This window comes from Klebsiella sp. M041, from assembly GCF_059759695.1.
Map to the genome: position 1 here is coordinate 57,337 of NZ_JCAXWU010000004.1, position 230,686 is coordinate 288,022.

201 protein-coding genes, 3 tRNA genes, 2 other RNA genes and 7 pseudogenes (2 of these 213 running past the window's edge) are annotated in these 230,686 nt (G+C 54.9%); 93 read left to right on the plus strand and 120 right to left on the minus strand.

Annotation, left to right across the window (positions count from 1 at the left end):
• Together rne and AC6CWS_RS05870 are read left to right on the plus strand one after the other, a co-directional pair.
• Nucleotides 1–129, plus strand: a pseudogene (gene rne, locus AC6CWS_RS05865) (ribonuclease E) (it extends 2,920 nt beyond the left edge of the window).
• Nucleotides 130–173: 44 nt separating this feature from the next.
• Nucleotides 174–332, plus strand: coding sequence for a hypothetical protein (locus tag AC6CWS_RS05870; RefSeq protein ID WP_223822590.1), 159 nt, complete (start codon nt 174–176; stop codon nt 330–332).
• Between the two features lie 40 nt (nt 333–372).
• Here the strand turns inward: AC6CWS_RS05870 and AC6CWS_RS05875 are convergent, their stop codons facing one another.
• Entirely contained in the window at nt 373–1,401 is a 1,029-nt protein-coding gene (locus AC6CWS_RS05875; protein WP_072096710.1) for a LysR family transcriptional regulator, read from the minus strand.
• A gap of 16 nt (nt 1,402–1,417) precedes the next feature.
• On the opposite strand from AC6CWS_RS05875, the gene AC6CWS_RS05880 reads away from it, so the two are divergent.
• The gene (locus AC6CWS_RS05880) at nt 1,418–2,632 is read left to right on the plus strand and encodes an MFS transporter (protein ID WP_023289132.1); all 1,215 of its coding nucleotides are present in this window, start codon (nt 1,418–1,420) and stop codon (nt 2,630–2,632) included.
• A gap of 54 nt (nt 2,633–2,686) precedes the next feature.
• On the opposite strand, the gene murJ is transcribed toward AC6CWS_RS05880, so the two are convergent.
• The 4 genes from murJ to rimJ form a co-directional block, all read right to left on the minus strand.
• Nucleotides 2,687–4,222, minus strand: coding sequence for a murein biosynthesis integral membrane protein MurJ (murJ, locus tag AC6CWS_RS05885; RefSeq protein WP_065881747.1), 1,536 nt, complete (start codon nt 4,220–4,222; stop codon nt 2,687–2,689).
• A 111-nt stretch (nt 4,223–4,333) separates the two neighbouring features.
• Nucleotides 4,334–5,245 carry a Gfo/Idh/MocA family protein gene (locus AC6CWS_RS05890; RefSeq protein WP_072096704.1) on the minus strand — a complete coding sequence of 304 codons (912 nt, stop codon included), beginning with the start codon at nt 5,243–5,245 and terminating at the stop codon, nt 4,334–4,336.
• A gap of 15 nt (nt 5,246–5,260) precedes the next feature.
• Nucleotides 5,261–5,914, minus strand: a complete 654-nt coding sequence (locus AC6CWS_RS05895) for a YceH family protein (RefSeq protein WP_023289129.1) — start codon at nt 5,912–5,914, stop codon at nt 5,261–5,263.
• A gap of 9 nt (nt 5,915–5,923) precedes the next feature.
• Complete coding sequence (gene rimJ, locus AC6CWS_RS05900) at nt 5,924–6,508, minus strand: ribosomal protein S5-alanine N-acetyltransferase (RefSeq protein ID WP_065881749.1); 585 nt, start codon at nt 6,506–6,508, stop codon at nt 5,924–5,926.
• Between the two features lie 228 nt (nt 6,509–6,736).
• On the opposite strand from rimJ, the gene mdtH reads away from it, so the two are divergent.
• The 7 genes from mdtH to AC6CWS_RS05935 all read left to right on the plus strand — a co-directional run bounded on the left by mdtH (nt 6,737) and on the right by AC6CWS_RS05935 (nt 12,105).
• On the plus strand, nt 6,737–7,945 hold the full coding sequence (gene mdtH / locus AC6CWS_RS05905) for a multidrug efflux MFS transporter MdtH (protein ID WP_065881751.1): 1,209 nt from the start codon (nt 6,737–6,739) through the stop codon (nt 7,943–7,945).
• A gap of 113 nt (nt 7,946–8,058) precedes the next feature.
• On the plus strand, nt 8,059–8,619 hold the full coding sequence (locus AC6CWS_RS05910) for a lipoprotein (protein WP_004204546.1): 561 nt from the start codon (nt 8,059–8,061) through the stop codon (nt 8,617–8,619).
• Nucleotides 8,620–8,744: 125 nt separating this feature from the next.
• A complete protein-coding gene (pyrC, locus tag AC6CWS_RS05915) occupies nt 8,745–9,791 on the plus strand; it encodes a dihydroorotase (protein ID WP_065881753.1) in 1,047 nt (348 codons plus the stop codon).
• 73 nt (nt 9,792–9,864) lie between these two features.
• Nucleotides 9,865–10,116 carry a DNA damage-inducible protein I gene (gene dinI / locus AC6CWS_RS05920; RefSeq protein WP_023289125.1) on the plus strand — a complete coding sequence of 84 codons (252 nt, stop codon included), beginning with the start codon at nt 9,865–9,867 and terminating at the stop codon, nt 10,114–10,116.
• Nucleotides 10,117–10,419: 303 nt separating this feature from the next.
• The gene (gene bssS / locus AC6CWS_RS05925) at nt 10,420–10,674 is read left to right on the plus strand and encodes a biofilm formation regulator BssS (RefSeq protein WP_023289124.1); all 255 of its coding nucleotides are present in this window, start codon (nt 10,420–10,422) and stop codon (nt 10,672–10,674) included.
• A 126-nt stretch (nt 10,675–10,800) separates the two neighbouring features.
• Nucleotides 10,801–11,919, plus strand: coding sequence for an N-methyl-L-tryptophan oxidase (gene solA, locus AC6CWS_RS05930; protein ID WP_065881755.1), 1,119 nt, complete (start codon nt 10,801–10,803; stop codon nt 11,917–11,919).
• Nucleotides 11,920–11,991: 72 nt separating this feature from the next.
• Entirely contained in the window at nt 11,992–12,105 is a 114-nt protein-coding gene (locus tag AC6CWS_RS05935) for a DUF2770 family protein (RefSeq protein WP_004204539.1), read from the plus strand.
• Here AC6CWS_RS05935 and trhO read toward each other — a convergent pair.
• Nucleotides 12,091–13,155 carry an oxygen-dependent tRNA uridine(34) hydroxylase TrhO gene (gene trhO, locus AC6CWS_RS05940; protein WP_023289122.1) on the minus strand — a complete coding sequence of 355 codons (1,065 nt, stop codon included), beginning with the start codon at nt 13,153–13,155 and terminating at the stop codon, nt 12,091–12,093. The genes AC6CWS_RS05935 and trhO overlap by 15 nt on opposite strands.
• A 204-nt stretch (nt 13,156–13,359) precedes the next feature.
• On the opposite strand from trhO, the gene AC6CWS_RS05945 reads away from it, so the two are divergent.
• From AC6CWS_RS05945 to AC6CWS_RS05955, 3 genes are all read left to right on the plus strand, one after another.
• Nucleotides 13,360–14,229, plus strand: a complete 870-nt coding sequence (locus tag AC6CWS_RS05945; RefSeq protein WP_498256390.1) for a Kdo(2)-lipid IV(A) acyltransferase — start codon at nt 13,360–13,362, stop codon at nt 14,227–14,229.
• A gap of 222 nt (nt 14,230–14,451) precedes the next feature.
• Nucleotides 14,452–15,690 carry a multidrug efflux MFS transporter MdtG gene (mdtG, locus tag AC6CWS_RS05950; protein WP_049014597.1) on the plus strand — a complete coding sequence of 413 codons (1,239 nt, stop codon included), beginning with the start codon at nt 14,452–14,454 and terminating at the stop codon, nt 15,688–15,690.
• 91 nt (nt 15,691–15,781) lie between these two features.
• The gene (locus AC6CWS_RS05955; protein ID WP_002898981.1) at nt 15,782–16,168 is read left to right on the plus strand and encodes a MysB family protein; all 387 of its coding nucleotides are present in this window, start codon (nt 15,782–15,784) and stop codon (nt 16,166–16,168) included.
• On the opposite strand, the gene AC6CWS_RS05960 is transcribed toward AC6CWS_RS05955, so the two are convergent.
• The 3 genes from AC6CWS_RS05960 to mdoG all read right to left on the minus strand — a co-directional run bounded on the left by AC6CWS_RS05960 (nt 16,169) and on the right by mdoG (nt 20,537).
• Nucleotides 16,169–16,396, minus strand: coding sequence for a YceK/YidQ family lipoprotein (locus AC6CWS_RS05960; protein ID WP_004204534.1), 228 nt, complete (start codon nt 16,394–16,396; stop codon nt 16,169–16,171).
• Nucleotides 16,397–16,462: 66 nt separating this feature from the next.
• The gene (gene mdoH, locus AC6CWS_RS05965) at nt 16,463–18,991 is read right to left on the minus strand and encodes a glucans biosynthesis glucosyltransferase MdoH (protein WP_065881761.1); all 2,529 of its coding nucleotides are present in this window, start codon (nt 18,989–18,991) and stop codon (nt 16,463–16,465) included.
• A complete protein-coding gene (mdoG, locus tag AC6CWS_RS05970; protein ID WP_004140751.1) occupies nt 18,984–20,537 on the minus strand; it encodes a glucans biosynthesis protein MdoG in 1,554 nt (517 codons plus the stop codon). Before mdoG ends, mdoH begins: the two co-directional genes overlap by 8 nt.
• A 251-nt stretch (nt 20,538–20,788) precedes the next feature.
• Between mdoG and mdoC the strand changes: the two genes are divergently transcribed.
• Nucleotides 20,789–21,949, plus strand: coding sequence for a glucans biosynthesis protein MdoC (gene mdoC / locus AC6CWS_RS05975; RefSeq protein ID WP_065812117.1), 1,161 nt, complete (start codon nt 20,789–20,791; stop codon nt 21,947–21,949).
• Between the two features lie 34 nt (nt 21,950–21,983).
• On the opposite strand, the gene AC6CWS_RS05980 is transcribed toward mdoC, so the two are convergent.
• From AC6CWS_RS05980 to ghrA, 6 genes are all read right to left on the minus strand, one after another.
• Complete coding sequence (locus tag AC6CWS_RS05980) at nt 21,984–22,577, minus strand: TetR/AcrR family transcriptional regulator (protein ID WP_060592419.1); 594 nt, start codon at nt 22,575–22,577, stop codon at nt 21,984–21,986.
• Between the two features lie 65 nt (nt 22,578–22,642).
• The gene (gene ymdB / locus AC6CWS_RS05985; protein ID WP_023289115.1) at nt 22,643–23,170 is read right to left on the minus strand and encodes an O-acetyl-ADP-ribose deacetylase; all 528 of its coding nucleotides are present in this window, start codon (nt 23,168–23,170) and stop codon (nt 22,643–22,645) included.
• A 152-nt stretch (nt 23,171–23,322) separates the two neighbouring features.
• Nucleotides 23,323–23,805, minus strand: coding sequence for a DUF1097 domain-containing protein (locus tag AC6CWS_RS05990; RefSeq protein ID WP_044522057.1), 483 nt, complete (start codon nt 23,803–23,805; stop codon nt 23,323–23,325).
• Between the two features lie 103 nt (nt 23,806–23,908).
• Nucleotides 23,909–24,463, minus strand: coding sequence for a TorD/DmsD family molecular chaperone (locus AC6CWS_RS05995; RefSeq protein ID WP_023289113.1), 555 nt, complete (start codon nt 24,461–24,463; stop codon nt 23,909–23,911).
• A gap of 22 nt (nt 24,464–24,485) precedes the next feature.
• Nucleotides 24,486–25,223, minus strand: coding sequence for a phosphatase (locus AC6CWS_RS06000; RefSeq protein ID WP_004204525.1), 738 nt, complete (start codon nt 25,221–25,223; stop codon nt 24,486–24,488).
• A gap of 88 nt (nt 25,224–25,311) precedes the next feature.
• Entirely contained in the window at nt 25,312–26,250 is a 939-nt protein-coding gene (gene ghrA, locus AC6CWS_RS06005; RefSeq protein WP_032452421.1) for a glyoxylate/hydroxypyruvate reductase GhrA, read from the minus strand.
• Nucleotides 26,251–26,518: 268 nt separating this feature from the next.
• Between ghrA and AC6CWS_RS06010 the strand changes: the two genes are divergently transcribed.
• A tRNA-Ser gene (locus AC6CWS_RS06010) sits at nt 26,519–26,606 on the plus strand.
• Between the two features lie 458 nt (nt 26,607–27,064).
• Here AC6CWS_RS06010 and AC6CWS_RS06015 read toward each other — a convergent pair.
• Entirely contained in the window at nt 27,065–27,970 is a 906-nt protein-coding gene (locus AC6CWS_RS06015; protein WP_023289111.1) for a LysR family transcriptional regulator, read from the minus strand.
• A gap of 178 nt (nt 27,971–28,148) precedes the next feature.
• On the opposite strand from AC6CWS_RS06015, the gene AC6CWS_RS06020 reads away from it, so the two are divergent.
• The 5 genes from AC6CWS_RS06020 (at nt 28,149) to AC6CWS_RS06040 (ending at nt 30,300) form a co-directional block, all read left to right on the plus strand.
• Complete coding sequence (locus AC6CWS_RS06020) at nt 28,149–29,009, plus strand: pirin family protein (RefSeq protein ID WP_065881762.1); 861 nt, start codon at nt 28,149–28,151, stop codon at nt 29,007–29,009.
• Between the two features lie 18 nt (nt 29,010–29,027).
• The gene (locus tag AC6CWS_RS06025; RefSeq protein WP_002898927.1) at nt 29,028–29,705 is read left to right on the plus strand and encodes an isochorismatase family protein; all 678 of its coding nucleotides are present in this window, start codon (nt 29,028–29,030) and stop codon (nt 29,703–29,705) included.
• A gap of 145 nt (nt 29,706–29,850) precedes the next feature.
• Nucleotides 29,851–29,938, plus strand: a tRNA-Ser gene (locus tag AC6CWS_RS06030).
• A 43-nt stretch (nt 29,939–29,981) separates the two neighbouring features.
• A non-coding RNA gene (locus tag AC6CWS_RS06035) (RtT sRNA) lies at nt 29,982–30,119 on the plus strand.
• Between the two features lie 43 nt (nt 30,120–30,162).
• Nucleotides 30,163–30,300: non-coding RNA, RtT sRNA (locus AC6CWS_RS06040), on the plus strand.
• 153 nt (nt 30,301–30,453) lie between these two features.
• On the opposite strand, the gene AC6CWS_RS06045 is transcribed toward AC6CWS_RS06040, so the two are convergent.
• The 5 genes from AC6CWS_RS06045 to efeU all read right to left on the minus strand — a co-directional run bounded on the left by AC6CWS_RS06045 (nt 30,454) and on the right by efeU (nt 35,926).
• Nucleotides 30,454–31,098: a DsbA family protein gene (locus AC6CWS_RS06045; RefSeq protein WP_065881764.1), complete on the minus strand. Its 645-nt coding sequence runs from the start codon at nt 31,096–31,098 to the stop codon at nt 30,454–30,456.
• Nucleotides 31,099–31,335: 237 nt separating this feature from the next.
• Nucleotides 31,336–32,124, minus strand: a complete 789-nt coding sequence (gene phoH, locus AC6CWS_RS06050; protein ID WP_002898923.1) for a phosphate starvation-inducible protein PhoH — start codon at nt 32,122–32,124, stop codon at nt 31,336–31,338.
• Nucleotides 32,125–32,628: 504 nt separating this feature from the next.
• Nucleotides 32,629–33,912 (minus strand): iron uptake transporter deferrochelatase/peroxidase subunit, encoded by a 1,284-nt coding sequence (gene efeB, locus AC6CWS_RS06055; protein WP_023289108.1) that lies wholly within the window; start codon nt 33,910–33,912, stop codon nt 32,629–32,631.
• A gap of 4 nt (nt 33,913–33,916) precedes the next feature.
• Nucleotides 33,917–35,044: an iron uptake system protein EfeO gene (efeO, locus tag AC6CWS_RS06060; protein WP_023289107.1), complete on the minus strand. Its 1,128-nt coding sequence runs from the start codon at nt 35,042–35,044 to the stop codon at nt 33,917–33,919.
• A gap of 51 nt (nt 35,045–35,095) precedes the next feature.
• Nucleotides 35,096–35,926, minus strand: a complete 831-nt coding sequence (gene efeU / locus AC6CWS_RS06065) for an iron uptake transporter permease EfeU (protein ID WP_032452417.1) — start codon at nt 35,924–35,926, stop codon at nt 35,096–35,098.
• A gap of 270 nt (nt 35,927–36,196) precedes the next feature.
• On the opposite strand from efeU, the gene AC6CWS_RS06070 reads away from it, so the two are divergent.
• On the plus strand, nt 36,197–37,381 hold the full coding sequence (locus AC6CWS_RS06070; protein WP_102004238.1) for a NupC/NupG family nucleoside CNT transporter: 1,185 nt from the start codon (nt 36,197–36,199) through the stop codon (nt 37,379–37,381).
• A gap of 31 nt (nt 37,382–37,412) precedes the next feature.
• Here the strand turns inward: AC6CWS_RS06070 and AC6CWS_RS06075 are convergent, their stop codons facing one another.
• Together AC6CWS_RS06075 and putP are read right to left on the minus strand one after the other, a co-directional pair.
• The gene (locus tag AC6CWS_RS06075; RefSeq protein WP_032452416.1) at nt 37,413–37,847 is read right to left on the minus strand and encodes a DUF3574 domain-containing protein; all 435 of its coding nucleotides are present in this window, start codon (nt 37,845–37,847) and stop codon (nt 37,413–37,415) included.
• Between the two features lie 134 nt (nt 37,848–37,981).
• Nucleotides 37,982–39,490 carry a sodium/proline symporter PutP gene (putP, locus tag AC6CWS_RS06080; protein WP_023289103.1) on the minus strand — a complete coding sequence of 503 codons (1,509 nt, stop codon included), beginning with the start codon at nt 39,488–39,490 and terminating at the stop codon, nt 37,982–37,984.
• A gap of 421 nt (nt 39,491–39,911) precedes the next feature.
• Here putP and putA point away from each other — a divergent pair, with 421 nt between their 5' ends.
• Complete coding sequence (gene putA, locus AC6CWS_RS06085; RefSeq protein WP_023289102.1) at nt 39,912–43,874, plus strand: trifunctional transcriptional regulator/proline dehydrogenase/L-glutamate gamma-semialdehyde dehydrogenase; 3,963 nt, start codon at nt 39,912–39,914, stop codon at nt 43,872–43,874.
• Nucleotides 43,875–44,003: 129 nt separating this feature from the next.
• Nucleotides 44,004–44,399, plus strand: coding sequence for a lysozyme inhibitor LprI family protein (locus AC6CWS_RS06090; RefSeq protein ID WP_023289101.1), 396 nt, complete (start codon nt 44,004–44,006; stop codon nt 44,397–44,399).
• On the opposite strand, the gene rutR is transcribed toward AC6CWS_RS06090, so the two are convergent.
• Nucleotides 44,396–45,034 carry an HTH-type transcriptional regulator RutR gene (rutR, locus tag AC6CWS_RS06095; RefSeq protein ID WP_065881766.1) on the minus strand — a complete coding sequence of 213 codons (639 nt, stop codon included), beginning with the start codon at nt 45,032–45,034 and terminating at the stop codon, nt 44,396–44,398. The two genes, AC6CWS_RS06090 and rutR, sit on opposite strands and share 4 nt — an antisense overlap.
• A 284-nt stretch (nt 45,035–45,318) precedes the next feature.
• Here rutR and rutA point away from each other — a divergent pair, with 284 nt between their 5' ends.
• The 7 genes from rutA to rutG are packed head-to-tail and all read left to right on the plus strand — an operon-like array spanning nt 45,319 to nt 50,741.
• Entirely contained in the window at nt 45,319–46,410 is a 1,092-nt protein-coding gene (gene rutA / locus AC6CWS_RS06100; RefSeq protein WP_004204507.1) for a pyrimidine utilization protein A, read from the plus strand.
• On the plus strand, nt 46,410–47,120 hold the full coding sequence (rutB, locus tag AC6CWS_RS06105; protein ID WP_023289100.1) for a pyrimidine utilization protein B: 711 nt from the start codon (nt 46,410–46,412) through the stop codon (nt 47,118–47,120). Before rutA ends, rutB begins: the two co-directional genes overlap by 1 nt.
• Nucleotides 47,113–47,505 (plus strand): pyrimidine utilization protein C, encoded by a 393-nt coding sequence (gene rutC, locus AC6CWS_RS06110; RefSeq protein ID WP_023289099.1) that lies wholly within the window; start codon nt 47,113–47,115, stop codon nt 47,503–47,505. The genes rutB and rutC overlap by 8 nt, the downstream gene beginning before the upstream one ends.
• Nucleotides 47,502–48,305, plus strand: a complete 804-nt coding sequence (gene rutD, locus AC6CWS_RS06115) for a pyrimidine utilization protein D (protein ID WP_044522016.1) — start codon at nt 47,502–47,504, stop codon at nt 48,303–48,305. The genes rutC and rutD overlap by 4 nt, the downstream gene beginning before the upstream one ends.
• A complete protein-coding gene (locus tag AC6CWS_RS06120) occupies nt 48,302–48,892 on the plus strand; it encodes a malonic semialdehyde reductase (protein WP_017901103.1) in 591 nt (196 codons plus the stop codon). Before rutD ends, AC6CWS_RS06120 begins: the two co-directional genes overlap by 4 nt.
• Nucleotides 48,893–48,902: 10 nt before the next feature.
• Entirely contained in the window at nt 48,903–49,397 is a 495-nt protein-coding gene (gene rutF / locus AC6CWS_RS06125; RefSeq protein WP_080901298.1) for an NADH-dependent FMN reductase RutF, read from the plus strand.
• A gap of 21 nt (nt 49,398–49,418) precedes the next feature.
• On the plus strand, nt 49,419–50,741 hold the full coding sequence (gene rutG, locus AC6CWS_RS06130) for a pyrimidine utilization transport protein G (protein WP_008805937.1): 1,323 nt from the start codon (nt 49,419–49,421) through the stop codon (nt 50,739–50,741).
• 579 nt (nt 50,742–51,320) lie between these two features.
• Here rutG and AC6CWS_RS06135 read toward each other — a convergent pair.
• Both AC6CWS_RS06135 and AC6CWS_RS06140 read right to left on the minus strand, forming a co-directional pair.
• Nucleotides 51,321–52,259, minus strand: a complete 939-nt coding sequence (locus AC6CWS_RS06135) for a DMT family transporter (protein WP_065881771.1) — start codon at nt 52,257–52,259, stop codon at nt 51,321–51,323.
• 164 nt (nt 52,260–52,423) lie between these two features.
• Nucleotides 52,424–52,597, minus strand: coding sequence for a con-10 family general stress protein (locus AC6CWS_RS06140; RefSeq protein ID WP_002898708.1), 174 nt, complete (start codon nt 52,595–52,597; stop codon nt 52,424–52,426).
• A 435-nt stretch (nt 52,598–53,032) separates the two neighbouring features.
• On the opposite strand from AC6CWS_RS06140, the gene wrbA reads away from it, so the two are divergent.
• Both wrbA and AC6CWS_RS06150 read left to right on the plus strand, forming a co-directional pair.
• The gene (gene wrbA / locus AC6CWS_RS06145; protein WP_102004244.1) at nt 53,033–53,629 is read left to right on the plus strand and encodes an NAD(P)H:quinone oxidoreductase; all 597 of its coding nucleotides are present in this window, start codon (nt 53,033–53,035) and stop codon (nt 53,627–53,629) included.
• A gap of 20 nt (nt 53,630–53,649) precedes the next feature.
• A complete protein-coding gene (locus AC6CWS_RS06150) occupies nt 53,650–53,877 on the plus strand; it encodes a YccJ family protein (RefSeq protein ID WP_008805934.1) in 228 nt (75 codons plus the stop codon).
• A 66-nt stretch (nt 53,878–53,943) separates the two neighbouring features.
• On the opposite strand, the gene agp is transcribed toward AC6CWS_RS06150, so the two are convergent.
• Nucleotides 53,944–55,191 carry a bifunctional glucose-1-phosphatase/inositol phosphatase gene (gene agp, locus AC6CWS_RS06155; protein ID WP_065881777.1) on the minus strand — a complete coding sequence of 416 codons (1,248 nt, stop codon included), beginning with the start codon at nt 55,189–55,191 and terminating at the stop codon, nt 53,944–53,946.
• Nucleotides 55,192–55,343: 152 nt separating this feature from the next.
• Between agp and AC6CWS_RS06160 the strand changes: the two genes are divergently transcribed.
• Both AC6CWS_RS06160 and AC6CWS_RS06165 read left to right on the plus strand, forming a co-directional pair.
• Nucleotides 55,344–55,793, plus strand: coding sequence for a winged helix-turn-helix transcriptional regulator (locus tag AC6CWS_RS06160; RefSeq protein WP_023289093.1), 450 nt, complete (start codon nt 55,344–55,346; stop codon nt 55,791–55,793).
• 115 nt (nt 55,794–55,908) lie between these two features.
• Nucleotides 55,909–56,697 (plus strand): SDR family NAD(P)-dependent oxidoreductase, encoded by a 789-nt coding sequence (locus tag AC6CWS_RS06165; RefSeq protein ID WP_044522002.1) that lies wholly within the window; start codon nt 55,909–55,911, stop codon nt 56,695–56,697.
• A gap of 1 nt (nt 56,698) precedes the next feature.
• Here AC6CWS_RS06165 and AC6CWS_RS06170 read toward each other — a convergent pair whose 3' ends face one another.
• Nucleotides 56,699–56,920: a hypothetical protein gene (locus tag AC6CWS_RS06170; protein WP_023289090.1), complete on the minus strand. Its 222-nt coding sequence runs from the start codon at nt 56,918–56,920 to the stop codon at nt 56,699–56,701.
• Between the two features lie 255 nt (nt 56,921–57,175).
• Between AC6CWS_RS06170 and AC6CWS_RS06175 the strand changes: the two genes are divergently transcribed.
• Entirely contained in the window at nt 57,176–57,298 is a 123-nt protein-coding gene (locus AC6CWS_RS06175) for a small membrane protein (protein WP_002898600.1), read from the plus strand.
• Nucleotides 57,299–57,416: 118 nt separating this feature from the next.
• On the opposite strand, the gene AC6CWS_RS06180 is transcribed toward AC6CWS_RS06175, so the two are convergent.
• From AC6CWS_RS06180 to AC6CWS_RS06190, 3 genes are all read right to left on the minus strand, one after another.
• On the minus strand, nt 57,417–58,808 hold the full coding sequence (locus AC6CWS_RS06180; RefSeq protein ID WP_023289089.1) for an APC family permease: 1,392 nt from the start codon (nt 58,806–58,808) through the stop codon (nt 57,417–57,419).
• Complete coding sequence (locus AC6CWS_RS06185; protein WP_074442579.1) at nt 58,798–58,989, minus strand: YmjE family protein; 192 nt, start codon at nt 58,987–58,989, stop codon at nt 58,798–58,800. The genes AC6CWS_RS06180 and AC6CWS_RS06185 overlap by 11 nt, the downstream gene beginning before the upstream one ends.
• A gap of 172 nt (nt 58,990–59,161) precedes the next feature.
• Nucleotides 59,162–60,583, minus strand: a complete 1,422-nt coding sequence (locus AC6CWS_RS06190) for a glutamine synthetase family protein (protein ID WP_002898595.1) — start codon at nt 60,581–60,583, stop codon at nt 59,162–59,164.
• Nucleotides 60,584–60,808: 225 nt separating this feature from the next.
• On the opposite strand from AC6CWS_RS06190, the gene puuD reads away from it, so the two are divergent.
• The 4 genes from puuD to AC6CWS_RS06210 all read left to right on the plus strand — a co-directional run bounded on the left by puuD (nt 60,809) and on the right by AC6CWS_RS06210 (nt 65,235).
• On the plus strand, nt 60,809–61,561 hold the full coding sequence (puuD, locus tag AC6CWS_RS06195; RefSeq protein ID WP_072199196.1) for a gamma-glutamyl-gamma-aminobutyrate hydrolase: 753 nt from the start codon (nt 60,809–60,811) through the stop codon (nt 61,559–61,561).
• Between the two features lie 25 nt (nt 61,562–61,586).
• The gene (gene puuR / locus AC6CWS_RS06200) at nt 61,587–62,144 is read left to right on the plus strand and encodes an HTH-type transcriptional regulator PuuR (RefSeq protein WP_002898590.1); all 558 of its coding nucleotides are present in this window, start codon (nt 61,587–61,589) and stop codon (nt 62,142–62,144) included.
• Nucleotides 62,145–62,464: 320 nt separating this feature from the next.
• Nucleotides 62,465–63,952: an aldehyde dehydrogenase PuuC gene (gene puuC / locus AC6CWS_RS06205; RefSeq protein ID WP_498256391.1), complete on the plus strand. Its 1,488-nt coding sequence runs from the start codon at nt 62,465–62,467 to the stop codon at nt 63,950–63,952.
• Nucleotides 63,953–63,954: 2 nt separating this feature from the next.
• On the plus strand, nt 63,955–65,235 hold the full coding sequence (locus AC6CWS_RS06210; RefSeq protein ID WP_065881781.1) for an NAD(P)/FAD-dependent oxidoreductase: 1,281 nt from the start codon (nt 63,955–63,957) through the stop codon (nt 65,233–65,235).
• On the opposite strand, the gene AC6CWS_RS06215 is transcribed toward AC6CWS_RS06210, so the two are convergent.
• Nucleotides 65,232–66,194 (minus strand): LysR family transcriptional regulator, encoded by a 963-nt coding sequence (locus AC6CWS_RS06215; protein WP_074442580.1) that lies wholly within the window; start codon nt 66,192–66,194, stop codon nt 65,232–65,234. The genes AC6CWS_RS06210 and AC6CWS_RS06215 overlap by 4 nt on opposite strands.
• Nucleotides 66,195–66,276: 82 nt before the next feature.
• On the opposite strand from AC6CWS_RS06215, the gene AC6CWS_RS06220 reads away from it, so the two are divergent.
• Nucleotides 66,277–67,362 (plus strand): tartrate dehydrogenase, encoded by a 1,086-nt coding sequence (locus AC6CWS_RS06220; protein ID WP_048334639.1) that lies wholly within the window; start codon nt 66,277–66,279, stop codon nt 67,360–67,362.
• A gap of 374 nt (nt 67,363–67,736) precedes the next feature.
• Here AC6CWS_RS06220 and ptsP read toward each other — a convergent pair whose 3' ends face one another.
• Nucleotides 67,737–70,238, minus strand: coding sequence for a phosphoenolpyruvate--protein phosphotransferase (gene ptsP, locus AC6CWS_RS06225; protein WP_065881785.1), 2,502 nt, complete (start codon nt 70,236–70,238; stop codon nt 67,737–67,739).
• A gap of 309 nt (nt 70,239–70,547) precedes the next feature.
• Here ptsP and AC6CWS_RS06230 point away from each other — a divergent pair, with 309 nt between their 5' ends.
• The 5 genes from AC6CWS_RS06230 to AC6CWS_RS06250 are packed head-to-tail and all read left to right on the plus strand — an operon-like array spanning nt 70,548 to nt 75,511.
• On the plus strand, nt 70,548–71,624 hold the full coding sequence (locus AC6CWS_RS06230; protein WP_065881788.1) for a PTS fructose transporter subunit EIIC: 1,077 nt from the start codon (nt 70,548–70,550) through the stop codon (nt 71,622–71,624).
• A gap of 20 nt (nt 71,625–71,644) precedes the next feature.
• On the plus strand, nt 71,645–71,965 hold the full coding sequence (locus AC6CWS_RS06235; RefSeq protein ID WP_023289076.1) for a PTS fructose-like transporter subunit IIB: 321 nt from the start codon (nt 71,645–71,647) through the stop codon (nt 71,963–71,965).
• Nucleotides 71,966–72,015: 50 nt separating this feature from the next.
• Nucleotides 72,016–74,313: a formate C-acetyltransferase gene (locus AC6CWS_RS06240; RefSeq protein ID WP_065881791.1), complete on the plus strand. Its 2,298-nt coding sequence runs from the start codon at nt 72,016–72,018 to the stop codon at nt 74,311–74,313.
• A complete protein-coding gene (locus AC6CWS_RS06245) occupies nt 74,279–75,154 on the plus strand; it encodes a [formate-C-acetyltransferase]-activating enzyme (RefSeq protein ID WP_064158250.1) in 876 nt (291 codons plus the stop codon). Before AC6CWS_RS06240 ends, AC6CWS_RS06245 begins: the two co-directional genes overlap by 35 nt.
• A 15-nt stretch (nt 75,155–75,169) precedes the next feature.
• A complete protein-coding gene (locus tag AC6CWS_RS06250) occupies nt 75,170–75,511 on the plus strand; it encodes a PTS fructose-like transporter subunit IIB (RefSeq protein ID WP_023289073.1) in 342 nt (113 codons plus the stop codon).
• Nucleotides 75,512–75,524: 13 nt separating this feature from the next.
• On the opposite strand, the gene AC6CWS_RS06255 is transcribed toward AC6CWS_RS06250, so the two are convergent.
• Nucleotides 75,525–76,292, minus strand: coding sequence for a phytanoyl-CoA dioxygenase family protein (locus AC6CWS_RS06255; RefSeq protein WP_102004239.1), 768 nt, complete (start codon nt 76,290–76,292; stop codon nt 75,525–75,527).
• Nucleotides 76,293–76,407: 115 nt separating this feature from the next.
• On the opposite strand from AC6CWS_RS06255, the gene AC6CWS_RS06260 reads away from it, so the two are divergent.
• Nucleotides 76,408–76,557, plus strand: a complete 150-nt coding sequence (locus tag AC6CWS_RS06260; RefSeq protein WP_158238152.1) for a hypothetical protein — start codon at nt 76,408–76,410, stop codon at nt 76,555–76,557.
• Nucleotides 76,554–77,387 carry a helix-turn-helix transcriptional regulator gene (locus AC6CWS_RS06265; protein ID WP_023289071.1) on the plus strand — a complete coding sequence of 278 codons (834 nt, stop codon included), beginning with the start codon at nt 76,554–76,556 and terminating at the stop codon, nt 77,385–77,387. Before AC6CWS_RS06260 ends, AC6CWS_RS06265 begins: the two co-directional genes overlap by 4 nt.
• A gap of 17 nt (nt 77,388–77,404) precedes the next feature.
• Here the strand turns inward: AC6CWS_RS06265 and AC6CWS_RS06270 are convergent, their stop codons facing one another.
• The 4 genes from AC6CWS_RS06270 to AC6CWS_RS06285 form a co-directional block, all read right to left on the minus strand.
• Complete coding sequence (locus AC6CWS_RS06270; protein ID WP_065881792.1) at nt 77,405–78,304, minus strand: GGDEF domain-containing protein; 900 nt, start codon at nt 78,302–78,304, stop codon at nt 77,405–77,407.
• 244 nt (nt 78,305–78,548) lie between these two features.
• The gene (locus AC6CWS_RS06275) at nt 78,549–79,577 is read right to left on the minus strand and encodes an ABC transporter ATP-binding protein (RefSeq protein WP_023289069.1); all 1,029 of its coding nucleotides are present in this window, start codon (nt 79,575–79,577) and stop codon (nt 78,549–78,551) included.
• A gap of 1 nt (nt 79,578) precedes the next feature.
• On the minus strand, nt 79,579–81,153 hold the full coding sequence (locus AC6CWS_RS06280) for an ABC transporter permease (RefSeq protein WP_065881794.1): 1,575 nt from the start codon (nt 81,151–81,153) through the stop codon (nt 79,579–79,581).
• A 21-nt stretch (nt 81,154–81,174) separates the two neighbouring features.
• Entirely contained in the window at nt 81,175–82,191 is a 1,017-nt protein-coding gene (locus tag AC6CWS_RS06285; RefSeq protein ID WP_065881796.1) for an iron ABC transporter substrate-binding protein, read from the minus strand.
• A 402-nt stretch (nt 82,192–82,593) separates the two neighbouring features.
• On the opposite strand from AC6CWS_RS06285, the gene pdeG reads away from it, so the two are divergent.
• A complete protein-coding gene (pdeG, locus tag AC6CWS_RS06290) occupies nt 82,594–84,129 on the plus strand; it encodes a cyclic di-3',5'-guanosine monophosphate phosphodiesterase PdeG (protein ID WP_065881797.1) in 1,536 nt (511 codons plus the stop codon).
• A 44-nt stretch (nt 84,130–84,173) separates the two neighbouring features.
• On the opposite strand, the gene AC6CWS_RS06295 is transcribed toward pdeG, so the two are convergent.
• A complete protein-coding gene (locus AC6CWS_RS06295; protein WP_065881799.1) occupies nt 84,174–84,515 on the minus strand; it encodes an STAS domain-containing protein in 342 nt (113 codons plus the stop codon).
• 63 nt (nt 84,516–84,578) lie between these two features.
• Complete coding sequence (locus AC6CWS_RS06300; RefSeq protein ID WP_065881801.1) at nt 84,579–87,005, minus strand: glycogen/starch/alpha-glucan phosphorylase; 2,427 nt, start codon at nt 87,003–87,005, stop codon at nt 84,579–84,581.
• 502 nt (nt 87,006–87,507) lie between these two features.
• Between AC6CWS_RS06300 and AC6CWS_RS06305 the strand changes: the two genes are divergently transcribed.
• A complete protein-coding gene (locus tag AC6CWS_RS06305) occupies nt 87,508–88,731 on the plus strand; it encodes a tyrosine-type recombinase/integrase (RefSeq protein ID WP_149362448.1) in 1,224 nt (407 codons plus the stop codon).
• 11 nt (nt 88,732–88,742) lie between these two features.
• Nucleotides 88,743–89,037 (plus strand): annotated as a pseudogene (locus AC6CWS_RS06310) (tyrosine-type recombinase/integrase); the annotation flags it as partial.
• Nucleotides 89,038–89,083: 46 nt separating this feature from the next.
• Here AC6CWS_RS06310 and AC6CWS_RS06315 read toward each other — a convergent pair.
• Nucleotides 89,084–90,472, minus strand: coding sequence for a SpnT protein (locus tag AC6CWS_RS06315; protein WP_149362449.1), 1,389 nt, complete (start codon nt 90,470–90,472; stop codon nt 89,084–89,086).
• Nucleotides 90,473–90,666: 194 nt separating this feature from the next.
• On the opposite strand from AC6CWS_RS06315, the gene AC6CWS_RS06320 reads away from it, so the two are divergent.
• A complete protein-coding gene (locus AC6CWS_RS06320) occupies nt 90,667–92,670 on the plus strand; it encodes a site-specific DNA-methyltransferase (RefSeq protein ID WP_248200350.1) in 2,004 nt (667 codons plus the stop codon).
• Between the two features lie 9 nt (nt 92,671–92,679).
• Nucleotides 92,680–95,640, plus strand: a complete 2,961-nt coding sequence (locus AC6CWS_RS06325; RefSeq protein ID WP_149362450.1) for a type III restriction-modification system endonuclease — start codon at nt 92,680–92,682, stop codon at nt 95,638–95,640.
• Between the two features lie 91 nt (nt 95,641–95,731).
• Here the strand turns inward: AC6CWS_RS06325 and AC6CWS_RS06330 are convergent, their stop codons facing one another.
• Nucleotides 95,732–96,301 carry a type 4 pilus major pilin gene (locus tag AC6CWS_RS06330; RefSeq protein WP_071605188.1) on the minus strand — a complete coding sequence of 190 codons (570 nt, stop codon included), beginning with the start codon at nt 96,299–96,301 and terminating at the stop codon, nt 95,732–95,734.
• Nucleotides 96,302–96,674: 373 nt separating this feature from the next.
• Entirely contained in the window at nt 96,675–98,147 is a 1,473-nt protein-coding gene (gene pilV / locus AC6CWS_RS06335; RefSeq protein ID WP_248200351.1) for a shufflon system plasmid conjugative transfer pilus tip adhesin PilV, read from the minus strand.
• A gap of 182 nt (nt 98,148–98,329) precedes the next feature.
• Between pilV and AC6CWS_RS06340 the strand changes: the two genes are divergently transcribed.
• Complete coding sequence (locus AC6CWS_RS06340) at nt 98,330–98,728, plus strand: H-NS family histone-like protein (protein ID WP_149362452.1); 399 nt, start codon at nt 98,330–98,332, stop codon at nt 98,726–98,728.
• Nucleotides 98,729–98,856: 128 nt separating this feature from the next.
• Here the strand turns inward: AC6CWS_RS06340 and AC6CWS_RS06345 are convergent, their stop codons facing one another.
• The 3 genes from AC6CWS_RS06345 to AC6CWS_RS06355 all read right to left on the minus strand — a co-directional run bounded on the left by AC6CWS_RS06345 (nt 98,857) and on the right by AC6CWS_RS06355 (nt 99,998).
• Nucleotides 98,857–99,210 (minus strand): conjugal transfer protein TraD, encoded by a 354-nt coding sequence (locus AC6CWS_RS06345; RefSeq protein ID WP_085831759.1) that lies wholly within the window; start codon nt 99,208–99,210, stop codon nt 98,857–98,859.
• Nucleotides 99,207–99,458 carry a hypothetical protein gene (locus tag AC6CWS_RS06350; protein ID WP_498256392.1) on the minus strand — a complete coding sequence of 84 codons (252 nt, stop codon included), beginning with the start codon at nt 99,456–99,458 and terminating at the stop codon, nt 99,207–99,209. The genes AC6CWS_RS06345 and AC6CWS_RS06350 overlap by 4 nt, the downstream gene beginning before the upstream one ends.
• A 201-nt stretch (nt 99,459–99,659) precedes the next feature.
• Entirely contained in the window at nt 99,660–99,998 is a 339-nt protein-coding gene (locus tag AC6CWS_RS06355; protein WP_225087654.1) for a DUF3892 domain-containing protein, read from the minus strand.
• A 675-nt stretch (nt 99,999–100,673) separates the two neighbouring features.
• On the opposite strand from AC6CWS_RS06355, the gene mobQ reads away from it, so the two are divergent.
• Nucleotides 100,674–102,089: a MobQ family relaxase gene (gene mobQ / locus AC6CWS_RS06360; RefSeq protein ID WP_149362454.1), complete on the plus strand. Its 1,416-nt coding sequence runs from the start codon at nt 100,674–100,676 to the stop codon at nt 102,087–102,089.
• Between the two features lie 125 nt (nt 102,090–102,214).
• Here the strand turns inward: mobQ and AC6CWS_RS06365 are convergent, their stop codons facing one another.
• Complete coding sequence (locus AC6CWS_RS06365; RefSeq protein ID WP_498256393.1) at nt 102,215–103,825, minus strand: SEN1985 family protein; 1,611 nt, start codon at nt 103,823–103,825, stop codon at nt 102,215–102,217.
• Nucleotides 103,826–104,341: 516 nt separating this feature from the next.
• Between AC6CWS_RS06365 and AC6CWS_RS06370 the strand changes: the two genes are divergently transcribed.
• Nucleotides 104,342–105,403: a hypothetical protein gene (locus tag AC6CWS_RS06370; protein WP_375023956.1), complete on the plus strand. Its 1,062-nt coding sequence runs from the start codon at nt 104,342–104,344 to the stop codon at nt 105,401–105,403.
• A gap of 112 nt (nt 105,404–105,515) precedes the next feature.
• Here AC6CWS_RS06370 and AC6CWS_RS06375 read toward each other — a convergent pair whose 3' ends face one another.
• Both AC6CWS_RS06375 and AC6CWS_RS06380 read right to left on the minus strand, forming a co-directional pair.
• Complete coding sequence (locus AC6CWS_RS06375; protein WP_149362457.1) at nt 105,516–105,791, minus strand: hypothetical protein; 276 nt, start codon at nt 105,789–105,791, stop codon at nt 105,516–105,518.
• A 10-nt stretch (nt 105,792–105,801) separates the two neighbouring features.
• Entirely contained in the window at nt 105,802–106,353 is a 552-nt protein-coding gene (locus tag AC6CWS_RS06380; protein ID WP_149362458.1) for a membrane lipoprotein lipid attachment site-containing protein, read from the minus strand.
• A 631-nt stretch (nt 106,354–106,984) separates the two neighbouring features.
• Here AC6CWS_RS06380 and AC6CWS_RS06385 point away from each other — a divergent pair.
• Nucleotides 106,985–107,361, plus strand: a pseudogene (locus tag AC6CWS_RS06385) (SEN1984 family lipoprotein).
• A 100-nt stretch (nt 107,362–107,461) separates the two neighbouring features.
• Here AC6CWS_RS06385 and AC6CWS_RS06390 read toward each other — a convergent pair.
• Nucleotides 107,462–109,027, minus strand: coding sequence for an SIR2 family protein (locus tag AC6CWS_RS06390; protein ID WP_498256394.1), 1,566 nt, complete (start codon nt 109,025–109,027; stop codon nt 107,462–107,464).
• Nucleotides 109,028–109,330: 303 nt separating this feature from the next.
• A complete protein-coding gene (locus AC6CWS_RS06395; RefSeq protein ID WP_498256395.1) occupies nt 109,331–110,143 on the minus strand; it encodes a hypothetical protein in 813 nt (270 codons plus the stop codon).
• 1,169 nt (nt 110,144–111,312) lie between these two features.
• Between AC6CWS_RS06395 and AC6CWS_RS06400 the strand changes: the two are divergent.
• Nucleotides 111,313–111,940 (plus strand): annotated as a pseudogene (locus tag AC6CWS_RS06400) (hypothetical protein); the annotation flags it as partial.
• Nucleotides 111,941–111,970: 30 nt separating this feature from the next.
• Nucleotides 111,971–112,735, plus strand: a complete 765-nt coding sequence (locus tag AC6CWS_RS06405) for a hypothetical protein (RefSeq protein WP_498256396.1) — start codon at nt 111,971–111,973, stop codon at nt 112,733–112,735.
• Between the two features lie 114 nt (nt 112,736–112,849).
• Here the strand turns inward: AC6CWS_RS06405 and AC6CWS_RS06410 are convergent, their stop codons facing one another.
• Nucleotides 112,850–114,118: a hypothetical protein gene (locus AC6CWS_RS06410; RefSeq protein WP_023302102.1), complete on the minus strand. Its 1,269-nt coding sequence runs from the start codon at nt 114,116–114,118 to the stop codon at nt 112,850–112,852.
• A gap of 189 nt (nt 114,119–114,307) precedes the next feature.
• Here AC6CWS_RS06410 and AC6CWS_RS06415 point away from each other — a divergent pair, with 189 nt between their 5' ends.
• Together AC6CWS_RS06415 and AC6CWS_RS06420 are read left to right on the plus strand one after the other, a co-directional pair.
• A complete protein-coding gene (locus AC6CWS_RS06415; protein WP_055316576.1) occupies nt 114,308–114,787 on the plus strand; it encodes a DUF4756 family protein in 480 nt (159 codons plus the stop codon).
• A gap of 99 nt (nt 114,788–114,886) precedes the next feature.
• Nucleotides 114,887–115,551, plus strand: a pseudogene (locus AC6CWS_RS06420) (transposase); the annotation flags it as partial.
• Here AC6CWS_RS06420 and AC6CWS_RS06425 read toward each other — a convergent pair.
• From AC6CWS_RS06425 to AC6CWS_RS06490, 14 genes and pseudogenes are all read right to left on the minus strand, one after another.
• Nucleotides 115,535–115,714 (minus strand): annotated as a pseudogene (locus AC6CWS_RS06425) (IS630 family transposase); the annotation flags it as partial. The pseudogenes AC6CWS_RS06420 and AC6CWS_RS06425 sit on opposite strands and share 17 nt — an antisense overlap.
• A 146-nt stretch (nt 115,715–115,860) precedes the next feature.
• Nucleotides 115,861–116,970 (minus strand): SAVED domain-containing protein, encoded by a 1,110-nt coding sequence (locus tag AC6CWS_RS06430; RefSeq protein WP_023302103.1) that lies wholly within the window; start codon nt 116,968–116,970, stop codon nt 115,861–115,863.
• A 13-nt stretch (nt 116,971–116,983) separates the two neighbouring features.
• Nucleotides 116,984–117,487: a Mov34/MPN/PAD-1 family protein gene (locus AC6CWS_RS06435; protein ID WP_023302104.1), complete on the minus strand. Its 504-nt coding sequence runs from the start codon at nt 117,485–117,487 to the stop codon at nt 116,984–116,986.
• Entirely contained in the window at nt 117,475–119,109 is a 1,635-nt protein-coding gene (locus AC6CWS_RS06440) for a ThiF family adenylyltransferase (protein ID WP_023302105.1), read from the minus strand. Before AC6CWS_RS06440 ends, AC6CWS_RS06435 begins: the two co-directional genes overlap by 13 nt.
• Nucleotides 119,109–120,212, minus strand: coding sequence for a nucleotidyltransferase domain-containing protein (locus AC6CWS_RS06445; protein ID WP_197718008.1), 1,104 nt, complete (start codon nt 120,210–120,212; stop codon nt 119,109–119,111). The genes AC6CWS_RS06440 and AC6CWS_RS06445 overlap by 1 nt, the downstream gene beginning before the upstream one ends.
• Nucleotides 120,213–120,416: 204 nt before the next feature.
• Nucleotides 120,417–120,677 carry an H-NS family histone-like protein gene (locus AC6CWS_RS06450; protein WP_023302107.1) on the minus strand — a complete coding sequence of 87 codons (261 nt, stop codon included), beginning with the start codon at nt 120,675–120,677 and terminating at the stop codon, nt 120,417–120,419.
• A gap of 62 nt (nt 120,678–120,739) precedes the next feature.
• Nucleotides 120,740–121,105, minus strand: coding sequence for a hypothetical protein (locus AC6CWS_RS06455; RefSeq protein ID WP_023302108.1), 366 nt, complete (start codon nt 121,103–121,105; stop codon nt 120,740–120,742).
• A 55-nt stretch (nt 121,106–121,160) separates the two neighbouring features.
• Nucleotides 121,161–121,397, minus strand: coding sequence for a hypothetical protein (locus AC6CWS_RS06460; RefSeq protein WP_023302109.1), 237 nt, complete (start codon nt 121,395–121,397; stop codon nt 121,161–121,163).
• A 52-nt stretch (nt 121,398–121,449) separates the two neighbouring features.
• A complete protein-coding gene (locus AC6CWS_RS06465; RefSeq protein ID WP_023302110.1) occupies nt 121,450–121,746 on the minus strand; it encodes a hypothetical protein in 297 nt (98 codons plus the stop codon).
• An 85-nt stretch (nt 121,747–121,831) separates the two neighbouring features.
• Nucleotides 121,832–122,149: a hypothetical protein gene (locus AC6CWS_RS06470; RefSeq protein WP_023302111.1), complete on the minus strand. Its 318-nt coding sequence runs from the start codon at nt 122,147–122,149 to the stop codon at nt 121,832–121,834.
• 19 nt (nt 122,150–122,168) lie between these two features.
• Nucleotides 122,169–122,381, minus strand: coding sequence for a helix-turn-helix transcriptional regulator (locus AC6CWS_RS06475; RefSeq protein ID WP_023302112.1), 213 nt, complete (start codon nt 122,379–122,381; stop codon nt 122,169–122,171).
• Nucleotides 122,382–122,550: 169 nt separating this feature from the next.
• A complete protein-coding gene (locus tag AC6CWS_RS06480; protein ID WP_023302113.1) occupies nt 122,551–123,396 on the minus strand; it encodes a DUF6387 family protein in 846 nt (281 codons plus the stop codon).
• Nucleotides 123,397–123,736: 340 nt separating this feature from the next.
• Nucleotides 123,737–123,824, minus strand: a tRNA-Ser gene (locus AC6CWS_RS06485).
• Between the two features lie 119 nt (nt 123,825–123,943).
• Nucleotides 123,944–125,596, minus strand: a complete 1,653-nt coding sequence (locus AC6CWS_RS06490; protein WP_065881803.1) for an ABC transporter substrate-binding protein — start codon at nt 125,594–125,596, stop codon at nt 123,944–123,946.
• 268 nt (nt 125,597–125,864) lie between these two features.
• Between AC6CWS_RS06490 and yccA the strand changes: the two genes are divergently transcribed.
• Nucleotides 125,865–126,524 (plus strand): FtsH protease modulator YccA, encoded by a 660-nt coding sequence (gene yccA, locus AC6CWS_RS06495; protein WP_002898458.1) that lies wholly within the window; start codon nt 125,865–125,867, stop codon nt 126,522–126,524.
• 87 nt (nt 126,525–126,611) lie between these two features.
• The gene (gene tusE / locus AC6CWS_RS06500) at nt 126,612–126,941 is read left to right on the plus strand and encodes a sulfurtransferase TusE (protein WP_004201447.1); all 330 of its coding nucleotides are present in this window, start codon (nt 126,612–126,614) and stop codon (nt 126,939–126,941) included.
• Here the strand turns inward: tusE and yccX are convergent.
• The 3 genes from yccX to AC6CWS_RS06515 are packed head-to-tail and all read right to left on the minus strand — an operon-like array spanning nt 126,938 to nt 128,628.
• Nucleotides 126,938–127,219, minus strand: a complete 282-nt coding sequence (yccX, locus tag AC6CWS_RS06505) for an acylphosphatase (protein WP_004201446.1) — start codon at nt 127,217–127,219, stop codon at nt 126,938–126,940. The genes tusE and yccX overlap by 4 nt on opposite strands.
• A 48-nt stretch (nt 127,220–127,267) precedes the next feature.
• Nucleotides 127,268–128,056, minus strand: coding sequence for a helix-turn-helix transcriptional regulator (locus AC6CWS_RS06510; protein ID WP_065881808.1), 789 nt, complete (start codon nt 128,054–128,056; stop codon nt 127,268–127,270).
• Nucleotides 128,057–128,073: 17 nt separating this feature from the next.
• Nucleotides 128,074–128,628, minus strand: coding sequence for a YbhB/YbcL family Raf kinase inhibitor-like protein (locus AC6CWS_RS06515; RefSeq protein ID WP_065881810.1), 555 nt, complete (start codon nt 128,626–128,628; stop codon nt 128,074–128,076).
• Nucleotides 128,629–128,818: 190 nt separating this feature from the next.
• Here AC6CWS_RS06515 and rlmI point away from each other — a divergent pair, with 190 nt between their 5' ends.
• Together rlmI and hspQ are read left to right on the plus strand one after the other, a co-directional pair.
• Nucleotides 128,819–130,021 (plus strand): 23S rRNA (cytosine(1962)-C(5))-methyltransferase RlmI, encoded by a 1,203-nt coding sequence (gene rlmI, locus AC6CWS_RS06520; protein ID WP_065881812.1) that lies wholly within the window; start codon nt 128,819–128,821, stop codon nt 130,019–130,021.
• 59 nt (nt 130,022–130,080) lie between these two features.
• Nucleotides 130,081–130,398, plus strand: coding sequence for a heat shock protein HspQ (gene hspQ / locus AC6CWS_RS06525; RefSeq protein WP_023289058.1), 318 nt, complete (start codon nt 130,081–130,083; stop codon nt 130,396–130,398).
• Between the two features lie 28 nt (nt 130,399–130,426).
• Here the strand turns inward: hspQ and AC6CWS_RS06530 are convergent, their stop codons facing one another.
• The gene (locus AC6CWS_RS06530; RefSeq protein ID WP_004201441.1) at nt 130,427–130,840 is read right to left on the minus strand and encodes a CoA-binding protein; all 414 of its coding nucleotides are present in this window, start codon (nt 130,838–130,840) and stop codon (nt 130,427–130,429) included.
• A 154-nt stretch (nt 130,841–130,994) separates the two neighbouring features.
• On the opposite strand from AC6CWS_RS06530, the gene mgsA reads away from it, so the two are divergent.
• Nucleotides 130,995–131,453 (plus strand): methylglyoxal synthase, encoded by a 459-nt coding sequence (gene mgsA / locus AC6CWS_RS06535; protein ID WP_004201439.1) that lies wholly within the window; start codon nt 130,995–130,997, stop codon nt 131,451–131,453.
• 11 nt (nt 131,454–131,464) lie between these two features.
• On the opposite strand, the gene helD is transcribed toward mgsA, so the two are convergent.
• Nucleotides 131,465–133,519: a DNA helicase IV gene (gene helD / locus AC6CWS_RS06540; RefSeq protein WP_065881814.1), complete on the minus strand. Its 2,055-nt coding sequence runs from the start codon at nt 133,517–133,519 to the stop codon at nt 131,465–131,467.
• Between the two features lie 124 nt (nt 133,520–133,643).
• On the opposite strand from helD, the gene AC6CWS_RS06545 reads away from it, so the two are divergent.
• Together AC6CWS_RS06545 and yccS are read left to right on the plus strand one after the other, a co-directional pair.
• Nucleotides 133,644–134,090, plus strand: a complete 447-nt coding sequence (locus AC6CWS_RS06545) for a YccF domain-containing protein (RefSeq protein WP_004201437.1) — start codon at nt 133,644–133,646, stop codon at nt 134,088–134,090.
• A 17-nt stretch (nt 134,091–134,107) separates the two neighbouring features.
• Nucleotides 134,108–136,243, plus strand: coding sequence for a YccS family putative transporter (gene yccS / locus AC6CWS_RS06550; protein ID WP_023289054.1), 2,136 nt, complete (start codon nt 134,108–134,110; stop codon nt 136,241–136,243).
• Between the two features lie 10 nt (nt 136,244–136,253).
• Here yccS and AC6CWS_RS06555 read toward each other — a convergent pair whose 3' ends face one another.
• The gene (locus tag AC6CWS_RS06555; RefSeq protein ID WP_023289053.1) at nt 136,254–136,850 is read right to left on the minus strand and encodes a TfoX/Sxy family DNA transformation protein; all 597 of its coding nucleotides are present in this window, start codon (nt 136,848–136,850) and stop codon (nt 136,254–136,256) included.
• Nucleotides 136,851–136,867: 17 nt separating this feature from the next.
• A complete protein-coding gene (locus tag AC6CWS_RS06560; protein WP_156835198.1) occupies nt 136,868–137,173 on the minus strand; it encodes a hypothetical protein in 306 nt (101 codons plus the stop codon).
• 25 nt (nt 137,174–137,198) lie between these two features.
• Here AC6CWS_RS06560 and sulA point away from each other — a divergent pair, with 25 nt between their 5' ends.
• Together sulA and ompA are read left to right on the plus strand one after the other, a co-directional pair.
• Complete coding sequence (gene sulA / locus AC6CWS_RS06565) at nt 137,199–137,708, plus strand: SOS-induced cell division inhibitor SulA (RefSeq protein ID WP_065881816.1); 510 nt, start codon at nt 137,199–137,201, stop codon at nt 137,706–137,708.
• Between the two features lie 352 nt (nt 137,709–138,060).
• Complete coding sequence (ompA, locus tag AC6CWS_RS06570; RefSeq protein ID WP_044521956.1) at nt 138,061–139,131, plus strand: porin OmpA; 1,071 nt, start codon at nt 138,061–138,063, stop codon at nt 139,129–139,131.
• 146 nt (nt 139,132–139,277) lie between these two features.
• On the opposite strand, the gene matP is transcribed toward ompA, so the two are convergent.
• Complete coding sequence (gene matP / locus AC6CWS_RS06575) at nt 139,278–139,730, minus strand: macrodomain Ter protein MatP (RefSeq protein WP_002898404.1); 453 nt, start codon at nt 139,728–139,730, stop codon at nt 139,278–139,280.
• A gap of 185 nt (nt 139,731–139,915) precedes the next feature.
• On the opposite strand from matP, the gene AC6CWS_RS06580 reads away from it, so the two are divergent.
• Nucleotides 139,916–141,673, plus strand: coding sequence for an AAA family ATPase (locus AC6CWS_RS06580; protein WP_065881818.1), 1,758 nt, complete (start codon nt 139,916–139,918; stop codon nt 141,671–141,673).
• A gap of 69 nt (nt 141,674–141,742) precedes the next feature.
• Nucleotides 141,743–142,261 (plus strand): bifunctional 3-hydroxydecanoyl-ACP dehydratase/trans-2-decenoyl-ACP isomerase, encoded by a 519-nt coding sequence (gene fabA / locus AC6CWS_RS06585; RefSeq protein ID WP_004201428.1) that lies wholly within the window; start codon nt 141,743–141,745, stop codon nt 142,259–142,261.
• Between the two features lie 68 nt (nt 142,262–142,329).
• On the opposite strand, the gene rmf is transcribed toward fabA, so the two are convergent.
• From rmf to rlmKL, 6 genes are all read right to left on the minus strand, one after another.
• Nucleotides 142,330–142,497, minus strand: a complete 168-nt coding sequence (rmf, locus tag AC6CWS_RS06590) for a ribosome modulation factor (RefSeq protein ID WP_002898396.1) — start codon at nt 142,495–142,497, stop codon at nt 142,330–142,332.
• Nucleotides 142,498–142,749: 252 nt separating this feature from the next.
• Nucleotides 142,750–143,313, minus strand: coding sequence for a membrane integrity-associated transporter subunit PqiC (gene pqiC, locus AC6CWS_RS06595; protein WP_032455285.1), 564 nt, complete (start codon nt 143,311–143,313; stop codon nt 142,750–142,752).
• Nucleotides 143,313–144,950, minus strand: a complete 1,638-nt coding sequence (pqiB, locus tag AC6CWS_RS06600) for an intermembrane transport protein PqiB (protein WP_023289048.1) — start codon at nt 144,948–144,950, stop codon at nt 143,313–143,315. The genes pqiC and pqiB overlap by 1 nt, the downstream gene beginning before the upstream one ends.
• Nucleotides 144,940–146,208: a membrane integrity-associated transporter subunit PqiA gene (gene pqiA, locus AC6CWS_RS06605; RefSeq protein WP_023289047.1), complete on the minus strand. Its 1,269-nt coding sequence runs from the start codon at nt 146,206–146,208 to the stop codon at nt 144,940–144,942. The genes pqiB and pqiA overlap by 11 nt, the downstream gene beginning before the upstream one ends.
• Nucleotides 146,209–146,222: 14 nt before the next feature.
• Nucleotides 146,223–148,130: an ABC transporter ATP-binding protein gene (locus AC6CWS_RS06610; RefSeq protein WP_023289046.1), complete on the minus strand. Its 1,908-nt coding sequence runs from the start codon at nt 148,128–148,130 to the stop codon at nt 146,223–146,225.
• Nucleotides 148,131–148,142: 12 nt separating this feature from the next.
• Entirely contained in the window at nt 148,143–150,248 is a 2,106-nt protein-coding gene (rlmKL, locus tag AC6CWS_RS06615; protein WP_102004240.1) for a bifunctional 23S rRNA (guanine(2069)-N(7))-methyltransferase RlmK/23S rRNA (guanine(2445)-N(2))-methyltransferase RlmL, read from the minus strand.
• A gap of 99 nt (nt 150,249–150,347) precedes the next feature.
• Between rlmKL and AC6CWS_RS06620 the strand changes: the two genes are divergently transcribed.
• Nucleotides 150,348–151,457, plus strand: a complete 1,110-nt coding sequence (locus tag AC6CWS_RS06620) for a YcbX family protein (RefSeq protein WP_102004241.1) — start codon at nt 150,348–150,350, stop codon at nt 151,455–151,457.
• Here AC6CWS_RS06620 and zapC read toward each other — a convergent pair.
• Both zapC and pyrD read right to left on the minus strand, forming a co-directional pair.
• On the minus strand, nt 151,454–151,996 hold the full coding sequence (zapC, locus tag AC6CWS_RS06625) for a cell division protein ZapC (RefSeq protein WP_023289043.1): 543 nt from the start codon (nt 151,994–151,996) through the stop codon (nt 151,454–151,456). The two genes, AC6CWS_RS06620 and zapC, sit on opposite strands and share 4 nt — an antisense overlap.
• A 169-nt stretch (nt 151,997–152,165) precedes the next feature.
• Nucleotides 152,166–153,176: a quinone-dependent dihydroorotate dehydrogenase gene (pyrD, locus tag AC6CWS_RS06630; RefSeq protein WP_004201417.1), complete on the minus strand. Its 1,011-nt coding sequence runs from the start codon at nt 153,174–153,176 to the stop codon at nt 152,166–152,168.
• A 248-nt stretch (nt 153,177–153,424) separates the two neighbouring features.
• Between pyrD and ssuE the strand changes: the two genes are divergently transcribed.
• The 5 genes from ssuE to ssuB are packed head-to-tail and all read left to right on the plus strand — an operon-like array spanning nt 153,425 to nt 157,669.
• A complete protein-coding gene (ssuE, locus tag AC6CWS_RS06635) occupies nt 153,425–154,000 on the plus strand; it encodes an NADPH-dependent FMN reductase (RefSeq protein ID WP_004201416.1) in 576 nt (191 codons plus the stop codon).
• The gene (locus AC6CWS_RS06640; RefSeq protein WP_023289042.1) at nt 153,993–154,955 is read left to right on the plus strand and encodes a sulfonate ABC transporter substrate-binding protein; all 963 of its coding nucleotides are present in this window, start codon (nt 153,993–153,995) and stop codon (nt 154,953–154,955) included. The genes ssuE and AC6CWS_RS06640 overlap by 8 nt, the downstream gene beginning before the upstream one ends.
• On the plus strand, nt 154,952–156,097 hold the full coding sequence (ssuD, locus tag AC6CWS_RS06645) for an FMNH2-dependent alkanesulfonate monooxygenase (protein WP_065881822.1): 1,146 nt from the start codon (nt 154,952–154,954) through the stop codon (nt 156,095–156,097). Before AC6CWS_RS06640 ends, ssuD begins: the two co-directional genes overlap by 4 nt.
• Nucleotides 156,098–156,107: 10 nt before the next feature.
• A complete protein-coding gene (ssuC, locus tag AC6CWS_RS06650; protein ID WP_004201413.1) occupies nt 156,108–156,899 on the plus strand; it encodes an aliphatic sulfonate ABC transporter permease SsuC in 792 nt (263 codons plus the stop codon).
• A complete protein-coding gene (ssuB, locus tag AC6CWS_RS06655; RefSeq protein ID WP_065881824.1) occupies nt 156,896–157,669 on the plus strand; it encodes an aliphatic sulfonates ABC transporter ATP-binding protein in 774 nt (257 codons plus the stop codon). The genes ssuC and ssuB overlap by 4 nt, the downstream gene beginning before the upstream one ends.
• 97 nt (nt 157,670–157,766) lie before the next feature.
• On the opposite strand, the gene pepN is transcribed toward ssuB, so the two are convergent.
• Entirely contained in the window at nt 157,767–160,382 is a 2,616-nt protein-coding gene (pepN, locus tag AC6CWS_RS06660) for an aminopeptidase N (RefSeq protein WP_080901300.1), read from the minus strand.
• Nucleotides 160,383–160,708: 326 nt separating this feature from the next.
• On the opposite strand from pepN, the gene pncB reads away from it, so the two are divergent.
• Nucleotides 160,709–161,911, plus strand: coding sequence for a nicotinate phosphoribosyltransferase (pncB, locus tag AC6CWS_RS06665; protein WP_032428717.1), 1,203 nt, complete (start codon nt 160,709–160,711; stop codon nt 161,909–161,911).
• A gap of 42 nt (nt 161,912–161,953) precedes the next feature.
• Here the strand turns inward: pncB and AC6CWS_RS06670 are convergent, their stop codons facing one another.
• The 4 genes from AC6CWS_RS06670 to dpaL all read right to left on the minus strand — a co-directional run bounded on the left by AC6CWS_RS06670 (nt 161,954) and on the right by dpaL (nt 167,025).
• Nucleotides 161,954–163,120, minus strand: a complete 1,167-nt coding sequence (locus tag AC6CWS_RS06670; protein WP_065881828.1) for a M20 aminoacylase family protein — start codon at nt 163,118–163,120, stop codon at nt 161,954–161,956.
• Between the two features lie 18 nt (nt 163,121–163,138).
• Nucleotides 163,139–164,377, minus strand: coding sequence for a Zn-dependent hydrolase (locus AC6CWS_RS06675; protein WP_080901301.1), 1,239 nt, complete (start codon nt 164,375–164,377; stop codon nt 163,139–163,141).
• A gap of 24 nt (nt 164,378–164,401) precedes the next feature.
• Nucleotides 164,402–165,691 carry an aromatic amino acid transport family protein gene (locus AC6CWS_RS06680; RefSeq protein WP_065881832.1) on the minus strand — a complete coding sequence of 430 codons (1,290 nt, stop codon included), beginning with the start codon at nt 165,689–165,691 and terminating at the stop codon, nt 164,402–164,404.
• A gap of 122 nt (nt 165,692–165,813) precedes the next feature.
• A complete protein-coding gene (gene dpaL, locus AC6CWS_RS06685) occupies nt 165,814–167,025 on the minus strand; it encodes a diaminopropionate ammonia-lyase (RefSeq protein ID WP_074442582.1) in 1,212 nt (403 codons plus the stop codon).
• A gap of 311 nt (nt 167,026–167,336) precedes the next feature.
• Here dpaL and AC6CWS_RS06690 point away from each other — a divergent pair, with 311 nt between their 5' ends.
• From AC6CWS_RS06690 to AC6CWS_RS06705, 4 genes are all read left to right on the plus strand, one after another.
• A complete protein-coding gene (locus tag AC6CWS_RS06690; RefSeq protein WP_002898209.1) occupies nt 167,337–167,798 on the plus strand; it encodes an Lrp/AsnC family transcriptional regulator in 462 nt (153 codons plus the stop codon).
• A gap of 175 nt (nt 167,799–167,973) precedes the next feature.
• On the plus strand, nt 167,974–169,374 hold the full coding sequence (gene asnS / locus AC6CWS_RS06695) for an asparagine--tRNA ligase (protein WP_017899452.1): 1,401 nt from the start codon (nt 167,974–167,976) through the stop codon (nt 169,372–169,374).
• 591 nt (nt 169,375–169,965) lie between these two features.
• Nucleotides 169,966–171,078: a porin gene (locus AC6CWS_RS06700; RefSeq protein ID WP_065881837.1), complete on the plus strand. Its 1,113-nt coding sequence runs from the start codon at nt 169,966–169,968 to the stop codon at nt 171,076–171,078.
• A gap of 187 nt (nt 171,079–171,265) precedes the next feature.
• Nucleotides 171,266–172,456 (plus strand): amino acid aminotransferase, encoded by a 1,191-nt coding sequence (locus AC6CWS_RS06705; protein WP_017899450.1) that lies wholly within the window; start codon nt 171,266–171,268, stop codon nt 172,454–172,456.
• Nucleotides 172,457–172,519: 63 nt separating this feature from the next.
• On the opposite strand, the gene AC6CWS_RS06710 is transcribed toward AC6CWS_RS06705, so the two are convergent.
• From AC6CWS_RS06710 to cmoM, 7 genes are all read right to left on the minus strand, one after another.
• Nucleotides 172,520–173,167, minus strand: coding sequence for an MBL fold metallo-hydrolase (locus AC6CWS_RS06710; RefSeq protein ID WP_023289031.1), 648 nt, complete (start codon nt 173,165–173,167; stop codon nt 172,520–172,522).
• Between the two features lie 13 nt (nt 173,168–173,180).
• Nucleotides 173,181–173,732 carry a peptidoglycan L,D-endopeptidase MepK gene (gene mepK / locus AC6CWS_RS06715; RefSeq protein WP_004201403.1) on the minus strand — a complete coding sequence of 184 codons (552 nt, stop codon included), beginning with the start codon at nt 173,730–173,732 and terminating at the stop codon, nt 173,181–173,183.
• A gap of 303 nt (nt 173,733–174,035) precedes the next feature.
• Nucleotides 174,036–175,826, minus strand: a complete 1,791-nt coding sequence (ldtD, locus tag AC6CWS_RS06720) for a L,D-transpeptidase (protein WP_065881839.1) — start codon at nt 175,824–175,826, stop codon at nt 174,036–174,038.
• Between the two features lie 201 nt (nt 175,827–176,027).
• A complete protein-coding gene (gene mukB, locus AC6CWS_RS06725) occupies nt 176,028–180,476 on the minus strand; it encodes a chromosome partition protein MukB (RefSeq protein ID WP_102004242.1) in 4,449 nt (1,482 codons plus the stop codon).
• Nucleotides 180,476–181,180 (minus strand): chromosome partition protein MukE, encoded by a 705-nt coding sequence (gene mukE / locus AC6CWS_RS06730; RefSeq protein ID WP_004150840.1) that lies wholly within the window; start codon nt 181,178–181,180, stop codon nt 180,476–180,478. The genes mukB and mukE overlap by 1 nt, the downstream gene beginning before the upstream one ends.
• Nucleotides 181,161–182,483: a chromosome partition protein MukF gene (gene mukF, locus AC6CWS_RS06735; RefSeq protein ID WP_002898189.1), complete on the minus strand. Its 1,323-nt coding sequence runs from the start codon at nt 182,481–182,483 to the stop codon at nt 181,161–181,163. The genes mukE and mukF overlap by 20 nt, the downstream gene beginning before the upstream one ends.
• Nucleotides 182,480–183,280, minus strand: a complete 801-nt coding sequence (cmoM, locus tag AC6CWS_RS06740) for a tRNA uridine 5-oxyacetic acid(34) methyltransferase CmoM (RefSeq protein ID WP_065881841.1) — start codon at nt 183,278–183,280, stop codon at nt 182,480–182,482. Before cmoM ends, mukF begins: the two co-directional genes overlap by 4 nt.
• Nucleotides 183,281–183,401: 121 nt before the next feature.
• Here cmoM and elyC point away from each other — a divergent pair, with 121 nt between their 5' ends.
• Complete coding sequence (gene elyC / locus AC6CWS_RS06745) at nt 183,402–184,181, plus strand: envelope biogenesis factor ElyC (protein ID WP_032455272.1); 780 nt, start codon at nt 183,402–183,404, stop codon at nt 184,179–184,181.
• On the opposite strand, the gene AC6CWS_RS06750 is transcribed toward elyC, so the two are convergent.
• From AC6CWS_RS06750 to AC6CWS_RS06815, 14 genes are all read right to left on the minus strand, one after another.
• Nucleotides 184,158–185,051, minus strand: a complete 894-nt coding sequence (locus AC6CWS_RS06750) for a YcbJ family phosphotransferase (RefSeq protein ID WP_004201393.1) — start codon at nt 185,049–185,051, stop codon at nt 184,158–184,160. The two genes, elyC and AC6CWS_RS06750, sit on opposite strands and share 24 nt — an antisense overlap.
• 160 nt (nt 185,052–185,211) lie before the next feature.
• The gene (gene kdsB, locus AC6CWS_RS06755; RefSeq protein WP_023289025.1) at nt 185,212–185,958 is read right to left on the minus strand and encodes a 3-deoxy-manno-octulosonate cytidylyltransferase; all 747 of its coding nucleotides are present in this window, start codon (nt 185,956–185,958) and stop codon (nt 185,212–185,214) included.
• Nucleotides 185,955–186,137 (minus strand): protein YcaR, encoded by a 183-nt coding sequence (gene ycaR, locus AC6CWS_RS06760; protein WP_004201390.1) that lies wholly within the window; start codon nt 186,135–186,137, stop codon nt 185,955–185,957. Before ycaR ends, kdsB begins: the two co-directional genes overlap by 4 nt.
• A 63-nt stretch (nt 186,138–186,200) precedes the next feature.
• Entirely contained in the window at nt 186,201–187,430 is a 1,230-nt protein-coding gene (locus AC6CWS_RS06765; RefSeq protein WP_065881844.1) for a winged helix-turn-helix domain-containing protein, read from the minus strand.
• 54 nt (nt 187,431–187,484) lie between these two features.
• Complete coding sequence (gene lpxK / locus AC6CWS_RS06770) at nt 187,485–188,465, minus strand: tetraacyldisaccharide 4'-kinase (protein WP_048297160.1); 981 nt, start codon at nt 188,463–188,465, stop codon at nt 187,485–187,487.
• A complete protein-coding gene (msbA, locus tag AC6CWS_RS06775) occupies nt 188,462–190,210 on the minus strand; it encodes a lipid A ABC transporter ATP-binding protein/permease MsbA (protein WP_004201387.1) in 1,749 nt (582 codons plus the stop codon). Before msbA ends, lpxK begins: the two co-directional genes overlap by 4 nt.
• A gap of 36 nt (nt 190,211–190,246) precedes the next feature.
• Nucleotides 190,247–192,511, minus strand: coding sequence for a ComEC family protein (locus tag AC6CWS_RS06780; RefSeq protein WP_065881846.1), 2,265 nt, complete (start codon nt 192,509–192,511; stop codon nt 190,247–190,249).
• 202 nt (nt 192,512–192,713) lie between these two features.
• On the minus strand, nt 192,714–193,001 hold the full coding sequence (ihfB, locus tag AC6CWS_RS06785; RefSeq protein ID WP_002898165.1) for an integration host factor subunit beta: 288 nt from the start codon (nt 192,999–193,001) through the stop codon (nt 192,714–192,716).
• Between the two features lie 151 nt (nt 193,002–193,152).
• Nucleotides 193,153–194,826: a 30S ribosomal protein S1 gene (gene rpsA / locus AC6CWS_RS06790; RefSeq protein WP_002898162.1), complete on the minus strand. Its 1,674-nt coding sequence runs from the start codon at nt 194,824–194,826 to the stop codon at nt 193,153–193,155.
• Nucleotides 194,827–194,959: 133 nt separating this feature from the next.
• A complete protein-coding gene (gene cmk / locus AC6CWS_RS06795) occupies nt 194,960–195,643 on the minus strand; it encodes a (d)CMP kinase (RefSeq protein ID WP_023289021.1) in 684 nt (227 codons plus the stop codon).
• A 171-nt stretch (nt 195,644–195,814) separates the two neighbouring features.
• Nucleotides 195,815–196,582: a metalloprotease LoiP gene (loiP, locus tag AC6CWS_RS06800; protein ID WP_023289020.1), complete on the minus strand. Its 768-nt coding sequence runs from the start codon at nt 196,580–196,582 to the stop codon at nt 195,815–195,817.
• Nucleotides 196,583–196,730: 148 nt separating this feature from the next.
• Complete coding sequence (gene aroA / locus AC6CWS_RS06805; protein ID WP_044521915.1) at nt 196,731–198,014, minus strand: 3-phosphoshikimate 1-carboxyvinyltransferase; 1,284 nt, start codon at nt 198,012–198,014, stop codon at nt 196,731–196,733.
• 73 nt (nt 198,015–198,087) lie between these two features.
• Nucleotides 198,088–199,176, minus strand: coding sequence for a 3-phosphoserine/phosphohydroxythreonine transaminase (serC, locus tag AC6CWS_RS06810; protein ID WP_023289018.1), 1,089 nt, complete (start codon nt 199,174–199,176; stop codon nt 198,088–198,090).
• A gap of 188 nt (nt 199,177–199,364) precedes the next feature.
• A complete protein-coding gene (locus AC6CWS_RS06815; RefSeq protein ID WP_023289017.1) occupies nt 199,365–200,057 on the minus strand; it encodes a DUF421 domain-containing protein in 693 nt (230 codons plus the stop codon).
• 115 nt (nt 200,058–200,172) lie between these two features.
• Here AC6CWS_RS06815 and ycaO point away from each other — a divergent pair, with 115 nt between their 5' ends.
• The 4 genes from ycaO to pflA all read left to right on the plus strand — a co-directional run bounded on the left by ycaO (nt 200,173) and on the right by pflA (nt 206,442).
• The gene (gene ycaO / locus AC6CWS_RS06820; protein WP_065882131.1) at nt 200,173–201,933 is read left to right on the plus strand and encodes a 30S ribosomal protein S12 methylthiotransferase accessory factor YcaO; all 1,761 of its coding nucleotides are present in this window, start codon (nt 200,173–200,175) and stop codon (nt 201,931–201,933) included.
• A gap of 385 nt (nt 201,934–202,318) precedes the next feature.
• Nucleotides 202,319–203,176 (plus strand): formate transporter FocA, encoded by an 858-nt coding sequence (focA, locus tag AC6CWS_RS06825; RefSeq protein ID WP_023289015.1) that lies wholly within the window; start codon nt 202,319–202,321, stop codon nt 203,174–203,176.
• A 51-nt stretch (nt 203,177–203,227) separates the two neighbouring features.
• Nucleotides 203,228–205,510: a formate C-acetyltransferase gene (pflB, locus tag AC6CWS_RS06830; protein WP_065881848.1), complete on the plus strand. Its 2,283-nt coding sequence runs from the start codon at nt 203,228–203,230 to the stop codon at nt 205,508–205,510.
• A gap of 191 nt (nt 205,511–205,701) precedes the next feature.
• Nucleotides 205,702–206,442: a pyruvate formate lyase 1-activating protein gene (gene pflA / locus AC6CWS_RS06835; RefSeq protein WP_002898145.1), complete on the plus strand. Its 741-nt coding sequence runs from the start codon at nt 205,702–205,704 to the stop codon at nt 206,440–206,442.
• A 153-nt stretch (nt 206,443–206,595) separates the two neighbouring features.
• Here the strand turns inward: pflA and AC6CWS_RS06840 are convergent, their stop codons facing one another.
• The 9 genes and pseudogenes from AC6CWS_RS06840 to lrp form a co-directional block, all read right to left on the minus strand.
• Nucleotides 206,596–207,744 carry an MFS transporter gene (locus tag AC6CWS_RS06840; protein WP_008805851.1) on the minus strand — a complete coding sequence of 383 codons (1,149 nt, stop codon included), beginning with the start codon at nt 207,742–207,744 and terminating at the stop codon, nt 206,596–206,598.
• Between the two features lie 274 nt (nt 207,745–208,018).
• Nucleotides 208,019–208,882: a dimethyl sulfoxide reductase anchor subunit family protein gene (locus tag AC6CWS_RS06845; RefSeq protein ID WP_065881852.1), complete on the minus strand. Its 864-nt coding sequence runs from the start codon at nt 208,880–208,882 to the stop codon at nt 208,019–208,021.
• A gap of 1 nt (nt 208,883) precedes the next feature.
• Entirely contained in the window at nt 208,884–209,501 is a 618-nt protein-coding gene (locus AC6CWS_RS06850) for a DMSO/selenate family reductase complex B subunit (RefSeq protein ID WP_048334592.1), read from the minus strand.
• 10 nt (nt 209,502–209,511) lie between these two features.
• A pseudogene (dmsA, locus tag AC6CWS_RS06855) lies at nt 209,512–211,937 on the minus strand (dimethylsulfoxide reductase subunit A).
• Nucleotides 211,938–212,135: 198 nt separating this feature from the next.
• A complete protein-coding gene (gene serS, locus AC6CWS_RS06860) occupies nt 212,136–213,428 on the minus strand; it encodes a serine--tRNA ligase (RefSeq protein WP_065881854.1) in 1,293 nt (430 codons plus the stop codon).
• A 91-nt stretch (nt 213,429–213,519) separates the two neighbouring features.
• Nucleotides 213,520–214,863 (minus strand): replication-associated recombination protein RarA, encoded by a 1,344-nt coding sequence (gene rarA, locus AC6CWS_RS06865; protein WP_065881856.1) that lies wholly within the window; start codon nt 214,861–214,863, stop codon nt 213,520–213,522.
• Nucleotides 214,864–214,871: 8 nt separating this feature from the next.
• Nucleotides 214,872–215,483: an outer membrane lipoprotein periplasmic chaperone LolA gene (lolA, locus tag AC6CWS_RS06870; RefSeq protein WP_004201368.1), complete on the minus strand. Its 612-nt coding sequence runs from the start codon at nt 215,481–215,483 to the stop codon at nt 214,872–214,874.
• Nucleotides 215,484–215,605: 122 nt separating this feature from the next.
• Nucleotides 215,606–219,886 carry a DNA translocase FtsK gene (gene ftsK / locus AC6CWS_RS06875; RefSeq protein ID WP_065881858.1) on the minus strand — a complete coding sequence of 1,427 codons (4,281 nt, stop codon included), beginning with the start codon at nt 219,884–219,886 and terminating at the stop codon, nt 215,606–215,608.
• Between the two features lie 135 nt (nt 219,887–220,021).
• On the minus strand, nt 220,022–220,516 hold the full coding sequence (lrp, locus tag AC6CWS_RS06880) for a leucine-responsive transcriptional regulator Lrp (protein WP_000228469.1): 495 nt from the start codon (nt 220,514–220,516) through the stop codon (nt 220,022–220,024).
• A 532-nt stretch (nt 220,517–221,048) separates the two neighbouring features.
• On the opposite strand from lrp, the gene trxB reads away from it, so the two are divergent.
• The 5 genes from trxB to infA all read left to right on the plus strand — a co-directional run bounded on the left by trxB (nt 221,049) and on the right by infA (nt 226,933).
• Nucleotides 221,049–222,017, plus strand: coding sequence for a thioredoxin-disulfide reductase (gene trxB, locus AC6CWS_RS06885; RefSeq protein WP_002898019.1), 969 nt, complete (start codon nt 221,049–221,051; stop codon nt 222,015–222,017).
• Between the two features lie 114 nt (nt 222,018–222,131).
• Nucleotides 222,132–223,898: a heme ABC transporter permease/ATP-binding protein CydD gene (gene cydD, locus AC6CWS_RS06890; RefSeq protein WP_023289008.1), complete on the plus strand. Its 1,767-nt coding sequence runs from the start codon at nt 222,132–222,134 to the stop codon at nt 223,896–223,898.
• Nucleotides 223,899–225,620 carry a heme ABC transporter ATP-binding protein/permease CydC gene (gene cydC, locus AC6CWS_RS06895; protein ID WP_023289007.1) on the plus strand — a complete coding sequence of 574 codons (1,722 nt, stop codon included), beginning with the start codon at nt 223,899–223,901 and terminating at the stop codon, nt 225,618–225,620. It begins immediately after the preceding gene.
• 39 nt (nt 225,621–225,659) lie between these two features.
• A complete protein-coding gene (gene aat / locus AC6CWS_RS06900; RefSeq protein WP_023289006.1) occupies nt 225,660–226,361 on the plus strand; it encodes a leucyl/phenylalanyl-tRNA--protein transferase in 702 nt (233 codons plus the stop codon).
• Between the two features lie 353 nt (nt 226,362–226,714).
• Nucleotides 226,715–226,933, plus strand: a complete 219-nt coding sequence (gene infA, locus AC6CWS_RS06905; RefSeq protein WP_001040187.1) for a translation initiation factor IF-1 — start codon at nt 226,715–226,717, stop codon at nt 226,931–226,933.
• Between the two features lie 122 nt (nt 226,934–227,055).
• On the opposite strand, the gene clpA is transcribed toward infA, so the two are convergent.
• A complete protein-coding gene (gene clpA / locus AC6CWS_RS06910) occupies nt 227,056–229,335 on the minus strand; it encodes an ATP-dependent Clp protease ATP-binding subunit ClpA (protein ID WP_032455257.1) in 2,280 nt (759 codons plus the stop codon).
• 30 nt (nt 229,336–229,365) lie between these two features.
• A complete protein-coding gene (clpS, locus tag AC6CWS_RS06915; RefSeq protein WP_002896520.1) occupies nt 229,366–229,683 on the minus strand; it encodes an ATP-dependent Clp protease adapter ClpS in 318 nt (105 codons plus the stop codon).
• 325 nt (nt 229,684–230,008) lie between these two features.
• Here clpS and cspD point away from each other — a divergent pair, with 325 nt between their 5' ends.
• Nucleotides 230,009–230,230 carry a cold shock-like protein CspD gene (gene cspD, locus AC6CWS_RS06920; protein ID WP_002896516.1) on the plus strand — a complete coding sequence of 74 codons (222 nt, stop codon included), beginning with the start codon at nt 230,009–230,011 and terminating at the stop codon, nt 230,228–230,230.
• A 76-nt stretch (nt 230,231–230,306) separates the two neighbouring features.
• On the opposite strand, the gene macB is transcribed toward cspD, so the two are convergent.
• A protein-coding gene (gene macB / locus AC6CWS_RS06925) for a macrolide ABC transporter ATP-binding protein/permease MacB (RefSeq protein ID WP_044521907.1) crosses the window boundary here: on the minus strand, nt 230,307–230,686 show its 3' portion. Its footprint extends 1,561 nt past the window's final position; the window shows 380 of its 1,941 coding nt (coding positions 1,562–1,941); its start codon lies beyond the right edge, outside the window; it ends in the stop codon at nt 230,307–230,309.

Here is a 230,686-nt window from a genome sequence, read left to right on the forward strand (position 1 = left end):
AAGTGGTGGAAACGGCGCCTGTCGTTGAAGCGCCAGTGGAAACCATCGCCCCGGCGCCGGAAACTGTGGTTGAAGCACCGGTTGTCGAAGCAGCGCCTGTCGAGCCGGTCAAAGCCGAGCCCCCGGTGAGCAAGCCGGTAGTGGTGGCGAGTCATCGCCATGCCACCGCGCCAATGACCCGTGCGCCAGCGCCGGACTATGTCCCGGAAACACCGCGCCACAGCACCTGGGTGCGGCCGCCATTCGCCTTTGAAGGTAAAGGCGCCGCCGGCGGTCATAGCGCGACTCATAAAGCCACCGCTGAACCGACCCGCCCACAGCCCGTCGAGTAAGCGTGCTAAATAAAAAAACCGGCCTCCTGGCCGGTTTTTTTTATGCGCTTTGCGGAGGCTGCATGCCGGCGAGGTCCGGCATGATCTCCCGCATCAGGTCAAGGAACTTACGCAGCCGCGTCGGATAATAGCGCGCCCAGGGATAGACCAGATGGACCGGCAGCGAGGCGGGACGCCACTGCGGGAACAGCTCTGTCAACCTTCCGGCGGCAAGATCCTCCGCCACCGTCCAGCTGGACACCATCGCCACCCCCAGACCCGCCAGCGCGGTATTGCGCGCGACGTACAGGCTGTCGGTGCTCAGACAGGGGGTAATCGCCGTGGAGACGATCTGCCCGCTTACCTGATGTCGGAGCCGTACCTCATGCTGATAAAAGGTGTTAATGGCGATCCACGGCAGGCCGGATAATGCCTCCAGCGAGGTTAACGGCGGGTACTTCGCCAGCAGTTCAGGAGAGGCCACCACGCAGCGCGGCACTTCCGCCAGCAGCACGGAGACCGTGGCCGGATCCACCTCCGCCCCCACGCGGATGGCACAGTCGATATTATCGCTGAGAAAGTCGACAGTATTATCATTCAGCATCCACTCCACCGACAGCTGCGGATGACGCTGGAGAAAGGCGACCAGCGGCCCCAGCAGCTGCTGCTGGCCAAAAGCGTGCGGTGCCCTCACCCGCAGCACCCCTACCGGCCGATCGTCGGCAATACGCAGGTCATCTTCCAGCGCCAGCCAGGCATCCACCAGTTGGCGAGCGTGACGGTAGCAGCGTTCGCCATCGTCAGTGAGCTTCATCGCATGGGTGGTACGCAGGATCAGCTTGACCCCCAGCAGCCCTTCAAGGGACTGCAGGCGGCGGCTGACGGTCGCCTGAGTGGTATCCATCTGTCCCGCCGCGGCGGAGAGCGACCCGGTCTCCACAATGCGGATATAAGTGCGCATCAGCTCAATGCGGTCTATACGCTCCTGTCTTTTCATTCTTCTTTTGCCTATACGTGCTACGTATAACCGTTTTACCACCAGCCCGGCTACCGCGCCAGCCGCGTTCAGGGAAAAATAGCCCCATCGCATACACGAGGCACTGATCATGACACCGACTTCTCTTTCCGCCCGCGACGCAGGCTGGATTATCTTCATTCTCGCGCTCGGCGCTGGCTTTAGCGTCGCCTCTATCTACTACGCGCAGCCGCTGCTGCCGTTGATGGGCGCCAATCTCCACCTGACGGTAGAAGGTATGGGTCTGGTCCCTACGCTGACGCAGGCGGGTTATGCGCTCGGCATTCTGTTCCTGCTTCCGCTCGGCGACCGCCACGATCGCCGCCGGCTGATCCTGGTGAAAAGCGCGCTGCTGGCGCTCCTGCTGCTGCTGTGCAGCCTCACCGGCCAGCTCAGCTCACTGCTGGTGGTTAGTCTGCTGATCGGTATGGCGGCGACCATGGCGCAGGATATCGTCCCGGCGGCGGCGATCCTCGCCCCGGCGGGCAAGCAGGGAAAAATGGTGGGCACGGTGATGACCGGGCTGCTGCTGGGGATCCTGCTTTCCCGGACGGTCAGCGGCGTGGTGGGCGCAGTGTTCGGCTGGCGGGTGATGTATCAGGCGGCGGCGGTCAGCGTGGCGCTGATTGGCCTGGTGATGTGGCGGGTGCTGCCGCGCTTCGCCATTCACTCGACGCTGAGCTATCCGCAGCTGATGGCCTCGATGGCGCATCTGTGGCAGCGTTACCCGGCGCTACGCCGCGCTGCGCTGGCTCAGGGGGCGCTCTCTGTCGCCTTCAGCGCCTTCTGGTCGACGCTGGCGGTGATGCTCTCCGAACATTATCACATGGGCAGCGCGGTAGCGGGCGGCTTTGGTATCGCCGGGGCCGCCGGGGCGCTGGCTGCGCCGCTGGCCGGCGGACTGGCCGATAAATTTGGCGCCGGTAAAGTGACGCAAATGGGGGCGGCGCTGGTCACCGTCTCCTTCGCCCTGATGTTTATACTGCCGCTGCTGCCACTGCACGGCCAGCTGGCGCTGATTGCCCTGTCGGCGATTGGCTTCGACCTTGGCCTGCAGTCAAGCCTGGTGGCGCATCAGAACCTGGTGTATGGCCTCGAGCCACAGGCCCGCGGCCGCCTGAACGCTCTGCTGTTTACCGTGGTCTTCATTGGGATGTCGCTGGGGTCGGTGCTGGGCAGCAAGCTTTACGTACTGGCCGGCTGGAACGGGGTGGTTACCCTGGCGGTGGTCAGCGGGGCGATCGCCCTGGCGATCCGCTTGCTGGAGAATGCCCGTATCGTTGCAGCCGAACGCCGCGCATCATAAAAAAAACCCGCTTCGCCTGGGGCGAAGCGGGTTCATCAATTCCCATTCAAGCGATTACGCTGTACGACGGGCAAACTCTTTCACGCGGAAGCCCAGCAGCAGCAGTGTGGCGAAATAGGCCACCACTCCGGCGCTCACCACCACCAGCAGACGCATCAGACGGAACGGCATCGTCCCCAGCGACCACTCCGGCATGAGATGCATGACGCCCAGCAGCGCCGCGGCCATGACCAGCACCGCAGCAATCAGACGCAGCAGGAACGCCAGCCAGCCCGGTTGGGGGGTGAAAATTTTCTGTTTACGCAACTGCCAGTAAAGCAGCGCAGCGTTCAGGCAGGCCGCCAGGCCGATGGACAGCGACAGACCCGCATGCTTCAGCGGGCCGATAAACGCCAGGTTCATCACCTGGGTCATAATCAGGGTGACAATGGCAATCTTGACCGGGGTCTTGATGTCCTGACGGGAATAGAAACCCGGCGCCAGCACCTTCACCACGATAAGCCCCATGAGCCCCACGGAATAAGCCACCAGCGCGCGCTGGGTCATCGCCGCATCAAAGGCGCTAAATTTGCCGTACTGGAACAGGGCCACGGTCAGCGGTTTAGCGAGGATCCCCAGCGCCACCGCGCTCGGCAGCGCCAGCAGGAAGCAGAGACGCAGCCCCCAGTCCATCAGCCGGCAATACTCGTCATGATTACCGCTGGCGAAGCTTTTTGACAGCGAGGGCAGCAGGATAGTGCCGAGCGCCACCCCCAGAACACCGGACGGAAACTCCATCAGGCGGTCAGCATAGTACATCCACGACACCGATCCCGACACGAGAAACGAAGCGAAGATGGTATTGATGATAAGGGAGATCTGGCTTACCGACACGCCGAGGATCGCCGGGCCCATCTGCTTCACCACCCGCATCGCGCCGGCATCTTTCAGATTGATGCGCGGCAGGACCAGCATGCCAATCTTCTTCAGGTGCGGCAGCTGGTAGGCCAGCTGCAGCACGCCGCCGACCGTGACAGCCCAGGCCAGGGCCAGCACCGGCGGATGGAAGTACGGCGCGGCAAACAGCGCAAAGCCAATCATGCTGACGTTAAGGAACGTCGGCGCAAAGGCCGGCACCGAGAAGCGGTTCCAGGTATTGAGGATCGCCCCCACCAGCGAGGCCAGGGAGATCAGCAAAATATAGGGGAAGGTAATGCGCAGCAATTGGGTGGTCAGCGCAAATTTATCGGCGGTATCAGCAAACCCGGGGGCGGTGATGGTGATCACCCACGGCGCCGCCAGCATCCCGATAACGGTGACGATCGCCAGGGCCAGGGTCAGCAATCCGGAGACATACGAGACAAACACCCGGGTGGCATCTTCGCCCTGTTTGCTTTTATATTCGGCAAGGATCGGCACAAACGCCTGCGAGAAGGCGCCTTCGGCAAAAATACGCCGCAGCAGATTAGGCAGTTTGAAGGCGACGAAAAAGGCGTCGGTCGCCATCCCGGCGCCAAAAATGCGCGCCACAATCGCATCGCGGGCAAAGCCCAGCACGCGCGAAAACATGGTCATCGAACTGACGGCCGCCAGTGATTTTAAAAGGTTCATTACGCTGTTATTCCAAACCCTGGAGTAAAACGCCCGCAAATGCGGGCGCTGGAAAGTGGCGATAGTCTACCGGGTTCAACATGAATTACTACTGTCAGTTGTTACAACGGATTATTCGCTAATGGCGTCGCGCCAGAGTTTGTCGACCACCCGCTGAGCCAGCAGCGCCTGTTCGCCTGCAGTTTCAGGAACGGTCTGATTTTGCACGCATTCGATAAAATGGCGCGCGCAGCCGACAAAGCCGCGCTGCTCCAGGGTGGTTTGCCAGCCGGCGACCGGGCGCTGGACCACGCCGTGACCGCACTCTTCCTGCCATTCGCGCATCTCGCTGACGGCATATAGCCCGCCATCCGTCACCGCCTGCACCCACTCGCGCTGGCTGCCTGCGCGGCGGTGCATGCTGGTGGTAACCTGCAGCCGGGGCGAACTGAACTGGTGTTCGGCATAGAGCATCTCGCCCTGCGGAGTGATCTGTAGCGCGCCACCGCGCAGACGCGCCTGACCGTCGGCCAGCCATAGCGCGGTATCCACCACGTGCAGATAGTCATCAAGCAGGGTAAAGCGCAGATCGTTGCCCACGCTATCGCTGCGGTGTTTATCCATCCGCAGCGAGGCCGCCTCGCCCAGCCGTCCCTTCAGCTCCCGATAGAGCGGTGCGAAGCGGCGATTGAAACCGACCATCAGCGTCAGACGCCGCCGCGCCGCCAGCTCGACCAGCATCTCCGCCTCACTCAGCTTGTCCGCCAGCGGTTTGTCCACGCAAACATGAACCCCGGCATTCAGCAAATGATTCACCACTTCATAATGTGAAGCCGTCGACGTATGGACAAAAACCGCATCGCACTGCGCCGCCAGAGCGTCCAGTGATTCAGCGTAGGGGATCCGCCAGGTTTCGCAGACCCGCAGCGCCTTCTCTTTCCCCGGCGACCAGGCCGCCTGCAGCGTCCAGCTTTCCGCCGCCCCCAGCACCGGCAGCCACGCTTTCTGCGCAATGCCGCCTAAGCCAACCACTCCGATGCGCAATCTTGTCCCCACGTATTAGTCCCCCAGATGGTGTAACAGCGAATCGAGGCGCGCTTTCAGCTCCGCCACCTCGCCTTCCAGCGCTTCAACCCTGGCTCGCAGATCGTCATCCTCTTCCAGCGGCGCGAGTGCTTCCACCGTCGTGATCAGCGTGTCCATCTCGTCGCAAAACAGATGCATATAGCGGCTTTCCCGTTTTCCCGGCTCCCGGGGCAGACGGGCGACGAAGGGACCATCTTCGCGGGTCGCCAGCCCTTCCAGCACGCTTTCCACTTCCGCCATATCGCTGAACTCATGCATCCGCTGCGCCCGACTGCGTAATTCACCCGGCGTCTGGGCGCCGCGCAGCAGCAGCGTCGTCACCACCGCCACCTCGCCGGCGCTGAGCTTCAGATCGCCAAATTCGGAGTTGCAAAAGCGCTGCTCATACTTGGTTACCCGATTGCCGAATCCGCTGACCGTGCGCAGATAGTGGCGTTTCACCAGGGTATCCAGCAGCGTCTGGACCTCGCCTTCGCTCAGCGACATCACCGGCTCGCGGTTGGTTTTCTGATTGCAGGCGGTCACGACGGCGTTCACCGACAGCGGATACTGCTCGGGCGTGGTGACCTGCTTTTCCAGCAGACAGCCAATGACGCGCGCTTCATGCGCGGTTAACTGATATTTCATCCTCTCTCCTTAACGTCCCGCTGACCAGTCCGGCGTCGTTAGCGCCGTCAATACATGGTCACGCCACTGCCCGTCGATCAGCAGGTAATCTTTGGCGTAACCCTCTTTTTCAAACCCCAGCCGCGCCAGCAGCGCGCCGCTGCGCTGATTATGCGGCATATAGTTGGCCATAATGCGATGAATATGCTGCGTACGCTGCATATAGCGAATCGCCGACGTCAGCGCTTCAAACATCAGCCCCTGCCCCTGCCACTTCTCGCCAATAGAGTAGCCGAGATAGCAGGCATGGAATGATCCACGCACCACGTTGGAAAAGTTCGCCACGCCGACGATCTCCTTTTCCTCCGGATCGAGCAGCGCGAAATAAAAAGCAGACCCCTGTTTATGAAACTCGGAGATCATCGACAGACGCGCCTGCCATCCGGAAGGATAGCAGTGGCTGTCGTCACGAACCGGCTCCCAGGGTTTTAAGAACGCCTTATTCTCGGCGTAATAATCGGCCAGACGCCAGGCGTCACGATCGTGAACCAGGCGCACCACCAGCCGGTCCGTCGTCAAACGCACCTTCGGCACGTTACTGCGATAGCCAAACATTTCCTTTTCAGTCCCCCTGACTTCATTCTTGCTGCCTTCACTATACCTGTCCTGCGCGACGGTGTGAAAACAGCAACATACCATTTTCTGCGCCATCTCCTCTTTTCGATGAATAGCCTCAATCGAACTTGCATTTTGATAAAAAAATATTGTCGCAAGGGCGCTGGGAAAAGCAGCAGATTGCCCGCAGAATATCCACGCTTATCTCTATTTTTCCCTGGAGGGGAAATGTCCCGCGTCTCGCAGGCAAGGAGCCTGGGTAAATATTTCCTGTTAGTCGATAACATGCTGGTCGTGTTGGGCTTTTTTGTCGTCTTCCCGCTGATTTCCATCCGCTTTGTCGATCAGATGGGCTGGGCGGCGCTGATGGTCGGCATCGCGCTCGGCCTGCGCCAGTTGGTGCAGCAGGGATTAGGTATCTTTGGCGGCGCTATCGCCGACCGCTTCGGCGCCAAACCGATGATCGTCACCGGTATGCTGATGCGCGCCGGCGGCTTCGCGGCGATGGCCGTCGCCCATGAGCCGTGGGTGCTGTGGTTCTCGTGCATACTTTCCGGGCTCGGCGGCACGCTGTTCGATCCGCCGCGGGCGGCGCTGGTGGTTAAGCTGGTGCGCCCGCATCAGCGCGGCCGCTTTTTCTCCATCCTGATGATGCAGGATAGCGCCGGCGCGGTGATTGGCGCGCTGCTGGGCAGCTGGCTGCTGCAGTATGATTTCCGCCTGGTGTGCAGCGCCGGCGCCGCGCTGTTTATCGCCTGCGCGGCATTTAACGCCTGGTATCTGCCGGCATGGAAGCTCTCGACGGTGAAAACGCCGATCCGCGAGGGGCTGGGCCGGGTGCTGCGGGACAAGCGCTTCGTCACCTATGTCCTGACGCTGACGGGCTATTACATGCTGGCGGTGCAGGTGATGCTGATGCTGCCGATCATGGTGAATGACATCGCCGGCTCGCCGGCCGCCGTGAAGTGGATGTACGCCATCGAAGCCACCATTTCGCTGACCCTGCTCTATCCCATTGCCCGCTGGAGCGAAAAACGTTTTCGCCTTGAGCACCGGCTGATGGCCGGTCTGCTGGTGATGACTCTGGCCATGCTCCCCATCGGCATGACCAGCAGTTTGCAACAGCTGTTTACCCTGATCTGCCTGTTTTACATCGGCTCCATCATTGCCGAACCCGCCCGGGAGACGCTGGGCGCCTCGCTGGCGGACGCCCGGGCGCGCGGCAGCTATATGGGCTTCAGCCGCCTGGGGCTCGCCTTTGGCGGCGCGCTGGGATATGCGGGCGGCGGCTGGCTGTTTGATGCCGGTAAGGCCGCGGGTCAGCCCGAGCTGCCGTGGCTGATGCTCGGGGCCATCGGGGTTATCACCTTCCTGGCGCTGTGGTGGCAGTTTAGTCCGAAACGCTCTACCTCCGGCATGCTGGAGCCGCGGACCTGATGCGCGCGGCGGCGGTTTCTCCCGCTTTCAGCCTATTCTGCTGGTATCGAGGGTGCTGACAGGTCATGATGCTTTGTGTCAGGATGAATGAAGATATGAGCCAGAGGACCCCCATGAAAAAGATTTTGATCGCCGCCGCGCTGATTGTCAGCGGCCTGCTGAGCGGCTGTAATCAGCTGACCCAATACACGGTAAGCGAGCAGGAGATTAACCAGGCCCTGCAGAAGCGAAACCATTTTGCCAAAGATATTGGTCTGAAAGGCGTTGCCGACGCCCATATCGAACTGCAGAACCTCACCAGCGCCATCGGGCGCGAGGAGCCGGGCAAAGTCACGCTGACCGGGATCGCTAACGTCGACCTGAACTCCCTGTTCGGCACGCAGAAAGCGACGATCGATCTGAAGCTCAAAGCGCTGCCAACTTTTGACAGAGAGAAAGGCGCCATCTTCCTGCAGGAAATGGAGGTGGTCGATGCCAAAGTGGCGCCCGAGAAACTGCAGTCGGTCATTCAGGCCCTGCTCCCCTATCTGAATCAGTCGCTGCGCAGTTACTTCAGCCAGCAGCCTGCCTATGTCCTGCGTGAGGACGCCAGCACCGGTGAAGCGCTGGCGAAGAAATACGCCAAAGGCATAGAGGTGAAGCCGGGCGAGATTGTCATCCCCTTTACCAATTAATCTCCAGGGCGCCGCGGCGCCCTCAATTTTTTACGGAAATGAGTGCAAAGGAAAACGTTTACGCTTATCCTTAGTGCCCGGCAAAAAACAGCCCTGATGACTGAACCTATTAGCCGGAGCCTTCCATGACAGCACAATCCCAGGTATTGAAAATCCGCCGCCCAGACGACTGGCATATCCATCTGCGTGATGACGATATGCTGAAAACCGTCGTGCCTTATACCAGTGAGTTTTATGGCCGGGCGATCGTGATGCCGAATCTGGTGCCGCCTGTCACCACCGTCGCGGCGGCTATCGCCTATCGCCAGCGCATTATGGACGCCGTCCCGGCCGGGCACGATTTTACCCCGCTGATGACCTGCTATCTGACAGACTCCCTCGACCCGGCTGAGCTGGAGCGCGGCTTTAACGAAGGCGTGTTCACCGCCGCCAAGCTTTACCCGGCCAATGCCACCACCAACTCCAGCCACGGCGTCACCAGCACCGACGCTATTATGCCGGTGCTGGAGCGGATGGAAAAACTGGGGATGCCGCTGCTGGTACATGGCGAAGTCACCCATGCCGAGATTGATATTTTCGACCGCGAAGCGCGCTTTATTGAAACCGTGATGGAGCCGCTGCGCCAGCGCCTGCCCGGCCTGAAGGTTGTCTTTGAGCATATCACCACCAAAGATGCCGCCGAGTATGTGCGTGACGGCAATGAACTGCTGGCGGCCACTATCACCCCGCAGCATCTGATGTTCAACCGTAACCATATGCTGGTCGGCGGTATTCGTCCTCACTTGTACTGCCTGCCGGTACTCAAACGCAATATTCATCAGCAGGCACTGCGCGAACTGGTCGCCAGCGGCTTTAGCCGCGTCTTCCTTGGCACCGATTCCGCGCCGCATGCCCGCCATCGTAAGGAAGCCAGCTGCGGCTGCGCCGGCTGCTTCAACGCCCCGACCGCCCTCGGCAGCTACGCCACCGTGTTTGAAGAAATGAACGCTCTGCAGCACTTTGAGGCCTTCTGCTCGCTGAACGGCCCGCGCTTTTACGGTCTGCCGGTCAATGAAGGCTATGTTGAACTGGTGCGTGAAGAGACGACCGTCGTCGACAGTATTGCGTTGCCCAATGACACCCTGGTGCCGTTCCTGGCAGGTGAAACCGTCCGCTGGACCATGAAGCGATAAAAAACGCGGCCCCCTGTTGTCAATGCTCATCAGATACTGTATAAATAACCAGTATCAAACACAGGGGGCAATTATGCGCATTGAAGTCTCTATCGCCAAAACGACCGCCTTACCCAACGGCGCGCTGGAAGCGCTGAATAACGAACTCTCTCGCCGTATCGCCGAACAGTTCCCGGCCATCGACAGCCAGGTGAGCGTCCGCTACGCCACGGGCAATCAGCTCTCGGTGTTCGGCGGCCTGAAAGAAGACAAAGACCGGATAAGCGAAATCCTGCAAGAAACCTGGGAAAGCGCGGACGACTGGTTTGTCCACGATCTCTCCTGAAGCATGGCGGGATCCAGTTACTCTGGTTTGCTCCCTCATTGTGCTTTTCTTTGCCGGGTCGCCCCGGCTTTTTTATCCTCTTCTCATGTTCAGAATATTCCTGATTATTCTGCTTAATATCGACTAAAATGGCCGTTTTGCACGCTTATCTTGAGTAAAAAAGCGGCAAAACAAGAAAATCATGCTGCCTTTCATTTAATTTCTCGAGTTTATTCTTGATCCCTGATATAATTAACTTGCTTCAAAAAACATGCATTAAACCTCGAGAATTGTTGTCTTTTAACATATGAATAAGGGGTTATGATGGAAAAAAATAATGAAGTCATTCAGACCCATCCCCTCGTTGGATGGGACATCAGCACCGTTGATAGCTACGATGCACTGATGTTGCGCCTGCACTACCAGAACCCCGCTCAAGAAAACAGTCATGATGCTGAGATAGGCCAGACGCTATGGCTAACGACGGACGTCGCACGTCAGTTTATTTCAATCCTGGAAGCAGGCATTGCAAAAATTGAATCTGGCGAATACCAGGAAAACGAGTACCGCAGACATTAACGCGGCCCTCGGAATGACTTAACAATAAGCTTAACAGGCACCTGCGGGTGCCTGAATTATTTTCGGGCTTGTATAAGCACAGGGAGTTAATTACCCTGCTAACAAGGCAATTACCCGGAACTCACCATGCAATACGATCTTATCATTATCGGCAGCGGCTCCGTCGGCGCCGCCGCTGGCTATTATGCGCGTCGTGCCGGACTCAATGTTCTGATGACCGATGCCCATCAGCCTCCTCACCAGGAAGGCAGCCATCACGGCAGCAGCCGTCTTATCCGTCACGCCTATGGCGAAGGTGAAAAATATGTTCCGCTGGTGCTGCGCGCCCAGCAGCTGTGGGATGAACTGGCCGAGATCAGTGGCGAAGCCGTGTTTGAACGCACCGGCGTCATAAACCTCGGCCCCGCCAGCTCCCCTTTCCTCGCCAACGTTGCCGCCAGCGCCCGTGCGTTCCAGCTTGAGGTGGAAGAGCTGGATGCCCAGGCCGTGATGCAGCGCTGGCCGGAGATACGCCTCCCCGATGACTATCGGGCGATTTTTGAACCCGCTTCCGGCGTACTGCGCAGCGAACTGGCCGTGGAAACCTGGATCCGTCTGGCGCGGGAAGCGGGCTGCGCGCAGCTATTCAACTGCCCGGTCTCGGCTATTCATCACCATGCAGATGGGGTCACCATCGATACCCTCGACGGTGAATATCATGGTAAAAAGCTGCTGGTCAGCGCCGGGACCTGGGTCACCCGCCTGCTTCCGGACCTCCCCATCCAGCCGGTACGCAAGGTGTTCGCCTGGTACCAGGCCGATGGCCGTTACAGCAGCAAGAATCACTTCCCGGCCTTCACCGGCGAGTTGCCCAACGGCGATCAATACTACGGTTTCCCGGCGGAAGATAACGAGCTGAAGATTGGCAAGCATAACGGCGGTCAGCCGATCTCCATGCCGCAGCAGCGAGTGGCGTTTGGCGCTGTCGCCAGCGATGGCTCCGAATCGTTTCCGTTTTTGCGTAACGTCCTGCCCGGGATCGGCGGCTGCCTGCACGGCGCCTCCTGTACCTACGATAATACCGTTGATGAAGACTTTATTATCGATACGTTACCCGGCAGACCAGACACGCTGCTCATCACCGGTCTGAGCGGGCACGGCTTTAAGTTTGCCCCGGTGCTGGGGGAAATTGCCAGTCAGTTTGCTCAGGGCGAAGCTTCGAGCTTCAACCTGGCGCCCTTCTCGCTGGCGCGCTTTAACGCGTAATGGAATGCGGCACTTTTGCCGTCGGGCAAAAAAAACGGCCTCTGTCGAGGCCGTTAGTGATTGAGAGCGGTTATGCGTCGCCTGTTTAATTTGCTGGTCAATAACGTCCGCGAGCACTTTATGATCTACCTTGCGCTCTGGCTGCTGCTGGCGATCATCGATCTTGTCTGGTTATGGTTTTTCTGACGGCTCAGGATCGAGGATCCCGAGTTTGGTGTTCAGCCGGCCACGGGATTTATTAAAGATTTTATTGCCGTTTTCACGCCCGGCGCGCAGCTGACGCTGCTCCTCTTCCGGCAGCTTATGCTCTTCCATGCAGGCTTCGCTACAGCAGCCGGCAAACTTCTCGGCACAGCTCGGGCACTGGATAAACAACAGATGGCAGCCATCATTCAGGCAGTTGGTATGGGTGTCGCACGGCGCGCCGCACTGATGACAGTGCGCGATAACGTCATTGGAGATCCGCTCGCCCATCCGTTCATCAAAGACAAAATTTTTGCCAATGAAACGCACCGGCAGCCCCTGCTCACGGGCGCGGCGGGCGTACTCAATGATGCCACCCTCGATGTGCCAGACCTTATTGAAGCCGTTATGCTTCATCCAGGCGCTGGCTTTTTCACAGCGAATACCACCGGTGCAATACATGACAATTTTCTTGTCTTTATGGTCCTGCATCATTTCAACGGCTTTCGGCAACTGGTCGCGGAAGGTATCTGCTGGGATCTCCAGCGCGTTTTCGAAATGGCCCACCTCATATTCATAGTGGTTGCGCATATCGATAAACACGGCATCCGGATCGTCAAGCATCGCGTTGACCTCCGCCGCCTTGAGATAGTCTCCGACGTTGGAGGCGTCGAAAGAGGGATCGTCGATGCCGTCGGCAACGATGCGGTCGCGCACTTTCAGACGTAGCACCCAGAACGATTTACCGTCGTCCTCGAGAGCGATATTGAAACGCAGCCCCGCCAGCGCCGGATCGAAGCCATTGAGAAACTCACGCAGAGCTTCAACGTTGCTTTCCGGCACGCTGATTTGCGCGTTGATCCCTTCCCGGGCCAGATAGATGCGGCCAAAGACTTTCAACTGGGTTAAGGCAACCCACAGCGCATCGCGGGTCGCTTGCGGATCGACAATGGTGAAATATTTATAGAATGAGATCGTCGTGCGCGGCTCGGTTTCAGCCAGCATTTGCGCCTTTAACGTCTCATTTGAAATGCGGTTGTGTAACACTGGCATGGTGTACCTGCTCGACATAGAAATGAGGAAATAAACGGCGGGCATGATATAGCAAAGCTTACTAATTTACATCCCTACATTTTACGCTACATTTTTCTCACCGGTCGCCCCCCACTTAACAAAACGATGTGGCTGTTGCCGCCTTTGGCTGGCCGGTAAAAAAATGCGATAATATAAGATGTTGCTCACTGATACGGGTATGAAATGACTCATTTGCCTAAATTTTCTCCGGCGCTGCTGCATCCGCGCTATTGGCTGCTGTGGCTGGGTATCGGCCTGCTGTGGCTGGTTGTCCAACTGCCCTACCCGCTGATCTACCGCCTCGGGAATGCCATCGGCCGGCTGGCCATGCGATTTATGAAGCGCCGGGCGAAGATCGCCTATCGCAACCTTGAGCTCTGCTTCCCCGAGAAAAGCGAGCAGGAACGTCACCGGATGGTGGTGATGAACTTTGAATCGGTGGGTATGGGGCTGATGGAGACCGGGATGGCCTGGTTCTGGCCGGTTCGCCGTATCGCCCGCTGGACCGACACCATCGGCTTTGAGCATATTCGCGATGTGCAGGCGCAGCAGCGCGGCATTCTGCTGATCGGCATTCATTTCCTGACACTGGAAATGGGCGCGCGGATGTTCGGTATGAACGAGCCGGGGATTGGCGTCTATCGTCCCAACGATAACCCGGTCATCGACTGGCTGCAGACCTGGGGCCGACTGCGCTCCAACAAGGACATGATCGACCGCAAGGATCTGAAAGGTATGATCCGCGCGCTGAAAAAAGGCGACGTGGTGTGGTACGCGCCAGATCATGATTACGGCCCGACCGCCAGCGTCTTCGCCCCACTGTTTGCCGTAGACCAGGCGGCGACCACCTCCGGCACCTGGATGCTGGCGAAAATGTCCAAAGCCTGCATCGTGCCCTTTGTTCCACGCCGTAAACCGGACGGTAAAGGTTATGAACTGATTATCCTGCCGCCAGAGTGCTCCCCGCCGCTGGACGACGCGGAAACCACCGCTGCGTGGATGAATAAGATCGTAGAGCAGTGCATTATGATGGCCCCGGAACAATATATGTAGCTCCATCGCCGCTTTAAAACCCGCCCCGAGGGGATGCCCTCCCGCTACTGAACCTCTTTCCCGGCCGCGCGCCTCCCGGCCGGGAATCCCCAGCGCTCAGGCTTTACGCTCTGCTTTAGCTTTAAAAGCTCTCCTCCATTGCGGCATTTATTTCCCAGGCGCATAATTAGCAGGCTCATATTTTCTCTTAATTTGACCTGCCGCGCAGGCCAGTGGAACCCTATGTCGTCTGCTGATACCCCCATTAACTGGAAACGAAACCTGACCGTCACCTGGCTTGGCTGCTTTTTAACCGGCGCCGCCTTCAGCCTGGTCATGCCTTTTCTGCCGCTCTACGTCGAACAACTCGGCGTCACCGGGCATAGCGCCCTCAACATGTGGTCCGGGCTGGTCTTTAGCATCACTTTTCTCTTCTCCGCCATCGCCTCGCCGTTCTGGGGCGGACTTGCTGACCGCAAGGGACGTAAAATCATGCTGCTGCGTTCAGCCCTCGGGATGGCCATCGTCATGATGTTGATGGGGCTGGCGCAGAATATCTGGCAGTTTCTGCTACTGCGCGCGCTGCTCGGCCTGCTGGGCGGCTTTATTCCCAATGCCAACGCCCTGATTGCCACCCAGATCCCGCGCCATAAAAGCGGCTGGGCGCTGGGCACGCTGTCAACCGGCGCGGTAAGCGGCGCCCTGCTCGGCCCGCTGGCGGGTGGCTTCCTGGCCGACCACTGGGGCCTGCGTACTGTCTTCTTTATGACCGCGGCGGTGCTGTTTATCTGCTTCCTGTTTACCCTGTTTTTAATCCGTGAAAATTTTGTCCCGATCGCCAAAAAAGAGATGCTCAGCGCGAAGGCGGTGTTCTCCTCGCTGCAGAATCCGAAACTGGTGCTCAGCCTGTTTGTCACCTCGCTGATCATCCAGGTCGCCACCGGCTCCATTGCGCCGATCCTGACGCTTTACGTGCGCGATCTGGCGGGTAACGTCAGCAATATCGCCTTTATCAGCGGGATGATCGCCTCGGTGCCGGGCATTGCCGCCCTGATGAGCGCCCCTCGTCTGGGCAAACTGGGGGATCGTATCGGACCGGAAAAAATCCTCATCGTGGCGCTGATTATCTCGGTGCTGTTGCTGATCCCGATGTCGTTCGTCCAGACCCCGCTGCAGTTAGGTATCCTGCGATTCCTGCTCGGCGCCGCGGACGGCGCGCTGCTGCCGGCGGTGCAAACCCTGCTGGTGTATAACTCCACCAGCCAGATCTCCGGGCGGATCTTCAGCTATAACCAGTCATTTCGTGATATTGGCAACGTCACCGGCCCCCTGATCGGCGCCTCGGTTTCCGCCAACTACGGCTTTCGCGCCGTCTTCCTTGTTACCGCAGGAGTGGTGTTGTTTAACGCGATCTATTCGACCCTCAGCCTGCGCCGGCCAGCCGCGGACGCCTCGCAGCACGACCGCCATTCACTAAATTAACGTCCAGAGGGGCTCAGCCCCTTGACGCCTTGCCTGGCGCCTTCTATAGATTGAATCGTGTTCAATTCATATTCTTCTCAGGAGATTCGCTATGCCAAAGGATTCGATGTTCTATGCTACGCTCGAAGAAGCTATTGATGCAGCACGTGAAGAATTTCTCGCCAACAACCCTGACAGCGATGAAGAGAGCGCTAACGTTGAGCAGCTGAATATTCAAAAGTATGTGCTGCAGGATGGCGATATCGCCTGGCAGGCCGAATTTTTTGCTGACGAAGAGGAACAAGGCGAATGCTTACCGATGCTCAGCGGCGAAGCCGCGCAGAGCGTCTTTGATGGGGATTATGATGAGATAGAGCTGCGTCAGGAGTGGCTGGAGGAAAATACGCTCCATGAGTGGGATGAAGGTGAATTCCAGCTCGAGCCCTCGCTGGATACCGAAGAGGGACAGACGGCGGCCGACGAGTGGGACGAGCGTTAATCAGTTATAGGGCCCGTGGCTGGCGTCCAGCGGCAGCAGCAGCGTATCGAAAACCAGCGAGAACGGCAGGTCCAGAATGGTGAGATAGCGCCATCCTGAATCGCGAACGTCCCACTGCACGCCCGGGTAATATTGATTGCCATGCCCCTGCCCGGGCACCGTCCGGCTAATAATGCTGCCGCAGCCGCTAAGCAGCAGCGCCATAGCAATGATAGGTAGTATTCGCATCCACAACCTCGTGTTTCAGATAAAAAAATACCGGCATCGCTGCCGGTATTTTCCTTAACGTACGGCTTATTTCGTTTTCAGCGCCAGCGGGTTAAGCGCCAGCTGCTGATAGGCGTTCACCCACGAGGAGTATTTCTCCGGCGCGGCCCATACGCGATAGTGCAGACGCGACATGGTTACCGGGTCGCTCAACAGCACCAGTCGACGATCGCGGTTCAGCTTATCCGGCGTTTCATTCAGCGCCTGCTCGACATGGCGCTCGCGGGCGATCTCCAGGATATGACCCTGACGGTGGCGCGCGGTGGCCATCGCGGTCGCGAGGGCGTTAAACGACGGGTTAAACACCGCGTGCATAAAGCCATCGTCCAGCGAACGCTGACGGTTCAGCGTCAGGTACGCATCGGTATCCTTGAGCACCTGCGGCGGCGAATACTCTTCCGGGATCAGGAACAGCTTCCAGCGCTTGGTGCGCAGGCCCACGGTCGCCCGGCTGGAGATCGCCGACACGAACGGCGACAGGATCAGCGATACGACAATCGGCGCCAGCCAGAACAAGAAGCGCAGATCCAGCCATGCCATTCCGACCGCCCATACCAGCCCCAGCAGCAGCTGCGAGCCGTGACGCATAAAGGCTTCTCCCCACGGCGTGGAGTCATCATCACGCTGCGGCGAATTCCACACCACTTCCCAGCCGAGGAAAGCGCTGACCACGAAGACGGTGTGGAACAGCATGCGCACCGGCGCCAGCAGGACCGAGAACAGGACCTCCAGCAGCAGGGAAAGCGTCACGCGGATAAATCCACCGTACTCTTTCGGCCCCTTACACCACACCAGGATGATACTCAGCAGCTTCGGCAGGAACAGCAGCACCATGGTCGAGGCGAACAGCGCAATAGCCAGCTCCGGACGCCACTGCGGCCACACCGGGAACAGCTGACGCGGCTGCAGGAAGTACTGCGGCTCGGTCAGGGCATGCACCACCTGCAGCGCTGTCGACAGGGCAAGGAACATAAACCACAGCGGCGCCGACAGGTAGGACATCACGCCGGTAAGGAACACCGCCCGGTGCACCGGGTGCATCCCTCTCACGAGGAACAGGCGGAAGTTCATCAGGTTGCCCTGGCACCAGCGGCGGTCGCGTTTCAGCTCGTCCAGCAGGTTCGGCGGCAGCTCTTCATAGGAGCCCGGCAAATCGTAGGCAATCCACACGCCCCAGCCGGCGCGGCGCATCAGCGCGGCTTCAACGAAGTCGTGCGACAGAATCGACCCGGCAAAGTTGCCCTCGCCCGGCAGCGGCGCCAGCGCGCAGTGCTCAATGAACGGCTTCACGCGGATGATGGCGTTGTGTCCCCAGTAGTGGGACTCCCCCAGCTGCCAGAAGTGCAGACCCGCCGTAAACAACGGACCATACACCCGGGTGGCAAACTGCTGGCAACGCGCATACAGCGTGTCCATGCCCGAGGCGCGCGGGGATGACTGGATGATCCCGGCGTTCGGGTTCGCTTCCATCAGGCGCACCAGGCTGCTCAGACACTCTCCGGTCATCACCGAGTCAGCATCCAGCACCACCATGTAGCTATACTGGCTGCCCCAGCGGCGGCAGAAATCATCGATGTTGCCGCTCTTACGCTTCACGCGACGACGACGACGACGGTAGAAGATCTGCCCTTCGCCCTGTACTTCGGCAATCAGCTCCATCCACGCCTTTTGCTCAGCGACACAGATATCGGGGTTATAGCTGTCGCTGAGGATATAGACGTCGAAATGAGCGGCGTTGCCGGTGGCTTTCACCGACTCCCAGGTCGCTCGCAGCCCGGCGAACACGCGGTCAACGTCTTCGTTACAGATCGGCATAATAAGCGCCGTACGGTGCGCCGGGTTCAACGGTTCGTCACCGACCGTCGAGGCGGAAATACTGTACTTATCGCGACCGATCAACAGCTGCAGGAAGCCCATTAACGCGGTCCAGAAGCCGGCGGAAACCCAGCAGAACAGCACCGCGAAGAGGATCAGAATGCCGCTCTGCAAAACGTACGGCAGCAGCTGCATGAACGAAACCCACAGGTTCTGCCCCACCATATCGGCCGGGTTGATCAGCGCCCAGCCCTGATAAGGCAGAATGGTTTTCATGTACCAGGTCGCCACCACGGTCTGCGACAGCGTCAGCAGCAGCAGGATGTAGCGACGAATGGTACCGACGGTACGCCATTTTTGCTCGCTCTCGCGCTCTTCTTGCGTCAGGCGGGAGAGATAGCGCGGCGTGACATCGCGTCCGCGCAGACGGTCCCAGAAGCGGCCAACCGGGTTGGTACGCCACGGGTCAGGGATCATCGAGGAGCGCTTGGCTTTCGGCATCGCATGCAGCTGGGTGCGGCCTTCATCATCCTTCACCAGCTGATCGCCAGACAGCGAATCCGGCCAGCTGTGCGCCAGCCGCGCCTTGACCGACCCCAGCGGGGAGTCGTCTTCGCGGGCGAAGGTCTGATGTTCGTCATCCAGGACCTGATGAACGGCCTGCAGGCTGGTGTCCGGCAGCGCCGATTTCTCGGCGTCCGACAGCGGCAATGCGTCAATGTACTTCGTTATCTTATTCATTGGCAGGCAGCTGATAGCTCCAGGTTTCGCTCAACGTGTCATCGCCGTTAACCAGTGCGGCGCGCATTTCCGTCGTTTTCTTCGGATCTTTCACCTTCAAACGCAGGATCATTCGCCAGCCTTTGGTCACCGGATTGTAACGCACGGTATTTTCAACGATTTCAGCGTTGTCGCCGGTGCTCGCCTGGGCGGCGACCGGGGTATCCGCCGGCAGTTTTTTCATATCGGCGCCGGTGAAGTCGACAATGAAAGCAATGGTACCGTCCGGCTGGCGGATCAGGTTCGACTGCTTAACATCGCCGGTAGAGCGGCGGGTCTGCATAACGTACGCGTTATCCGGCGCATGCAGCTTGTCTTCATCGCGGCTGAAGGTGATGGTGTACTTGAAGTTCATCTCCTTGCCCGGCTCCGGCAGCTGATCCGGCGTCCAGTAAGTCACGATGTTATCGTTGGTTTCATCGTTGGTCGGGATTTCGACCAGTTCGATTTTCCCTTTGCCCCACTCCCCTTTCGGGGTGATCCAGGCGCTCGGGCGCAGGTCATAACGATCGTCAAGGTCCTCGAAGCGGGAGAACTGACGGCCGCGCTGCAGCAGGCCGAACCCTTGCGGGTTTTCCATCGCATAGCTGCTAACGGCCAGGTGTTTCGGGTTGTTCAGCGGACGCCAGATCCACTCGCCGTTGCCCGCCAGGATCGACAGACCATTGGAGTCGTGCAGCGCCGGACGATAGTTCAGCGCCGGAGAAGGCTGGTTGGAACCAAACAGGAACATACTGGTGAGCGGCGCCACGCCCAGTTTGCCCACTTTGTCACGCAGGTAAACTTTGGACTGGACATCCACCACGGTATCGCGTCCCGGCATGATCACAAAGCGATAAGCGCCGGTTGCCCGCGGCGAATCCAGCAGCGCATAGATAGTCAGACGCTTGTCGGTAGCTTTTGGACGCTCGATCCAGAACTCACGAAAACGCGGGAACTCTTCGCCGGAAGGCAGCGCGGTATCGATAGCCAGACCGCGCGCGGACAGACCGTATACCTGACCCTGACCCAGCACGCGGAAGTAGCTGGCACCGAGCATGCTGACGATTTCATCGTTCTTATCTTTGCTGTTGATCGGATACAGTACTTTGAAGCCGGCGAAACCAAGGTCTTTCACCGTGTCTTTATCGTGCTGAACGTTACCAAAGTTAAAATAGTCCGGGCTATATTTAATTTTGCGCACGCTGGTGGCCGTCACTTCATTGATGGTGACCGGCGTGTCGAAGTACATACCCTGATGGTAAAATTCAAGCTTGAATGGGGTTTTCTGGTTATTCCAGTAAGCTTTATCGTGATTAAACTGAATTTGCTGGTAGTCCGCGTATTTCATGTCGCGGAAAGCGGAGGGCAGGTTACTCTTTGGCGCTTCATAGCCTTTCCCGGCTAACGTTTTGGCCTCTTTTGCAACGTCATCAATGCTAAATGCCCATGCAGATGAAGTACACAGGGACAACATTACGGCTGCGCTTAACCAACGCATTTTCATCATCTGTGGTTTATGTTTCATATAAGTAAGCACTTCCCCCTTTGTGTGCTTAAATCGATCCGATCTATTTTAATGGAAACTCAGGCAATCCGACAACATAATCCCTGCTTTGTTCAGCGTAGCGGCGCAGGGAATAAACAGTTCGCAGTCCCGTTTGCACTTTGCGTGCTTATCCTGGAGACAGGTACCCCGAGTTCATGTAGGGTTGCTGATAATGTAAGCGTTATCATCTTGAGTGATAAGACGAATTATCTGAGATTGTCGTGAATCGTATGAATAATACTCCGGTACAGCGTGAATATTTTTTCGACAGCATCCGCGCCTGGCTGATGCTGCTGGGGATCCCTTTTCACATTTCGCTGATTTATTCCAGCCATAGCTGGCATGTCAACAGCGCAGAGCCCTCGTGGTGGCTGACGCTGTTTAATGATTTCATTCATGCCTTCCGCATGCAGGTCTTCTTCGTGATCTCCGGCTATTTCTCCTACATGCTGTTCCTGCGCTACCCGCTGAAAAAGTGGTGGAAAGTGCGCGTCGAACGGGTCGGTATTCCGATGCTCACCGCCATCCCGCTGCTGACGCTGCCGCAGTTTATTATGCTGCAGTACGTCAACGGCAAGGCGGAAAACTGGCACACCCTTTCGGGGTACGACAAATTCAACACCCTGGCGTGGGAGCTCATTTCCCACCTCTGGTTTTTGCTGGTCCTGGTGGTGCTGACCTCGCTGGGGGTGGTGCTGTTTAAATGGCTGACGCGCCGCCCGACTCCGGGCGCTCACGCATTCGGTGACACTGTCACCATGGGCCAGCTGACGATGATTTTCCTCGCGCTGGGGGTGCTTTACGCGCTGATCCGTCGGTCATTATTCGTGATCTACCCGCCCCTGCTGAGCAATGGTCTGTTTAACTTTGTGGTCATGCAGACGCTGTTCTATCTGCCCTTCTTTGTGCTGGGGGCCCAGACCTTTATTAACCCGCGCTTAAAGGCGATGTTCACCACCCCGTCGCCATGGTGTTGCGTGGCGTCACTGCTGGGATTCATCGCTTACCGCCTGAACCAGCAGTATGGATCTGGCGACGGTTGGATGTATGAAACGGAATCGGTGATCACCATGGTGCTGGGGCTGTGGATGGTGAATGTGATCTTCTCGCTCGGCCATCGCCTGCTGAATTTCCAGTCGGCGCGGGTGACCTACTTCGTCAATGCTTCGCTGTTTATTTACCTGGTGCACCATCCGCTGACGCTGCTGTACGGGGCGTGGATCACCCCGGCCATTAAGTCGAATACCTTAGGCTTTATTGGCGGGTTGGTTTTTGTAGTGGGGATTGCCCTGATCCTGTATGAAATTCATCTGCGTATTCCGCTGCTGCGTTTCCTGTTCTCCGGTAAACCCATGAGCAAACCGGCAAAAACCCCGGCCTCGGCCAGCTAACCTTTAGCCTTTGCGGCACGCCAGGCGTGCCGCGCTACGCTTGCTCATCAAACAGCCGGTCGAAGATCATATTATACAGGGCTTCTAAATCCGCTTTATCGACCGGAGTGGAGGCGCTCAGCTCACAACGGTAGGCTGCCCCCTCCGTCAGAACGGCGATGAGCTCTGAAGCAGCATTGCGTCGCGCATCGCCGAGACCGGGATGATAGCGCTGCGACAAACGGCCGCCCTCCTCTTTCAACCTCCGATCGGCCTGCACCAGGATCTCGCGCAAGCGTGGGTTACGCGAGGCTTCGGCGTTAATTTCCATCAACAGATAATTGTCGCTTTTGGTGGCTGCCGAAGTCGGGATCCTGCCGGCCAGCACCGCCGCTTTGCGCGCCAGATTGTGGTTCTCATCGATCATCTCCCCGACCCTGGCGTTGACGATTTCGCTGACAATCGCTTCGATGATCGCTTCCTTGCTGGCAAAAATGCGATACAGCTGACCGACGCTCAGGCCCGCCTCGCGGGCGATATCAGCGACAGAGGCGCCATGCAATCCCTTTGCCGCAAAACATCTTTGCGCAGCGGCAACGATCTCCGCGCGGCGCGCCTGCTGCTTCTGCTGTACTTTTCCTTCCGACACCTGCTCCCTCCTGCAATCCATCATTCCTGTCAATACCGGCGGTTATCATAGCCTATTCTGCGGAATCAGGGGTATGCCGCCAGCAGGCGACGATAGATAGCCGCCGTTTCCTCGTCGAAACAGACGAACAGGACCCGTTCAAGCGGGTTATAGCGGGTGAGAAACGCGGTCACGGTGCGCACGGCGATCGCCGCCGCTTCCTCTTTCGGATAGCCATACACGCCGGTGCTGATCGCCGGAAACGCAATGGAGCGGTAGTTGTTTGCCGCCGCCAGCTGCAGGCTGTTTTTGTAGGCATCGGCCAGGGTTTGCGCCTCCATGCGGTCGCCGCCGTGCCAGACCGGGCCCACGGTGTGGATCACCGCGCTGGCGGGAAGATCGCCCGCCATCGTGATCACCGCATGACCAGGGGGACATTCGCCCTGCTGCTGCAACACCTGCTTGCAGGCCGCCAGCAGCGCGGGACCGGCCGCCCGGTGGATCGCGCCATCCACCCCGCCGCCGCCCAGCAGCGAGGGGTTTGCCGCATTCACAATCACATCGACATCAAGCGTCGTAATATCGCCGAGAATTACTTCAGGTTGAACAGCCATTTCTCCTCCTGTCGGCATAGCGCGTAGATACGGCTTTCTGCCGATACTAGGGCATACCCGCCCCCGGGAGCAAGATTATCCCGCCGCGCCGGCGACAAGAAGGTAAAAAAAACAGGACCCTGAGGGTCCTGTTGCTATTATCGTCCCGCCGCTCAGGCGTTGTCATTGGCGAACGATTTATGCTTATCCGCACGGGCCGCCAGCCACAGGCCACTATTTTTCATGGCATAGCCAAAGACCAGGCCCAGCGCCAGAGAAGGGATAACCAGACGCCAGTCGCCGTCTGCCGCGAAGGTCGCGCAGGCGCCGATAAAGGTGCCGGGGACAAACGACAGCAGCGTCTGTCGCGCCTGGATGCACATCAGAAAGGCCACGACGCCGGTCATCATATAGCTGAGGATCTGCAGCTGCGGGGCCAGCGCGCTACCGTGGATAATCACCAACGCCCAGACCACGCCGCTCATTACCGTACAGGAGGAGATGGCCAGACCTTTCAGACCGCCCTGCGGGCAGGCGAAATAGGCGGTACAGCCGAGAAAACCGGCCCAGCTCAGCAGGCCGAGGGCGACCGCCACCCATCCCCAAATCCCGGAGAGAATGCCCGTCGTTAATGCGATTGCGAAGAGTATGTTCATGGCGCGTATCCTAGCAGATACGCGCCGGAAGAATGCGATCTAAAACACACTATATGAATGAAGCTAATTTCAGTTACATTAAAATAGTGACTTAAATCACATTTTATTGCTCATCTTCTTCCTGAAGCTCGTCCCACATCGCGGCGATGGCGTCGCGGGTCAACGGCGCCATCGTGCGCCAGAACGCTGTGTGCGCATGCGCTTCGACTTTCCCCAGCATTGTCCCGCACCACGGCAGGATATAGTCGGCAAACAGGCGCTCCAGCGTCTCGCTCTGCTCTTCTGTGGCATGATCCTCCAGCCAGGAGGCGGCCAGCAGCAGTGATCCGAGATGATCCGCCGGACCTTCTCCCGTCGGGATGCCATGCTCGCTCAGAAAAGCCCGGACCTCCGCTTCCGAGGAACCCTCCACCCACGCGCTACGGTACGGCGGGACGCTGCAGGCTTCACCGACGAACAGCGCATTATAGTCCGTCGCCAGGGACTGCATTTCACAGCTTTTCTGCAGACGCGCCAGCAGCTCGTCCTGTTCCAGCGGCCAGCTGGCGGCCAGTTTGCCCTCGCGGATCAGGGTAAACAGCGGCACCAGCAGCGGGTCCTGCGGTTGACGGTAATACAGCGAACCCAGCACGCGGCAGAGGATTGAAAACTCGTTCATTCAGTTATTCCAGTTATACAAATTAAAGGTCAGCAAATTCCGGGATCGCCGGCATACCACGCGACTCGAGGAAGTCGAGCAGGCGACGCGGAGAAACGTTGAGGATCCTCTCCTCCGGAAAATCGACAGCATCGAGGATCTTGCGGCATTCGGTAAACTCTCCGAGGGTAAACGCAGTGTGAGAGTCCGAGCCCAGCGCCACCCACCCTCCGGCGTCGCGCACCGCGGCGGCGATGGCCCGGCAGTTATCTTCACTGCCCACGCGCGATGAAACGAAAGAGGAGTTATTGATCTCCAGCGCCACCTGGTAACGGGCCGCCGCTTCGGCAATGGCCGGGATATCCACCGGGAATTTCGGATTACCCGGATGGCTAATCATATGCACTTTACCGCTGGCCATCGCGGCAATCATCGCCTGCGTATGGGTGGCGCTATCCTGCGGCGGAAACACCGGCTCGTGGAATCCGGCGATGATCAGATCGAGCGACGTCAACATCGGCCCGGAACAGTCGATCTCGCCTTCGATATTTTTAATATTCGATTCAATACCGCGCAGGATCCCCACACCGTCCACCAGACGGGGCCAGATGCGCATATTAACGAAATGCCAGTAGTGCGGAGCATCCGCCATGTCCGGGCCGTGATCGGTAATGGCGAAGAGTTTGATCCCTTTACGCTTTGCTTCCGCAATATAATCGTGCAGGGTGCTGTAGGCGTGGGTGCTGGCGACGGTATGCATGTGCAGGTCAACGGGATACATCACATTCTCCTCTTCTGTTTGCCGCAAGAATAGCAGGAATCCGGGCGCTTGATTAGCAAAAACCCCGCCGTGGCGGGGTTTGCTTACCTTAATAACCGCGCTGACGATCGACCTGACCGCTAACCGGTTCCCCTCGCTCCAGGCGGCTAATGGTCCCGGCGATGTAGGCAATGGCCTCCATCGGGCGGGTGACTGCCGCCACGTGGGGAGTCATGGCCACCCGCGGGTGCGCCCAAAGCGGGCTCTCCTGGGGCAACGGTTCGCGACTGAAGACATCGAGCATTGCCCCTTTGAGCTTACCGCTGTTCAGCGCCGCCAGCAGATCTTCTTCAACGACATGCACGCCGCGGGCAAGGTTTAGGACATAGCTCTCATCCGGCAGCTGCGCCAGCAGCGTCTGGTTAATAATGCCGACGGTTTCAGCGGTGTTCGGCAGCAGGTTGATCAGCACGCGGGTCCCCTGCAGGAATGTGCCCAGCTCGGCCTGGCCGGCAAAGCTCTGCACCTGCGGCCAGGCTTTGCGGCTACGGCTCCAGACGCGAAGCGGGAATCCCCAGGGTTGCAGGCTTTCCGCCACCTTCGCCCCCAGCACGCCGGCGCCCATAATCCCGACGGTGAAATCGTCGGCAAGATACTCAGGCAACGGCTGCCAGCGGGACGCCAGCTTCTGCGCCTGATAGTCATCGAACCGGCGGAACCAGTGCAGAACCTGGCTCACCGCATACTCCTGCATCTGTCGTCCCATGCCCGTATCTTCGAGGCGAAACAGCGGGATCGACAGGGGCAACATATCCGGATGATCGCGCAGCTTACTGAGGATCGAATCCACCCCCGCCCCAAGGGCGAACACGGCCTTCAGCGCCCTGCCCTGCAGCATCTCTACCGGTGGATGCCAGACCAGGGCATAGTCCGCCGGCTGGTTATCGCCCGCTTTCCATTCGCGCACTCTCGCGCCGGGTAACTGCTTTTCCAGCTCTCGGATCCAGTATTGGGTATCAAAGGTCGGATGGTAAAAAATAATCTCCATAGGGGCTCCTGATAGCAAACGCCCGGGGCAGGTTAATGCTGGCGTCTTATTTTACTCATTGTTTTCTATTGGTTTGCCAGCATAGCAAATTTCCCCTTGTCGCAAAGTGAAAAGGGAGTGGCGACAAAAAAAACGGATTTCGCACGTTTAAGGAGCAAGTTGTTCGAAGTTTGTCTAAACGCGCTGATTTTGCAAAAAGTTGATTGACGGGCGATACGTATTTCCCTACATTAGCGCCCGTTCCCGACAACAACGGGAAAGACAATATGGTGAGGTGTCCGAGTGGCTGAAGGAGCACGCCTGGAAAGTGTGTATACGGCAACGTATCGGGGGTTCGAATCCCCCCCTCACCGCCATATTTTAAGAAGAGCTCGTACGCAAGTACGGGCTTTTTTTTCGCATGTGCCACCAGCCGGGGGGGATGAGAACCCCCGACTGGGGTTCGACAACTGGCGCAGCCAGTTGGACAGACCGCGAGCCCGCGAGCGGGCTGCCCCGCAGGGGCGAGCGAAGCGAGTCAATCCCCCCCTCACCGCCATATTTTAAGAAGAGCTCGTACGCAAGTACGGGCTTTTTTTTTCGCATGTGCCACCCGCCGGGGGGGGATGAGAATCCCCGACCGGGGTTCGACAACTGGCGCAGCCAGTTGGACAGACCGCGAGCCCGCGAGCGGGCTGCCCCGCAGGGGCGAGCGAAGCGAGTCAATCCCCCCCTCACCGCCATATTCGAGATGAGAGCCTGTACGCAAGTACGGGCTCTTTTCTTTTATATTCTCCGCTGGGGGGACGCCCCCCGGGAAAAGCGAATCCCGAAGCTAATCCTCCTCCATTCGCTGATACTCTTCGCTGAGGTAATCCACCAGCGCTCTAACGGAGGGCAGCAGCCCGCGCCGGGAGGCAAATACCGCATGGATCACTTCCCGCCGCGGCTGCCACTCATCCAGTACCACCTCTAACTCCCCTGACGCCAGCTGATCGCGCACCATCAATAAAGGAAGCTGCACCACCCCCACGCCGGCTATCGCCGCCTCGCGCAGCGCCAGCATATCGGTGGTCACCATTCGCGGCGTGAAATACACCTCCGCCCTTGCCCCTTCAGGCCCGGTAAGCTGCCATTTATGCTGATGCTTGTTCGCCCCCAGGCTGAGCCCCGGCCAGTCGCTCAGCTCAGACGGCGCCTGCGGGCGTCCGAGCCGGGAAATCAGCTGCGAACTGGCCACCAGCCGGTGCCCGCGGTCCGCCAGCACGCGCATCACCAGGTCGCTGTCCTCGATTGGCCGGGGACGGACGCGGATCGCCACATCAATGCCCTCACCGACCACATCCACCCGGCGGTTGGTCGCCTCAAGATGCAATGTTACCCCGGGATAGCGCGCCATAAATCGCGCCAGCATCGGTCCGATATGGACATGCAGCAAGGTGACCGGACAGGTGATCCTGACGCTGCCGCGCGGCTCGGCGCGCAGCGTGTCGACCGCCTGCTGCGCCGCCTCGGCCTCAATCAGCATCGCTTTGCAATGCTGGTAAAAGGTCTGCCCGACCTCGGTGACCGCGAACTGGCGAGTGGTTCGCTGAATCAAACGCACGCCCAACCGCTCCTCGAGTTGCGCAATACGGCGGCTGAGCTTGGATTTCGGCTGGTCAAGCGCTCGCCCCGCCGCGGCGAAACCGCCATGATCCACGACCTGGACAAACCAGGCGAAGTCATTGAGATCCTGCATCCTTCCTCCATTGTTCCATTGTTCCATTGTTCCATTGTTCCATTGTTCCATTGTTCCATTGTTCCATTGTTCCATTGTTCCATTTTTGGAACAGTATAGGTCATTTTTGCTCACTACCGCATACGTCGTCCCGGATATAAGCTTATTTACATCAGATACCGATACACAGGAGAAAGCCATGAAACAGATTACAGGAGTCTACACCGCGCCTGCGCAGCATTGGGTAGGCGACGGCTTCCCGGTTCGTTCGATGTTTTCCTATCAGACGCACGGCCAGCAGTTGAGCCCCTTCTTACTGCTCGACTATGCCGGGCCGTACACCTTCCCGGCAGGCAGCGATAAACGCGGCGTCGGTGAGCATCCGCATCGCGGATTCGAAACCGTCACTATCGTCTACGCCGGTGAAGTAGAGCATCGTGACTCCACCGGACGCGGCGGGGTGATCGGCCCAGGCGACGTGCAATGGATGACGGCCGGCGCCGGGATCCTGCACGAAGAGTTCCACTCGGAGGCCTTCACCCGCAGCGGCGGCGAGCTGAAGATGATCCAGCTGTGGGTCAACCTGCCCGCCAAAGACAAAATGACGGCCCCCGGCTACCAGAGCATTACCGCCGGGACAATCCCCACCGCCGCGCTGGCGAATGGCGCCGGACAGGTTCGGGTTATTGCCGGCCAGTATGACGACGTCAGCGGCCCGGCCCATACCTTCTCACCGCTTAACGTGTGGGATCTGCAGCTGAATCAGGGGCACGACCTCACGCTGCGCCAGCCGGAAGGCTGGAGTACTGCGCTGGTGGTACTGGAAGGGGAAGTGATCATCAACGGTTTCGAACCCGCCCGCGAAGGCCAGCTCGCCGTCCTGAGCCAGGCAGGAGACGCACTGCACCTGGAGGCGACAACCCAGGCAAAAGTTCTGCTGATGGCCGGCGAACCGCTGCAGGAGCCGATTGTGGGCTATGGCCCCTTTGTCATGAATAACAAAACACAGATCGCAGAAGCCGTTCGCGATTTTAACAGCGGCCGCTTTGGCCAAATCTAACTCATTGAGGTGAATACTATGTCTACTCCCGCTAACTTTAACGGTGCTCGTCCGGTGATTGATGTCAACGATACCGCCATGCTGTTGATTGACCACCAGAGCGGCCTGTTCCAGACCGTCGGCGATATGCCGATGCCAGAGCTGCGCGCTCGCGCCGCCGCGCTGGCGAAGATGGCCTCGCTTGCCGGGATCCCGGTGATCACCACCGCTTCCGTGCCGCAGGGGCCGAACGGTCCGCTGATCCCGGAGATTCATGAGAACGCGCCGCATGCGAAATACATCGCCCGTAAAGGCGAGATCAACGCCTGGGATAACCCGGAATTCGTCGCCGCGGTGAAAGCGACCGGTCGCAAAACGCTGATTATCGCCGGGACCATCACCAGCGTCTGCATGGCCTTCCCGGCGATTGCCGCCGTCGCCGACGGTTATAAAGTGTTCGCCGTGATTGACGCTTCCGGCACCTACAGCAAAATGGCGCAGGAGATCACCCTGGCTCGCGTGGTACAGGCCGGCGTAGTGCCGATGGATACCGCCGCCGTCGCCTCTGAGCTGCAGCGTACCTGGAATCGCCCGGACGCCGCAGAATGGGCGGAGGTGTACACCAAAGTCTTCCCGGCCTACCAGCTGCTGATCGAAAGCTATAGCAAAGCGCAGGACGTCGTGAAGAATAACGAACAGCTTGATTCCCAGCGCTAAAACGCCTGCCCCGCTACGTCGCAGCGGGGCGTTGTTCATTGCGTGAGCGGTCGGTAAAGAAAGAAGAAATTATGCTTGACCGTTTAAACGCAACTCCCTATAGTAGCGCCCCGTTGCCCACCCAAGGTGAGCAGCAAGACAATATGGTGAGGTGTCCGAGTGGCTGAAGGAGCACGCCTGGAAAGTGTGTATACGGCAACGTATCGGGGGTTCGAATCCCCCCCTCACCGCCATATTCGAGATGAGAGCCTGTACGTAAGTACGGGCTCTTTTCTTTTATATTCTCCGCTGGGGGGGATGAGAACCCCCGACCGGGGTTCGACAACTGGCAACGCCAGTTGGACAGACCGCGAGCCTGCGAGCGGGCTGCCCCGCAGGGGCGAGCGAAGCGAGTCAATCCCCCCCTCACCGCCATATTCGAGATGAGAGCCTGTACGCAAGTACAGGCTCTTTTCTTTTATATTCTCCGCTGGGGGGGATGAGAACCCCCGACCGGGGTTCGACAACTGGCGCAGCCAGTTGGACAGACCGCGAGCCCGCGAGCGGGCTGCCCCGCAGGGGCGAGCGAAGCGAGTCAATCCCCCCCTCACCGCCATATTTTAAGAAGAGCTCGTACGCAAGTACGGGCTTTTTTTTCGCATGTGGCACCCGCCGGGGGGATGAGAACCCCCGACCGGGGTTCGACAACTGGCGCAACCACCTGGACAGAACGAAAAAGACAATCCGAATGAAACTATCTCACTTCACGTCACTGGGATTTGTTAAGCAAAAATAAAACCAGATTCGCCATATCCTCTGCATAGGTATCATAGTCATCTTGCGCGAGTGATGCATTGTTAATATGATATTTCCCTGAAACATAAAAAGAAGGCGTACCACTTACTTTCATTTTTTCGACCAGATTGTCCTGTCTGGCAATTAAAGTTTTTACCATAAAATTACTTTGCATTTCGGCATATTTCTCGGACGTAATGCCAAGTTGATTAAATACCTTAATAATATCAGCTGTCGTTTTAATATCACGCTTAACCTGTAAGCCTTCAAACAATAACTTTTCCACCTTGCCATCTACCCCAGCATATTGTGCTACGGCCCATGCTTCTGTTAATGCTGGTCCTAAAGGTCCCATCTGGCTGACATGGTATTTTTCCAGTTTCATATCGGCGGGCAGGCGCTTTCTGATAGCTGTATCAACATTGATGCGCTCTGCAAACGCATAACAAGGTCCGCAGTAGAAGGAAAAAAACTCAACCAGTTGCGGCGGTTGCTTAACAGTAGAATTAATGACAGTGAAGTTTTTCCCTGCCTGATAATCTTTACTATAAGCAGCAGATGACAACCCCACCATCAAAATAGTAATTAATAACTTGATAACTTTCCCATGTACGACCATAGAGCTTCCCTTACAAGTATCCATACAATTAAATGAGTAAAACGGCGTAAGACGAAAGAAATTATTAGAAAGGCGCTTATGTATAGCAAAGCAGATATTCTTGTATTACAGAGAAGAAATTCTATCACCTACAGCGATGGATCCCTCAAAACAGAAAGTTTATCCGCACTTCAGACTGTCGCAAAGATCAAAACAACAAAGCCCGGGCTAGCCCGGGCCTTGCTCACAGTATGACGATCAATAATAGGCTTTCAGCGTCCGCTGACAGAGGGCCGAGCGCACGCAGTCATCGGTGGTGAAACGCACGATGCCGATCATCTCGTCTTCCTCAAAACGCGCCAGCGCATCACTTAGGCCAGATCTCACACCAGAGGGCAAGTCGCACTGGGTGATATCGCCATTGACGATGACCGTCACGTTCTCCCCGAGGCGGGTTAAAAACATCTTCATTTGCGCTGCGGTCACGTTCTGGGCCTCGTCCAGAATCACCACCGCATTTTCAAAGGTACGTCCGCGCATATAGGCGAACGGCGCGATTTCCACCTTGCCGATTTCCGGACGCAGGCAGTACTGCATAAAGGAAGCCCCCAACCTTTTCACCAGCACGTCATAAACCGGTCGGAAATAGGGCGCGAACTTCTCGGCGATATCTCCCGGTAAGAAGCCGAGATCTTCGTCGGCCTGCAGAACGGGACGGGTAACAATAATTCTGTCCACATCCTTATGGATCAGCGCTTCCGCTGCCTTCGCCGCACTAATCCAGGTCTTGCCGCATCCGGCTTCGCCGGTGGCGAAAATCAGCTGTTTATTGTCGATGGCATTCAGATAATGCGCCTGAGCCTCATTGCGCGCCTCAATTGGGGAAGTATCACGGCTGTCCCGCGCCATGCCAATTGCTTCTACGCCACTCATTTGCACAAGCGATGTGACCGATTCTTCTTCACGCTGCTTATGACTGCGTGAATCCCGTCTCAGCACACGTTTTGCTTCACGACGAGCTTTGATCACTGCTTTTTGTCTTCCCATGGATAGCACCTTGCGTTGTAGGTTTACATCACACGCGTCAACATCGACGCGACTATGCGCACGAACGATTGAGGTTTGGCTTCCTTGTAAGCCATTGCTTGCCGGTAGAACTGACAACGAGTCGCGGCTACGCGCACCGCGTACCCTGCCAAGGTGATAATAATTCGAAGCGGAGGGAGAAAGAGTGAGAAAATCGCTGCCGGAAGCGGGGCTTCCGTGCTGAAGAGTACGGTCTGTGGTTTTACGTTGTCCGGTACGGGACCTTACCATTCGCGATCTCCATAGTGAAACGTCACACTGCCGGGAACTACCGCGTATGTAATAAGTACATCAAAAAAGATTCTTAATGCAACTTATTTTTCACAATGACGCAACAAATAGTTCTTAAGCAAGTGTAGGAGACTATCGGTCATTTGTATTACAGAAATATAACACATGGCAGGAAATATAAGAAAAATGAGAAAAACAGCAGAAAACGCCCTGCCCTTGCGGACAGGGTCGGTATCAGGCCTGCAGCAGCGTCTGTCCCAGGTAGTGCTTGTCATCCACTACGCCGGGTAAAACAAAGAAGTAGCCCCCGCCAATGGGTTTGACGTACTCCTCCAGCGCCTCGCCGTTAAGCCGTTTCTGCACCGTCAGAAAACCCTTTTCCAGATCGTGCTGATAGCAAACGAACAACAGCCCCATATCCAGTTGCCCGGCGTTAGTGACGCCCAGCGAATAGCTGTAGCCGCGGCGCATCATCAGGCTGGACTGGGTTTCCGGCGTGCGAGGATTGGCCAGACGAATATGGCTATCCAGCGCGATCGTCTCGCCGCCAGGATCGTTGCTGTAATCCGGGGTATCGTGCTCGTTTTTCATCCCCAGCGGCGCTCCGGTGTGTTTGTCGCGGCCAAAGATCGTCTGCTGCTCTTTCAGCGGCGTCCGGTCCCAGAACTCGACGTGAAACTGGATGATGCGCGCCGCCTGATAGCTGCCGCCCACGGCCCAGGCCGGCTCGTCCTGATCCGCCGTTACCCACACGACCTGATCCATCAGCGCGCTGTCATGGCTCGCCGGATTAGCGGTGCCGTCTTTAAAACCCAGCAGGTTGATGGGGGTCTCTTTGCCTTTGCTGCGCGCCGCGCTATCGGAGATAAACCCTTCCCGCTTCCAGCGCACGCTGAGCAAATCCGGCGTATGTTTGATGACATCGCGCAGGGCGTGGATCACCGTATCCTGAGTATTGGCGCAGATCTGCAGCAGCAGGTCGCCATGGCACAGGGCGGCATCCAGCGAATCATTGGGGAAGCGAGTCATCGGCTGCAGTTTTCTCGGCACTTTATCCGCGAGGCCAAAGCGCTCATCAAACAGCGAATGGCCGACCGAGACGGTGATGGTCAGGTTATCCGGGGCAATCCACGGCCCTAAGATGCCGGAATCCATCGGCGGCAGCCGGGGATTAGGCGTATCCGGCGCCGGGCCGCCGTGGGTTAAAAAGGCGATACGCTGGGTCAGCAGCCGGAACAGACGCTCGAGGTCGGCTTTATCTGACGCCAGCACGTCGAACGCCACCAGCATCATCGAGGCCTGCTGTGGCGTCAGAATGCCCGCCTGATGCCGGCCGTAGAATGGCTGTTTTTCCTGACGCGCGTCGGGTGCGAGCGTCCCGGGGGAGCTTTCCGCTTTTGCCGCATGCGCCACCGGGCAGCCGCCGGTGATGGCCAGCGCGCCGCCAAGCGCGCCGATCCCTTTCAATAAGCGGCGACGTGACGGCTCGTTCACGTCGTGTGGTTTCTGTTGTGCCATCGACTTAGTCCAGACCCAGGATCCCGCGCAGCTGAGCCAGATCTTCCGCCAGGGTGGTGATCGGCCCTTTCAGCGCATTACGGTCAGCGGTGGTCAGCTTATCGTAAGTTTCGAAACCGTCTTTGGTGCGGTATTTGCTGAGGATACTGTCCACTTTCTTAAAGTTGGCGTCCACTTTCGCCAGCAGCGCGCTGTTCTCTTTTTGCAGCTGCGGGCGCAGCAGGTCGACAATTTTCTGCGCGCCGTCAATATTGGCCTGGAAGTCCCACAGGTCGGTATGGCTGTAGCGATCTTCTTCACCGCTGATCTTGCTGGCCGCGACTTCTTCAATTAATCCTGCCGCACCGCCCACGACTTTTGACGGCGGGAACGCCAGCTCGCTGATGCGTTTTTGCAGCTCCAGCACATCGCTGTTCAGCTGATCGGCGTATTTTTCCATGCCCTTGACACTGTTATCGCCAAACAGCGCCTTTTCCAGACGGTGGAAACCGGTGAATTTCGGATCTTCCGCTTTTTTCTCGAAGTCGTCTTCGCGGGCGTCGATGCTGCCGTCAAGGTCAGAGAACAGCTCGGCGATCGGCTCGATGCGCTCGTAATGCTGGCGCGTCGGGGCGTACAGCGCTTTCGCTTTCTCGATATCGCCCGCTTTCACCGCGTCGGTAAAGGCTTTGGTGCCGCTGACCAGCTGCGCGGTTTCCGCCGTCACATAGGCTTTGTAAGCGGTGATCGCTTCGCCGAGGCTCAGCACCGCATCGGCTTTCGCCGCGTCTTTGGTGGCGGCGCCGGTGACGATCAGTTTGCCTTTCGGGTTGGTGAGCAGGCCGCAGGTCATGTCATATTCGCCCGGCTGCAGGTTCGCGGTGAGCTTCTGGGTAAAGCCCGGCGCGATGTTCTCACGCTCTTCCACCACCATGACCCCTTTCAGAATCTCCCACTCCAGCGCTTTCTGGCTGTGGTTCTGAATAATAAACTGGGTTTTACCCGCGTTAACGGTCACCTGCATCGGCTCGCACTGTTTATCGTTGACGGTGACTTTGACCTGCGGGATATCCGCAGCCTGAGCACCGAATGCAGAGCAGAGCAGCGCGGCCACGGTCACCCGCAGCGCATTACGGCGAAAATGAATCATCATGATCATCCCTTTCGGTAAGTAGAGTGTCGCTTATAAGCTCGCAGCGCCCGGTCAGGCAGCCCGCGAGGCAGTCGTATTATTTCGCGGCGGCAGCGCAAACAGCACCAGCGCCGGGATCAGATAAAGCAGATAAACAGCCACTTCGCTGACGCTTGGCGTCTCCTGGTAGCCGAAGATCCCTTCCAGCAGCGTGCCGAACAGCGTATGCGTCGACAGCACAGCGCTCAGATCGAAGGCGGTCTCCTGGAACAGGTTCCACAGGCCCGCCTCGTGGAAGGCGCGGATCGCCCCCGCGGCCAGGCCAGCGGCCACCAGCAGGATAAACAGGCTGGTCCATTTGAAGAACACGCCGAGGTTGAGACGGATACCGCCCCAGTAGAGCAGGAAGCCCAGCACGATAGCCGTGGCCAGCCCCAGCAGCGCCCCCAGCGGCGGCCAGATGCCGACATCCTGCTGGAATGCCGCCAGCAGAAAGAAGACCGACTCCAGCCCCTCACGGGCGACCGCGAAAAAGACCATCATCACCAGCGCCCAGCCATGGTGATTTCCGCGCTGTAGCGCCTTGTCCACGGCCTGTTCCAGCTGCTGCTTGACGTTGCGTGAGACATTGCGCATCCAGAAGACCATCCACGTCAGGATCACCACCGCGATGACCGCGACGATCCCTTCGAACAGCTCCTGTTCACGCTGAGGAAATTCACCAGTGGTTTCGTTGATAAAAATGCCTAAGCCAAGACACAGCGCCGCCGCGAGGATCACGCCAATCCACATCACGCCAATCCAGTTGCCGCGCTGGGTGCGTTTCAGATAGCTGGCGATCAGGCTGACAATCAGCGCCGCCTCCAGGCCTTCGCGTAACATAATGAGAAATGGGACAAACATGCCAATACCCTTAAATGTAAAGCACCGTCAACGAATGCAAAAACAGGTAATATTTATGATAGTGATTATCATTACAATACTCAGAAACACAAGCAAAATGTGCAGAGAATGATGATCAGTTGTAAATAAATCGCTGGCAAATAATGACTTATGAAAATATTCGCCTGTTATGAGGGAAAAGAATAAGCAAAGGATTTTTTACGTCAGATATTTACCCGTCGCAGCGGCTATGGCTAAATGGCGGCCTTATTGACCTGCGAAAAGTACAACATGACTGCATTTTTTCATTTCCTGCTGGCGCTGGCGGTGATCCTCGCCCTGGCCTGGCTTGTCAGCTATGACAGACAAAAAATTCGTATTCGTTATATTCTCCAGTTGATTATTATCGAAATAGCGCTCGCTTTCTTTTTCCTGCACGCCGAAAGCGGCCTGTGGCTGGTGAAAAATATCTCCGGCTTTTTTGCTTCGCTATTAGGCTTTGCCGCCGAAGGGACCAATTTCGTCTTTGGCGGCATGAGCGAAAAAGGCTTAGCCTTTATTTTCCTTGGCGTCCTGTGTCCGATTGTGTTTATTTCCGCGCTGATTGGTATTCTCCAGCACTGGCGGATCCTGCCGATTTTTATTCGCGTCATTGGCACCCTGCTGTCGAAGGTCAACGGCATGGGTAAGCTGGAATCTTTTAACGCCGTCAGCTCACTGATCCTCGGCCAGTCAGAAAACTTCATCGCCTACAAAGGCGTGCTGGGCGACCTCTCCTCGCGGGGTCTGTTCACCATGGCGGCGACGGCCATGTCGACCGTATCGCTGTCGATCGTCGGCGCCTATATGACCATGCAGGACGCCAAATACGTCGTCGCGGCGCTGATCCTGAATATGTTCAGCACCTTTATCGTGCTGTCGGTGATTAACCCGACGCGGCCGGGCAGCGAGCAGGAAATAAAGCTGGAGAAGCTGCATGAATCGCAGAGTTTCTTTGAAATGCTCGGGGAATATATTTTGGCCGGCTTTAAGGTGGCGATGATTATTCTGGCGATGCTGATCGGCTTTATCGCGCTGATCAGCGCCATTAACGCGCTGTTCGCTACCCTGTTTGGCCTCAGCTTCCAGCAGATCCTCGGCTACGTCTTCTATCCGCTGGCCTGGCTTATCGGCATTCCGCTGAGCGATGCGCTGAACGCCGGCAGCATCATGGCCACCAAGCTGGTCGCGAACGAATTTGTGGCGATGATTGAGCTGCAAAAGATTGCCGCCAGCATGACGCCGCGCGGGCTTGGCATTCTCTCGGTCTTTCTGGTGTCGTTTGCCAACTTTGCCTCGATCGGCATTATCGCCGGGGCGATCAAAGGCCTGAATGAACCGCAGGGCAATATCGTCTCCCGCTTCGGCCTGCGGCTGGTGTATAGCGCCACGCTGGTGAGCCTGCTTTCGGCCAGCTTCGCCGGGCTGGTGCTGTAAGACAAACGGCGGGGCTACCCCCGCCGTTAACTCAGAACTGTACGCAGACCGGCTGGTCGACACGCATCACCGACTCCTGCGCGAACCGTAATTTATAGCCCTGGCGCAGCGCCTCAATACCGGCCTCGCTCTGCGCGTCGTTGCCATGGATCACCATCAGCGCCTTACTCTGCTCCCGCACCACCTGTCCATTCTGACCCAGCCACTGGCCGCGAGCGTCAAACACCGTCAGCCCGTCGCGAAAACGCGGCGTGACGTCGCGGTCGACAAACTGTTGCCACTCATCAGGGGTGATGTCTTTCCCCGCCGGGCGGCTCAGGCCGAAGTAAAGCGTGGTTTGCACCATGGACTGATCCGCCGGGCAGGCGCCGGGCTTCGGCGCGCTGGTCGACGAACTTCCACCCGCCGCGCAGCCGCTGAGTAACCCTGCCAGCACCAGCGCCATTGCACCCTGTCTGAACGTCATCTTTGCTATCCTCATTGTTATTAGTCAGGAAATATCAGCGGATTTTCAAATAATTAGCAAGGGTTATAATATTCCAGCCCGGCAACAGGCAAAAAAAAGCCCGCCAGCGGCGGGCTCGTGAACATCAGTTGATCTTACTCAGCCGTGGCGCGTACCGGCGGCGGCGTATGGTAGTGGGCATCCGCTTCGGCGAAGCGCTGCTGCATGCTGGCCGACGGCGCTTTATCCAGCAGGCTAAAGACCACGATCCCGATGCTGCCGAAGACAAAGCCCGGAATAATTTCATACAGGCCCAGCCAGCCAAACTGCTTCCAGACGATCACGGTCAGGGCGCCAATCACCATCCCGGCCAGCGCGCCGTTACGGGTCATGCGCGACCACATCACCGAGAACAGCACCACCGGACCAAAGGCGGCGCCGAAGCCGGCCCAGGCATAGCTCACCAGACCCAGCACGCGGTTTTCCGGATTGGCCGCCAGGGCAATCGCCACCAGGGCAACCACCAGCACCATCATCCGGCCCACCCACACCAGCTCTTTCTGACCGGCGTTTTTACGCAGGAAGGCTTTATACAGGTCTTCGGTAATCGCGCTGGAGCAGACCAGCAGCTGACAGCTCAGGGTGGACATCACCGCCGCCAGAATCGCCGACAGCAGGATCCCGGCAATCCATGGGTTAAACAGGATTTGCGCCAGTTCGATAAACACGCGCTCGGCATTCTGGTTAACCGCGCCCGCCAGGCTCGGGTTGCTATTGAAGTAGGCGATACCAAAGAAGCCGACGGCCACTGCCCCGGCGAGGCAGAGGATCATCCAGGTCATACTAATGCGACGCGCGTGGACGATGCTGTGGTGCGAATCCGCCGCCATAAAGCGCGCCAGAATATGCGGCTGACCGAAATAACCCAGTCCCCAGCCCATCAGCGAAATAATCGCCACGAAATTCAGCCCTTTCAGCATGTCGATATTTTCGATGCTCTTTTGCTTAATGACTTCCAGCGAATCGCCAAAGCCGCCGACGGAAATAATCACGATCACCGGGGTGAGGATCAGCGCGAAAATCATCAGGCTGGCCTGCACGGTATCCGTCCAGCTGACGGCGAGGAAGCCGCCGACAAAGGTATAGATAATCGTTGCCGCCGCGCCGGCCCACAGCGCGGTTTCATAACTCATGCCGAAGGTGCTTTCAAACAGACGCGCCCCCGCCACAATTCCCGAGGCGCAATAGATGGTAAAGAACAGCAGAATAACCAGCGCTGAAATAATTCTCAGCACCCGGCTTTTATCTTCAAAACGGCCGGTAAAATAATCGGGCAGCGTCAGGGCGTTATTATTCACCTCGGTATGCACGCGCAGGCGCCCGGCTACCAGCTTCCAGTTAACCCACGCCCCCAGCGTTAAGCCGATGGCGATCCAGCTTTCGGAAATCCCGGAGAGGAAAATGGCGCCCGGCAGGCCCATCAGCAGCCAGCCGCTCATGTCCGAGGCGCCGGCGGAAAGCGCGGTCACAAATGGCCCCAGACTGCGTCCCCCGAGAATATAATCATCAAAGTTTTTGGTCGAACGCCAGGCAATAAACCCTATCAATACCATACCAAGAATATAAATAATAAATGTCACCAGCATCGGTGTGCTAATAGCCATGCAAAGTCTCCAGAATTTTTATCGACAGCGTCCAACTTCGTCGTTTTTTTCCACTACCGGAACGGGGTAATGGCGCATTGTTTAATTGGGCGACCGTATCCTGACGGAAGCTTCGGTTTTTCACAAACGATTTAACACAGCATTTACACGAAAAACCGACGGCGCAAAACGTCAATTTGCGAGAGGTTGCACTCTCTCACGTTTTTAAAGGTTGCACCAAACAAAAGTGTTAACTCACGCATACAAATACCCTATGAGCCCGGGGTTAAAATTCTGCTATTTTAGGCACTATTTTTAACAAATCCGCCATTTCACGGCTTTCGTCACACGCCTCAATTAACAAGGTTGCACAAAGTTGCAACATAGTGGATATTTCCAGGCAACCGCATAAGCCTAACGATAAATGACAGGAGTTTTGAGCATGGGCACCACCACCATGGGTGTTAAGCTTGACGACGCAACCCGCGAGCGCATTAAGTCCGCTGCGAGCCGCATTGACCGCACGCCGCACTGGCTGATTAAGCAGGCCATCTTCAACTATCTGGAAAAGCTGGAGAACGACGAAACGCTGCCCGAACTGCCGGCGCTGCTCTCCGGGGCCGCCAATGAAAGCGATGAAGCGGGTTCCCCGGCGGAAGAGCCGTATCAGCCGTTCCTCGAATTCGCCGAGCAGATCCTGCCGCAGTCGGTAAGCCGCGCGGCGATCACCGCCGCCTGGCGTCGCCCGGAAACCGACGCGGTGCCGATGCTGCTGGAGCAGGCCCGACTGCCGCAGCCGCTGGGCGAGCAGGCGCATAAGCTGGCGTATCAGCTGGCGGAAAAACTGCGCAACCAGAAGACCGCCAGCGGCCGCGCCGGCATGGTGCAGAGTCTGCTGCAGGAGTTCTCCCTCTCCTCACAGGAAGGGGTGGCGCTGATGTGCCTGGCGGAAGCCCTGCTGCGTATTCCGGATAAAGCCACCCGCGATGCGCTGATCCGCGACAAAATCAGCAACGGCAACTGGCAGTCGCATATCGGCCGCAGCCCGTCGCTGTTCGTCAATGCCGCCACCTGGGGGCTGCTGTTCACCGGCAAACTGGTCTCCACCCACAACGAAACCAGCCTCTCACGCTCGCTGAACCGCATCATCGGCAAGAGCGGCGAACCGCTGATCCGCAAGGGCGTGGATATGGCGATGCGCCTGATGGGCGAGCAGTTCGTCACCGGGGAAACCATCGCCGAAGCGCTGGCTAACGCCCGCAAGCTGGAAGATAAAGGTTTCCGCTACTCCTACGATATGCTCGGCGAAGCGGCCCTGACCGCCGCCGACGCCCAGGCCTATATGGTCTCTTATCAGCAGGCGATCCATGCCATCGGCAAAGCTTCCAACGGCCGCGGCATTTATGAAGGCCCGGGCATCTCCATTAAGCTCTCGGCTCTGCACCCGCGCTACAGCCGCGCCCAGTATGACCGGGTGATGGAAGAGCTCTATCCGCGTCTGAAATCGCTGACCCTGCTGGCGCGCCAGTATGACATCGGCATTAACATCGATGCTGAAGAGGCCGACCGTCTCGAGATCTCCCTCGACCTGCTGGAAAAACTGTGCTTCGAGCCGGAGCTGGCGGGCTGGAACGGCATCGGTTTTGTTATTCAGGCCTACCAGAAGCGCTGCCCGTTCGTCATCGACGCGCTGATCGATCTCGCCACCCGCAGCCGTCGTCGCCTGATGATCCGTCTGGTGAAAGGCGCTTACTGGGACAGCGAAATCAAACGCGCGCAGATGGAAGGTCTCGAAGGCTATCCGGTCTACACCCGCAAGGTTTACACCGACGTCTCCTATCTCGCCTGCGCGAAAAAGCTGCTGGCGGTGCCGAACCTGATTTATCCGCAGTTCGCCACTCACAACGCCCATACTCTGGCGGCTATCTACCAGCTGGCGGGCCAGAACTACTACCCTGGCCAGTATGAGTTCCAGTGCCTGCACGGCATGGGCGAACCGCTGTACGAGCAGGTGGTGGGCAAAGTCGCCGACGGCAAACTGAACCGGCCGTGCCGGATCTACGCCCCGGTGGGCACCCACGAGACGCTGCTGGCGTATCTGGTGCGTCGTCTGCTGGAGAATGGCGCCAATACCTCCTTCGTCAACCGTATCGCGGACAATACCCTGCCGCTGGACGAGCTGGTGGCCGACCCGGTCAGCGCGGTGGAAAAACTGGCGCAGCAGGAAGGCCAGGCCGGTCTGCCGCACCCGAAAATTCCGCTGCCGCGCGATCTCTACGGCAGCGGCCGGAGCAACTCCGCCGGTCTGGATCTGGCTAACGAGCATCGTCTGGCCTCCCTCTCCTCTTCCCTGCTCAACAGCGCCCTGCATAAATGGCAGGCATTGCCGATGCTGGAGCAGCCGGTGGCCGAAGGCGAGATGCAGCCGGTGGTCAACCCGGCGGAGCCGAAGGATATCGTCGGTTACGTCCGCGAAGCCAGCGATGACGAAGTGCAGCAGGCGCTGACCAGCGCTATCAACAACGCGCCCATCTGGTTCGCCACCCCGCCGCAGGAGCGCGCCGCCATTCTTGAGCGCGCCGCGGTGCTGATGGAAAGCCAGATGCCGACCCTGATGGGGATCCTGGTGCGCGAAGCGGGTAAAACCTTCAGCAACGCCATCGCCGAAGTGCGCGAAGCCGTTGACTTCCTCCACTACTACGCCGGTCAGGTGCGCGACGATTTCGATAATGAAACCCACCGTCCGCTGGGTCCGGTGGTCTGTATCAGCCCGTGGAACTTCCCGCTGGCGATCTTCACCGGGCAGATTGCCGCCGCGCTGGCGGCCGGCAACAGCGTGCTGGCGAAACCGGCCGAGCAGACGCCGCTTATCGCCGCTCAGGGCGTGGCGATCCTGCTGGAAGCCGGCGTGCCGCCAGGGGTGATCCAGCTGCTGCCGGGCCGCGGGGAAACCGTCGGCGCCGCGCTGACATCCGATGAGCGCGTGCGCGGCGTGATGTTCACCGGCTCCACCGAAGTGGCCACCCTGCTGCAACGCAATATCGCCAGCCGCCTCGACGCTCAGGGACGCCCAACGCCGCTGATCGCCGAAACCGGCGGGATGAACGCGATGATCGTCGACTCGTCGGCGCTTACCGAGCAGGTGGTGATCGACGTCCTGGCTTCCGCGTTCGACAGCGCCGGTCAGCGCTGCTCCGCCCTGCGCGTCCTCTGCCTGCAGGAAGAGGTAGCCGACCACACCTTAACCATGCTGCGCGGCGCGATGAGCGAGTGCCGGATGGGCAATCCCGGCCGCCTGACCACCGATATCGGCCCGGTTATCGATGCGGAAGCGAAAGAGAATATCGAACGCCATATTCAGACGATGCGCGCCAAAGGCCGCACCGTCTATCAGGCGGTGCGCGAGAATAGCGAAGACGCCCGCGAATGGAACCACGGGACCTTTGTGCCGCCGACGCTTATCGAACTCGACAGCTTCGACGAGCTGAAAAAAGAGGTCTTCGGCCCGGTGCTGCACGTGGTGCGCTATAACCGTAACGAGCTAGACAAACTGGTGGAGCAGATTAACGCTTCCGGCTACGGCCTGACCCTCGGCGTACATACCCGTATCGACGAGACCATCGCCCAGGTCACCGGCAGCGCGAAGGTGGGCAACCTGTACGTCAACCGCAATATGGTTGGCGCGGTGGTCGGCGTGCAGCCGTTCGGCGGCGAAGGGTTGTCCGGTACCGGTCCAAAAGCCGGCGGTCCGCTGTACCTTTACCGCCTGCTCTCCAGCCGTCCGCAGGGCGCGGTTGGCGTGACCTTCGCCCGCCAGGATGCAGAGCGTCCACTGGACGCCCAGCTGAAAACGCTGCTGGAAAAACCGCTGCAGGCGCTGCAGCAGTGGGCGGCGGGCCGTCCTGAGCTGCAGGCGCTGTGCCAGCAGTACAGCGAGCAGGCGCAAAGCGGCACCCAACGCCTGCTTCCGGGACCCACCGGCGAGCGCAACACCCTGACGCTGATGCCTCGCGAGCGCGTGCTGTGCGTGGCGGATAATGAGCAGGATGCGCTGATCCAGCTGGCGGCCGTGCTGGCGGTCGGTTGTGAAGTGCTGTGGCCGGACAGCGCCCTGCAGCGCGATCTGGCGAAGAAACTCCCGCGGGACGTCAGCGAGCGGATCCGTTTCGCCAAAGCGGATCAGTTGCCTGGCCAAGCCTTCGACGCGGTTATCTATCACGGCGACTCCGACCAGCTACGCGAGCTGTGCGAGCAGGTGGCGGCGCGCGACGGGGCGATTGTCTCCGTGCAGGGCTTCGCCCGCGGCGAAACCAATCTGCTGCTGGAGCGGTTGTACATCGAGCGTTCGCTGAGCGTCAACACCGCGGCGGCAGGCGGTAACGCCAGCCTGATGACCATCGGCTAAGACGGGCTCCCCGGTGGCGCTGTGCGCCGCCATCCGGGAAATCGGCGATGCGATCAGCTAATGACAGCCGACGTCAGCTGTGCTTAATTAAGGCTCCCGGACGGGAGCCTTTTTTATGGGAGCAGAACAATGAAACGCATGTTATTTGCCGCGGCGGTCTTGCTGGCCAGCGGCGCGGCGCTGGCGGACGAGTGCAGCAACGCCAACACCCAGACCGAAATGAATCAGTGCGCGGCCGCGCAGTATCAGGCAGCCGACAAAAAACTGAACGACACCTGGCAGCAGGCTCTGCAGCGTGCGGTGGGTAAACAGCAGACATTACTGAAGCAGGCCCAGCAGGCATGGATCGCCCTGCGCGACGCCGACTGCGCTTTCCTCGCGTCCGGAGCCGAAGGCGGCAGCATGCAGCCGATGCTGGTGAGCCAGTGCATGACCGATAAGAGCGTGGAGCGGGAATCTTTCCTCGCCTCGCTGCTGCAGTGCGAGGACGGCGATCAAAGCTGCCCGCTGCCGCCGGCCAATTAACGGACGCGAATGCCTTCGATAATCATCCGCTGGACATTATCGACCGTTTGCTCAAAAAAGGCCGCGTCCTGCAGCGTGGCGCCGGTGACCGCCTCCACCTGGGTGGCGAAGTCGGCGTAATGCTGGGTAGTGGCCCAGATCATAAAGATTAAATGCTGCGGATCGACCGGCGCCAGCTTGCCGCGGTCGATCCAGCCGGAAACAATCGCCGATTTCTCATCGACCAGCGCTTTCAGATCCCCGGTCAGTTCGCCCATCAGCAGCGGCGCGCCCTGCAACATCTCAAGGCAGAAGAGCTTCGAGGCCTGGGGGTGATCGCGGGACACCTCCAGCTTCAGGCGAATATACTCGCGGATCGCCACCAGCGGGCTGATATCCTCGCGAAAGGCCTTCAGCGGCGCCAGCCAGATGGCGAGGATCTGCTGCAGAACGGCCACGTACAGCGCCTCTTTCGAAGGGTAGTAATAGAGCAGATTGGTTTTCGACACCCCGGCGCGCTCAGCCACCTGGTCCAGCCGCGTACCGTGAATACCAAATTGCGAAAATGCCTCCAGCGCGGCGGCCAGAATGGCCTCCTTTTTGGCGCTGACCGCTTGTGAACGTTTGCCGTTTTTCTTCACCGCGCCCTGTGCCATACATCCTCTCCTTCAGTTGACGCCACCAGCATAGCAAAAGCCCTTCGCCGACACGACCCCATGCACCCTGATTGCGCATGACTGCCGTTTTTTCGTGCACTGATTTTGACCATCCAGTCCACTTTTTTATCGTCCTTTTTAGCAACCCAATAGCAACACATTAATAACATTAGCATTTATAAAACTGGCATTGCGTTTGCTTTACCTCTTCTGCGAGGTGGTCCAGGGAGAGGCAGGATGCCGCGCCACCGCAACCCATCTTCCATGACTGTAGAGAGGTAGGTATGAAAATTGGTGTTTTCGTTCCCATTGGCAACAACGGCTGGCTGATCTCCACCCATGCCCCGCAGTATATGCCGACCTTCGAACTGAATAAGGCTATCGTACAGAAAGCCGAGCACTACCATTTCGACTTCGCGCTCTCCATGATCAAGCTGCGCGGCTTCGGCGGGAAAACCGAATTCTGGGATCACAACCTGGAGTCCTTCACCCTGATGGCCGGCCTGGCCGCGGTGACCTCGAAGATCCAGATCTACGCCACCGCCGCCACCCTCACGCTGCCGCCGGCGATCGTCGCCCGGATGGCCTCCACCATCGACTCCATCTCCGGCGGCCGGTTTGGCGTCAATCTGGTGACCGGCTGGCAAAAACCGGAATATGACCAGATGGGCATGTGGCCGGGGGATGACTATTTCGCCAGCCGCTATGACTATCTCACCGAATACGTTCAGGTGCTCCGCGACCTGTGGGGCACCGGGCGCAGCGATTTCAAAGGCGACTACTTCACCATGAACGACTGCCGGGTCAGCCCGCGCCCTTCGCAGCCGATGAAGGTGATCTGCGCCGGGCAGAGTGACGCCGGCATGGCCTTCTCCGCCCAGCACGCCGACTATAACTTCTGCTTTGGCAAAGGGGTCAACACGCCAACGGCCTTCGCGCCGACCGCGGCGCGTATGATGCAGGCGGCGGAAAAAACCGGCCGTGACGTAGGCTCCTATGTGCTGTTCATGGTGATCGCTGACGAAACCGACGAAGCGGCGCGCGCCAAATGGGAGCACTACAAAGCGGGCGCCGATGAAGAAGCGCTGGCGTGGCTCACCGAGCAGAGTCAGAAAGACACCCGCTCCGGCAGCGATACCAACGTGCGCCAGATGGCCGACCCCACCTCGGCGGTCAATATCAACATGGGCACCCTTGTCGGATCCTATGCCAGCGTCGCCCGTATGCTTGATGAAGTCGCGAGCGTGCCCGGCACCGACGGTGTGCTGCTGACCTTTGATGATTTTCTTGCCGGCATCGACGCCTTTGGCGAACGCATTCAGCCGCTGATGCGCTGCCGGGACCATATTGCTCCTGTTACCCGTGAGGTGGCCTGATGATTACCCTTCCCGCTCGCCCGGAATCCCTGACCTTCGCGCCGCAGCAGAGCGCGCTGATTGTTGTCGATATGCAGAACGCCTACGCCAGCCTCGGCGGTTATCTGGATCTCGCCGGATTTGACGTCTCCGCCACCCGGCCGGTTATCGACAATATAAATACCGCCGTCGCCGCCGCCCGCGCCGCGGGCATGCTGATTATCTGGTTCCAGAACGGCTGGGATGACCAGTATGTTGAAGCCGGCGGCCCGGGCTCGCCGAACTACCATAAGTCCAACGCGCTGAAAACGATGCGTCAGCGCCCGGAACTGCAGGGCAAGCTGCTGGCGAAAGGCGGCTGGGATTATCAGCTGGTGGACGAGCTGACGCCGCAGGAAGGCGACATCGTGTTGCCGAAACCGCGCTACAGCGGCTTCTTTAACACTCCGCTCGACAGCATTTTGCGCAGCCGCGGCATCCGTCATCTGGTGTTCACCGGGATCGCCACCAACGTCTGCGTCGAATCGACGCTGCGCGATGGTTTCTTCCTCGAATACTTCGGCGTGGTGCTGGAGGATGCTACCCATCAGGCCGGACCGGCCTTCGCCCAGCAGGCGGCGCTGTTCAATATAGAAACCTTTTTCGGCTGGGTCAGCGATGTCGAGAGCTTCTGCCGCGCGCTGTCCCCTGCCACCCCGCTGTCTTTAGCCAAGGAGAAACGTTATGCCTAAACAGGTGATTATTCCGCCAGGCACCACCACGCCGATTGCCCCCTTTGTTCCGGGGACGCTCGCCGATGGCGTGATCTACGTCTCCGGCACTCTGCCGTTTGATAAGCAAAACAATGTGGTGCACATCGGCGACCCAAAGGCGCAAACCCGCCACGTGCTGGAGACCATCAAGAGCGTTATCGAAACGGCGGGCGGGAGTATGGCGGATGTGACTTTCAACAGCATCTTTATCACCGACTGGACAAATTACGCCGCGATTAACGAGGTTTACGCCGAGTTCTTCCCCGGCGATAAACCCGCGCGCTTCTGCATTCAGTGCGGGCTGGTGAAGCCCGATGCGCTGGTGGAAATCGCCAGCGTCGCCCATATCGGCACCCCGACATGATGAGGCTCAATATTGCTCCGGCCCCATGGCCCGGCGCGCCGGTGGTGGTCCTCAGCGCAGGTCTGGGCGGCGGCGGCGGCTACTGGCTGGCGCAGCGCGCGGCGCTGGAGGAACAGTATCAGCTGGTAAGTTATGACCATAACGGGACCGGGGAGAACGCCGGTCCGCTGCCCGCCGACTACAGCATGGCGACGATGGCCGGGGAGCTGTTCAGCGCTCTGCAGGCGGCGGGGATCGCCCGCTTCGCGCTGGTGGGCCACGCGCTGGGAGCGCTGATTGGCCTGCAGCTGGCGCTCGATCGCCCCGAGGCGGTGAGCGCCCTGGTGCTGGTCAACGGCTGGCTGTCGCTGTCGCCGCACACCCGCCGCTGCTTCCTGGTGCGCGAGCGTCTGCTGCATGCCGGCGGCGCGCAGGCGTGGGTCGAAGCGCAGCCGCTGTTTCTCTACCCGGCGGAATGGATGGCCGCGCGCCTGCCGCGCCTCGAAGCCGAAGATGCGCTTGCCATCAGCCATTTTCAGGGCAAGGAGAACCTGCTGAAGCGGCTGCAGGCCCTGAAGCAGGCTGATTTTTCCCGTCGCGCGGCGGCCATCGCCTGCCCGACGCTGATGGTTAGCGCCGCTGACGACCTGCTGGTCCCGGCCTCCTGCTCCCGCGTGCTGCAGACGGCGATCCCCGGCAGCCAGCGCGTGGAAATGCCGTGGGGCGGGCATGCCTGCAACGTCACCGACGCCGATACCTTTAATACCATTTTACGCGACGGGCTGGCCGCTATGCTGCCGGTCGCCAGGGAGACCCGATGAACGACGCGATAAACCAGACGGCCTGCGAGACGCTGTTTACCCAGGCCCGGACCCACAACGGCTGGCTGGATAAGCCAGTGAGCGATGCGCAGCTGCAGGCAGTCTGGGACCTGATGAAAATGGGGCCGACTTCCGCCAACTGTTCGCCGGCGCGCATCGTGTTCGTGCGCAGCGCGGAAGGCAAAGAGAAGCTCCGCCCGACGCTCTCCAGCGGCAATCTGCAGAAAACCATGCAGGCGCCGGTGACCGCCATCGTGGCGTGGGACAGCGCCTTTTACGACCGGCTACCGACCCTGTTTCCCCACGGCGATGCCCGCAGCTGGTTCACCTCCAGCCCGCAGCTGGCGGAAGAGACGGCGTTTCGCAATAGCTCCCTGCAGGCGGCGTATCTGATTTTCGCCTGCCGGGCGCTGGGACTCGACACCGGGCCGATGTCCGGTTTCGATCGGGAAAAAGTCGATGCAGCGTTTTTCGCCGACAACGGCTGGAAAAGCAACCTGCTGGTGAACATCGGCTATGGCGACCCCGGCAAACTGTATGGCCGCCTGCCGCGTCTGTCCTTTGATGAAGCCTGCCTGCTGGCATAAGGAGTTGGCGATGAAGTTAGCGGACAAAGCGAGTTTTCGTGACGCCATGGCCCGCGTCGGCGCCGCGGTTAACATTATTACCACCGATGGCCCGGCGGGCCGGGCGGGCTTTACCGCCAGCGCGGTCTGCAGCGTGACCGACACCCCGCCGACCCTGTTGGTCTGTCTGAACCGCTCAGCCTCCGTGTGGCCGGTGTTCAGCGAACACCACACGCTGTGCGTCAATACCCTGGCGGCGGGACAGGAGGCGCTGTCAACGCTGTTTGGCGGTAAAACGGCGATGGACGAGCGCTTTGCCGCCGCCGACTGGCAGACCGGCGCCACCGGCTGCCCGCGGCTGGAGGCGGCGCTGGTCAGCTTTGACTGCCGCATCGACCAGCGCGTCAGCGTCGGCACGCACGACATTCTGTTTTGTCACGTCGTAGCCATTACCCGTCACCCGGAACCCCGGGGTCTGATGTGGTTTGACCGCGGCTATCACACGCTTATGCGACCCGCTTGTTAACCTTTAACCCGGGATATCATCATGGCACTCTTCGATTTTCCTCGCTGGAAGCTGACCTCCCCCGCCGCCGAATCCGGCGTTGTCGCGCCCGATGAACGCTTATCGGCCGGGCAAACGCTGGTGATGGGCGTGCAGCACGCCGTTGCGATGTTCGGCGCGACGGTGCTGATGCCGTTGTTAATGGGGCTCGACCCGAACCTGTCCATACTGATGTCGGGGGTCGGCACCCTGCTGTTCTTTGTCGTCACCGGCGGACGGGTGCCGAGCTATCTCGGCTCCAGCGCCGCCTTTGTCGGGGTGGTGATCGCCATTACCGGCTTTAACGGCCAGGGACTCAACCCTCACCTCAGCGTCGCCCTTGGCGGGATCATCGCCTGCGGGCTGGTCTATACCCTGATCGGTCTGGTGGTGATGAAGATCGGCACCCGCTGGATCGAGCGCCTGATGCCGCCGGTGGTGACCGGGGCGGTGGTGATGGCTATCGGCCTGAACCTGGCGCCGATTGCTGTGCGCAGCGTCTCCGCCAGCGCCTTCGACAGCTGGATGGCGGTGTTAACCGTGCTCTGTATCGGCATAGTCGCGGTATTTACCCGCGGAATGCTGCAGCGTCTGCTGATCCTGGTCGGCCTGATCGTCGCCTGCGCGCTGTACGCCCTGCTGGCTAACGGCTTTGGCCTCGGCAAACCGCTGGACTTCTCTCCCCTCGCCCAGGCGGCGTGGTTCGGGCTGCCACACTTTACCACCCCATCCTTTAACGGCCAGGCGATGATGTTGATTGCCCCGGTCGCGGTGATCCTGGTGGCCGAGAACCTCGGCCACCTGAAGGCCGTCGCCGGGATGACCGGGCGCAATATGGATCCGTACATGGGGCGCGCCTTCGTCGGCGATGGTCTGGCGACCATGCTCTCCGGCTCGGTCGGCGGCAGCGGGGTCACGACCTATGCGGAGAACATCGGCGTCATGGCGGTGACCAAGGTCTACTCGACGCTGGTGTTTGTCGCCGCGGCGCTGATTGCCATGCTGCTGGGCTTCTCGCCGAAATTCGGCGCATTAATCCACACCATTCCCGGGCCGGTGATCGGCGGCGCCTCGATCGTGGTCTTTGGCCTGATCGCCGTCGCCGGGGCGCGGATCTGGGTGCAAAACCGCGTCGACCTCAGCCAGAACAGCAATCTGATCATGGTGTCTGTGACCCTGGTGCTGGGCGCCGGCGATTTCGCGCTGTCGCTGGGCGGCTTTACGCTGGGCGGGATTGGTACCGCCACCTTCGGGGCGATCCTGCTGCACGCGCTGCTTCATCGCGGGACGCGTGAGGCGAAGGAGGCCAGGGTAACGCCGGTTTAAGCCACATTAGCGCAGCGTTGGCGCAGGGAGCGGTGGGGGCCGGATAAGTCGATACAGTTATCGGTTTGCAACGGTTTCGCCCCGGAAAAACGGCTGTTCTGGGTTATATCCAGGCAGATGGCGCTCCCGATATGTCTTCTGCGTTATGTCTCTCATGGCGCCGGGAGCGCACAGGGGGCGGCCAGTCGCCGCCGCCCCCTGTACCCCCGGGCTCCGGCCAGCAAAATCGCCACTGCGTGGTACCTTCGACTTATCCCTGCAGGCTTCGGGTCGGGCCGAGGCAGCGTCCCTGCAAAACACGGCCCTCAGCCCGCATCCATGCGGGCTGCCCCGGCCTTCCGGGAACGTCTCAGCGATTTTGAGGCCGCCAGCACCGGCAGTTTCAGTCGCGCAAGTGGTTAAATTAATAACAGGTCGTACGGACGTAGGCCGGGTAAGGCGCAGCCGCCACCCGGCAGAAAAGCGACGCCGTGCCTGATGCTATCGCCCGGCGGCGCTGCGCTTGCGCGGGCCTGGAGACAATCAGAGCCGGACGAGTACCAGCCAGAATAAGCGCCGCTGCCGGGACAGAAGGAAAGATTACGGCTCGCGACGATCGGCCAGGTCCGGGAGCGGTTGCGCATCGTTATTCGTTGACATCTGCAGCGGCGGTTTGCGCTTCCACTTCAGCTCGCTCACCAGCACTCCCGCGAGGATAAAGACGCAGCCGAGGAGGGCCAGCAGCGGCAGACGCTCACCTGCCAACCGGCCAAAGATACCGGCCCACACCGGTTCGCCGGTATAGATCAGCGTGGCCCGCGTCGGCGAGACGCTGCGCTGCGCCCAGTTCATGGTCACCTGAATGATCGCGCTGAAAATGCCCAGCCCCAGCGCCACGCCGAGCAGCGCCGGCGTCAACGGCGGCACTGACTCACCGGCCGGCTTCATGGCGGCGAAAGCCACCAGCGACGCGGTCGCCAGCTGCACCACCGTCACCCGCCGAACATCCACTTTCCCGGCCCAGGCGCTGATAAGGATAATCTCCGCGGCAATCGCCAGCGCGCTCGCCAGCGTGATCATCTCCCCCACGCCAAGCGCCAGCAGATTGTTTTCCGGCCCGGCCAGCAGGATCAAACCGATAAAGGCCAGCACAATCCCCACGCAGGACATCACCCCCGGCATACGACCCAGGCACAGCCACTGCAGTAGCGGCACCAGCGGCACATACATCGCCGTGATAAAGGCAGACTTACTGCTGGAGATCGACTGCAGTCCCCAGGTCTGCAGCCCATACCCCAGCGCAATCGCCACGCCAATCGCCACCCCCGCCTTCACCTCCAGCCATGTCAGACCGCGGAGGGTGCGCAGCGAGAGCAGACCCACCGCCAGCGCGGCGGTCGCGAAACGCAGGCCGACAAAAAACAGCGGCCCGCTGAGGCTGACCGCATACTGCACGGCAAGGAAGGTCCCTCCCCAGAACATGGTGATCATGATAAGGAGCGCTTCCTGGCGGCTAACGGAGAATTTTAACGAAGACATAAAACAGCCATGACGATTAACGGGCGACCAGTGTGCAATCGGCCCGGCGGGAGCGCAACCTCTGGCAGCTAAAAAAAAACCGCCGGCTGATGCCGGCGGCGAGGGCGATGCGGTTGGGTCGGGGAGATTAACACCGCATCAAAGAGAACAGTGCGAGTCGCGCGTTAACTCTCACGACTACCGTGACTGTTTTTACCCCCTTTTTTACCAGCCTCTGAGGCGCGCTGAGGGTCATTTTTAAAATTCCCCCCGCTATGCTGGCCACCTTTACGTCCTGCTTCTGATGCTCTTTCACGGTCTTCAGCAAAGTTGCCAGAACCGCCACGATGGTTTGCCATTACTGACCTCCATTAGGTTAGACATCATAGTGCATTACGCGGGAGCGGCGACGCCGCTGTCCTGCCGCGTATCTATAAGGTTAGTGAATGACTGCCGCTGACGATGGCAAATGTCACATTCAGAAACAAAGCCTGGCGAAAAAAACCCCCTCGCGGCGCGTGATGGCGCTAACGTCCTCTGCTGACGAAGAAAAAATAGTTAGCGAAAATGTATCCTGATGCTACATCCTCGCCGCACCGACCAGAACGGCGGAGGCATCGCTTCCCGCTTCTCCGCCGCTCAGGCCGCGCTGCGCAAGGAAAAGTAAATAATGCTTTGTCATTTTGTTATAAATCAAATAAATGCCCGTTGGATTTGCACTCTTCGGCAGAGGCTTTATCTTTAAAGGTACCAGCTATTTGGCTGGCTTATAATGCAACCGAGGAGTGATGGAAATGGCTAAAATTCTGGTGCTTTATTATTCCATGTATGGACACATTGAAACCATGGCTCACACCGTCGCCGATGGGGCGAACCGGGTGGACGGCGTTGAGGTGGTTGTGAAGCGCGTGCCGGAAACCATGCAGGCAGAAGCGTTTGCCAAAGCAGGCGGTAAAACGCAAAACGCGCCTGTCGCTACGCCGCAGGAACTGGCTGAGTATGACGCCATCATCTTTGGTACCCCGACTCGTTTCGGCAATATGTCCGGACAAATGCGCACCTTCCTCGATCAGACCGGCAGCCTGTGGGCATCCGGCGCGCTGTATGGCAAGATCGCCAGCGTATTCAGTTCAACCGGCACCGGCGGCGGCCAGGAACAAACCATTACCTCCACCTGGACGACGCTGGCCCACCACGGCATGATCATCGTGCCGATCGGCTACGGCGCCCAGGAGCTGTTCGATATCTCCCAGGTCCGCGGCGGGACGCCTTATGGCGCAACCACTATTGCCGGCGGCGACGGCTCGCGTCAGCCAAGCGAGGAAGAGTTAGCCATCGCCCGCTATCAGGGTGAACATGTCGCCAAACTGGCCGTTAAACTGCACGGCTAATCTTCCGCAGGAGGAGCACTATGCCAACTCAAGAAGCAAAAGCACATCGCGTCGGCGAATGGGCAAGTTTACGTAACACCTCGCCGGAGATCGCCGAGGCGATTTTCGAAGTCGCCCACTATGATGAAAAACTGGCGGAGCAAATCTGGGAGGAAGGCAGCGACGAAGTGCTGGCGCTGGCCTTTGCCAAAACCGATAAAGATGCGCTGTTCTGGGGTGAACAGACGATTGAGCGTAAAAACGTCTAGGACGTTTATCCCTGCCGTGTCTCACCCTAACCTGCTAAAAAACCCGGATTGCTCCGGGTTTTTTCGTTATTTCGCCGCCTCGTTGATCATCTTTTTAAAGGTCTCCAGCGGACAGAAACCCTGGTCATCGACCGGGCAGCCGTTAAGCGCCAGCGTGACCCGCTGCGGCGGGGTCTGCAACGTCAATGGGTCGGCGTTACGCAGCTGCTCGGTGCTCTGGTAGACATACTCAATCTTCATCAGATCGCGGTTGCTGCCGCTGTCGTGCCAGCGTTGAAACAGCAGTTTGCCGCCGATAGGCGTGCGCTCATACTGGCCGGGCAGTTGATAGGGCTTAAAGTCCAGCGCCGTCAGCAGCGAGGCAATATTCGAGTCGTGTCCCACCAGCAGCGTGACTTTCGCCTTGCTGGCCCCCTCGCCCACCAGCGCGTTATCGATATAGTTGACCAGCGGCTTGGCCACGTTTTGCGCCACCGCCACCGAAGTAAACAGACTATCCTGATAGCCGTTTTTCAGCTTCGACAGCACCTGCCACTGCTTATCGCTGGTGATTTCCCCCCACGCCACCTGGTCTTTGGGGAAGCCTTCATAATATTGCAGGGTGAAGGCGTCCACCAGCGAGTTGCCCACCTTCAGCGGCCCGGACACCCCCGGCTCCTGCTGATAACCGGCGCTAAAGGTATCTTTACCCTCGCTCAGGGAACAGACCTGCTTCTCTTTGCAGGAGGGCGAGTTGCGGTAATCGATCATCGTCTCCAGCAGCTTGTAACTCTCGGTCAACTGCAACCCCTGGCGCTCTTTTTCCATCGCCTGCAGCGCTTTCTCACGAAACGCCGGGGAGTCGTCGGTGATAACCGGGTTGAAGGTCGGGTCCATGGTGCCCATCTGCGGCTGATGATGCACCGCAATGCCGCAGCCCGGGAACGCGCCGGTGATAAAGAACTGCGCGGTGGCGACGGTGCGCTGCAGGCTGTTAGCGTAGGCGTAAACAGCGTTTTCCGGCGGGCACTCGCCGCTGGTCACCAGCTTCTGCTGCGCCAGCCATTCGCGCATATAGTGGCCCATATACACCTCCAGCACGCCACCCTTGGTGGTCAGCTGGCCGCCCGGCACATCCCATTGCGGCCAGGCTTTGGCGGTGGACTGCTCCAGCACGCTACCGTTATTGGCCAGCGGCGCGCGCAGGTTGTGACGACTCATGATCAGCACCTGCTGCAGCTGATACCCCTCCGGGGCGGCCGTGTCCTGCGCCAGAGCGCCGGCGGATAACATGACCGCGCCGGCTACGGTGGCGGCGAGTAGACGTTTTTTCATCCCTTCATCCTTAGTCATTTATTATCATCGGGTTAATTGTGACGGATTTATGCCATTTTTCCTGGCATTCGCTCGCAAACTTAGACCACCGCCGAAAATTTCCTCTGCCGACCAAATAGTTTTATAATGAAACAACTAACCCGGAGGCTTTCGTGAAACGTACCCGTCTTGAAAACAGCTGCTGTCCTGTCGCCCGCTCCCTCGACGTTATCGGTGACTGGTGGTCGCTGCTTATCGTCCGCGATGCCCTGCGCGGGGCGTGCCGTTTTAGTGAATTCCAGAAAAACCTCGGCATTGCCAAAAATATGCTCGCCGGACGCCTGAAAATGCTGGTGGATGAAGGCATCCTGCGTCTGCAGCCGGCCTCCGACGGCAGCGCCTGGCAGGAGTACGTCCTGACGGATAAGGGCCGCGCCCTGCAGACCGTGCTGGTCGCCCTTTCCCAGTGGGCGGATGACTATCTGTTCGATCCTGACGAACCGGCAACCCGGCTTATTGACCGCCAGCAGCGCCAGCCCCTGCGTAAACTGGTCCTGCAGGCGGCGGATGGCCGTGAGCTGGCCCCGGCGGATATCACCATCGCCGTTCCGCTGAACGACTAATCGCTGCCCGCGGCAGGCAAAAATAAAAAAAGCCCGGCAAAATGGTTGCATTATTAAACCAAGTATCTCATGCTGAATTTGGTTTAATAATGCAACCTTTTAAGAGGCAATACTCATGTCCCAGTCATCGCACACTGCTTTTATCACCGGCGCTTCCTCAGGTATCGGCGCGATCTATGCCGAACGACTCGCCGCTCGCGGCTACGATCTGATCCTCGCCGCCCGCCGTGAAGATCGGCTGCAGGCGCTCGCCGGGCAGCTGCAGGCGCGCTACGCCATCCGGGCCAGCATCGTCAAGGCCGACCTGAGCGAGGAGCAAGGCATTGAAGCCGTGGAGCAGCGTCTGCAGCACGATCCCGCCATTGACCTGTTCATCAACAACGCCGGCACGGCAAAAATGGCGGGCTTTCTCGCCAGTACGCCGCGCGAGCACCAGGCGATTCATACGCTCAACACCACCGCGCTCCTGCGCCTGAGCTATGCCGCGCTGGCCGCTTTCGCTCCCCGGGGCCGCGGAACGCTGATCAATATTGCCTCTATTCTCGCGCTGCATACGCTGCCGGGCAGCGCGGTCTACAGTGCCAGCAAAGCGTGGGTGTTGAGCTTTACCCGTGGCCTGCAGGATGAGTTTGCCGACAGCGGCGTGCGTATTCAGGCGGTATTGCCGGCGGCGACCGCCACCGATCTGTGGCCGACCTCCGGCGTGGCGCTGGACGCCCTGCCCACCGGTACGGTCATGACCACCGAGGATCTGGTTGACGCCGCCCTCAGAGGACTGGAGATGGGGGAAAAGGTCACCTTACCGCCCGTGCATGACCTGGGATTGTGGGAGGCTTTCGAGCAGACGCGACTGGCGCTGTTTACCAGCGCGCGAACCGGGCAACCGGCGCCGCGATATCGCTAACTCACTCCGGCAGTGGAACCGCCGCCAGGGTACAGATCGCCTCGTGCTCGCCGCCGCGGCGATCGGTGATCACCACCTTATCGCCCGCTTTTTTACCTTCACACGGTTTCAGGACCTGCTCCACGATCCGCTCGCGGATCGCCTGACGTTCATTTTCAGCCTGACTGGCGAAGGCCGTCAGCGCCAGCGCCACACCCAGCAGGCTGAGGGTTTTCTTATACATGTCTTGCTCTCAGATCATTCTAATTCGCGTTCAGCGTAACCCGCTGCTGGCCGCACTTCTGTAAAATCACTTAACGGAGTGTTACGCCCTTTCAGCTGAAACCCAGGCTGTCACATTCCTGCGGGAAATATTTTATCACAACCCCTGCGGCGGATATTCCCGCGATGAGGCGTCATCTTTCAGACATATCCCGATGTTATCTTCAACTGAGCCCTGTATCTTTTTCCCTTTCTAAACAGAATTTTAGGTTGGTCTATGTCGGGTCTTATTCTCTTTATCGTCGCGGTGGCGCTGCTGGGCGTCGCCATCTACAGTCTGGTGTCGTACCTCAAAGAGCGGCGCGCCAGTCAGTTACCTGTCCATAAAAAGAAGAAATAATACCTTCCGTTCTCCGCCGTTTTCTGCTGATTTCTTTACCATCCTGTACTGTCCCTTACCGATGCCATAACAAAGGCAGGCCAGCGGGCCTGCCTTTGTTCGGTTTCTGCGTCAGGCTCTAGGACTCCCAGGCCTGCTCCGCCTTGGCGGCATCGAACTGCGGCGGCGGTTTACGGAAGCGTCGGGTCAGATAAGCCAGATACAGCAGACCAAGCGCCGCCCACACCAGACCGAGCGTCAGGGAAGTGGCCTCGAGGTTGATCCACAGCACTCCTACCGTTAACGCCCCGACCATCGGCAGCAGCAGATAGTGCAGTCGATCCTTCCAGGTTTTGTTGTACCCTTTGCGCCGCCAGAAGTGGTTGAACACCGACAGGTTAACGAAGGTGAAGGCCACCAGCGCGCCGAAGTTAATCAACGCGGTGGCGGTCACCAGGTCGAAGAACAGCGCCGACAGCGCGACAATACCCACCATAATCACGTTCAACGCCGGGGTGCGCCATTTCGGATGCACATAGCCGAAAATGCGCTCCGGGAAGACGTTATCGCGGCCCATCACGTACAGCAGACGGGAGACGCTAGCATGGGACGCCAGGCCGGACGCCAGGGTGTTAACAAAGGTGGTGCAGAGGAAAATTGACTGGAACAGCTTGCCACCCACGTACAGCGCAATCTCCGGCAGCGCGGCGTCCGGGTCTTTAAAGCGATGAATATCCGGGAAAAACAGCTGCATAAAGAACGACGCGACGATGAAAATAATGCCGCCGTACATCGCGGTGAGAAAAATCGCCTTCGGGATCACCCGCGCGGCGTCAGGCGTCTCCTCCGACAGCGTGGTCACCGCGTCGAAGCCGAGAAACGAAAAGCAGACGATGGTCGCCCCGGTAATAATCGGGATCAGATGCGCATTCTGGCTGATAAACGGCTGCAGCGACCAGACGGTCCCTACCCCCTCGCCTTTGTGCAGCCCCTGGACCACCAGAATGACAAACACCACCATAATCGAGATCTGCACCAGCACGAACAGGGTGTTGAAGTTGGCCACCAGGTTAACGCTTTTCAGGTTCGCGGCGGTCAGAATGGCGACAAAGGTCACCACCCACACCCATGGCGGCACTTCCGGGAACAGCGCCGAGAGATAGATCTTCGCCAGCAGGACGTTGATCATCGGCAGGAACAGATAATCCAGCAGCGACGACCAGCCGACCATAAAGCCGACGTGCGGACTGATGGATTTTTGCGCGTAGGTGTAGGCGGAGCCGGCTTCCGGGAACTGGCGCACCAGTTTGCCGTAGCTGATGGCGGTGAACAGCACGCCAGCCAGCGCCAGCAAATACGACGCCGGGACGTGGCCGTTACTGATGCCGGAGACAATGCCGAAGGTATCAAACACCGTCATCGGCGTCAGATAGGCGAGCCCCATCATCACCACTTGCCAGAGTTTGAGGGATTTACGCAGACGCGGTCTGCCCGCCTGAGCGGCGTTATGCGCAGGGAGATTAATTGCCATCGACCATTCCCCCCTTGCGGATAACAGATTGCGGGCACAACGTTCGCGTGACAAACCTGCTTAGCAAGGGGGTAAGGCATAAATAAAAGGGTAAGACGGACCGGTGAGCGGTTGCTGGCTGGCATCCAATGCGGCCTGAGCGGCCTCCCTCTCCCTGCGGATATTTGAACATCTGCATCATCTCATTTCCTCGTCACACACTGTGTCGTTAACTGAAGCCCCGTTGCCGCCTGCGCTCCTTAACGCGACATCCGGGAAATGGCTGGGCTCCCAGCAAAAAGGACGACCAGGCTCCGCTCAGGCCGTATGATGCTACTCATGACTCAACTCATGCGCCCCTCGCGGGGCGACCATCAGGCGTTTTTCAACATCCACTCAATTTCAGTTTCTGTGATAAGACGCTCAAACTGCAATAATTCATCATGCTTGCAGGCATGGAAAACGTGGCAGAAACGCTCGCCGAGACGCTCACGCAGGTGATCGTTCTGCATAAACTCCCACAGCGCGTCGCTCTGACGGATCGGGAACGGCAGCCCTTCTTGTTCCAGGCCGTTACCTTCCACTTCTTCCTGCAAAGGCAGCTGAGGGTTATCCAGCCCGTGAAGGATACCGGCGAAAATCGCCGCCATCACCAGATACGGGTTGGCGTCCGCTCCCGCCACGCGATACTCCACGCGGTGGTTCTGCCGCTCGCCGCACGGGATCCGCAGCGCCACGGTACGGTTGTTATGGCCCCAGGAAGCCTGCGTCGGGACATACATCCCCGGCTGGAAGCGGCGATACGAGTTCACGTTCGGCGCCAGCAGCGCCATCGAGGCCGGCATCAGATCGATCATCCCGGCCAGCGCGCGTTTGAGCAGCGCGGAGTCTTCCCCGTCGCCGTCCACCAGCACGTTTTCCCCTTTATTGTTCAGCATGCTGATGTGGATATGCATCCCGCTGCCCGCATGCTCTTCATAAGGCTTGGCCATAAAAGTGGCGTGCATCTTATGCTTCTCCGCCATTAAACGCACGAGACGTTTTAACGCCAGCGCATCATCGCAGGCGTCCAGCACGTTATCGGTATGGTGGAGATTGATTTCAAACTGGCCCGGCGAGGCTTCGGCCACCGCGCCGTCGGCGGGGATCAGCTGCAGTTTCGCCAGCTCGTCGATGTCGTTGAGCACGTCGGCAAAGTGGTTCAGGTTATCGACCGAGTAGACCTGGCTTTGGGTGTTGCGATCGTCGGTGCCCGGCGCGCACGGCGGCTGCAGGTAGCCTTCGGCATCGCGTTTGCGGTCCAGTAAATAGAACTCCAGCTCTACCGCTACCACGGGGAACAGCCCGCGCTGGCGCAGCTGCTGCCAGAGGCGGTTGAGTACGTTCCGCGGCTCAACGTCAAAGGGAGCGCCATCTTCATCAACCATGGTCAGCTGTACCTGGGCTATCGACTGCGGATCGGCCGCTGAAGGCGTTAAGGTGCCGGGCACCGGGATGCAGCTGCGATCCGGCTCGCCCATCTCCTGGCCCAGACCGGCCTCTTCCACGACGTTGCCGAGAATATCCATCGCAAACACCGAGGCCGGAAAATAACAGCCTTTCTCCAGCTTGCTCAGGCCGGCAACGGGGATGCGCTTGCCGCGGAAGCAGCCGTTCAGATCAGTGAGGAGGACATCGACATATTGGGTATCAGGGTAGGTTTCGAGGTAGCGCTTCACTTCTTTCGCGAACGCGCTGACCCGTCTCTCTTCCGTTTGCTGAACAAAATTCTCAACTTCTACGATATTGGTTTCCATGATTCACCGCCGTTGGTTTGGTTTCGGTCCTGCACTCAGACCGTTAAATATAATGTCCACCCCATCGACTGTGTATGCAAATAAATTGTTTGTCAAATGTTAAATTAAGTTTGCAAAGGGCTATTTCCACTGCTAGATTGAGAAAATATTGAACGATATGGCCGTTAAACCCGCTATAGCGGTCATAATTTAGTCCACTTTGTGAGGGCGATCATGGAAAATATAATGTACAAGCCAGTTATTGGCGTCGTGATGTGTAGAAACAGGCTTAAGGGTCACCAGACCCAGACCTTGCAAGAAAAGTACCTGAATGCAATTGTTAACGCCGGCGGACTGCCGATCGCCCTGCCACATGCGCTGGCGGAGCCGGAGCTGCTGAACGCGTTAGTCGATAAACTGGACGGGATATACCTGCCAGGCAGCCCCAGTAACGTGCAGCCGCACCTTTATGGTGAAAACGGCGATGAGCCTGACGCCGACCCCGGGCGTGATCTTCTGAGCATGGCGCTGATTAACGCCGCACTCGAAAGGCGCATCCCCATTTTCGCCATCTGTCGTGGACTGCAGGAACTGGTTGTCGCCACCGGTGGGACTCTGTATCGTCGTCTGTTCGAGCAGCCTGAGCTGCTGGAGCATCGCGAAGATCCTGAACTGCCCGTCGAGCAGCAGTATGCCCCGTCCCATCAGGTTGAGGTTCAGGAAGGAGGATTGCTGTCGCAATTGATACCGGGCTGCAACACGTTTTGGGTAAACTCGCTACACGGACAAGGGGCAAAAACCCTGAGTCCGCAGCTGCGCGTGGAGGCGCGAGCGCCGGATGGACTGGTGGAAGCGGTCAGCGTGAACGATCACCCTTTCGCGCTGGGCGTACAGTGGCATCCTGAATGGAACAGTAGCGAATACGCCCTGTCGCGTATGTTGTTTGATGGTTTTATCACCGCCTGTCAGGGCCATCATGCTGAAAAGCGGCGGCGCTGACCACTACCGTTAAGGAAATGCAAATATGAGCGATGACGGACTGGCGCCAGGGAAACGTCTGTCAGAGATCCGCCAACAGCTGGGTCTCTCGCAGCGTCGTGCCGCCGAACTGTCTGGGTTAACACATAGTGCCATCAGCACCATAGAGCAGGACAAAGTCAGTCCCGCCATCAGTACGCTGCAAAAGCTGCTGAAAGTCTATGGGCTGTCGCTCTCGGAATTCTTTTCTGAACCCGAAAAGCCGGACGAACCCCAGGTGGTCATTAATCAGGATGACCTTATCGAAATGGGCAGTCAGGGCGTTTCCATGAAGCTGGTTCATAACGGAAATCCGAACCGTACGCTGGCGATGATTTTTGAAACTTACCAGCCTGGAACCACGACCGGGGAGAGGATTAAGCATCAGGGTGAGGAGATAGGCACCATACTGGAGGGGGAGATCGTGCTGACCATTAACGGTCAGTCGTACCACCTGGTGGCTGGACAGAGCTATGCCATTAACACCGGCATCCCGCACAGCTTCAGCAACACCTCGGCAGGCATCTGCCGCATCATCAGTGCCCACACCCCCACCACATTCTGAATAGTTAGCCTGAACGAGGTTCAGGCTTTCTTCAGACCTGCGACGGCGGAAATTTTATTTTCGTCGCCGCGAAAAACTCGCCGTCATAACGTTTGTGCCGGAAGGGAATCCTATTTCCTGCTGGCCCTGAAATAATTAACGCCGTGAATGGCGACTCGTCCCTGAATTATTCGGCATGCAGACAGCCTGCCGAAATTTAGGGCAATAAAACGGTATTCAACTCTGGGGATTCACGATGCCCTGCGCCTGGCGCAGCGCCCCCGTGCAGCCTGAAAACGCCGAAATGATTAATTTGCCGATAATGTTTTTAAGGAGTCATGATGAATTTTCAGCACCTGGCTTACTGGCAGGAAAAAGCGAAAAGCCTGGCCATTGAAACGCGATTATTTATTAACGGCGAATATTGCGCCGCGGTCGATAATACCACCTTTGAAACCATTGACCCTGCCGCGCAGCAAACGTTAGCCCATGTCGCCCGCGGCAAAAAAGCCGACGTCGAGCTGGCGGTGAAGGCCGCGCGCCGGGTCTTTGATAACGGCGACTGGTCACAGGCCGCCCCCGCGCAGCGTAAAGCGGTTCTCACACGCTTCGCCGACCTGATGGAGACCCACCGCGAAGAGCTGGCGCTGCTGGAAACGCTGGATACCGGCAAACCGATTCGCCACAGCCTGCGCGACGATATTCCCGGCGCCGCCCGCGCCATCCGCTGGTATGCCGAAGCGCTGGATAAAGTCTATGGCGAAGTGGCCCCCACCGGCAGCAACGAGCTGGCGATGATCGTCCGCGAACCGATTGGCGTCATCGCCGCGGTGGTGCCATGGAACTTCCCGCTGCTGCTGGCCTGCTGGAAGCTCGGTCCGGCGCTGGCGGCAGGCAACAGCGTGATCCTTAAGCCGTCGGAAAAATCGCCGCTCACCGCCCTGCGCCTCGCCGGGCTGGCGAAAGAGGCTGGCCTGCCGGACGGCGTGCTGAACGTGGTCAGCGGCTTTGGTCACGAGGCCGGACAGGCGCTGGCCCTGCATCCTGACGTGGAGGTCATTACTTTTACCGGCTCCACCCGCACCGGCAAGCAGCTGCTGAAAGACGCTGGCGACAGCAATATGAAGCGCGTGTGGCTGGAAGCGGGCGGCAAGAGCGCCAACATCGTCTTCGCCGACTGCCCGGATCTGCAAAAAGCGGTCAGCGCCACCGCCGGCGGCATCTTCTACAACCAGGGCCAGGTGTGCATCGCCGGCACCCGCCTGCTGCTGGAGGAGAGCATCGCCGACGAGTTCCTGGCGCGACTGAAAACCGAAGCGCAACACTGGCAGCCGGGCAACCCGCTCGACCCAAACACCACCATGGGCATGCTGATTGACAACACCCATGCCGACAGCGTGCACAGTTTTATTCGCGGCGGCGAAAGTAAAAGCACGCTGTTCCTCGACGGGCGGAAAAATCCATGGCCTGCCGCCGTCGGCCCGACCATTTTCATTGACGTCGACCCGGCTTCCACCCTCAGCCGGGAAGAGATCTTCGGCCCGGTGCTGGTGGTGACGCGATTCAAAAGCGAAGACGAGGCGCTGCGGCTTGCCAACGACAGCGACTACGGCCTCGGCGCCGCGGTATGGACTCGCGATCTCTCACGCGCCCACCGCATGAGCCGCAGCCTGAAGGCCGGTTCGGTCTTCGTCAACAACTATAACGATGGTGATATGACCGTCCCCTTCGGCGGTTACAAACAGAGCGGCAACGGGCGCGATAAGTCGCTGCACGCTCTGGAAAAATTCACCGAACTGAAAACCATCTGGATTGCCCTGGAGTCTTAATCATGACCGAACATACCACCAGCTATTACGCCGCCAGCGCCAACAAATATGAACCCTTTCCGACGCTGGACGAATCGATAAGCTGCGACGTCTGCGTCGTCGGCGGCGGCTACACCGGCCTCTCATCTGCCCTGCATCTTGCCGAAATGGGCTACGACGTGGTGGTGCTTGAAGGGGCGCGCATCGGCTTCGGCGCCAGCGGCCGCAACGGCGGTCAGTTGGTTAACTCCTACAGCCGCGATATCGACGTGATTGAAAAAAACTACGGCCCGGATGCAGCGAAAATGCTCGGCAGCATGATGTTCGAAGGCGGCGATATTATCCGCGAACGCATCCAGCGCTATCAGATCCAGTGCGATTACCGACCGGGCGGCCTGTTCGTGGCGATGAACCATAAACAGCTGGAGACGCTGGAAGAACAGAAAGCCAACTGGGAGCGCTACGGCAACACGCAGCTGGAGCTGCTGGACAGAGAGGCGATTCGTCGCGAAGTGGACAGCGACCGCTACGTCGGCGCCCTGCTCGACCACAGCGGCGGCCATATTCACCCGCTCAACCTCGCCATCGGCGAAGCGGACGCTATTCGCCTGAACGGCGGCCGGGTGTATGAGCAGTCGCCGGTCACCCGCATTCAGCACACCAGCCCGGCAGTGGTCAGCACCGCCCGCGGCCAGGTCACTGCCCGCTATGTGATTGTCGCCGGCAACGCCTATCTCGGTGACAAACTGGAGCCGGAGCTGGCGAAGCGCAGCATGCCGTGCGGCACCCAGGTGGTCACCACCGCGCCGCTGTCGGAGGAGGTCGTCCGCTCGCTGATCCCGAAAAACTACTGTGTGGAAGACTGTAACTACCTGCTGGACTACTACCGTCTGACCGGCGATAACCGCCTGCTGTACGGCGGCGGCGTGGTCTACGGCGCCCGCGACCCGGACGATGTGGAGCGGCTGATTATGCCAAAGCTGTTGAAAACCTTCCCACAGCTGCAGGGGGTGAAGATTGACTACCGCTGGACGGGCAACTTCCTGCTGACCTTGTCGCGGATGCCGCAGTTTGGTCGCCTGGATAGCAACATCTACTACATGCAGGGCTACAGCGGGCATGGGGTCACCTGTACCCACCTCGCCGGACGATTGATTTCGGAACTGCTGCGCGGCGACGCCGAGCGTTTCGACGCCTTTGCCAAACTGCCGCACTACCCGTTCCCGGGCGGCCGCAGCCTGCGTATCCCCTTTACCGCGATGGGCGCCGCCTACTACAGCCTGCGCGACCGCCTTGGGGTTTAATCGCCTTTGCCGACGGCCCTGGCCGTCGGCTCATGCTGCGGATAGTGTTGCTGGAAGTAGTGGCGCAGAAACTCCACGGTGGTGCGAATTTTAGCCGACGTCGCCAGGCGGGAGACGTAAACCGCCCAGACGTTGGCCGGTTGCCAGTAGTCCGGCAGCACCTGCACCAGATGTCCGCTGGCGATATTCTCCCTGACGTCCCACCACGAACGGAGCGCAATCCCCTGCCCATCCAGACACCACTGATGAACAATTTCGCCATGGTTGGACGACAGCGGCCCGGTCACTTTGATGGCGTGCTGGCCCTCTTTGCTATGCAGCTGCCAGACGCCGAACGGATGATCCCGCTCTTTAATCACCAGGCACGGCAGAGCCGCCAGATCGCTCAGCTGTTTCGGCGGCGCATGGCGGGCGAGGAACTGCGGCGACGCGCAGAGCACGCGGTGATTGCGCGCCAGCTGGCGGGCAATCAGATTCGGCGCGATATCGTCGCCGAGGCGAATATCGAGATCCACCCCTTCATTGACTAAATCCACCAGCCGGTCCTGAACATCAAAACGCAGCTCCAGCTGCGGGTACTGAAGCGCCAGCGCCGACAGCGCGGGGGCCACCACCCGGCGGCCAAAGCCGAAGCTGCTGATAATCCGCAGCGTTCCCTGCGGCACCTGACGCACATCGGAGAGCTCGTCCATCATCTCATCGACATCCTGCAGAATGCGCTGCGCCCACTCGTAGATCCGCTCTCCCTCTTCGGTAATGGTGACCCGGCGGGTGGTCCGGTGCAGCAACAGCACATTCAGGGTTTGCTCCAGCAGCGAAACCCGCTTGCTGACGAAAGCCGGTGATACGCCCAGCTCCTCAGCGGCGGCGGCAAACCCGGCCCGGCGGGCGACCAGCATAAAGACGCGTAAATCATGCAGCAGCGGCAGATTATTCATGATCTGTGTTTTATGTTTCACCAGTTAGCGTGATTAATTATGAATCAGTCAATTATAGGATAAGCAGGTGGTCAAACATCATCGCTAAAAAGTGAGAACCGGAATGAAAAAAACCTGTCGTATTGCCGCCATCCCGGGTGACGGAATTGGCAAAGAAGTTCTGCCTGAAGGGATCCGCGTACTGAAAGCCGCCGCGCAGCGGTGGGATCTGGCGCTGAGCTTCGAGCAGATGGAGTGGGCAAGCTGCGAATATTATGCTCATCACGGTAAGATGATGCCGGACGACTGGCGCGAGCAGTTACAGGGGTTCGACGCCATCTACTTTGGCGCCGTCGGCTGGCCGGATACCGTCCCGGATCATATCTCGCTGTGGGGGTCGCTGCTGAAGTTCCGCCGCGAGTTCGATCAGTACGTCAACCTGCGCCCGGTGCGCCTGTTCCCCGGCGTCCCCTGCCCGCTGGCGGGGAAAAAGGCTGGCGATATCGATTTCTACGTGGTGCGCGAGAACACCGAAGGCGAATATTCCGCTCTGGGCGGGCGCGCCAATGAAGGCACCGAGCATGAAGTGGTGATTCAGGAGTCGATCTTTACCCGCCGGGGCGTTGACCGTATCCTGCGCTACGCCTTCGAGCTGGCGCAAAGCCGCCCGCGCAAAACGCTGACCTCGGCGACAAAATCCAACGGGCTGGCCATCAGCATGCCCTACTGGGATGAGCGGGTGGAGGAGATGGCCAAAAACTATCCCGAGATCCGCTGGGACAAGCAGCATATCGATATTCTCTGCGCCCGCTTCGTGCTGCAGCCGGAGCGGTTTGACGTGGTCGTCGGCTCCAATCTGTTCGGTGATATTCTCTCCGATCTTGGCCCGGCCTGCACCGGTACCATTGGTATTGCGCCATCGGCCAATCTCAACCCGGAGCGCACCTTCCCGTCGCTGTTCGAGCCGGTCCACGGTTCAGCGCCGGATATCTACGGTAAAAATATCGCCAATCCGATCGCCACCATATGGGCCGGGGCGATGATGCTTGATTTTCTCGGGAACGGCGATGCGCGCTATCACGCCGCGCACAACGGCATCCTGGCGGCAATTGAGCAGACGATCGCCAGCGGGCCGAAGACGCCGGATATGCAGGGCAGCGCGTCAACGCAGCAGGTCAGCGACGCCGTCTGCAAAGCTATTTTGGCATAATTATCCCGGCCGCTCCCAGGTCGCGCTACGGCTGACCTGGGCTACAAAAGGCACGATAATGGAGTGAGTTGGCCGGGTTAGGCGCAGCCGCCACCCGGCACAAAATCGTCTCCGCGCCTGATGCCATCGCCCGGCGGTGCGGCGCTTGCGCGGGCCGACTGACGGTCAGAGCCGGAATAATCGATATAGTTATCAGTTTGCAACGGTTTCGCCCCGGAAAAACGGTTGTTCTGTGTTATGTCCGGGCAGATGGCGCTCCCGATATGTCTTCTGCGTTAAGTCTCTCCTGGCACCGGGAGCACATAGGGAGAGGCCCGTCGCCACCTCCACCAGCATCCACGGGCTCCGGCCAGCGGCGCGGGCCGGATAACCGATCACAACTCCAGCTCGCGGCGCAGCAGTTGCGCGATAGCCTCGCTGCTCTCTGCGGATACCAGCGCCTGGCGGAACTCGGCGTGCATAATGCGCCGCGCCAGACGCGAGAAGATGCGCATATGCTGGTCGCCCGCCGAATGCTTGTTTAGCGTCAGCATAATCACAAACTGCGCTTCTTCATCACCCCACTTCACCGGCTGCTCCAGGCGGGCGACGCTAATGGTCGACTGCTCAATATGCTCGGATTTACTGTGCGGAATGGCAAAACTGAAGCCCAGCCCGGTGGAGAACACCGCCTCGCGGGCCCAGAGATCGGCCTCCAGCTTGCGTGGATAGCGGCAGCGCCCGGCCAGCAGCAGGTTATCCGTCATCCCCTTCAGCACCTCCTCCTTGCTGCGCCAGTCACTGTTGAGGGTGATGCACTGGCGGCTAATCAACGGCACATCCTGCTGGCGCATGCGGAACTGGGCCAACAGATGCTCCACTTCCAGCGAGGTACGGCACTGCATCGCCTGATTCAGCAGCTGACGGCAGGCGCGGCTGTCCAGCTGCGCCAGACGCGCTTTGGTCGCCGGGATCGTCGGCGCGCTCATGCTCAGTTCATCCAGGCCGAGGCCGACCAGCAGCGGCAGCACCGAACCTTTGGCCCCCAGCTCGCCGCACAGGCCGATCCATTTCCCCTGCCGGTGCGCCGCCTGCACGGCATAGTCCAGCGCACGCAGGAAGGCCGGGTTGAGACTGTTGTAATGGCGCGTCACTTTCGCGTTATCCCGGTCGACCGCCAGCAAATACTGCGTTAAGTCATTGCTGCCGATGCTAAAGAAGTCCACCTCTTCGCAGCACTGATCGATGATGAACATCACCGACGGCACCTCCAGCATGATGCCCAGCGGGATTTTTTCATCAAACGGGATCTGTTCGACGCGCAGCGACTGTTTGGCCTCCGCCAACCGCTCTTTCACCCACAGGATCTCTTCCATTGAGGAAATCATCGGGATCATGATCTTCAGCGAGCCGTGCGCCGAAGCGCGTAGAATCGCCCGCAGCTGAGTATGAAACAGCGCCTGGTACTCTTCATAGATGCGCACCGCGCGGTAGCCGAGGAAGGGGTTATTTTCCGCCGGAATGTTGAGGTAGGCCACCGGCTTATCACCGCCGATATCCATAGTCCGCACGATAATGCTGCGCCCGGCGGCAGGCTCCAGCGCCTGGCAGAAAATGTTGTAGAGTTCGTCTTCCGATGGCGCGCCGGGCCGGTCCATATAGAGCATCTCCGTGCGAAACAGGCCAACCGACTGCGCGCCGTTGTTGAAGGCCGCCACCGCCTCTACCGAATGGGCGATGTTCGCCGCGATCTCGACGCGAATACCGTCTTCCGTCTGCCCCGCCTTATCCAGCCATACCTGCTGCTGTTGCTGGATCTGCGCCTGAACCCACGACTCCTGCTGATAGTAGCGCGCCACCGCCGGACTCAGGTCGACCACCAGTAGCCCCGCGTTGCCGTCGATCTGCACCTGGGTATCCTCCCACGGCAACAGTGCGTCGAGGTCAACCCCCACCAGGGTCGGGATATTGAATGAGCGGGCGAGGATCACGGTGTGCGACGTAGTGCCGCCGCTGCGCAGCAGCAGCCCTTTGAGATGCGTTTTATCCAGTTCGAGGAACTGGCTGGGGGTGAGTTCGTCGGCAAGGCAAATGGCGGCTTCCCGCAGTTGACCCGGCGCCGGGAAACGGGCTTCGCCGTAGATATGCTGCAACAGCTGGAAGCAGACATCGCGCACATCCAGCACTCGCTCCTGCAGATAGCTGCTGCCGGAATCGCGGAACTGGGCGCAGAAGTGGTCGCTGGAGGCGACGATCGCCTGGGCGCAGCTGAGACCGGTGAGGATCCCGCCAAGCAGATGCTGGCGCAGCGAGGCATCCGTCGCCAGCGAACGGTGAGCTTCCAGTATCGCGCTGGCGGTACCGTCATTGTCCAGCAGCCGCAGTTCGATATCTTTCACCAGCAGGCGCAGGCCGTTATCCAGTGCCGCCTGCTCCTGTTCAGGAGTGCTGGCGACGGGCAGTGCGCCAAGCTCGTGCAAATCGCGGGATTTTAGATGGATGAGCCTGCCCCCCGCGCTGCCGGCGCAGACCGGACTGGCATGGAACAGCGTCGGGTTCAGGCGTGAGAGTGACTCCGGCACCGGCTGGACGTCCAGCGCTTGTGCCGTAGGCAGCGGCGTGTCGCAGTGAGGAAATTCATCACGCAGAAAGGCCGTTAACGCGGCGTAAGCCTCGGCTTCATCTTCGCCGCTGATAAGCAGCTGGCAGGTGTCGCCCTTCAGGGTGTTCGTGCCGATGACCGCCAACGCGCTTTTGGCATTGCCACCGGTATCGCAGCGCAGGTTCCGCCACTCAATTGCCGATGAAAAACGGTTACACAGCGTTTCGACCAGACTGGCCGGACGCGCATGCACGCCGTTGGGCAAATCACATGTAAATTCAATGACCAGAGCCATCGCCTTCCTCCTGAGTAATCCATTAATTCCCCAAAAGGTAATGAAAGATGGTCAAGTGGACTAGGTGACAAAACTGGCAATTACTGGACTATTGTACACACGATACTTTTTTATGCCCGCCATCACAATTCCACCATTTTAGCGCTCAATCCTCCTGTCATCACTAAGATTTGAGGTGGATCGCAATTCTTTTCTAACCTTACAAATATCCAGTAAATGCACTTTTTCTCTACTGTTTTATGCGGCGCCCTTTTTCTAATGTTGAGCCATCAATACTGTCACGGGCCCTACAGCGCTCAGGAGCAAGCAATGAACGAACTGGTGCAAATACTAAAAAATACTCGCCAGCATCTGATGACCGGCGTGTCACATATGATCCCCTTCGTGGTCTCCGGCGGGATCCTGCTGGCGGTGTCCGTCATGTTGTATGGCAAAGGTGCGGTTCCGGATGCCGCCACCGATCCCAACCTGAAGAAACTGTTTGATATTGGCGTCGCCGGCCTGACGCTGATAGTCCCTTTTCTCGCCGCCTACATTGGCTACTCCATCGCCGACCGCGCCGCGCTGGCCCCCTGCGCCATCGGCGCCTGGGTAGGTAACAGCTTCGGCGCCGGCTTCTTTGGCGCGCTGATCGCTGGGATGATCGGCGGTCTGGTGGTCTATTACCTGAAAAAAATACCGGTCCACAAGGTGCTGCGATCGGTGATGCCGATATTCATTATTCCCATCATCGGCACCTTTATTACTGCCGGGATCATGATGTGGGGGCTCGGCGAACCGGTAGGCGCGCTCACGGCAAACCTGACCAACTGGCTGCAGGGCATGCGCGAAGGCAGCATCGTGGTGCTGGCCATCATTATGGGCCTGATGCTGGCGTTTGATATGGGCGGCCCGGTGAACAAAGTGGCCTACGCCTTCATGCTGATCTGCGTTTCACAGGGGGTCTACAGCGTAGTGGCTATCGCCGCCGTCGGCATCGCCGTACCGCCGCTGGGGATGGGGCTGGCGACGCTGATCGGCCGCAAATATTTCACCGCCGAAGAGAGGGAAACCGGCAAAGCGGCGCTGGTGATGGGCTGCGTCGGGGTCACCGAAGGGGCGATTCCCTTTGCCGCTGCCGACCCGCTGCGCGTTATTCCGGCCAATATGATTGGCGCGGCCAGCGGCTGCGTCACCGCGGCGCTGTTGGGCGCCCAGTGTTACGCCGGCTGGGGTGGGCTCATCGTGCTGCCGGTGGTCCAGGGCAAACTCGGCTTTATCGCCGCGCTGCTGGTCGGCGCCTGCGTCAGCGCCGCCTGCGTCATTGTGCTGAAAGCGCTGGCTAAAAAGAAATCGTCTGACGCCAAAGCCGACGACGAATTAGACCTTGATTTTGAAATTAACTAACAGACTGGAAGGAACAGATTATGACCCACATTATCGCTGTCACCGCCTGCCCGTCGGGTGTGGCTCACACCTATATGGCCGCCGAATCGTTAGAAAGCGCCGCTAAGGCCAAAGGCTGGCAGGTCAAAGTTGAAACCCAGGGCTCTATCGGCATTGAAAACGAGCTGACCGCGGAAGAGATCGCCGCCGCCGATATGGTCATTCTGACCAAAGATATCGGTATCAAATTCGAAGAGCGTTTTGCCGGGAAAACTATCGTACGCGTCAATATCAGCGATGCGGTCAAACGCGCCGACGCCATCATGAACAAGATAGACAGCCACCTTTCCCAACGAGCCTGAAGCCTTAAAAGGGGCGCCCGCGCGCCCTTCGCCACAACATGGAGTTTGTCATGACGAATCGTACTCAACGCCTGAAAGCCAGCCTGTTCGCCCAACCGCGCGAAATATCACTTGAACGCGCCCTGCTGTATACCGCCAGCCATCGGCAAACGGAGGGCGAGCCGGTGATTATTCGCCGGGCGAAGGCCACCGCCTGGATCCTCGATAAGGTAGACATTTCGATTCGTGATGATGAACTGATTGCCGGCAACCGTACCATCAAACCGCGGGCCGGCATTATGTCGCCGGAGATGGATCCCTACTGGCTGCTTAACGAGCTCGACACCTTCCCGACCCGACCGCAGGACCGCTTCGCGATAAGCGAAGAAGATAAGCGCGTCTATCGGGAAACGCTGTTCCCCTACTGGGAAAAGCGCTCAATGAAAGATTTCATCAACGGCCAGATGACCGACGAGGTCAAAGCCGCCGTCAACACCCAAATATTCAGCGTGAACCAGACCGATAAAGGCCAGGGCCATATCATTATCGACTATCCGCACCTGTTGAATAATGGCCTGGACGCGCTGGTTGCGGAGATGCAATCACACTGCGCCCGGCAGCCTGATAACCCTTTTTATCAGGCGGTATTGATCCTGCTGGAGGCCTCTCAGCGCCATATTCTGCGCTACGCCGCGCTGGCCGAGGAGATGGCTGGACACTGTCAGGATCCGCAGCGTCAGCGGGAGCTGTTAACCATCGCCGCGATTTCGCGCCACAATGCGCAGCACCGGCCAACGGACTTCCCCCAGGCCTGCCAGCTGTTCTGGTATATGAACATCATTCTGCAGTACGAATCCAATGCCAGCTCCATTTCGCTCGGCCGTTTTGACCAGTACATGCTGCCGTTTTATCAGGCATCGCTGAATCAAGGACAGGATCCGGCGTCGCTCAAGGAGCTGCTGGAGTCGCTTTGGGTAAAATGCAACGACATCGTCCTGCTGCGCTCCTCCAGTAGCGCACGCTATTTCGCCGGTTTTCCCACCGGGTATACCGCCCTGCTCGGTGGGCTAACGGAAACCGGGCGCAGCGCGGTCAACGTGCTGTCATTTTTATGCCTCGATGCCTATCAAAACGTGCAATTGCCGCAGCCGAATCTTGGCGTGCGGGTGAACGAGCTGATTGACCGCCCGTTCCTGCGTAAAACCGCCGAAACCATCCGCCTGGGCACCGGCATTCCACAGATTTTCAACGACGAGGTGGTGGTTCCCGCCTTCCTCAATCGCGGCGTGTCGCTGGAAGACGCCCGCGACTACGCGGTGGTCGGCTGCGTCGAGTTGTCGATCCCCGGCCGCACCTACGGCCTGCATGATATCGCCATGTTCAACCTGCTGAAGGTCATGGAACTTGTCCTGCAGGAAAATGAAGCGCAACCGGAGGTCAGCTGGGAAGGGCTTATCCGCCAGATGCGCGACAAAATTCGCTATTACATCAAGCTGATGGTCGAGGGCAGCAATATCTGCGATATCGGCCATCGCGACTGGGCGCCGGTGCCTCTCCTCTCCTCGTTCATTAAAGATTGCGTGCAGCACGGTAAAGACATCACCGCCGGCGGAGCGCGCTATAACTTCTCCGGCGTCCAGGGCATCGGGATCGCCAACCTGAGCGATTCGCTTTATGCCCTGAAGGGGATGGTCTTTGACCAGCAGCGCCTTAGCTTTGACCAACTGATGGCGGTACTGAAAGCCAACTTCCAGACGCCAGAGGGAGAGAAAATCCGCGCCCGGTTGATCAACCGTTTTGAAAAATACGGCAACGATATCGACGACGTCGATAATATCAGCGCCGATCTGCTGCGCTTTTACTGCAAAGAGGTGGAACAATATCTGAATCCGCGCGGCGGGCGTTTTACGCCCGGCTCCTATACCGTCTCGGCGCACGTGCCGCTGGGCTCGGTGGTGGGGGCTACCCCGGACGGGCGGCTGGCTGGCGAACAGTTAGCGGACGGCGGCCTGTCGCCAATGGTCGGCCAGGATGCTCAGGGGCCGACGGCGGTGCTGAAATCAGTCAGCAAGCTGGATAACTATCTGCTGTCGAACGGTACGCTGCTCAACGTTAAATTTACCCCGGCGACGCTGGCCGGCGACGGCGGGCTGAACAAGCTGGCAGACTTTTTACAGGCTTTCTGCAAGCTCAAGCTGCAGCATATTCAGTTTAACGTGGTCAATGCCGACACCCTGCGTGAAGCGCAGCAACGGCCGCAGGACTTTGCCGGCCTGGTGGTGCGCGTCGCGGGCTACAGCGCCTTCTTTGTTGAGCTGTCGAAGGAGATTCAGGATGACATTATCCGCCGCACCGCGCATCAGCTGTGAGGTGATGGAGACGCGCGCCGACCGGGCGCGCATTTTTAATCTGCAGCGCTACTCGCTCAATGATGGCCAGGGGATCCGCACGGTGGTCTTTTTCAAAGGCTGCCCCCACACCTGCCCGTGGTGCGCCAACCCGGAGTCAATGTCACCCAGGATCCAGACCCTGCGCCGACAGAGTAAATGCCTGGGTTGCGCCCGCTGCCAGCAGGATGTCGCCGAGTGTCCCTCCGGGGCATGGGAGCAGATCGGTCGCGACATGACGCTGGATAACCTCCTTCAGGAGGTGCTGAAGGATGAAGTCTTCTTCCGCGCCTCCGGCGGCGGTGTCACCCTCTCCGGCGGTGAAGTGCTCATGCAGGCCGAATTTGCCGCCCGCTTTCTCCAGCGCCTGCGCCAGTGGGGGATCCGCACCGCCATCGAAACCGCTGGCGACGGGCCCTTCAACCGTTTTTTACCGGTGGCTGAAGCCTGCGACGAGGTGTTATTTGATTTTAAAATCATGGAACCTGAGCGGGCACTGTCGCTACTGCGAATCAATCAGCCGCGGGTACTGGATAATTTTCGCCAGCTGGCGGCTAGAGAGATCAACCTCATCCCACGCGTGCCGCTGATCCCGGGCTATACCATGAGCGTCGATAATTTTCGCCAGATTCTGAACTTTCTCGCACCTTTTAATCTTACAGAATTGCACCTGCTGCCATTTCATCAATACGGCGAGCCCAAATACCGTCTGCTGGGCAAACCCTGGGCGCTGGCCAGGGTGAAAGCGCCTGACGAAGCGGACATTCAACCTTATCGGGTAATGGCCGAAGCGGCCGGATTCCACGTCACTATCGGCGGTTAACGCCAGGAGGATGTTATGGACTTCAATATTATCGCCGTCACCGCCTGCGTCAGCGGAGTGGCGCACACCTATATGGCTGCCGAACGGCTGGAAAAGGTCGGTCATCATGAAAAATGGCATCTTAAGGTGGAAACTCAGGGCGCGCTCGGTGTTGAAAATCGCATTACCGCAGAAGATATCGCCCGCGCCGAAGTGGTGCTGCTGGTGACGGATATCGAAATTGACGACGCCCAGCGCTTTCGCGGCCTGCGGACGATTAAAACCAGCATCAAGAGCTTCCTGCTGCAGCCGCAGCAGATCGTTGAGGCCGTGAAAAGCATCATGAAAAAGCCGGTCGTCTATGTTGAACTTCCCTGACCGGCGACGGGCCTTACTCTACATCCAGCAACCACTTTTGCGCTGGCGTCAGGCGGCTGGCCGTCTCGGGCGTCAGCCAGCGCCGCTGGTCCTGCTGCGGCGTATCCGCGCGATCGATGTATAACCCATGCAGCACCCGTCGTCTGCTGCCCTCACGATTACGCGTGCCGCCGTGCCAGGCGTGAGCGTTGTAAATCATCACGCTCCCGGCCGGCGCAGCAAACACGATTTCATCAGGGTGGGCCTGCTCCGGGTCGGCCAGTACCTCTTCCGGGAGCTCAGGACGCAGGTGGGTACCGGGGATAATCCGCGGCGCGCCGTTGGCGGCGCTCAAATCGTCTATCGCCCAGATGGTATTCACCAGGTGGACTTTGGGAAAATCCGGGCGCGGCTTTTTCCAGTCGGCGTGCAGCGGCTGGTGGCCGCCGTTATATAACGCCTCGCGCGCGTTCAGGCTGGAGACTTTAAAATCGCCGTTGAAGATATAGCGGCAGGCGGAGAGGATCAGCGGATGGGCCCAGACTTTCTCCCAGATAACCCCCTTATTCACCAGGTTGGCGATCCGCGTCGCGGTCGCTTCCTGATGATGTTCCATCGCCAGACTGTCGCCTTCGCGCTCAACCAGGGTATCAATTAGCCGTCGCATTTCGCTCAGCCACTGAGCGTCAACGACGTTATGCACAACGGTGTAGCCGAGGGTGTCGAGCTCGTGTTTCATTTGCGCGCTGAGCGCCAGGCTGGCGCCTAACGCATCGAGAAAGCTAGCTGATGATGAGTTCATGTTGCGTTCCTTTTTAACGTTCCGATAACACAAACAAACTCTACTGGTCCATCCGCGGCATGACAGGAGGCGAGCGCTACGAAAAACTGGACATACGTACGCGAGCCAACAAAGTGTGATGGGCGTCAACAATCACGTTTTCGGCGATGCCGGTGCTGTAGCTGACCGGGAATCCACCGCGCAAAATGGCTTAACAAACGCTGCCGGGGAGGAAAAAATAGATTATCATCAACAGGATAATGCGCATGCTGAGGGCAAAGAATGATTGAAGATCTGCCGGATATACTGCATCGGTTAATCGGTCAAAAAGATCGCTTACAGGTGAGATTTCCTGAGCCGGATATCTCCGTGCCTGCCCTTGCCTTCAACGTACCGTTTCCACGTCTGGAAATTGTGCTGGAGGGTCAGCTTAATGAACAGGGGCTGCCGCTAGCCGCTTCGACGTTAACCGCGTTGCAGGTACTCTACGTGCAGGCGGGAAAGTGGACGCTGCCGCAGTGGACCGGCCCGGCCACTACCTTGAGTATCCTGTTTGGCAGGCAGAAACTGGGATTCAGTATTCAACGCTGGGATGGGAAAAGCCTGCACACGGAGAAGCAAAGCGTTGCCCGCCTCGGGCCGCGCGTGGGCTCTTACCTGCTGCTGAGCCTGAATGAAGTCAGCCTGCAACCCGATCCGCTGACCGCGCGGCTGGTGGTTGCCGCGCTACTGAGCCACTGTCGCGAACAGCTGGTTGGGCTGGAAATGCGCGTCAGTCGCAGCCGGGATCTGTTTCTTGCCGTTCAGGACTATCTCGAGGAAAATCTGAGCCTGCCGCTGACGCGGGAATCAGTGGCCAGACGTTTTCACATCACGCCCAACTATCTTTCGCATATTTTTCAGAAATCAGGCTCGGTGGGATTTAACGAATATCTGACCCGGGTGCGTCTTGAAAAGGCAAAACAGCTGCTGCGCGGCTATGACCTGAAGGTGAAAGAGATCGCCCATAACTGCGGCTTTGTCGACAGCAACTATTTTTGCCGGGTCTTCAAACGCTACACCGAGCGTTCGCCGTCAGAGTATCGGCGACACTGCCGCAGCGCGCAGCAGGCCTAACCTGCCGTGTCGGAATACTACGCCCTCTCCACGCGCCCGCGCCCGTTGTGCTTGGCCTTGTACAACGCCTCGTCGACTTTGCGGATAAACGTCTCCTGCGCTTCGCCCGGCCGCCAGGTTCCGACGCCAATGCTGATCGACAGCGGTGTTTGATGATTGATCAGGATGGTGCGGGCATTGTCGAGGATCGCCTGCGCCAGATCGTGCAGCTCAGGCTCCGACAGGCCATCGACGATAATGGCAAACTCTTCCCCACCGATACGCGCCGGCAGGACCTGCTCGCTGGTCAGTTTCGCCAGCTGTTTCCCCAGGGAAAATAACACTTCATCCCCCACCAGGTGGCCCCAGGTATCGTTGATTTTCTTAAAAAAATCGATATCCAGGATCATGAGCCCCAACGCATGTCCGGACTTTTCGCGAATGGTATCGATAAAAAAGCGGCGGTTGGGCAACTGAGTGAGCTCATCTTTTAGGGATTGCGAGCGCGCGTCAACGTACAGCAGGTTGATGCGCTCAATAATTTTGTAGACGCCCACCACGGTCAGCAGCATCCCGGAGAGGCGCAGCAGATCTTCGCAGTAATAGCCCATCCAGCGCGGCTGAACCACCATCTCATCCATCACATCAAACGTGCCGCCGGCAATCCACAGCAGCAGCCCATAGCGCACCCAGTTGACGGCAATATGGCTCATCCGCACCTTCGCTGAGCTCCACAGCATAAACACCAGAAACAGCAGCGCCAGCATATCGATATAGAGCCCGGGGTTGGCCAGGATTTCTCGCCACGTGCCGATGGGCGGCGACACCAGCGCGCAGCCGACAGCGACGGCGACGATAACCAGCAGCGCAGGCAGTAGCGTACCCCGCGCCAAAGCGGACGGAATGGGGCGTTTCGCAGGAATAAGGCATTCAGGCATAGCGATGTCTCATGGTAACCACAGGGCCGATCGCGGGACAGGATAGCAGTTAAGCGCAGCGGGACGAATGAAAAAGCGACGCGCCGACAAAACGGCGGTGAGGTAGACTGACCCCGCGGAATTGTTCCAACGTACTACCACTCCATGGCGACGAGGTCAGTGGCGCGGATACTATCGGCTAAATCCATCAGCTGATTAGCTTTCCGTGCGGCGCCACCGATAACCGGCGGCGCCTGCTCAGAGATTAGCCGCTGAACACTCGCGCCTTGCCGCTGACCGTCAGTCGCACCGTCGCGCCGGGCTGCCACGCCGGCTGGCTTACGGTTCGCAGGACAATCGGCCGATCGTGCCCGGACATCGACAGCGTCAGCGTGGAGAGCTGGCCGGAGAAATCAACATCGCGGATGGTGGCGGTACTTTCCTGCGGCCCGCTCACGCTGACGCTCAGCTGTTCCGGACGCAACATCACCTTACCTTCACCAGCAGGATGCCCTGCGTCTGTCGCCAGGTCGCCCAGCGCGCAGCTGGCCCGCCCGGGGCTCAGCCGTGCGGGGAGGATCAGGGCATCGCCGAGAAACAGCGCCGTCTCTTCATCCACCGGCTGCGCGTAAACCGCCAGCGGGGTCCCCACCTGGGCGAAACGCCCCTGGCGCATCACCGCCACCTGTGTGGCGAACGACAGCGCTTCGGTCTGGTCATGGGTCACCAGAATCGAGGCGATACCGGTCTCCGCCAGCAGATCGGCGGTCGCTTTGCGCGTACTGGCGCGCAGTCCGGTGTCCAGGGCAGAAAAGGGTTCATCGAGCAGCATCAGCGCCGGCTGCTGGGCCAGGGCGCGAGCCAGAGCCACACGCTGCTGCTGGCCCCCGGAGATCTCATGCGGCCAGTGGCGCGCCAGGCTGTGGTCGAGGGCGACCATCTCCATCAGCGCGCCCACCCGGCGACGTTTTTCCTCGCGGCTGGCGTCCAGTCCCCAGGCGATATTGTCCGCCACATTGAGGTGAGGAAACAGCGCCCCCTCCTGCGGAACGTAGCCGATCCGACGCTGGTGGGCAGGAACAAACACGCCCTCGGCAAACAGCGGCGCGCCGTGCATCACGATCCGCCCGCTGTCGGGCGTTTCGAAACCGGCGAGAATGCGCAGCAGCGTGGTTTTTCCCGAACCCGACGGACCCACTATAGCCGTCCGGCTACCCGGCGCCACCTGAAGATGAATATTATCGAGGACCTGCGCGTCGGCGAAGGATTTCGAAACAGAAGACAATTCCAGCATGTTACAACCCTGCCATTTTTTTCGACTGCATATAGAGAACCGCCGTCAGCGGCAGCGAAATGACGATCATCAACAGCGCGTAGGGCGCCGCCGCCACGTAGTCGATCTCGCTGGTTAACGCCCAGAATCCGGTCGACAACGTGCGGGTGCCTAACGGCGAGAGCAGCAGCGTGGCGGTCAGCTCATTGCTGACGCCGAGGAACACCAGCGCGGCGCCGGCGGCCGCCCCCGGGGCGGCAAGCCGCATGGTGATACTCCACAGGGCGCGGGCCGGGCTGCGTCCGAGACTGCGGGCGACGTTTTCCAGCTCCACCGGCGCCTGGGCGATACCGGCGCGCAGGTTAATCAGCGCCCGCGGCATAAACATCAGCAAATAGGCCAGAAACAGCGTCACTTCGGTCTGGTACACCGGACGGGCATAGTGGATGGTGACGGTGACCAGCGCCAGCGCGGTCACGATGCCGGGCAGCGAGCTGGTGATGTAATTACACCCCTCAAGCAGGCGGAACAGCGGACGCGGATAGCGCACGCCGAGCCAGGCGATGGGGATCGCGCAGACCGTCGTCAGCAGCGCCCCGCCCGCCCCCAGCAGCAGCGTTTGACGCAGGGAATGCCACAGATCGGCATGCAGCCAGTTGTCGATACCGCCCAGCCACAGCCAGCGTCCCAGGACCAGCAACGGCACCCCCATCGCCAGCAACACCAGCAACAGAAGCAGCAGCTGCGCGCCGAAAGCGGCCCCTTTACCCAGCACCAGGCGCTTCTGCTCGCGCGCCGCCCCGGCGCCGATACGCGCATAGCGCGCTTTACCGCGCGAAGCGCTCTCCAGCAGCAGGATCGCCAGACAGCACAGAGCCAGCACGCCCGCCAGCATATTGGCGGCCGGACCGCTGAAGATCGACTGGAACTGATCGTAAATGGCGGTAGTGAAAGTATCGAAGCGGATCATCACATACAGACCATATTCCGCCAGCAGATGCAGGGCCACCAGCAGCGCACCGCCGCAGATAGCCAGCCGCAGCTGCGGGAGCACCACCCGAAAGAACACTTTCCACGGCGGAGTGCCCAGCGATGCGGCGACATCTTCAAGCGTGGGATCGAGTCGGCGCAGCACGGCCGCTACCGGCATATAGATAAACGGATAGTAGGCCAGCACGGAAAGAAACACCCCGGCGCCCAGGCCATGCAGCGATGGCGCAGCGCTGACCCACGCGTAGCTCTGAACAAAGGCTGGAATGGCCAGCGGGGCCACCGCCAGCGCCGACCACAACTGCCGCCCGGCCAGCACGGTACGTTCCGTCAGCCAGGCCAGCGTCACGCCAAGCACAATGCTGATGGGGACCGCCAGCACCGTCAGCCACAGGGTATTGCTGAGCAGCTCGCCTACCCGTGGGCGAAAGACCAGCGCTTTGATTGTCGGCCAGCCGGTATCGAATCCGACCGCCACCACAAACCCTAACGGCAACAGCGCCAGCAATGAAAACAGGAGCGCTAAGGCAACCATCGGAAATGCAGGACGCCTGCGCTCGGGCAGGCGTCCTGTTTTCTTTCCGAGCGACAGACTCAGAACAGACATAGCAACATCACTTCCTCAGGATCAGAGCAGGCCAGCCTGCGTCATCAGTTCAATGACCTTTTTACTGTTCAGCGAGGAAGGTTCCACCTTCGGGGCATCCAGATCTTTCAGCGGGGTCAGTTTCGGGTTAGAGGCCGCGTCTACCCCCACCGCATATTCGAAGGCATTATTGGTGCGCAGCGCATCCTGTCCCTGCTTACCGGTGATCCATTTAATAAAGGCCTGCGCCTGCGCTTTATGTTTGCTGGAGGCCAGCACGCCGCCGCCGGAAATGCTGACGAAGGCCCCTGGATCCTGGTGTTTGAAGTAATACAGTTGGGTGTTTTTGCTGTTCTCGCCGGTTTTTGACTGGTCAACGAAGCGATAGTAATGGTAGATCACCCCGCCGTCGATCTGCCCGGCGTTGACCGCTTTCATCACCGTGCTGTTGCCTTTATAGGCGACAAAGTTGGTTTTCATCGCCTTCAGCCAGTCGAGGGTCGCCTGCTCACCCTTCAGCGCCAGCATCGCGCTGACGATAGCCTGGAAATCCGCCCCCGATGGCGAAGCCGCCCAGCGGCCCTTCCACTCCGGTTTTGCCAGATCCATCAGCGACTGCGGCAGCTGCGCCTCGCTGATTTTCGCCGGGTTATAGACGAAGACGGTGCTGCGCGCGGCGATGCCGATCCAGCGACCGTGCTGAGGGCGGTACTGCGCCGGAACCTGCTGCAGGGTAGCCGCATCCAGCGGGGCGAAAAGTTTGGCATTATCAACCAGCACCATCGACGGCGAGTTCTCGGTCAGAAACACATCGGCTGGCGACGCGGCGCCTTCCTGAACCAGCTGATTACCCAGCTCGCTGTCATCACCATTGCGCAGCGTGACTTTAATACCGGTCTCTTTCGTAAATCCATCCACCCACGACTTCACCAGATTTTCGTGTTGGGCGTTGTAGACCACAATCCCGTCCTGACCGTCAGCCGCCATCCCTTGCGGCGCCAGAAACAGAGAAGCGGCAACCAGCGCTGCCGTGCGGAGGGGCGATAAGCGAGATTTCATGAACGCATCCTTAATGAAATAGGGCAATTAATGGTAAATAGCCTAAGCGGAGAGGATTAAATCACAGCAAAAAAAGAATGATAATGAAAACAATTATCATAAACTTAAAAAAGCAAAAAATAGCGCCAGTCTGTTATTAGGGATTAGAAAATGCTTAAAACCATCCGTTCCCGAAATTTAGATTAAGAAAACATTAAGCTGCGATTTTTTTATTGCCTTCGTGACAGAACAGCAGCCTCTGCACGTTATCTTCGGTCTTTGCCGGCGGGTATTGTGATACTGATCATGTTTTTAATATGCGCCGTCATCACGAAAGATATCCTCCTTCTACGATCATTAAAAAGCCTTTACCGTCAGAGGGATGGTTAACTTTATGCACACTCACCCTGGCACGCACGATAAATGAAAGAGATAAAGCGGCGAAACGCATGGATTGCCTTTTCCCTCGCGCTGGTGGTGTTTCTGGCTGGCGTGTTCGTCATTAACTGGCAACTGTGGCATTCCGACCAGGCTGCCCATGTCGCCGCCGCCCGCCAGGCGGCGACGAAAATCGCCGTTATTCTGGATGAGGCCCGCACCGCAACGGTGACGGCGATGAACGTTAGCCGCAGTGGGTGCTCGGAGCAGGGTCAGTTTCAGCTTGGAACGGAGGCCGCCCTGCAGCCGCATCTGCGCACCATTATGCTGATAAAAGAGGGCAAGGTGTGGTGCTCGTCCCTGCCCGGCAACCGGGTCCTGACGCTCAGCCCTGTGTCATTATCTGACGAACCTCTGATGCTGCTCCCGGCCAGAATGATGGTCAATAAGCGTCCGGTGCTGATCTATCAGACGCACTCAGCGCAGATCCGGGTGATTGTCACTATCAGCGACGTCCATCTGCGCGATGCGCTATATAGCGATTCGGATAGCAACGGGCTGGCCCTATGGGTTCAGGATCAAATGATTGCCAGGCATGGCGATGTCCAGCCACAGGCTGCTGATCCAAGCCGGAGCGTTTTTACCTCGCCGGCCTATCCGTTTCGCATTGCCTATCCCGAGTCATCTTTTTTAAGCCCCGGACGCCTGGTGAATAATGGCGCCGGTTTGCTGATTTTTATTTTCTCTGTTTCGCTGCTGTTTTATTTTCTGATGCGTAAATTTCTCAATGTTTACACCTCTGAAGAGGAAAAGTTGCGCTACGCCATCACCCAGGGCTATATCATTCCCTACTACCAGCCTTTGGTGAACGGGAAAACCGGTGAGATATACGGTGTGGAAATACTGGCACGCTGGCAAAACACCACCACGCCCTCGCGTTCACCTGCTGAATTTATACCGCTGGCCGAGCGTACCGGCTTAATTATTCCGCTGACCCGCAGCCTGATGGCGCAGGTAACCGCCCAGATGAGACCGCTCTTTAATAAACTACCGGATGGGTTTCATATCGGCCTCAACATCAGCGCGTCGCATATTAACTCCCCGACGTTTATCGATGATTGTCTGCACTTTCAGCGCGGCTTTGAGGGTAAAGCGGTAAAGCTGATGCTGGAGATCACCGAGCAGGAACCGCTGTTACTCAATGGGGCGGTGGTCGACAAGCTCAACAGGTTACACAACTGCGGGTTTTCCATCGCGCTGGACGACTTTGGTACCGGCTATTCCGGGCTTTCCTATCTGCACGAACTGGTGTTTGATTACATTAAAATCGATCAGAGCTTTGTCGGTCGCGTGACCGGAGAGACGCCGTCAAGCAAGCTGCTGGACTGCGTGATAGAGATGGCCCGAACGCTTTCACTGCGCATCATTGCCGAGGGCGTTGAAACCCAGGCCCAGCTGGATTACCTCAATCGCCAGAATATTCCTCTGCTGCAGGGCTACTTCTTCTGGAAGCCGATGCCCTACGTCGCGCTGGTGATGCTCCTGCTGAGTAAACCGAAGGCACGGATTATCGAAGAATAAGCGGGCGGTCAGTAACCCGGCGGCAATCCTGCCCTGCACACACCTTATCCCTGAGCAAACAGGTTCAGCGCCTCCTGACGGTTCTCTTTAATAGAAAAGATACGATCCATACGGGTAAGCTTGAACAGGTCCTGGATCGTCCCGTTGAGCGAACACAGCACCAGCTCTCCCTGCCCACTGACGCTCTTGAGTATGGATACCAGGGCGCCCAGGCAACTGCTGTCGATAAACTCGACATGGCTCAGATCCAGCAGTACGTTTTTCGTCTCCCCGTCGATGGCCTCGAGGACCTGCTGCTTAAACGCCGAGACAACGGAAGCATCCAGTCGACGCACCAGGGGCACGATAATTTTGACACCCTGCTCAGTATGTAATTCAACGTTCATCTTTATCCTCAATGTTGGCTGACACCTGTCAACGCGACTCAGTTCTGTTCGGCGTGTGCTTTTTTAGCGGGTAATGCCCCAGATATCCCTGGCGTAGCCGCGGATGGTTCTGTCGCTGGAAAACTCCCCCATCCGGCAAATGTTGAGCAAGGCCCGGCGGTGCCAGCGATCCGGTTGTTCAAAATCAGCCATCGCCTGCTGTTGCACCTGACAATAACTGTCGAAATCCAGCAGATGGCAGTAATGATCGGCCCCCGTCAGCATCTGATGCAGCGGCGCAAACCGTTCGCGATCGGCGGTAAACTGCCCGGACACCAGGCTATCGACCACTCGCGCGATAGCCGGATTCTGATGATAGAACGCATGGTGACGCCCGAGGCGTCGGCTCTCTTCAATCTCTTCCGCCACCGCGCCAAACAGATAAAAATTATCGATCCCCACTGCCTCGCGGATTTCGATATTCGCCCCATCATAGGTGCCGATAGTTAACGCGCCGTTCATGGCAAACTTCATATTGCTGGTGCCGGACGCCTCGGTCCCGGCGGTGGAAATTTGCTCAGAGAGATCCGTGGCGGGAATAATTTTTTCCGCCAGCGAGACTTTATAATCTTCGAGGAAAACCACTTTAAGCTGCCCGGCGACCTGCGGGTCACTGTTAATTTTTCGGGCAACCGTATTAATCAACTGAATAATCAGCTTCGCCATCCGGTAGCCCGGCGCCGCTTTACCCGCAAACAAATGGACCTTAGGCGCAATCGTTCTCCCTGCCTCTTTGATCTCCAGGTACAGCGCGATCACGTGAAGAATATTGAGTAACTGTCGTTTGTATTCGTGAATACGTTTGACCTGACAGTCAAACATGGCCAGCGGATCCAGCGGGATGCCGTAGCGTTGCGCCACCAGCTGGCTGAGCGCGGTTTTGTTGGCAAATTTTATGGCCCGGATATTGTCAATAACGGCCGGATCGTCGACCAGGTTTTCCAGACGGGAGAGCTGGGGTAAATCGGTTGGCCACCCCTCCCCCAATTGTTGGTGCAAAAATTCTGCCAGCCCAGGGTTAGCCTGCTGCACCCAACGACGCGGTGTGACGCCGTTGGTCTGATTAATGAATTTCTCCGGGGTGATAAAATAGAAATCAGGCACCAGCTGTTTTTTGACCAATTCTGAGTGCAGCCACGCCACCCCATTCACGCGATGGCTACCGACAATGGCCAGATTAGCCATGCGGATTTGCTTATCATGATGTTCGTCAATTAAAGACAGCGAAGATAACAGATGATTTTTATCCGGCCAGCGCCGGGCCACCGCTTCGAGAAAACGGTGGTTAATCTCAAATATAATCTGCAAATGACGCGGCAGAAGTTTCTCAAACAACGACACCGGCCAGGTCTCCAGCGCTTCCGGCATCAGCGTATGATTGGTGTAGGCGCAGGTATTTTGCGTTATCTCCCACGCCTGCTCCCAGGGCAGTCGGTATTCGTCCACGAGGATCCGCATCAGCTCCACCACCGCCAATGCCGGATGGGTGTCATTAAGCTGAATAGCCACATGCTGCGCCAGCAAAGTAATGTCGTCATTAACCTCAGCGTAGTCACGAAATATATCCCGCAGCGTACAGGCCACCAGAAAATATTCTTGGGTCAGCCGCAGCTCTTTTCCGGTCAGCACCTCATCGGAAGGATAGAGTATTTTTGAAATATTCTCCGAGGCGATTTTTTCACTCACCGCCTTGATATAATCGCCGCGATTAAAAATATGGATATTAAAGGAGTCAGAGGCTACCGCGCTGTAGAGACGCAGCTTGTTGGTGGTCGTATCCCGGTAGCCGGAAACAAAATAGTCATGGGGAATACCAACGATAGTTTTCCAGCCGAGCCACATCGGGTTGTAATTACCATCAATATCTTCGCTGTGCTCGATATACCCCCCCAGCGGGATTAGAATATGCTGGGCGTGATGCTCCACCAGCCATGGGGAATGCATGGAGTGCCAGTCATCAGGATGTTCGATCTGCTGATCGTTTTGAAAGGACTGGCGAAAAAGGCCATATTCGTATTTGATGCCATGCCCGGACGCTGCAATGTCAAGGGTGGCCATCGAGTCGATAAAGCAAGCGGCTAAGCGCCCTAACCCGCCGTTACCCAGCGCGGCGTCAGGCTCCTCGTCAAGGAGGCGTTCAAGATCAAACCCCAGGTCATTGACCACCTGGCGCATCTCCGACAGTAAATTCATATTCACCAGGTTATTACGCAGCGACTGGCCGAGTAAAAACTCCATCGACAGGTAGTAAACTCGCTTTTTTCGCGCTCCGCGCTGCCGCGCCTGGCTCGACAGAAAATGGTCCTGCTGAAAATGACGAATGGCCAGCGCCACCGCGTTAAAAATATCGCCTTGCGTGGCTTTATTTAAGCTGACACACAGCGTGTATTTTAATTGCTCTTCAACCAACGCCCGTAATTCTTTGATATCTTGCGGATTAATGACAGGCATGCTGACCTCACTGGTCTCTTTTCTGCGTAAAACCGTGGCAGGTAAATCATCATTTTTCCAAGTATAGACGAAGTTTTTTTGCGGAAAGTTTTTTATTCCTGAGCATCAATTCGCTTATATCGTGCTTCGGAACAATTAACATTCCTCCTTTTAAACGGATTGGTGGTTTTATTTTCGCCAGCTGATTACGCTGCGGCGCTGACAGAGTCAACGAGATTTCGCATGGCGGGCTTGCGAGGTCGGGAGGTCAGGATGAAGCGCGGATGGGATGGTCAAAGGGAAAAGCAAAAAGGGGTTACCTTTCGGTAACCCCTTCTTTTATATGGCGGAAGCGCAGTCCGCCAAATTAACGTCCGAGAACGCCAGAAATAGTTCATTTTTACCATTAATAAACAATATGTTGTCAAAAACAGATGTCCGAAGACGTCTTGCGACATCCGAGAAAATCTGACATTTTATGCAGTACCTTATGCATGGCGGGTTGTATGACAGGATTTAACATATGCCAAAGAAAGCCAAAGAACTCACCGGACTGGCCGTTTCCAAGCTAAAAACTGAAGGCTCTTTTGCAGTTGGTGGGGTTGATGGTTTGTATCTCCGGGTTCGGGGTCAGTCCCGTTCATGGATACTCTGTATCGCTATGGGAGTCAGAGTAAACAGATTGGGAAGGACAGTCCCCAGACGTTTGAATATGGGACTTGGTGCCTACCCTGAAGTCTCCTTAGCTGATGCCCGTGATAAGGCCCGTGAGCTGCGTAAGCAAGTCCGTAATGGTGTTAATCCACTTGTAGAAAAACACGCCGCCAGAACACAGCAAGAAAAGCTGGCCCATAAGAACAGGACGTTTGCCGAGTGCGCTGAAGACGTTATCGACATTAAGGCCAAGGAACTCAAGAACCAGAAACATATCGCGCAGTGGCGTTCAACGCTTGAAGCGTATGCTTACCCGGTCGTAGGTGAAAAGCCCATCAGTGCAATCACGAAAGCTGACGTACTGGCAATACTTGAGCCTATCTGGCTAACGAAAAATGAGACCGCCAGTCGTCTCCGTGGTCGTATTGAAGCCATTATTGATTACGCCAAGGCGAAAGAATACTTTGAGGGCGATAACCCTGCCTCGTGGAAAGGTATGCTTAAGCCTCTTCTGCCAATGCCCAGTAAAGTTCAGAAGCAAAAGCACCATGCCGCCCTCCCCTATCTTGAGATTCAGGCCTTTATATCCGATCTGCAAAAACGAGCTGGCATTTCAGCACGAGCACTGGAGTTTTCAATCCTAACCGTTGCCCGTTCTGGTGAAGTCCGTGGTGCTGAATGGTCAGAGATCGATTTGAAAGGGAAAACTTGGACCATTCCCGGCAACAGGATGAAAGCCGGGAAAGAACATCGTGTACCGCTGTCTGACGCTGCAGTAGCCCTGTTAAAGGCTTTACCACGTTTCAAGGACAATAATCTTGTATTCCCTGCCCCTCGTGGTGGACAGCTATCTGATATGTCTTTGCTGGCAGTACTGAAACGAATGGGCCATAGTGGTTTAACACAGCACGGTTTCCGATCAACATTTCGTGACTGGGCTGGTGAAACTACAGATCATCAACGTGAAGTTATTGAACACGCACTGGCCCATCAACTAGCTGATAAAGCAGAGGCCGCTTATCAGCGCGGAACGTTATGGCCTAAGCGTGTGGCGTTGATGGATGATTGGACGCGATATTGTTTTGCCGTTTAACTGCTCTGTTTGAAAACACCATCAATAAAGCGCTGCGTAAGATGGGCTATGACACTACACAGGACATCTGCGCTCATGGTTTCCGCACACTAGCCTGTAGTGCCTTAATTGAGTCAGGTTTGTGGTCAGAAGACGCTGTAGAGCTTCAAGATGAGCCATAAGGAAAGCAACAGCATCCGTGCTGCTTATACCCACACAGCCCAGCATCTTGAGCAGCGCCGCCTGATGCTCCAGTGGTGGGCTGATTTCCTTGATGCTAACAGCAACGATATGGTCAGGCCGTTTGAGTTTGCTACAAATAAATAAAGGGAAAGGCCGTTCGCGGCCTTTCAACTTCATGCTTAATTACAGTCTATGCTGAATATGATACTGAATCTTTCTCTATCGCTAAACCAGCGATTTTTTCCAGCATTATTTCCCAGAGTGCGTATTTTCTTTTGTGCTCAATAAACAGAGATTTTAAATACTCTTCTGTTGAAGGGATTTTTTCAGTCCATGCAATATCTTTACTGTAATCAATGCTTTTTTTCATATCAGATGCCGCATAGGTGTAGTATTTACTCTGAGAACGACTGATACTGTCCTCTGCCAGCACTCTACGGAGCAGAGTTGCAGAACATGCATAACCATGCCTGTAAAGCTCACTCGATAAGGTACGAACAAAAGAACCGCGTAATAAAGACATCATCTCTGCGATTTCATTTTCACTCGCATTCATGACTTCAGAATCAAGTTTTCCATAACTATCTGTCCCGGACAAGAAAAGAATAACAAACGGAAAGCCTTTTTTCTTTGCTATGCCAGAGAACAAATCCAGTGAGTCATTATTTTTCTCCACCCGATTATAGATATTATAAAAAATAACATCACACCTGTTCTTAAATCCGTCTATACAAATTGTTTTTGCCTGCTGAATCTCGCCTTCTTCAATCAACGCCAGAGCCAACACCTCAGTCCATTTATCACGAAGCCCTGCCTGATCAACTGATTTATCTTCTTTGATTTTATTGAGAACCTGAATGGCTTCCTCAGTACACAGTTCATCAACCAGCAACTCAGCAAACTTAATGATGTATTCTGGCTGGTTCAGTTTTCTTTTCTCAAAGCATTGCCTGATGAAATCAACATCCCTGATATACAGACTTAACTCAACAGCATCATTAACATCACCTGTCTTAAGAAGACTTTCCCTTAAAGCACGAATAACATTGTATCCCAGATCTTTTTTATACTTATCAAAAATATCAAAGTTAAAATATACATCACCTTTAAGTACGGAAAGTATTTTATCCGCTATAACATCAATGCTTTTGTCTTTTTGTAGGGACAGGGATTTTAACCATATTTCGACAGCACCATTATAATAGTCCATCCATGATCCATCTGATGTATCAGCAATTTCGCTGACTTTATCAAATGAGAGCAGTAAATCATGGCAAAACGCCTCGGTTTTTTCAGGCAGCGTTGATACCGTCTTTTCAAGTGGAAATATGACATTCCTGTATAGCACCTCAAAAAAAACCGCTGCTTCATAATAATCATAAAAGCGTTTTGTTTTAATTGCCCTTTTGTATTCAGCCTCAGCTTTTTTCAGTGATTCTTCTGGAGTTAACAGATATTCATTAATAAGAAAGGATTTTGCCTGACCATTATCCTCTGCAATATCACAAATTATTTGCATGAGTTGTTCTGCAGGCATTTCCTTGAGTAAAGAAAGTTGTTTCTTGTTCAGTTTAGCCATCATCACATCCTGATAATGTTTGGTAGACGCAGAAAAGCTAATTGTACTAATACAAGGACAGGACATTCAATAAATGCATTAACATAATGATTTAAAAAGAAATCTATAGCACACTGTTCATTGATGAAATGCACTATTTACCGTAAAATATCCCCCATCACACAGTAACCTGATACAGATACGTGGAATGGTCAATGAACAAACTTTCGCCTGAAATGCCCGAACTGCAATCAATGAATATCACTGCCGATAACATCACCAAGCTTAAATCATTGTTTCCTGAAGCTTTTAATGAAGACAGTATTGATTTTGAGGTTTTAAAGCAGCTTTTGGGTGAAAATGTAGACGACAAAGAAGAACGCTATGGCCTGAACTGGCATGGTAAGCGTCAGGCTCGTCAGCTTGCTCTTACCCCTTCCCGTGGCACCTTACGCCCATGTAAAGATGAAAGCGTTGATTGGGATAACACCAAGAACCTCATGATCGAGGGTGATAACCTTGAAGTGTTAAAGCTTCTTCAAAAAAGCTACACTGGAAAAGTTAAGCTTATATATATTGATCCTCCTTACAACACCGGGAAAGATTTTGTTTATCCTGATAACTTCCAAGATAATATGAAAAATTATCTTGAAATCACAGGGCAAACAGAAGAAGGTGTCCGGGTAAGTACAAATGCAGAAACCAGCGGTCGTTATCACACTGACTGGTTAAATATGATTTACCCTCGAATTAAACTTGCTAAAAATTTATTAAAAAAAGATGGTATATTTATTGCCAGTATCGATGATGCGGAACTGAGCAATTTTAAAATCGTGCTAAATGAAATTTTCGGAGAAGAAAACCACCTCGGCACTCTGGTTTGGGATAGAAATAGAAAAAATGATGCCAAGTTTATTTCTGTAGGCCATGAGTATATGTTGGTTTACGCTAAAGATATTCAGTCATTAATAAATAACAACATAGTCTTAAGAGAAGAGAGAGAAGGATTAGAAGAAGCCAAGGTAATATATAAAAGATTAGTTAAGGAATATGGCGACGATTGGGATAAAATAAAATCCGGATGGATTAAATGGTTTGATAACATTCCATTATCAGATCCCAAGAGACGCATGATGCGTTTTGTAAAAGTTGGTTCTCGGGGACCATATCGAGACGATGGAAATATAAGCTGGCCCGGCGGAAATGGACCAAGATACGAAGTTTTGCATCCTATAACAAAAAAACCAGTTCCAGTTCCTTCAAGAGGATGGGTTTATCCAAATGAATTGAGATTCTGGGAGGAGTACAATAAAGGGAAAGTCGTATTTGGGCCTGATCATACAACATCAGCTAGAATTGCATCATATCTTTTTGAGAGTGAAGGACAAGTTTTACCTAGTGTTTTTTATAGTTATGCACAAACTTCTACTCAGGATTTTTTATCATTAATGGGTGAGAAAGTTTTCGATAACCCCAAAAGCAGAAAAGATATAGCACGCTTGATTAATTACTTTACAAAAGAAGACGATCTTATCTTGGACTTTTTTGCTGGTTCTGGAACCACGGGACATTCTGTTTATGACATTAATGCGCAAAAGAGTGCCAACAGACGCTTTATCCTTGTTCAGTTGCCAGAGCGTTTACATACAAGTGTGAAAGAACAAAAAATCGCTTACGAATTCTGTAATAAAAATGGAAAAAAAGCAAATATCACTGAAATAACTAAAGAACGTTTGCGCCGAGCAGGTAAAAAGGTTCGTGAAGATAATCCAGACTGGAATGGTGATATTGGTTTTCGTGTATTTAAACTTGATACATCCAATATTCGCCCGTGGGAAGCAACAGCGGAAAGTCTTTCACAACAACTTGATGCCTATATAAGCCCAATTGTTGAAGGACGTAGTGAAGAAGACCTACTTGCTGAATTAATGCTTAAACGTGGTATCGACCTGAGTGTTAACGTTGAAAACCAGCAGTTTGATGGATTAACTGTTTCTTGTGTTGACGGTGGCAAATTGTTTACCTGCTTTGCTAAACAAATCCCTGCAGCTTCAGTAGAAGAACTGACCAAGGGGATCATCGACTGGCATAAGAGTTTGAAGGCTGGCAAAGATACTGTCTGCTATATCCTTGATGACGCATTTGAAAATAACGTTGCTAAAACAAATCTTTGCGCCATTCTGGAACAACATGGCCTGACTAACCTGCACAGCCTGTAAGGGAATGAGATGAAACTACATTTTGAATCTGACCTTACCTATCAGCAAAACGCCATAACTTCGGTCTGTGATTTGTTTGAAGGGCAAGAGAAATGGGAAAGCGAAATGACTGTTCTGGCCCCAGCTCAGGGTGCACTCTCATTTGAAGGCGCAACAGGTTCAATGCCTGTTAACCCACAAATACCCGAAGATGATGTTCTCCTGAAAAACCTAAACAATGTTCAGTTGAAAAATCAGCTTCCTCCCTCGCCCATTCTCGATAGCCATGATTTTACTGTCGAGATGGAAACAGGGACTGGTAAGACGTATGTTTATCTTCGCACCATGCTTGAGTTGAATAAACGTTATGGCATGAGCAAATTTATCATCGTAGTTCCTTCCGTTGCCATCAAGGAAGGCGTTTATAAAACACTACAGATCACGGAAGAGCATTTCAAAAGCCTGTATGCGGGTATTCCATACGAATACTACCTATATGATTCTGCAAAACCTGCTGATGTGCGAAATTTTGCGACCAGTTCTGTTATGCAGATAATGGTAATGACGGTGGGTGCGATCAACAAAAAAGACGTTAACAAGCTATATCAGTCCAGTGAAAAAACAACTGTGGACGATCTGGATAAGCCCATTGATTTAATCCGTGCTACACGTCCAATTGTTATTGTCGATGAACCACAAAGTGTTGATGGTGGCTTAAACGGTGCGGGTAAAACCGCACTTGATGCTATGCACCCCATGTTTACCTTACGCTATTCAGCAACACATGTTCATAAACATCATATGGTGTACCGCCTTGATGCCATTGATGCTTACAACCAAAAACTGGTCAAACAGATCGAGGTTGCCGGGCTTGAAGTCCAGAATGCAAGCAACAGCCCTTATGTGAAACTGGTCAGTATTAATAGTAAGAAAAATGTTATCAGCGGTACCATTCTTGTTGATATAGCCGATAAAAAAGGGAACGTAAATCGTTCAGAGATTACCGTATATGACGGTATGACACTTGATGACGAAACAGGACGTGATATTTATCAGGGATACCGGGTAAGCGAGATCCGAACTGGCAAAGAGGGTTATCTTACACTGGAAACACCTTCTGATACCTACTATATGAAAGTCGGTGATGTCGTGGGCGATATTGACCCTATGCTTATCCAGCGTCATATGATTAGACGTACAATCCGTGAACATCTGGATAAAGAACTTCGCCTGAATACTCAGCAAATCAAGGTTCTTACTCTGTTTTTCATCGATAAGGTTGATTTCTACCGTCAGTTAACTGAAGAAGGACAACGTGAGCCGGGTGAATATGCCCGTATCTTTGAGGAAGAATACCTTAAAGCCATCAAAAGTCCTGCCTATAAAGATTTACTTCCTTCTCATCCAGAACATGCCAAAGATGTTCATGATGGTTATTTCTCCATCGATAAAAAAGGTGCATGGGCTGAAACAAGCGAAAGCAATAATACAGGCCGTGAAAATGCTGAACGTGGTTATAACCTCATCATGAAAAATAAAGAGAAACTCCTGAGTTTCTCTAATCCTGTCAGGTTTATCTTTTCACATTCAGCATTAAAAGAAGGTTGGGATAATCCCAATGTGTTCCAAATATGCAGCCTCCGTGAGATGGGGAGTGAACGCGAACGCCGTCAAACATTAGGCCGTGGCCTTCGCCTGTGCGTTAACCAAGAGGGTGAACGAGTTCGTGATGACAGCATTAACATTCTGACAGTCGTTGCCAGTGAAAATTATGAAGCCTACGCTGAACGATTACAGTCTGAAATTGAGAGCGAAACAGGCATACGTTTTGGTGTGATTGAAAAAGATGCGTTCGCCCATCTTATCTTCGCTGATTCCTCACAAGGTTTAGGTATTTCCGGTTCACATGATATCTGGTCTGAACTTCAGACTGAAGGTTATCTTGAAAAATCGGGAAAAATAACCAAAGCCCTGAAAGAAGTATTATTCGAAAACACTTTTGTTGTTAGTGAGAAGTATGCCTCACTACAGGAACAAATTGAAACTATCCTGCGTAAATCAGCAGGGCGAATCAATATAAACAATGCTGATGAACGTAAAACAATCAAATACCGGAAAGAAGTCTTAAACAGCCCGGAATTCGAAGCGTTATGGCAGCGCATTTGTCAAAAAACGCTGTATCGGCTAGCATTTGATGAAGAAGAATTGATCAAATCCTGTACGAAATCACTTTCTGAAATGCAGCCTGTAGCAAAAGCAATGGTCAGTTTCAGCAAAGCAACAATCAAACAAAGTCAATCTGGCCTTGATGTTAAAGCTCTGTCTAATGGAACAACAAGCTCTGTAGTTGATGTTGCAGAGCAGCCATTGCCAGATATTCTTGGTGTTCTACAGGAAAAAACCGGACTGACAAGACGCAGTTTAAGCACCATCCTGAAAGAGAGTGGAAGACTCGCTGATTTTGCTAAAAATCCACAGCAGTTTATCAGTGAAGCTATAGGCCGAATCAACTACTGCAAACGCCTGTCAATTGTTGATGGTATTAAATATTATCCACTAAAAGGAGAGGTGTATGCGCAAAGTCTCTTTATGGATAAAGAGCTAACAGGATATGCCCGTAATCTTTTTGAAACCTCGTCTAAGTCAGTTTACGAATACGTTCCTAAAGATTCTGAAGTCGAAAGCCGTTTCGCTCAGGAACTCGAAGAACAGGATGAAGTTAAGCTTTATGTTAAGCTCCCCGGTTGGTTTAAAATCCCGACGCCACTGGGAACCTACAATCCTGACTGGGCGTTAGTTATTGAAGACAATGGTGAAGAACATATTTACTTTGTTGTAGAGACAAAAAGTAAACACATTGGTCTTGGTAATGAAGAAGATGCAAAAATTACTTGTGGCAATGCTCATTTTAGCTCACTCATGGAACAGTTGCTTAATCCTGCAAGATATATGAGATCTACTAATATAAATGAAGTTTTAAGCAGCATATAAATTGAAAAAGGGCCAAAAGGCCCTTTTTACTCCGTAAAAAAAATCAAGAATGACGCAGACTCATATTATAATCAAAGGATATCGTTTTTTCTCAAATAGCTGTGAATATAAGAGTATTACTATTACCACCGGCTGAACACTGCGTAGCAGTTTTAGCCACATCCAGTACATCACCTGCTGCTTTCACATTCGCCGCGACTCCTACGCCGACCTCATAGAAATTTCCTGCTGCTGCAGTTACTATTTTGGTACATTCCGCCGCAGGAACATTAGAATAAGTAATATTAAAAGAAGAACCGGGTGCTTTTGATGGACCAGTTGCTGCAGCTCCCAATATAACATCACCTTTAAATGCATTAATTGGCTTCACTGCTGACTCAGAGCCACTCAACATATTATCAGGGAAAATCTTAGCCTGAACTGCCACAGTGTTTGAAAGACCAGTAAAACTTGATGCTGAAGTATATAACGATTTAACACCAGCCTGAATAGTGGCTATATTATTACTTTCTGCCTGCGCACGCTGTGAAGCCTGTACTTTAGGGTAAACAATAAATGCTGCAACCACTAATGCAGATATAATCCCAAGAACCAACAGAAGTTCTAAGAGCGAGAATCCTTTCTTGCTTTTTTTGTATTTAATTAATACTGCTTTTTTCATTTCCTTTATATCTCCTTAGTTATTTGGATAGATATAAAAGAGATAAACCAGATAAAATATTAAACAAGACTTTTATATTCTTTATATACTCTTATCCGATAAGCGGACTACCTGATAAAAACAAAAAAAGACCAGATCATTCTGGTCTTTTTTTGGAAGCGAGCTTCGTTGACTTTATTAAAAACCATCAAAGATTTACAAGATTGAATATGGAGTTATTCTTCTTTGATAGTAATTAAACGTTACAATTTACTTTCAAACATGTCAAATTTAATTGTTTGATTATGCCATTATTTTTTAATCCTTTTATAAACTCCGTTTCCTTGTGAAATATCGAGTTGAATATTAATACCACTACCCATAAACTTATATATTACCATGATAAAGTGAACTCTCGTTCAACGAATGCCTGATTTACCGACATCTGGATCACTCCATTTGAATATGTGAAACTTCCGGGGTAGCAGCTCCCACATCCATCTCCCCACCAACGGGTTATCCTTTCGCTAACTAATTTTATTTCAGAGCGTGTAATACCATCTCGCCAGAAAGTCAAATCAGTATAAACGTCTTTCCTACAACTATTGCTGGAGTTGTTTCCTGCATGACAAGATAAAATTATTTTTAGCGGTTTTGGAGCATCTGCTGCATAATTTATTCTTCGCCAAATCCCATCCTGACAGGAAATAATAGCCCCTGTGGATTCCTTACTGATTAATCCTTGGGTAGGACAGGCTGTTCCTACAACCTCAGTCGAGTTAGGTAAAAAATAGTTTGCGTCGATAGTTTTATCTGAATGAATATTTCCGGTAGCCTCTATATTTCCACTTACCTTCACATATCCACTAAGTACCCCTCCGGTGGTTTTAACATTTTTACCATTATATGCGGTAATAGTATTTGCATCAGTCATATTCCAACCACCACCCCATTTCTGAAAGTATATACCTCCATCACCTAATGTTCTGAACCAGTTCTGCGTGTATGTCTCGCCTCTAGATTGGATATTTTCGGCTGAAACAGTGTTATTAGCATTTATTGAACCATTGACCTGAGCACTACCGCCAACACGGATATGTGCACCGACAACTGTATCTCCTGTGGAATTCAGAACATTAGCAGTCGCAGTTCCTGCAGCAGTTATATCTTGGACATTCTTGATGCTTTTACCTCCCATATTAAGATCCCCCGTCATCGGCAATGTGCCATCACGACGAAGATAAACAGAATACATGGTGGAATCATATCCTACGCGATAGGCCATCAATCCAGCACTTGTGATATTACTGTAATCTGTAGATGCCTCTTTCCATGCACCCTGTAAACCTGATGCTAACGTTGCTGATTGCGTCATACCACTATCAATACCTGCCGCTTGCATCGCTCGACCCAATAAATCGTAACGATACTTATCCCCTTCCATCCAAGGCAAAGTCGTTGTAATAAGACCATTAACTACATAGTTAGGTGATATTCCTGAACGTTTTAATATAATTTTATATGAAGATTTTTGCGCATTAATACCGGTGTATGACGCAGGTAATAACCCTTCATTAACCAGTGTCTGGTATGTAATTTCGCAGCCTGAAGCATTACAGACACGGGGACCCGGATCGCTTGACTGACTGCTGCTTGAAGTCAGAGTGGAAAGTTTATCATATCGGATATTAATATAACCATTAACCGCCTCCCCGACCTGTTTAATTTGCTGACCAACAGCATTAGCTATAATCGTTTCCTGTTCATTTTTCATATCCTGAAAACGCATAAATGCAATCATGCTACCCACACCCAGCACCAATACGAGTTCTAACAGGGAGAACCCTTTCTTATTTTGTTTTTTCATTTTCATCGTCCTTTTTTATTTCACGTATTAATTAATTATCAAAAATAAACAGGAGGTCAAGACCGATGAATACATAATCAATGCAAAGATTAATAATAAAAATTCAAATGATCCGATTTTATCTCTCACTATCCGGTTTGTGGTATCATTACAATGATTTTATACATTCAGGATAAAAGACAATGACAGACGCTATTAAAACACTTAATAACATCCGTACCCTCCGTGCTCAGGCACGAGAAACAGAGCTGGCTACACTTGAAGAGATGCTGGAGAAATTAACTTCTATTGTCGAAGACAGACGCCAAGAGGAAACAATCGCAAAGCAACAAAATGCTGAACGTCAGGGCAAAATCGAAGCCCTGCGTGCACAACTGCTTGAAGATGGCATTGACCCGTCTGAGCTGCTGGGTAATGTTAAATCATCACGTCCTGCTGCTTTACGCGCTCCTCGTCCTGCAAAGTACAAATACATCGACGAAAACGGCGATGTGAAAACGTGGACAGGTCAGGGTCGAACACCAAAAGTGATTGCAGCTGCACTGGAAAGCGGTAAGGTTCTGGAAGATTTTGCCATTTGATTAAGAGTTTTAATTTGCTGCCAAGGATGGTGGTAAAAATTGGCTACCGCGCCCTCTGGGGCTTGCTCAACAGCTCCCCAGCCTAAAACAAGTTTTAAGCCGAAGAGCTGTTCGGACGTGAAATGATTTTATGGTCTGAATTTCTTGAGAACTCTTTCAATGTAGATTTGTCCATTAACTTTATACCGTTCGATATCGTGTGTATGTAACGATGGAACTTCTAACAACAAACCAAAGAGTAATTGCTTATCTACCTCACTTATATCACAGTTTAAAACCTTGGCAACCTCTGCACCAAGAATTATTTTTTGTCGTGTGTTTTCTTTTTTGCTGTCTCTTTTTTCTTTTGCCTTAAGGTAATTTAATTTGTTTTGTGCTCCAGCAATTTTTTGCTCAAGTGTTTTCTTAATTTCCGGCCTGTTTCTATCACTCTGAAAAACATTGCCAGTTAGATAGGTATTTTTTATTTCATCATCACTCATTCTTTTCTCCACTGATGCCTATGATTATAAGGAATATTACTTCTGAACTCATCATCTGAAAGTGATCGTTTGATTGATTTAATCCGGGAACGGAACTGTTTCTTCTCCTGTTTCTTTTTAAACTCAACTCTTATTTCTGTGATTATCTTTTCTGCTTCACTATACGCTTTTTTCAGATCGGTATAGATTCCATTATCAAGTAATCGTTTTGCTTCAAGATCGATGGCTTCATCGTTATTTTTATACATAAAACCTCCTTGTCTTTATTTCCTTAACACCAATTAGCATAATTAATAAATTAATCAATAGTATACAAAAATTATTTTATTATATATCTTCAAGTCTTTTAATGGATTTTAAAATTATCTCTATAACTAACTACATTCAGAAGTAATCATGGTAAGCGCAGTAAATAGTAAGAAAGGGCCAATAGGCCCTTTCTTTAACACTTATGCGCATTCAGGAAGACTCAAAAGGTTATTAGGCTGTTCGCCATCATTTTGTGTTTTTAAGTATTTGTTACCAGAAGCGCTAACAGCAACAATCACCCACACTGAATGTCCTCCTGCATTAACATAAAATCTCCATTTCCCAGATTCTATTCCGCTTATAGCCTCTTGCTGTGTGAGCTTCCATCTGGTGCCATCAGCATTCTTACCGCCAATATGAGTTATCCTTTCATGAGCACTCTGGCGATTGCTTTTATTGATACATAATACTTGATGTTCGGACATTTTAGCCTCATTATAATTGCTGTATGTAATTAATAAACTGATCATCATTTTCATTGCATTAAATTGCTTTAATAAATGATGCACACTGAGTTTAGGTCATATCCTCACGATTTCCAGTCAACAAGAACCTAAATCGCGCGCTTTGTAATTTGTGCAACACAAGTGATAGCAACTACTAACTTAAAATATCTGATACTCTCCGCGTTACTTATTTTTGTTTATATGTGATTTTCATTTCACCTTTCGGTTTTCCACTCTAGCTTTTAAACCTCACCTGTTAATTATATAACGGAGAAGTCATCTCTAAATTTAACTGTTTTATTTATGTTTTAGTTTTTCCCGCCTTACGGCGGGATAAATTAACACTCTTTTTGTCCTTCGGACGCTATCAAAACCCCATTTATGTAATATCGTGGAATACTTCGCCCTTTCATCCAGATTGCGCCGCTTAATTCGGCGATTTGTTTTACAGCCACTCATATATTTAGTATTAATTAATAAAGGCAAGCCTTATACATTGCCGTTATTTTTGAGCCATTTATGGCGATAAAAAATAAAGCAATGCCCACTTACGCATTATCGCTTCGCTCTAATGCCGTGGGGTCTACCGACGGTTGCCTGCCGCAGGCTAAAACCGTTTCCTTCGGAAACAAAATCAAGGTCAACGTCAACCCCGGCGTTTTCCTTACGTAAAACGAAAAGCAGCATTTGGCATTGAGGAATACTTGGATGGCGATATACAGTTTTAAAATGGAGAACATCAGCAGAGGCGAAGGTCAGTCTTCGGTTAACTCTGCTGCATATCGTCACCGTAAAGTTTTCTTCGATAACAGAACGGGTGAAGTTTGTGGTCGCAAAACAGCACATAAAAAGGACCTTGCCTTTGCGCAGATTTTTGCACCTGAACATACCCCTCCTGCCCTGATTGTTGACAGTGAAACACTCTGGAATGCTGTTGAAGCCTCAGAGAAGAGAAAAGATGCCCGCCTTGCCAAAGAGTTTAAGATTGCCCTCCCCGCTGAGCTAACACCAGAGCAGAACATTGAACTCACTGCAGCTTTTGTTCTTGAGCACTTTACCAAGCAAGGCATCATTGCCGATGTTGTTATTCACGATATTAATGGTCATAACCCACATATCCATATAATGGGAACCACCCGTGAGGTTCTTTCTACCGGCTTTGGTAAAAAGGTCCGTGAGTGGGACAAGCCTGAAACCCTTGATAGCTGGCGTAAAGGCTGGCAGGACATCTGTAATGGGTTCCTTGACCTGTATGGTCATGATGAACGCATCGATCACCGTTCTATCAGGGTTCAGTATGAGGAAGCCCTAGAACAGGCTATCGCTGCCGCTACCAATGAAGAGAAAGCAATCTGGCTGGCTAAAGCTATTGAAACGAACCGTGATCCAATACTTCATATTCCTCGTGACCGTTGGGGAACTGTTGCAGCTCAGGAACAACGTGCTGCAGAGCAAGCCATACGTGATAAGCTGAAAAAAGAAGCAGGCGAAGCCTACTTTACCTTTAAAGATCTTCCATTGGACATCGTTGTTGATGTTGCCAGCTTTAGGGTTCATGCACTGGCTGAACCGGAAGAAATTGTTATCCCGGATAACACAGGCAGAGCTTCATCTACAGGCTCGCAGAAACCTGTTCTGGTTGCTCCTGCGCCTCATACACGCACTACACTGAAAACCCCATCCTCTTCAACAGCAAGAGCACTTAAACGCGCTCCTGTTAAAGTTAAGAGGAAGAAAGTTGAACCTCGTCAGAGCGGTGTGTTTAAGCGTTTCACGCTGTTGGTAGTAGATTATATAAGAGAGAAATTCGTCTGGGCCAAGAAGAAGCCAGCCCCTGTTTCAGTCGATGCTGAACATGATAAGCGTATAGCTGAAAACTATGTCTTTGATGAGGTTCAGGGCATCTATGTGACTCGCGCTGAACATGAAAGACGTGCCAGATTTAACAGTGACACTTATAGTCCAACCAAAGAGGAGGTCAGACGCTTTCCAAGCCGCCCTAAAGAAGAACAGCACAAAGCAGATATCGATCTGGACTATACCCCTGCTCCTCCGCCAGTATCAGGAAGAAGCAGGAATCATCCATCGTTAAAGCCGCCGTTGCTTAATAAAAATAGATTGTGAGGTCACAGGTTAAGAAGTGAAAATAGAAAAAAATCGATTCACACCTCAAGCTAAATTATTGGGGCTTGCATAACACCCTGTATAATAAAGCCCCTACAAGCGACAACTTAAATCATTCAATCTAACTAGAGAATTTCATCTCTAACTTTTAAAATTTTTTCTAGGAACCCGTCCTCCATTCGACTAACGGATGCTGTTCCGAAAAAGAATTCATTATTATAAATCATTCTATGTTTCGCAACGGCATCCAATATAAATCTAAAACTATACTGTCTTTCGACATCTTGCATTCCTGAATAAAACATATCAAATGAAGGCATCCAATCATATAAATAACGACACTCATCCAAAACAAACAAATCCATATACATTTGAGTATCTTTGGCTTTATAAGTCCATCGTTGAGTTTTTTCTATATTGACATGATAAGGCACTGATAACTGTCTGAATAAAACCTCTTTAACTTGATGGAATAAAAACTGATCACAAAATGGATATATTGACTGATGCCAACTAAATTTTGACAATTCGGTCAGAGATTCATTATAATATTTTTTCTCACCCCAACCTTCTCCCATAAGGAAATGCATTGTGGATATATTTCTTATTATTGAACTAGCATCATTGTCTATACTTAACTGAGATAGAAATGATAAACAAAATTTATTATATGATGAGTCAGTGTAAATGTGCTGTGGGTAATTTTTATCAGCTTTATTAAGGGTTCCGTTTATAGCCGCAAACGTCCACATTATTGGATAATGTGAACTATCTGTAATTACATCCCCTCCATTATAATCGCAATCAAAATGATATAATGAGTCTAATTTATTCTGCATGTCTTTTTTATCCCCCAATTTAAACATATATTTGAAGAGTGAGTGAGATGATAAAAAGTTTTCATAAGGAGATATAACAGAGATCGTATCGATTAGTAGCCTCGTAATATACTGCCCATAATAATTTTCTATATCATCTGCCACTTTGCTCCGCCATTTGTCTGGGTCGAAGCCATGAGACATGGCCCCATCCATACAATTCCATTTCGAATCATTTGTTTCTAAAAATGACTTAGGATATAAATAATCAGCAGTTAATTTCGCCAGATTAATGTGGTCTTCTTCATTTTGTTTTTTAGATGGAAGACTAACATTCGTAATCAGTACTCCTAGTGGAGTGAGAGCATGATGTTTTAATATGGCAGTAATTGTTTTTAAAGTTTTTTGCCCATCTTTTTTACTCGGTAAAGGGCCGCAAAAGTCAAGGTAAATAATATCGAATTTTTGTGGGGAAATTTCAAAAAAATCACCAATATTTGATTTAATCAACTTTATAAAGGGGAATTTTGAGGATAAGGCGGAAATAACAGCTTCATTATATGTTTTAGAATCACTTTCAAAAGCCCAAATATTTTCAGGCAGTATTCCTAGATTGGTCATCTCCTTAATATCATTCTCAGGGTTTGGACCCGACAAATAAGCAACCTTCAATCCGGACGCAGTCTTCTCATGATTTATTGAGTCATAAAAATCCTCCCATCTTTTAATTGTTACATCAGATAACTTATCTACAAGTAACGTTCTCGCATCATTGATTTTATTTTTATAAAAAGATTTAACTCGTCTTATATAATCTTTAGGGCATAAGGTTGAATCAGATCTTTTAACTGTTAACCTTTCAATTGCTGAGTGAATAACTTCTTTCCTAGCTATTTCTTTTTGTGCTTCATTGTACATTTAGACCTCCAACATTTAGATTTCACTATCATATTAAATTAAATAATTAGATTCAACTAAATAGCAGCTCGGAATAGTATGTTAACTTTAGGAAACTCAGCCCGGATTATACGCTCTGAACAATCGCCAAATCAAAAAATCTCCAACCAAACTGAGGGATGACGCTCATAACACTAAATTGTCTCGCCTAATACCGCTACACTTTAACCAGCTCATGTTTGCTGCCGGGAAGGAGCTTGCGGCCTCCATAAAGTGATGATAAATACTTAGTAACTGCCACATTCAATGACACTGATGACTTAGCGTTATCATACTAAGAAGCGCCTACCATAATCACACAACGTGGTTCCCCTATAGCGAGTAAACACTCAACCAGAGAACAAAACTAGCAGCATCCAAAACCCGTAAACAAACCCAGCCAGACACAGAAGGATGCCTATATTTAAGATTATCAGCTAGTATATCCTGATGAATGGTGGTAGATTTTATATTATTTTTAAAGGAAGTTAATTTGCAATGCAAAATGACATCGATAATATATTCAGAAAAATATACCGCACTTTTAAAAGAAGGAATAAAAAGTGTGATAATATCGAAATTCTGAACTCCATACTGAATGAACAATTAGGTTGTGGTGAGTTTTCTGTTCAGCCAGCCACTATTACAAACTGTATGACTATCCTTCATGGCTTTTGTGTTTACTATAAAGAATACAAGGCGTTTATCCCACAACTTGAAGTATATAGATCAAAGAATACACTTATAAAAGCTATGGGTGAAACATTAAATAAAGCTGAGATAATCCTTCCCAATTATGTATCACTCGGTATTATTTCACACCACTGTGGTCAAATAAATAAAGCGCCAAGTCGAGATATGAAAATACTGGCAGGTGAACGTTCTCTCACATCAATGTTCCCTCCTGAAGTGCTTTCCCTTTTAGTTATAGAACACTACACAAAATTTCCCGTTCTCGAAAAGTGTTTAGTACAGATAAGAGAAACAACAGAGACATATTGTCTCGGATTATACCGTTCAGCAATAACCACTCTCCTGCCTTGTATTGAAAACATTATTCGATCGTTAGGCATTAGGCTTGGACTAGATGAACCTGAAAATGTGGGAACTAAATTTTTACTTAGTATTTATGATGCATGGCTAAAGTTCTACATTAATGACTATGTCTACCGTGATTATGACTGGAAACCTATTTGCATTAGCTCCAAAGAATTCTTCTCCGAATTTGAAGAAAGATACCAGATTGCATTAAATGGTAGAAATTTTATAGAAAAACATCTTTATCAAAATACACAGAATGATACAGGGATAAGTAATTTAAATCGACACAGTATACTTCATGGCTTCATGACGGAATACTATACAAAAGGAAACTACCTTAGATTGATAAATCTCCTTAATAATCTTTGTTTTATGTTAACGATTTCAGGGGATCCTGTTTCATTGTTTCTTCCTTGCGATACTGTTCGGTCTGAAGCGTTTTTACTTAACCTTGCAATCTTTGAACGCGCAGGTATGAATCGTGCTATTTTTCTTGATAAGCAAAATATTGCACGTTGATAAATACAACTATCATTATGAATGCTAGAATTATAATAATTAGCTCTGCAAGATAGCATATTTTAAACCACATCATTGTGAAAGATGTGGTTTAAATAATTATGATTTAATATTACATTCTTCGCCTGAAAACAACATTATCAGAAAAAATAGCTTTACCAACTACAAACCCAACGACCGCAATTATTGGTAGGCTGATGGTAGCACCCGCGATGCCTGTAGACATTCCGATAAGAATAGACAGGCCAAAGGTAAGCAATATAACCACGAAAGCATACCACTGCGGATAAGCCCCATATAAAACTGTCGCCATGCAGCCGGTGCAGACATGCACACCACACAGGCTCTCTTTCAGGCAAAACGGACACTGGATTGTATTGTTTTCCATGATAGACACCTTAGAGCGCTTTCCAGCCATAGCTGGTTTTAACAATGTTAATCATGCCTTCTTCAGGTTCATCCATACCCTTGACGCTGGAGAACACTTTTTTGTCCACCCATGAAGGAACATCCGCCAACTTCCATGTATATGACACGCGGACAACTTTCTGATTACCGTTTCCCGGTTCGGTCCATTCCTTTACCTTAGTAACTTCCCGATGACCAACACAGGCACCTTTCTCACGGTCCCAAAACTCAACCTCTTGGCCCTTGTCCGTGACTTCCAGAACATCAACACTGCTAAAGCCATTTGCCTGTTGTGAAACAGTGAGCAGCCCTTGTTCAACAAGTCCTCTAAGGATTTCATCACTGGCACTGTATCCAGCAGAACGGTAGCCACGGTTAACCTTAATCGGAAAACCTTTGTTGAATACAATGTCGTTGTCCTGCAGGGAGTAGCACAGCTTCGATTGTGATATTTTCGCGTTGATCGCTTTCTCAAAATCGCCTTTTTCACCGCATCCCGTCAAAGCAAGAGCTGTGCAAGTAACGAGTAAAATCTTCTTCATCTTCCTATCCATCCTGATAATCAAAAATGCTGTTATGTAGAGGTAGTCTGCAGCGCATCTGTAGTCGTTAAGGCTTGTTCTTACTGGCATAACGCAACAAAACCACCTGATTAACCAATTGATAGGATTCAATTATTTTTGTGGGCCGTCATATCGTTTGTAACGATCAAAATAAAACTAACGATAGATGCAGGCTATCATATTTTTATATTCGATCGGATATACCAATTAAAACACCGATCGATAAATCATCTTCAATCGTTATTATCTATCAATAACTTATTATCGATCTGTAATATTGATCATTTTCTTACTAGAGGAATCGTTAATGAGTAGAGTAAACCAGAGGAGCACCAGACAGTTTACGAGCTGATTCAAGTGGATAGAGCGTTGGACCATGAGGTAAGCGGTTAATGTCGATTTATGGCCTTTAAATAGCTTTGATTAATGCAACATCAGGGAAAACAACCATGAAGGATGCCGTTATCTGATTAGATAAAAACTCACAGGCTTTTGATAAGCGGCTTTCTTCTTCAGCCATTAACACAAATTTAAGTAGCCAGAGGTATCTCACATCTGGTCCCGGCGTCTTTACGCCTATTTTTTCGTTTACTGTTTATATGGAGTTAACATGAAAAAACTGTTTATCGCTGCTCTAGTGAGCCTGCCTCTTACCGCTTGCACAACCTACGGCAACAAATCTCTGAAAGACGAATCCCAACAAACCGTAAAAGCCAAAATCGTTAAAGGGAAAACTACTCAGCAAGATGTTATTAATGCATTCGGGGAACCGCAGACACGAGCTACTAATGATGGTCAGGAAATGTGGTCCTACTCCAGCATGTCAGGCGAGAGTCAGATCTCGAACTACATCCCCGGTCTGGCCCTGCTTAAAAACAGCAACACGGCTCACATGAACTCCCTTGAGATCTGGTTCAGGGGAATGTTGTTGAGCGATATAATTTCAGTCAGACAGCGAGTAAGGTCTCGCGTGGGTTGCTGGATTGATTAATTTACATAGTAGAAAGCATCTTATAAATTAACAAATAAAAATAACATACCAAAGGAAGTCGAACAAACATGACTTCCTTCGGTATTTTTATAGAAATTACCAACCATGTAATAGCTTATCATATAAGCAAGCTAACTTTTTAAAATAACTAGCATAAGTTGATTTATCAGGATTCAGTTTCTCTTCATTATTAATTAAAAACTCTTTAACTAATTTCAGATCTAACTTATTCATCAGAAAAGGCAGATGGATTGCTGCTACTTCTGGTGTGGTATGCTCGATAATATATCTAGTATCTTTATCCTTAAATTTTCTTACAAACGTCCTAAAATATCCTTTACATTGATAACTTGTATCATTTCTTAAAACCCATTTATCCAAATTATATTTAGATGCTCTATATTGTGCTTCATCAACAATGCCTATTTCTTTTAGGTATTTAAAAACGATTATATTCGGAGAGAATCGACCCGCATTAGGAATAACATTCTGTAAAATGCTATTTGCATCATATGAATTATCCTCATGTAAAAGGTCGTGAAAAAGATTTATATTGTTTATTTGTGTATAACCTAGCTTGCCAATCTCTTCTTCTTTTTTTCGAGCCTCAGCAACACCAACGCCGACAACAAACTCTACATCATCATGTTTTTCAACCTCATCGATGTCAACTACATAAATTTTTGATTCTGTTGAGTTCGACTTAACTACCTCATATAACTGCTCTTTGCAATATCGAAGAATACGGGCTGGGATTTTTCTTTTATTTGTCTCAATAGCTTCATAAACAGGATTTAAATCATCAGTTCTAACTAATGTTATTGGTATCTGTGTTCTTTCGATCGTTGTAAAAGTTTCAGATATTGAATAGTCGGTGAGTCCTTCCTCTCTATCAATGAATATTAAGTTATTGCGTAACTGTGAAATATTATCCTTTCCAATACATATTGAAATCGCACCAAGTAAATCAGTAATGTTTTTATCAGAAAGTGAATAGCCTATAAAAACAACAGGGTGCTCCACAAATATCGTTATCAGCTTTGCTGCTAGGTAAGGATTTTTGTTATTAAATTCATTGTAGTCATGATCAGTTAAGATAAGACTTTTAGGCTTATGTGCACTACCGTGTATTTTATATATTTCTGCTATTGATTGCGGATTGGAAAACAATAACTCATTCTGACCAGTATAAACTTTATAGTCTGGGAAAAGCTGCTCAAGAAAACAGTCCCAGTTGGTTGTTATTATTCCATCAACATTGAGCCTTGAAAGTATTTCAATTTCGTCCTGATGCTCGCTATCCTTGATCGGGACTTCTAATGAAGAAGCGAGATAATCACAGATTTCAAAACGTAACGCGGATGTATTATCGGTAACCTTCTTACTATATCTTTCACGACTCCCAGCATATTTTGCGTCACTCCACCATGTAGTATTAAAGTCTTCAGCAATGAGTCTAGCTGCTGTAGGATAAGTAGAATCCCCTGCTGCGAGATAATACTCAAATGGTTTTCCTGAAACACAATAATTATCCAACAGCCCTTTCCAATCTTTGATTCCTAAATACCGCCGAGAGAAACCAGAACCAACAAATAGGAATGGGCCAGAATTTCTTGTTTTGAAGATTCTGATTAAAGCTTTTTTTAAATCATTTGCGTCCATATCTGCACCTTAAGAAGATGAAAACTTTTAACCAACCATAACCACTTGATATAAAATAATTTTCTGAAAATTACTGCTAGACGTAGTCTCTGCCGAACTTTGATACGAGGATGTTAAGCCTAATAGGCTGATTTACATATATAATCATATAACTCTGCACATCACAACAGAGATCTTAAGTCTATCATTGGCCTGAGCTAATATCTCATAGAGATCGCCCTTCAGCTCATGTTCGGACTCACCGTTACCAAGCATTGCCACATAGACATTGTTCAGATTCCGCATGTGCGCAAGGTTTATAGGTTAACGAACTCGGTCACTGAACGTCATTTTTGTTAAAAAGTCCTCTCCATGAATATTGTCCCACTCTAACGTTTCTTCTGGATATAGAAGCATTTCTCCCTTGGTAGCAATAGCTCCATCCGCACTTACATCCATCATTTTCGCTTGGGATCTTTTAGCCTGTAATCTTGCGATTAACAGATCAATATCCTCTTGGTCATTAACATCTTCTATCACTGACGCAATTGACCTGCTTTTTACTTCAGCATTGTTATCCATATCGCGAGTACTAACAGTATTTTCTGTTTGCCCCACCATTACTTCTTTCTTTTTTATAATCTCTGAAACAAATCGAGCACGATCACCATTGAACACAATAGCAGGATTTATAAAATACCAGTTTTTTTCATTCGTTTTAGCAATAATACGTTTCTCAATAAGTTCTTTTATACCTCTGTAAAAGATAGATTCAGACAAGACGAAGTGATCTATCTTTTCTGCAAGCGACATCGCTTTTTTACAACTCAGGTAAAAGTGATCTTTTCCTATAGCATCCTGATAGATACGGAGAAATATGAAAAACACCTTGTACGCTGTTTTCGTTAAATCAAAATATGCTTTTATCTGGGAAGTGTAGAGCTTAATGAACTCTTCTTTATCGACTTCTTGTGTATGTACTATATTAGCAAAATAAGATTTGCTGGTATCCTTCCTTTCAATAAGTTCTGTTCCTCTTGAAACAGTCAGGTTTTTCTTTCTTGTTTCAATCTTTATCTCTGTCCCAAAGCAAAAAGGATTTAAGCCTAAATCTAAATCAACTTCTATTTCATTCATCACGACATTACCTCTTATTGTTTTATTTATAATTAAATACCATGCACAAAATAGATATCAAGTTTTTTGCATATTTTTTTGCGGAAATATTTTAGAAATCGCAAGTATTCCAGTGACAATAATTTAAAGCACTGTCATTTTTAGTCTATAAAATGACATAGAAACTGACTACAGAGTCAGGAAAGCTCACTGTACAGTCAGGAATACTGACCACAGAGTCAGGAACACTGACCGTACAGTCAGTCCCGTTTTTTTGTTCAATCCCTTATTCAGCAAGGGCTACAAGCCGATTTTGTCTTAATTTAATTTTGCAAGAAGTAAGAGATAAGACTTAAGAGGATAAACAGAAACCGGGCGATTTTTATGATCGCCACATGGGGTTTCAACCTTAAAATGGTTAACCATTTTCGGGTTGCATTTTTTATTGCAAAGCTTTCCTTTTTATTCCATTAAAATCCTTTTTTTGAAAATCACCACCATCTATGAGCTGACGCTCATGTGCTAAAGCACGGCTACGCCCTGACGCTGACATTAATATATTTTTACTTTCATTAGGTAGTTTCCATACTGGCTAGGAAAGTAAAAAAGGATCGTATTTAGATCGTTTCCTCATCCTGCTTTAAAAAAAGATCCCATAACCGTGTAAAGTGTTAACTCTGTAAAACGGGCTATTTACTCTTCACTGAATGGAAAATATGCACATAAGCAGCACTTCGTGATTGTTCAAGACAATCACATTGCTGGAACAGGGTTCATCCCTGTTAATGATGGATTTATCCATAAATAATTGCGGCGATAGCCGCTATGTAGTAAAAGAAAACAATAACATATCCCTAAAAACCAGCAGCGCTTAGTGATTGTCTTATACAATCACTTGCTGTCTATCATTAAAAGTAAAGATATGACAGATGATAAAACGGAACCATTTGACTGGCACACTCCAAGCTTAAGCCATTAAAATCATTATATTATAATATTTTTACAGTGAAATTTTTCTGTACTGAAACCAAACATCTTTCTTTTAAAACTCTGTTATATTTAAAAACCACCGGAATCAGTGAACGTAATTTCGCAAAAGTGTATTTTATTTCATTTTTTCACATTTATTTTTGACAATGACTTGTTCTGCATTATATAAATATAAACAATAATAACAAAAGGAAAGACACATGAGCATTGATTACAATAAAATAATGGCATTAAGCAGTGAAGGAGTGGAAGATTACATATACAGAAATAATTTTACTGATAAGCAAAAGCTAGAGATATACGGATTCCACAATAGAAACCGAAAAGATAAAGCAACAGCAAATGTAAACAAAGAACATAGCTCTGATATACAACAGAGAATAGTCTATGTTCACGCTTTTTTAGATAATCTGGAAACGCTCGGGAAGAACATGTCGGGTGCAGAATATACAATAATGATCCGTTTATGTAAGCTCATGCAGAATGGAAATCTGATCGCCAGTGTCTCACAATCTGCTCTTGCAGAAGAGCTTGCCATGAGTAAATCTAACGTAAGTAAATGCTGGCAGAAACTTATTAATAAAAATATTCTGGTGCAAGAAGGAAAACATACAATGATAAATGCGAATCTCTTTCTATAGGGCCAGTACAGAACATTAAATCCTATAAAGAGCCGGGACTATAAATAATCATTGAGAAGAGCCAGTAGAGGCATAGAGAACGTTTTTTCCACAGTTTACGCCTAATGTCGATATTGACTTAAACTCAGTATCAGAAAACAACATTATCGATGATTATACTGAGGAAATTGATAATAAAGAAAATATACAACAGTCATTAACATTAAATGAGGTTTTTATGAAAAAAAGCAAAATAATAGTACGTGGGAATAGTTATTGTGATGGTATCATAATTTTATTCCAAATGGATGGAGAGAAATATTATTATGAACCTATCTCTTCATATTATGCAAAAAACTCTATTTACAAGGTTTCATGCTCAGATATTGAAGATGAGTATAAACCCTATTTAGATAAACTAAATAGCGATATAAATCTAGAAAGAAATGGTGGCAGCATTCTACATGCAGCTAATGTTTTAGAATTCAAAAATGAACCATCATACTCTCTGTGTAAAAAAATATTAAAAAAATCAGGGGCAAATATACAGTATTTAAAAAACCCTACACAGGAGTTGTGTAAAATAGCGATTCAACATGATGGTTACAACCTTAAATATGTCATCCCATTTATTAAGCAAGAAAGTTTAAATGATTTTTATAAAATCGCTGTGAATAGCAATGGAATGGCTCTTGGTCAGATACCTAACCCATCGTATGAATTACAGTTAATGGCTGTAAAGAACTGTGGCGGTGCCTTAAAATACATCACCAAACCCACAAGGGAGATAGCTTTAGAGGCAGCGAGAAATTACGCCGATATTTTTTCATTCGAAAACAGAAAGAAACTTAAAAAATATTTAGATGATGATTTTATACGTGAAGCTGAAGATATTGAACTTGTTCCACTTATGATGTTTAGACAATCCATCCAATTCTTAAGAGAGTTAAAGATTCACATGGTGATATTCATGGAATATTTTAAAGCTAAACTATTATCATAAAAGGCTCGTCATGAGCCTTTTTAAGCTCTCGTAAACAACCATGTTAGAGGTAAACTCTGAGGCGAACAATGAAAATTATACACAGTCTAGGTGATTTGTTTTTTATCATTATTGTTAATTAAACTTTATTCTATTTTTACTTCTCACATCCTGAGAAACAGGTTCAGATAAAGACTGTTTTACATTTTTTAATTTGTCTTTAAAGCTTATAACCTTTTCATGCGTCTGAGTATAAAGTTTATTAAACACTTCAACACCCAAAAACTCTCTAGCTGCATCTAATGTCCTCCTCATATGATTTTCTCTTTTAACAGCAAAATCAACTTGAGAAGCCATCTCTTTAGTTAGCGTCTGAACTCTATTTATATAAGTATCTTTTGCTACTGGATCATTTATATCAGCAGGAAGCATTCCAACAGAAAAATGAGGTGCATCTTTAAATGCTTCAGATCTGGAAACGACTACATCCCTTTCTTTAACATCACCTTCATTTTTTATTTTTTCATTAAAGCCTTCTTTGTTAAACCATACACCTAAAGAACTAGATACTCTCTCAGCATGTTTAACTCTCATTACAGCCCTATTATCAAACATAGCTGTATGAACTTCTTCTGAAAGATTTCTATTGCCTTGCCTGAGTATTTCATCCTGAACTCTTTTCAATGCAGCATTATCAATGCCAGTATCAATATTGAATATTTTTTCATCAGCTTGTCTTTTAACTTGGTAAAATTGTTCGTTAACACTTATTATATCATCTAGGTTATCGACTTCTGCCTGTTCTTTCACTATCGCTACAGGTTCTGGTGTTGGTGCTATGTCTAAAGACTCCCCAGCATATAGCTTATTGAAAACTTCAACACCTAAAAGCTGTTTAGCGGCCTCAATGGTATTGCTCATATGGCTTTCTCTACTAACCGCAAAACTAACCTGATATTCCATATCTTTGGTTAATTGTTCTACCCTTTTTATATAAGCATCCTTTACATCTGGCTGATCTATATTATGTTGATACATACCAACAGAAAAGTAAGGTGCGTCTTTGAATGCTTCGGATTTAGAGGCCACTACATCTCTTTCTTTAACACTCCCTTCTGCTGCTATTTTTTCATTAAAAGCATCCTTATTAAACCACTCTCCTAAAGAACTTGAAACTCGCTCTGCATGTTTTACTCTCATTACAGCTCTATTCTCAAACATAGCTGTATGCAGCTCTTCCGCAAGTTCTCTATTTCCCTGTTTTAAAATTTCTTGTTGAATCCTTCTTAATGACTCATTATCTATTCCGGTATCTGCATTAAATATTTTGTTGCTCGCTTCTGCTTTAGCCTTATAGAATCTTTCATTTACTTTTGATATCTCTTCCCAAGTACTCTCTTTCATATTATCACCTATATATTTTGTTAATATATTTATTATATTTTATATTAACAACTAGTAAATATATGGCATTGATATATTTCATTATTTGATAAAAAACTTACGACTTATCAAGAAATAAACCCACTAATTTGACACTTGCTCTATATTTAATAAAATATATTTATTAATATTATTATAACGAGGCAGTATATGAGAAAAGTACAATTAGACAATAGCGATTTGTTGGCATATTTTAATACAATCGAAGAACTCAAAAATCATCCATCAATGGATGAATATAGAACAGGATACCGTAAGCTACGTGATGACAATGCATTTGCATATGAAATAAAAAAATATAGGTCTGCACATGCCACACTGCGCAGACTGGATAAGAAAAGACAATCTCTTTTGGATAGCTTTATTGGTGAGCTTAATCCTATAAGTTACTCAGCAGCTAACACCGCTGCTAAATCATCAGGAAATTTTGATTTAATTAATGAACGAATACTTTATAGAAAAGCCATTGAAGAAAAAAGTGATGCCGAAATCATTGCTCTGGTGATAAAACAACGCACAGAGGCCGCACTTGCGTTCCAGCGCTCTGTTGAGATGAGTCTTGAACAACTTTCTTCTATCGCATCAGATTTTGAGTCCTCAAATAAAAGTAGAAGAAAAATGTCTTTTTAAATGCATCATTTCAGGATTAATCTGGCATTGACCTGCTCCCCGTTGATTAATACACCGCGATGTTAGTAATGTCTTCATAAGCCACATGAGGACATCCCCATGAAGAAGCGTTTTTCCGACGAACAGATCATCAGTATCCTCCGTGAGGCTGAAGCCGGGGTTTCTGCCCGTGAGCTCTGCCGCAAGCACGCCATTTCCGACGCCACCTTTTACACGTGGCGCAAGAAGTATGGCGGTATGGAAGTGCCCGAGGTTAAGCGCCTGAAGTTGCTTGAAGAAGAGAATGCCAGACTCAAGAAACTGCTTGCCGAAGCCATGCTTGATAAGGAGGCACTTCAGGTGGCTCTGGGGCGAAAGTACTGACGACAGACCAGAAGCGGGAAGCCGTTGAGTTTATGTGTAATGCGACCGGTCTGTCGCAACGTCGTGCCTGCAGGCTTACAGGTTTGTCCCTGTCGACCTGCCGCTACGAGGCTCAGCGTCCGGCGGCTGATGTGCATTTATCAGGGCGTATCACAGAACTGGCACTCGAACGAAGGCGTTTTGGTTACCGGCGCATCTGGCAGTTATTACGTCGGGAGGGCCTTCACGTCAACCACAAGCGGGTATACCGCATTTACCACCTTAACGGCCTGAGTGTAAAGCGCAGACGACGTCGTAAAGGTCTGGCGACTGAGCGGCTTCCGCTTCTTCGCCCGGATGCGCCGAACCTGACATGGTCGATGGATTTTGTCATGGATGCACTTGCCAGCGGCCATCGGATGAACGGGCACAGCAGAGCGTTCTGGCGACATTGCTGACCCGCTCACCCCGATGAAGCATCAGCATAGCGGTGAGCCTGCGGGCATGATTTTTATCACGCGTTTTATGGATAGCTTTCTGCATCAGGCGTCTTTCGCCACGGGGAATAGGTGCTATGATCGGCATCGCTCAGTCCGGTTGGTGATTTGGGATAGTCAGCGATTGATCAGATCGCACAATCCGGGCTGAGTTCCCTTTAAGTGATCTACTATTCCGCGCAGCTATTTAGCACTTAAACGAAGTTAACTAGCCATAATAATTTCATATAAATTCTAAATGTCTCTTTTACAATGAATCACCTCAGGAACTTGGATTCCTGCCACAGGCATTAAAATTCCCCATGGATAGGTTACATCACTATTTCTTTCATATTGATAGACAACCAATTCCGGGAGATTTCTCTTATCATAAAGCCGTCCGAATCTAAAGCATAGACTATTAGGTGCAGCCAAAAAAAGGTGAATTCTTTTAACACCCAACCCCGACAGGTCAGCAACGGCATGCAAGAATTGCTTACCTAACTCGACCTGCTTAATCTCCGACCATAAATTATCAGTATTTATTGCAGGTAAAAACATAGTTACTAACTTCATAGATGGGAATTGTTTTTGTATTAGTGAAGAATTAATTAAATATGAACTAGAAATAACCAAAAGCACTTCATTATCGGTTGCCTGCACATCTTTGACACCTTGAATGGTATATCTTTCTTCATCATCTTCTTTATCAAGAGTTTTCCACTCACTAGAATGCCTATCCCAGTCCATAATAGTAATTTTGCACTCATCATCTAAGATGATACCATTTAATACATTCAAAGGTACAGGGGTTAAACCTCCAAAATAAACCTCAATATATTCCCTTGAATACTGTGACGTGTGGCTTTCCAGTTGTTCTTGAAGAGTCAATATCTTACGTATAGCCACATCAGGTTTTACAATGAATCCGTCTTCAACCTTTTGCCTTAAATCTAAAATGATTTCTATCGGACGAACCTTGTTTTTTTGGGGAATATATTTTGATAATGGCTCACCAGCACCATCTCGCAACCCTCTTGATTCTATACTAATGAGTTTTTTCTTATCAGCAAGTCTATTTTCACGAAAATAAACATTAATATATATCAAAGCGCTTGTTAAAATCAAGCCAATCGCGACTACGAATGTAATATAGGTAATCAAGGCGGGAGTAAATCCTGATGAATCATAATCAAAGATAAAATCTCCATCTTCTAATGGAACTTTAACTTTTAAAGCCCACCCACCAATCAGAGAAAAAGAAAGGCAAAGTAATCCAGCCTTAAGAAGGATAGCAGGAACAGTTTTGACTCTGAAAAACCAGTCAATTAAAGAGGTGATAAAATGATTTATATGTTTATTCATTGCCATTCCAAAATTATAGTTTATCCAATGAAATTGTCCCTACAGGGATTAATTGACAGGGTTTAATCCCATACCATATTTTTAATTCTTGAGTGCCGATAATTATATAAATCAAACCAGAATTTAAAGTTGCATTTTTAATTACATTATTATAATCAGCCATATCAATGTCTGACGGAGTTGGCGTAAGTTCAGGATGAGTATGCCATAATCCCAAATGTGTCCCTTTTCCATTAGTTAAACTTATCCAGCTTTCAGCATCTTCTTGATGTCGAGAACTTCTATAAAAGCTAGTCCGCGAAGAACAATCTCCTGAACCCGGAAATGTTGCATTTTCAACAAGTAATCCATTTGTATCTGAATCAATATATCCTAACAAAACTCCGCCGGATTCATGTGCGTATCTACCTTTTTGGACAAAATTCAACAAATGCGTGATAACCTTTTTTGATAAACATCCTGTGGCAATACCTTCAATATTCCAAATTAGCTGTCCACTTTCAATTATCCGCAACATGGGCACCCTTTCTTAGCTATTTGTTCAGAATGGAGAAAAGAGGGAGTGTTTTCATTAAAGATATTAAAATATGCAGGGGTAAGAATTATTCCTTCACTCATAGCAATATCATTATTGCCCGCCCAACGTAAATAACCATATTTTTTGGAAACAGCATACTCATATGCTAGCATTGCAGTTTTACTTGCATTGAGCGCAGAAAAAGGCGTAAATGCTCCACAACCAGTAAGTTGCTTGCTTATTTTTTGTCCCGGCTCAATGAATCCTCCCTGTAGGTTAGGCATAAGAGTATTAGTTTCATTATCGATGTAAAGACAATATAAGCACCCTTTTATATTAGTGTGCATTATTATAATTTGCCCACCAACTCCATATGCTTCAACACTAACTGAAACTAATACTGAATTCCATTTTTCTTTGAAAGCACGAAGTATAATCCCCTTCTCTAAACTTGAATTTCCAGTCGCTAAAAAAATAATGTCATAGTCATTATTGTCTTGAGAAAAATACTTCTGAGCACGAACTCTGAAAGGATGTATGTTTACACCCGGAATTCGACTCTTGAAATGGATACTTAGTTCGTCAACTTTATATTTACCAACGGAATTCAATCCAAGTAAATGTCGCCCCATATTATCCGCAGAAAACTTGTCATCATCAACAAGATATATATCACTAGCACCAGAAAGCAATGCCATTTCTGCAATTCTTGAACCAACAGCTCCAACACCGACAACCGCAATACGCTGTCGACTAGCGGGTATTCCTGTCCTTTGGGTTACATATTCCCAACTTGCAAATTGAATTCGATACAATCTACCCAACCACCGTTTATTATTATATTTACCCTGCCCCCAATGAATTAAAAATTCGCAATACCCGTAACTATTTTTAACCCGAAAAATTATACCTCTGCAACGTTTCCCCTCAAGTAAAAAGAGTTGTTCTTGTGATAATTGGTCATAAATTTTCTTCCACCACGATTCATTAACCTGACCAGTAATTGGTGGTATTTTCTTATAACTTATTGTCATAACCACCAATTTCTCACAGGAATTCCGAGAAGGAACGTAACTCAGCGACGACCTAAAAACTCTTCTTACGACCCCTCTTTCCTTTCCTATTTTAGGATATTCAACTTCAGCATACGCTATATCTACATCCTTATTTCCATAGCTATCAATCTGTAATACCTCTGGAACCCCCATGCTTTTTAAATAACCATCTAATTCATCAAAGAACTCTCTCTTCCTTTTTGCTTTACCCATATTCCAATATTTTTTAAGTAGATTTGTCCCCTCGTCTAAGACCCATGTTATAACTCCAGCTATATCTTTTGGCTCGAATTCAATACCTTGTCCATCCTCAAAACATATGATTCCAGCAGAATTAATATGAGGCCATCCCCATACCTTATGAGGCCTGATCCATCTCAAAGATGGAAGTGTAGAAAGATCATTCGTAGTTGAAATAAGCTCAAAATCCCATAAATAGTTTTTAAAATCTAAAGAAAAAAACCATGATGTTACAAAGCCACTTTGTTTTGCAACCTTAATATGTTTACAACCATAGGATTCGAGGCTGAATGATACAGCCTCTTCAAAAGAACATTTACATACCATTAAGCTGAACGCCCTGCTGGAACAACACTGGATGAAGATGACTTCGTAGTTTCACTTTTATCCGGCACAGGAAAATCGTCACCAAATTGTGCTTTTAGCAATTTACATGCTTCATGAGTATCAGGTTGATCTCGAGCTTCAATCAATACAGCAGACAATTTCTCAAGTTTTGTCTTGAGATCCTTCATTTGATTATCGGACATACGTTCAAAAAGGTCTGTAGAAGGTTCTACTGGTAAATATATATGTAGACGATCATCTCCTCCCCAATTATTTAGCATAGAATTAACTAATGATAGAAGAGCCAGTAAATCTTGAGCTTTGCCACTCACAAAGTCAAAATTTGCAGAAAAAAACTCATAAGCTGCTACGGTCAATCCTATACTTGGTGTATTCTTGTGTCCTAACTTTTCATCTTTCCAACGCTTTAAATAACGTACTATCCTCCTGAACTGTTTTTTATGGGAGGAATCTGTATATTTATTTAAAATAACATCCGTCAACTCACGAGCAGAAGATATTTGCCATTCAATTTCTTCTGCAGATGATGTTTCTTTTCCTCTTGCAAGGAAGGTTTGCCCATCACTATCCCCATACTCGCAACTATATAATGCTAAATCAATATGATAAATCGGCTCACCATCTCGAAGATATTCAACGGTTACACAGGGTCTTTTGATTTTCACCGTTCTATTTTTGGTATTCAGGGCATCTCGCACAATTTTTTTTAATTTTAATGGATCTTGATAATCTTCATCATTAGGATCGCATTCAAAAATAATACCAATATCAATATCTGGATTACCATTTAGAGGGTTAATCCCTGTATGTAGCGCATAACTGCCTTGATGAAAGAACTTCATATTAGGGACATCTGAAGATAATTTATCTTTTAATTCCTGAATTAAAGTATCCCGACGGTCACGTAGTGGCTCATTATCATCGTATCCCATGAGTATTTTTGAATGAAAATTTTCAAATTGTGTTTGTGCCGTAGCCATAATTAAAATGTCCTTTTTTGTAAGTAAGTATAAATAATATATTGCTTGATAATTTTTCACCACAAAATAAAAGCCATAACATTCAATCACTTGGCTAAACATGCTTCTTTTTCATGGTAGAGAACTTAACGTTCAAAAAATAATTTCACAATGTAACTATTTACTTGCTATTGCAATTAGCCTCCTAAAGTGGAAAAGGAGGGAGATCCCCTCAGTGTCAGGATAGCCGTCACCCCTTCCGAAAATGAAACCAGAGGGCGGCGGAGTGACAAATGAAACGTAATAGCGACTATATTCTTGAAGTCCCTAATATGGTTCACTTTTTTTTAAACTGAGGTCTTCTGGGTAAATATGATTATTCTCCATTTTTTCAAGCAACATTTGCAATCTTTTCATCTTGAGTTTATGCGCCTTCTTCTCACCCATCTCCCGATAGTATTCTTCCCGGCGCTCAGCAACAACCTTACGGAACTTCTTCAAAAGTTGTTCCAGTGTTTTAATGTCGGTAGTAGCCGCTTCAGCTTGGATTTTTTTATACATATACATAATATGGAATTCATCAATCATATTGGTTATCTCCATTTCATTATAGGATTATTTCCCTCTGTACGAGGGAATATTGCCATGTTTCAATACTGATTCACAGTCATTTTTAACTTCCAGAAAATACGTTCATCCACATCATCCGGTTTGATGTTTTTCAGTACAAGCTCAATGATATGCTCTTTATGCCAGTATAAAATCGTTTCCTTTAACTCATCCATATTGATATCAGATACATCTTTACCTCTTCCACTTTTAACATAGTCTTCAACTTCACAGGCAATCAAAACATCATAAAGTATCTCTGATAACATTTCCCCTGTTAAAATATTCATGGCTGTTTCAGGCTGTTTTTCAGAGATACTATAGATCGTTTCGCAATATCCCTGTAATACATTTGTGATAATATTTATTTTCATTTTATTACTTTCATTTAAAATAATCTCTTTCATACTTGATTCCTTTTATTAAGTTAAATATTAGATACATATCGAGTAGGTATTAATACTATTTATTAGATACTATCTTGATGATTACCGAACCATATTCCAGATCCATCTCATCATACAGTGTCTCATTTACATAACGATTTAAATCATCTAACAAGGTCTTATCATTCATTATTTCTTCGACTGAACTACCTCTTAATGCGATAAATATATCCAAGCTCTCTTGGATAAGGTTCATCACTTTAGGTGTTTTTTCACATAACATACTTACGATTACTGACATATCATTCTTCATCTTTTTTTCCTTATTTTTTTATAGTTAGCCCCTTGCGGGGCAAGATTAGTTCTTACTTTCTAAAGTTTTCTGAATACCCTACCAGCAGCGCTGTTACTTGTTCAAAGTTGACCTGATTAATATCACCGCTGTTTCCTTCTTGCGTGGTAAATCTCTCAAAGTTATTCTGAATATGGTCAATCACATAAATAATAAATGGACTCATAAAATCCGGATCATCCAGATAGTCATTGGCATCTCCATCGCCATTGACTTCCATAAACATATTCCAGCTTGCGGAAAACGATCTACAAGCAAGATCATAAAAAAGTTCGGTTGATCTATTTTCAATAGTATTTTCTTTAGTCATGTTTATATCCTCATAATTAAATGCTTATTTTATTCATTTCGTTTGGTATTAGCCCCTTGCGGGGCCGAATAGATGACGCCAGCGATTATGTATGTAAAATATAGTGACTCATCATATGATGTATCTGCCTCAGGTTGACAAGCACTTCATCAAAATATACGTTTTTAAGCGATGCTTTATATTTATGTTTTTTCAAGAACTCATTAAAATCTTTCTTACCATTCTCTATTATTGATTTTAAAACACCTTCCATATAACTATCGTCTTCAAGGTTATGATAGAACCTTTCCCCCATATACTCATACATACATCGCAAATAGTAGTCATAGTCTTCGCCACTTTTCAGAACAAAGTATTTTGTATCATCATTACTAACATTTATTTCTATTCTTTTCACTTTCATTTTCACTTCCTCTTTTATGTTATTTATTATTTCTGCGTGAATCGGAAATGGTATTTTCAATCCATGCATCAATCTCACTTTCCACAAAGGCTACAGATCTTGCCCCTATGATTACCTTATCCGGGAATCGTCCTTCCTTGATAAGCTCATACATTGTGGTTCGACTAAATCCGACTCTTCTCAGAACTTCTGGAACACGGATTAATCTTTTACCTGCGATTTCATTTCTCATTTGTTTTTTCCTCTGTTGTTTCAACGAGGACAATAATAGCGAATTCGCTTATGGCGTTTTAGGGATGTTGGCAGAAGAGTTTTTCGAAAAAACTGGGGAAATGTGAACAGAAAAAAAATGGTTGAGGATGGATGTGATCACGTTCGCTCAGGGCGAACGTAACCCTTTTTTACTTGTCTTCTTTCGTCTTCTTCTCGTCTTTGACGTGATCTACAATCTTTGTGTCCTTTAAGACATTGTTTTCCATCATGTAATCTTCAAACGATTTCAGATAGTTCTCGTCTGTCAGCAACGCCATAGCCAGCGGATAGTCAGTCACCTTAAGCATTCCCTCATCCCTATCCTTCTCGCTGTTCTCATGCAGCAGCGATGACATCAGTGAAAGTGAGATTTTGGTATCATTATTATCTGCTCCCCAAAAAATGAGATCCATCATCGGGATGAGTCGATAATCAATGATTTTTCTCAGCGTGCTTTTGCCAAAACGATACTCGCGAACAGCCGGATCGTTCATTTTTAGCTGTTTCTTCCATTGGGGAATGAGCACCTTCAGGTGTTCGATGATGTCTTCGGTTGAAGCTTCTTGCAGGAAGATATCGACGGTAATTGAGGACAGACTTTTGATACCGGATTCCTTCAGATACTCCGACATGTATTCAGACTGACTTATCTGGGATGTCTCAGGATGGGTTCCAATCAGTGTCAAACTTTTCGCATATAATTGTGCGTTGCTCCGGGTTACGGGGACCACTGCATAGGTTCTGGCAAGCCCATCTCCCTGCGTGGATGTGTCGCCGCTAAACAAAATTTCGCCTCGGAGGATCTTATAGCGGTAATCATCCAATAAGGCTCTGCTCAGAGGCGGTAACGTATCCCGTTTCAGCAACATCTTGTAGGCCAATATACGCCGCTCAACCTCAACATAGAATTGCTGTAGGGTGAGTTCCTTTATCGCTTCATACCGTTCAACATCAAACCATTCTTCCAGTACTTTCCTGAGTTCGCTTCGTTTCATAACTCTGCTATCCGTTTTACCATTTTTAGTTGTTTTAACTGACAGAACAATAGGTTGTCCAGTATTCGCGTAGTGCAGTTGAGTAGGTCATGCAGGTAGCCGTCCAGATTGGTGATAAATCATCCAATGATTAAAAAAATGGATCGCAGGCTTCCTGCTATCGGATTACTGTTTTTAAGGGATTTTGTTGGGCTGGAAGGGCTTAAGACTGGATTAATTTTTGATGAAAAACACGGATTTTAGATACAAAAAAAGCCCGTTTTACACGGGCTTCTAATGCATTACTTTATGCATGACAGAATCAAAAAAAATCTGTAAGTTATTGATTTTGCCATAAAAATGGCGGAAGCGCAGAGATTCGAACTCTGGAACCCTTTCGGGTCGCCGGTTTTCAAGACCGGTGCCTTCAACCGCTCGGCCACACTTCCGGTGTGAGGCGCACTATAAACACCTCGGCGGATGCTGTAAAGCACCATTTTGTTCAACTGCCTTAAAAACAAACAAATCTGTGTTATTCGTCTGAATTTCAGGCAGTTCGCACAGAAAATCAGCGCCCATCGCCGCTCGTGGACGGCAGTTTCTTTATGTACATATCTTTGGTGTAGTAGTACCCCAGCTTGTCCGGCGTGAAGCCGCCCACCCAGGGCTTCACTAAATGGGTACGCACATAGTGATAGACCGGAATGGCGGGAACATCCTGCGCCAGCAGATCTTCCGCCTGCTGATAGTATTTGCCGCGGGTCGCCACGTTGGTGGCTTTCGCCGCGTTGTGCAGCGCCTCATCGTAAGCCGGGTTGCTGTACTGACTGGTGTTCTCGCTATCCCCGGTGCGGAAGGTATTGAGGAAGGAGGCAGCATCGTCGTAGTCGGCAATCCACGCGTAGCGGACGGCGTCAAAATTATGCGTATGCATCGTATCCAGCATCGTCTTCCACTCCTGGTTCTGCAGCTTCACCTCGACGCCGAGGTTTTTCTTCCACATAGAGCTGGCGGCGATGGCGATGCGCTGATGTGACTCGTAGGTGTTATATAGCAGGGTAAAGACCAAGGGGTGCCGCTCATCGTACCCCGCCTGCGCCAGCAGTTTTTTCGCCTCGGCAATCCGCTTCTCGCGCGGCCAGCTGGCATAGTCCGGGTTGTGTAGCGTCACGCCGCCAATATCCGGCTGACTGATCACCCAGGCCGGGCGCTGGCCCTGGCCGAGTACTTTTCCGGCAATGATATCTTTATCAAGCGCCATATTCAGCGCCCGACGCACGCGCGCGTCGTTAAACGGCGGCCGGGTGGTATTGAACTCGTAGTAATAGGTCGCCAGCTGTGGCGAAACGTCCAGCTGGTCGCCCATGGTTTTCTGCAACTGCGCAAACTGATTGATCGGCACCGTGTAAACAATATCGATCTCCCCCGCTTTGTAGCGATTAACATCGGCGGCCTCGGAAGAGACTGGCAGGTAAGTGACTTTATTGATAACCGTGTGCGCATTGTCCCAGTACTTCACATTACGTTCAGCCACCAGCCGTTCATTCACCACCCATTGGGTCAGCTTATAGGGCCCGCTGGTGACGATATGCTCTGGCCGGGTCCATTTATCGGCAAAACGCTCCACCAGCACTTTGTCGATCGGCACCAGCGCGGGGTGCGCCAGCATCGCCAGGAAGGCAGCATTCGGCTGAGTCAGGGTGACCTGCAGCGTGGTGTCGTTTAGGGCTTTCACCCCCAGCGTCTCGGGGCCCTTTTGCCCCAGGGCAATCTCTCGGGCGTTGGTGATATGCATATTGCCGGGGTAGCTTGCATAGGGGGAGGCGGTGGCCGGCGAGACCAGCCGTTGCCAGCTCCAGACGATATCCTGCGCCGTGATGGCCGTGCCGTCGGACCAGGTCAGACCGGGACGTAAATGGAAGGTCCACAGCTGGTTGTCCTTGTTTTCCCAGCGTTCCGCCAGCCGGGGCTCGACCGCCCCCGCAGGCGATACGCTGACCAGACCTTCGAAGAGATCGCTAATAATATTATTTTCAACGTCGCTCTCGACTTTGTGCGGATCGAGCGAGGCTGGTTCACTGCCGTTATTTCTGACCAGCTCCTGCTTTTCCGCCAGCTGGGTGCCCGGCGGCACCTGCGCCGCCTGCGCCCCGCCGATCATTGCTATCATACTGACTGCCAGCAGCGTTCGCGTGATGTGATTGTTTTGATGTAATGTCATTTCCCTTTGCCTTTAACGTACGGAGTTATTCCCCCTTCCACACTTAGTCGCAGAATTTCAATAAAGCAATATTTTTCAGTAACCTATAAGATTTCGATCGGCTCACCGAAGCGAAACGCGAAAACATATCGCTTTTTCCAATCCATGTAGAATTTTATGCTAGTCAAAAGCGGCAAAAGCTAAGTAAAGATGGGTAAAAGCATTAGGGCTTCACGCTTGTTTTTCTTATTCTTTATACCTAATTACATCTGTCATAAGAGAGTGACTCATGGATCGCATAATTACATCATCGCGTGACCGTTCCTCGCTGCTCAGCACGCACAAGGTTCTGCGTAACACCTACTTCCTGCTCAGCCTGACGCTGGCGTTTTCCGCCATCACCGCTACCGCCAGCACGGTGCTGATGCTTCCTTCCCCGGGGCTGATTTTGACCCTCGTGGGGATGTACGGTCTGATGTTCCTGACCTATAAAACGGCGAATAAGCCCACCGGGATTATTTCCGCCTTCGCCTTCACCGGGTTCCTCGGCTATATCCTTGGACCGATGCTGAACGCGTACCTTTCTGCCGGCATGGGCGATTTGATCGGCCTGGCGCTGGGCGGTACGGCGCTGGTCTTCTTCTGCTGCTCGGCCTACGTGCTGACGACGCGCAAAGATATGTCTTTTCTCGGCGGGATGCTGATGGCCGGCGTGGTCGTGGTGCTGATTGGTATGGTCGCTAACCTGTTCCTGCAGCTGCCGGCGCTGCACCTGGCGATTAGCGCGGTGTTCATCCTGATCTCTTCGGGCGCCATCCTGTTCGAGACCAGCAACATCATCCGCGGTGGTGAAACCAACTACATTCGCGCCACGGTCAGCCTGTATGTCTCGCTGTACAACATCTTTGTCAGCCTGCTGAGCATCCTGGGCTTCGCCAGCCGGGACTAACCGTTCCCCTGCTAACAAAGGCCTCGCTTATGCGGGGCCTTTTTTTTTGCTACACTGCTGCCAGTTTCAGGCGGTATGTGAAAAATTATGTTTATTTTTGAAGGCAACGAAATTGAGACGGATAGCGAAGGCTATCTGAAAGATACCACCCAGTGGAGCGAGGCGATGGCCGACGTCATCGCCGCGCAGGAAGGGATAACGCTCGCCGTTGAGCACTGGGAAGTGGTGCGCTTTGTGCGCGAGTTTTACCTTGAATTCAACACCTCGCCAGCGATCCGCATGCTGGTAAAGGCGATGGCCAACAAGTTTGGCGAAGAGAAAGGCAACAGCCGCTATCTCTATCGCCTGTTTCCGAAAGGCCCCGCCAAACAAGCGACCAAAATCGCCGGTCTGCCGAAGCCGGTGAAGTGCATCTAATAGAGGATCGCGAACTTGTCCCAGCTGCGGGTGGGTTGATGGGGTTCAGTCAACACTCGGTCAACCCGCGCGCTGCGCGGCCCACCGGCTTTCAGCCAGGCGATGAGTTTCTCCACCTGCTCCGCCTCGCCGCAGGCAAGCACTTCCACGCCGCCGTCGTCCAGATTACGGGCATAGCCGGTCAATCCCAGCTGCAGCGCTTCCCGCTGTGTCGAATAGCGAAATCCTACGCCCTGAACCGAACCGTAAACCCATGCCATCGTGCAGATACTGGCCATCATCGTCTCCTTTTCGCTCACCCTTTACGCTGAGGATAGCAAATTCATTCAGCGTACGTGCTTTGGCAGTAAACCATAGTGCTGACGGAAGCGCGCGGTAAAGCGCGATCCCGACTGATATCCGCTGTTCTGCGCAATTTCCCCGATGGGCCGCGAAGTGGTCTGCAGCTGCCCCAGGGCATGGGCCATCCGCACCTCCTCGACAATCTGGCGAAAACTCTGCGATTCCTGCTGCAGCCGACGGCGCAGCGTGGACTCGCCGAGAAAGAGCATTTTCGCTACCCGCGACACGCTCCACGCTTGCGCTGGCGACAGCATGACCAGTTGTCGAACCTGCGCCGACAGATCCTGCTGCCGCTCGACGAGCAGCGGGCCGGCATAACCCGCCTCGTGCAAGGCCAGCAGCAGGCCCATGGTCTGATGCTGCTGCAGAGAGGGGGACAAGCCTTCCCGCACCGCCTGCAGAACGCTTTGCCACATAAACGCCAGCTCAGTCGTCACCGGGGCGCAGAGCGAAGTCAGACGCCCGGGCGGTGGTTCACTGACATAGCGGGTCTTGAACGCCGTCAACAGCTCGGACGTCAGCGACAGCAGATCGGAGCAAAAGAGGCCATTCTCCGGCTGGTTAATCACCTCCAGCTCAACGTCAGCCGGCAAAACAATCAGCTGTTGCGGGGTTGCCAGCACCCGGCTCTCCCCTTGCACAATCACCTTGCTGCCGCGCTTTACCCGACAGAGCGCCGGGGCGAACAGACGCACCCGATGCAGCCTGCATAGCCGTCGGGTGGTGATCTCCGCGGCGGTCAGGGCGTTATGCTGAAAATGAATACTCTCCATCCGACCACCCTTTTATTTTAGCGCCCGGCCGTCGCCGTCAACTGGGCGCTGGCGAGAGCATGGCTGTGTAACAGATACCCCACCAGCGCCCCGCTGGCATCGGCGTTCACCGGCAGCGTGGGGATATCCAGCGCCCACACCGTAAAACGGTAGCGATGCGGTTTATCTCCCGCCGGCGGGCAGGCGCCGCCGAAGCCGGCATAGCCAAAATCGTTGCGGCCCTGTACCGCCCCGCCCGGCAGTGTAGCGCTGTTTTTATCTCCCGCGCCAGCGGGCAGAGAAGAGACGCTGCTGGCAATATTGACTAACGTCCAGTGCCACCAGCCGCTGCCGGTAGGCGCATCAGGATCCCGGACGGTGACCGCGAAGCTGCGCGTGCCTGCCGGGGCGTTTTTCCATGCCAGCTGTGGAGAGACATTGCCTCCTCTGCAGCCGAAACCGGTAAACCAGTGTTTCTGGGCCAGCGGCTGCCCGTCACGCATATCATTGCTGCTCACGCTAAACGGCGCAGCCATCGCGCCACTGCTCACTGCCGCAACCATCGCCACAACTATCCGCATACCTGTTTTCATCGTCTTCTCCTCCTGGGGGTGTGAAGACAGAGTATGAAACGCCACGCAAGGTGAATGTGCTGAAGCGCCTGCATTTTGTGCCGAAACGCTCAACCGCGCCTGGCGGGGGAAAGATGCTTGTATGCGCCAGGTGTGCTAATCTACGCGCCATTTTTCGGTGCCGACATTCCCGTTGCTTAAAGGTAGCTCCATGACAGATTCCCTATTCCCCCGCTTAGTGTTAGCCAAAGGACGCGAGAAATCCCTGCTGCGTCGCCATCCGTGGATTTTCTCCGGCGGCGTCGCCCGCATGGAAGGTAAAGCCCGCAGCGGTGAAACCATCGATATCGTTGACCATCAGGGAAAATGGCTGGCCCGCGGCGCTTACTCGCCGTCGTCGCAGATCCGCGCCCGCGTGTGGACCTTCGATCGCAACGAAGCCATTGATAACGCCTTCTTTGAACGCCGCCTGCAGCAGGCGCAAACCTGGCGTGCCTGGCTGGCCGAGCGCGATGGCCTCGACAGCTACCGTCTGATCGCCGGCGAGTCCGATGGGCTACCGGGCGTGACAATCGACCGCTTTGGCAACTTTTTCGTGCTGCAGCTCCTCAGCGCAGGCGCCGAATACCAGCGCGCCGCCATCATCAGCGCCCTGCAGAACCTGTTCCCGGACTGCGCCATTTACGATCGCAGCGATGTCGCGGTGCGTAAAAAAGAGGGGCTGGAGCTGGCCCAGGGGCCGGTAGTGGGCGAACTGCCGCCAGCGCTGCTGCCGATCGCTGAGCACGGCATGAAGCTGTTGGTCGATATCCAGGGCGGGCACAAAACCGGCTACTACCTCGACCAGCGCGACAGTCGCCTGGCGACCCGTCGCTATGTGGCGGACAAACGGGTGCTGAACTGCTTCTCTTATACCGGCGGCTTTGCGGTGTCGGCGCTGATGGGCGGCTGCCGCCAGGTCACCAGCGTGGATACCTCGCAGGAGGCGCTCGACGTTGCGCGCCAGAACGTGGAGCTCAACGGACTGGATCTGTCCAAAGCGGAGTTTGTGCGCGACGACGTGTTCAAACTGCTGCGTAAATACCGCGATCAAGGGGAGAAATTCGACGTCATCGTGATGGATCCGCCGAAATTCGTAGAAAATAAAAGCCAGTTGATGGGCGCCTGCCGTGGCTATAAAGACATCAATATGCTGGCGATCCAGCTGCTGAACCCCGGCGGCGTGCTGCTGACCTTCTCCTGCTCCGGCCTGATGACCACCGATTTATTTCAGAAAATCATCGCGGATTCCGCAATTGATGCCGGACGTGATGTACAATTTATAGAACAGTTCCGTCAGGCTGCCGACCATCCGGTGATCGCAACCTATCCGGAAGGGCTGTATCTGAAGGGGTTTGCCTGTCGCGTCATGTAACTTGAAAAACGAAACATGAGCCTCATATAGGGAGTATTCATGTTTCCCAGGAGGTGCCTATGATAGCCAGCAAATTCGGTATCGGCCAACAGGTCCGCCATACGCTCTTGGGCTACCTGGGCGTCATCGTCGATGTCGATCCCGAGTACTCGCTCGCGGAACCGGAAGAGGATGAAATTGCCGCCAATGACGAACTGCGCGCGGCCCCCTGGTACCATGTAGTGATGGAAGATGATGATGGCCAACCCATCCATACCTATCTGGCAGAAGCGCAGCTGAGCAGCGAACCCCGCGACGAACATCCGGAGCAGCCGTCCCTCGACGAGCTGGCCAAAACAATTCGTCAGCAGTTGCAGGCGCCGCGCCTTCGCAATTAAACAAAACCCCGCCAGGCGGGGTTTTTTGTTATTTTGCTAATCCCAGTCGCGGTAGCTCAATGGCCGGACAACGATCCATCACCACGTTTAACCCGGCTTCTCGGGCCAGCACCGCGGCCTGTTCATTGATCACCCCCAGCTGCAGCCACAGCGTTTTCGCGCCGATAGCAATCGCCTCCTGCGCCACGCCCCATGCCGCTTCTGAATTACGGAAGACATCAACCATGTCGACCTTTTCCGGAACATCGGCAAGCGTTCCATAGCCCTGCTGCCCCAACAGCGTCTTGCCTGCCACCTTCGGCGAAACCGGGATAACGTGATACCCCTGATCCAGCAGATACTTCATGACCCGGTAGCTCGGACGGTCAGGTTTGTCGCTGGCGCCGACCAGCGCAATCGTCCGTGTCGAGGTCAGGATATCGGCAATATCGTTCTCTTTCATGGTTTCCTCCTGCTATTTCACCTAAGTGTATGCTAATCCGCAGCAGGGGGCCATCCAGGCTAACCCGCAGATTCAGCAAAATTTTCATCCCTGATGCTTGCAGCGACAGCCACATTCAGTAATCTGTCAGCAGGTCAAAATGCGGAATGAAAATATGGAACTGACAACACGTACCCTGCCTGCGCAAAAACATATCGCGCTGGTGGCTCACGATCACTGTAAAGATATGCTGATGAAATGGGTTGCTCGCCATCAGGCGCTGCTGGCGCAACATGTTTTGTACGCCACCGGCACTACCGGCAACCTGGTCTCCCGGGCTACCGGGCTGGAGGTCAATGCCATGCTGAGCGGCCCGATGGGCGGCGACCAGCAGGTGGGTGCCCTCATTTCAGAAGGGAAAATCGACGTGCTGATCTTCTTCTGGGATCCGCTGAACGCCGTTCCCCACGACCCGGATGTCAAAGCCTTGCTGCGTCTGGCCACGGTCTGGAACATTCCGGTCGCCACTAACGTCTCCACCGCTGACTTTATTATCCAGTCGCCGCACTTCGCTCAACCGCTCGATATTCTGATCCCGGATTATCCGCGATATCTTGCCGAGCGCCTGAAATAATCGAACCGCGATCACGGCTTTCTGGCCACAGGCACATCCAGCGCCTGCAGGATCTCGACAAACGGCGACGGTTGCGCCTTGTTAAATAACAGCCACACCCGGTGACGAGCGCGGGTTATGGCCACGTACAGCAGTCGACGTTCCTCCGCATCCGGAAAATCTTCCGGTTGCGGCAGGAGCGCCTCCTCTATGATCGACTCGCGCGCTGGAGCCGGAAACGCATCCACTCCCTCCTGCAGTCCCAGCACAATGACATAGTCGGCCTGCTGACCTTTGCTGGCGTGAATAGTCATAAAATCAAGCTGGAGGTGCGGCCAGCGCGTCGCCGCTTTATCAAGCGCCTCGGGCTTCAGATGATGGTAGCGGGCAAGCAGCAGGATCCGCTGCTCGGGCTTAACGTAACCGCTCAATTTATCCAGAAGATCGTCCAGCTTATCGTCGGCTAAAAGAGTGACGGCCTTTTTATCTCCCGCGGTCAGGCTGTTCAGCGGTTTGCTTAACTGATGCGGATTCTGCTGGATAAAACCATTGGCTATTTCGCCGATACGTCCGTTAAAGCGATAGGTGGTATCCAGCGCACAGCAGTCTCCTTCGCCAAAGTAGTGGTTGAACGCGGTGGTCAGGGAGAGCTGCGCCCCGCTGAACCGGTAAATCGCCTGCCAGTCATCGCCAACGGCAAAGAGCGTGGTTTGGCTATTTTGCCGGCGTAACGCGGCCAGCAGCGAGGCTCGCTGCGGCGAAATATCCTGAAATTCATCCACCAGAATGTGTTTCCACGGGCTAACAAAGCGGCCTTTATCGAGAATATTGACCGCCTGATGGATCAGGCCGGAAAAATCGACCGCATTCTCCGCCTTCAGCGCCGCCTTCCACTCTTTCAGCAGGGGCGACATCAGCTTCACCCGTTTACTGAACAGATCGCGTACCGCATCCGGCGCGCCAGCGATCATCTCTGCCTGGGAGCCGCCGTGCATGCGCATCAGGCTGACCCAGCGGTCAAGCCGGCTGGCCATCCGCCGCTGCACCTTTTTATCCTGCCAGAAATCCCCCTCCGGCAGTTGCCAGCCCATCTCCTCTTCCAGCCACAGGCGCCAGCCTTTCGCCTGCGCTTTTTTCTCCTGGCACTGCTTTTGCCAGCTTTTCAGCAGCAATGCGTGGCGGGCCGCAGTATCGCTTTCCAGCTTACTGATGGTGGGCACTTTTTTGCTGCCCTGCTGGATAATATGCAGCGCCAGCGAGTGGAAGGTGCGGGCGGTAATATCGTCTGATGCCAGACGCTCGCGGATCCGCTCATCCATCTCCTGCGCCGCCTGGCGGCCGAATGCCAGCAGCAGAATTTGCTCTGCCGCCGCTTCTCCCCGCGCCAGCAGCCAGCCCGCTCGAGCCACCAGCACCGAGGTTTTACCACTGCCCGCTCCCGCCAGCACCAGCAGGGAGCGCTCGCCGTTCACCACCGCTCGCGCCTGCGACGGATTGAGCGGGGAGGATTCCACGCCGTTAAAAAAGCCGCGATACTGTTCCAGCATCGCCTCGGTAAAGGCCTGGTTATGGGCCTGACGCGCCGCTTCAATATCCCCTAACCAGCGCTGACATTCCCGCCACAGCTCCCGGCAGTTATCAAAGGCGTCAAGCCGGCTGGTGGGCATCGGCAGCCCGGTTAACGCATGGCGAATATTATCCTGAACATCCGCCACCTGCTGACGCGTCAGCCACTTACCTTCTGCCCGGGTGCGTTCGATGGCTGTCAGCTGCTGCTTCAGCACCCCGGCGGCGATATCGCTCATTTCCGTGCTCCACTGCTGCCAGAGCGTGTGTAAATGGTGATAAAAGCGCTGCGTTTCGCTCCATTCGGTACCGTGCAAACGCACGACTTTATCGTCCGGCAGCACAAACTCCAGTTCGCCCCAGACCAGACCGCGCTTACAATGCACTGACAATAACTGATTGAAAGGGATAAGATACTCATGACGATCGCCGGAAACCTTTACCCCGGCATTCAGTAACTGCACCCTGTCATAAGGATGCTGAGCCATGCGTTTGCCCAATGTTGTCGCTTTAAGTTCCATATAATGTCGATTTTCAATCAGGGTGGATTGTTTTTCAGTTTAACCGCCCCGGACCAGGTGCTCCAGCGCAAAAAAACGTTACAATTGTCAGGTCTTATTATCCACAGGGCAAAACCGAGGCTTTATGCGTACCATTCTGAATATTTTGAACTTTATCCTTGGCGGTTTCGCCACCACTTTAGGCTGGCTGCTCGCCACCCTGGTCAGCATTATGCTGATCGTCACGCTGCCGCTGACTCGTTCCTGCTGGGAAATCACTCGCCTTTCGTTATTTCCCTATGGTAACGAGGCGATTCATGTTGATGAGCTCGAGCCAGGTCGCCAAAACAGCCTGCTGAACGCCGGCGGCACCATCCTGAACATTCTGTGGTTCATTTTTTTCGGCTGGTGGTTGTGCCTGATGCATATTTTCAGCGGCATCGCCCAATGCCTGACTATCATTGGCATCCCGGTGGGGATCGCTAATTTTAAAATCGCCGCCATCGCCCTCTGGCCGGTGGGTCGCCGGGTCGTCTCTGTGGAAACCGCGCGCGCCGCACGCGAAGCCAATGCGCGTCGTCGCTTTCAGTAACCGAATGGAACACGGACATGATTAGCCCCCTGCTACGCCGCTACACCTGGAACAGCGCCTGGCTTTATAACGTACGCATTTTTATTGCGCTCTGCGGCACGACGCTGTTTCCCTGGTGGATCGGCGAAGTCAAACTGACCATCCCCCTCACCCTCGGCGTCGTGGCCGCGGCGCTGACCGACCTTGATGACCGTCTGGCGGGCCGTCTGCGCAACCTCGCCATTACTCTGGTTTGCTTTTTTATCGCCTCCGCCTCCGTGGAGCTGCTGTTTCCGTGGCCGCCGCTGTTTGCCCTTGGTCTGACCGTGTCTACCATCGGCTTTATTTTGCTTGGCGGCCTCGGACAGCGCTATGCGACCATTGCCTTCGGCGCCCTGCTTATCGCCATCTACACCATGCTCGGCGTCACGCTGTACGATCACTGGTATCTGCAGCCGTTGTTCCTGCTGGCGGGAGCCGTGTGGTACAACCTGCTGACGTTGTCCGGCCACCTGATCTTTCCAATTCGTCCACTGCAGGACAACCTGGCGCGTAGCTATGAGCAACTGGCCCGCTATCTGGAGCTCAAATCCCGGCTGTTTGATCCAGACCTTGAGGATGAGAGCCAGGCGCCGCTGTACGATCTGGCCCTCGCCAACGGCCAACTGGTGGCGACCCTTAACCAAACCAAGGTCTCACTGTTGACCCGACTACGAGGCGACCGGGGACAGCGTGGTACTCGTCGCACGCTGCAGTATTACTTTGTGGCCCAGGATATTCATGAACGCGCCAGCTCATCGCATATTCAGTACCAGACCCTGCGCGACCAGTTCCGCTACAGCGATGTGATGTTCCGTTTCCAGCGCATGCTTTCGATGCAGGCGCAGGCCTGCCAGAAACTGTCGCGGGCGATTCTGCTGCGCGAACCCTATCAGCATGATGCCCATTTCGAACGGGCGTTTATGCATCTCGATGCGGCACTTGAGCGCGTACGCGCCAGCGGCGCATCCGATGAGCAGCTCAACGCCCTTGGCTATTTACTCAATAACCTGCGCGCCATTGATGCTCAGCTGGCCACGATTGAATCGGTGCAAACCACCGCGCCCGCCGGGAGTAATACAGAGACGCTGCTGGCCGACGACAGGCTCGGCGGACTGAACGATATCTGGCTGCGCCTGCAGCGCAATATGTCACCAGAGTCAGCCCTCTTTCGCCACGCGGTGCGTATGTCGCTGGTGCTCTGCGCCGGCTATGCCTTCATCCAGTTTACCGGTCTTCAGCACGGCTACTGGATCCTGCTGACCAGTTTGTTCGTCTGCCAGCCGAACTATAACGCCACCCGCCATCGCCTGGCGTTGCGGATCATCGGCACGCTGGTCGGGGTGGCGATCGGCCTGCCGGTCCTCCTGCTGGTACCGTCGGTTGAAGGGCAGCTGCTGCTGATCGTCCTCACCGGCGTGCTGTTCTTCGCCTTTCGTAACGTGCAGTACGCCCATGCCACCATGTTTATTACGCTGCTGGTGCTGCTGTGCTTTAACCTGCTTGGCGAAGGTTTTGAAGTCGCGCTGCCGCGCATCATTGATACGCTGATCGGCTGCGCCATCGCCTGGGCGGCGGTCAGCTTCATCTGGCCGGACTGGAAATTCCGCAACCTGCCGCGGGCGCTGGACCGGGCGCTAAACGCGAACTGCCGTTATCTGGATGCCATCCTGGAGCAGTACCACCAGGGCCGCGACAACCGGCTGGCCTACCGTGTCGCACGCCGTGACGCCTACAACCGCGATGCTGAGCTGGCTTCCGTCGTCTCGAACTTGTCGACGGAACCACGGGCGGATGCCGCCCAGCGCGAGACCGCCTTTCGCCTGCTGTGTCTCAATCATACCTTCACCAGCTACATTTCCGCTCTCGGCGCGCATCGGGAAAAACTGTCCACGCCGGACATCCTCGCCCTGCTCGATGATGCGGTCTGCTATGTGGATGATGCCCTGCATCATACCCCAGCGGATGAACAGCGGGTGCAGAAGGCGTTGACCAGCCTGCAAAGCCGGATCCACCATCTGGAGCCTCGCGCGGACAGTAAAGAGCCCCTGGTGTTACAGCAGATTGGCCTGCTGCTGGCGCTGTTGCCTGAAATCTGCCGCCTGCAGCAGCGGGTACACGCTCAAACGGAATAACCGTTGTCCATTAGCGCGCAGACGCCCATTCCAGAAGCTCCTGACGCCGTGGCGTCGGGAGCGCGGCGGCATGAACGCCAACAATAGCCCCCTCCAGCGCCAGCAAGACGTTGTGCGAAAGGGAAGCATTGTTCTCGCGCAGCTTTAGCCAGGCCTGGCGGGCACCCACCTCCCGTAGTGCTAACACATCTGGAATGCCCGAGTGAATCAGCTGCAATTCCATATGAAAGCTGATATTGGGTAAATCCTTCAGGCGTCCCGACGACCGGCGGCGATATTTTTCACGCTGGGCGCTCTGCCACGACATCAGCGACAAGCGGAATAGCTGTTTCTCATCGCGCCACAAGGCATCGTCGATTTGATAATACTTTAGCGGCACGATGCGCCCGTGTCGGCGCAGCATCAATAAAGGATTATGGTGTTCTACCCGATAGGCAGCGCTCTGCTCGCAGGCCTTTAGATAAATATTCCCCTCTGCCACCATCGCAAACACGGTATCTTCGATAGCAAGGCTGTAGCCGCCAAACAGGGGGCGAGAGTGAAGTTGACCCAGCGGAGAGACGCAGGCCTGAAATTGCGGGAGCCGCGGACATACGAGTTTTCTCATGATCATTCCTTTGTGAATCATGTAATTAAACTTAAGTTGTTAACGGATCCGCTAAGGGAAAACATAAGGGACTTCCCTGACAGCAGCAAGATGATTTTTGCCTGCTTTTCCACCAGAATGCGGTTTTGCGAGACGCTTTCAGAAAATTGCAGCTGTTGCTGCAACTGGCAGACAGGAGAAAAAGGATTAGCCGGTGTTAAGGATGGTGTTGCGAGTAGCCGCAAACCTGTACCGTCAGGATGGCTGAAAGCGATTAAATTTCCACCAGCAAAATGACAAATTGCGGTTGATCTTTTCCCCTGGTGGATATACTGTATATGCATACAGTAACTACAGGCGGGATAGACTATGTTTACTTCAGCTCATGCAAACCGTTCAGCACAGGCCTCTACTCCGGCAGCCCACTACGCTCATCGTTCTGGCGAACAGGCCGCCAATGGGCTGATCAGTGAAATTGTCTATCGTGAAGATCAACCCATGATGACACAGTTGTTGTTGCTACCTTTATTACAGCAGTTGGGTCAACAGTCTCGCTGGCAGCTGTGGCTTACGCCGCAACAAAAGCTTAGCCGCGAGTGGGTTCAGTCCGCCGGTCTGCCGCTGTCTAAGGTCATGCAAATCAGCCAGCTCTCCCCCAGTCACACTTTAGACTCGATGATCCGCGCCCTGCGTACCGGTAACTATAGCGTGGTTATCTGCTGGCTGGCGGAGGAGTTAACCGCTGATGAACATGAGCGTCTGGTGCATGCAGCCCAGGAAGGCTGCGCGATGGGATTCATCATGCGCCCGGTCCGAAATCAGGGCACGCTCGGCAGACAACTCAGCGGGCTAAAAATTCACTCAAATTTGTATCATTGAGTGAAATTAGGATTATTCCTGGAATTTTTTTTACCGGTAGTAATGGCACAGCGTTTTTTAAGGTCTTTTTCGCGGAATGCCTGCCACACGGGCATTCGTGCCTTTTTTTCGTGTACGAAAATCAACCATATTTGTTAAATATTGTGTACACAACCCTTTTTTTTCATATGCCTGACAGAGTTCACACTTGTAAGTTTCGAACTAAGTTGTAGACTTTACATCGCCAGGGGTGATCGGCTTACGCTGCATGTATCAGCATAGTTAACAACAAGTCACGCCCCCGGTGAAGGATTTAACCGTGAGGTCTTTTGTAACTTCATGGCGAATTTTGGATGATAATGAGGCGCAAAAAATGAAAAAGACAGCTATCGCGATTGCAGTGGCACTGGCTGGCTTCGCTACCGTAGCGCAGGCCGCTCCGAAAGATAACACCTGGTATGCAGGTGGTAAACTGGGTTGGTCCCAGTATCACGACACCGGTTTCTACGGTAACGGTTTCCAGGGCAACAATGGTCCGACCCGTAACGATCAGCTCGGTGCTGGTGCGTTCGGTGGTTACCAGGTTAACCCGTACCTCGGTTTCGAAATGGGTTACGACTGGCTGGGCCGTATGGCATATAAAGGCAGCGTTGACAACGGTGCTTTCAAAGCTCAGGGCGTTCAGCTGACCGCTAAACTGGGTTACCCGATCACTGACGATCTGGACATCTACACCCGTCTGGGCGGCATGGTTTGGCGCGCTGACTCCAAAGGCAACTACGCTTCTACCGGCGTTTCCCGTAGCGAACACGACACTGGCGTTTCCCCAGTATTTGCTGGCGGCGTAGAGTGGGCTGTTACTCGTGACATCGCTACCCGTCTGGAATACCAGTGGGTTAACAACATCGGCGACGCGGGCACTGTGGGTACCCGTCCTGATAACGGCATGCTGAGCCTGGGCGTTTCCTACCGTTTCGGTCAGGAAGATGCTGCTCCGGTTGTAGCTCCGGCTCCGGCTCCGGCTCCGGAAGTGGCTACCAAGCACTTCACCCTGAAGTCTGACGTACTGTTCAACTTCAACAAAGCAACCCTGAAACCGGAAGGTCAGCAGGCTCTGGATCAGCTGTACACCCAGCTGAGCAACATGGATCCGAAAGACGGTTCCGCTGTTGTTCTGGGCTACACCGACCGCATCGGTTCCGAAGCTTACAACCAGCAGCTGTCTGAGAAACGTGCTCAGTCCGTTGTTGACTACCTGGTTGCTAAAGGCATCCCGGCTGGCAAAATCTCCGCTCGCGGCATGGGTGAATCCAACCCGGTTACTGGCAACACCTGTGACAACGTGAAAGCTCGCGCTGCCCTGATCGACTGCCTGGCTCCGGATCGTCGTGTAGAGATCGAAGTTAAAGGCTACAAAGAAGTTGTAACTCAGCCTGCGGCTTAAGTTATAACTGATGAAAAAACCCGCTTCGGCGGGTTTTTTTATGTCTTCTCGCTCGCTTTAGCGGCTAAAGACTGAAGGCCGTTAGAGGCGGATGGTAGCCTGTGTGGCGCGACCTGCGCCTTAGTCACCACTGAACGGGCAGCCTGCTACTCCTTACCTAACAGTACCTGCAGATCGTGCTTCAGGCTCGACATTTTGCTGGCATACTTCTCTTTATGCTCAGCATCCTCAATCAGCTGGACGATGGTTTCGGACAAGGTTTTCCCACGCCTCTGCGCCAGACCGGCAAGGCGCTGCCAGACGACAAACTCAAGGTCGATCGACTTCTTACGCGTATGCTGATGCTCGGCGTTAAAATGGCGTTTCCGTCGCGCACGGATGGTCTGTTTCATGCGGTTCATCAGCGCCGGATTCATATGCTGCTCAATCCAGGCATGCACCAGCACAGGTTCATTCTCGAGCGTCAGCAAGTCATCTACCGCAGCTTGCGCAGCGCTGGCCTCAATGTAGCGGGTAATCAGCTCACCTTCCCGGTGCTTCTTTACCAGATATTTCCATTTCCAGCCGCTTTCAAGATTTTCCAGTTGTTGATATTTCATTGCGATCTCAATGTGACCGTGTAACTCATTTCAGGATATCAGTTTTTTCCTGATGTGCTGAATATAAATCATTATTCGTGATGTGGATGGCCGGGTAATCATCGGGGTAGCCATAATCCTCCGTGTGCTCAGACGCGGCATCAGGTATAATTGCGCGCTTTACATCTAACTAAAAAACAGCGACTTTGACCATTACGAAACTGACCCGAACCGACCTTGCGCCTGATCTGGAACCTTACCAGGCGCTGTTTGCTCAAGCTGAACTCTCTCATCCGGCCCCCTCCCTCTCGGGCGATCTGCAGCCGCGGTTGTTCTATGCGCTTGAGCAGCTGCTGTACACCCCGGCAGTCTCCTCCTTCATGCTGGTGAAAGCCCCTGAGGAGCCGGAATATCTGCAATGGCTGGCGGCTGAAACTCGCACGCTGCACGAGCCTGCCGCACCGCTTCACGGAGTTCGCTATGAGGTTAACGGCGCTCACGTGACGCTCGCGCCGGCGCAACACGCTGAAGATAATTTTGCCAGTACCGCTCCGGTCGTGGCGGCCGATTGGCTGGAGGCGGAACAGCTGTTTGGCTGCGTACGCCAGTTTAACGGTGAAATCACACTCCAGCCTGGCCTGGTCCATCAGGCCAACGGCGGCGTGCTGGTGCTCTCACTACGCGCACTACTGGCGCAACCGCTGCTGTGGATGCGCCTGAAAAATATGGTGACCCGTCAGCGCTTTGACTGGCTTTCCATTGATGAATCACGGCCGCTGCCGGTCAGCATCCCTACCATGCCGCTGAGCCTGAAAGTCATGCTGGTGGGCGAACGCGAATCGCTGGCCGATTTCCAGGAAATGGAGCCAGAGCTCTCTGCCCAGGCTATCTATAGCGAGTATGAAGATACCCTGCAGTTTGCGGACGCCGATACGCTGAAGGCCTGGTGCCAGTGGGTATGGCAGAATGCGCAGCAGCTGGAGCTACCGGGCCCGGCGAGCGATGCCTGGCCACTGCTGATCGATGAAGGGACGCGCTACACCGGCGACCAGGAGACCCTGCCGCTCAGCCCGCTATGGATAGCCCGCCAGCTGCGTGAGTCTGCCGCCTTCTGCGAAGGCGAAGAGATTACCGGCGAAGCGATGCAGACGATGCTGGCGCGCCGGGAGTGGCGTGAAGGCTACCTGGCGGAGCGTATGCAGGATGAAATCCTGCAGGAACAGATCCTGATTGAAACCGAAGGCGAATGCGTCGGGCAGATCAACGCCCTCTCAGTCATTGAATTCCCCGGTCATCCACGCGCCTTCGGCGAACCTTCGCGCATCAGCTGCGTCGTGCACATTGGCGACGGCGAGTTTATCGATGTCGAACGCAAAGCCGAGCTGGGCGGCAACATCCATGCGAAAGGCATGATGATCATGCAGGCTTTTCTGATGTCCGAGCTGGAGCTGGAGCAACAACTCCCCTTCTCCGCTTCGCTGACCTTTGAACAGTCCTACAGTGAAGTGGATGGCGACAGCGCCTCCATGGCGGAACTCTGCGCCTTAATCAGCGCGCTGGCCAACGTGCCGATTAATCAGAGCATCGCGATCACCGGCTCCGTCGACCAGTTTGGTCGTGTGCAGCCGGTCGGCGGACTGAATGAAAAAATTGAAGGTTTCTTCACAATCTGTCAGCAGCGCGGTCTCACCGGAAAACAGGGCGTGATTATCCCTGCCGCCAACGTTCGCCATCTTAGTCTGGCCCACGAGCTGCGTCAGGCCGTTGCCGACAATCAGTTTGCTATCTGGGCAATAGACGATATTACCGAAGCGCTGCCGATGTTGACCCAGCTGATGTGGGACGGTGAAGGACAGACGCTGCGACAAACCATTCAGGAGCGGATAGCGCAGGCGACCCAGCAGGAGACTCGCCATCGTTTTCCGTGGCCGCTACGCTGGTTAGGTGGGACAAGTTCTAACTGATCGGACTTGTTCAGCTTACACGTGTTAGCTATCCTGCGTCCCGAACTTAAAATAAGGCTTACTGAAAACATGGTAGATAAACGCGAATCCTATACAAAAGAAGATCTTCTTGCCTCTGGTCGTGGTGAACTGTTCGGCGCGAAAGGCCCGCAGTTGCCGGCGCCAAACATGCTGATGATGGACCGCGTCATCAAAATGACCGAAACCGGTGGTAACTACGACAAAGGTTATGTTGAGGCCGAACTCGACATCAACCCGGACCTGTGGTTCTTCGGTTGCCACTTTATCGGCGATCCGGTGATGCCGGGCTGCCTGGGCCTGGATGCCATGTGGCAGCTGGTAGGTTTCTATCTCGGCTGGCTCGGCGGCGAAGGCAAAGGCCGTGCGCTGGGCGTTGGCGAAGTGAAATTCACGGGGCAGGTTCTGCCGACCGCGAAAAAAGTGACCTACCGCATCCACTTCAAACGCATCGTTAACCGTCGTCTGATTATGGGCCTTGCCGATGGAGAAGTGCTGGTTGACGATCGTCTGATCTACACCGCAAGCGATCTGAAAGTGGGTCTGTTCCAGGATACTTCCGCTTTCTGATAACGTTCAGCAGCGATTAAAAGGCGAAGCCCCCGCTATGCGGAGGCTTCTTTTTTAAAGAGACAGTGTCAGGCCGTTAGTACCCTGTCCTCCATGGCTTCTCGCCAGCCTCCCAGCCACCATGAGCGTTGATTCAAGCTCTGGTATGGACACATTTCTTTCGATCTTCCTGCGATACCCGCCTGATATCCGCGTTGATGTGCCCGTTCCAGGCGATCTCGTTTTTGTCTCTTCATGCCTCGTTTCCCTCATTCTTTGATCTGGTGGAAAAGAAAACAGTGGTCGCAAATTGTGCAGCCACGGGTTACGAATACCGCGAAATGAAGGCGACGTCAATGCGCAAAATTCACGCCATTGTCATATTTGTGACCTATATAAGAGTTCATTTTTTGTTCACCTGGCACACCGGCCGGTAACGAACTGACCTGACAAAAAAAAGCCGCGCGGCTCAGATGAACCGCGCGGCAGATCAGCGTGATGAATTTTACTTATGGCAGACGGTTAAGCTCGCTGGCAATGGCTGCCGCCTCCTGGCTCCACGCCTGCGCCAGGGTCTTGACCATCGCATCATATCCATCCTGATCCTGCTTAAGCACGATGTTAAACGGGCGTTTGATCAGCTGCCCCTGATGCTTTAGCAGCCACTCACCGCTGACGATAACCCGCCCGTCGTAGCGTCCGTGAAAGCCGTTGACCGCGACGTTGAGCGTATCCTGTTCGCTACCCAGCGGCTGGGATGACACTACCCAGCCCGGCAGCTGTTGGCTCAGGTTCGCCACCAGCGTAGTGCGCAGCTGCTGGTCCAGCGGGCTGGCCCACAGATTATTATTGGCGATCACATACTGTACGTCGGTGGTCTGGTAGACCACCCCGTTACCCGCCAGATAATCCGGGATGCTGACCTGCTCAACCCACAGCAGACGTGCCCCCTGGCTGGCGGCGCGCTGTGCGCCGCCCTGCGCCACCGGCAGCTGGTAATACGTTTTGCTTTCGCCGCCGCTACTGCATGCCGTCAGCACGCATACGGTTGCCGCGAGTAACCATTTTTTCATTATTTCGCTCCCTTCGGCTGTGGGTCTTTTTTATCCTTCGCCTCAAATACCAGCGCATTGCTCTTATCATTGAGCGTTTTCAGGACCGGCTGCAGCTCGCGCAGCACCTGATCCAGACGCTGCATATCGGCCACCATCTTATTGTAGGCCGCGGAGCCCGGCTGGAAGCCCTGCATGCTGCGGTTCAGCTCGCGCAGCGTCGTCTGCATATCGGCAGGCAACTGCTGCATCGACTGGCTGGAGGTGATCTTATTCAGACTATCCAGCGTGGTCTGCACGTGCTGCATGGTCTTCTCGCTCTGCGCCAGGGTGCTGGTCGCCTGCTCCAGCAACGGATTGAGCGGCAGGTTATTAATCTTATCCAGCGCATCCATCAGACGCTGCTGGATCTGCGCCAGACCACCGCTGATGGTCGGGATAATCGGATAGCCGTTAAACTCCTGCATTTTCCCGCGCGGCGGCGCCTTCGGATAGAAGTCGAGATCGATATACAGCGCGCCGGTCACCAGATTGCCGGTTTTCAGCGAGCCGCGCAGTCCGCGGTTGATCAGATCGTCAATGTGGGCGCGAATATTCGGATCGCCGCCCAGCTGGTTAACCAGACGTTGCGGTTCAACCCGCACTTCCACCGGAATGCGATAGTCGTCGTTCAAACGCTGCTTCAGACCGGGAATGAAGAATGGCACTTTGCCGACGGTTCCCAGACGGATGCCGCGGAACTCCACCGGCGCGCCGGGCTGCAGGCCGCGAACTGAGTCTTTGAAGAACATCACATAGTCAATATGTTCGGTAAAGACCGAATCCTGGATGCTCTTCTGATCGTCAAACAGATGGTATTCCGTTTTATTCGCCACCGGCTCGCCGAGATCCAATCCTTCCGGAATATCGAAGCTCACGCCGCCGCCAAACAGCGTTGACAGCGAGCCCATCTCGACGCGCATTCCCGCCGAGGTCAAATCGACAGCGATCCCACTGTCCTTCCAGAAGCGGACATTGGTGGTCACCAGGCGGTCATTGGGCGCATTGATGAACAACTGATAAGTGATACGACGTTTCTGGGTGTCGAAGGTGCTGGTTTCCACCGACCCCACGCGATAGCCGCGGAACAGCACCGGATCGCCCGGCGACAGCTGGCCCGCCTTGCTGCTCTCCAGCAGAATACGGATCCCCTTGGCGTCCGGCGAGGCCAGCGGCGGAGAATCAAGCAGCGGATACTGCTCCGGCACCGTACCTTTCGACCCCGGCTGCAGTTCAATATAGGCCCCGGACAATAATGTTCCCAGGCCACTGATCCCCTCGCGGCCTACCTGCGGTTTCACCACCCAGAAGACGGAATCATTGTGCAGTAATTTCTGCATCCCGGAATTGAGGCGGGCTTTGATTTCCACGTGGGTTAAATCGTCGGTCAGCGTGGCGCTCTCCACCACCCCAACGTCCACGCTACGGCTCTTGATACGGGTTTTTCCCCCTTCAATCCCCTCCGCATTCGTGGTGATCAGCGTGACCTCAGGTCCCTGATGGCTGTAATGATAAAACAGGATCCACGCCCCGATCAGCGCAGTGACGATAGGGAAGATCCACACCGGTGACCAGTTCTTCACCTTCTGCACTTTCGCTTCTCCGCTCTTATTTTCCATGTTGTTGTCTTTCCTCATGGCTTGAATCTGGCTCACGATCCCACAGTAAACGGGGATCAAACGTCATGGCTGAAAACATGGTCATCACCACCACCAGCGCAAACATAACCGCGCCGATGGCGGGATAGATATTCATCAACCCTCCCATGCGCACCAGCGCAGAGAGTACGGCGATGACAAAAACATCAATCATTGACCAGCGGCCAACAAATTCCACCACTTCATAGATCAGATGCATGCGTTCCGAATCGCGCGCACCGTTGCCATTGGCATTCCAGCACAGCCAGGCGATAGCGATCATCTTTAGCGTCGGCACCATAATACTGGCAATAAAAATCACCAGCGCCACCGGATAAGACCCCTCGCTCCACAGTAAAATTACCCCGGCCATGATGGTTGACGGCATTTTATCGCCCAGCAGATCGGTGATCATGATCGGCATAATATTGGCGGGGAGATAGAGGATAAATGAGGTCACCAGCAGGGCCAGCGTCCACTGCAGGCTGTTTTTACGCCGCGCCGTTCCTTTACTATGACAGCGCGGGCAGACCGTCTGGTCGACCGGTAACACCGCCGTGCAGCAGGCGCAGGAGCGCAGCCCCTGGCGGATGCCGGCCACTCCGACCTTCAGCGGTTGGCTAATGGCTGGCATGGGGGCAATATCATCCCACAGCCAGCGGCGGTCGACGCACTGGAAAGTGCGTAACTGCAGCAGACAAAACATGCACCACGGAACAAAGCTCAGACCGATACCGATATCGCCATAGGCCATCAGCTTAACGAAGCTCACCAGCACGCCGGCAAGAAAGATCTCCGCCATTCCCCACGTCTTCAGGTGAAACAGAATTCGCGCCAGAAACGCTTTCAGGCCAGCGGGCATCCTGACCCGATTGACCAACAGCAGAATGGTGACCAGGCAAAAGGCCGGTACCAGTTGCACAAAGAGTAAAAAGAAGGTGCCGAGGCTGGCGTAATCCTCGGTAAATAACACATTGGGAATTTCCAACAGCTCTATTTCGCTGCTGATCCCGCCCACTTTCATATAGATAAATGGAAACAGGTTGGCCAACAGCAGCATAAACAGCGCGACCAACGCGTAAGCCGTGGGACGCTGGCGAGGCGCGTCCCACGTGGTGGTTAACGTTGTACCGCAGCGCGGGCAAGCGGCTTTCTGGCGATGCTCCAGCTGCGGCAAAGCCACCAGCAAATCACATTGGGGACATAAAATATGTCGCGCAGCATGATGATGATCGCACATGACAACTCCTCGGCTCAGGCGCCGTTCTTTAATCCTTCGAGATATTCCCAGCGTTCAAAGGCTGCTTCCAGCGCCTGTTCCGCTTCGGCCAGCTTTGCCAGCACCTGCTGCGTGCGATCGTGCGGTTGTCCAAAGAAGTCGGGATCGGCAACCTGTTCCTGCAGCGTCTGCAGTTCGGCCTCGAGAGCTTCCAGCTTCTGCGGCAGCTGTTCCAGCTCGCGCTGCAGGTTATAGCTTAGTTTGTTCCCACCGCGTTTGACAGTTTCTGCTTTTGGCTGAGCGACTTCCATCGTTTTTTTCGCTGCCGGCTGCTTCTGCGCCAACGACTGGGCCTGCTGGCCGCGGGCATCGTGATAGCCGCCGATGTACTGGCCGATGCGACCGCCGCCTTCGAAGATCCAGCATTCGGTTACGGTGTTATCCACGAACTGACGATCGTGGCTTACCAGCATCACGGTGCCCTGATAGCCATCGATCAGCTCTTCCAGCAGCTCCAGCGTTTCGACATCCAGGTCGTTTGTCGGTTCATCGAGAATCAATAAGTTGCTGGGTTTCAGGAACAGACGCGCCAGCAGCAGGCGGTTACGTTCCCCGCCGGAGAGCGCGCGCACCGGGGTCATCGCCCGTTTGGGATGGAACAGGAAGTCCTGCAGGTAGCCCAGCACATGGCGCGGCTTACCGTTAACCATCACCTCTTGCTTACCTTCCGCGAGGTTATCCATCACCGTCCGATCCGGATCCAGCTCTGCGCGGTGCTGGTCGAAGTAGGCGACTTCCAGTTTAGTGCCGACGTGGATCCGCCCGCTGTCGGCCTGCAGCTGGCCAAGCATCAGCTTCAGCAGCGTGGTTTTCCCGCAGCCGTTGGGGCCAATCAGGGCAATCTTGTCGCCGCGCTGGATCTGCGCGGAGAAATCTTTCACCAGCACTTTGCCATCAACCTGATAGTTGACGTTCTCCATTTCGAACACGATTTTGCCGGAGCGCGAAGCCTCTTCAACCTGCATTCTGGCGCTGCCCATCACTTCCCGGCGCTCCCCGCGCTCGCGACGCATCGCCTTCAGGGCACGAACGCGGCCTTCGTTACGCGTGCGGCGCGCTTTGATCCCCTGGCGGATCCATACCTCTTCCTGAGCCAGCTTGCGGTCGAATTCCGCATTCTGCAGCTCTTCAACCCGCAGGGCTTCCTCTTTATCCAGCAGATACTGATCGTAATCGCCCGGGTAGGTCACCAGCTTGCCGCGATCGAGGTCGACGATGCGCGTCGCCATATTGCGGATAAAGGAGCGGTCGTGCGAAATAAAGATAATGGTGCCTTTAAAGGTTTTGAGGAACCCTTCCAGCCAGTCGATGGTTTCGATATCCAGGTGGTTGGTGGGTTCATCGAGCAGCAGCACGCGCGGCCCGCTGACCAGCGCGCGGCCCAGCGCCGCTTTACGCAGCCAGCCGCCGGACAGGGATGCCAGCTGTGCGTTGGCGTCGAGACCAAGCTGCTCAATCACTTCGTTAATGCGGCTGTCCAGCTGCCACAGCCCCAGGTTATCGAGCTGCTCCTGCAGGCGCGCCAGTTCATTTAAATTTTTGTCGCTCGGATCGGTCATGACCTGATGCGACACGTCATGATAGGCCTTCAGGTAGGCCGCCTGCTCGGCGATGCCTTCCGCGACAAAATCGTACACCGTACCGGCGACATTGCGCGGCGGATCCTGCTGCAGACGCGCCACAATCAGATCCTGTTCATAAATAATGCGCCCGTCATCCAGCCCCTGCTCGCGGTTGAGGATCTTCATCAGGGTCGATTTGCCGGCGCCGTTGCGTCCGACGAGGCAGACGCGTTCGTTATCTTCGATATGCAGCTCGGCATTATCCAGCAGCGGCGCATCGCTGAAGGAAAGCCAGGCGCCGTGCATACTAATCAGTGACATTCTTTATTCCTTTCAGGCTGCGGTAATCAGCCAGCAGTTGTGGATCTGACGGTTGCGGGCAAAATCCTGCGACAGCGTTTTTTGCGAAATTTCTTGCGCCTTCAGGCCAAGCGCCGCCAGCCCGTCATGATCCATACGGAAACCGCGTTTGTTATTCGAGAACATAATGGTGCCGCCTTTACGCAGCAGACGTTTCAGATCGGTCATCAGGCGAATGTGATCGCGCTGGACGTCGAAAGCATCTTCCATTCGTTTGGAGTTGGAGAAGGTCGGCGGATCGATAAAGATCAGATCGAACTGCTCGGTGCTCTCCCGCAGCCAGCCCAGCACGTCCGCCTGCATCAGGCGATGCGCGCGGCCGGTCAGGCCATTGAGACGCAGGTTGCGTTCCGCCCACTCCAGGTAGGTGCGCGACATATCCACCGTGGTGGTGGAGCGCGCGCCGCCGAGACCGGCGTGGACGCTGGCGCTGCCGGTATAGGAGAACAGGTTCAGGAAGTCCTTGCCTTTGCTCATCTGGCCGAGCATACGGCGGGCGATACGGTGGTCGAGGAACAGACCGGTATCCAGGTAGTCGGTGAGGTTGACCCACAGGCGCGCGTTGTACTCCTGCACCTCGATAAAGTCGCCCTTCTCCGCCATCTTCTGGTACTGGTTTTTCCCCTTCTGCCGCTCGCGGGTCTTCAGCACCAGCTTGTTAAGCGCCATGTCCAGTACGGCGATGGTCGCGGCGATAATATCGAACAGGCGCTGGCGCGCTTTGTGCGCATCGACGGTTTTCGGCGGGGCATATTCCTGGACCACCACCCAGTCGGCGTAGCGGTCGATGGCCACGTTATATTCCGGCAGGTCAGCATCGTACAGGCGATAGCATTCAATGCCTTCCTGACGGGCCCATTTTTCAAACTTCTTCAGGTTCTTACGCAGACGGTTAGCAAAATCTTCCGCCAGCATCGCCGGCTTGCCGCCTTCGCTCTCCGCCAGGTGATAATTCTTCTGTACGCAGTCCAGCGGGCCGTTCTTGGCTTTAAACTGTTTGTCGGCGCGCAGCTGCAGGCAGCTTAACAGCTCCGGCGAGGCGCTGAACACCGACAGGTTCCAGCCGCCAAACTGACTTTTCATGATCCGGCCCAGCAGGCTGTGCAGGGCGATCAGCGCCGGCTCGCTTTCCAGACGCTCGCCGTACGGCGGGTTGCTGATCACGGTGCCGTACGGGCCTTTCGGTAGCGGATTATTCAACTGGGCGACGTCTTTGACTTCAAAATCGATCAGCTCGCCGATGCCGGCCCGACGGGCGTTGCGACGGGCGCGGTCAATGACGCGTTCGTCGACATCCGAGCCATAGAAGCGTGACCCATATGCCGCCAGCCCCTGACGGGCGCGCGTTTGCGCTTCCGCTTTCACTTCTTTCCAGATGGCGTCGTCGTGCTGCGCCCAGCCGCCAAAGCCCCAGTGGCCGCGGTGCAGGCCCGGCGCGCGGTCGGTCGCCAGCATCGCCGCCTCAATCAGCAGGGTACCGGAGCCGCACATCGGATCGAGCAGCGGAGTGCCCGGCACCCAGCCGGAGCGCATCACGATCGCCGCCGCGAGGTTTTCTTTGATCGGCGCCATACCGGTGCCATCGCGGTAGCCGCGCAGGTGCAGGCCTTCGCCGCTCAGATCCAGCGAGATGTGCGCCGTCTCTTTGTTCAGCCAGACGTTGATCCGCAGATCGGGCGACTCACGATCGACGTTCGGGCGCGGCAGGTTCTTACGGGTGAAGCTGTCGACAATGGCGTCTTTGACCTTCAGCGCACCGTACTGGCTGTTGCGGATCTCCTCATTGAGACCGCTAAAATGCACCGCGAAGGTGGCGCCAGGGTTGAACATCTCCGTCCACGGAATGGCCTGTACGCCGAGGTACAGATCCAGATCGCTGTATACGCGACACTCGCCCAGCGGCAGCATGATGCGCGAAGCCAGCCGGCTCCACATCAGGCTTTGATACAGCAGGCGCGTATCCCCCTGAAAATGGACCCCGCCCTGGACTACCTGGCAGTCCGTCGCGCCAAGCCCTTCCAGTTCAGTTTTTAACAGCTCTTCCAGCCCACGAGCCGTACTGGCAAACAGAGAATTCATATCGTCACTTTTACTTAAAGAAAATTGGTGCGCATTATAGCCAATATGTGCCCTATGTCATAAAGTTATAGGCTTATTTTTGGAACCCGGAGGCAGCGTATGGTAACGCTCTCGCGTCTTTTTATTCATCCCGTTAAATCCATGCGCGGCATGGGCCTGACCCACGCCTTTGCCGATATCAGCGGCCTGGCCTTCGATCGCCTGTTTATGGTCACCGAAACCGACGGCACCTTTATTACCGCCCGTCAGTTTCCGCAAATGGTGAAATTTATTCCGGCGCCGCTGCATGATGGCCTTCACCTGACCGCACCGGACGGCAGCAGCGCCGTGGTGCGTTTTAACGATTTCGCCCCTCAGGCCGAGCCGACAGAAGTCTGGGGCAACCATTTTACCGCCCTTATCGCGCCCGCCGCCGTTAATCAGTGGCTCAGCGGCTTTTTCAATCGCGATGTCCAGCTGCGCTGGCTGGGGCCACAGTTAACCCGCCGGGTGAAGCGCCACGATGCGATACCGCTCTCCTTCGCCGACGGCTACCCTTACCTGCTGGCTAACGAGGCCTCGCTGCGCGACCTGCAGCAGCGCTGCCCGGCAAGCGTAAGCATAGAACAGTTTCGGCCTAATCTCATGGTCACCGGCGCGGCGGCCTGGGATGAAGACAGCTGGAAAGTGATCCGCGTCGGCGAGGTGGTATTTGACGTCGCCAAGCCGTGCAGCCGCTGCATTTTTACCACCGTCAGTCCGGAGCGCGGGCAGAAGCATCCCAGCGGAGAGCCGCTGGAAACCTTAAAGCGCTTCCGCACCGCGCAGGATAATGGCGATGTCGACTTTGGTCAGAACCTGATTGCCCGTAACAGCGGCGTGATCCGGGTGGGGGATGAAGTGGAAATCCTCGCCCGCGGCCCGGCGAAAGCCTACGGCGCCGGCGAAAGCGACGATACCCCGGCTCCCGAGGCGCAGCAGCAGGCCACGGTTGCCATTGAATGGCAGGGTCAACAATTTACCGGCAATAACCAGCAGGTGCTGCTGGAACAACTGGAGCAACAGGGCATTCGCGTACCCTACTCGTGTCGGGCGGGGATCTGCGGCAGCTGCCGCATCCGTCTTGAAGAGGGGGAAGTGAATCCGTTAAAGAAAAATGCGGTCGCCGGAGATGGCACCATTCTCGCCTGCAGCTGCGTGCCGAAAACGGCCCTGCGCCTGGCGCCTTAAACCGCCTGCCCCAGGCTGTAGCTGACCGCGCTTTGCGCCGGCTGCAGCCTGTCGTTCATGATTTTAATCACATCGCCCAGCTGCATAACGCGGCCGGCAAGCGTGAGACCCGGCTGGGCCAGCAGACAAAGCGCGGCGTTATCGCCCGGCTCCACCACCAGCAAATTGACCTGCTCCCCGGTATCGCTCAGCCAGACGCAGGCCGCGTCGCCGCCGCTCGGCTGCCAGTGATGGGGATGGGCGACGAAGTGCCAGCTTTTCGGCATCTGCGGTTTGAGAAAACGGATCGCGGTTAATGCGTTGAGGACTAATTCCGCCCGCTGCTCTTTCGACAACTCGAAATCGCGGCATTTTTCTTCAAAGGAGAAATAGAGCGCGGCGTCATCGACGCAGAATCCCGATGGGGCAAAAGCGTCCGGGGTCAGCATGCGCCGGGCGAAGCGCGAGCGAAATAACATGCCATTGGCCAGATCGAGCATCATGCGGTCGTGCTCTTCATCGTAATACCAACGCCAGTTATCGTCAGGTTTAATCCGCATTTTTCCCCCTGTCCCCTTTCATACGCCTCTGCAAAGTTGTTGCGACTTGCCGCAGAATATTTTCTAAAATTAAGAAAAGTCTAAAATGTTTAAATAAGCAACAGTGAGGGAATATAAAACAACCAGGGCCGGAAATAAAGCCCTGGGTGGGATTCAGAGGAGGAAAAGATTAGATGTGGGTAACAATTTCTTTAATCAGCGGCGGACCTTTAAAAATAAATCCGGAATAGATCTGCACCAGCGAAGCTCCGGCGGCCATCTTTTCCCGCGCGGCAATCACGGAATCAATACCGCCCACGCCAATGATAGGCAAGCGGCCATTGAGCTCAGCGGAGAGCATACGGATAATTTCGGTACTTTTTAATTGTAATGGACGACCGCTAAGTCCGCCGGTCTCATCGCAATGTTTCATTCCCTGAACCAGAGAACGATCGAGGGTGGTATTGGTGGCAATCACGCCATCAATATTATGACGCACGAGGCTATCGGCAACCTGGATCAATTCCTCAGGCAAAAGATCCGGCGCGATCTTCACGGCGACCGGAACATATTTTTGATGCTTCTGCTGCAGCTCAAGCTGCTTATTTTTAATACCGGAGAGTAAATCATCGAGCGCTTCGCCGTATTGCAGCGTGCGCAGCCCCGGGGTATTCGGCGAGGAGATATTAATGGCGATATAGCCGGCGTAGGGATAGACTTTTTCCATACAAATCAGATAATCATCTTTCCCGTGCTCAACCGGCGTGTCTTTATTTTTGCCGATATTGATGCCCAGCACGCCGTCAAAATGCGCCTTTTTCACGTTCTCAACCAGGTTATCGACGCCATGGTTATTAAAGCCCATGCGGTTGATCAACCCCTCGGCATCCACCAGACGGAAGATCCTTGGCTTATCGTTGCCCGGCTGGGGACGCGGCGTCACGGTGCCGATCTCAATGGATCCAAAACCCATCGCGCCCAGTGCGTCAATGCATTCCCCGTTTTTATCCAGCCCGGCCGCCAGACCCAGCGGGTTTTTAAAGGTCAGCCCCATGCAGGTGACAGGCCTGGCCGGCACTTTCTGGCGAACCAGTATTTCCAGCGGCGTCCCGGTGACACGGCGTAATTGTTGAAAGGTAACTTCATGAGCGCGCTCAGGATCGAGCTGAAAAAGGGCTTTACGAACGAAGGGGTAGTACATGAACTCTCCTGGATTCCCGGTGTGCAAACCGGGGGCGTATTATGTGCGATCTGTTGCGGAAAGGGAATTGACCTGCGACAAAAAATCCCCCATCAGCGCAAACGATTACCTCCCCGCGCGCCGTTATGCGCTTTTCGGCTATCTAACGGTGGATAAATCATTTAGGGAAAGAATGGCCCTCTGTCACACTCACTACAAATGTTATCAATTATAGATAAATGCAAACATTTAGTTATAAGGAGAGAGAGATGCGCGTCATTACGCTTGCGGGCAGCCCGCGTTACCCTTCCCGTTCCAGCGCCCTGCTGGAATACGCCAGAGAGACGCTCACCGCCGCCGATATCGAAGTCTGCCACTGGCATCTGCAGAACTTTGCCCCGGAAGACCTCCTGTACGCTCGCTTCGACAACCCGGCGCTGCAGACGCTCAATGAGCAGCTGGCCGGAGCTGACGGACTGATCATCGCCACGCCGGTGTACAAAGCCTCGTTTTCCGGCGCCCTGAAAACGCTGCTCGACCTGCTTCCTGAGCGGGCGCTGGAGGGCAAAATCGTGCTGCCGCTGGCCACCGGCGGCACCATCGCCCACATGCTGGCGGTGGACTACGCCCTGAAGCCGGTGCTGAATGCCCTCAAGGCTCAGGAGATCCTCCATGGCGTCTTCGCCGACGACAGCCAGGTGACCGATTACCAGCACAAGCCGCAGTTTACCCCGAACCTGCAGCGGCGCCTCGATGAAGCCCTGGAGACCTTCTGGCAGGCGCTGCATCGCCCCAGCAGCCGCGCCCCGTCGTTAACGTCTCTGCGTGGGGTGGAACATGCTTAATCCTCTCCGCGCTCTGACCCTCGGCGGGCTGCTGCTGTTCTCCGCCCTGGGCCATGCCGCCCCGGCGGCGCCTGACGCCCTGCGCATCGGCTATCAGAAAGGCAGCGTCAGCATGGTGCTGGCGAAAAGCCATCAGCTGCTGGAGCAGCGCTACCCGCAAACCCATATTTCGTGGATTGAATTCCCGGCCGGTCCGCAGATGCTGGAGGCGCTGAACGTCGGCAGCATCGATATTGGCAGCACTGGCGACATTCCGCCTATCTTTGCGCAGGCGGCCGGCGCCGATCTGGTGTATATCGGTTCGGAACCGCCAAAGCCCAAAGCGGAAGTGATTCTGGTGGCGCAGGGCAGCCCGATTCATAACGTTGCTGAGCTAAAAGGGAAAAAGGTCGCTTTTCAGAAAGGCTCCAGCTCCCACAATCTGCTGCTGCGCGCCCTGCAGCTCGCAGGTTTGAAGTTTAGCGACATTCAGCCGGTCTATCTCGCCCCCGCCGATGCGCGCGCCGCCTTCCAGCAGGGCAATGTCGACGCCTGGGCGATCTGGGATCCGTATTACTCCGCCGCGCTGCTGCAGGGCGGCGCCCGGGTGCTGACCGACGGAACCGACCTGAAACAGACGGGATCCTTCTATCTCGCTTCCCGCCCTTACGCTGAACGCAATGGCGCCTTTATTGAGGGCGTACTCGATACCTTTACCCAGGCCGATGCCCTGACCCATAGCCAGCGTGCGCAAAGCATTACGCTGCTGGCAAAAACGATGGGATTACCGGAAGCGGTGATCGCCAGCTACCTGGACCATCGTCCCCCCACCTCGGTTACCCCGGTGAGCGCTGAAACCGCCGCTCGCCAGCAGCAGACGGCCGACCTGTTCTATGAGAACAAGCTGGTGCCGAAAAAAGTTGATATCCGGGCCCGCATCTGGCAGCCCGCCGCCGCACAAGGAGCGAAATCATGAGTCTGAATATGTTCTGGTTTTTACCGACCCATGGTGATGGTCGTTATCTGGGTACCGAAGAGGGAGCCCGTCCGGTCGATTACGGCTATCTGCAGCAAATCGCGCAGACGGCGGATCGGCTGGGATTCACTGGCGTACTGATCCCGACCGGGCGCTCATGTGAAGATGCCTGGCTGGTTGCGGCCTCGATGATCCCGGTAACGCAGCGGTTGAAATTTCTTGTCGCCCTGAGGCCAAGCGTGGTGTCGCCGACGGTGGCGGCGCGCCAGGCGGCGACCCTGGACCGACTGTCGAACGGCCGGGCGCTGTTCAATCTGGTCACCGGCAGCGATCCCGCCGAGCTGGCAGGCGACGGTGTCTTCCTCGACCACACCGAGCGCTATGAGGCCTCGGCTGAATTTACCCATATCTGGCGCAAGCTGATGGAGGGGGAGACTGTCACCTTTAACGGCAAGCATCAGCGCGTTCGCGACGCCAAACTGCTGTTCCCGCCGCTCCAGCAGCCGCGTCCGCCGCTCTATTTCGGCGGATCGTCTGAGGTGGCGCAGGATCTGGCCGCTGAGCAGGTCGATCTCTATCTTACCTGGGGCGAACCGCCGGCCCAGGTGGCAGAGAAGATAGCTCAGGTGCGGGAGAAAGCTGCCCGGCACGGTCGCCGGGTGCGGTTTGGTATCCGCCTGCACGTGATCGTGCGGGAAACCAATGAGGAAGCCTGGCAGGCGGCGGACAGCCTTATCTCCCATCTGGATGATGAGACTATCGCCCGCGCCCAGGCGGCCTTCGCCAGAACCGACTCCGTCGGCCAGCAGCGGATGGCGGCGCTGCACAATGGTCGACGCGATAAGCTGGAAATCAGCCCCAACCTGTGGGCTGGCGTCGGTTTAGCGCGCGGCGGCGCCGGGACCGCGCTGGTGGGCGATGCCGCTACCGTTGCCGAACGGATCAATGAATACGCCGCGCTGGGTATCGATAGCTTTATCTTCTCCGGCTATCCGCATCTGGAAGAGGCGTATCGGGTCGGCGAGCTGCTGTTCCCGCTGCTCGACGTCGCGGTGCCGTCTGTTCCGCAGCCGCACAACCTGCGTCTGCAGGGGGAAGCCGTCGCTAACGAGTTTATCCTGCGTAAAGTGGCGCAGAGCTGAGGAGGCACTGATGGCAAAATCAACCCATCCCCTGTTGTTACGCCTCGCCCCCTGGCTGCTGCCGGTGGGAACGGTCATTGTCTGGCAGCTGGCGTCGTCCGTCGGCTGGCTGTCGACGCGGGTGCTGCCCTCGCCGGAGGGCGTATTGAAAGCGTTCTGGACGCTCTCGGCCAGCGGTGAGCTGTGGCAGCATCTGGCCATTAGCTCGTGGCGGGCGCTGGTCGGCTTCGCCATCGGCGGTTCCATTGGACTGGTGCTCGGCCTGATCAGCGGTCTGTCACGCTGGGGCGAGCGCCTGCTGGACACGTCGATCCAGATGCTGCGCAATGTGCCGCACCTGGCGCTGATCCCACTGGTGATCTTGTGGTTCGGTATCGATGAGACCGCCAAGATCTTCCTCGTATCGCTGGGCACCCTGTTCCCGATCTATATCAATACCTGGCACGGGATCCGCAATATCGACCGTGGGCTGGTGGAGATGGCGCGCAGCTATGGTTTATCCGGCTTTGCTCTTTTCCGTCACGTGATTTTACCCGGCGCCCTGCCCTCGATTATGGTCGGCGTGCGTTTTGCCCTCGGTCTGATGTGGCTGACGCTTATTGTCGCCGAAACCATTTCGGCGAACGCCGGTATCGGCTACCTGGCGATGAATGCGCGTGAATTTCTGCAAACCGACGTGGTGGTGGTCGCCATCATTCTTTACGCCATTCTTGGCAAACTGGCCGACGTCAGCGCCCAGCTGCTGGAGCGGCTCTGGCTGCGCTGGAACCCGGCGTATCATCTTCAGGAGGCTAACGCATGAACACTGCCCGTCTGAACCCAGGTATCCCGCTGCTGCTGAACGGGGTGACTAAACGCTATGGCGACAACACCATTCTTAACGAGCTGGATCTGCATATCCCCAGCGGCCAGTTTGTGGCGGTGGTGGGCCGCAGCGGCGGCGGAAAAAGCACCCTGCTGCGCCTGCTGGCGGGCCTGGAAAAGCCGAATGCCGGCGAGCTGCTGGCAGGCGCGACGCCGCTGGCGGCGATCCAGGACGACACCCGGATGATGTTTCAGGATGCGCGCCTGCTGCCGTGGAAAACGGTGATTGATAACGTGGGGCTGGGGTTAAAAGGCGCCTGGCGCGACGCCGCCCTGCAGGCGTTGGCCAGCGTCGGACTCGAGAGCCGCGCGCAGGAGTGGCCGGCGGCGCTGTCGGGCGGGCAGAAGCAGCGCGTTGCGCTGGCCCGCGCGCTGATCCATCGCCCGCGCCTGCTGCTGCTGGACGAGCCGCTGGGGGCGCTGGACGCCCTCACCCGTCTGGAGATGCAGGCGCTGATCGTCTCCCTGTGGCAGGAGCATGGCTTTACGGTCCTGCTGGTGACCCACGACGTCAGCGAAGCCGTGGCGATGGCCGACCGGGTGCTGTTGATTGAAGAGAAGAAGATCGGTCTCGATTTGAACGTGGATATTCCGCGACCGCGGCGCACCGGTTCGGCGAAGCTGGCCGAGCTGGAGGCGGAGGTGCTGGATCGGGTGATGAAACGCGGCAAGAGCGAGAGCGCACCGCGTTTGTTTAGTCATGGCTAACTAACGTCCCCGGCCCGCGCTTCGCTCGGCCGGGCTACCAAATCGCACAGCGCTGTAGCCCCGGTAAGCAAGAGCGCAACCGGGGATTTTGCCACCGTTACGCCAGCGCCTTACTGATTTTCTCGTACAGATCGCCTGAGAGATCCTTCAGCCCCTTCAGCTGCTCCAGCGCGGCGCGCATCAGCGCCTGGCGTTTCTCATCATAACGCTTCAGACGAATCAACGGCTCAATCAGTCGCGATGCGACCTGCGGGTTGCGCTGGTTAAGCTCGGTCAGCATCTCCACCAGGAACTGGTAGCCGCTACCGTCTTCAGCATGGAACGCCGCCGGGTTGCTGCTGGCGAAAGCGCCGATGAGCGACCGCACGCGGTTCGGGTTGCTCATGCTGAACGAACGATGGTCCAGCAGACCGCGTACCGTTTCGACCACATTGGCCGCCGGACTGGTGGACTGCAGGATAAACCACTTGTCCATCACCAGGCCGTCCTGATGCCATTTGTCGTCATACTCCTGCATCAGCGCATCGCGGCACGGCAGCTCAGCGGCAACCGCCGCCGACAGCGCGGCCAGCGCGTCGGTCATGTTATCCGCCTGGTGATACTGCGCCGCCACCAGCTTATCGCCCAGCGTCGGCTCTGCGAACGCCAGATAGCGCAGGCAGGTATTGCGCAGGGTTCGCTTACCGATATCGGCGTGCTCCACCCGGTAGCTGTCGAGCTTATTGGCGTTATATACCGCGAGGAATTCGTCCGCCAGCTCGTTCGCCAGGGTGCGGGTGAGCGCCTCGCGCACGGTGGCGATGGCGATAGGATCGATAATGGCGAACATCTCGGCGATTTCGTTGGCCGACGGCAGGGTTAAGATCTCGGCGGCCAGCGCCGGGTCAATCTTCTCGTCGAGCAGAATCGCGCGGAAGGCGTCCGCCACGTGCACCGGCAGCGACAGCGGCTGTCCCTGCTGATGACGGTTGACGTTCAGCTTGATGTAGGTCGCCAGCAGACTCTGCGCCGCATCCCAGCGCGAGAAATCATTCCGCGCATGGCGCATCAGGAAGGTCAGCTGCTGATCGCTCCACTTGTATTCCAGTTTCACTGGTGCTGAAAACTCGCACAGCAGGGCCGGGACCGGCTGGAAATAGACATTATCAAAGACGAAGGTCTGCTCAGCCTGAGTCACATTAAGCACCGGGGGCAGCGGATGACCGCCCTTCTGCAGGGGGATCACCTTACCTTCGTTATCGTACAGCTCGATGGCAAACGGAATATGCAGCGGCTGTTTCTCAGCCTGCTCGGCAGTAGGCGGCGTGCGCTGGCTGATGGTCAGCGTATACTGCTCGGTTTCCGGGTTATAGTCGTCGTGGACGGTGACAATCGGCGTACCGGACTGGCTGTACCAGCGGCGGAAGTGCGACAGGTCGACGTTAGAAGCATCTTCCATCGCCTGGACGAAATCGTCGCAGGTGGCGGCGCTGCCGTCATGACGTTCGAAATATAGCTGCATCCCTTTCTGGAAGTTTTCTTCACCCAGCAGCGTGTGCAGCATGCGGATCACTTCGGCACCCTTTTCATAGACCGTCAGGGTGTAGAAGTTATTCATCTCGATAACCATATCCGGGCGGATCGGGTGCGCCATCGGGCTGGCATCTTCGGCAAACTGCAGCCCGCGCATGGTGCGCACGTTGTTAATGCGGTTCACCGCCCGCGAGCCGAGGTCGGAACTGAACTCCTGATCGCGGAACACGGTCAGCCCCTCTTTCAGGCTGAGCTGGAACCAGTCGCGACAGGTGACGCGGTTGCCGGTCCAGTTATGGAAATACTCATGGCCAATCACCCGCTCGATATCGAGGTAGTCTTTATCGGTGGCGGTGTCGGTGCGGGCCAGGACATATTTGGAGTTAAAGACGTTCAGCCCTTTGTTTTCCATCGCTCCCATATTGAAGAAGTCGACGGCGACAATCATATAGATGTCGAGGTCGTACTCGAGGCCAAAGCGCTCCTCATCCCATTTCATGGAGTTTTTCAGCGAGGTCATCGCCCACGGCGCGCGGTCGAGATTACCGCGATCGACGTACAATTCCAGCGCCACTTCACGCCCGGAGCGAGTGGTAAAAGTGTCGCGCAGGACGTCGAAATCACCGGCCACCAGCGCAAACAGGTAGCACGGCTTCGGGAAGGGATCCTGCCACTGTACCCAGTGACGACCGTTCTCCAGTTCCCCTTCCGCCATCCGGTTGCCGTTGGAGAGCAGGAACGGATATTTGGCTTTATCGGCGATAATTTTGGTGGTAAAGCGCGCCAGCACATCCGGACGGTCCAGGTACCAGGTGATATGGCGGAAACCTTCCGCTTCACACTGGGTGCACAGCGCTTCGCCTGACTGATACAGGCCTTCCAGCGCGGTGTTCGCCGCCGGGCTGATCTCATTGACGATGGTCAGGGTGAAATGCTCCGGCAAGCCGCCGATCACCAGCTGATTGTTTTCTTCTTTATAGTCGCTCCACGGCTGGCCGTTCACCTGCAGAGCAATCAGGGTCAGATCTTCGCCGTCCAGGCGCAATGGCACATCAGACGCAGCCGCATGGCGGGAGACCTTGCTCTCGGCCGTAACAACGGTTTTTGCGGCATCCAGGTCAAAGGTCAAATCGATATCGCTAATCAGATACTCCGGCGCACGATAGTCGTGGCGGTATTTGGCTTGGGGCTGTTGTGTCATAAAAAACCTTTAGCATCTTCGGTAAAGTGTCGTCCCAGTCTATTCCTGTTGTGTCAATCGCGCTATGCAGAATCTTCATCTTTTCAACGTGAAACACGAAAATCGCTACATTTTGTTAACACTCGCGGCACGAATTGCCCTCGACCCGACGCAAAGCTTGTGGTGTGATCCATGTTCAATATATTAAACTAGGCCTCGCAAATGACCGTCAGCGTCGCCATCGCTCGCCATCGCGGGACAGAGCCGGGTAATAAAGGTATACTCCGCCTCCTTTTTCCGCGTTGGTTTCGATGGAACGCTCCAGTGAGAGGATGCTACTGCGCACCATGACACAATTCACTTCTCCTGTACTGCATTCGCTGCTTGATACGGATGCCTACAAGCTGCACATGCAGCAGGCTGTCTTCCACCGCTACGGCGATGTACATGTGGCGGCGGAGTTTCGCTGCCGTGGAGACGACCTGCTCGGCATTTATGCCGACGCGATCCGCGAGCAGGTGGAGTCCATGCGCGATCTGAGGCTGCGGGATGATGAATATCGCTGGCTGTCCACCCTTCCCTTTTTTCGCCAGGATTACCTCGACTGGCTGCGCGATTTTCGCTATGACCCGCGCCAGGTCACGGTCGCCAATGACAACGGCAAGCTGAACATTCGCCTCACCGGCCCGTGGCGGGAAGCCATCATGTGGGAAGTCCCCCTGCTGGCGGTGATAAGCGAGCTGGTCCATCGCTACCGTTCACCCGAGATGGGCGTTGAACAAGCGCTAAACGCGCTGGAGCATAAGCTAGGCGACTTCGCCACCATGACCGCTGACCTCGATATGAGCGCCTTCCGCCTGATGGATTTCGGCACCCGCCGTCGTTTTTCACGCGATGTACAGGAAGCCATTGTGCAACGCCTGCAGCAGGAGCCCTGGTTTGTCGGCACCAGCAACTACGATCTGGCGCGCCGTCTGAACTTAACCCCGATGGGCACCCAGGCCCATGAGTGGTTCCAGGCCCACCAGCAGATCAGCCCGAACCTGGCCAGCAGCCAGCGGGCGGCCCTCGCCGCCTGGCTGGAAGAGTATCCTGACCAGCTGGGCATCGCGCTGACCGACTGCATCACCATGGATGCGTTCTTGCGCGATTTCGGTCCGGAGTTCGCCACCCGCTATCAGGGTTTGCGCCACGACTCCGGCGACCCGGTGGAATGGGGTGAAAAAGCCATCGCCCATTACCAGAAGCTGGGCATCGATCCGCTGAGCAAAGTGCTGGTCTTCTCCGATAATCTCGACCTGGCGAAAGCCGTCGACCTGTATCGCCACTTCGCCTCGCGGGTGAAGCTGAGCTTTGGTATTGGTACCCGTTTAACCTGCGATCTGCCGCAGGTTAAACCGCTCAATATCGTGATTAAGCTGGTGGAATGTAACGGCAAGCCGGTGGCGAAGCTCTCCGACAGCCCGGGGAAAACCATCTGCCACGATAAGGCCTTCGTCCGCGCCCTGCGCGAGGCGTTCGACCTGCCGCCGATTAAAAAGGCGAGCTAAAAAACATGGCCCGACGGCATTCTGCTATCGGGCCAATCAATATCACTCCTGCGGCAGACGGGTTCTGACGACCTCGGCAAAATACTCCGCGCCAGTTAGCAATATCTCATCATTAAAGTCGTAGCAGGCATTATGCAACGGTGTATTGCCCTGAGCATCTGAACCATCGCCGTTGCCTAAAAAGATGAAACAGCCGGGGATTTTTTGCAGAAAAGCGCCAAAATCCTCCGAAATCATCATCTGTGCGACGTTGCCGTCCACCTTCTCAGCCCCTACCACGTTAATCGCAGCGGTGACCGCCACATCAACGCATTTCTGCCAGTTCACCGTTGGCGCAAATTCATGGGTATAGCTGAACTGGCACCTCGCACCGTGCATCGCGCAAATTGCTTCGCTAATGGTACGCATTCGTTCTTCGAGCAGCATTTGCACCTCCGGTACAAAGCTGCGCGTATCCCCTTTGATTTCAACATGCGTCGGAATCGCATTGCGGATGCCATCGGTGTGCAGTTCAGTACAGGAAATGACCGCTGGCACGTTCGGATCAACATTTCGCGAAACAATTGTCTGCAAAGCCAGGATGATTTCCGCCGCAATTACCAGCGGATCTTTCGCCATATGCGGCCGCGCCGCATGCGCTCCCCGCCCTTGAATACGAATAATAAAGTTATCTTCACTGGCCATAATGCCACCGACTCGCGTGGCGATAGTCCCGGCTTTCATACCCGGCATATTATGCAGACCGTAGATTTCCTCAATGCCAAAGCGTTCAATAACGCCATCGTCCATCATCGCTCTGGCGCCATAGCCAGGCTCCTCAGCAGGCTGAAAAACAAAGATGACCGTGCCGTTAAAATTCTGCCGCTGCAATAGCAACTGCGCCGCGCCCAATGCAATGCAGGTATGACCATCATGCCCGCAGCCGTGCATCCGATCGGCGGTCATGGAGCGGTAAGACCGGTCTCCCTGTTCGGTCAATTGAATGGCATCAATATCGGCACGAATAGCGATAACGCCCTTGCCGTCGCCGCATTTCAATCTCCCCACTACCCCGGTTTTGCCAATATCGCGGTGTACCTCAATGCCCATGGCCTCGAGCTTTTCGGCAATAAACCGTGAAGTATTCTGCTCTTCGAAAGCGCTTTCCGGATGGGCATGCAAATAGTGACGCCAGGCGATAAGCTGCTGCTTTAACTGTTGCTGATTCATTCTCTGCTCCTGTAAACATTAGTCCATACGCTGGGCGCGCTGTAAAACCACCTGCAGCAGCACATTGGCGCCAGCAATCAGGTCTTTGGCCGCACTGTGTTCTTTGACGTTGTGACTGATGCCATCAACGCAGGGGACAAAAATCATCCCGGCTGGACATACCGACGCCATAAATTGTGCATCGTGTCCAGCGCCGCTTGGCAAACGTCGGTAACTGAGCGCCTGACGCTCCGCCTCGGCTTCCACCGCATTGACGATCTCATCGGCAAAAATGACCGGTTCAAAGCGCACCAGTGAGCGGCTGGTTATCTCCACGCCCTCTTCCTGCGACGTTTTTGCAACAAATTCTGCCAGTTGCTGCTCCGCCAGACATAAGATCGCATTATCGGTATTGCGAAGATCCACTGACATAACGACATGGTTGGGAATGACGTTGATCAGATTAGGCTTCACGCTGAAATGCCCAACGGTAGCTACCTGATCACCACCAAGGCTTAGCGCCAGCTCACGGGCAAAAACAGCGATTTTCGCAGCCGCCAGCCCGGCATCGCGTCTCATGGACATTGGGGTAGTACCCGCATGATTCGATACGCCTCGCAGGGTAAATTCCTGCCACGAAATACCCTGTACGCCGGTGACAACGCCAATATCAATTTGCTCTTTATCAAGAATCGGTCCCTGTTCGATATGCAGCTCAACGTAGCTATCTACCGCCATATCTCCCGGCTGACGTTCGCCCTTATAACCAATGCTACGCAGCGCTTCATCGAGCGTGATACCGTCGAGATCTTTTGCCGCGAGCGCCTGCGCCAACGGATACTCGCCGGCAAACACCACGCTGCCCATCATATCGGGCTGAAATCGCACCCCCTCCTCGTTAGTAAAGAAGGTTACCGCCAACGGTCGTCGGGGGCGGATCCCGGCATCCTGGAGGGTGGCAATCACCTCAAGGCCGGCCATAACGCCGTAGTTGCCATCGTATAACCCACCGGTAGCGACGGTATCGATATGTGACCCCATCATCACCATCGGCAACGTCTCCTCGCCGTGATAAACACCGGTGACATTACCGATAGCATCAATAGACACACTCAGGCCCAGGGCCTTCATGCGGGCTACAACAAAGTCCCTGCCGGCTTTATCTTCGGCCGTCGCTGCCAGGCGGCATACGCCGCCGCCTTCCAGCGCACCATATTCGCCAAGCGCATACAGGGAATCGATAAGCCGTTGGCCGTTAATCTGCAGAAAATGACTCATAAAACATCTCGCTAGTGATGGTGGTTATTGGAACATGCCGTAAAAAATGGCAGAGACGGTGATAAGCCCGATCAGGGTGACGAAAACGTTGCTCGCTTTACCGCGCCAGGGGGCAAGCACCGGTAATTTATGAATGGCGTACATAGGCAACAGCAGAAGAATTGCCGCCCCGGTGGGACCGCTGATGCATTCGATAATACCGAGGATACTGGGGTTCTTGTACGCGGCGAACCAGCAGGTAAACACCATAAACACCAGGATGACCGCGTCGACGAGGCGAATGCCAGGTTTTTTCCCGCGTGCGGCGGCGGCCTCCAGAATCAGGTCGCGCAGCGATTCATAGGCGCCGATGTAGTGGCCAAGAAATGATTTAGTAATAGCGACAAAGGCGATAATCGGCGATAGCCAGGCAATAATCGGTGTATCGTACTGATTGGCCAGATAGGACAAAATCGACAGATTCTGGGCTTTGGCTTCCGCCAGTTGCTGCGGCGACAGGCTTAACACGCAGCTGAGAACAAAAAACAGCACCACCACCGTCATGAGCAGGATACCGTAGCGCTGGATCTGCGCGCATTTCCCCTCAGCGAGCGCCAGACCGTAACGCTGCTTCTGGCGCACCACCATCGGCGAAATGATGGGATAGTGGTTAAACGACATCACCAGTACCGGGAAGGTCATCCAGAGGGATAACATGATCCCCTGCCCATCGCCTGTGGCGCTGAAGCTTGCGGTTTGCAAAATTGCGCCGTTCCAGTGCGGAATCAGAAAAAGTGCCATAAAAATAAGCGAGATAATGAAGGGATAAACCAGGGTGCTCATCACCCGCATTATCAAACGCTGTCCAAAACGGACGATAAACATCAGCCCGAGGATCAGAACGATGGCCACCAGCGACCGGGGAGGCTCGGCCATTGCCAACTGGTGGGTGATAAAGCTCTGCGCGGTGTTGGTGATTGCCACCGCATACATAATCAAAATGGTATAGACAGCGAAGAAATAGATGACGGTAAACACTTTTCCCGCCAGCGCGCCAAAATGCTCGCCAATAACATCGGTAATACTGCTTTCCGGCGTATTGGAAGAGTAAATGAATCTCGCCAGACCGCGGTGAGCCAGATAAGTAATAGGAAAAGCGAGGACACAAACAATCAGCAGCGGCCAGAAGCCGCCAATTCCGGCATTAATCGGCAGAAACAGCACCCCGGCGCCAATTGCGGTACCGAAAAGGCCAAGGACCCAAACGGTATCTTCGCTATGCCACTTTGCGGGATCGGAACATCCTTTATTGATAATTATATTTTCAGTATTCATCGGTCAGGTTCTCTCTGTGCATGACGCGAAAGCGCGTATGTTTTCGTTATGAGTCAGAACGCTTGTCACACCGAGGGCTCGTAGGGTAGGTAAGATGGCCCCCTTGTTATTGTCGATAGCGCTCAACCATTACGGCCAAACCAGACGATGTCTTCATAGACATCGGGTGATGTATCTCCTTCCGTGCTGATTAACAGAACCTGTGCATCGGCATTCAGGCGCAGAGATTCGGCAAGCTCGCGATACTCCGGCTGAGTCATCAGCGCGTAAAGCACGCCAGTGCCGATAGCGCCGGATTCCCCGGAGACAAAAGGTTCGTCAGTACCTGGTCGCGGAGCGGCCAGCAGGCGCATGCCATTGGCGGCCAGACAATCGTTGGCGGAAATAAAACAGGTGGCATGGTCGCGGAGCATTGGCCAGCTGGTGATATTAGGTTCACCACAGGCAAGCCCGGCCATCAGGGTTGACATATCCCCGCCGACGCTGTGCGGCAGCCCGTCATTAATGGTTGCCGAGCGATACAGGCAGTTCGCCTTGTGCGGCTCAACGATGATGATGGTGGGAGCCTGCTGCTGCATCTTTTCGATGAAATATCCCATGATGCTGCCGGCAAACGACCCGACACCGGCTTGTAAAAACAGATGCGTCGGCATCGGCGCCCCGCTTTCTACCAATTGCTGCCAGATTTCAACAGCGAGGGTCATATAGCCTTGCATGATCCATGTGGGGATCTGCTCGTAGCCCTGCCAGGCGGTATCCTGGAGTAAAACCCATCCCTGCTCGCGCGCGGTTTTGGCCGCCAGCCGAACTGTGTCGTCGTAGTTCAGTTCAGTAATCGTGCATTCGGCGCCATGCCGGCGAATATTCTGCGCGCGTACCGGTGAGGAGCCCTTTGGCATATACACCACCGCACGCAGCCCAAGCTGCTCAGCCGCCCACGCCACGCCACGTCCATGGTTACCGTCGGTAGCAGTCACAAATACGATGTCCTTGATACGCGCCTTAATCGCTGGTGAATTAAGCTCGGCAAAGCTCAACGTAGTAATATCTCGCTCAAGCAGAGCGGCGAGATATTTCCCCATCGCATAAGATCCGCCTAATCCTTTAAACGCATTCAAACCGAATCGCTGGGCTTCATCTTTTATATGGATCGACCCCAGGCCCAGCCGCTGGCTTAAAAATTCCAGCTTACGCAGCGGCGTGACCCGGTAATCAGGAAATTTTTGATGGAATGCCAGCACTTCGTTCCCCACGCTTTCATTGAGCAGACTCAAGTCTGCTCCCTGGCCATAGGGCTGCCGCCGGGCGTTGAGTTGAAATTTAATTGTGTCCACTATTCAGGCACCTCTATTTTCATATCGTCCTGGGACGATAACGTTATTTGCGACCATTCCGCCTAAACGACGGGTGCACGGATCCGTGCGGCCTGAGACAGGACGGTCGCTTTAAATTGGTTAAGTCAGAGTGTGAGAGGCTTTTTGTCGCGATATGCCGCTTTCCCACTGCCTGTGATGGTACACTGCGCCCGGCGGTTAATTGGCGCAAAGTTGCCCATCGCGCCGCAATTTTCACTCTGTTTTATGATTCTCACGCAACAACGTTGCATGAGTGAGATTGATCACAGGCTTGCAGGACGAGATATATGATGAAACTTGACGCATGGGATAAAAAAATTCTTACGCTCTTGCAGCGTAATAATCGCTTGTCGCAACGGGAGATCGCCGATCGGATCAGCCTGTCTCCTTCGGCAGTCAATCGGCGTATCGCTGCACTTGAGGATGCAGGGGTGATTAAAGGCAGTGTTAGCTTAGTGGACGCCAGTAAAGTGGGAAGACCCATCACCATTATGGTGCAGGTGACCATTGAGAATGAACGTCTCGATCTGCTTGAGGAGGATAAACAGCGTTTCGTAACCTGTCCGCAAGTGCAGCAGGTCTACTATGTCACTGGCGACTTCGATTTTCTGCTCGTGATCAACGTCCGTGATATGGCGGAATACGAAGCGCTAACCCGTGAACTCTTTTTTGCCTCGGGAAATATCAAGTCTTTCCGGACCATCGTGTCGATGCAAAATGCGAAGCAGGAAATGACGGTCATTATCGAGTAAGTCGTGTAAAAGTCGAAATGGGGAGTCAAAGAACGTCCCGGAGGTGTATTTATTTCCGAAATCCACCCTTCCCTGTGCGAAATCTACTTGTCTGATGGAAGATGACAGGTAACATAGATATCCCCCCGCTGTAGGGGGAAGAGACTTTTTTATTGGACTATATAGAGAGATTATTATGAGCGTTGTGCCTGTAGCCGACGTACTCCAGGGCCGCGTTGCCGTTGACAGCGAAGTCACGGTCCGCGGATGGGTGCGTACCCGCCGAGATTCAAAAGCTGGCTTTTCATTCCTCGCCGTCTATGACGGTTCCTGCTTTGATCCTGTACAGGCCGTTATTAATAATTCTCTGCCCAATTACAATCAGGAAGTGCTGCGTCTGACCACCGGTTGCTCGGTGATTGTCACCGGTAAAGTCGTGGCTTCCCAGGGCCAGGGTCAAAGCTTTGAGATCCAGGCGACCAACGTGGAAGTGACCGGCTGGGTGGAAGACCCGGACACCTACCCGATGGCGGCCAAGCGTCACAGCATCGAGTATCTGCGTGAGGTGGCCCACCTGCGTCCGCGCACCAACCTGATCGGCGCGGTTGCCCGCGTGCGTCACACCCTGGCGCAGGCGCTGCATCGCTTCTTTGATGAGCAGGGCTTCTTCTGGGTCTCCACCCCGCTGATTACTGCCTCCGATACCGAAGGCGCCGGCGAAATGTTCCGCGTGTCGACGCTGGATCTGGAAAACCTGCCGCGTAACGATCAGGGCAAAGTCGATTTCGACAAAGACTTCTTCGGTAAAGAGTCGTTCCTGACCGTTTCCGGCCAGCTGAACGGCGAGACCTATGCCTGCGCGCTGTCGAAGATTTACACCTTCGGCCCGACCTTCCGTGCGGAAAACTCCAACACCAGCCGCCACCTGGCGGAGTTCTGGATGCTGGAGCCGGAAGTGGCCTTCGCTAACCTGAACGATGTTGCCGGCCTGGCGGAAGCGATGCTCAAGTACGTCTTTAAAGCGGTACTGGAAGAGCGCGCGGACGACATGCAGTTCTTCGCCGAGCGCGTTGATAAAGACGCTATCGACCGTCTGCAGCGCTTTATCACCGCTGATTTTGCGCAGGTGGATTATACCGACGCCGTCACTATTCTGGAAAACTGCGGCAAGCAGTTCGAGAACCCGGTGTACTGGGGCGTGGATCTCTCCTCCGAGCACGAACGTTACCTGGCTGAAGAACACTTCAAAGCGCCGGTGGTAGTGAAAAACTATCCGAAAGATATTAAAGCCTTCTACATGCGCCTTAACGAAGACGGTAAAACCGTCGCGGCAATGGACGTCCTGGCGCCGGGTATTGGCGAGATCATCGGCGGTTCCCAACGTGAAGAGCGCCTCGACGTGCTCGACGCGCGTATGGCCGAGATGGGTCTGAATAAAGAAGACTACTGGTGGTATCGCGACCTGCGCCGCTACGGCACCGTTCCACACTCCGGCTTTGGCCTGGGCTTCGAGCGTCTGATTGCCTACGTGACCGGCGTGCAGAACGTCCGCGATGTCATCCCGTTCCCGCGGACCCCGCGCAACGCGACATTCTAAATTTTTCTGACATAAACCTGAAAGGCCAGCGCAAGCTGGCCTTTTTTTATGTCAATTACTGTTATCAAAATTCAACAAACTTAAACATCAAGGCCTCGCATTCACATTTATGTTACGCACTGTTTCGGTGCATCCGGGTGATGCAGATCGCACTTTATGTTCATAACAGAGCAAAACCTCTGATAAATTTGCTCATTTTTTAACCACTCGCCGCACGTCTTGCCAAGACAAAGGCTGAATAAAAAGAAGGCGAATTCAACACACAAAATGAGCAAATTTACGCTTATCCAAATTAATCATAAATAATTCATATAGATAGATATGGGAAGGCGATTTACCTCACCATGTGGAACGGAATTTTGATTAAGTTCACAAAGTTCCCATAAATACATATTTAGTTACATGTTTTTTCTTTTTGTTACTCATATGAGATATTAGTAGCATTTTCCGGCTAGCGAAACGTTGTCGCGGATGGAAAGATGCCTTCAGACACCAAACTCTCATCAATGGTTCTGTAAGTTTTTATTGACAGAACTTATTGACGGCAGTGGCACGTGTTCATATAAAAAATATTAATGAGGGTAATAAATAATGATGAAGCGCAATATTCTGGCAGTGGTGATCCCTGCCCTGCTGGTAGCCGGTGCAGCTAACGCTGCAGAAATCTATAACAAAAACGGCAACAAACTGGACTTCTACGGAAAAATGGTCGGCGAGCACGTCTGGACCACCAATGGCGACACCAGCAGCGACGATACCACCTACGCCCGTATCGGCCTGAAAGGCGAAACCCAGATCAACGATCAGCTGACCGGCTACGGTCAGTGGGAATACAACATGGACGCCTCCAATGTTGAAGGTTCCCAGCCGACGAAAACCCGTCTGGCGTTCGCAGGTCTGAAAGCGGGCGAGTATGGTTCATTCGACTACGGCCGTAACTACGGCGCGATCTACGACGTCGAAGCAGCAACCGATATGCTGGTTGAATGGGGTGGCGACGGTTGGAACTACACCGACAACTACATGACCGGCCGTACCAACGGCGTGGCAACCTACCGTAACTCTGACTTCTTCGGTCTGGTTGACGGCCTGAGCTTCGCGCTGCAGTACCAGGGTAAAAACGACCACGACCGTTCTATCAGTAAGCAGAATGGCGACGGCTTCAGCACCGCGGCGACCTACGCGTTCGACAACGGTATCGCGCTCTCCGCAGGTTACGCTAATTCCAACCGCAGCAGCGCGCAGAAAGCTGACGGTAATGGCGACAAAGCCGAAGCCTGGGCGACCTCTGCTAAGTATGACGCCAACAACGTCTATGCAGCCGTCATGTACTCCCAGACCTACAATATGACTCCTGAGAGCAACCCGTCTGATGCACCTGCCACCGCTAAAAAGTATTTTGCAGGTAAAACTCAAAACTTTGAAGCGGTTGTACAGTATCAGTTCGACTTCGGCCTGCGTCCGTCCATCGGCTACGTGCAGACCAAAGGTAAAAATCTGCAGGCACGTCCAGGTACTGATTTCGAAGGCGGCGATGCGGATCTGGTTAAATACATTGAAGTGGGAACCTGGTACTACTTCAACAAGAACATGAACGTCTACGCTGCGTATAAATTCAACCAGCTGAGCGACAACGATTACACCAAAGCAGCTGGCGTAGCGACCGACGACCAGGCGGCCGTGGGTATCGTTTACCAGTTCTAATCTGCAGTACACCCCTTCGTGATATGCCTTCAGAGCAGGACTTCGGTCCTGCTTTTCTCTATTACTGAGGCAAAGATCGTATCTTTCGAAAACCTTCGCGCTTTTTATCGCAAACGGTTGGCAATTCGTTGTTCTCCCGTTAACCTGATAGCGGATTTCCCTTCAGTAATCACAATGGAACCTCGTCATGTTTGAGAACATTACCGCCGCCCCAGCCGACCCGATTTTAGGTCTGGCCGATCTGTTTCGTGCCGATGACCGCCCTGAAAAGATTAACCTCGGAATTGGTGTTTACAAGGATGAAACCGGTAAAACACCCGTTCTGACCAGCGTCAAAAAAGCAGAGCAGTACCTGCTGGAAAATGAAACGACTAAAAACTATCTGGGCATCGATGGTATTCCTGAATTTGGTCGCTGCACCCAGGAGCTGCTGTTCGGTAAAGGCAATGCGATTATCGCCGATAAACGCGCCCGCACCGCGCAGACCCCGGGCGGTACCGGTGCGCTGCGCGTCGCCGCAGACTTCCTCGCCAAAAATACCGACGTGAAACGCGTGTGGGTAAGCAATCCAAGCTGGCCAAACCATAAGAGTGTGTTTACCTCCGCCGGGCTGGAAGTACGTGAATATGCCTACTACGATGCGGCTAACCACGCGCTGGACTTTGATGGTCTGCTGGCTAGCCTGAACGAAGCCCAGGCGGGCGACGTGGTACTGTTCCACGGCTGCTGCCACAACCCGACCGGTATCGATCCGACGCTCGACCAGTGGCAGACGCTGGCGCAGCTGTCGGTCGAGAAAGGCTGGCTGCCGCTGTTCGATTTCGCCTACCAGGGCTTCGCCCGCGGTCTGGAAGAAGATGCTGAAGGGTTGCGCGCCTTTGCTGCTCTGCATAAAGAGCTGCTGGTCGCCAGCTCCTACTCGAAAAACTTTGGCCTGTACAACGAGCGCGTCGGCGCCTGCACCCTGGTCGCCGCCGATCAGGAGACCGTAGACCGCGCGTTCAGCCAGATGAAGTCGGTGATCCGCGCTAACTACTCCAACCCGCCAGCGCACGGCGCGTCCGTGGTCGCGACCATCCTGAGCAACGATGCACTGCGGGCAATCTGGGAGCAGGAGCTGACCGATATGCGCCAGCGCATCCAGCGTATGCGCCTGCTGTTCGTCAACACCCTGCAGGAGAAAGGCGCGAGCCGCGACTTCAGCTTTATCAGCAAGCAGAACGGTATGTTCTCGTTCAGCGGCCTGACTAAAGAGCAAGTGCTGCGTCTGCGTGAAGAGTTCGCCATCTATGCGGTCGCGTCCGGCCGTATCAACGTGGCCGGCATGACGCCTGACAACATGGCGCCGCTGTGTGAAGCCATCGTCGCCGTGCTGTAAGCGATATTATTCGCTATAAAAAAGGCCGCGAATGCGGCCTTTTTTACGTTCGCGTCAAGTCGGTTACCAGACCGGCATCTCATCCTGCAGGAACGGGTTGTTGCGGCGTTCCTCACCCAGCGTCGACAGCGGACCATGGCCGGGAATAAAGGTCACGTCATCGCCCAGCGGCAACAGCTTATCCTTAATGGCCGCGATCAGCTGTCCATGGTCGCCGCGTGGAAAATCACTGCGCCCCACCCCGCCTTTGAAAATCACATCTCCGGAAATGAGCAGTCGGGAAGCGTCATCAAAGAAGACCACGTGACCCGGCGTATGGCCCGGGCAGTGCAGTACCCGCAGCGCCACATTCCCCACATTAACCACATCGCCTTCATTGAGCCAGCGATCCGGACGCAGCGGCTGGCAATCCTCCAGGCCGAACATCCGGCTTTGCGCCGGTAATCCTTCCAGCCAGAACTCATCTTCTTTTTCCGGACCAATAACCGGTACGCCATAGTGCTGCGCCAGTTCCGCAGCGGCGCCGACGTGATCGAGATGGCCATGCGTCAGCAGGATCTGCATCAGCGTGACGCCAGCCTCCGCCACCACCGCTTTGATACGTTCAGCATCGCCGCCAGGATCGACCAGCGCCGCCAGCCGGGTTTGTTCGCACCAGATAAGAGAACAGTTCTGCGCGAACGCGGTAACCGGAATAATACGATAGTTCATGACGCTCCTTTCGTTACCAGTGCCTTACGGGACCGGTATCAATATGCACAAAGTTACTACGTGGGTAATATCCTACACCACCTGCGCGCATAGATAACGCCGCTTTGCGAATATTGCTTAACGAAATACCTTCAATATGGAAATCCATTGCCTGCCCCTTGGTGTGATAGCTGTGCTTTGCTACACCACGGCTTCGTGCGCGTAGCTCATCATTGGTATCGAGGGAACGATAGCCAGAGATAAGCTGGACAGGTTTGTTGGTGCCAAGTAGTCCCTGCAACCGATAAAGATGATCGAACAGATTTGGATCGATGGACTTAATTTTATTCGCGCGGTAATCACGGAAAAAATGGTTAAGTCTTGCTAATTCATCCTGAATATAGCCTCTGCCATCGAAAAACTCCGCCTTGAGTGATTCACCAGTATGCAGGTTATTCAGCGTCAAAATACGCGGACGGGGGGTCGAGAGGGTGGCAAATGCCGGCGCAGGGAGAATGGCGGCAGCACCCAGCGCAGCACCACCCAACGCCAGCAATCTGCGGCGATTAGCGTCAAATTTGTCCATGATAATCAGGTCTACAGTCAATGAATCGTTATATACTTTTTCCGCCTTGCGCGATGCTGAACCTCAGCACGCCATCGCTCGCCACAGCCGTGATGCTGCCCGGCAAAAGAGAGCGTTCGCGCTGACTGCGTCACGCATTGAGCGGAATGATATGTATATGCACTTCTGGCGCACGAAAGGCACCTTACCGGGCATTATTGCCAACGTCAAGGCAGCCTCACACCAGGAAAATCGGGCGCTGCAGAGGAGCAGCGCCCTTTTTTACCCAGTGCTAGGACAACAAAATCCATTGAACTACTTCATTTACCTGATTAATTGCTCAGCTTTCGTCAGAATTTGTGCGCTGGATCGCGCGGTGATATCGTAATTGTAAATATCTGTTCGATATTGTGTACGTCCATCAGCGTCCACAAACGCCGTTAAGTAATATAAATTCACCGGTATATTTTGCCGAATATTGACATAGCGCGTGTCCCCTTGCTTCAGGGCATCGGAAATACGCGTGTCGTTCCAGCCCGCATCCTGCAGCAGCATATTGGCCAGCTCCGAAGCCTTATTCACCCTCACACAGCCGGAACTGAGCGCACGAACATCCTTCTGGAACAGGTTATGGTTCGGCGTATCGTGCAGGTAGATGGCATCGGAGCTCGGCATATTGAACTTGTAGCGTCCGAGCGAGTTACGCGCTCCGGGCGCCTGCTGAAAACGGAACGGTAAGTTGTTCTCGGTGATGGTCGACCAGTCGACCCGATAAGGATCGATGGTCTCTTTACTGTTCCAGCCGCGCATGACGGTGTAGCCATGCTGCTCAAGATAGCCCGGATTGTTACGCACCTTCGGCAGGATATCTTTGCGCGCCAGGGTTGGCGGCACGTTCCATGGCGGATTGACCACCACGTTATTCAGCGCGCTGCTCATCATTGGCGTTTTGCGATCCGGACGCCCCACAATTACCCGCGAGGCCAGCACCTGGCTGCCGTCCTGGTAATAGACCAGCGAGAACGCCGGAATATTGACCATAATGCCGGTGGACAGTTTGCCCGGCAGTAAGCGTAAACGCTGAATGTTCAGGGCCAGCACCCCTGCGCGCTGCGCGGAAGAGACGTTGAGCCAGTCGCGAGTCGACTGGCCGATGACGCCATCCGCCCCCAGCCCCTGCATCGCCTGGAAGCGCTTAACCCCCTCCACCAGCTGGCGATCGTAAACGCCGCGCGCCGCAGGTTTGCTCTTTTTCTTCGCCGACGGGCTCACCACATCGCCGGGCAGAACGATATTGGCGGTATCGTCCAGCATTCCGGTACGCTGGAGGATCTCGCGCAGGGCGCCGATATCATTGCTCCATTCGCCGGGGCGCAGCGAGCCGCTGCCGGTCATCTGCGGCCATGGGCGAGAATCAGCCACCAGCGCCAGCAGCGACTGATGCATGGCTTCATACTGCGGATGATGCGGCGCCAGGCCGGTGATAAACGCCGGCAGGGAGCCATTGTCCAGCGCCAGCTGCCACTGGTTAATCACCGACAGCGGCGGGGTCGCCATCTTGTACGGCGTTGAACTGTACAACCAGCGGGTCCCCTGGGTGGGGATGCCGCTGATAAAGTGCAGATAGCCCATCATGGCGTCCGACAGCACCACATCGCGCGCCATGCCGCTGACGGCGGGATCGGTCAGCAGGCTGACCCAGGTGGTAAACTGCGGCTGAAAACCGGCGATGGCGATCTCCGCCAGCTGCTGCTGGAACGCCTGCACTGCCTCGCGGTTTTCCCACATCGGTTTCATATCCCTGGCGGCGTACAGCGACACCAGCGGATTCATAAAGACGGGTTTGTACCCTGCCGGCAACAGCGCCTCGATCTGGGCGCGGCTGTTTGCCGCCGCCTCCATCGACAGCGGCTGCTCACCGGCCAGCTTCGCGACCGCCGGCGATTGCCCATCGCTTTGCGCCAGCGCGGCGGAAACCTCGGCGGGCGCCGCAGAACTGTCGCCGGGTACGACTTCAGGCTCTTCGGCCTGGACATTGAACAGCGGAGCAAATGCCAGTGCCAGGCTCAGGCTGAGCGCTGACAATGGACGACCATACCGTTTCTTTAGCAACATCCCTTGCCCCCTGTTGTCACACATTGCTGCCCACAAAATTGGGGCTCTTTTTTCAGTATATAAAGACGAAAAGGCTTTTGCCTTACCTAATGTAAAGAAGTTTAAAGATTATACCACCCTCGCATACCGGGCTGGATAGAAAAAAAGGGCAACATAACGTTGCCCTCTTCACCGCTTAGCCGCCAGAATGTAGCCGCAACCTCAGGAGGCGTCGGCTGTTCCCGGCAGCGCTTCCGGCAGCGGCGCGGCAAACCCGCGCAGCCCCACCACGTGGACGTGTTCGTGATTATTGAACACCTTACGCACCAGTTTATAGGTGGTGCCTTTCTCCGGACTGATGTTCTCCGGCGCCGCGATAATCAGCTGCATCTCCAGACGTTCGCACAGCTCGAACAGCGTGGCGATGGAGCGGGCGTCGAGACGCGCCGCTTCATCGAGGAACAGCAGACGGCAAGGCGAGATATCCTTGCCGCGCAGGCGGCGGGATTCATCTTCCCAGCTCTGGACGACCATCACCAGAATCGACATCCCGGTACCGATCGCTTCCCCAGTGGACAGCGCGCCGGACTCCGCGCGCAGCCAGCCGTCGGAGCCGCGGTTAACTTCCACTTCCATCTCCAGATAGTTGCGGTAGTCGAGCAGCTCTTCGCCGATGGTTTGCGGCGTGCGCTGCCCCATGTCGATCTGCGGATTCAGGCGCTGATAGAGCTTGGCCAGCGCTTCCGAGAAGGTCAGGCGGTTGCTGTTGAACAGATCCTGATGCTGTTCATGCTGCTCGGAGAGCACATCAAGCAGCGTCGAGTGGGTCTCGCGCACGTTGACGTTCAGACGCACGCTGTTGACCTGGCCGAAGGAGACGCTCTGCAATCCCTGGTTGAGCATTCGGATACGGTTCTGCTCGCGCTGAATGGTTTTGCGAATGATGTTGGCCACGCTGCGGGAGCTGATGGCCAGCTTCTGTTCGCGGTTTGTCAGCTCTTCGGTCAGGCGGCTGAGCTCAATCTCCATCTGCTCGATCGCTTCCACCGGATCATCGGTGCGGATAATATCCTGGCGGATACGCTCGCGCAGATGCTGGTAGACGGCAACGAAGAACTGAATTTTGCGCTCCGGGCGCTTCGGATCTTCCGAGATACGCAGCACGTCGCGCAGATGTTCGTTATCCGCGACCGCCAGACGCAGCGCACCGAGCGCCTTATCCGACATGGAGCGCAGCTCGTCGGCGGAGAGATAGGCCAGCTCGCGGCGGTGCAGACGACGCTCGACGCCGTTGTCTTTCACCAGGCGCATCACCGCGCACCAGCCCGCCTTGGCGGTCACCACCTGCTCGCGCATTTCGCAGTAATCGCGCTCCAGCTTGCGCAGTTTGCGGGTCAGGTTGTCCATTTCCGCTTCGCAGAAGGTCAGCGCTTTCTCCAGCTGATTGCGACGGGAGCGGTTATTGCTCAGCTGCATGTGCAGCTCATCGCGACGCGCACGGGCACGCTCTTCCGCGCCGGCATCGGCGCGCACGCCAATGTCCTGCAGCTCTTTATACAGATCGTTGAGCAGCTCTTTCTTGGTGTCATAAGAGCTCTTCAGCGAGGCCAGCACCTGATTGTACTGGCTAAGCTGCGCCGCATGGGCACGCATCGCGTCGCGCGCGCGGCTGCGTTCGGTTTCCGCCTGCTCCAGGCGCTGGCGCAGTTTCTCGTTGAGATCGCTGTTGCCGCTGAGCATTTCCGCCGAATCGGAGTAGCTGAAGTGGGCCCGGCGCTGGACGACTTCCGCCAGGGCAAAAGCCTGCTGGCGCGCATCGCGCTGGGTCTGCTGCGCATAGGCGTAATCTTCTTTCAGCTGCTCAAACTGCTCCGGATCGCTCTGCAGCACCGAAACAATCGGCTCCAGCTTCGCCAGTTGGTTGCCGTGCTGCTGAATAAAGCGCGCGGCCTCCTGCGCTTCGTCCAGACGTTCCTGGATCTCGTCCACGCGGTCGGCCAGCGTATCATCCGCCAGCAGATTCAGGCGCGGCAGTAGGCGGTTGAGCGCCGACACGCCCTCTTTCGCCTGCTCATACTGCACGCGGTTCTGTTGGTTATCGCTTTCATGGGCGCTCAGCGCGCGCTCCAGTTCGCCGCGGCGGCTGTTGAGTTTGCGGATCTCTTCTTCCGGATCGTCCTCAAAGGCCACTGCCAGATGGCTGCCAATGAAGCGGCTAAAGGCCTGATGCAGACGCTGAGTTTTCTGCACGTCAAACGACAGGGTCGCAAAACGCTCGGACAGCGATTCACGCTCGGCATGCAGGGTTTCAATGCGGTTTTCACGCGCGGCGCGGCCAAACAGCGGCAGCGACGGGAAGCGCGAATAACGCCACTGGCGGTCGGCGATCTTCACCACCACCGCTTTTTCCAGCTCATCCACGCTGAATACGCTATCGTCAAAGGACTGCGGATCGCCTTCGATCAGATAGAGATCTTCCGGACAATCTTCCAGTCCTTCAAGCTGCTCGGCAACCTGCGACAGATCCGGCACCACGATGGCATGGCGCGACGGACCGTACAGCGCGGAGAAGTACGGCGCATCGTCAAGGCTGACATCATCGTAGATCTCGGACAGCAGAACGCCGCCGAACCGTTCCGCCAGCGCGTTGAGGCGCGGATCTTCCGAACCGCCCGGCTGGCTGAGACGCTCAATTTCTTCGTCGATGGCGCGCTTGCGGGCGCCGACCTCGTCACGTTCAACGATAGCTTCGCGCTCGCGCTCCAGCAGCTGCTGCAGGTATTCGGTAACCTCCTGGCCGGACTCAAACTGCTCGCCGCTCTGCTCGCACAGCTGGTTAAGGCTGTTCTGCGCCGCCAGCCAGACCGGCGCCCGGCGCATCAGCGTCTGAGTGCGCGACTGCAGCTGCTCCAGTTCCTGGCGCAGGGTCATGCGCTGTTCCTGCGCGTTAGAAACGCTGTCGGCCAGCGAAGCGATGCGCGCTTCCAGCTCCTGATGCCGCGTTTCCAGATCGTCGATATCGTAGCGTTTACCCTGCCGTTTGCAGAACTCAGCCAGCTGGCGCTCGGCGTCCTGCTGCTCGCGCAGGCGCTGCTCCAGCTCGTTGAGGCGGCTACGCAGCCCCTGCGCCTGCTCGGCCTGGTGACGCTGGTTCACGCCGTCGCGCAGCAATTCGCGCGCCACGTCCCAGGCTTCATTGCGCGCCAGCGGGCCGTTAATCGCCGCCACCAGCTGGTAGGCCTGTTCAAACTGGCTGTGCGCGGTTTGCGCCACGCTCATTTTCTGTTCCAGCGACAGCATTTTCTCCGTCGCTTCCTGCTCTTTCGCCTGGAAGGTTTCCAGCCACTCGTCGGCGCTCTCCGGCGTCAGATCCGGCAGATGGCACAGCGCCTTCGCGCGCTCCAGCGCCTGCAGCGCCTGGTTATACTGAATGGCGCGGGTCTGCTGCACGTCGAGCGCCTGCTGATAGTCGGCGAGCTGGTTTTTCAGCTCATCCACTTCCAGCTCGGCGGCCTCGGCGCGGGCTTCGTTCTCTTCCTGGCGATCGATGGCTTCCGCCACCACTTCGTTCTGCTCTTCCAGACGGATCTGCAGCTCGTCGAGATCCGCTTCGTAGCGCTCGATTTTTTCCTGCTGACGCAGTGCGGTCTGCACCAGGTTCAGGTGATCGCTGGCGGCCTGGTAATCCGCTTCCAGATCGCCTTCTGCGCCGTTATGCTCCTGCAGCTCGCGCGCCATGTCGACGTGCTTATACTGCTCTGCCGCCAGCTGCGAACGCGAGGTAAAGAGATCGCGACGATACTCCAGCGCCTTATCAAGATGAATGCGCCGCTCGTTGGCGTGACGCATATAGTCCGCCGCCACGTAGTTGGTGGCTTCGCTGATCAGGTGTTTGAACAGATCGCGATCGGACTGGGTGACGCGGATCGCCTCGAGGGTCATGCGGTTTTCCCGCAGCGCCGCTTCCATATCCTGGAATGCCTTACGCACGCCGCTGTTTTCCGGCAACAGGTAGTCGCGCAGCGAGCGGGTAATGGTGCTGGAGATCCCGCCGTACAGCGAGGCCTCGATCAGGCGATAGTATTTACTTCGATCGGAGGCCGAACGCAGACGACGCGCCACCACGCCCAGGTCGAACATCAGCGAGTGATACTCGGTGATCGAGTTGAACTGCTTAAACTGGACCCCTTCCATCGCCTCGAGCTTGTCTTTCAGCTCATTGAGACTGACCACGCGCGCCTGGCGATCGTTCAGCGTTTCGGTTAACAGCTGGGTCGGCAGGATAGCGGTGGGCAGCCCCTGAATGGCGAAAGGCTTGATATCGACTTTGCGATCGCGCCCGGCAACCTGCTGCAGACGCACGCCGACCACCACGCGCTGATGGCGCGAGTTGATGACGTCGAGCACGGAGTAACAGACCCCGGCGCGCAGCTTCCCGTGCAGGCCTTTATCGCGTGAGCCGCTGGTGGCCCCCGCTTCGGTGGTGTTACGGAAGTGCAGCAGGGTTAAATCGGGGATCAGCGCCGTGACGAAGGCCGCCATGGTCGTCGACTTACCGGCGCCGTTCCCCCCGGAGAGGGTGGTGACCAGTTCATCAAGATCAAAGGTCCGGGCAAAGAAACCGTTCCAGTTAACCAGCGTCAGCGAGCGAAACTTACCGCGTTCAATCATTACTCTTCCTCCCCGCTATCCGGCTGGTTCTCTTCATTCTCATCATTGAGCTGCAGGTGATTTTCCAGGGCCATCGCTTCCCCGTCGCGGATCAGGCGGCGCTGCGCCTCGCGTGGGTCGTCGCCGGCGCGCACATCGGCGCCAAAGCGGAATACCGATTCGGTAATACGGAACTTGCTGCTGTCATGGCCCATAAACCACACCATCCCCAGACGGCGCAGGCGGTTAAGCGACGCGCGCATTTTTTCCTGCAGCTTCTGGCGGTCCAGATCCGAACCGGTGGAACGGTTGTTGACCAGCTTCAGCAGCCTGGATTCATCCGCCAGGGTCAGCAGCTCGTCATACAGCTCCTGCTGGGTGAAAATCCCTTCATTTGCCAGGCGCTCCGGGCTGAGATAGAGATAGCAAAGAATTTTGCCCACCATCATATCCAGTTCGGACAGCACCGAGCGTGAAATCAGGGTTGTGGAACGCGGGCGAAGGTAGAAGAAGCCCTCCGGCGCGCGGATCAGCTCGACGTTATAGCGAGCATAAAACTCTTCCAGATAATCCTGGAAATCCATCAAAAATGCGTGATTATCCAGCTCGTCGAGGCCGATATGTCGGCCCGCGCGCAGGGCGCTGTCCAGCGCCGGAAATAACGGATTGGCCAACGCCTGCGCCAGCTTAACCGGCATCACTTGTTCAATATTTGTCAATGACATGCGCCTGTACCTTGGCTCCGTAATCATTAATCGGCTGCCATTTGGCTGGCAGTCCGGTGAAATCTGCCTGGGCGACGCCCAGCTGTACCGCCTGATCCACGACGATCCGCGCCACGTCAAAGTGACGCCCGCGCGGATATTGCGCCAGGAACTCCCGCGCCACCAGGCCGAGATCCAGCGGTATTCCTTTCTCTTTATAGACCGCCAGCTGCGCTTCGATCAGCGCCGCCAGCTGCTCGCGAATTTCGTTAAACTCTTCAAATTCAAGGTCCGCAGGCAGCTCGCCGGTGACCTCTTCATCGCGCAGGGCCATCTCCTCGTCGCGCATATCCAGCAGACGGTCGGCGTTGGCGTAAGTCAGCGCCCACGGCTCATCAAAATAGGTCTGTACCGACTGGCGCAGACGCTGTGCGAAGACGCGGTTCTTATCCATATCGATAGCGGTACGGATAAACTTGTGCACGTGGCGGTCATAGCCGATCCACAGGTCAATCGCCTGCTGGCCCCAGCTGACGATGCGGTCGAGCTTGCTTTGCAGATCGAACACCAGCCGGTCGACAAAATGGAGATCGTCGCGCGCCATGGTCGAATCCTGAATGCGCAGCAGATTCGCCTGCAGCTTATCTCCCGCCGCATCCAGCGTATCCTGCAGTTCACGCAGGGTACCGGAAGTTTCCGACAGCAACAGTTCACAGCTGGAAATCGCCGCGCGCCAGTCTTTGTTCAACAGCTGCGCGATATCGTCTTTCACCAGCTGCTGCTGCTCATCCATGATGCGCTGCGTCAGGTCGATGCTGTCGAAAATTTCCGCCACCGAATACTTCAGCGGGGCAAAAACGTTGCGATGCCAGTGAAACTCATCGCCGCCCTCTTCTGCCGCGTCCGCCGCGCGCTTCAGCTCGCCAGCGACGATCGACAACTGCATCGAGAGACGCAGCGTCGAAAATTCGCGCTGCCGGATATAATAATCGGTGATCCCGATCCCCAACGGCGTCAGACGATAGATTGCATTGCCTTCGGTAATTTCGCTGGTAAAGCGGTTCAGCAGACGCTGGCGCACCAAATCGTTGATGGCGTTATTGGCGCGCTGGCTGATGGTTTCGCTGGTCTGCTCAAACGCATCACTCACGTGGCGGAACGCATCCACCAGTTCTCCCTCGCTCATTTCTCCTTCCAGCCGTTCGCCATTCAGGGTGGCGATCGCCAGCAGGAAAGAGAGCCTGTCGACCGGCAGCGAGATAGAAAAATCATTTTTCCTGGCCCAGGCAACCAGTTCGGGGACTGTCTGGGAAAATTCACTCATACTTTATCCTTGCATCTGCGGCTATGAGCCTGGCTCTTAAGCGCGGTGACATGAATATAACGGCCCAGGCTGAGGTACGGCTCCTGACGACAGTAGCGCGTCTCCAGCTCCAGCAGCGCCGCATAGCTGTCATGCTGTTGGCGTTTTTCACGCAGATAATCATGAAACACCCGCACGCCGGTTTTGCTGACAATCTGCCAGCCAATCTCTTCCAGCCAGTGATAAACCTGCTGCGGCTCACGCGGATAATCCGGCGACAGCGTGCGTTTTTTCTTTTTTGGCATGCCCAGTTGTACGTAATCGAAATTACCGGCAACCATATTGTGCATCAGCAGGCCGTTAGCATTGTAGAACATCAACGACAAGCCGCCGCCAGGACGCAGCGTCGACCACAGGGTACGCAGCACCGCCTGGGGCTCCGCCACCCACTCCAGCACCGCATGAAACAGTACCAGATCGACCGGGCTTTCCAAGTGCTGCGCAATATCCTGAGCCGCGCATTGTACAAAATGCATGTTGTCGATCACACCTTTATCGACAGCAGCCTGGCGGGCGCGGGCCACCATTTCAGCGGAGAGATCGCACAGCGTCACGTGATGGCCCAGTTGCGCCACTTTAATGGCCGTTTGCCCTTCGCCGCCGCCGGCATCTAGTACCCTCAGCGGTCCCGGTCCCAGCTGCGCCAGCAGCGGCTCCAGATCCTGCCAGAGGATCTCCTGGCGCAGCTGGCCTTTTGTGGTGCCGTAAATATTGCGCGAAAACTTTTCAGCAATGTCATCGAAATTGCGATCCTGCACGGGCGACTCCACAAGCCAACACAAAACCGCTATTTTGTCATACCCGCGCCGAGAATGAAGCGATCTGTTATAAGATCCGAACATAACTTTGGTTATATGGTTAAAAAAGGAACCATCTGGCATGCTTTTCACGCTAAAAAAGATCGTCGGCGGTCTGCTGCTGCCGCTTCCTGCCCTGCTGTTGCTGATCGGTATCGGGATCGCCCTGTTATGGTTCAGCCGCTTTCAACGTACCGGGAAGCTGTGCGTGAGCCTCGGCTGGCTGCTGCTGGCGCTGCTGAGCCTGCAGCCCGTGGCAGACAGCCTGCTTAAACCGATAGAAGATCGCTATCCCACCTGGCGCGGCGAGCAGCCGGTGAGCTACGTGGTGGTGCTGGGCGGCGGCTATACCTGGAACCCGGAGTGGGCGCCAAGCTCTAACCTTATCAGCAACAGCCTGCCGCGCCTGACGGAGGGCATTCGCCTGTGGCAGGAGAATCCGGGATCGAAAATGATCTTTACCGGCGCGGCGGCAAAAACCAACCCCGTCAGCACGGCGGAGGCCGGGGCGAGAGTGGCGGAGAGCCTCGGCGTACCGCGCAGCGATATCATCGTGCTCGATAAGCCGAAAGATACGGAAGAGGAAGCGCTGGCGGTGAAGGGCGCCATCGGCGACGCGCCCTTCCTGCTGGTCACCTCGGCGTCACACCTTCCGCGGGCGATGATCTTCTTTCGCCATGCCGGTCTGGACCCGCTGCCCGCACCGGCTAATCAGATGGCGATCACGTCACCGCTCAATCCGTGGGAGCGGGTCATTCCTTCTCCGGTGTGGCTGATGCACAGCGACCGGGTCGGCTATGAAACGCTCGGTCGCGTTTGGCAATGGCTGAAAGGCAGCTCAGGCGAGCCAGGGCAGGAGTGATTTTGCGGCGAGGTCGAAACGGGCGCGGTCAAAGCGCCCGGTATTGACCAGACTATCCACCTCATCCCACAGCAGATAAAGCCAGCGCCGCCAGACAAAGGCCTCGGAAACCGGCGCCTGCTGCAGGTAGCGCCATAGCAGCTGCTCGGCCTGGCCCCCCTCCGCGAGACGGAACAGTTCGTACTCCCGCGGCGCCCACAGCATCATCCCCGGGCCGACCATCGCCAGCAGCTGGTCGCTGCGCGGATCTTTCAGCATGCTGCGCAGGGTGAAATTGCCGTGCACCAGGACGGCATTATCATTGAAGTCGCGGAACAGCTCCGGCAGACACTCGCGAGAGCGGAACAAAACCCGCTTATCCTGCATGGTCAGGCCGGTGTCCTGATACAGGTTCAGGGTGCTCCACAACATCGCCACCCGTTGCCGGTACCAGTTCGGCCACAGATTGTCCTGGGTATTATCGACCATCCCCACGCAGCCGCCGCTGTCCTGACGATGCCAGGCCAGCAGCGCCTCGACGATCTGCTCCTGCAGCTGCTCCCAGCGCGCCGGGGTGCGGGTGGGCGCCTCCACCGGGACGCCGCGCAGGCGCTCAAGCAGCAGCACATCCGGCCCAGGATGCTCTTCGTGCGTCATCACGCCGTAGACCACCGGCATGCGCACCGTACCGCTGCGCGCCAGAGTGGAGATCTTCCAGGCCAGCTGCCGCGCCACCCCGGGCGTGGTGAAACTTCGCGCCAGCAGCGGCATCGGATTTCCCTGCGCGTCATACAGGGACCACAGCGCCGTAGCGGCTTTTTCACTGACACACTCCACCCGGCTCAGCTTTTCGCCAAGCAGGTGACTGAGTTCGGTTCGCAACTGTTCCATTGTCGATTACCCCTATGAACACTACTGATTTCATAATGAGCGCCCGCATCTGGGTTGTCATCGGATAAGATCAAAAATGGGCAAAAAAAGCATAAAACTGGAGGGGATATCCCCTCCTGCAAGGAGGGGATATCCCCTCCTGCAAGGAGGGGACAGAGGACTAGCGTAGTTCAGCGCGGACGCGCGCCAGATCTTCAGGGGTATCGACGCCGGTGCCGGGCACTTCGGCCGCCACGGCGACGTGGATCTTCTCGCCATACCACAGCACCCGCAGCTGCTCGAGCATTTCAATCTGCTCCAGCGGGCTTGGCGCCCAGCTGACGTAGCGGCGAATAAAGCCGGCGCGATAGCCATAGATGCCGATGTGGCGCAGCAGAGAATCACCAATGGCGTCGCGGGAGTGGGCAAAGCGATCGCGATCCCAGGGAATGGTGGCGCGGGAGAAATAGAGCGCATAGCCCTGCGCATCCATCACTACTTTGACCGCATTTGGATTAAACGCCTCTTCCGCATCGTGGATCGGTACCGCCAGTGTCGCCATTCCGCTGGTGCTGGCAGCCAGATTCTCCGCCACCTGGCGGACGATAGCCGGGGGAATCATCGGCTCATCGCCCTGGATATTGACGATGATGGTGTCATCGCTGAACGCGCACTTCTCCACCACCTCCGCCAGCCGTTCGGTGCCGGACTGATGGTCGGCGCGGGTCATGCAGACCTCGCCGCCGGCGGCTTCAACCGCCCGGGCGACATCTTCGTGATCGGTGGCGACAATAATGCGTTCCGCGCCGGATTCGCGGGCGCGCTCCAGCACATGGACAATCATCGGCTTACCGTTAATGTCCTGCAGTGGTTTTCCCGGCAGGCGCGTGGAGGCGAAACGCGCAGGAATAATGACCACGAAACTCATGAGTGACTCTCTTCTACCGCCAGCGGACGCGCTTCTGTCTCCAGCAGCACAGGGATGCCGTCGCGGAGCGGAAACGCCAGACTATCAAGTTTGCAAATAAGTTCTTGCTTATCCTGACTGTAATACAGCTTACCGTTACAGACCGGGCAGGCGATGATTTCAAGTAAACGGTGATCCATGTTTCCTCCTGATGGACCGGATAGATTTCTCAGCAGCATAACACAGGAAGGTCGGCGCCGGGATCAATCGGCATCGATTTCCCACCCCTGCGTCTGGCCGACAAACAGCCCTTCCGGCAGGCGTCGGCACAGGATCCGCTCTGCCGATTGCCAGCGTGCGAAATCGTTGATCGCCTGGCGCAGCCCCTGCTCCAGACCACGGGTGATCTTCACCCCATCCTCCAGCCACAGGGCGAAGATCTCCAGTTCCCGGCTTTTGCGATGTATTTTACTGTCCATCCGCCCGACCAGTTTTCCCCGGTGCAGCAGAGGCAGTACGAAGTAGCCATACTGACGCTTCGGCGCAGGGGTATAGCACTCCAGGCGATAGCTGAAGTTGAACAGCTGCTCAGCGCGTTTCCGATCCCAGACCACCGGGTCGAAGGGCGAGAGCACGGCGCTATGGCTGGCGGTAAGTTTACCGCCGGGCGCGGACTCCAGCTGCGCCAGCGCATCGCGATGTAGCCACATCTCGCCAAGCGCTTCCACGTTGGCCTGGGTCACCAGACCCTCTTCCTGCCAGGCCGCCAGCAGACCCGGTAGCGCCGGCTGACGTAAACGATAGTAATCCGCCAGCCACTGGGGACGAAAGATGCCGAGGCTGCGGGCGCTGTTGCGCAGCATGATGGCCTCTGCGGCGTCGCGGGACAGCGCATCGCGCTCGTCGTCCCAGTGCGGCATCACCCGCCGGGTTAAATCATACACGCGGTGAAAGTTGCGCCGCTCCACCACCATCACTTCCCCGGCGGTAAACAGCCCTTCCAGGTGGCGCTTATGCGGTTTCCACTCCCACCAGCCGCTGGCGCCTTTGCGAGGGTGGGCAAAATCCGCCGAGCGAACCGGCCCGTTTTGGCCGATATGCGCCACCAGCTCTGCAATACTGCCGGCATGCTCCTCCATCCACGCGCGATGATATTTCCAGCCCATCTTGTCGGGGTTCAACATCCGGTGGCGTACAAGGGCGAAATCGCTGCGCGGCAGAAAACAGGCTTCATGCGCCCAGTATTCCATCAGCTCGCCGTTGCGCAGCGACTCATCCAGCCAGTGCTGCGGATAGCTGCCGAGACGGCTGAACAGCACCAGGTAGGGGCTGCGGGCCACCACGTTGATGGTATCGATTTGAAGCAGCGACATCTGCTGGACTGTGGAAAGGATGTCATTTGGGCGAGCGCGACGCCGGGGCTTTTTTAATAACCCCTGCGCCGCGAGATGGAGGTGGCGCGCCTCATTAAGCGATAGTTGCAATACCGACATGCAGGTTCTCCGTCAGGATTTCCAGCACAGCGGCGAGCAAAGCCGGCGCGTCGGTTAACGTTGCGCCAACGTCGCTAAGTCCGCAAGCAACCGCTGTGCGCGTTCATCGGCCATTATGGCGTCGACCGGTAAATACCACCAGTTCGCAGCGGCGAAATCGCGACATTTCACGGCGTCTTTTTCGGTCATCAGCAGCGTCTGCCCGGCGGTTACCAGGGCGGCGACATCGGCCTGGCTCAGCGCCTGATGGTCCGCCAGAGCCACGGTTTTGACCGGTTGGACGCCACAGCTTTCGAGGGTGGCGAAAAAGCGCGGCGGATGGCCGATGCCGGCCATTGCCACCACGTTAGTCAAGGTAGAGACATCGCGACGTTCGCCGGTGAGCAGGTTGACCGCCATCCCGGGACGCAGCTGCATCGGGATCTCTCCCGGACGCGCCACGCCGCCGTTGACGATAACCGCATCAACGCTTTGCAAGCGCGACGCCCGCTCGCGCATCGGCCCGGCAGGCAGCCACCAGCCGTTGCCAAAGCGGCGCACGCCGTCGATGACGACAATTTCCCGGTCCCGCGCCAGCTTATAGTGCTGCAAACCATCGTCGGTCACGATAATCTGCAGATCGTGCGCGCTGAGCAGCGATTTCACCGCGTCGCTGCGCAGTGGAGAGACAGCCACCGGCGCGCCGGTGCGCTGATGGATAAGCACCGGTTCATCGCCTGCCTGCGCCGTACTGGTCCGGTCAGTTAACACCAACGGGTAGCGTTCGGCTTTACCGCCGTAGCCGCGGGAGACCACCCCAACGCGAATGCCGCGCTGTTGCAGCTGCTCCACCAGCCAGATCACCACCGGCGTTTTACCATTGCCGCCGGCGGTCAGGTTACCGACCACCACCACCGGCACCGGCGCGCGCCAGGCTTTTTTCCACCCCAGCTGATAACTGAGGCGAATCACCGCACTCACCAGGCCATACAGCCAGGAGAGCGGCAGCAGCAGGCGCCACAGCGGCGATTCACCGGACCAGATGCGCGCGATCATTCGCCGAATTGCATCTTATGCAGCTGGGCGTATACGCCTTTATGCTCCAGCAGGTCGTGGTGCGTTCCGCGCTCCACGATCCGCCCGTCTTCAACCACCACGATCTCATCAGCCTGCTCAATGGTTGACAGGCGGTGGGCGATAACCAGCGAGGTGCGGTTTTTCTGCAGCTCATCCAGCGCCGCCTGAATCGCACGCTCGGACTCGGTATCCAGCGCCGAGGTGGCTTCATCGAGGATCAGGATCGGGCTGTTACGCAGTAGCGCACGGGCGATAGCAATACGCTGGCGCTGGCCGCCGGACAGCATCACGCCATTTTCGCCGATGATGGTATCCAGGCCATTGTCCATCTTGTTGATGAAGTCCATGGCGTAGGCCATCCGCGCAGCCTCTTCAATTTGCTCGCGGCTGTACTCTTCGGTACGGGCATAGGCGATGTTATTAGCAACGGTATCATTGAACAGGTGCACGTTCTGTGAAACCAGCGCGACCTGGTCGCGCAGCGAGCTCAGCTTGTACTCGCGCAGGTCGTGGCCATCCAGCAGGATCTGCCCGTCGTCGACATCGTAGAAGCGAGTGATCAGGCTGGCGATGGTCGATTTACCCGACCCGGAGCGTCCCACCAGCGCCACGGTTTTCCCTTCCGGGATATCGAGATTGATATTGCGCAGCGCGGCCACTTCGCGACCCGGATAGGTAAAGGTGACGTTCTCGAACTTGAGATTGCCTTTCGCCCGCTCAATGACGCGCGTACCTTCGTCTTTTTCCTGCTCGGAATCGAGGATCGCAAACAGCGTCTGGCATGCCGCCATCCCGCGCTGGAACTGGGCATTGACGTTGGTCAGCGACTTCAGCGGACGCATCAGCGCAATCATGGAGGAGAAGACCACGGTAATGGTCCCGGCGGTCAGGGTATCCATCACGCTCGGGAAGCTGGCGGCGTACAGGACAAAGGCCAGCGCCAGGGAGGCGATAAGCTGAATGATCGGGTCGGAGATTGACGAGGCGGAAACCATCTTCATCCCCTGCAGGCGCATTTTATTGCTGACCTTATCAAAACGTTTGGTTTCCACTTCCTGGCCGCCAAACATCAGCACCTCTTTGTGCCCTTTCAGCATCTGCTCGGCGCTGGTGGTGACCTGCCCCATCGTGTTCTGCATATTCTTACTGATATTGCGAAAACGCTTGGAGACCACGCGGATTGCTACCGACACGATAGGCGCCAGTACGATCAGGATCAGCGACAGCTGCCAGCTGTAATAGAACATCATCACGAACAGGCCGATAATCGATGCCCCTTCGCGGACCACGGTGATCAGCGCGCTGGAAGAAGAGGAAGCGACCTGCTCGGAATCATAGGTGATACGTGACAGCAGCGTCCCGGTAGACTGCTTGTCAAAGAATGCCACCGGCATACCCATCATGTGGCCGAACAGGCGACGACGCATGGTCATCACCACCTTGCCGGAAACCCAGGAGATACAATAGCTCGAGATGTAGCTGGTGATCCCACGCAGCACCATCAGCCCGATAACCACCAGCGGCATCCATAGCAGCACTGAGCGATCCGTTTTACCAAAACCATCATCCAATAACGGTTTAAGAAGCGATAACATGAAGGTGTCACTGCCCGCGTTAAGCACTAACGCCACCGCCGCTACGATTAGCCCGGCTTTAAACGGTGCAATAATCGGCCAAAGTCGGCGGAAGGTCTGCCACGTGGAGAGATCTTTATCGTTCTGCATTCAATAAACCAGCTTGTGTTGAAATAGCCGCATATTCTACCCGTTATCGGCGGGCGCGCCAAACCACTGATGATACCAACGTGGTAAAACTTGATCCCGTAAGCTATGGATTTGCCACCCTTCTGCAGAAAAAACCACCGTTATCTGCCCCTGCTGCGGCGTGGCGAACCAGCGATACCCCCGCTGGCGATAACGCTGAACGACCTTCTGCGAGGGCATCCGCCACGCATTGTAGCGCGAAGCGGAAACCAGCGCGGCCGCGCCATCCACCCGCCGGATCAGCAGTTCGCTGGAGGAGGTGTTGCTGCCGTGATGGGGAACCTGAATAAGTGTAGACGCCAGATGCTGCCAGTAGCGGCTGATCATCGCCTGCTCCGCCTGACGTTCTATATCGCCGGTCAGCAGGATGCTGGAGCGACCGTCATCGATCCGCACCACGCAGGAGTGATTGTTTCCCTTTGCCGTGCTGCCCGGCAGCGGCCACAGCGCCTGGAAAGTGAGTCCCTGCCACTGCCAGCGCTCGCCGCGATGGCACGGCAGATGATGCGACCAGCCTGGCGGGCTGCGCACCCACGCCTGCGGCCATGCCTGCAGCACCGATTCGAGGCCGCCGCGATGGTCAAGATGCTCGTGGCTCAGCATAATCCCCTGCAGCTGCAGATGGCGCCAGCGCAGCCACGGGATAATCACCTGTCGACCGCTGTCGCCCTGCGGCCATGCCGGCCCGGTATCGTACAATAACGCCTTGCCGTAACGCTCGATCACCATCGCCAGCCCCTGCCCGACATCCAGCATCGTCACCTGCCATTGGTCCGCGGGCGGTTGCCGGCTGAATGGCCGCGTCAGCAAAAACAGCACGCTCAGACACAGCGCCGGCGAATGTCGCCAGCTCTGAAAACGCCAGCCCATCACCAGCAGCCACGGCAGGCTACTGATCCAGAGCCAGCGGGCATCCAACGTCAGCCAGCCGTCCGGTAAACGTCGTAACCCCCAGAACAATACCGCCAGCACGCGATCGGCTGCCAGCCAGATCAGCGACGCCACCATCTCCGGTCCAGTGAGATGCAGCAGCATTCCGGCGAGAATGAGCGGCACCGCCAGCAGGGTCACTAACGGTACCGCCAGCAAATTGGCGGCCATCGACGTCAGGCTTATACCGTGGAAGAGCAGCAGTTGCAGCGGCATCAGCAGCAGCGTCACGCCAGCCTGCAAATGCGCGAGGGCGAACAGGGCTTTCCACGGCCAGCGCCAGCGGCTGTCAGGCAGCGGTAACCACTGGTACCAGAATATCAGCCCCGCCACGGCGAAGGCGGATAGCCACAGGCTTTGCGACAACACCGCTAACGGATCGGCAACCAGTATCGCCCCCAAACAGCAGAGCCACACCTGCCACGCCGTCCAGCGTTGACCCGACAAACGTAAAGCACAGCAGACCGCAAGCCCTACGCAAGTGCGCAGGGCCGGCGGCTGCATACCGGTCAGCCAGGCATAGCCGACGGCGCCCGCCAGCCCGGCCAGCAGCGGTAGCCGCCAGCCGATCCAGCGCCCCGGTAAAAGTGACTGTAATCCGCGCAGCAGGAGCACGATCAGGGAAGCCGCGAGGGCAATATGCAAACCGGAGATAGCCATCAGATGGGAGGTGCCTGTGTTCTGCATCAGGACCTTTATCTCCGCCGGCAGCGCCAGCCGCTCCCCCATTCCCAGCCCCAGCATCACCGGATGCCAGGGATAAGTCTGCAATCGCCGGGTCAGCGACGCCAGGTAGCGGGCGCGCAGACTGCAGCGGGTATCCAGCGCGGAAGCGGCGACGATCCCCCCGCTCAGCGGCCGATGCTGAGCCAGCGCATAGCGCTGGCTGTCGAAGCCCCCGTCATTGAGCTGCCCATGCACCGGCCGCAGGCGCAGCGTCATCATCCAGCGCTGCCCCTCGCAGACGGGCGCAGGTGCAAGTTCCCCGTATAAAGTCACACCAACCGGAGGGAACAGGAAGCGACCCGCCAGGCGCACAATCTGCCCGCGGTGCAGGGTCTGACCATCCGTCTCGTGGAGGATCACTTCCGCCTGACGGACGGCGCCGGTGAGGTGCTGCGTTGGCCACAGCGCCTGATACGCGCTTAAAACTCCCCAGACCATCAGCAGAAGCGTCACCGCCACAACGGCGACGACCGTCCCGCGCAGACGGGTCAGAAACATCGCCAGTACGCCGGCGACCGCCAGAATGCCCGGCCCCGGCAACGCGGGTAGCCAGAGTAGCGGCAGTATTGCGATGATGGCGCATCCGGCAAGCCATGGTAGACGCATAAACACCTCCCTGTGAGCGGGCAGTGTTACGCAAAGCGAGGCTGGCGTCCTGGGGCAGTATTCAGGCGCGCGTGCAGCGTTCCAGACAATCGTCACGCTTGCAGTCAGGCACTTTTGTTTTGCGAGGCGGGACGTAAATGGCGGGTACAAAAAAAGCACCCAAAGGTGCTTTTATCGTCAGGCAGGTTGCACGTCGTGCAACTCACCCTTCATAAATATTGGCGCGGTCACGTAATTCTTTCCCGGGCTTAAAGTGCGGAACGTACTTACCTTCCAGTTCGACTTTATCACCAGTTTTCGGGTTACGTCCGGTGCGAGGTGCTCGATAGTGCAGAGAGAAGCTGCCGAAACCGCGGATTTCAATGCGCTCACCTTGAGCAAGCGTTGAGGCCATATGTTCCAGCATTTCTTTAACAGCATCTTCCACCGCTTTCGCCGGAATGTGAGATTGCTGGCTGGCAAGTCTTTCAATCAATTCTGACTTGGTCATTATTCCTCCGGTTTCCTTCAAGGCAAAAATTAGCTAACAGCTTAAACAAGGGCGGCCGTAGCCGCCCTTTGTGCTTGATTACAGGACGAATCCTGCAATCTGTCAAGTAAACTCGTCACTATTCAGGTTGTTATTACCTGAATGACAAAGATTACTCGCCTTTCGCTGCTTTGAACGCTTCAGCCATGGCGTTGTTGGAGAAGTTCGCGTCTTCCTGCTTGTTCACGGTAGCGATAGCGTCTTTTTCTTCCGCTTCGTCTTTCGCACGTACAGACAGGCTCACTACGCGGTTCTTACGATCCACGCCAGTGAATTTCGCTTCAACTTCGTCGCCAACGCTCAGAACCAGAGTTGCGTCTTCAACGCGGTCACGGGATGCTTCAGAAGCACGCAGGTAACCTTCTACGCCGTCAGCCAGTTCTACGGTTGCGCCTTTAGCGTCAACTGCAGTCACTTTACCAACAACGATAGCGCCTTTCTTGTTCAGAGCAACGTAGTTGTTGAACGGATCTTCCGCCAGCTGTTTAACGCCCAGGGAGATACGCTCACGCTCTGCGTCAACCTGCAGAACAACTGCTGCGATTTCGTCGCCTTTTTTGTATTCACGAACTGCTTCTTCGCCTGCAACGTTCCAGGAGATGTCAGACAGGTGAACCAGGCCGTCGATGCCGCCGTCCAGGCCGATGAAGATACCGAAGTCAGTGATAGACTTGATTTTACCTTCAACACGGTCGCCCTTGTTGTGGGTTTCCGCGAACTGCTGCCATGGGTTAGATTTGCACTGCTTCAGACCCAGGGAGATACGACGACGCTCTTCGTCGATATCCAGAACCATTACTTCCACTACGTCGCCAACGTTAACAACTTTGGACGGGTGGATGTTTTTGTTGGTCCAATCCATTTCGGAAACGTGAACCAGGCCTTCAACGCCTTCTTCGATTTCAACGAAGCAGCCGTAGTCGGTCAGGTTGGTCACGCGACCGGTCAGTTTGGTACCTTCCGGATAACGTTTAGCGATAGCTACCCACGGATCTTCGCCCAGCTGTTTCAGGCCCAGGGATACACGGGTACGCTCGCGGTCGAACTTCAGCACTTTAACAGTGATTTCGTCGCCAACGTTTACGATTTCGCTCGGATGCTTAACGCGTTTCCAGGCCATATCGGTGATGTGCAGCAGGCCGTCAACGCCGCCCAGATCAACGAATGCACCGTAGTCAGTGAGGTTCTTAACGATACCTTTGACTTCCATGCCTTCCTGCAGGTTTTCCAGCAGCTGATCGCGCTCTGCGCTGTTTTCGGATTCGATAACGGCACGACGAGAAACAACAACGTTGTTACGCTTCTGGTCCAGCTTGATGACTTTGAACTCAAGCTCTTTGCCTTCCAGGTGCAGCGTGTCGCGCACCGGACGAACGTCTACCAGGGAACCCGGCAGGAACGCACGAATACCGTTCAGCTCAACAGTGAAGCCACCTTTAACTTTGCCGTTGATAACACCGGTAACAGTTTCAGCGTCTTCGTAAGCTTTTTCCAGCGTGATCCAAGCTTCGTGACGTTTAGCTTTCTCACGGGACAGCAGAGTTTCACCGAAGCCGTCTTCTACTGCATCCAGAGCAACGTCAACTTCGTCACCAACCTGGATTTCCAGCTCGCCCTGGGCGTTTTTGAACTGCTCAGCCGGGATGGCGGACTCAGATTTCAGACCGGCGTCAACCAGTACTACGTCTTTGTCGATAGCAACAACAACACCACGAACGATGGAACCCGGGCGGGTTTCGATTTCTTTTAAGGATTCTTCAAACAGTTGAGCAAAAGATTCAGTCATGTTTAATCTTCAGGTTAATATTAACGTCCACCTGGCTCCGTGCCGGATGGGGTTGTTTCACATACCCGCTGACCATCCATTGCCGCGGGGTACTGCTATAATTCGGAGGCTTCGGCGCGTGACCGGTTAAGGCTTACGCAACGGCCAATTTTTCGCGCGCATATTGTAGCGCTTTTTCAATCACTTGCTCAATGTTTAGTTCGGTTGAATCGAGAACTAATGCATCGGCAGCCGGGACAAGCGGCGCCACGGCGCGATTTCTATCGCGATCGTCACGCTCTTTTATCTCGGACAAAAGACGTTCAAAGTTAACATCAAAGCCCTTTTCCTGCAACTGCCGCATGCGGCGATGCGCCCGCTCATCGGCCGAGGCATCGAGGAAAATTTTCACCGGCGCGTCCGGGAAAACCACCGTGCCCATATCGCGCCCGTCGGCAATCAGCCCCGGCAGTTCACGAAAGGCGCGCTGGCGACGCAGCAGCGCTTCGCGAACGCGAGGGAAAGCCGCCACTTTCGAGGCGGCGTTCGCGACCTCCTGGGTGCGAATTTCGCCGCTAACATCTTCCCCTTCCAGCACCACTTCGAGGTTGCCGTCAGTAGAAATAAAGCGCACGTCAAGATGGGCAGCCAGGGGCACCAGCGCCTCTTCGGACTCCACGTCAACATGATGATGCAGCGCCGCCAGCGCCAGAACGCGGTAGATCGCGCCTGAATCTAACAGATGCCAGCCCAGCGCTTCCGCCATTGCCTTGCATAACGTACCTTTACCCGCACCGCCAGGCCCATCAATGGTGATTACCGGAACTGTTGCCGTCATCTTTTTCTCCTTCAGCAAGGCGCATAAATATCTAAACGCCGCGCATTATACGCATCTCTTCGGCGGAAAGTGAGTCTTGCTTTTAAATTACAGATAACTGGAAATCTCATGCGGAAGAATTGAGCAATTATAGCGGGCTGATAGAGCATCAGCCCGGAAGATGAGGCAGTTTTACTTTTTATCTGCAGCGATACGGTCGCGGATATGCTGCGCGCGTTCAGCTGAAGGCGGGTGTGAATCGAACAGAGATTTACTGTGGCCGGCGTCAAGGCTGGCCAGTTTGTCGAAGCTGCCCACCAGCCCCTGAGTGCTGATGTTGCGTTTTTTCAGCAGATCGTAAGAGAAATCATCAGCATCCGACTCCTGCGAGCGGGAGAACGCAGAGTTGATCATTCCCTCAGCGATATCGCCCAACTGAGATTTAGACAAGTTTGCAGCCGCTTCGCTGGTCGCTGAAATTGCATCGCGTGCGGCAATAGTCGCATACGCGGTTTGCATCGCTTTGCGCGAGTGTCCGAGCGCTACGTGACCCAGCTCATGGCCCAGAACCGCTTCAACTTCATTATCGGTCATCATGTCCATCAGGCCGCTATAGACGCGGACGCAGCCGTTGGCCATTGCCCAGGCGTTGACGTCGGATGTCATATAAACCTTATAGGTTACCGGCGTGCCGTTGATATTATTTCCTAACGCTTTGGCAATTTTGTTCAGACGTTTGGTGTACTTACTTGATGCACTAGCCAGTTTATTTTCACTATCCATTTGCTTACAGGCATCGTCGGAAAGCGTTTTGACTTCAGAGTCAGAAAGCGTCGCCGCTTTGTAAGCCGTCATTCCTGAATTGACGAGGGCGTTGGTGTCCATCCCCTGCATATTTTTACAACCTGCCAACAACGTGGCGGAAACGGCCAAAGCCAGCATTACTTTTGTATTTCTCATATCAATCATCCATTGATTAGCATAATAAATGCTTATAAATCCTATATTTACAAGCAAGCAAGGCTAGCATTTAGTTTCGTATCCGACAAGCAGAGATAAAAAAAACGCCGACCTGAAGGTCGGCGTTGTTACCTTAAATTCGCGTCATTCAGGCCGGCGTACTGATCCGCGCCAGTTGCTCAAAATAGTCGGGGAAAGTTTTCGCCGTACACTTCGGATCAAGGATGGTCACCGGCGTATCAGACAGCGCCACCAGCGAGAAGCACATCGCCATCCGGTGGTCGTTATAGGTGCCGATTTCAGCATACTTCAGCGTCGCCGGCGGGGTGATGCGAATATAATCTTCACCCTCTTCCACCTCGGCGCCCACTTTACGCAACTCGGTCGCCATGGCGAACAGACGGTCCGTCTCCTTGACCCGCCAGTTGTAGATATTGCGCAGCGTGGTGGTTCCTTGCGCGAACAGCGCGGCGGTGGCGATGGTCATCGCGGCGTCCGGGATATGGTTCATATCCATATCGATAGCCTTGAGCTCGCCACGGGTACAGGCGATGAAATCGTCGCCCCAGGTGACGGTGGCGCCCATTTTTTCCAGTACGTCGGCGAAACGAATATCGCCCTGTACGCTGCCGCGGCCGATACCGGTGACTTTCACCGTGCCGCCCTTAATGGCGCCAGCGGCAAGGAAATACGAGGCCGATGAAGCATCCCCTTCCACCAGGTAATCCCCCGGCGACTGATACTGTTGCTTGCCGCGCACCACAAAGCGCTGATAAGACTGGTTGTCCACCTCAACCCCGAAGGTTTTCATCAGGTGCAGCGTAATGTCGATATAGGGTTTTGACACCAGATCGCCCTTAATGGCGATCACGGTATCCTGCGGCGCCAGCGGCGCGGTCATCAGCAGCGCGGTCAGGAACTGGCTGGAGACGCTGCCGTCAACTTCAACGTTGCCCCCCTGGAACCCTCCGCGCAGGCGCAGCGGCGGATAATTTTCCTGCTCCAGATAGTCGATCTGAGCGCCGCCCTGACGCAGGGCATCCACCAGATGGCCGATCGGGCGCTCTTTCATTCGCGGCTCGCCGGTCAGCACGATATCGTTGCTGCCAAGGCACAGGGCTGCCGCCAGCGGGCGCATCGCGGTACCGGCGTTGCCGAGGAACAGCTCCAGTGCCGCTGCGGCATGCAGCGGGCCGCCGTTGCCGGTCACTTCACAGCGGGTACGGTCAGCAGACAGGGTGTATTGAACCCCCAGCGCACTCAGGGCATTCAGCATATGGCGCACATCGTCGCTGTCCAGCAGGTTGGTCAGCACCGTCGTGCCGCGGGCCAGGGCGGCCAGCAGCAGCGCGCGGTTGGAGACGCTTTTCGAACCTGGCAGGTTCACGGTGCCCTCTACGCGTGCGATGGGTTGTAACGTCAGGGAATCCATCAAACTTCACTCTCAAACAAACAGAATAAAAACCCCGCAGACAGGCCGCGGGGAGGAAGAAAGAAACGGGCGATTAACCGTGACGGCGTTCGAAGTCCAGCATAAAGTCGGTTAACGCCTTCACGCCGTCCAGCGGCATCGCGTTGTAGATGGAGGCACGCATGCCGCCCACCACCCGGTGGCCCTTAAGCGCGTGCAGCCCGGCGGCAAACGACTCTTCAAGGAACAGTTTATCCAGCGCGCTGTCCGCCAGCTGGAACGGCACGTTCATACGGGAGCGGTTGGCTTGCGCCACATCGTTACGATAGAAGCCGCTGTTATCGATCACGCCATACAGCAGTTCGGCTTTCTGCTGGTTGATCTTGTCCATCGCGGCAACGCCGCCCTGCTGTTTCAGCCACTTAAACACCAGACCGGCCAGATACCAGGCGAACGTCGGCGGCGTGTTAAACATCGAGTCATTCTCGCTTAACACGGTGTAGTCGAGGATTGACGGGCAGGCCACGCTGGCTTTACCCAGCAGATCTTCACGTACGATGACCAGCGTCAACCCTGCCGGGCCGATATTCTTCTGCGCGCCGGCATAGATCACGCCGAAGCGGTTGACGTCAATTTCGCGGGACAGAATGGTGGAGGAGAAATCGGCGGTCACGATGACGTCGTCGCCGAAGTTCGGCGTATCATCAATCGCGATACCGTCAATGGTTTCGTTCGGGCAGTAGTGCAGATACGCCGCGCCCGGCGTCAGCTGCCACTCGCTCATTGGCTTGACCGCGCGCTTGCCGTCGACGGTGATTTTCGCGTCGATGACGTTAGGCGTGCAGTATTTCTTCGCCTCTTTGACCGCGCTGGCGGCCCAGTAGCCAGCGTCCACATAGTCAGCGACGTTTTTATCGCCGAGGATGTTCAGCGGGATCCCGGCGAACTGGCCGCGGCCGCCGCCATGACAGAACAACACTTTATAGTTGGAAGGGATATTCAGCAGAGAACGGAAGTCCTGTTCTGCCTCTTCTGCCACCTGGATGAACTCCTTACCACGGTGACTGATTTCCATGACCGACGTACCCAGACCGTGCCAGTCGCACAGTTCCTGCTGAGCCAGTTTGAGTACTTCCGCCGGCAGCATTGCCGGGCCCGAACTGAAGTTATAGACCTGAGCCATTTCCCCTCACCACGTTGCTATGTTGTTTTGCCCGCGAACCGCCGCGGGCATAAGTTATTCCTGTGGCTATCGGTTTTATCATTCAGTGACACGGTCCGCAATGGCTAAAACTCGCCGACGGCAAAACGCGGCAGCCGTCACACAACAGAATCTATCGGCTTGACGTAATAAAACCGACATATTTGCTGTCAGGTGAGCCGTTTCGCCCGGCTGGCCTTCGACCATTCTGCATTTGCGCAGCGGGAACATATTCGCTTTTCTCCCGCCTGCATCGCCATCACGATGCTGCAGCGTACGCAGGCGTAGATCCCCTCCTGAGGAATAGTGGTATAGCGCGTGGTGCAGTGCGTCGGGAGAATCGACAACCCGGCCCTCACTTCGTCATCGGGATAATAAAACACGCTGATCTGGCCATTGGTTTCAAGGATCGCCAGCCGCACCTGGCCGAGCTGCTCGACGCTGTTGACCCGTAGCTCCATAAAAAATTCGAATTCGGTCATATTTTCCGCATGCAGTTTCTCCCATGCCAGTTGCCCCTCCTCCACCACCACGATAGGCTTGCCCTCCAGCAGATCCTCCAGCTTTTCACTATGCCCCATCAGCCACATGATGCCGCGATAAAGCAGCGCCAGCGTAACGAAGACCACCAGCACCGGCAACAGCGGGACATCGTCATAAAACGCCACGTCCCCCGCCGCCGAGCCGAGGGTCAGAATAATCAGCACCTCAAACAGCGACATCTGCCGCACGCCGCGCCGTCCGGTAATTTTGAGGAAAATAAAGACCAGAACGAAGGTGTAGAGGCTGCGCAACGCCACCTCGCCGAGAAATTCCACCGGCACTTTATCGAGCGCCATCCTCTGCCAGTCAAAGGCTTTCATTATCATCTCCCTGAGCATTAAAAGATGTCTCTAAGCATAGCCAGATGATGGAGATAGCACCTGTCAGATAAAAGCCGTATCATTGCGCGCTTTCCGTACGACAAAAGTGATCGCCATGACCCAAACGTTTATTCCCGGCAAAGATGCCGCCCTGGAAGATTCCATCGCTCGCTTCCAGCAAAAATTGCTCGACCTCGGATTTGATATCGAAGAGGCCTCGTGGCTGAACCCGGTGCCGCACGTGTGGTCCGTTCACATTCGCGATAAGGAATGCGCGCTGTGCTTTACCAATGGTAAAGGCGCCACCAAAAAGGCAGCCCTCGCCTCCGCGCTGGGCGAATATTTCGAGCGCCTGTCCACCAACTATTTTTTCGCTGACTTCTGGTTAGGCGACACTATCGCTAACGGCCCGTTCGTTCACTACCCGAACGAAAAGTGGTTCCCGCTGACCGAAAACGACGACGTCCCGGAAGGTCTGCTGGATGCCCGCCTGCTCGCGTTCTACGATCCGGACGATCAGCTGACGGCCAGCATGCTGGTGGATCTGCAATCCGGTAACGATGAGCGCGGCGTGTGCGGCCTGCCCTTTACCCGCCAGTCCGACGGCGAAACGGTCTATATTCCTATGAATATCGTCGGCAACCTGTATGTCTCCAACGGCATGTCCGCTGGCAACACCCGTAATGAAGCTCGCGTGCAGGGCCTGTCCGAAGTCTTTGAGCGCCATATCAAAAACCGCATCATCGCCGAAAGCATCAGCCTGCCGGAGATCCCGGCGGAGGTCATGGCGCGCTATCCGGGCGTCGTAGAGTCGATCGCCAAACTGGAAGCCGAAGGTTTCCCGATCTTTGCCTATGATGGCTCGCTGGGCGGCAAGTATCCGGTTATCTGCGTCGTGCTGTTTAACCCGGCAAACGGCACCTGCTTCGCCTCTTTCGGCGCCCATCCGGACTTCGGCGTGGCGCTGGAACGTACGGTCACCGAACTGCTGCAGGGCCGCAGCCTGAAAGATCTCGACGTCTTCACGCCGCCGACCTTCGACGACGAAGAAGTCGCCGAGCATGCTAACCTCGAAACCCACTTTATCGACTCCAGCGGCCTGATTTCCTGGGATATGTTCAAGCAGGATGCCGACTATCCGTTCGTTGACTGGAGCTTCTCCGGCACCACAGAAGAAGAGTTCGCCACCCTGATGGCCATCTTCAAGGCCGAAGATAAAGAAGTGTATATCGCCGACTACGAGCACCTGGGCGTTTACGCCTGCCGTATCATCGTCCCGGGGATGTCGGATATTTACCCGGCGGAAGATCTGTGGCTGGCGAACAACAGCATGGGCGCTCATCTGCGCGACACCATTCTGTCCCTGCCGGGCAGCGAGTGGGAAAAAGAAGATTACCTGGCGCTGATCGAGCAGATGGACGATGAAGGCCTGGATGATTTCACCCGCGTTCGCGAACTGCTGGGCCTCGCCACCGGCAAAGACAACGGCTGGTATACCCTGCGCGTCGGCGAGCTGAAAGCCATGCTGGCCCTGGCCGGCGGCGATCTGGAGCAGGCGCTGATCTGGACCGAGTGGACCATGGAGTTCAACGCTTCGGTCTTCAGCGCGGAACGCGCTAACTACTATCGCTGCCTGCAGACCCTGCTGCTGCTGAGCCAGGAAGAGGAGCCTCAGCCGCTGCAATACCTGAACGCCTTTATCCGTATGTACGGCGCCGAAGCGGTCGAAGCCGCCAGCGCGGCGCTGAGCGGGGAAGCGCCGTTCTATGGCCTTCAGGCTGTCGACAGCGATCTGCAGGCCTTCCCGGCCCATCAGTCGCTGCTGAAGGCTTATGAAAAACTGCAGCGAGCGAAGGCGGCGTTCTGGGCAAAATAAGCCCTAAGCGCGCCATCGAGGTGGCTAACAACGGAGCCCAATGCGGCTCCGTTGATTTCACCTGACGAGGCGGCCACTATAGTTTGTAGTTGCAAAGTTAATTAATAGTAAATAATGCGCTTATAACATTTACCATTCGTTAATTTTAAATAAAATACTCCATATTAATTAACTCAAAAAATGGCGTGAAAACGAAAAAATTCAACATAACTTATAAATTTTAAAATTTATTTTCTTCATAATATTCAAACAGTTAAACACTAAAAACACAAAAACCACACACTAAAAAGGCATATAGTTCCGGTGAGATATGATCTATATCAATTTACCTTCTATAATGCTTTGTTAGTATCTCACCGCCAACTTATATAAAGAGAGAGTTAGTGTGAAAGCTGACAACCCTTTTGATCTTTTGCTCCCTGCCGCGATGGCGAAAGTCGCCGAAGAAGCAGGTGTCTATAAAGCAACGAAGCATCCGATGAAGACCTTTTATCTGGCGATCACCGCTGGCGTTTTCATCTCCATCGCTTTCGTATTCTATATCACCGCGACCACCGGCACTGCCGCGATGCCTTATGGGATTGCCAAGCTTATCGGTGGGGTCTGTTTTTCCCTGGGTCTGATTCTGTGCATTATCTGCGGCGCTGACCTCTTTACCTCTACGGTATTGATCGTGGTGGCGAAAGCCAGCGGTCGAATTACCTGGGGGCAACTGGCAAAAAACTGGCTCAACGTCTATTTTGGTAACCTGGTGGGCGCACTGCTGTTTGTGCTGCTGATGTGGTTATCAGGCGAATATATGACTGCCAACGGCGGTTGGGGGCTCAATGTCCTGCAGACCGCTGACCACAAAATGCACCATACTTTTGTGGAGGCCGTGAGCCTGGGTATCCTCGCTAACCTGATGGTTTGTCTCGCCGTATGGATGAGCTATTCCGGTCGTAGCCTGATGGATAAAGCGATGATCATGGTTCTGCCGGTAGCGATGTTCGTTGCCAGCGGCTTTGAGCACAGCATCGCCAACATGTTTATGATCCCGATGGGTATCGTAATCCGCAACTTTGCAAGCCCGGAATTCTGGACCGCAATCGGTTCGACTCCGGAAAGTTTCTCTCACTTGACCGTTATGAACTTCATCACTGATAACCTGATTCCGGTAACTATCGGGAACATTATCGGCGGGGGTCTGCTGGTCGGGTTGACATACTGGGTCATTTACCTGCGTGGCAACGACCATCACTAAGGGTTGTTTCAGGCAGTAAATAAAAAATCCACTTAAGAAGGTAGGTGTTACATGTCCGAGCTTAATGAAAAGTTAGCCACAGCCTGGGAAGGTTTTGCGAAAGGTGACTGGCAGAATGAAGTCAACGTCCGTGACTTTATTCAGAAAAACTACACCCCATATGAAGGCGACGAATCCTTCCTGGCTGGCGCGACTGAAGCGACCACCAAGCTGTGGGACAGCGTAATGGAAGGTGTAAAACAGGAAAACCGCACTCACGCGCCTGTTGATTTTGACACTGCCCTGGCTTCCACCATCACCTCTCACGACGCAGGCTATATCGAGAAAGGTCTGGAAAAAATCGTTGGTCTGCAGACCGAAGCGCCGCTGAAACGTGCGATCATCCCGTTCGGTGGTATTAAAATGGTTGAAGGTTCCTGCAAAGCGTACAATCGCGAGCTGGACCCGATGCTGAAAAAAATCTTCACTGAGTACCGTAAAACTCACAACCAGGGCGTTTTCGACGTCTATACTCCGGACATCCTGCGCTGCCGTAAATCCGGCGTGCTGACCGGTCTGCCGGATGCTTACGGCCGTGGTCGTATCATCGGTGACTACCGTCGCGTTGCGCTGTACGGTATCGACTTCCTGATGAAAGACAAATTCGCCCAGTTCAACTCTCTGCAAGCGAAACTGGAAAGCGGCGAAGATCTGGAAGCGACCATCCGTCTGCGTGAAGAAATCGCTGAACAGCACCGCGCGCTGGGCCAGATCAAAGAGATGGCGGCTAAATATGGCTACGACATCTCCGGTCCGGCGACCACCGCTCAGGAAGCTATCCAGTGGACCTACTTCGGTTACCTGGCTGCCGTTAAATCTCAGAACGGCGCGGCAATGTCCTTCGGTCGTACCTCCAGCTTCCTGGATATCTACATCGAACGTGACCTGCAGGCGGGTAAAATCACCGAGCAAGACGCGCAGGAAATGGTTGACCACCTGGTCATGAAACTGCGTATGGTTCGCTTCCTGCGTACCCCGGAATACGATGAACTGTTCTCCGGTGACCCGATTTGGGCAACAGAATCCATCGGCGGTATGGGCATTGACGGCCGTACTCTGGTGACCAAAAACAGCTTCCGCTTCCTGAACACCCTGTACACCATGGGGCCGTCTCCGGAGCCGAACATCACTATCCTGTGGTCTGAAAAACTGCCGCTGAGCTTCAAGAAATTCGCTGCTAAAGTGTCCATCGATACCTCTTCTCTGCAGTATGAGAACGATGACCTGATGCGTCCGGACTTCAACAACGACGACTACGCTATCGCATGCTGCGTAAGCCCGATGGTTGTTGGTAAGCAAATGCAGTTCTTCGGTGCTCGCGCCAACCTCGCAAAAACCATGCTGTACGCTATCAACGGCGGCGTGGATGAAAAACTGAAAATGCAGGTGGGTCCGAAATCTGAACCGATCAAAGGCGACGTTCTGAACTTCGACGAAGTGATGGAACGCATGGATCACTTCATGGACTGGCTGGCTAAACAGTACGTCACTGCGCTGAACATCATCCACTACATGCACGACAAGTACAGCTACGAAGCCTCTCTGATGGCGCTGCACGACCGTGACGTTATCCGCACCATGGCGTGTGGTATCGCGGGTCTGTCCGTTGCTGCTGACTCCCTGTCTGCAATCAAATATGCGAAAGTTAAACCGATTCGTGACGAAGACGGTCTGGCTGTCGACTTCGAAATCGAAGGCGAATACCCGCAGTTTGGTAACAACGATGCTCGCGTCGATGACATGGCCGTTGACCTGGTTGAACGTTTCATGAAGAAAATTCAGAAACTGCACACCTACCGCAACGCGATCCCGACTCAGTCTGTTCTGACCATTACCTCTAACGTGGTATATGGTAAGAAAACCGGTAACACCCCAGACGGTCGTCGCGCTGGCGCGCCGTTCGGACCAGGTGCTAACCCGATGCACGGCCGTGACCAGAAAGGTGCTGTTGCCTCTCTGACCTCCGTAGCGAAACTGCCGTTTGCTTACGCGAAAGATGGTATCTCTTACACCTTCTCTATCGTACCGAACGCGCTGGGTAAAGATGACGAAGTTCGTAAGACCAACCTGGCGGGTCTGATGGATGGTTACTTCCACCACGAAGCGTCCATCGAAGGTGGTCAGCACCTGAACGTGAACGTGATGAACCGCGAAATGCTGCTCGACGCGATGGAAAACCCGGAAAAATATCCGCAGTTGACCATCCGCGTATCTGGCTACGCTGTACGTTTTAACTCCCTGACTAAAGAACAGCAGCAGGACGTTATTACCCGTACCTTCACTCAGACCATGTAATTCCCTGTCTGACTGAAAAAGCGTACAATAAAGGCCCCACATCAGTGGGGCCTTTTTAACAAGCAATCCCCGCCCTAGCCTGCTTTGCCAGTTATCTATACTTTGGGTATCTGTCAAAACAGACTCGACACAGCCGCTGAGCTGTGCACCAACACGGCCCCGGATGGGCCACATCTGGAGAAAACACCGCAATGTCAGTTATTGGTCGCATTCACTCCTTTGAATCCTGTGGCACCGTTGATGGCCCGGGCATCCGCTTTATTACCTTTTTCCAGGGCTGCCTGATGCGCTGCCTGTATTGCCATAACCGTGATACCTGGGATACCCACGGCGGCAAAGAAATCACCGTTGAAGAGTTAATGAAAGAGGTGGTGACCTATCGTCACTTTATGAATGCTTCCGGCGGCGGCGTCACCGCATCGGGCGGCGAAGCGATCCTGCAGGCGGAGTTTGTTCGCGACTGGTTCCGCGCCTGTAAGAAGGAAGGTATTCATACCTGTCTCGATACCAATGGCTTTGTTCGTCGCTACGATCCCGTTATCGACGAACTGCTGGAGGTAACAGACCTGGTGATGCTGGATCTCAAGCAGATGAACGATGAGATTCACCAGAACCTGGTCGGCGTCTCTAACCATCGTACGCTGGAATTCGCCCAGTATCTGGCGAAGAAGAATATCAATGTCTGGATCCGCTACGTGGTGGTTCCGGGCTGGTCAGACGATGATGATTCCGCGCACCGCCTGGGCGAATTTACCCGCGATATGGGCAATGTCGAAAAAATCGAGCTGCTGCCCTACCATGAGCTGGGCAAACACAAATGGGTAGCGATGGGCGAAGAGTACAAGCTGGACGGCGTCCATCCGCCGAAGAAAGAGACCATGGAGCGAGTCAAAGGCATCCTTGAGCAATATGGGCACAAAGTGATGTACTAATCCCACCGGGCCGGTGATGCGCTTATGCCGGCCTGCAACGGCGTGGGAAGCTGTTACCGTCCAGCCGTTGCATTCTTATGCAAGACGGCTCTACTGCAGTAAGCACAAGCTATTAAAACGGATGACGCGCAGCATGCGCTGCGCGCTACAGGGTCAGGCGTGCGCCACCGGCGTTGGATGATGTCCGGCTTTGCGCAGCAGGGTCAGCAGATAGATAAACGACACGCTGGCGATCATAATAAACAGCAGGTTATCCGAGAAGTTCTGCATCAGCATCGCCGTCAGCGTCGGGCCCAGCAGGCTGCCGATGGTATAGCTCATCAACAGCGCCTGGTTCATTGCCACCAGCTGATGGTGCTCCACTTTTTCACAGGCCCAGGCCATCGCCACCGGATAGAGGGTAAAGCCCGAAGCGCCCAACACAAACAGCGCCGGCGCCATCGCCGCCTGGCTGAGCATCGCCATACATCCCAGAATCACCACAAACACCTGCACCCGCAGCACCAGCAGGCGACCGTAGCGGTCTGCCAGCCGCCCTACCGGCCACTGGCCGAGGATCCCGGCGCTAACCATCACCGCCATCCAGAAGCCAATGCCGGCGTCGCTGACGCCCTGATGGTTCAGCCACAGCGGCATCAGACCATACAGCGAGCCGAGGACAATCCCTGAGATAATGCAGCCATTGACCCCGTGGCGCGCCTGGCGCAGCTTCAGCATCGGCCAGATACGTACCGTTTCATGTGGCTCTTCGGCCTGCCCCATGATGCGGGTAAACAGCAGCGGCAGGATCGCCGCCAGCGCCAGACCCGTCACCCACGGCAGGACGCTCATTAAATCGGTGGGGAGTTTACTGACCATCAGCTGGCCCAGTACGGTACCGACGTAATAGACCATCATGTACGCCGCCAGCAGACGACCGCGGCTGCGTGAAGTGCCGCTGCAGACCAGCGCGCTTTCCACCACCACCCAAATCATCGCGCAGCCTACGCCGGCGATAAAACGCCAGCTCAGCCACGTCCAGAAACCCACGGTGATCCCCAGCCCTACGCAGCCGACGGCGAATATTAACGACGCGAGATAATAGCTGCGGTTAAACCCCAGGCGCTTGATCACCCAGCCGGCAAGCAACGTACCGGCCAGGTTGCCGGTAAAATAGGATGACCCCACCATGCCGACCTGCCAGGTTGGCATATTTTCATGGGCGAGCCAGAGCGGGACGAGCGTATTCAGCACCGCTATCGCCAGGGTCAGTAAAAGCAGGCCACAGAGCAGCATTTGCACTGGCCGGGTGTAGATGGTCATGGGTAAAAACCGTGAGGAATGTTCAGATCGCGAGCGCATCATGCCACCGCTAAAAACATTGTCAATCCACCTGAAATCAGGCCTGACGCGGTTTTGCCGGGCACGATAGAAGTTTTTTATCCACAGAAGGGATAAAGATGAGGCAACAGATAATACGCTGTTGTTTTTCTTAATTTATTAATAAATGTCGACGTTGATTTCAGTTGAAAAATTTCATCTATCGACAGCACGTTTTCATCATGCCGGCACGCCTGCGCCGGCATGATGACGCTGATTAACTGGCGATAGCCATCCCGACGGTCATATGCAGACCATAGAATACGCCGCGGCCAATCATCTCTCCCGCCAGCACCAGAACAAACGCCAGGCCGAGCAGCGAGACCGTCGGCTTGCGGCCGCGGATCTGCGGCACGCACCAGCAGGCCAGGGCCAGCGCCAGCAGCACCACGCGCCAGGCCATAAGCAGCCCATAATCCGGCACCAGGGCGGAGGCCTGCTGAATTGAGCTGCGGATAGTGGCGAGTTCACTCCCCTGCATCAGGACCACCACGATACTCACCAGCAGCGCCAGTAAAGTGACCACCGGCAGCAGGCGCAGCGCCCAACCGTCAACGCCTGCGACGCGCAGCAGCAGGTAGCCCAGCAGCGGACCGCCGATAAACAACGTCAGGAAGAAGCTCAGCGGCGTCCAGAGGGTATACCAGGTCGGCACCGTGTCGATGGTGTTATAGACCCGCACCATCATCCAGACGAAGATCACCCCAAGCGCCATGGTCGCGACCAGCCACAGGCTACGCAGTCCGGCAGGCAGCTTTTTACACACGGCCAGCAGCCAGCCAATCCCGCCGACGGCGAAGAAGATCGCCCCGCTGGCTATCTCATTACTCAGCGATGAGGCCCCTACGCGATTGAGCGAGTTAAAGGCCCGCAGCGGCGAACCGAGGTGCATTGTCGAGGCGATAAACCCGATCCCCATCAATACCCACAGGCCGAACATGCTACCCACCACGCGCTGCTCCTGCTCACGGGAAAGCTTGCCCGTCATGAGCGCCAGCGCCAGGACGATGAAGCCGCCCGCGACGCACTGGCCGAAGACCGTAAAGATCATCAGCGGCCATTCATGCCATCCGTTTCCCATCTTACACCTCCTTCGGGTTTGCCAGGTAACCGGTGGTATCGCCACACGGCCGGGCATTGGCGTTAGGTTTGATCACGATGCTCGGCCGGGTAAAGTGCGCCGAAGGCAACGGCGCCACCGCCGCCAGCTGGCCGTGCTTAGCGCGCAGTTCGGCAATCGGCCCGAAATCCAGCGCCCGCAGCGGGCAGGACTCGACGCAGATCGGCTTTTTCCCGTCGGCGACGCGCTCGTGGCAGCCGTCACACTTGGTCATATGGCCTTTGTCGGCATTATATTGCGGCGCGCCGTAAGGACAGGCCATATGGCAGTAACGGCAGCCAATGCACACCTCTTCGTTGACCACCACAAAACCGTCTTCGCGCTTGTGCATCGCTCCGCTCGGACAGACCTTGGTGCAGGCAGGATCTTCGCAGTGGTTACAGGCGATGGAGAGGTAATAGGCGAACACGTTCTGATTCCAGACGCCGTTATCCTCCTGCCAGTCGCCGCCGGCATATTCATAAATGCGGCGGAAGCTGACCTCCGGGGTCAGATTTTTGTAGTCCTTACAGGCCAGTTCGCAGGTCTTGCAACCGGTGCAACGGGCGGAATCAATAAAAAATCCATACTGAGTTGTCATCGGTTACTCCTTACAGCTTCTCAACCTGGACGAGGTTGGTATGCGACGGGTTCCCCTTCGCCAGCGGCGAGGGGCGCTGGGTGGTCAGCACGTTAATGCTGCCAGCCTGATCCACGCGCGAGGCGTCCGGGTTATACCAGGCCCCTTCCCCCAGCGCGACCACGCCCGGCATCATGCGCGGGGTCACCTTCGCTTCGATATGCACTTCCCCACGGTCATTGAAGATGCGAATGCGATCGCCGTTGGCAATACCGCGCTGGCGGGCATCGATCGGGTTAATCCACATCTCCTGCCGACAGGCAGCCTTCAGTACATCGACGTTGCCGTAGGTTGAGTGGACGCGCGATTTATAGTGGAAGCCGGTCAGCTGTAGCGGGTATTTCGCCGTCAGCGGATCGTTGTAGTTTTCGAAGCCCGGGGTGTATATCGGCAGCGGATCGATGACATCGCCTTCCGGCAGCTCCCAGGTGGCGGCGATTTTCGCCAGCGCCTGCGAATAGATTTCAATCTTGCCCGAAGGCGTGGTCAGCGGATTAGCCTGCGGATCCTCGCGGAAGGCTTTATAAGCCACATGGTGCCCTTGCGGATCGCGCTGCTTATAGATGCCCTGCTGACGGAAGGTGTCGAAATCCGGCAGGTCGGGAATCGCTGTGCGCGACTGCTCATACAGATAGCGCATCCAGCCTTCCTGGGTACGGCCTTCGGTAAATTTTTCCTCGACGCCGAGGCGCTTCGCCAGCTCGCTGGTCATCTCATAGATAGTTTTGCATTCGAAACGCGGCTTGATGGCCTGGTCGGCAAAGATGACGTAGGACATGTTGCCGCAGGAGGCATCCAGCGCGAAATCCATCTGCTCAGAGGCGGTGCAGTCCGGCAGCAGAATATCGGCGTATTTCGCTGACGAGGTCATATGGCAGTCGATGACCACAATCATCTCGCACTTCTTGTCGTCCTGCAGGATCTCGTGGGTGCGGTTAATCTCTGAGTGCTGGTTGATCAGGCAGTTGCCCGCATAGTTCCAGATCATTTTGATCGGCACATCGAGCTTATCTTTGCCACGCACCCCATCGCGCAGGGCGGTCATTTCCGGGCCGCGCTCAATCGCATCGGTCCACATAAACATTGAGATGCTGGTCTGAACCGGATTCTCCAGCGTCGGCATGCGCTCAAACGGCAGGCTGTAGGAGCCCTCGCGCGCGCCGCTGTTGCCGCCGTTGATCCCGACGTTACCGGTCAGAATGGCGAGCATCGCGATAGCCCGGGTGGCGATTTCGCCGTTGGCGTGACGCTGCGGCCCCCAGCCCTGGCTGATATAGGCCGGTTTGGCGCTGGCAATTTCGCGCGCCAGTTTAACAATGCGTTCGCGCGGAATACCGGTTATGGTCGAGGCCCACTCCGGCGTTTTGGCGATACCGTCAGCGCCCTGGCCAAGGATCCAGGCTTTATAGTGGCCATTGGCCGGGGCATCGGCAGGCAAGGTTTTCTCGTCGTATCCCACACAGTATTTATCGAGGAACGGCTGATCGACCAGATTCTCGGTGATCATCACCCACGCCAGACCCGATACCAGTGCCGCATCGGTACCGGGGCGAATCGGGATCCATTCATCTTCGCGTCCGGCGCCGGTGTCGGTATAGCGCGGATCGATAATGATCATCCGGGCATTGGATTTCTGGCGCGCCTGCTCAAGATAGTAGGTCACCCCGCCGCCGCTCATCCGCGTTTCCCCGGGGTTGTTGCCGAACAGCACCACCAGCTGGCTGTTTTCAATATCCGATGGACTATTGCCGTCGGCCCAGCCGCCGTAGGTATAATTGAGGCCCTCGGCAATCTGCGCCGAAGAGTAATCGCCATAGTGGTTCAGATAACCGCCGCAGCAGTTCATCAGACGGGCAATCAGCGTTTTTCCTGGCGGCCAGGAACGAGTCAGCGTGCCGCCGAGCGTACCGGTGCCGTAGTTCAGATAGATGGATTCGTTGCCGTATTCTTTAATCAGCCGCTGCGTCGTGCTGGCGATGATATCGAACGCCTCTTCCCAGCTGATTTGCTCGAATTTACCCTCACCGCGTTTGCCTACGCGCTTCATCGGATATTTCAGCCGATCGGGGTTATAAACCCGGCGGCGCATAGACCGCCCGCGCAGGCAGGCGCGCACCTGATGCAGGCCGTCATAGTTATCGTCACCGGTATTATCGGTTTCGACGTATTTAATCGCGCCATCCACCACGTGCATGCGCAGCGGGCAGCGGCTGCCGCAGTTGACGGTACAGGCACTCCAGACCACCTTCTCGTTGGCGGGTGCCGGCGTATCGGCGGCATGCGCCAGTCGGGTAAAGGGTAACGTTAGTGCGTTGCTGGCCAGCGCCAGGCCGCCTATTGCCGTCCACGGCGGCTTACCTCAGCAGCCAGTAAAGCATCGGGGGCTTTAATTTTCATGGATACTCGCTTTGGTTGCTCACAATAAACTGACAAGCGCTATATAGTCATATATATATTGCTTTGAAATATTATTGGTTTTTTATGCTGGTTTAATCCAAAGGGAGTATCACTGCATTCGCGGATGGGATTATTGCCCGGTATCAATAAGGATGTAAAAAAAGCGCCCGCAGGCGCTTTTAAGGGAGAAGGTAAAAATTAACCGATATATTCGAGGCCGCGCATATACGGGCGCAGGATTTCCGGGATCTCGATACGGCCATCGGCCTGCTGATAGTTTTCCATCAGCGCCACCAGGGTACGACCGACCGCCAGGCCAGAACCATTCAGGGTATGAACGAGACGGGTCTTCTTGTCGGACTTGCTGCGGCAGCGAGCCTGCATACGACGCGCCTGGAAATCCCAGACGTTGGAGCAGGAAGAGATCTCACGGTAGGTGTTCTGCGCCGGGACCCATACTTCGAGGTCATAGGTTTTGCAGGCGCTGAAGCCCATATCGCCGGTGCACAGCGCGACCTTACGGTACGGCAGACCCAGCAGCTGCAGCACTTTCTCGGCGTGGCCGGTCATCTCTTCCAGCGCCGCCATCGAGTCTTCCGGACGGACAATCTGCACCATTTCAACTTTATCGAACTGGTGCATACGGATCAGACCGCGGGTGTCGCGACCATAAGAACCTGCTTCGGAACGGAAGCACGGCGTATGGGCGGTCATTTTTATCGGCAGATCGTCTTCATCGATAATTTCATCACGCACCAGGTTGGTCAGCGGCACTTCCGCCGTCGGGATCAGCGCGTAGTTGCTGTTGTCAGCCTCTTCTTCCAGCGGACGGGTATGGAACAGGTCGCCGGCGAATTTCGGCAACTGGCCGGTGCCATACAGGGTGTCCTGGTTAACCAAGTACGGGACATAGTTTTCGCTATAGCCATGCTGTTCAGTGTGCAGATCCAGCATGAACTGCGCCAGGGCGCGGTGCAGACGGGCCAGCTGGCCTTTCATCACCACGAAGCGCGAACCGGTGAGCTTAACGGCGGCGGCAAAATCCAGCCCCCCGTGCATTTCACCCAGCGTCACGTGATCGCGCACGTCGAAATCGAACTGGCGCGGCGTGCCCCAGCGGCTGACTTCAACGTTGTCGTTTTCGTCACGGCCAACCGGCACGTCATCGTGAGGTATATTCGGGATCGCCAGCGCGATATCGCGGATTTCCGCCAGCAGCGCTTCCAGCTCGGATTTTGCGGCATCCAGCTGTTCGCCGAGTTTGTTCACTTCCAGGCGTAATGGCTCGATGTCTTCCCCGCGCGCTTTCGCCTGGCCAATGGATTTCGATCGGGAGTTGCGCTCCGCCTGCAGGTTTTCCGTTTGCACCTGCAGAACTTTACGACGCTCTTCAAGCGCGCGAAGTTTATCTACATCCAGCTTAAAGCCCCGGCGTGCCAGTTTTTCTGCGACTGCGTCTGGCTCGGTACGCAGCAGATTGGGATCGAGCATGCTTATCCTGTGCTTATCGAATTAAAAAAAGAATAGTGGCCGCAGACTACGACCACGGAAATAGTGTAATAACCTTACCGCAACGCCTCAATTAGCGGTAGCGTTTTATCGGGCTATTTTGATCCTGTTCAGCGAGCCAGGCGAGCTTTTCGCCAATTTTGCCCTCAAGCCCCCGGTTTGTCGGGCGATAATAGCGCGTTTGCGCCATTTCCTGCGGGAAGTACTGCTCACCGGCGGCGTAGGCGTTAGGTTCGTCATGAGCGTAACGATACTCCTGCCCGTAGCCCATCTCTTTCATCAGCTTCGTCGGGGCATTGCGCAGATGCACTGGAACGTCATAGTCCGGACGGTCTCGCGCGTCGGCCAGCGCCGCTTTAAAGGCGGTGTAGACCGCATTGCTCTTCGGCGCGCAGGCCAGATAGACAATGGCCTGGGCAATCGCCCGTTCGCCTTCCGCCGGCCCGACGCGGGTAAAGCAGTCCCACGCCGAAATGGCCACCTGCATCGCCCGCGGGTCAGCGTTGCCGACGTCTTCCGAGGCAATCGCCAGACAACGGCGGGCAACGTACAGCGGATCGCCCCCGGCGGTGATGATCCGCGCGTACCAGTAGAGCGCCGCGTCCGGCGCGCTCCCGCGCACTGACTTATGCAGGGCGGAAATCAAATCGTAGAAACGGTCGCCTTTATTATCAAAGCGCGCGCTGCGCTCGCCGGCGATCTCGGTCAGCAGTTCCGCCTTCAACACCCGCTTGCCCGCATCATCGCTCTCGGCCATATCGGCCATCATTTCCAGGGTATTCAGCGCCCGCCGCGCATCGCCGTTCACCAGTTCGGCGATGGCCCTGCGGGTCTCATCCGGCAAAACGATATCCTGGCCGCCGTAGCCGCGGGTTTTATCGTGCATCGCCTGGTCAAGCACCTGCTCGATATCGTCGGTGGTGAGCGATTTCAGTAAGTAGACGCGTGCGCGGGAGAGCAGCGCCGAGTTAAGCTCAAAGGAGGGATTTTCGGTGGTCGCGCCAATAAAGGTGATGGTGCCATCTTCAATATGCGGCAGAAAGGCATCCTGCTGGCTTTTATTGAAGCGATGCACTTCGTCAACAAACAGAATCGTTCGTCGGCCGGCGTGGCGATTCTGCCGCGCGCGCTCAATGGCCTCGCGGATCTCTTTCACCCCGGAGGTCACCGCCGAGATCCTTTCGACATCGGCGCTGGCATAGCGGGCGATCACTTCCGCCAGGGTAGTCTTGCCGGTGCCCGGCGGCCCCCAGAGGATCATCGAATGCAGGTGCCCGGCTTCGATCGCCCGCGGCAGGGGTTTGCCCGGCGCCAGCAGGTGCTGCTGGCCAATATACTGCGCTAAATTTTCTGGCCGCATGCGAGCGGCCAGAGGTTGAAACGCGTTGTCGGAAAAATCGAGCGACAGATTGCTCACTTTCGCCTCTACTTACGTTGATCGTCCACCGTCACCCCTTTCGGCGGCGTAAAGGTGAACTTAGATGCGTCGACGGCGCCGTTCTGCTGCGATTTCAGCTGATAGCTGCTGCGCTGATCATCCTGCTCGACGGCGCTGAACTGATGGATGGTGCCGTCCCGACCGACGTTGATCGTGAACTGCTTCAGGTTGCCGCTGCCGCTTTTCGGCGTCAGCACAAAATCATCGCCGTTTTGTTTGATATTGTACTGCTGCCAGTCGCTGGACTGGTTGCGGGCAATCAGCATAAACGGCGTGTTGCTGGTCGCGTCTTTCAGCCAGGTCGCCGTGGCCTGCTCGACGAACGGGTTATAGAACCACAGGGTTTTACCATCCGAAACGAGGACGCTCTCATCCGGCTGGGTCATATGCCAGTTAAACAGATTCGGGCGTTTTACCCACAGGTCGCCCTGTCCGTCCTGCACGGCGTTGCCGCTGCCGTCGGTGACTTTTTGCGTGAAGCTGGCATGGAAGCTGCTCACTTTATCAAGACGGCTTTTTAAGTCACTGGCCGCATCTGCCCAGACCTGGCTGACGACCATACCAGACAGTAATGCACAGGTGATTGCGAGTTTTTTCATTGTTCTTCCTTAATGTGCGTCACTCCCGACGCGGGAGCCTCTTCTGCCCCTAATGTAGGACCGCCGACGGCGGCGGGACAGAAGAATTGGCTGATTTTGCGCTTATTTACCCAACTTTGCACTCATTCAAAGGGCGGCGGCGCCAGTACTTCGCGGTTACCGTTATGGCCCTGCTCGCTGACAATGCCCTGCGCTTCCATCTGTTCGATAATACGCGCGGCACGGTTATAGCCGATGCGGAACTGGCGCTGCACCCCGGAAATCGACGCTTTACGCTTCTCGGTCACAAAGCTGACCGCCTGATCGAACAGCGGATCCAGCTCTTCACCACCGTCGAAGCCACCGCCGCCGCCTTCGCTTTCGCTGTCGGAGGTAATGCCGTCTACATACTGCGGACGACCGCGGGCTTTCCAGTCCTGAACCACGGCGTGGACTTCCTGGTCGCGAACAAACGCCCCATGGACGCGCACCGGCGTGGTGGAGTTCGGCCCGGAGTAGAGCATGTCCCCCATCCCGAGCAGCGATTCCGCACCGCCCTGATCCAGAATGGTACGCGAGTCAATTTTGCTCGACACGGTAAAAGCGATGCGCGTCGGAATGTTGGCCTTAATCAGACCGGTAATGACATCCACCGACGGACGCTGCGTCGCCAGCACCAGGTGGATCCCCGCCGCACGCGCTTTCTGCGCCAGGCGAGCGATCAGCTCTTCCACCTTCTTACCGACGGTCATCATCAGGTCGGCGAATTCGTCCACCAGCACCACAATGTACGGCAGCTTTTCCAGTACCGGGTGCACGGCGTCCATACTGTCGCCAGGCTTCCAGTACGGATCCGGGATCGGACGCCCCATGCGCGCCGCTTCTGCAATCTTCTCGTTATAGCCCGCCAGGTTACGCACGCCCAGCGCCGACATCAGCTTGTAGCGACGCTCCATCTCGTTGACGCTCCAGCGCAGCGCATTGGCGGCGTCTTTCATGTCGGTAACCACTTCCGTCAGCAGGTGCGGAATACCTTCGTAGACCGACAGCTCCAGCATTTTCGGGTCAATCATGATGAAACGCACATCTTCCGGCTGCGCCTTGTAGAGCATGCTGAGGATCATGGCGTTGACGCCGACCGACTTACCGGAACCGGTGGTACCGGCCACCAGCAGGTGCGGCATTTTCGCCAGATCGGCCACCACCGGATCGCCGGCGATGTCTTTACCCAGCACCACGGTCAGCGGCGACGGGTTATCACGGAACTTGCTGTTGTCGAGCACTTCACGCAGGTAGACGGTCTGGCGCTTTTTATTCGGCAGCTCAAGCCCGACATACGGTTTACCCGGGATCACCTCCACCACGCGCACGGCGACCGTGGACAGCGAACGCGCCAGATCCCGTGACAGGTTAGAGATTCGCGCCGCTTTGACGCCAGGCGCCAGATTCAGTTCGAAGCGGGTGATCACCGGCCCCGGCGAGTAGTTCACCACATCCGCTTTAATGCGGAAATCGGCGAGTCGCGCTTCCACCAGTCGTGCCATCTGCTCGAGAGCAAAGGTATCCACCGGCTCGACTTCACTGGGCGGCGGCGTAAGCAGATCCAGCGACGGCAGCGGCGTCGTCGGCTTTTGCAGCGGTCGACTATCGCCATTGCGCATCAGCAGCGGGTGGATCAGGCTCTCCTGCGGCGCAGGCGCGGCAGGCTGATGCCCCTGCGGGGTAACCGGCTGGTGCTGCGGCACGGACTGCGGCGCAGTCTGGTAAGGCTGCGGCGGTACTGGCTGATGGTGTACCGGCTGGTGCTGCGCAGGTTGATAACCCTGCTGCGGAGCGGCGGCCGGTTGTTGATAGTGCTGGGCTGGCTGCTGCGGCTGTACTTCAGGTGTCGGCGTAAACAGCGGCTCGCTCGGCCCCTCATTGACCAGGGTTTTCATCGGCGAGAATTCGTAATCCGCCGGTGAGAACGGATTGGCGCCCGGCGGCTGCTCGGAGGCGTAGCGCTGCTGCTGGGTGGCGGCAAACTGGCGCGCCAGCTCCGCTTCCGCCGCGGCGTCGGCATCATCGTCATCAGTCGCGTTATCGTCTTCCCAGCGATGGCCATAGCGCTGCTGTTGAGTGGCGGCGAACTGGCGAGCCAGTTCATCCTGCTCCATAGCATCCGCTTCCTCATCCGAGAGCAGCCCATCATCATAATGGGGGTCTCGCTCTGCCTGCCGCGCGCGCTGTTCTGCTTCACGCTGCGACGGTAGCTTGATGCCGTAGGAGGCCAGTTCCCGACGCGTCGGGACGCGAACGCGATTAGGCCGCGGTAGTTTTGGACCAATGCCCTCTTTCACCTGTACCCGCGGTCCGCTGGAGGCCGGGCTGAACAATGGCGCCGTCGCTGCGGACGCGGCGGTCGCCGTCGTCGCGGCCGCTGAGCCGCCGCTGGCAGCCGTTGCCTGATGCACCCCGGCCGCCACCGCAGAAACCACGGTTGACTCCACGGGCGGTTTGGACGGGGCGGCTGGCGGCGTCAGCGGTTTGGTGGCGATCGGGCTTTCCGGCTCCGGAATAGGCTGATACCAGGAAGCCAGCAGCTCGCGTTCGCGCGCCCGTTTCTCTTCCACTTCCTCGAAGTAATAGAGCGGCGGACGTTTCACTTCTTCCTGCACGGCCTCAGGCTCTGGCTGCGCGGCAGGTACCGGCGCGGGCTCAGGCTGATACGCCTGCGGCGCGGGCTGACCGGCATGCGGATCGTAAACCGGCTGCTGATACTGTGCAGGCTCGGGTTGATACCCCTGCGGCGCGGGCTGGCCGGCATACGGATCGTAAACCGGCTGCTGATACTGTGCAGGCTCGGGTTGATACCCCTGCGGCGCAGGCTGTTGCCCGGCATATGGATCGTAAACCGGCTGCTGGTGCGGCGCAGGCTCGGGTTGATGCCCCTGCGGCGCGGGCTGACCGGCATGCGGATCGTAAACCGGCTGCTGATACTGTGCAGGCTCGGATTGATAGCCCTGCGGCGCAGGCTGTTGCCCGGCATATGGATCGTAAACCGGCTGCTGATACTGTGCAGGCTCTGGTTGATACCCCTGCGGCGCAGGCTGTTGTCCGGCATACGGATCGTAAACCGGCTGCTGATACTGTGCAGGCTCGGGTTGATACCCCTGCGGCGCAGGCTGTTGTCCGGCATGCGGATCGTAAACCGGCTGTTGATACTGCGCTGGCTCTGGCTGATACGCCTGCGGCGCGGGTTGCCCCGCTGGCGGCTGATAAGCAGCCTGCTGGAACGGGGCGGGTTCAGGCTGGTAGGCCTGCTGCGGAGGATAGCTGGCTTCTGGCTGATAAGCCGGCGCAGCGCCTTGATGGCCCGCCGTCGACTCGCCCCACGCCTGCGGCGCGGCAGTGGCCGCCGCCGCTGCGCCCACCGGCTCAGCGATACTGTGGCCGTTCAGCAACGGATCGTAAGGGTCGAAATCGCCCGGGCGCGCGGCGCTGGCGCCGGAAAATAGCACATCATTCTCTGCGGGACGCGCGGCGCTGGCACCGGAAAACAGTACATCGTCGGCGGCGACAGGCGCACCGCTGGCGCTGTACTGCACGGCCTCTTCCCCGTCGTCCATCCGTTTGCCGGAGAAAAGCGCCGCGTCGGTTTTACGCCCCATAGGGTTGGTAAACTTCTCGGCCAGACGTTTACGCCGCGCCAGCGCGCTGCGCAAGATACGGGCCCGACGCGACTCCTGGGGGGTTGCCACCTCTTCGTCGTCGTACTCTTCATCGTCGTCTTCGTATTCGCCTTCATCGACCCAGGTATCATCCCGACGGGTGCGGTTGCTGGCAAAGGTGAGTACGGACAGGATGCCGCCGCCCAGTTTTTCCGCAATGCTGACCCACGACCAGCCGGTAAACAGCGTCAGGCCGGCCGCCCAGATGCACAACAGAGCGATGGTGCCGCCGCTGCTGTGCAGCAGCGGTTGCAGGGTGGTGCTCAGCAGGCTGCCAATCACCCCGCCAGAGGCGAAGTACCAGATATCATCGGCGTTAATCGCCGCCAGACCGCAGGAGGTCAGGATCAGGGCTAACGCACCGATGAGACGCAGAGAAACGGCGAAATAATCAATGTATTCGTCGTTTTCCTGATGCCGCCAGGCAAACCAGCATCCGCCGATGATGATCACCGGGATGGTATAGGCCATGACGCCAAAAATGAAAAACAGGGTATCGGCAAGCCACGCGCCGGGGGCGCCGCCTAAATTATGAATAGGCTCATGCCATGCCGTTTGCGACCAGCTTGGGTCCGAGGGGTTAAAGCTCAGTAATGCCGCCATCAGCCAGATGGCGAAGAGGGAGCAAAGGATGAGCATCGCCTCAAGGAGTCGGCGCCCGCTGCTGAGTTTGGTAAGTTTGACTTCTTTGTCTTCGGTGTATTCCTGGCTCAAGAAAGGCTCTCCAGGTATCAGGCTGTTTCCTGCCTGCTGCTAAAACGGACAACAGCGCCGGGTCTCCCCGGCACTGTTGCTGTATGGATTAACAGGAGTGTAATCAAACTACGTCGAGTTTGCACCTGTTCCGTGTTAGCGCGTCTTAATAACCAGACGATTACTTTGCTTGACTTCTTCCATTACCACATAGGTACGGGTGTCGTTAACGCCCGGCAGGCGCAGCAAGGTCTCGCCCAGTAATTTACGATACGCTGACATATCCGGTACGCGGGTTTTCAACAGATAGTCGAAATCACCGGAAACCAGATGACACTCTTGAATTTCTTCAAGTTTTTGCACTGCGGCGTTAAATTGCTCAAACACATCCGGTGCGCCACGATTCAGAGTAATCTCAACAAATACCAGAAGTGATGCATCCAGATAATGCGGGTTGAGCAGCGCCGTATAGCCCTGAATAAAACCCTGTCTTTCAAGACGACGCACACGCTCAAGGCAAGGCGTCGGAGAAAGTCCCACCCGTTTAGAAAGCTCGACGTTAGAAATTCGCCCATCTTTTTGCAATTCATTCAGGATGTTACGATCAATGCGGTCGAGATCTTTGCCAGGGCGCTTCTTGCTATCTACCATTATTATTGTCTCTCTGTATTCCTTCCCTACTCCTGTTCCGGCTCTGTGCCTTCACTGCCAGAGCCCATCCTGTTATTACCCGTACGACATTAGGTAACCCAGGGGTACGTGAGAAGCCCGTTGCCTGACGGCAGTCACCGATATCACGCATGGCGTCTGTCCACACCATGCGTAGATTTCGTTAACCCGGATAAAAATGGCATTTGCGTGCATGAAAATTCGCCGCACGCCAAATACTGCTTTTTTTCTTCCTTGAATGTTTTCGCAAAAGCACAGGGGATTGTCAAAGCAAAACATCGATTTTTAGTACAAGATGCCAGATATTCATCATCCACCCTGGTTGATTCTCATTTTTTCGTCTTATAATTGTCCCGCCAACAGTAGAAATAGTTATATTCCTTGCCGGGAAAATCGCCAATTCATCGGCCGCTTCTATTGCACACATCGTTAACAAAATCGCTGCGCTCTTTTTTTACGACAACAAATTCCCTACAATCCCAGCCCAATGTATGCCAATTATTATGGGGATCTCATGGGCACAGCCAAACACAGTAAACTGCTTATTCTTGGTTCTGGACCTGCGGGATACACCGCGGCGGTCTATGCCGCGCGCGCCAACCTGCAGCCGGTGCTGATCACCGGGATGGAAAAAGGCGGTCAGCTGACCACCACGACGGAAGTGGAAAACTGGCCAGGCGATCCGAACGATTTGACCGGTCCGCTGCTGATGGAGCGCATGCACGAGCATGCCGCGAAATTTGAAACCGAGATTATTTTCGACCATATCAGCCGCGTCGACCTGCAAAACCGGCCGTTCCGTCTGACCGGCGACAGCGGCGAATACACCTGTGACGCGCTGATTATCGCCACCGGCGCTTCAGCCCGTTACCTGGGCCTGCCTTCCGAAGAAGCCTTCAAGGGCCGCGGCGTTTCCGCGTGCGCCACCTGTGACGGATTCTTCTATCGCAACCAGAAAGTGGCGGTGATCGGCGGCGGCAACACCGCGGTTGAAGAGGCCCTGTATCTGTCGAACATCGCCTCTGAGGTACATCTGATCCACCGTCGCGATTCCTTCCGTGCGGAAAAAATCCTCATCAAACGCCTGATGGACAAAGTGGCAAGCGGCAACATCGTGCTGCATACCGATCGCACCCTCGAAGAGGTGACCGGCGACCAGATGGGCGTCAGCGGCCTGCGTCTGCGCGATACCAAAAACAGCGACAACGTCGAGTCCCTGGAAGTAGCCGGTCTGTTTGTCGCCATCGGCCACAGCCCGAACACCGCCATCTTTGAAGGTCAGCTGGAGCTGGAGAACGGCTACATCAAAGTGCAGTCCGGTATCCACGGCAACGCGACCCAGACCAGCATCCCGGGCGTGTTTGCCGCCGGCGATGTCATGGACCATATTTATCGTCAGGCTATCACCTCCGCCGGCACCGGCTGCATGGCGGCGCTGGACGCTGAACGTTACCTCGACGGTCTGGCTGACGCGTGCAAATAATCTTTACAAGTCAGTAACAAAGGTAAAGAAGGCGACGAAAAGTCGCCTTTATTTTTGCCGCGATGTAACATTGCCGTGCCCAATATTCCCATAACGACACCTGCTAAGCGCGCAATGAATAAAACCCGTCAACAAGAGTTAACCCGCTGGTTAAAACAGCAAAGCATTATCTCCCGTCGCTGGTTGATGATTTCCCGCCTCCTCGGCGTGGCGAGCGGTCTGCTGATCGTGGCGCAGGCCTGGTTCCTGGCGCGGATCCTGCACCGGATGGTGATGGAGAATATTCCTGCGACCGCCCTGCTGCTGCCGCTGACCCTGCTGGTGCTGACCTTTGTGCTGCGCGCCTGGGTGGTCTGGCTGCGTGAACGGGTCGGCTTTCAGGCCGGACAGCATATTCGCTATGAAATTCGCCGCCAGGTGCTCGACCGTCTCCAGCAGGCGGGCCCGGCGTGGATCCAGGGTAAACCGGCCGGCAGCTGGGCGACGCTTATCCTCGAGCAGATCGACGATATGCATGACTATTATGCCCGCTACCTGCCGCAGATGACGCTGGCGGCCTGCGTGCCGCTGCTGATCGTTATCACTATTTTCCCGATCAACTGGGCCGCCGCGCTGATCCTCCTCGGCACCGCGCCGCTGATCCCCCTGTTCATGGCCCTGGTTGGGATGGGCGCCGCCGATGCCAACCGGCGTAACTTCCAGGCGCTGGCCCGCCTCAGCGGCCACTTCCTCGACCGTCTGCGCGGCATGGAAACCTTGCGTATTTTTCACCGTGGTCAGGCCGAAACGGATAATATTCGCGACGCCTCGCAGGACTTTCGCCAACGCACCATGGAAGTCCTGCGCCTGGCGTTCCTCTCCTCCGGAGTACTGGAGTTTTTCACCTCGCTCTCCATTGCGCTGGTAGCGGTTTATTTCGGCTTCTCATACCTGGGCGAGCTTAACTTCGGCCACTATGGCGCGGGCGTCACGCTGATGGCGGGCTTCCTGACGCTGATCCTCGCCCCGGAGTTTTTCCAGCCATTACGCGACCTGGGCACCTTCTACCATGCCAAAGCCCAGGCCGTCGGCGCTGCGGACAGTCTGAAAACGTTTATGGAAACCCCGCTGACCCAGGTGGAGCGTGGCGAAAAAACCTTAAATGATAACGATCTGATTGGCGTGGAAGCGCGCGATCTGCTGATTAAATCCCCCGACGGGAAAGTCCTCGCCGGGCCGCTGAATTTTTCACTGCCTGCAGGCGCGCGGGTGGTGCTGGTGGGACAGAGCGGCTCAGGGAAAAGTTCCCTGCTGAACACCCTGCTCGGCTTTTTGCCCTATGAAGGTTCGCTGAAGGTCAACGGCGTGGAGCTGCGCGAGCTGGACGCCGATCGCTGGCGTCGCCTGTTAAGCTGGGTGGGGCAGAATCCCCAGCTTCCTGCCGCCACGCTGCGGGAAAATGTGCTGCTGGCGTGGCCGGAAGCCAGCGATGCCCAGCTTCGGCTGGCGCTGGACAAGGCCTGGGTGAGCGAGTTTATCGCTCTGCTGCCGGATGGGATCCATACCGCCGTGGGCGATCAGGCGGGCCGTCTGTCGGTCGGCCAGGCGCAGCGTATCGCGGTCGCCCGCGCGCTGTTGGTGCCGTGCCGCCTGCTGCTGCTGGATGAACCCGCCGCCAGCCTCGACGCCCATAGCGAACAACGGGTCATGCAGGCGTTGACCCACGCCTCCACCCAGCAAACCACGCTGCTGGTTACCCATCAGCTTGAGGGACTGGCGGACTGGGATGCCGTCTGGGTGATGCAGAACGGACAGATTATCGAACAAGGCGACTACGCCACGCTGGCCCGCGCCGGCGGGGTCTTCTCGGCGCTGTTGGCCCATCGTCAGGAGGAGATTTAAATGCGTGCGCTCTTACCCTATCTGGCACTGTATAAACGCCACAAATGGATGCTGCTGCTCGGCATCGTACTGGCTATTGTGACCCTGCTGGCCAGTATCGGCCTGCTGACGCTCTCCGGCTGGTTTCTCTCCGCCTCTGCGGTGGTGGGCGTCGCCGGGATCTACAGTTTTAACTATATGCTGCCCGCCGCGGGCGTCCGCGGCGCAGCGATTATCCGTACCGCCGGACGCTATTTCGAGCGTCTGGTCAGCCACGATGCCACCTTCCGCGTGCTGCAGCACCTGCGCGTCTTCACCTTCAGCAAACTGCTCCCCCTCTCTCCGGCGGGGCTGGCGCGCTTTCGCCAGGGGGAACTGCTCAACCGCGTAGTCGCCGACGTCGACACCCTGGATCATCTCTACCTGCGGGTCATTTCGCCGCTGGTCGGCGCGCTGGTGGTGATTGTGGTGGTGACCTGCGGATTAAGCCTGCTCGATGTTACCCTCGCGCTGACGCTCGGCGGCATCATGCTGGTGACCCTGCTGGTTATGCCGCCGCTGTTCTATCGCGCCGGTAAACCGGCCGGAGAGAGTATGACCCAGCTGCGCGGTCAGTATCGACAACAGCTTACCGCCTGGCTGCAGGGCCAGGCGGAGCTGATGGTGTTTAACGCCAGCGACCGCTATCGCGCGCAAATGGAAAAAACCGAGCTCAGCTGGCAGGACGCGCAGCGTCGCCAGGCCGAGCTGACCGCGCTTTCACAGGCGCTAATGCTGTTAATTGGCGGAATCGCCGTGGTGGCCATGCTCTGGCTGGCCTCAGACGGCGTCGGCGGCAACAGTCAGCCCGGGGCGCTGATCGCCCTATTCGTCTTCTGCGCCCTGGCGGCTTTCGAAGCCCTGGCGCCCGTCACCGGCGCTTTCCAGCATTTAGGTCAGGTGATCGCCTCCGCGCTGCGGATCTCGCAGATCACTGACCAGCAGCCGGAAGTCTCCTTCGTTGAGGGCGAGGCCAGCAGGCCTGCGCAGGTGGCCTTAACCTTCAGGCAGGTCACCTTCCGCTACCCGCAGCAGCCCTCCCCCGCCCTGGAGAACATCTCCCTGCAGATTGCCGCCGGGGAACATATCGCTATTCTTGGCCGAACCGGCTGCGGAAAGTCGACGCTGTTGCAGTTGCTCACCCGCGCATGGGATCCGGCGCAGGGAGAGATATTGCTCAACGACCAGCCGCTGTCCGGGCTGAGCGAAGCCACCCTGCGGCAGTCAATGAGCGTGGTGCCGCAGCGCGTGCATCTGTTCAGCGCCACCCTGCGCGACAACCTGCGGCTGGCGGCGCCTGAGGCTGATGACACTCTGCTCTGCGCCACCCTTGAGAAGGTAGGCCTGGAAAAACTGCTGGAAGATGGCGGACTCAACGGCTGGCTGGGCGAAGGCGGACGCCAGCTTTCCGGCGGCGAACTGCGCCGGCTGGCCATTGCCCGCGCGCTGCTCCACGATGCGCCGCTGATGCTGCTGGATGAACCGACAGAAGGTCTGGATGCCGCCACCGAAAGCCAGATCCTGCATCTGCTGGCGGAAGTCATGCGCGAGAAAACCGTGCTGATGGTCACCCACCGCCTGCGAGGCCTGGCGCGTTTTAATCAGATAATAGTCATGGACAACGGCCAGATAATTGAGCAAGGTAGTCACGCGGAGCTGCTCGCTAAACAGGGCCGGTACTTCCAGTTTAAACAGCGTCTGTAGGCTATTATCTAATTTTTGCTGATGCGTATTGAGGTTAAAATGCGTCTGGTTCAGCTCTCCCGGCATTCTATCGCCTTCCCTTCTCCGGAAGGCGCCCTGCGTGAACCTAACGGCCTGCTGGCGCTCGGCGGCGATCTAAGCCCCGCGCGTCTGCTGATGGCCTATCAGCGTGGTATTTTTCCCTGGTTTTCCCCCGGCGACCCGATCCTCTGGTGGTCGCCCGATCCCCGGGCAGTGCTTTGGCCGGAGCAGTTCCATCTCAGCCGCAGCATGAAGCGCTTTCATCAGCGCTCCCCCTACCGCGTCACGCTCAATCATGCCTTTGGCGAGGTGATTGAGGGCTGCGCCAGCGATCGTGACGAAGGCACCTGGATAACCAGCAGCATCGTTCGCGCCTATCACCAGCTGCATGAGCTGGGCCATGCCCACTCTATTGAAGTCTGGCAGGAGAATACCCTTGTGGGGGGAATGTACGGCGTGGCGCAGGGGGCGTTGTTTTGCGGCGAGTCGATGTTCAGCCGGGCGGAAAATGCCTCTAAAACCGCGCTGCTGGTATTTTGCCAGGACTTTGCGCAGAGCGGCGGTAAATTAATTGACTGTCAGGTGCTGAACAACCACACCGCGTCATTAGGCGCAGTGGATATTCCCCGCCGCGATTATCTGGACTATCTCTCGGTATTACGCGGCTACCGTCTACCCGAGCGATTTTGGGTACCACGGGTGCTATTTCCGGGCGGATAATAAAATGTTTTCAGCACATTTTGCGTCAGGATGGTATAATTGCGCGGTAGAGTAGCTTCTGCCTGTTGCCCCGCCGCCGTTTGGGAATAATAAGAGTCAGATAACGCCCATCGTTCTGTCACTCCCCTTTACGTTTGCGCCTGTCACGCGGCATGGCCGTGTGTGTCCCGGGCAATGCGCCAAAACTACTTCGGCGATTCATACCCGTCATATTTCCATTGCCGGCGTGCTGACTGCGCGCCTTGCGGTAAGGTGAATGATTCAGGGTAGACACGTAAAACTTTACTTACATGATGAACTTCGGCATTATCTTGCCGGTTCAAAACTACGGTAGTGATACCCCAGAGGACTAGATGGCCAAAGAAGACAATATTGAAATGCAGGGCACCGTACTTGAAACGTTGCCTAACACTATGTTCCGCGTAGAACTGGAAAACGGTCACGTGGTAACCGCGCATATCTCCGGTAAAATGCGTAAAAACTACATCCGCATTCTGACGGGCGACAAAGTGACTGTTGAGCTGACCCCGTACGACCTGAGCAAAGGCCGCATTGTCTTCCGTAGTCGCTGATTGTTTTCGCCACTAAGGCGTCAGATGCTGAAGGCCGGGATAATTCCCGGTCTTTTCATTTCTACCGCCAGCCAGCAAAAAAAAACCGGCCAATGGCCGGTTTTTACATGCAAGATATCGCCTTAGTGGGCGGCTTCCGGTTTGTGCTTCGGCGCGCTCTGGAAGTCGTAAGTCAGCGTATTTTTCACGCTGTCCAGAGAGACCGTCACCTGCCCCCCGTCGACCAGCGAGCCAAACAGCAGCTCGTTCGCCAGCGGTTTTTTCAGGTTGTCCTGAATGACGCGTCCCATCGGACGTGCCCCCATCGCCCGGTCGTAGCCTTTTTCCGCCAGCCAGTCGCGCGCTTCCTGGCTGACTTCCAGGGAGACGCCTTTCTGATCCAGCTGAACCTGCAGCTCGACGATAAACTTGTCGACAACCTGATGGATCACCGTGGTGGAGAGGTGATCGAACCAGATAATGTTGTCGAGACGGTTACGGAACTCCGGCGTAAAGATCTTCTTGATCTCATCCATTGCATCCGGACTGTTGTCCTGCTGGATAAGGCCAATCGATTTACGCTCGGTTTCCCGCACCCCGGCGTTAGTGGTCATCACCAGCACCACGTTGCGGAAGTCCGCTTTACGTCCGTTGTTATCGGTCAGCGTTCCGTTATCCATCACCTGCAGCAGCAGGTTGAACACGTCCGGATGCGCTTTTTCGATCTCATCGAGCAGCAGCACCGCGTGCGGATGTTTAATCACCGCATCGGTCAGCAGCCCGCCCTGATCGAAGCCGACGTAGCCCGGAGGCGCCCCGATTAAACGGCTGACGGTATGACGTTCCATATATTCGGACATATCAAAACGCAGCAGCTCAATACCCAGCGCCTTCGCCAGCTGCACGGTCACTTCGGTTTTCCCCACCCCGGTCGGCCCGGCGAACAGGAATGAACCCACCGGCTTGTGCTCATGGCCCAGCCCGGCGCGCGCCATTTTGATGGCTTCCGTCAGCGCCTCGATGGCCTTATCCTGACCAAAGACCAGCATTTTCAGTCGATCGCCAAGGTTTTTCAGCGTATCGCGATCGCTGCGGGAGACGCTCTTCTCAGGGATCCGCGCAATGCGCGCCACCACTGACTCGATATCCGCCACATTGACCGTTTTCTTACGCTTGCTGACCGGCATTAAGCGCGCCCGCGCCCCTGCCTCGTCAATCACGTCAATCGCCTTATCCGGCAGATGACGATCGTTAATGTATTTCACCGCCAGCTCAACCGCGGCACGCACCGCCTTGGCGGTATAACGCACATCGTGGTGCGCTTCGTACTTCGGCTTCAGGCCGTTGATAATCTGCACGGTCTCTTCCACCGACGGTTCGGTAATATCAATTTTCTGGAAACGGCGGGCCAGCGCACGATCTTTCTCAAAGATGTTGCTGAACTCCTGGTAAGTGGTGGAGCCAATCACCCGGATCTTGCCGCTGGAAAGCAGCGGTTTGATCAGGTTAGCCGCATCGACCTGACCGCCAGACGCCGCCCCCGCACCGATGATGGTGTGGATCTCATCAATGAACAGGATGCTGTTGGTATCCTGCTCCAGCTGTTTGAGCAACGCTTTAAAGCGTTTTTCAAAATCGCCACGGTATTTCGTCCCGGCCAGCAGAGAACCAATATCGAGCGAGTAGATGGTGCAGTCAGCCATGACTTCCGGCACGTCGCCCTGCACAATACGCCAGGCAAGGCCTTCGGCGATGGCGGTTTTACCGACGCCGGATTCTCCCACCAGCAGCGGGTTATTTTTACGCCGACGGCACAGAACCTGGATGGCGCGCTCCAGCTCTTTTTCACGGCCGATCAGGGGATCAATGCCGCCGACGCGAGCAAGCTGATTGAGGTTGGTGGTGAAGTTTTCCATACGTTCCTCCCCGCCGGCTTGCTCTTCATTGCCAGGCTGGCTTCCGCTGTTATCGGAAGACTGGCTCGGCTCGTCTTTGCGTGTACCATGAGAAATGAAGTTCACCACATCGAGTCGGCTCACTTCATGTTTACGCAGCAGGTAGGCGGCCTGCGACTCCTGCTCGCTGAAAATCGCCACCAGCACGTTGGCGCCGGTCACTTCGCTGCGGCCAGAAGATTGCACGTGGAAGACGGCGCGCTGCAGCACACGCTGGAAGCTCAGCGTCGGCTGGGTATCGCGCTCTTCTTCCGTGGCTGGCAGGACGGGTGTGGTTTGTTCGATGAAGGCTTCAAGTTCCTGACGCAATGCCACCAGGTCCACTGAACACGCTTCCAGGGCCTCACGGGCCGAGGGGTTGCTTAGCAGAGCCAGCAGCAAGTGCTCGACGGTCATAAACTCATGACGGTGCTCGCGCGCTCTGGCGAAAGCCATATTTAAACTGAGTTCCAGTTCTTGATTGAGCATAGGCACCTCCCCCAATTTTCATGCCTGTATTCAGGCTTTTTCCAGCGTACACAGCAATGGATGCTCGTTCTCCCTCGCGTACTGATTCACCATAGCGACTTTGGTCTCCGCCACTTCCGCGGTAAACACGCCACAAATCGCCTTACCTTCATAGTGAACCGTGAGCATCAGTTGCGTTGCACGTTCAACATCATAAGAAAAGAATTTTTGTAACACGTCAATAACAAACTCCATTGGAGTGTAGTCATCATTGACCAATATCACTTTATACATAGATGGCGGTTTAATCGCATCACGAACTTCGTCGTCAACCAGGTGCTCGAAGTCCAGCCAATCTCTCTTACTCATCGTCAGTGTTCATCATCGGTTGCTGTTGCCAACAGGCGGAGGCCTGTCGATGACCAGAGGTTATGCTCATCACAAATCTACAACAGATCATAGATAACTATCATCTATCGCTTCTATCCGCGACGGCTGTCACATTCCCCGGCAATAGCGTTAACTGCTTCAAATTTTGACGCATTTTTCGCCGCTCCCCCTCCTCAATCGCTTGACGCGTTTTCGTATTTCTCTAAATTGTAGTGGCGAGAGTTGGCGAGCAATTGAACAACTCGTCACTCCACCACCGGTTCATTCCATCTTACTAATAAAGATTTACGAAGGATGTCGAAGTATGGAAATGGGTACTGTTAAGTGGTTCAACAATGCCAAAGGGTTCGGTTTTATCTGCCCTGAGGGCGGCGGCGAAGACATTTTCGCCCATTACTCCACCATCCAGATGGATGGTTACAGAACGCTAAAAGCCGGACAAGCCGTTCGGTTTGATGTTCACCAGGGGCCAAAAGGCAACCACGCCAGCGTGATCGTCCCTGTGGAAGCGGAAACGGCTGCATAACTCTTTTGCTTCATTGTGTACATCCTGCTAATAAAATGCCAGTCCTTCTGACTGGCATTTTTATTTCTCATCCCGACTACTCCCGCGCCAGGGCATCCACCGGATCGAGCCGCGCCGCATTGCGCGCCGGCAGCCACCCAAACAGCACCCCGGTTAACGTCGAACAGAGAAACGCTGTCACCAGCGCCAGCGGCGAAAAACCGATCTCCCAGCCGGGGAGAAACAGCTGCAGAATAAACGCAATCATCAGCGACAATGTCACCCCCAGCGCGCCGCCGACCAGGCAAACCAGCACCGCTTCGATGAGAAACTGCTGCAGCACATCGCTGGCCCGGGCGCCAACCGCCATGCGGATGCCTATCTCACGCGTTCGTTCGGTCACCGACACCAGCATAATATTCATCACGCCAATCCCGCCGACCACCAGGGCGATCACCGCCACCAATGTCAGGAACA

What these genes read in the sequence shown, in the direction of transcription:
- AC6CWS_RS05870 (WP_223822590.1), top strand. Translation starts at nt 174, where the DNA reads ATGACCCGTGCGCCAGCGCCGGACTATGTCCCGGAAACACCGCGCCAC.
- AC6CWS_RS05875 (WP_072096710.1), bottom strand. Translation starts at nt 1,401, where the DNA reads ATGCGATGGGGCTATTTTTCCCTGAACGCGGCTGGCGCGGTAGCCGGG.
- AC6CWS_RS05880 (WP_023289132.1), top strand. Translation starts at nt 1,418, where the DNA reads ATGACACCGACTTCTCTTTCCGCCCGCGACGCAGGCTGGATTATCTTC.
- murJ (WP_065881747.1), bottom strand. Translation starts at nt 4,222, where the DNA reads ATGAACCTTTTAAAATCACTGGCGGCCGTCAGTTCGATGACCATGTTT.
- AC6CWS_RS05895 (WP_023289129.1), bottom strand. Translation starts at nt 5,914, where the DNA reads ATGAAATATCAGTTAACCGCGCATGAAGCGCGCGTCATTGGCTGTCTG.
- rimJ (WP_065881749.1), bottom strand. Translation starts at nt 6,508, where the DNA reads ATGTTTGGCTATCGCAGTAACGTGCCGAAGGTGCGTTTGACGACGGAC.
- mdtH (WP_065881751.1), top strand. Translation starts at nt 6,737, where the DNA reads ATGTCCCGCGTCTCGCAGGCAAGGAGCCTGGGTAAATATTTCCTGTTA.
- AC6CWS_RS05910 (WP_004204546.1), top strand. Translation starts at nt 8,059, where the DNA reads ATGAAAAAGATTTTGATCGCCGCCGCGCTGATTGTCAGCGGCCTGCTG.
- pyrC (WP_065881753.1), top strand. Translation starts at nt 8,745, where the DNA reads ATGACAGCACAATCCCAGGTATTGAAAATCCGCCGCCCAGACGACTGG.
- dinI (WP_023289125.1), top strand. Translation starts at nt 9,865, where the DNA reads ATGCGCATTGAAGTCTCTATCGCCAAAACGACCGCCTTACCCAACGGC.
- bssS (WP_023289124.1), top strand. Translation starts at nt 10,420, where the DNA reads ATGGAAAAAAATAATGAAGTCATTCAGACCCATCCCCTCGTTGGATGG.
- solA (WP_065881755.1), top strand. Translation starts at nt 10,801, where the DNA reads ATGCAATACGATCTTATCATTATCGGCAGCGGCTCCGTCGGCGCCGCC.
- AC6CWS_RS05935 (WP_004204539.1), top strand. Translation starts at nt 11,992, where the DNA reads ATGCGTCGCCTGTTTAATTTGCTGGTCAATAACGTCCGCGAGCACTTT.
- trhO (WP_023289122.1), bottom strand. Translation starts at nt 13,155, where the DNA reads ATGCCAGTGTTACACAACCGCATTTCAAATGAGACGTTAAAGGCGCAA.
- AC6CWS_RS05945 (WP_498256390.1), top strand. Translation starts at nt 13,360, where the DNA reads ATGACTCATTTGCCTAAATTTTCTCCGGCGCTGCTGCATCCGCGCTAT.
- mdtG (WP_049014597.1), top strand. Translation starts at nt 14,452, where the DNA reads ATGTCGTCTGCTGATACCCCCATTAACTGGAAACGAAACCTGACCGTC.
- AC6CWS_RS05955 (WP_002898981.1), top strand. Translation starts at nt 15,782, where the DNA reads ATGCCAAAGGATTCGATGTTCTATGCTACGCTCGAAGAAGCTATTGAT.
- AC6CWS_RS05960 (WP_004204534.1), bottom strand. Translation starts at nt 16,396, where the DNA reads ATGCGAATACTACCTATCATTGCTATGGCGCTGCTGCTTAGCGGCTGC.
- mdoH (WP_065881761.1), bottom strand. Translation starts at nt 18,991, where the DNA reads ATGAATAAGATAACGAAGTACATTGACGCATTGCCGCTGTCGGACGCC.
- mdoG (WP_004140751.1), bottom strand. Translation starts at nt 20,537, where the DNA reads ATGAAACATAAACCACAGATGATGAAAATGCGTTGGTTAAGCGCAGCC.
- mdoC (WP_065812117.1), top strand. Translation starts at nt 20,789, where the DNA reads ATGAATAATACTCCGGTACAGCGTGAATATTTTTTCGACAGCATCCGC.
- ymdB (WP_023289115.1), bottom strand. Translation starts at nt 23,170, where the DNA reads ATGGCTGTTCAACCTGAAGTAATTCTCGGCGATATTACGACGCTTGAT.
- AC6CWS_RS05990 (WP_044522057.1), bottom strand. Translation starts at nt 23,805, where the DNA reads ATGAACATACTCTTCGCAATCGCATTAACGACGGGCATTCTCTCCGGG.
- AC6CWS_RS05995 (WP_023289113.1), bottom strand. Translation starts at nt 24,463, where the DNA reads ATGAACGAGTTTTCAATCCTCTGCCGCGTGCTGGGTTCGCTGTATTAC.
- AC6CWS_RS06000 (WP_004204525.1), bottom strand. Translation starts at nt 25,223, where the DNA reads ATGTATCCCGTTGACCTGCACATGCATACCGTCGCCAGCACCCACGCC.
- ghrA (WP_032452421.1), bottom strand. Translation starts at nt 26,250, where the DNA reads ATGGAGATTATTTTTTACCATCCGACCTTTGATACCCAATACTGGATC.
- AC6CWS_RS06015 (WP_023289111.1), bottom strand. Translation starts at nt 27,970, where the DNA reads ATGCAGGATCTCAATGACTTCGCCTGGTTTGTCCAGGTCGTGGATCAT.
- AC6CWS_RS06020 (WP_065881762.1), top strand. Translation starts at nt 28,149, where the DNA reads ATGAAACAGATTACAGGAGTCTACACCGCGCCTGCGCAGCATTGGGTA.
- AC6CWS_RS06025 (WP_002898927.1), top strand. Translation starts at nt 29,028, where the DNA reads ATGTCTACTCCCGCTAACTTTAACGGTGCTCGTCCGGTGATTGATGTC.
- AC6CWS_RS06045 (WP_065881764.1), bottom strand. Translation starts at nt 31,098, where the DNA reads ATGGTCGTACATGGGAAAGTTATCAAGTTATTAATTACTATTTTGATG.
- phoH (WP_002898923.1), bottom strand. Translation starts at nt 32,124, where the DNA reads ATGGGAAGACAAAAAGCAGTGATCAAAGCTCGTCGTGAAGCAAAACGT.
- efeB (WP_023289108.1), bottom strand. Translation starts at nt 33,912, where the DNA reads ATGGCACAACAGAAACCACACGACGTGAACGAGCCGTCACGTCGCCGC.
- efeO (WP_023289107.1), bottom strand. Translation starts at nt 35,044, where the DNA reads ATGATGATTCATTTTCGCCGTAATGCGCTGCGGGTGACCGTGGCCGCG.
- efeU (WP_032452417.1), bottom strand. Translation starts at nt 35,926, where the DNA reads ATGTTTGTCCCATTTCTCATTATGTTACGCGAAGGCCTGGAGGCGGCG.
- AC6CWS_RS06070 (WP_102004238.1), top strand. Translation starts at nt 36,197, where the DNA reads ATGACTGCATTTTTTCATTTCCTGCTGGCGCTGGCGGTGATCCTCGCC.
- AC6CWS_RS06075 (WP_032452416.1), bottom strand. Translation starts at nt 37,847, where the DNA reads ATGACGTTCAGACAGGGTGCAATGGCGCTGGTGCTGGCAGGGTTACTC.
- putP (WP_023289103.1), bottom strand. Translation starts at nt 39,490, where the DNA reads ATGGCTATTAGCACACCGATGCTGGTGACATTTATTATTTATATTCTT.
- putA (WP_023289102.1), top strand. Translation starts at nt 39,912, where the DNA reads ATGGGCACCACCACCATGGGTGTTAAGCTTGACGACGCAACCCGCGAG.
- AC6CWS_RS06090 (WP_023289101.1), top strand. Translation starts at nt 44,004, where the DNA reads ATGAAACGCATGTTATTTGCCGCGGCGGTCTTGCTGGCCAGCGGCGCG.
- rutR (WP_065881766.1), bottom strand. Translation starts at nt 45,034, where the DNA reads ATGGCACAGGGCGCGGTGAAGAAAAACGGCAAACGTTCACAAGCGGTC.
- rutA (WP_004204507.1), top strand. Translation starts at nt 45,319, where the DNA reads ATGAAAATTGGTGTTTTCGTTCCCATTGGCAACAACGGCTGGCTGATC.
- rutB (WP_023289100.1), top strand. Translation starts at nt 46,410, where the DNA reads ATGATTACCCTTCCCGCTCGCCCGGAATCCCTGACCTTCGCGCCGCAG.
- rutC (WP_023289099.1), top strand. Translation starts at nt 47,113, where the DNA reads ATGCCTAAACAGGTGATTATTCCGCCAGGCACCACCACGCCGATTGCC.
- rutD (WP_044522016.1), top strand. Translation starts at nt 47,502, where the DNA reads ATGATGAGGCTCAATATTGCTCCGGCCCCATGGCCCGGCGCGCCGGTG.
- AC6CWS_RS06120 (WP_017901103.1), top strand. Translation starts at nt 48,302, where the DNA reads ATGAACGACGCGATAAACCAGACGGCCTGCGAGACGCTGTTTACCCAG.
- rutF (WP_080901298.1), top strand. Translation starts at nt 48,903, where the DNA reads ATGAAGTTAGCGGACAAAGCGAGTTTTCGTGACGCCATGGCCCGCGTC.
- rutG (WP_008805937.1), top strand. Translation starts at nt 49,419, where the DNA reads ATGGCACTCTTCGATTTTCCTCGCTGGAAGCTGACCTCCCCCGCCGCC.
- AC6CWS_RS06135 (WP_065881771.1), bottom strand. Translation starts at nt 52,259, where the DNA reads ATGTCTTCGTTAAAATTCTCCGTTAGCCGCCAGGAAGCGCTCCTTATC.
- AC6CWS_RS06140 (WP_002898708.1), bottom strand. Translation starts at nt 52,597, where the DNA reads ATGGCAAACCATCGTGGCGGTTCTGGCAACTTTGCTGAAGACCGTGAA.
- wrbA (WP_102004244.1), top strand. Translation starts at nt 53,033, where the DNA reads ATGGCTAAAATTCTGGTGCTTTATTATTCCATGTATGGACACATTGAA.
- AC6CWS_RS06150 (WP_008805934.1), top strand. Translation starts at nt 53,650, where the DNA reads ATGCCAACTCAAGAAGCAAAAGCACATCGCGTCGGCGAATGGGCAAGT.
- agp (WP_065881777.1), bottom strand. Translation starts at nt 55,191, where the DNA reads ATGAAAAAACGTCTACTCGCCGCCACCGTAGCCGGCGCGGTCATGTTA.
- AC6CWS_RS06165 (WP_044522002.1), top strand. Translation starts at nt 55,909, where the DNA reads ATGTCCCAGTCATCGCACACTGCTTTTATCACCGGCGCTTCCTCAGGT.
- AC6CWS_RS06170 (WP_023289090.1), bottom strand. Translation starts at nt 56,920, where the DNA reads ATGTATAAGAAAACCCTCAGCCTGCTGGGTGTGGCGCTGGCGCTGACG.
- AC6CWS_RS06175 (WP_002898600.1), top strand. Translation starts at nt 57,176, where the DNA reads ATGTCGGGTCTTATTCTCTTTATCGTCGCGGTGGCGCTGCTGGGCGTC.
- AC6CWS_RS06180 (WP_023289089.1), bottom strand. Translation starts at nt 58,808, where the DNA reads ATGGCAATTAATCTCCCTGCGCATAACGCCGCTCAGGCGGGCAGACCG.
- AC6CWS_RS06185 (WP_074442579.1), bottom strand. Translation starts at nt 58,989, where the DNA reads ATGATGCAGATGTTCAAATATCCGCAGGGAGAGGGAGGCCGCTCAGGC.
- AC6CWS_RS06190 (WP_002898595.1), bottom strand. Translation starts at nt 60,583, where the DNA reads ATGGAAACCAATATCGTAGAAGTTGAGAATTTTGTTCAGCAAACGGAA.
- puuD (WP_072199196.1), top strand. Translation starts at nt 60,809, where the DNA reads ATGTACAAGCCAGTTATTGGCGTCGTGATGTGTAGAAACAGGCTTAAG.
- puuR (WP_002898590.1), top strand. Translation starts at nt 61,587, where the DNA reads ATGAGCGATGACGGACTGGCGCCAGGGAAACGTCTGTCAGAGATCCGC.
- puuC (WP_498256391.1), top strand. Translation starts at nt 62,465, where the DNA reads ATGAATTTTCAGCACCTGGCTTACTGGCAGGAAAAAGCGAAAAGCCTG.
- AC6CWS_RS06210 (WP_065881781.1), top strand. Translation starts at nt 63,955, where the DNA reads ATGACCGAACATACCACCAGCTATTACGCCGCCAGCGCCAACAAATAT.
- AC6CWS_RS06220 (WP_048334639.1), top strand. Translation starts at nt 66,277, where the DNA reads ATGAAAAAAACCTGTCGTATTGCCGCCATCCCGGGTGACGGAATTGGC.
- ptsP (WP_065881785.1), bottom strand. Translation starts at nt 70,238, where the DNA reads ATGGCTCTGGTCATTGAATTTACATGTGATTTGCCCAACGGCGTGCAT.
- AC6CWS_RS06230 (WP_065881788.1), top strand. Translation starts at nt 70,548, where the DNA reads ATGAACGAACTGGTGCAAATACTAAAAAATACTCGCCAGCATCTGATG.
- AC6CWS_RS06235 (WP_023289076.1), top strand. Translation starts at nt 71,645, where the DNA reads ATGACCCACATTATCGCTGTCACCGCCTGCCCGTCGGGTGTGGCTCAC.
- AC6CWS_RS06240 (WP_065881791.1), top strand. Translation starts at nt 72,016, where the DNA reads ATGACGAATCGTACTCAACGCCTGAAAGCCAGCCTGTTCGCCCAACCG.
- AC6CWS_RS06245 (WP_064158250.1), top strand. Translation starts at nt 74,279, where the DNA reads ATGACATTATCCGCCGCACCGCGCATCAGCTGTGAGGTGATGGAGACG.
- AC6CWS_RS06250 (WP_023289073.1), top strand. Translation starts at nt 75,170, where the DNA reads ATGGACTTCAATATTATCGCCGTCACCGCCTGCGTCAGCGGAGTGGCG.
- AC6CWS_RS06255 (WP_102004239.1), bottom strand. Translation starts at nt 76,292, where the DNA reads ATGAACTCATCATCAGCTAGCTTTCTCGATGCGTTAGGCGCCAGCCTG.
- AC6CWS_RS06265 (WP_023289071.1), top strand. Translation starts at nt 76,554, where the DNA reads ATGATTGAAGATCTGCCGGATATACTGCATCGGTTAATCGGTCAAAAA.
- AC6CWS_RS06270 (WP_065881792.1), bottom strand. Translation starts at nt 78,304, where the DNA reads ATGCCTGAATGCCTTATTCCTGCGAAACGCCCCATTCCGTCCGCTTTG.
- AC6CWS_RS06275 (WP_023289069.1), bottom strand. Translation starts at nt 79,577, where the DNA reads ATGCTGGAATTGTCTTCTGTTTCGAAATCCTTCGCCGACGCGCAGGTC.
- AC6CWS_RS06280 (WP_065881794.1), bottom strand. Translation starts at nt 81,153, where the DNA reads ATGTCTGTTCTGAGTCTGTCGCTCGGAAAGAAAACAGGACGCCTGCCC.
- AC6CWS_RS06285 (WP_065881796.1), bottom strand. Translation starts at nt 82,191, where the DNA reads ATGAAATCTCGCTTATCGCCCCTCCGCACGGCAGCGCTGGTTGCCGCT.
- pdeG (WP_065881797.1), top strand. Translation starts at nt 82,594, where the DNA reads ATGAAAGAGATAAAGCGGCGAAACGCATGGATTGCCTTTTCCCTCGCG.
- AC6CWS_RS06295 (WP_065881799.1), bottom strand. Translation starts at nt 84,515, where the DNA reads ATGAACGTTGAATTACATACTGAGCAGGGTGTCAAAATTATCGTGCCC.
- AC6CWS_RS06300 (WP_065881801.1), bottom strand. Translation starts at nt 87,005, where the DNA reads ATGCCTGTCATTAATCCGCAAGATATCAAAGAATTACGGGCGTTGGTT.
- AC6CWS_RS06305 (WP_149362448.1), top strand. Translation starts at nt 87,508, where the DNA reads ATGCCAAAGAAAGCCAAAGAACTCACCGGACTGGCCGTTTCCAAGCTA.
- AC6CWS_RS06315 (WP_149362449.1), bottom strand. Translation starts at nt 90,472, where the DNA reads ATGGCTAAACTGAACAAGAAACAACTTTCTTTACTCAAGGAAATGCCT.
- AC6CWS_RS06320 (WP_248200350.1), top strand. Translation starts at nt 90,667, where the DNA reads ATGAACAAACTTTCGCCTGAAATGCCCGAACTGCAATCAATGAATATC.
- AC6CWS_RS06325 (WP_149362450.1), top strand. Translation starts at nt 92,680, where the DNA reads ATGAAACTACATTTTGAATCTGACCTTACCTATCAGCAAAACGCCATA.
- AC6CWS_RS06330 (WP_071605188.1), bottom strand. Translation starts at nt 96,301, where the DNA reads ATGAAAAAAGCAGTATTAATTAAATACAAAAAAAGCAAGAAAGGATTC.
- pilV (WP_248200351.1), bottom strand. Translation starts at nt 98,147, where the DNA reads ATGAAAAAACAAAATAAGAAAGGGTTCTCCCTGTTAGAACTCGTATTG.
- AC6CWS_RS06340 (WP_149362452.1), top strand. Translation starts at nt 98,330, where the DNA reads ATGACAGACGCTATTAAAACACTTAATAACATCCGTACCCTCCGTGCT.
- AC6CWS_RS06345 (WP_085831759.1), bottom strand. Translation starts at nt 99,210, where the DNA reads ATGAGTGATGATGAAATAAAAAATACCTATCTAACTGGCAATGTTTTT.
- AC6CWS_RS06350 (WP_498256392.1), bottom strand. Translation starts at nt 99,458, where the DNA reads ATGTATAAAAATAACGATGAAGCCATCGATCTTGAAGCAAAACGATTA.
- AC6CWS_RS06355 (WP_225087654.1), bottom strand. Translation starts at nt 99,998, where the DNA reads ATGAAAATGATGATCAGTTTATTAATTACATACAGCAATTATAATGAG.
- mobQ (WP_149362454.1), top strand. Translation starts at nt 100,674, where the DNA reads ATGGCGATATACAGTTTTAAAATGGAGAACATCAGCAGAGGCGAAGGT.
- AC6CWS_RS06365 (WP_498256393.1), bottom strand. Translation starts at nt 103,825, where the DNA reads ATGTACAATGAAGCACAAAAAGAAATAGCTAGGAAAGAAGTTATTCAC.
- AC6CWS_RS06370 (WP_375023956.1), top strand. Translation starts at nt 104,342, where the DNA reads ATGCAAAATGACATCGATAATATATTCAGAAAAATATACCGCACTTTT.
- AC6CWS_RS06375 (WP_149362457.1), bottom strand. Translation starts at nt 105,791, where the DNA reads ATGGAAAACAATACAATCCAGTGTCCGTTTTGCCTGAAAGAGAGCCTG.
- AC6CWS_RS06380 (WP_149362458.1), bottom strand. Translation starts at nt 106,353, where the DNA reads ATGAAGAAGATTTTACTCGTTACTTGCACAGCTCTTGCTTTGACGGGA.
- AC6CWS_RS06390 (WP_498256394.1), bottom strand. Translation starts at nt 109,027, where the DNA reads ATGGACGCAAATGATTTAAAAAAAGCTTTAATCAGAATCTTCAAAACA.
- AC6CWS_RS06395 (WP_498256395.1), bottom strand. Translation starts at nt 110,143, where the DNA reads ATGAATGAAATAGAAGTTGATTTAGATTTAGGCTTAAATCCTTTTTGC.
- AC6CWS_RS06405 (WP_498256396.1), top strand. Translation starts at nt 111,971, where the DNA reads ATGAAAAAAAGCAAAATAATAGTACGTGGGAATAGTTATTGTGATGGT.
- AC6CWS_RS06410 (WP_023302102.1), bottom strand. Translation starts at nt 114,118, where the DNA reads ATGAAAGAGAGTACTTGGGAAGAGATATCAAAAGTAAATGAAAGATTC.
- AC6CWS_RS06415 (WP_055316576.1), top strand. Translation starts at nt 114,308, where the DNA reads ATGAGAAAAGTACAATTAGACAATAGCGATTTGTTGGCATATTTTAAT.
- AC6CWS_RS06430 (WP_023302103.1), bottom strand. Translation starts at nt 116,970, where the DNA reads ATGAATAAACATATAAATCATTTTATCACCTCTTTAATTGACTGGTTT.
- AC6CWS_RS06435 (WP_023302104.1), bottom strand. Translation starts at nt 117,487, where the DNA reads ATGTTGCGGATAATTGAAAGTGGACAGCTAATTTGGAATATTGAAGGT.
- AC6CWS_RS06440 (WP_023302105.1), bottom strand. Translation starts at nt 119,109, where the DNA reads ATGGTATGTAAATGTTCTTTTGAAGAGGCTGTATCATTCAGCCTCGAA.
- AC6CWS_RS06445 (WP_197718008.1), bottom strand. Translation starts at nt 120,212, where the DNA reads ATGTTTAGCCAAGTGATTGAATGTTATGGCTTTTATTTTGTGGTGAAA.
- AC6CWS_RS06450 (WP_023302107.1), bottom strand. Translation starts at nt 120,677, where the DNA reads ATGATTGATGAATTCCATATTATGTATATGTATAAAAAAATCCAAGCT.
- AC6CWS_RS06455 (WP_023302108.1), bottom strand. Translation starts at nt 121,105, where the DNA reads ATGAAAGAGATTATTTTAAATGAAAGTAATAAAATGAAAATAAATATT.
- AC6CWS_RS06460 (WP_023302109.1), bottom strand. Translation starts at nt 121,397, where the DNA reads ATGAAGAATGATATGTCAGTAATCGTAAGTATGTTATGTGAAAAAACA.
- AC6CWS_RS06465 (WP_023302110.1), bottom strand. Translation starts at nt 121,746, where the DNA reads ATGACTAAAGAAAATACTATTGAAAATAGATCAACCGAACTTTTTTAT.
- AC6CWS_RS06470 (WP_023302111.1), bottom strand. Translation starts at nt 122,149, where the DNA reads ATGAAAGTGAAAAGAATAGAAATAAATGTTAGTAATGATGATACAAAA.
- AC6CWS_RS06475 (WP_023302112.1), bottom strand. Translation starts at nt 122,381, where the DNA reads ATGAGAAATGAAATCGCAGGTAAAAGATTAATCCGTGTTCCAGAAGTT.
- AC6CWS_RS06480 (WP_023302113.1), bottom strand. Translation starts at nt 123,396, where the DNA reads ATGAAACGAAGCGAACTCAGGAAAGTACTGGAAGAATGGTTTGATGTT.
- AC6CWS_RS06490 (WP_065881803.1), bottom strand. Translation starts at nt 125,596, where the DNA reads ATGACATTACATCAAAACAATCACATCACGCGAACGCTGCTGGCAGTC.
- yccA (WP_002898458.1), top strand. Translation starts at nt 125,865, where the DNA reads ATGGATCGCATAATTACATCATCGCGTGACCGTTCCTCGCTGCTCAGC.
- tusE (WP_004201447.1), top strand. Translation starts at nt 126,612, where the DNA reads ATGTTTATTTTTGAAGGCAACGAAATTGAGACGGATAGCGAAGGCTAT.
- yccX (WP_004201446.1), bottom strand. Translation starts at nt 127,219, where the DNA reads ATGGCCAGTATCTGCACGATGGCATGGGTTTACGGTTCGGTTCAGGGC.
- AC6CWS_RS06510 (WP_065881808.1), bottom strand. Translation starts at nt 128,056, where the DNA reads ATGGAGAGTATTCATTTTCAGCATAACGCCCTGACCGCCGCGGAGATC.
- AC6CWS_RS06515 (WP_065881810.1), bottom strand. Translation starts at nt 128,628, where the DNA reads ATGAAAACAGGTATGCGGATAGTTGTGGCGATGGTTGCGGCAGTGAGC.
- rlmI (WP_065881812.1), top strand. Translation starts at nt 128,819, where the DNA reads ATGACAGATTCCCTATTCCCCCGCTTAGTGTTAGCCAAAGGACGCGAG.
- hspQ (WP_023289058.1), top strand. Translation starts at nt 130,081, where the DNA reads ATGATAGCCAGCAAATTCGGTATCGGCCAACAGGTCCGCCATACGCTC.
- AC6CWS_RS06530 (WP_004201441.1), bottom strand. Translation starts at nt 130,840, where the DNA reads ATGAAAGAGAACGATATTGCCGATATCCTGACCTCGACACGGACGATT.
- mgsA (WP_004201439.1), top strand. Translation starts at nt 130,995, where the DNA reads ATGGAACTGACAACACGTACCCTGCCTGCGCAAAAACATATCGCGCTG.
- helD (WP_065881814.1), bottom strand. Translation starts at nt 133,519, where the DNA reads ATGGAACTTAAAGCGACAACATTGGGCAAACGCATGGCTCAGCATCCT.
- AC6CWS_RS06545 (WP_004201437.1), top strand. Translation starts at nt 133,644, where the DNA reads ATGCGTACCATTCTGAATATTTTGAACTTTATCCTTGGCGGTTTCGCC.
- yccS (WP_023289054.1), top strand. Translation starts at nt 134,108, where the DNA reads ATGATTAGCCCCCTGCTACGCCGCTACACCTGGAACAGCGCCTGGCTT.
- AC6CWS_RS06555 (WP_023289053.1), bottom strand. Translation starts at nt 136,850, where the DNA reads ATGAGAAAACTCGTATGTCCGCGGCTCCCGCAATTTCAGGCCTGCGTC.
- AC6CWS_RS06560 (WP_156835198.1), bottom strand. Translation starts at nt 137,173, where the DNA reads ATGCATATACAGTATATCCACCAGGGGAAAAGATCAACCGCAATTTGT.
- sulA (WP_065881816.1), top strand. Translation starts at nt 137,199, where the DNA reads ATGTTTACTTCAGCTCATGCAAACCGTTCAGCACAGGCCTCTACTCCG.
- ompA (WP_044521956.1), top strand. Translation starts at nt 138,061, where the DNA reads ATGAAAAAGACAGCTATCGCGATTGCAGTGGCACTGGCTGGCTTCGCT.
- matP (WP_002898404.1), bottom strand. Translation starts at nt 139,730, where the DNA reads ATGAAATATCAACAACTGGAAAATCTTGAAAGCGGCTGGAAATGGAAA.
- fabA (WP_004201428.1), top strand. Translation starts at nt 141,743, where the DNA reads ATGGTAGATAAACGCGAATCCTATACAAAAGAAGATCTTCTTGCCTCT.
- rmf (WP_002898396.1), bottom strand. Translation starts at nt 142,497, where the DNA reads ATGAAGAGACAAAAACGAGATCGCCTGGAACGGGCACATCAACGCGGA.
- pqiC (WP_032455285.1), bottom strand. Translation starts at nt 143,313, where the DNA reads ATGAAAAAATGGTTACTCGCGGCAACCGTATGCGTGCTGACGGCATGC.
- pqiB (WP_023289048.1), bottom strand. Translation starts at nt 144,950, where the DNA reads ATGGAAAATAAGAGCGGAGAAGCGAAAGTGCAGAAGGTGAAGAACTGG.
- pqiA (WP_023289047.1), bottom strand. Translation starts at nt 146,208, where the DNA reads ATGTGCGATCATCATCATGCTGCGCGACATATTTTATGTCCCCAATGT.
- AC6CWS_RS06610 (WP_023289046.1), bottom strand. Translation starts at nt 148,130, where the DNA reads ATGTCACTGATTAGTATGCACGGCGCCTGGCTTTCCTTCAGCGATGCG.
- rlmKL (WP_102004240.1), bottom strand. Translation starts at nt 150,248, where the DNA reads ATGAATTCTCTGTTTGCCAGTACGGCTCGTGGGCTGGAAGAGCTGTTA.
- AC6CWS_RS06620 (WP_102004241.1), top strand. Translation starts at nt 150,348, where the DNA reads ATGGTAACGCTCTCGCGTCTTTTTATTCATCCCGTTAAATCCATGCGC.
- zapC (WP_023289043.1), bottom strand. Translation starts at nt 151,996, where the DNA reads ATGCGGATTAAACCTGACGATAACTGGCGTTGGTATTACGATGAAGAG.
- pyrD (WP_004201417.1), bottom strand. Translation starts at nt 153,176, where the DNA reads ATGTACTACCCCTTCGTTCGTAAAGCCCTTTTTCAGCTCGATCCTGAG.
- ssuE (WP_004201416.1), top strand. Translation starts at nt 153,425, where the DNA reads ATGCGCGTCATTACGCTTGCGGGCAGCCCGCGTTACCCTTCCCGTTCC.
- AC6CWS_RS06640 (WP_023289042.1), top strand. Translation starts at nt 153,993, where the DNA reads ATGCTTAATCCTCTCCGCGCTCTGACCCTCGGCGGGCTGCTGCTGTTC.
- ssuD (WP_065881822.1), top strand. Translation starts at nt 154,952, where the DNA reads ATGAGTCTGAATATGTTCTGGTTTTTACCGACCCATGGTGATGGTCGT.
- ssuC (WP_004201413.1), top strand. Translation starts at nt 156,108, where the DNA reads ATGGCAAAATCAACCCATCCCCTGTTGTTACGCCTCGCCCCCTGGCTG.
- ssuB (WP_065881824.1), top strand. Translation starts at nt 156,896, where the DNA reads ATGAACACTGCCCGTCTGAACCCAGGTATCCCGCTGCTGCTGAACGGG.
- pepN (WP_080901300.1), bottom strand. Translation starts at nt 160,382, where the DNA reads ATGACACAACAGCCCCAAGCCAAATACCGCCACGACTATCGTGCGCCG.
- pncB (WP_032428717.1), top strand. Translation starts at nt 160,709, where the DNA reads ATGACACAATTCACTTCTCCTGTACTGCATTCGCTGCTTGATACGGAT.
- AC6CWS_RS06670 (WP_065881828.1), bottom strand. Translation starts at nt 163,120, where the DNA reads ATGAATCAGCAACAGTTAAAGCAGCAGCTTATCGCCTGGCGTCACTAT.
- AC6CWS_RS06675 (WP_080901301.1), bottom strand. Translation starts at nt 164,377, where the DNA reads ATGAGTCATTTTCTGCAGATTAACGGCCAACGGCTTATCGATTCCCTG.
- AC6CWS_RS06680 (WP_065881832.1), bottom strand. Translation starts at nt 165,691, where the DNA reads ATGAATACTGAAAATATAATTATCAATAAAGGATGTTCCGATCCCGCA.
- AC6CWS_RS06690 (WP_002898209.1), top strand. Translation starts at nt 167,337, where the DNA reads ATGAAACTTGACGCATGGGATAAAAAAATTCTTACGCTCTTGCAGCGT.
- asnS (WP_017899452.1), top strand. Translation starts at nt 167,974, where the DNA reads ATGAGCGTTGTGCCTGTAGCCGACGTACTCCAGGGCCGCGTTGCCGTT.
- AC6CWS_RS06700 (WP_065881837.1), top strand. Translation starts at nt 169,966, where the DNA reads ATGATGAAGCGCAATATTCTGGCAGTGGTGATCCCTGCCCTGCTGGTA.
- AC6CWS_RS06705 (WP_017899450.1), top strand. Translation starts at nt 171,266, where the DNA reads ATGTTTGAGAACATTACCGCCGCCCCAGCCGACCCGATTTTAGGTCTG.
- AC6CWS_RS06710 (WP_023289031.1), bottom strand. Translation starts at nt 173,167, where the DNA reads ATGAACTATCGTATTATTCCGGTTACCGCGTTCGCGCAGAACTGTTCT.
- mepK (WP_004201403.1), bottom strand. Translation starts at nt 173,732, where the DNA reads ATGGACAAATTTGACGCTAATCGCCGCAGATTGCTGGCGTTGGGTGGT.
- ldtD (WP_065881839.1), bottom strand. Translation starts at nt 175,826, where the DNA reads ATGTTGCTAAAGAAACGGTATGGTCGTCCATTGTCAGCGCTCAGCCTG.
- mukB (WP_102004242.1), bottom strand. Translation starts at nt 180,476, where the DNA reads ATGATTGAACGCGGTAAGTTTCGCTCGCTGACGCTGGTTAACTGGAAC.
- mukE (WP_004150840.1), bottom strand. Translation starts at nt 181,180, where the DNA reads ATGTCATTGACAAATATTGAACAAGTGATGCCGGTTAAGCTGGCGCAG.
- mukF (WP_002898189.1), bottom strand. Translation starts at nt 182,483, where the DNA reads ATGAGTGAATTTTCCCAGACAGTCCCCGAACTGGTTGCCTGGGCCAGG.
- elyC (WP_032455272.1), top strand. Translation starts at nt 183,402, where the DNA reads ATGCTTTTCACGCTAAAAAAGATCGTCGGCGGTCTGCTGCTGCCGCTT.
- AC6CWS_RS06750 (WP_004201393.1), bottom strand. Translation starts at nt 185,051, where the DNA reads ATGGAACAGTTGCGAACCGAACTCAGTCACCTGCTTGGCGAAAAGCTG.
- kdsB (WP_023289025.1), bottom strand. Translation starts at nt 185,958, where the DNA reads ATGAGTTTCGTGGTCATTATTCCTGCGCGTTTCGCCTCCACGCGCCTG.
- ycaR (WP_004201390.1), bottom strand. Translation starts at nt 186,137, where the DNA reads ATGGATCACCGTTTACTTGAAATCATCGCCTGCCCGGTCTGTAACGGT.
- AC6CWS_RS06765 (WP_065881844.1), bottom strand. Translation starts at nt 187,430, where the DNA reads ATGTCGGTATTGCAACTATCGCTTAATGAGGCGCGCCACCTCCATCTC.
- lpxK (WP_048297160.1), bottom strand. Translation starts at nt 188,465, where the DNA reads ATGATCGCGCGCATCTGGTCCGGTGAATCGCCGCTGTGGCGCCTGCTG.
- msbA (WP_004201387.1), bottom strand. Translation starts at nt 190,210, where the DNA reads ATGCAGAACGATAAAGATCTCTCCACGTGGCAGACCTTCCGCCGACTT.
- AC6CWS_RS06780 (WP_065881846.1), bottom strand. Translation starts at nt 192,511, where the DNA reads ATGCGTCTACCATGGCTTGCCGGATGCGCCATCATCGCAATACTGCCG.
- ihfB (WP_002898165.1), bottom strand. Translation starts at nt 193,001, where the DNA reads ATGACCAAGTCAGAATTGATTGAAAGACTTGCCAGCCAGCAATCTCAC.
- rpsA (WP_002898162.1), bottom strand. Translation starts at nt 194,826, where the DNA reads ATGACTGAATCTTTTGCTCAACTGTTTGAAGAATCCTTAAAAGAAATC.
- cmk (WP_023289021.1), bottom strand. Translation starts at nt 195,643, where the DNA reads ATGACGGCAACAGTTCCGGTAATCACCATTGATGGGCCTGGCGGTGCG.
- loiP (WP_023289020.1), bottom strand. Translation starts at nt 196,582, where the DNA reads ATGAGAAATACAAAAGTAATGCTGGCTTTGGCCGTTTCCGCCACGTTG.
- aroA (WP_044521915.1), bottom strand. Translation starts at nt 198,014, where the DNA reads ATGGATTCCCTGACGTTACAACCCATCGCACGCGTAGAGGGCACCGTG.
- serC (WP_023289018.1), bottom strand. Translation starts at nt 199,176, where the DNA reads ATGGCTCAGGTCTATAACTTCAGTTCGGGCCCGGCAATGCTGCCGGCG.
- AC6CWS_RS06815 (WP_023289017.1), bottom strand. Translation starts at nt 200,057, where the DNA reads ATGAAAGCCTTTGACTGGCAGAGGATGGCGCTCGATAAAGTGCCGGTG.
- ycaO (WP_065882131.1), top strand. Translation starts at nt 200,173, where the DNA reads ATGACCCAAACGTTTATTCCCGGCAAAGATGCCGCCCTGGAAGATTCC.
- pflB (WP_065881848.1), top strand. Translation starts at nt 203,228, where the DNA reads ATGTCCGAGCTTAATGAAAAGTTAGCCACAGCCTGGGAAGGTTTTGCG.
- pflA (WP_002898145.1), top strand. Translation starts at nt 205,702, where the DNA reads ATGTCAGTTATTGGTCGCATTCACTCCTTTGAATCCTGTGGCACCGTT.
- AC6CWS_RS06840 (WP_008805851.1), bottom strand. Translation starts at nt 207,744, where the DNA reads ATGACCATCTACACCCGGCCAGTGCAAATGCTGCTCTGTGGCCTGCTT.
- AC6CWS_RS06845 (WP_065881852.1), bottom strand. Translation starts at nt 208,882, where the DNA reads ATGGGAAACGGATGGCATGAATGGCCGCTGATGATCTTTACGGTCTTC.
- AC6CWS_RS06850 (WP_048334592.1), bottom strand. Translation starts at nt 209,501, where the DNA reads ATGACAACTCAGTATGGATTTTTTATTGATTCCGCCCGTTGCACCGGT.
- serS (WP_065881854.1), bottom strand. Translation starts at nt 213,428, where the DNA reads ATGCTCGATCCCAATCTGCTGCGTACCGAGCCAGACGCAGTCGCAGAA.
- lolA (WP_004201368.1), bottom strand. Translation starts at nt 215,483, where the DNA reads ATGAAAAAACTCGCAATCACCTGTGCATTACTGTCTGGTATGGTCGTC.
- lrp (WP_000228469.1), bottom strand. Translation starts at nt 220,516, where the DNA reads ATGGTAGATAGCAAGAAGCGCCCTGGCAAAGATCTCGACCGCATTGAT.
- trxB (WP_002898019.1), top strand. Translation starts at nt 221,049, where the DNA reads ATGGGCACAGCCAAACACAGTAAACTGCTTATTCTTGGTTCTGGACCT.
- cydD (WP_023289008.1), top strand. Translation starts at nt 222,132, where the DNA reads ATGAATAAAACCCGTCAACAAGAGTTAACCCGCTGGTTAAAACAGCAA.
- cydC (WP_023289007.1), top strand. Translation starts at nt 223,899, where the DNA reads ATGCGTGCGCTCTTACCCTATCTGGCACTGTATAAACGCCACAAATGG.
- aat (WP_023289006.1), top strand. Translation starts at nt 225,660, where the DNA reads ATGCGTCTGGTTCAGCTCTCCCGGCATTCTATCGCCTTCCCTTCTCCG.
- infA (WP_001040187.1), top strand. Translation starts at nt 226,715, where the DNA reads ATGGCCAAAGAAGACAATATTGAAATGCAGGGCACCGTACTTGAAACG.
- clpA (WP_032455257.1), bottom strand. Translation starts at nt 229,335, where the DNA reads ATGCTCAATCAAGAACTGGAACTCAGTTTAAATATGGCTTTCGCCAGA.
- clpS (WP_002896520.1), bottom strand. Translation starts at nt 229,683, where the DNA reads ATGAGTAAGAGAGATTGGCTGGACTTCGAGCACCTGGTTGACGACGAA.
- cspD (WP_002896516.1), top strand. Translation starts at nt 230,009, where the DNA reads ATGGAAATGGGTACTGTTAAGTGGTTCAACAATGCCAAAGGGTTCGGT.